Genomic DNA, 228417 nt, shown 5'->3' on the forward strand with positions numbered 1-228417 from the left:
GTGAAACGGTTTTCGGAAAAGATGCGTGTGAAAATAAACTAAAGCGCCGTGCGAATGTCGGCGATCAGTTGGTGGGCATCTTTTTCGTCATAGGTCTCGCGGGTTCCGAAGCCCCAGACCGGGCCGGGCCAGCCTGCATCGCCCTCGTTGCGGGCGATGACATGCAGATGCAGCTGCCGAACGATATTGCCGAGCGCACCCGTATTGATCTTCTCACAGCCCGTCACGGCCTTGAGCGCCTGCGCAACGATACCGGTCTCGAAGGTCAGCATGGTCTGGTCGAGCGGGGTCATATCGTGGATTTCAGCAAGGCCGGGACGGCGCGGCACCAGGATCAGCCATGGCCAGCGCCGGTCGTTCATCAGCCGAAGCTCGCATAGGCCGAGCTTGGCGACAGAAAAAGTGTCGGCTTGAAGCCGTTTATCGAGTTCGAACTGTTCCATAGGCCGACATTTACCAGTTTTTTTCGTCCAGCGCTTGCTTTTTGCGTGGCGCCCACCTTGCTTTTTGCTTCACAATTGACGATATGCAGCGTGGGAGGTTGGTGGTGGACGAGCCACTCGCCAACCGGGTCAGGTCCGGAAGGAAGCAGCCCTAACGAGCCACGGCACGGGTCATCGTGCCAGCCTCCCACCCTTTCTCACGACGCCGACGACTGTTGATGGGTTGCCTCTTTGGTTGACGCCGCTCATGCGTCCGGTCCAAACTGGCGACTGAGAAAAAAGCGGAACAGGAAGAACGGAAGGGTAGCTCATGGACACAAAATCCGCCGATGGCGCCTATCGCGTTCTCGCCCGCAAATATCGCCCCCAGAATTTCAACGACCTGATCGGCCAGGAGCCGATGGTTCGCACGCTCAAGAACGCGTTCGAGACGGGCCGCATTGCGCAGGCCTGGATGCTCACCGGCGTTCGCGGGGTCGGCAAGACGACCACGGCGCGCATTCTGGCGCGCGCGCTCAATTACAAGACAGATACGATCGACCAGCCGACTATCGATCTTTCCGTGCAGGGTGAAAACTGCCAGGCGATCATGGAAGGCCGTCATGTCGACGTGATCGAGATGGACGCCGCCTCGCATACCGGCATCGATGACATCCGCGAGATCATCGAGCAGGTGCGCTACCGCCCGGTTTCTGCGCGTTATAAAGTCTATATCATCGACGAAGTGCACATGCTCTCCAATCAGGCTTTCAACGGCCTGTTGAAGACGCTGGAAGAGCCGCCGCCGCACGTCAAATTCATCTTTGCCACCACCGAAATCCGAAAAGTTCCGATCACGGTCCTGTCGCGTTGCCAGCGCTTCGACCTGCGTCGCATCGAATCGGGCACGCTGGCGCAGCATCTGCGCCGCATCGCGGAAGCGGAACAGATCGCGGTGGATGACACGTCGCTCGCCATGATCGCACGCGCAGGCGAAGGCTCGGCACGCGATTCGCTGTCGATCTTCGATCAGGCCATTGCGCATGGCGCAGGCACCGTCACGGCGGAAGCCGTGCGCTCCATGCTGGGCCTTGCCGACCGTGCCCGTATCATCGACCTCTTCGAGATGCTGATGCGTGGCGATGTGGCTGGCGCTCTGACGGAATTTCGCGCGCAATATGATGTCGGTGCCGACCCGTCGGTCGTGCTGACCGATCTTGCCGATTTCAACCATCTGGTGACACGCCTGCGTTTCACGCCGGATGTGGCAGAAGACGTGTCCCTGTCGGAAGACGAGCGCGTGCGCGGTCGGGAATTCGCGCAGAAACTTTCCGTCCGTGTGCTGTCGCGCACCTGGCAGATGTTGCTCAAGGGCATTGCGGAAGTCGATACGGCGACGAGACCGGTTCAGGCCGCAGAAATGCTTTTGATCCGGCTTGCCCACGCCGCAGATATGCCGACGCTGGACGAGGCGATTCGCAGTCTCGACAATGGCTCCGTTTCGGCGCCGCGTCCGCAGCCGGGCAATCCGCGGCCGAATGGCGGCGGCGGTCAGCCTGAAGCGCGCTTTGTCACCGATACGGTTGGATCGTCCTCGATGGCTCCCGTCTCCGGTGGACCGGCAACGGCCATGCGTATCGTGGAAACACCACCGCAGCCGGTTCAGCCGTCTGTCGCGCCGCAGCCATTCGTCGAGAATACGCCGCAGCCTTCGGTGCCGGTCAACAGCCTGCATGATGTCGTCGCACTCGCCGACAAGCACCGCGACATGCAGTTCAAGATCCTGGTCAAGAGCTGTGTGCGGCTTGCATCCATTGCACCCGGACGGCTCGAAATCGGCCTGACCGACGATGCGCCGAAATCTTTGCCGAGCGACATTTCGCAACGCCTCCTGAACTGGACCGGCATTCGCTGGGTGGTGACCGTCGCGCGTGATGTGGCGGGGCAGACCATTTCGGAGGCAGAAACCGAGCGACGCGACAATCTGGTGACCGACGCCCGTGCCGATCCCGATGTCGCCGCTATTCTCGCGGCCTTTCCAGGCGCAAAAATCACCGATGTGCGCATTGCCGTACCGGAACAGAATGACGACGAGGACATTGACCTCGATGCCGTGGCGGAAATCCCTGGCGGACCGTCTGAAGACGACTGAATTACGGAATGATGGAGTGAACCCATGCGTGACATGATGGGCATGATGAAGCAGGCGAAGGAATTGCAGGCCAAGATGAAGGCCATGCAGGACGAGATCGCCAATCTTGAAGCCTCGGCCTCTTCGGGCGGCGGGCTGGTGACGATCACGCTTTCCGGCAAGGGCACCCTGTCGGCGCTGAAGATCGACCCGTCGCTGATGAAGGAAGAAGAGGTTGAAATCCTCGAAGATCTGATCATCGCGGCGCATAACGACGCCAAGGCCAAGCTCGAAGCGGCCATGGCCGAAAAGACGCAGTCGCTCACCGCCGGTCTGCCGATCCCTCCGGGGTTTAAGTTGCCGTTTTAAGTGAGTAGGGCAGTAAGGCATTAGGGCAGTATGTTTTTCTGCCCGAAATGTTGCTGCCTCTGCTTTCCCTATTGCCTTACTGCCCTATTGCCGTATTGCCTTAAAAGATGTCCAAACGAATAGCCGGCCCTGAAATCGAACGTCTCATCCAGCTTCTGGCCCGTGTGCCAGGGCTTGGACCGCGTTCGGCCCGTCGTGCGGCTCTGCACCTTATCAAGAAGAAGGAAGCGCTTCTGGTGCCGCTTGGCGGCGCCATGCAGGAGGCTGCCGAAAAGGTGCGCATCTGTTCGTGCTGCGGCAATGTCGATACGTCCGATCCATGCACGATCTGCACCGATGAGCGGCGCGATCCCGCCACCCTCATCGTGGTGGAGGATGTTTCCGATCTTTGGGCACTGGAACGGGCTGGCACGATGAATGTGCGCTATCACGTTCTCGGCGGTCGCCTGTCGCCGCTCGATGGCATCGGCCCGGACGATCTCAACATCAAGGGTCTGGTGGAACGGGTTTCCACCGGGGAGATCAAGGAAGTGATTCTCGCGGTCAACGCCACCGTCGAAGGCCAGACCACGGCGCATTACATCACCGACCAGCTATCGAGCTTCGATGTGCGCGTCACGCGGCTCGCCCACGGCGTTCCGGTTGGCGGTGAACTCGATTATCTGGATGAAGGCACGCTTGCTGCTGCGTTACGGGCAAGAACAACCCTTTAGGTTTGGAGACATGCATGGCAGCGGGAAATTGGAAGCATAGCCTGAAGATTGGTCTCGCACTGCTTGCCAGTCTTGCCATTTCTCCCGCCGTTGCCGCACCGTCCAAGGCGCAGGTTGAAAGCCAGTATCGCAACTGGCTCGAAAAGGACCTCTGGCCGGAAGCGAAGGCAGCCGGCGTGTCCCGCGCCGTGTTCGATCAGGCTTTTGCCGGTGTCTCGATCAACTGGAAGCTGCCCGATCTCGTCATTCCCGGCGAAAAGCCTTCGACGCCGAAAGAGCAGAAACAGGCGGAATTCGGTGCGCCCGGTAAGTATTTCAATGCAAAGACGATGAGCACCGTCACAAGCGGCGGCAAGGCGCGCTATGGCCAATATGCCAGTCTCTTGAAACGCATCGAACAGAAATATGGCGTTCCGGGGCCGGTCCTGCTTGCCGTATGGGGCCGCGAATCCGGTTTCGGCACGGTGAAGATTCCATATAATGCCTATGAAGTTCTCGGCACCAAGGCCTTTATGGCCACCCGCAAGGACATGTTCCGCAAGGAACTGATTGCTGCGCTCGAAATCGCTTCCAAGGGCTATATCGACGAAGCCGCGATGAAAAGCTCATGGGCGGGCGCGCTCGGCCAGCCGCAATTCATGCCGACTTCCTATCTGAAACACGCCGTCGATTTCGACGGTGACGGTAAGCGCGATATCTGGAATTCGGTGCCCGATACACTGGCCTCTATCGCCAACTATCTGAAGCTTCACGGCTGGCAGAAGGGGCGTGACTGGGGCTTTGAAGTGAGCGTTCCGCAGAACATATCCTGCTCGCTGGAAGGTCCGGATCAGGGCAAGACGATTGCCGAATGGGCAAAGCTCGGCATTACGCGGGTGAATGGCAAACCGTTTCCGGCCAATGAAATGAAGGCGACAAGCTTTCTGCTCATGCCTGCCGGTCGCTACGGTCCGGCCTTTGTCGTGAGCCCGAATTTCTACGTGCTCAAAGACTATAATATGAGCGATCTCTATGCGCTCTTCATCGGTCATGTCGGTGATCGTATAGCCTATGGAGCGGGCGATTTCAGCCGTGGATGGGGCGACTTCGGCTCCATGTATCGCTCTGATATCGGCGCAATGCAGAAACGCATGCAGGCGCTGGGCTATGATGTCGGCAAGCCGGATGGTTTGCCGGGCTTCAAGACCCGCCGCTCCATCGGCCTGTGGCAGGCGAAGAATGGCATGGCGTCAACCTGCTTCCCGCAGCCGGAGCTATTACGTCGGATCCGCTGATCCCCGCCGCTCAGCAAGTTGGCGAAAGACTGTAGCGCTTTTGTCCTGTAGCGGTCATTGTGCTGCAGCATGAGAAACTGGCGTTGCGGGAGTGCAAAGTCGGCCTTCATGAGCGTTCCGGCGGCAAGATGCGGGGCGGCGACAAGCTCCGATATGGCCGTCACATAGTCACCCGAGCGCACCGCTGAGCAGATAGCCTCGTTCGAGGGCAGTTCCAGCGCTACATGCAGCCGCGCCGGATTGTAGCCGGAGGCGCGCATGGCATCCTCGAAAACGCTGCGCGTTCCCGATCCCTGCTCGCGCAGAATCCATTTTCCCTCGAAAAGCCGATCCCAGGTGAGCTTGCTGCCCGTACCCCAATCATGATCGGGACGTGCCACCAGAATAAGCTGGTCGCTTGCAACCTTGCTGATCGATAGGGATGGTGCCTGCACGGCGCCTTCCACCAGACCGATATCGGCAACACCTTCCTGTGTCGCCTCGGTAACGCTTTCGGTGTTTCCAAGCGTCAGCCGCATATCGATCAGCGGATAAGCGGCGTGAAACCGTGCCAGAAAGGATGGCAGCCAATAGCTGGCGATGGTCTGGCTGGCATGAATGGCGAGGATGCCGCGCTTGCCGCCACCAAGTTCCGATAGCATCCGTTCGGCGGAACGGGCGCGTGCAAGTGTTGCGCGCGCCTCGTCCAGAAACATGCGCCCATCACCGGTCAGCTCGATCCGCCGCCCGATACGATTGAAGAGCGTGGCCCCGTAGCGATTTTCCATCGTGCGGATAGCCGAACTGACCGCCGAAGGCGTCAGATGCAGGGCTTCCGAGGCTCGCGTAAGGTGCTCACGCTCGGCCACTTCAATGAAAATTCGTAGCTGTTCCAGTGTCATAGCATCTATCGTTCGATTTTATCGAATGAAATATGCCATATAATGAAATGGAATGAACAGGGAAAATCAGGCATTGGATGAGAAAATAATTCTCATACGAGCATTTCCAGCAAAAGTGTGAAGCGGTTTTGCGTTGGACAATGCGAAAGAAACAGCATTTCCAGCAAAAGTGCGAAGCGGTTTTGCGCGGGACAATGCGAAAAAGCAAACAGACAGATTTGAAATGCCGACAATGACCTACTCCAAAATCCAGAACATCCTCCCAGGACTTGGCTTGAGCGTTGCCGTCGCAATAGCGGCGATTGGACTTGAAAGAGTCGAGGAACATTATGCAGGGCGCGCCTGGCTCGAAGCGCTGGTGATTGCCATTCTCCTCGGCACGGTCGTGCGGACGTTTCTGCGTCCCGGCAAGCAGTTCAACAAGGGTATCGGCTTTTCCGCCAAGCTTCTTCTGGAAATTGCAGTGGTGCTGCTCGGCGCATCGATCAGCGCCAGCGCGGTCGTGGCCGCAGGTTCCGGGCTCATCTTTGGCATTGCAGGCGTCGTCGTGGTCGCTATCACGCTCAGCTATGGGATCGGACGCCTGTTGAAACTGCCGCATCGCATGGCGGTGCTGGTGGCCTGCGGTAACTCCATTTGTGGCAATTCCGCCATCGCTGCCACCGCCCCGGTTATCGGCGCGGGAAGCGAGGACGTGGCGGCTTCCATTGCCTTCACTGCTATTCTCGGCGTGGTCGTCGTGCTGCTTCTGCCGTTGCTGGTGCCGCTTCTGGGGCTGTCGCACACGCAATATGGCGTACTGGCGGGCCTGACCGTCTATGCGGTGCCACAGGTTCTGGCAGCCACTGCTCCGGTCGCGACGATCAGTGTCCAGCTTGGCACGCTGGTGAAGCTCGTACGCGTGCTGATGCTCGGACCGGTCATTCTCGCGCTGGCGCTTCTTGCCGGAAACAAGGACGCAAACGCCAAGCCTGGCTTCTTCCAGCTCGTGCCATGGTTCATTCTCGGCTTCCTTGGCATGATGGCGCTGCATTCGCTGCACCTGATACCGGAATCGATCTTGCCCGGCATTCAGTATGCCTCGACCATCCTCACGATCATTTCGATGGCGGCTCTTGGCCTCGGCGTCGATATCCGCTCCGTAGCATCGGCAGGCGGTCGGGTGACGCTGACCGCGGTGCTTTCGCTCGTGGCTCTCGGCACCATCAGCCTTGGCCTGATTCATATGCTCAGCGTTGCATAGAGCATAATCCGACCGGAGTGAAACGAGGATCGATAAGATTAGGCTTAAAATAGGAACAGCTTAGAGCGCCGATCTGATTTAATCAGATCGAAACGCGCTTTAAAGAAGCCGGGATGGTTCACATCCCGGCCTTTATTCTCACAAGCGATGGTCAGCTCTTCTTGGCCGCATCAGTCGGCTTTGCGTCGGCTGGTGCATTGGCTGTCTTGCTGGCGTCCTTCTTGTCATCAACGGACATGTTGGAGCGAATCGTCACCATATGTTCCGCCTTGATGAGGGTCAGGTTGGCATCGTAATATTTGCCGTTGCCGAGCTGTTCCAGTGCCAGATCGACATCCTTGTCGATGGCAGGCAGATTGGCTGTCGTTTCGGTTATCACCAGATCGACATCCGCGAGTTTCAGCTCATCCTGGGCCTCTTTCTTGCGGCCATGCTGGATATTTTCATTGGCCTTTTTCAGGTGGGCAGCCTTTTCAGGCGTCAGCTTGTAGTCATCGACTACACCGACTTCCATATCGACCGGTAATGTGCCCGACTGAACTTCGGCGACTTCGTCGGCTGGAGCGCCAGCCGCTTTCATCTTGTCGAGCAGGGATGGAGTGTCTTTCTGCGCCTTGTCCAGATCATCCTTGACCGTCGACAGGATGACCTTGGCCTGGTCGGGTGTTCCCTGAAAAATGGCCAGTCGCGCCAGTGTAACGCCCCGCACCGCTGCGAGGCCATCGCCGGAAATGGCATCCAGCTTCTTGATGGCGTCCTGTTGAGCAGCTTTCGTGCTCTCTGTCGCCGGGGCATTCGGCTTTGCTGCACTTTCGGCGAAGCTTGGCACGGCAAAGGAAGCGCTGAGCAGCGCAGTTGAAAGCAACATTGCGGTCAGGGTGGTCGTTCTGGAAATCATCTTATGCAATCCGTTCAAAAGTAATTTTGTATAGATATTTTGCTATGAATAGGCGGCCTGGAAGCTTTTATCCTCCACGATTAATGCAGAGAAAGCTTTATTAGTTGCTCATCTGCCGAATTGGAAAAGAAGATAATGAATCAATATTGGTCGAGCACGTAAAATTGTGCCGGTTCGTGACCATTTCGTGGCAGAGGAATCACCATAAATTTATTTGATAAAGAAAAAGCCCGCCGAGAGGCGGGCTTTTCCATGTTCAGTCGAAGAGGGAAAGATTAGTTCTTTTCCTGCTTCTTCAGAGCGGCACCGAGGATGTCGCCGAGCGAAGCGCCGGAGTCGGACGAACCGTACTGAGCAACAGCTTCCTTTTCTTCGGCGATTTCGAGCGCCTTGATCGAGACCTGCAGCTTACGGGTCTTCTTGTCGAAAGCGATGACGCGAGCGTCAACCTTCTGACCGACCGTGAAGCGTTCCGGACGCTGTTCGTCGCGGTCACGCGACAGATCCGAGCGCTTGATGAAGCTGTCGAGGTCGTGATCGACCAGACGAACTTCAAGGCCGCCATCGGTTACTGCGGTGACTTCTACCGTTACAACGGCGTTCTTGCGCAGGTCGCCGGAAGCTGCTGCTTCACCGACCTTGTCGCCGGAAAGCTGCTTGATGCCGAGCGAGATGCGTTCCTTCTCGATGTCAACGTCGAGAACGACAGCCTTAACGACTTCACCCTTGTTGTACTCTTCGATGACCTGTTCGCCCGGACGGTTCCAGTCGAGGTCGGAGAGGTGAACCATGCCGTCAACGTCGCCGTCGAGGCCAATGAACAGGCCGAATTCGGTCTTGTTCTTGACTTCGCCTTCAACAACGGTACCGACAGGGTACTTCTGGGCGAAGGTCGTCCACGGATTGTCGAGGGTCTGCTTGAGGCCGAGCGAGATGCGGCGCTTGACCGGATCAACTTCGAGCACAACGACTTCGACTTCCTGCGTGGTGGACAGAATCTTGCCCGGATGGACATTCTTCTTGGTCCACGACATTTCGGAAACGTGGATGAGGCCTTCGATGCCCGGCTCGATTTCGACGAACGCACCGTAGTCGGTGATGTTCGTGACGGTGCCGGTGATCTTTTTGCCGATCGGGTACTTCGCGCCGATGCCATCCCAAGGATCGCTCTCGAGCTGCTTCATGCCGAGCGAGATACGATGGGTTTCCTGGTTGATGCGGATGATCTGCACCTTGACCGTCTGGCCGATGGTGAGGATTTCCGACGGATGGTTGACGCGGCGCCATGCCATGTCGGTCACGTGCAGGAGACCGTCGATGCCGCCGAGGTCAACGAACGCACCGTAATCGGTGATGTTCTTGACGACGCCTTCAACGACCTGACCTTCTTCAAGGTTCTGGACGATTTCCGAACGCTGTTCCGCACGGCTTTCTTCAAGAACGGTACGACGCGAGACAACGATGTTGCCGCGACGCTTGTCCATCTTGAGGATTTCGAACGGTTGCGGGACGTGCATGAGCGGGGTGACGTCGCGGATCGGACGGATGTCGACCTGCGAACGCGGCAGGAAGGCAACAGCGCCGTCGAGGTCGACGGTGAAACCACCCTTGACCTGATTGAAGATGACGCCATCGACGCGCTCGCCATTGGCGAACTTCTGCTCGAGCTTGACCCAGCTTTCTTCACGGCGTGCTTTTTCGCGCGACAGGACAGCTTCGCCCAGAGCGTTTTCGATACGCTCGACGTAAACTTCCACTTCGTCGCCCGGCTTCAGCGTGCCGTCTTTGCCCTTTGCGCCGAATTCCTTCAGCGGCACGCGGCCTTCGACCTTCAGACCGGCGTCGATGATCGCCATGTCCTTTTCAATGGCTACGATGCGGCCCTTGACGACATAACCTTCAGCAAGGTCGTTCGTTGCAAAGGATTCCGCCAGCAGCGACTCGAAGTCTGCGAGGGTTGGATTGAATTCTGACATGAATACTCCTGGTGCATCCGGAAAGTTCATCGGATGCGGCGCCGGGGGTTAGTGTTGCGTTATGCCAGACTTCGGCCCCGTCTTTGCAGACAACCGGCGCGTGGAACGCGAAGTCAGGCTTTTCAGTATGAGTGCAGCCTATATAGGTCCGAACTCACGATAATCCAGCTTTTCGAGGCGTAATGAGATCCGAAAAGCATAAAACTTGCCGGATTCATCCCCGATGCTGCGCCAAAGCGTGATCGATCAGCTTTTTTGCGGCCAGAAATGCCGCTTCTATACTCATTTCGCTCGTATCTAGCAAGTGCGCGTCTTCAGCAGGCTTCAGTGGAGAATCGATGCGGTTCGTGTCGCGTTCGTCGCGCTTCCTGAGGTCAGCGAGGATTTCCGCGAAATCTGCCTTTTCGCCGCGCGCCACGATCTCTTCAAAGCGACGCTCGGCGCGTACTTCCGGCGAAGCCGTGACGAAAAGCTTTATGGCCGCAGCGGGACAGACGACGGTGCCAATATCGCGCCCGTCAAGCACGCTCGAGGGCAGGGCATTGGCGAAATTGCGTTGCGCTTCGACGAGCGCCCGCCGGACCTTCGGCATGACCGCAACCTTCGACGCAGCCTCGCCGATTGCATGAGCGGAAAGCACCGCCTTGTCCATCTCGCGCAGATCGAGGTTCAGCGCGACGTCAGCCGCCACGGCCTCATCGTCGAGCGGCAGTCCCTTGTCGATCAGCGCCTTGGCGACGGCGCGATAGGTCAGCCCCGTATCCAGATGCGGCATGCCGTAGTGAATGGCGATGCGCCGGGCAAGAGTTCCCTTGCCCGAGGCGGCCGGTCCGTCGATAGCGACAATAAACGGCGTCATTGCGCGTCGCTCAGCTCGATCTTTGCGCCCAGTCTCGGCATCATATCCATGAATTCGGGGAAGGACGTGGCGATCATGGTGCTGTCGTCAACCGTCACCGGCTTTTCCGATGCAAGGCCCATGACGAGGAAGCTCATCGCGATGCGGTGATCGAGATGGGTTGCGACCGTACCGCCCCCCAGTCCCTTGCCGTCGGGGCGGCCGCGGACCGTCAGCGACATCTCGCCTTCGGTGCAATCGACGCCATTGGCTTCAAGGCCCCGTGCAACGGCTGCCAGACGATCCGATTCCTTGACGCGCAGCTCGTCCAGGCCGTCCATCACGGTTTCGCCTTCCGCGAAGGAGGCGGCAATCGCCAGAACCGGATATTCGTCGATCATCGATGGCGCGCGTTCCGGCGGAACGACAACGCCCTTGAGCTTCGATGCTTTCACGTGAAGATCGGCGACATCCTCGCCGCCAGCAAGACGGGCATTGAGCACTTCGATATCGGCGCCCATTTCCTGTAGCGTCAGGATCAGGCCGGTACGGGTCGGATTCATCAGCACGTTGTGGATGGTAACGTCCGAACCTTCGACCAGAAGGGCGGCGACCAACGGGAAGGCCGTCGAGGACGGATCCCCCGGCACGTCGATGGTCTGGCCGGTAAGCTTGCCCTGGCCGGTGATGCGGATATGGCGCACGCCATCCTTGTCGGTTTCAACCGAAAGATCTGCGCCAAAGCCCTGCAGCATCTTTTCCGTATGGTCGCGGGTCATGACCGGCTCGATGACGGTGGTGACGCCCGGCGTGTTGAGACCGGCGAGCAGCACGGCGGACTTCACCTGCGCGGACGCCATCGGCACGCGATAGGTGATTGGATTGGCCGTCCTGGGGCCGATCAGCGTCAGCGGCATGCGGTCGCCTTCGGCTGCTTCCACCTGAACGCCCATTTCGCGCAGCGGATTGAGTACGCGGCCCATGGGGCGCGAGGTCAGCGAGGCGTCGCCGATAAAGGAGGTTTTCATGTCATAGGTGCCGACAAGGCCCATGGTGAGGCGCGCACCTGTTCCGGCATTGCCGAAATCGAGCGCTGCTTCGGGCTGCAACAGGCAGCCATTGCCGACGCCATTGATGATCCAGACATCGCCATCCTTGCGGATTTTCGCGCCCATGGCCTGCATGGCGCGACCGGTATTGATGACGTCTTCACCTTCCAAAAGGCCGGTGATGCGGGTTTCACCCGATGCAAGACCGCCGAACATGAAGGAGCGATGCGAGATGGACTTGTCGCCCGGAATGCGGATTTCGCCCGTGAGTGCCTCCGAGCGGCGGGCGGTTGCTGGTTTCGGGGATGCAGAATGGGACATGGATTTTTCACAGTCACATTTTTGGCGCGGACACGCGCCGGGATTGAGAGATAAGCGGGGCTTCCCTAGCATAGTAATATTGTGCGGTCATCCGCGAATACGCGGCGCGGGCGACACCCATAACCAGGAGGGAGAGCCAAGAGTCTGCTTATCCCTTTGCGTTTGGCTTTGACAAACGCGCCAAATTGCGTTTATGCACCGGACAACAATATAAACGCGCTTAAGACTTGCCCCTTGCCATATGGCTCAGTGAACAGCATGGTGATGGGCTATATGCTTCAAAGCAGGCATTCTGGCGCGATTTTATGAATTTGTGTCCCCGTGTAAATTAACGAGGCTAGACGTGGCAAAAGCTGAACTTGGTACCAAGCGTATCGACCCGGAAACGGGCAAGAAATTTTACGATCTCAATCGCGATCCGATCGTTTCGCCTTACACCGGCATTTCCTATCCGCGCTCTTATTTCGATTCCACGCTTGAAAGCCGTGTTGTCGAAGAGGAAACCGAAGAGGAAGAACTGGATACGGCACTCGAAAAGCCGGAATTCGTCTCGCTCGAGGATGCCGACGACGAAACCAAGGGCGGTGGCGACGATCTGCCGGATATGGACGACGACGATGTCGATCTCGGCGACGACGATGAAGACACCTTCCTCGAAGAAGAGGAAGACGAGGACGACGACATGTCGGGCATTCTCGGCGGCGGCGTCGGCGGTGAAGACGAAGAAGGCTGATCTGTTACGCAGATCAAGACCTGATGCTTTTTGCGAGGCGACCTTCGGGTCGCCTCGTTGCGTTTGGAGCGCACCCCAGATGGGACTTCGGTACGATCTGTGAATTATTTTTGGCAGATGTGAAAAGAGTTGCGATTTAGCTCTTGATCTTCTGACGAACGCCATTTAATAAGCCGCCACACCGGGCAGCAAGTCTTGCCTGATGTGCCTCGAAAGAGGTCTGATGGGGCCATAGCTCAGCTGGGAGAGCGCCTGCATGGCATGCAGGAGGTCAGCGGTTCGATCCCGCTTGGCTCCACCAAATTTTCCTTCCCAATAAAGCCTGAACATTCAGCACGTCGGTTGGCGCGATAACCGTCGTTGGACAAAGTCTGCATGCGCGCTATGTCGTTTCCCATGACAGAAATGATATTGGCGACATTCGACTGGGTTCCCAAAATGCCGCGCGGCTTCGTCCGCGATCTTCGCGTGCGCTGGGCGCTGGAAGAAGCCGGGCTACCGTATCGCGTCGAAGGTGTGCCGTTCAAGACCCGCGGGCCCGAGCATTTCACCCATCAGCCGTTCGGGCAGGTGCCATGGCTGATCGACGGCGATATGTCGATTTTCGAAAGCGGTGCCATCCTGCTGCATATCGCCGAAAAGAGCGACGTGCTGTTGCCGCCTGATCCGAGGGTGCGAAACGAGGTCATACAATGGCTCTTTGCCGCACTGAATTCGGTAGAAATGGCCGCCTTGCCGCTCGCCCTTTATAAATTCACCGGCGATGAGGAGCAGACACCGGGGCGCCAGCTCATGGACAGTTTTCTGGCCGGTCGGCTGGGGCATATGGAACAGGCGCTATCAGGCCGCGAATGGCTGACGGAGCAATTTTCGGTTGCCGATATTCTGATGGCCGACGTGTTGCGTCTCGTTGATCATTTTGACGGCCTGACCCAGCATCCGGTCTGCCGGGCCTATGTCGAACGCGCCATGGCGCGGCCTGCATTCCAGAAAGCCTATAACGACCAGATGGAACATTTCGCTGCCGCAGACTGATGCAAACATCGAAATTCTCGCGTTCGGCGGACTTCACGCCAAAGTTGCGCTCGACAACTCCCCCAAAATTGATAAATAGAATTTAATCGAAGTAATTTATCAGCGCTATTTTGAATGAACAGGCTGTCTGATTTCGACGGATTACGGTTTTTATTATGTGTAGGAATCGCCGTCTTTCATTTTTCTTTCCGTATTCCGGTGAACAATGAGATACTGAATGATTTTATATTAAGTTTTGCTTATTTTACCGATGTCTTTTTTATTGTCTCAGGATTGTTTCTGGCACGACGACGAAATTATCTCTGGAATTGGCCCCGTTACGCGGCTTTCGTCGGAAAGCGGTTGGCACGGATTTACCCGCTGCACCTGGTGGCGTTCTCTTGTTTTGCGCTCCTGTCGGCCCTGACGGTAGCTGGAGTCCTGCATCCTCTGGTCCCTCCCAGCACAAGTTGGCGCGATGGGCTGACACAATTGCTGCTGGTCCATAACTGGGGGTTGGGCAGCACGGCCTCCTACAATTATGTCAGTTGGTCTCTGAGTGCCCTTTTCGCCATGTATCTGGCTTTTCCGCTGTTCGACATCCTGTGCCGTCGTTTCGGGAGTTGGGTTCTTGTCGGCGTAATCGTCGCTACCATCGGCGGCGAATATTTGGCACATAAGCTTGGTGTATTGTCGCTTACCCGCATTCAAATATCCAATGTCGGTGTTTTCAGGGTGCTGCCATCCTTTCTCTTCGGCATGTGGCTTGCAAGGCGAACACACCCTGCGATGCCGGCCGCTGCAATCAGGATATTGCTTGCCGTCTGCCTGATCGTCTTTGTGTCCTATCATCCGGGAAACGGGCCGGATGAACCCAATACGCTCGAGGGTCCCTGGCGGCTGGCATTCGTTTATGCTGGCATCTATGTGTTCTATCTCGCGTCCAGCCAGGGCATCTATACGCCGCTGCAGTGGCGCGCGCTGGCAAAACTTTCCCGTTACAGCTTCGGTATCTTCATTCTTCATCCGCTGGTCGGGATGATGTTTTTCAGAATTGTCCCGGAGCGATGGGGCGAGACGACGACGGGCGCGGTCCTGATCATAGGCGGAGCTGCCCTTGCCAGCGTGGTGACGGCGGTTGCCGCCTATCACCTGTTCGAGAATCCCGTGCACCGCTGGCTGGTGTTGCGGATCGATCTCTGGGCCGGCAGGTTCGAAAGCCCAGGTGAATTTTCTGAGGCTGCGAGAGACAGCCTGCACGTCTCCCGATAGGCAGGTATCTTCACCGGCTTGATCAGGCGGTGCGCGTCGTGCCGCTATCCTGACGCATCAGATAGAGCGATGCACCAACGATCAGGACAACTCCCGGCCAGAAATTGATGCTTGGCGTGGCAGCAAACACGATCCAGCCGAAAATCACGTTGATCGGCAGCCTCAGATCGTCGAACGGCTGCAGGTAGACAGCGTCCGCCACCGCATAGGCTGCCGTCTGGAAATATTGTGCCAGAGCCGTGAAAGCGCCGATGATGACCAATATGGACCAGATTTCGATGGTCGGTGCGGTGATTGCGGACATGCCCAAGCCGGACGCCAGCCAAAGGGCAGCGTTGATGGGCGTGAGAAGCACCAGCATATAGGCCGAAATGCTGGCAGGCTTTTCGAAACGGGTCAGATATTTGGTCATCACCGAATATCCCGCCCAAAGTGCCGCGGCGAGGACGGGCAGCAGTGAATAGACCGTATAGGAATCCGACCAGGGTGCGATGATGATCAAGGCTCCGACAAATCCGGTGAATGTGGTCATCAGGCGTGTTGGCGTGACCTTTTCCCGCAGAAACAGTCGTGCACACAGGATGACGAAGAAGGGTGAGGTCATGGACAGGGCGACCACCTGCCAGATCGGCACATGGGTCAGAGCGTAAATCCAGACCTGTACGCCAGCGGCAGCCAGCGCGACGCGAATGACGTGAAGACCGAAATGGCTGGTGCGTAAGGTTCTCGCGCCATCGCGAACGAGCAGGGGCAAGGTCAGCACCAGCGCGATCACATATTGCCAGAAGGCGATGATGACGGATGGAATGCCGGTGCGTGTTCCGGCCCATTGGGTGGCGACATTGACGGCGGCATAGGCCGAACAGGCCGCAACCATCAGTGCTGCTCCGCGCACGGTGGGTTTCAAAGTTGGGGTAGAGGCAAGTTGGCTCAACGGTTTCGTCCCTTTTTTAAGCCTGTTACCTCAGGGTACGGGAAGAAAAACTGCAAGACGAAGACGGCAAGCCGCTCAGCCGAGCATGATTCCAACCTCGTTCTCTCTCATCCGGACTATGACCGTCGGCTTCGGATTTGCACCGAATCTGCTGACCCTGTCACGTTTGCCGTGTCAGGCGCTCGCGGGCTTCGGGTGTTTCACCCGTTACCGCCGGTGGGGAGTTTCGCCCCGCCCTGAGAACTGGATATTTCTTTGCGTCGAAAGGCATCAGGATGCTTCCGGCGCGGGCTGTAGTTAGGTTACGCTTTCCCATAAAGCAAGATGCACAGTAGGTTCAGCCTGTTTGTCCGGCAATCACAATTGGGTGCGGGCAATACGGTTCCTTTGATGGGCCATCCATGGGAAAAGCATGGACGTATCGGAAACTCTCTTTTAGAAACTCGTGACGGAGTTGATCGGGAGAGGGTCTGGCTCCGCATGGTTCTGGGAGGAATGATGAGCACCAACGCAGTCCCCACGCAGTTTTCGCATGACCATCCGCTGTGGCAACCGGATGCGGGACGCATTGCCGCCAGCAATCTGGAACAATTCCGCATTCGTGCAGAACAGCGCACGGGCTTGAGCTCGCCGGATTATGCCGCGCTGCATCGCTGGTCTGTCGAGGATCGCGCCGGGTTCTGGCAGCTGGTATGGGATTTCTGCGAGGTTATCGGTGAGCGTGGCAACGTGGCCCTCATCGATAAAGGCCATATGCGCGAGGCGAAATTCTTCCCCGAGGCGCGGCTCAACTTTGCCGAAAACCTGTTGCGTCATCACGGCGGAGAGGAAGCCATCGTCTTTCGCGGTGAGGACAAGGTCGAGCGCCGCCTGACATGGGACGATCTTCATGCGCTGGTCTCGAAGCTGCAGCAATTCATGCTGGCGGAGGGTGTTCAGCCGGGCGACCGTGTGGCGGGCATGATGCCCAATATGCCCGAGGCGGTGGCCCTGATGCTGGCCGCTTCGTCCATCGGCGCGGTATGGTCTTCCTGTTCGCCGGACTTTGGTGCGCAGGGTGTACTGGATCGTTTCGGCCAGATCGAACCGAAGCTCTTTTTCGCCTGCGATGGCTACTGGTATAATGGCAAGCGCATCGACGTTGCCGACAAGGTTGCTGAAGTGACGGCAAAACTGCCGGGGCTGAAGCGTGCGGTTATCGTTACCTATCTTGGTGAAGCGGAAGCCGTCGCCGACAAGGCGGAAAAGGGCATTGCGCTTTACGCGGCTCTGGAACCGTTCAACGCCAGGGACGTGGAATTCACGCGGCTCCCCTTCGATCATCCGCTTTATATCCTGTTTTCTTCCGGCACGACGGGCATACCGAAATGCATCGTGCACCGGGCTGGCGGCGTGCTGCTGCAGCACCTGAAGGAACACCGTTTGCACGCCGATATTCGCGACGGCGACCGTTTCTTCTATTTCACCACATGCGGCTGGATGATGTGGAACTGGCTTGCGTCGGGCATCGCCTCCGGTGCCACATTGCTGCTTTATGACGGCTCGCCCTTCTATCCTGATGGCAATGTGCTGTTCGATTATGCCGCCGCCGAAGGCATGACCTATTTCGGTACGTCGGCGAAATTCATCGACGCCGTTTTGAAAGCCGGATTGAAACCCGGCGAAACGCATGATCTGTCGGCACTGCGTACCGTCTCCTCGACCGGCTCGCCGCTATCGCCGGAAGGCTTTGCCTTCGTCTATGAGGCGATCAAACCCAATGTGCATCTTGCGTCCATTTCCGGCGGTACGGATATTGTGTCCTGCTTTGTGCTGGGCGTTCCGACCGAACCGGTCTGGCTGGGTGAAATTCAGGGCGCTGGCCTTGGCATGGCCGTCGATGTCTGGAACGACGATGGCAAGCCGGTGCGCGGTGAAAAAGGCGAACTGGTCTGCACCAGGGCATTCCCCTGCATGCCGCTGCAATTCTGGAACGATCCCGAGGGTGCTAAATATCAGGCCGCCTATTTCGAGCGTTTCGACAATATCTGGTGCCACGGCGATTTTGCCGAATGGACCAAGCATGATGGCATCGTCATCCATGGTCGTTCGGATGCGACGCTCAATCCCGGCGGCGTGCGTATCGGTACGGCGGAGATTTATAATCAGGTCGAGCAGATGCCGGAGATCGCCGAGGCGCTCTGCATCGGGCAGGATTGGGACAAGGATGTGCGGGTGGTGCTGTTCGTGCGGCTCGCGGAAGGTGTGGCGCTGGACGACGACCTCAAGGCGCGGATCAAGATCAAAATCCGCACCGGGGCGACACCGCGTCACGTTCCGGCGAAGATCGTTGCGGTTGCGGATATTCCGCGCACCAAATCGGGAAAGATCGTTGAACTTGCTGTGCGCGATATCGTGCACGGGCGCGACGTGAAGAACCGCGAGGCACTGGCCAACCCGGAAGCGCTGGAGCTTTATCGGGATATTGTAGAGCTTCAAGGAGATTGATTTGGTTGCCGGATAACGAGCGCAACAAAATTTCGTTATCCGGTAATAAATAGCCACAGAACGCCACGCAAAGCCATTGCCTATTTGAAATTCACGGGACACTCTGGCCTGAACATAGCCCATCGCGAAAGCGGTGGTTGCCGGGCAGAACTTGTGGAGGACGAGTATGTTTGCATCGGGCATCAATTTCGGTCTTGGCGAGGAGATCGAAGCCCTTCGCGATACGGTGCGCCGTTTTGCGGAAAGCCGCATTGCGCCGCTGGCCGCTGAAACCGATCGCAACAATGCATTTCCCATGCATCTTTGGCGTGAACTGGGTGAGCTTGGCGTACTCGGCATTACGGCGCCCGAAGACTATGGCGGCGCCGGCATGGGTTATCTCGCCCATTGCGTGGCGATGGAAGAAATCAGCCGCGCTTCCGCTTCCATCGGCCTCAGCTATGGCGCCCATTCCAATCTCTGCGTCAATCAGATCAAGCGAAACGGTTCTCCCGAGCAGCGCGCGAAATATCTGCCCAAGCTCATTTCCGGCGAGCATGTCGGCGCGCTCGCCATGTCCGAGCCGGGCGCTGGTTCCGACGTTGTTTCGATGAAGCTTACCGCCGAAAAGCGCGGTGATCGCTATATTCTCAACGGCAACAAGATGTGGATCACCAACGGCCCGGATGCCGATGTGCTGGTGGTCTATGCCAAGACTGATCCGGCTGCGGGTCCGCGTGGCATCAGCGCCTTCATCATTGAAAAAGGTTTCAAGGGATTTTCGACGGCGCAGAAACTCGACAAGCTCGGCATGCGCGGCTCCAACACCTGCGAACTGGTGTTCGAGGATTGTGAAGTGCCTGCCGAAAACCTGCTCGGGACAGAAGGCAAGGGCGTCAATGTGCTGATGTCCGGTCTCGACTATGAACGCGTGGTGCTGGCGGGTGGTCCGCTCGGCATCATGGCGGCCTGTCTCGATGTCGTCGTGCCCTATGTGCATGAGCGCAAGCAGTTCGACCAGCCGATTGGCGAGTTCCAGTTGATGCAGGGCAAGCTTGCCGACATGTATGTAATCTTCAACGCCTCGCGCGCTTATGTCTATGCCGTAGCCGCAGCCTGCGATCGGGGCGAGACGTCGCGCAAGGATGCGGCGGGCTGCATTCTCTATACGGCTGAAAATGCCACGCAGATGGCCTTGCAGGCGATACAGGCGCTGGGCGGCAACGGCTATATCAACGATTATCCGACAGGACGTCTTTTGCGTGATGCCAAGCTTTATGAGATCGGTGCGGGGACGTCGGAAATCCGGCGCATGCTGATCGGACGGGAACTCTTTCAGGAGACCCGTTGATGCCGGTCCTGAAATCGGAAATCTCGACGCGCAGCGCCAGCTTCGAGGCCAACCGCAAGGCGATGCTGGCGGCAATCGATACCGTGGCCGAGGCATCTCGCCTTGCCATTGACGGCGGCGGGGAAAAGGCGCGCGAGCGCCATGTTGCACGCGGAAAACTGCTCCCGCGTGAGCGTGTCGCGCAATTGCTCGATCCGGGTTCCCCTTTTCTCGAAGTGGGGCTGACGGCAGCGCATGGCATGTATGGCGGCGCGGCCCCTTCCGGCGGGATCATCACCGGCATCGGGCGCGTATCGGGCCGCGAATGCATGATCGTGTGTAACGATGCGACAGTGAAGGGCGGCACCTATTACCCGGTAACGGTAAAGAAGCATCTGCGCGCACAGGATATTGCGGGCGAAAACCGTCTGCCCTGCATTTATCTGGTCGATTCCGGCGGCGCGAACCTGCCCAATCAGGACGAGGTTTTCCCGGATCGCGACCATTTCGGACGCATCTTCTATAATCAGGCGCAGATGTCGGCAGCGGGCATTCCGCAGGTGGCGGTCGTCATGGGTTCGTGTACGGCAGGCGGTGCTTACGTGCCTGCCATGAGCGACGAAACGGTGATCGTGCGGGGCCAGGGCACGATCTTTCTGGCTGGCCCGCCGCTGGTGAAGGCCGCGACCGGCGAAGTGGTGACGGCGGAAGATCTCGGCGGCGGCGATGTGCATACAAGGCTGTCCGGCGTGGTCGATCATCTGGCCAATGACGATGCCCATGCCTTGCAGATCGCCCGCGCCATTGCCGCTAATCTCAACAGCGAAAAGCGCAGTTTCATCCCGCGCGGCTATGGCGCTGCCCCGCTTTACGATCCGGAGGAAATTTTGGGGCTAGTTTCCGCCGATACGCGCATTCCTTATGACGTGCGCGAAGTGATCGCACGGCTGGTCGACGGTTCGGATTTCGATGAGTTCAAGGCGCGCTACGGCACCACGCTTGTCTGCGGTTTTGCCAGCGTCTACGGGATGCCGGTTGGCGTCATCGCCAATAATGGCGTGCTGTTCTCCGAAGCGGCTCTGAAGGGCGCACATTTCATCGAGCTTTGCTGCCAGCGCAATGTTCCGCTGGTATTTTTGCAAAATATCACCGGTTTCATGGTCGGGCGCAAATATGAGGCCGAAGGCATCGCCAAGCACGGCGCCAAGCTGGTGACGGCGGTGGCGACGGCCAATGTGCCGAAGATCACCATGCTGATCGGCGCATCCTATGGCGCGGGCAATTACGGCATGGCGGGGCGGGCCTATTCGCCGCGCTTCCTGTGGACCTGGCCGAACAGCCGCATTGCGGTGATGGGCGGCGAACAGGCGGCTGGCGTGCTGGCAACCGTCAAGCGCGACGGGATCGAGCGCACCGGCGGCACATGGTCGGCGGAAGAGGAAGCGGAGTTCAAGCGCCCGACGCTGGAGATGTTCGAGCGCCAGAGCCACCCGCTCTATGCCTCGGCGCGGCTTTGGGATGACGGCATCGTCGATCCGCGCAAGAGCCGCGAAGTGCTGGGACTATCGCTTTCCGCCACGCTGAATGCGCCGGTCGAGCCGACGCGTTTTGGCATCTTCAGAATGTAGGAAGACAATCAGATGTTCAAAAAGATACTGATTGCCAATCGCGGAGAAATTGCCTGCCGGGTCATTCGCACGGCGCGCAAGCTTGGCATTGCCACCGTCGCGATCTATTCCGATGCCGACGCCCAAGCGCTGCATGTGGAGATGGCCGACGAGGCGGTGCGTGTCGGCCCTGCCATTTCTGCGCAAAGCTATCTGAACGTCGAGGCTATCATCAAGGCTGCGAAGGAAACCGGCGCGGAGGCAATCCATCCGGGCTATGGGTTTCTCTCCGAAAATGCCGGTTTCGTGGATGCGGTCGTAGCCGCAGGGCTTGTCTTCATAGGCCCATCGGCCAAGGCCATTCGCGCCATGGGGCTGAAGGATGCCGCCAAGGCGCTGATGGAAAAGGCGAGCGTGCCTGTCGTTCCGGGCTATCACGGCGATAATCAGGATGGAGCATTCCTTAAAAGCGAGGCCGACCGAATCACCTATCCCGTGCTCATCAAGGCGCGGGCGGGTGGCGGCGGCAAGGGCATGCGCCGCGTCGATCAGGCAGCGGATTTCTCAGCGGCACTGGACAGCGCGCGCCGCGAGGCGGAAGCCTCTTTCGGCGATAGCGCCGTGCTGGTGGAAAAATACATGGCGAAACCGCGCCATATCGAGGTGCAGGTCTTTGGCGACAGTCACGGCAATGCGGTGCATCTTTTCGAGCGTGATTGCTCGCTGCAGCGCCGCCACCAGAAGGTCATCGAGGAAGCGCCTGCGCCCGGCATGACCCCGGATATGCGTGCGGCCATGGGCGAAGCGGCGGTGAAGGCGGCATTGGCGATTGGCTATTCCGGAGCTGGCACGGTGGAGTTCATCGCCGATGTTTCGGAAGGGCTGCGGCCTGACCGCTTCTTCTTCATGGAAATGAATACGCGGCTACAGGTCGAACATCCGGTGACGGAAGCGATCACCGGGCTTGATCTGGTCGAATGGCAATTGCGCGTGGCTGCCGGCCAGACGCTGCCGAAGCGTCAGGACGAGCTTTCCATCAACGGCTGGGCTTTCGAGGCTCGGCTTTATGCGGAAGACCCCGCGCGGGATTTCCTGCCTGCAACCGGCAAGCTTGCCCTGTTCGCGCCGCCTGAAAATGCGCGTGTCGATTCCGGTGTTCGAACCGGCGACACGATCGTGCCGTTCTACGATCCGATGATCGCCAAGATCATCGCCCATGGCGCAACGCGCGATGAAGCGCTGAACCGGCTTGATGCGGCATTAAACAAGACCCGGATTGCGGGCCTCGTTACCAATCGCCAGTTCCTGTCGGCCCTTTGCAAGCTTGAAGCTTTCCGCACCGGCGATGTCGATACCGGCCTGATTGCACGCGAGACGTCGGCGCTTTTCACGGATGAGCAGCCTTCCGATATCGCCATTGCGCTGGCCGCACTCGGCGCGCTCGACCTGCTGGATGCGCCACAAGAAGGCGACCCATGGTCGAGCCTGCGCGGGTTCAAGCTTTGGGGCGAGGCATCGCGTTCGGTTCTGATCGATCATCATGGCGAGCGTCACACGGTCAGCTTCACGACCAGGGGCGACAGGCATTTCGGCTTTGCTTTCGGCACCATCGAAATTCGTGAGCATAAGAACGGGCAGGTTCGCTTTGCTGTCGATGGTCGTGTGTCGGAAGCGTCCGTCCTGCGCATCGGGCACGATGTGACGGTGCAACTCGAAGGTCGCGACACCATATTTCATCATGTGCAGTCTGTTGGCGCGGAAGAGGACGCCTCAAGCGAAAGCCGTATCCTGTCACCGATGCCGGGATTGGTGCGACTGGTTTCGGTCGTGGAAGGCGCCAATGTCGCCAAGGGCGATTCGCTGGTGACGATGGAGGCGATGAAGATGGAACTGTCACTGACCGCGCCGCGCGACGGCAAGGTTGCGTCCGTAAGCGTTATAGCGGGCGATCAGGTCAATGAAGGCGCATTGCTGGTTGAACTGGAGGAAGAACATGGCTGAACACGTAGAAATCGTTGAAATGGCTGCGCGTGATGGCCTGCAGAATGAAAAGCGTTTTGTGCCGACGGCCGACAAGATCGCGCTGATCGACCGCCTGTCGGACTGCGGCTATGCCCGCATAGAGACGACGAGTTTCGTCAGCCCCAAATGGGTGCCGCAGCTGGCCGATGCCGCGCAAGTCATGGCCGGAATCCGCCGCGCCGATGGTGTGCGTTATTCGGTCCTCGTGCCCAATATGAAGGGCTATGAGGCTGCTGCCGCTGCAAATGTCGATGAAATCGCGGTTTTCATTTCCGCCTCGGAAGGCTTTTCGAAAGCCAATATCAATTGCTCAATCGCCGAAAGTATCGAGCGGCTGTCTCCTGTCATCGGTGCCGCCATCAATGATGGCCTTGCCATTCGCGGCTATGTGAGCTGCGTGGTCGAATGCCCCTATGACGGGCCGGTGGCCCCGCAAGCGGTAGCCGATGTGACTGAGCAACTCTTCTCGCTCGGCTGTCATGAGGTAAGCCTTGGCGATACGATCGGGCGCGGCACGCCGGACAAGGTTGCAGCCATGCTCGATGCGGTGCTGGCCATTGCGCCCGCGCACAGCCTTGCCGGCCATTATCACGACACGGGAGGGCGTGCGCTCGACAATATCCGCGTTAGTCTCGAAAAAGGCTTGCGGGTGTTCGATGCTTCGGTCGGCGGGCTCGGCGGCTGTCCATTCGCACCGGGCGCCAAGGGCAATGTCGATACGGTTTCCGTTGTCGAAATGCTGCATGGATTGGGTTTTGAAACCAGCCTTGATCTGGACAAGCTAAAGTCGGCGGCCTTGTTCGCCCAGGCTCTTCGTCAGGATAAGGCCGCATGAACGACTTCAAGACGATCCGAATTTCCATTGATAAGCGCGGCGTCGCGATGCTGACGCTTGACCGGCCCGAACAGCACAATGCGCTGTCCGGCCGGATGATTGACGAGCTTCTGACGGCGACGCTGCATCTTGCGGATAATGACGCCGTGCGCCTCGTGGTCCTGACCGGCAATGGCACAAGTTTTTGTGCGGGCGGTGACCTTGGATGGATGCAGGAACAGGTGAAAGCCACGCGCGCGCAGCGCATCGAGGAAGCGCGCAAGCTTGCCCTCATGCTGAAAGCACTGCGCGATCTTCCAAAACCGCTGATCGGGCGCATCAATGGGCAGGCCTATGGTGGCGGTGTCGGCCTCATCAGCGTGTGCGATGCGGCCATTGCTGCATCCGGCGCACGCTTCGGCCTGACGGAGACGAAGCTCGGCCTGATACCGGCCACCATCAGCCCCTATGTGGTGGCGCGCATCGGGCAGGCAAATGCGCTGCGCACATTCACCTCGGCGCGGCTCTTCGATGCCGAGGAAGCGCGGCGGATCGGGCTGGTGCACGACGTGGTCGAGGCGGAGCGTCTTGATGCAGCGGTGGAGACGGAGATCAAACCCTATTTTGCCACCGCGCCCGCAGCGGTTGCCGCCTCCAAGAGGCTGGTTCATGCGCTGGGCGCGCCGATAGACGAGGCCGTCATCGAAATGACGCTGACCCGTCTTGCCGATACATGGGAAACGCCAGAGGCCGCGGAGGGAATCGCGGCCTTTTTTGCGAAGAAATCACCATCATGGAAGGGAGGGAACTAAGACTTTGGGAGGAGCCGATTTTCGTTGTAGTTGCGGGTACTTGGCGCTTGCAATCGAAAGCCGGAAATGCATTCTTATTACATCATGAAAGCGCGCTCCCGGTCTGGAGCATGATTCCGAAAGGGCGGATGCAATTTCGGATAATATTATGGCTCCAGCCTCTTCAACGAGTGGGACAGCGTGCTTTTGGATTGACCCTTTGAGATCATGCGATGAACAAAAGGGAGGGCCCGGCAATTCGGCAGCGCGGATGCGCTGAGATTTGACCGGCAAGGGTTGTCTCGGGGCCGTCGGAGGACGCTGCCCCACCAAAGGAGAAAAAGAATGAACCTGAAACTTCTGTCCAGCGTGGCTTTCGCAGCTACACTCGGCTTTGCCAGCGCCGCTTATGCAGACATCACCATCGGCGTCGTTGCACCGCTGACAGGTCCTGTCGCCGCTTTCGGTGACCAGGTGAAGAAGGGCGCGGAAACCGCCGTTGAAGTCATCAACAAGGCAGGCGGCATCAAGGGCGAGAAAGTCGTTCTGAAGTTTGCCGACGATGCCGGTGAACCGAAGCAGGGTGTTTCCGCCGCCAACCAGATCGTCGGTGACGGCATCAAGTTCGTCGTCGGCCCGGTCACGACCGGCGTTGCCATCCCTGTTTCCGACGTGTTCTCGGAAAATGGCGTCCTGATGGTCACCCCGACCGCCACCGGCCCGGATCTGACCGCCCGCAATCTGGAAAACGTGTTCCGCACCTGCGGTCGCGACGATCAGCAGGCTGAAGTCATGGCCGACTATGTCCTGAAGAACATGAAGGACAAGAAGGTCGCCGTGATCCACGACAAGGGCGCCTATGGCAAGGGTCTGGCCGACGCTTTCAAGGCGGCGATCAACAAGGGCGGCATCACCGAAGTCCATTATGATTCGGTCACGCCGGGCGACAAGGATTTCAGCGCGCTCGTCACCAAGCTGAAGTCGGCTGGCACTGACGTCGTTTATTTCGGTGGCTACCATGCCGAAGGTGGCCTCCTGTCGCGTCAGCTTCATGATGCTGGCATGCAGGCACTGGTGCTTGGCGGCGAAGGCCTGTCCAACACTGAATATTGGGCAATCGGCGGCACCAATGCACAGGGCACGCTCTTCACCAATGCCAAGGATGCCACCAAGAACCCGGCTTCCAAGGATGCTATCGAAGCGCTCAAGGCCAAGGGCATCCCGGCTGAAGCCTTCACCATGAATGCTTATGCTGCTGTGGAAGTCATCAAGGCTGGTATCGAGAGCGCAGGTTCGGCTGACGATTCCGCGGCGGTTGCCAAGGCGCTGCATGACGGCAAGCCGATCGAAACCGCTATCGGCACGCTGACCTATGGCGCAAACGGCGACCTTAGCTCACCAAGCTTCGACATCTTCAAGTGGGATGACGGCAAGATCGTCGGCCTCGAATAAGATCGCCATGGTTTTAAGATAGAAAAACGCCGGGGATTATCCCCGGCGTTTTGCATTTGTGAAGCTGAAGCCACGTTAGGGCGGTTCCGGTTGACACGGAATCACCGGAACCGCTCTAACTATTTGTTATGTCGGATTATCCCACGCAAAACCGCTTCGCACTTTTGCTGGAAATGCTCTAGGAACCTGTATAGCCGAGTTCCGCCTCAATGGCCTCGAATGTCTTTTCCATCGCGTAGGTGGGGCTGAGGGGAAAGCCGAAATGCCCGTAGGCAATGGACATTTGTCGTTCGGCCTTGCTCTCGCTGCCCTTCGCGACTGCCGCCACGTAGAGCGCCGCAGCCAGGCCGGTGCGGTCAGAGCCGGATTTGCAATGGATGAGCACCGGCTTTTCCGCATTCTGCATCAGCGCGATCAGCTGTCTGGTTTGCGCGTGGGTCAGTTCCCGTCTCGATGACATCTCGAAATCCACGTGCTTGATGCCGAGCGTTTCTGTAGCTGCAATTTCTTCGTCATACCATTTCGAGCCCGGCTCGGGGCCGCGCAGATTGATGATGGTCTTGATACCGTAAAGCTTTTGCAGGGAGGCGATGCGCGCCGGGTCGGGCTGGTTGGAACGATAGGCCTGGCCGTCGATGATGGTGTGAATGTTGCCTTTATATTGCAGCGTATAAAGATATCCCCCCATGACGCTCAAGCCGATGAGCAGCCCAAGCCCGGCCAGGCGAGCGTAGGTGAAGGACCAATCGACATATTTCCGAAAGAACGACATAGGGACCTCATCCAAACGAAAGCAAATAATAAAATAAACCTGATTGAAAATTTCTTCTTGGTTTCCGGAGGAAATATACTAAGATTTGGACTTAATCTTGTTCGAGAAAGCAAGAGTTCCATTTTTTGTGTTTAAGTTATTTTTAAAGCGAGTCCCGCGCATATGTGCGGGAAAGTTGTTGGAGCAAGCGTCTGCGTCAGTTTGTGGTGTCAGTAAATCGGGTTGGTTTTTCGGGGCTTAAGCTTCGGTTAACCATGACTGTTTAATCTACGATCATGTGCTGGGGCAGTTAGCGGAGCAGGTTTATGCAGCGCTATAGATTTGACGATAAACGAATTCTGATCGAGGCGATTGTTGAGCTACTCAACAGGGGCGTAGAGCCCGACGAGCTCGATCTCGTGCTGAGCCGGATCGGTCCGGTTGATCTTGATTTGATGCGGCAATGCCTGATCGAGGTTTGGAACTACAACCATCCTGACGTGGCAGAAACGCCGATGGCGGCCTGACCGACAGTCGAGGCGGCCGAGACGGGAATGCAAGCGGCAATCTGCGTAGGCAGTTTGGCGCAGATGGATTGGGCGTGGATGAGATGCCCAGACAAGAATACGGCAGCTTCAGGCAACGGCTTGCGTGTCGAAACTGTCGGGGCAGGGCCGGGTTGAACCGGTTTTGGAGCAATCTGGCTGCTGCCCGCAATGTCATATTCCTGAAATGCAGACGGGTTATATCCATATGCGTATCGGGAATTCACTTGGGATCGTGACCACGGATGTACTGGCACAAACTCAGGTGAAAGCGGAAGGTCGGGTTCAACCCGGCCTTTTTCGTTTTGGAATCTCCCTGGAAGGCGCGAGACAGCTGCGCCGGGGCCAGGTCCCGTCAGGCAGGTGAATGCACGTCAGAAAGCTGCTCCAGCTTGAACGGCAGACGAGTTCCTGTCGAATAGGCAAGGAACCGAGAAATGGCTTCCGATGCTGATCCTGATGTTGCTCCGTTCCACCGGATGTAGCGGAAGCATTTTCTCTGCCTGATAAATACCCTATGAGAGAAGTTGCATGCCGCCATTTCCAGAGGCGGTGCGATCCTGTTTTCAATCACGGAAGCAATTCATGATACGCCATATCGTTCTCGTCAAATTCAAACCGGAACTTGAAGCCGCGCAGATCGAAGAAAAACTGCAGGCCGTCGTGGGCCTCAAGGACAAGATCGGCGGTATCCTGTCCATTACCGCTGGCGAAAACAACAGTCCGGAAAATCTCGAAAAGGGTTTCCGGCACGGTTTCGTCGTCGATTTCACCGATGGCGCGGCGCGCGACGCCTATCTTCCGCATCCCGAACACGCGAAGGTTGGCCAAAGCCTCGTTGAAGCGGCCGAAGGCGGCATCGCGGGCATACTGGTTTTTGATTACGCGATCTGAGATTGACTGTAGCCGTATAGCGCGCCGGTGCCAGTTAAAGCACCAGCCCACCGACGCCTAAGCGGGAAAGATCGTCGGCGGAAAGGGTAATCCCCGCCATCAGGCGATCCAGCACCCAGTCGAGGCTGTTTTCACGGGCGCTGCGGGCCGAGCCGGGAGCGGCGACAATATATTTGCCGTCGTGCCGGCCCAGAACCAGCAGATTACCGGGATCGACCGGCATGCCGATGCGCAGGATTTCGCCGCCCGACATGCGGATCGACTGCGGAACGATATCCGCCTCGTCGGCAACTGCCGAAGCGCTAAAAATCACGACGATGTCGCAGGCCGGGCTGACTTCCATGATCGCTGCTGCCAGTGCTGACTGATCGTGCGCAACACGTTTTTCGCAAACAAGCGCCCCGCCATTTCTTGTAGCCCGCTTTTCCATCAGTTCGCGGGTCTTCTCAAGGACCGTCTCGCGTATCGACGGGAGGCGCGACTGGATCAGCCCGATCCGCGCGCCATTGAAGGGATAGACGTGCAGCGCAGGCCGCGCATCAAGCCCGATCTCCTGCAACAGGGTCTCCGGCACAGCAAAAGGAATGATCTTGACGGTCGCGATCATCTGCCCGGCTTCCACGCGCGTATGATTACGCAATGTGGCCACCGAAATGCGAGGATCATGTGCATTGATTGCATCGATACATGCGACATTTGCAGAAAATACGCCGTTCTTCCGGGCATGCAGGTTGACCCGCCCGGTTGTGGCATTGCCGATCTCTGCTTCGGCAGAGGCAAGCATGCGCCCAACGGCGAGTGCGGCCTCGTCCTCGCCGATGTCCCCCTTTTCCAGGCGAGCGGCCAGAACTGAGCTGACACCCGCCTCCCGCAACATGGCGAGATTGAGAGCATCGAGAACCGTGCCTTTGCGTAAAGTGAGCGCGCCTGCCGTCGTCGCATAGCCGAGAATTGCACCTTCGGCCTCATCGAGCGGCATTTCGGCAAATATCATTTTCCCCCCCAATTTCCTCGCGCATTTTCAATAAGCATACATAGCGGGGAAGATAAACATTGTCTGTACGCCCGGCTATTTTGGGAGGGAAGCGTCAGGCTTGGTACGCTTTTCGAAAACCGTTTCACACTTTTGGGAATGCGCGTAATCCGCGGTGAATTCAGTAAATTCCCATCACGATCCCGTTTATTCATGGGATAAGCGGCAGTTTTCATCTTGCAAACCCCATGCTTTGGGCCTAATCGCTCCGCCGCATCCGACGGTTAGCGATATTTTCGAAACGATCTGTCAGGCGCCGGCCTTTTCCATTGGAGGTCGATGAATTTACCGCATTTATGCATTGCCCAGGATATGGCTTGGAAGACGGCCGAAGACATCGCCGCATCTGCGATCAGGTCGAACTATTTAGACAAAATGCCCAGTTTTAGGCGCGACATTACGATCCAGCACAATTTTCGTCAGACACGTGACAAACGGGATTATTCGTTATAACGGTATTTTTGGAAATTTCAGAATTTACCGAAAACTAGGAAATGACGCATGCGCCGGAGATGACACTCTGCGCGCAGGATGGAAAGACAAATGAAACACGGCACCCCCCGGACGATCGTTTCGTTCGCCGTCTTGGCCCTCACGGCGTTTCTCGCCGGCTGCGAGAACCAGGTCCTGCTCTCCCCGAAAGGGGAAGTCGGCATGGCAGAACGCGATCTCATCCTTTTTGCGACCGGCATCATGCTGCTCGTCGTGCTTCCCGTCATCTTCATGACGCTTTACTTCGCATGGAAGTACCGCGCCTCGAATGAGAAGGCGGATTACCAGCCCGACTGGCACCACTCGACCAAGATCGAGCTTGCCGTCTGGCTCATCCCGATGGCGATCATTGTCGTTCTCGGCACGGTCACCTGGATCAGCACGCACAAGCTCGATCCGTATCGCCCGCTGGAATCGAACGCGAAGCCGATCAATGTCGAAGTCGTCGCGCTCGACTGGAAATGGCTTTTCATCTATCCGGATCAGGGCATCGCCACCGTCAACGAGATGGCAATGCCGGTCGATGTGCCGGTTAACTTCAAGCTGACCTCCAGCAACATCATGAATTCCTTCTTCATCCCGCAGCTCGGCAGTCAGGTCTACACCATGCCAAGCATGCAGACGAAGCTGCATCTGGTAGCCAATCATGCAGGCGAATTCGACGGTATCTCCGCCAACTATAGCGGTCAGGGCTTTGCCCAGATGCGCTTCAAGGCACATGCCTACAATCAGGCCGACTTCGACAAGTGGGTGGCTGATGTGAAGGCAAAGGCCAATGGCGAAGAGCTGAGCCGCGACCGTTATGCCTCGCTGGTCCAGCCGAGCGAGAAGGTTCCGCCGCAGTTCTTCACCTATAGTGACCAGGCGTTGTTCCACAATATCGTGAACCGCTGCTGGGACGGCAAGTCCGTCTGCCTCGACGATGAGATGCATCGTCAACAGATGATCCGCGAAGCGCGCGCCAACCTGCGCAAGTCTTCGCCTGTCGATTTCAGCCAATGGGCAAGCGACATCATCTGCGCAGTCCAGCCGCAGCGCCTTTCGCAGCTCGAAAACTGATGTGCCGATAGGTCCGTGATCTCGAAAGAGGTCACGGCCATCCGCATTCACCCCTTGTTTCACGCGGTTCCGGAAAGATGGCGCTCTTGCGCCGCCCCGGAATTGCTAAAATCGAAGCGTGATAAAAATGTTCGGAAAACTTACGCTCGAAGCGATACCCTATCACGAACCAATCATCATGGTCACTTTGGCCGCGGTGGCTGGCGGGGCGCTCGCTATTCTGGCAGCCATTACTTACTATCGCAAATGGGCTCCGCTCTGGAACGACTGGCTAACGTCGGTCGACCACAAGCGCATTGGCGTGATGTATATCATTCTGGCACTCGTGATGCTGTTCCGCGGCTTCTCGGATGCCGTCATGATGCGCGCTCAGCAGGCCATGGCCTCAGGTGCCAATGAAGGCTTCCTGCCGCCGCACCACTATGACCAGATCTTCACCGCCCATGGCGTGATCATGATCTTCTTCGTGGCGATGCCCTTCATCGTCGGCCTGATGAACTTCGCCGTGCCGCTTCAGATCGGCGCGCGCGACGTGGCTTTCCCCTACCTCAACTCGCTCAGCTTCTGGCTGACGGTTGCCGGTGCGATCCTCATCAACATCTCGCTCGGTGTCGGCGAATTCGCCAAGACCGGCTGGCTGGCCTATCCGCCGCTTTCCGGCAAGGAATTCAGCCCGGATGTCGGGGTGGATTATTATATATGGGCCTTGCAGATTTCCGGTATGGGAACGCTGCTCTCGGGCGTGAACCTCATCACCACCATCATCAAGATGCGCGCGCCCGGCATGGGCATGATGCAGGTTCCGGTCTTCACCTGGACCGCGCTCTGCTCCAACGTGCTGATCGTCGCAGCCTTCCCGATCCTCACCGTCACGCTGGCCCTGCTTTCGCTGGACCGCTATCTGGATTTCCACTTCTTCACCAATGATGCTGGTGGCAATCCGATGATGTATGTGAACCTCATCTGGATCTGGGGACACCCGGAAGTCTATATTCTGGTTCTGCCTTGCTTCGGCATCTTCTCGGAAATCGTGGCGACCTTCTCCGGCAAGCGCCTGTTCGGCTACAAGTCGATGGTTTATGCCACCGTGGCCATCACTATCCTGTCGTTCCTGGTCTGGGTCCACCACTTCTTCACCATGGGTGGTGGCGCCAACGTCAACGCTTTCTTCGGCGTGGCGACCATGATCATCTCGATTCCGACAGGGGCGAAGGTCTTCAACTGGCTCTTCACCATGTATAAGGGCCGCGTTCGCATGGAAACGCCGGTCATGTGGACCATCGGCTTCATGTGCACCTTCGTCGTTGGCGGCATGACGGGCGTTCTGCTCGCAGTTCCGCCGGCAGACTTCGTGCTGCACAACTCGGTGTTCCTGATTGCCCACTTCCATAATGTGATCATCTCGGGCGTTCTGTTCGGCTGCTTTGCCGGTCTCGTCTACTGGTGGCCGAAGGCTTTCGGCTTCAAGCTGAATGAACGTCTGGGCAAGAATGCATTCTGGTGCTGGCTCGTCGGCTTCATCCTGGCCTTCATGCCGCTCTACGTGCTCGGCCTGATGGGCATGACCCGTCGTCTGAACCATACCGAAAATCCGGCATGGCACATCTATCTCATCATTGCCGCCATCGGCGTTGCGATTATCCTGTGCGGTATCGTGTTCCAGGTTCTGCAGATTGCGGTTTCGATCCGCGACCGCGAAAAGCTGCGCGACAACAACGGCGACAGCTGGGGTACGGGCCGTACTCTGGAATGGTCGCTGGCTTCGCCGCCTGCATTCTACAACTTCGCCGAAGTTCCGCATGTGCGCGATCACGACGGCTGGTGGGATATGAAGCAGAACGGCTATGTGCGCCGCACCGAAAAGTTCGCGCGCATCCATATGCCGAAGAACACCGGCACCGGCTTCATCATCGGCATTCTGAACATTCCGCTCGGCTTTGCCTTGGTGTGGCACATCTGGTGGCTGGCAATTGCCTCTGCCCTGGCTGTGCTGGCCGTTGCCATCGCTCACTCCTTCAATAATGACAGAGACTTTTACGTCTCGGCCGAAGAGGTGCAGGAAGTCGAAGACCTCCGTACCCGGCAACTGACTGCTCAGGAGGCCTGATTCCGATGAGCGCAAGCATTTCAACCGCCGCTCCGTTCACGGGTGGAAACGAGCACCCCGCTCACGAAGACCATCACGATGCAGGATCGACCACACTGGTCGGCTTCTGGATCTACCTGATGAGCGACTGCGTCCTCTTCTCGGGGCTGTTTGCAACCTATGCCGTTCTGGCGCATCAGTTCGCGGGCGGCCCGACCGGCCGTGAACTGTTCGATCTGAACTTTGTTCTGATCGAAACCATGCTCCTGCTGGTGTCGTCACTGACCTATGGTCTGGCCACGCTGTCGATGTTCAAGAAGAACCGCGCAGGCGTTCTGTTCTGGCTGGGCGTCACCTTCCTGCTGGGCGCTGCCTTCCTCGTGATGGAAATCTATGAATTCAATCACCTGATCCATGAAGGCGCAGGTCCGGGCCGCAGTGCGTTCCTCTCAGCCTTCTTTGCGCTGGTGGGAACCCACGGTCTTCATATCACGTCCGGCCTGATCTGGATTCTGGTGCTTTCCGCCCAGCTTCTGCGTGACGGTCTGACGGAAAAGAACCAGACGCGCGTGATGTGCCTCAGCCTTTTCTGGCACTTCCTGGATATTATCTGGATCGGCGTCTTTACCCTTGTCTATCTGTTGGGTGTACTGTGATGAGCTCTGCACACGAAACACATGACCACGGCGCAAGCCACGGCAGCCTGAAGTCCTATCTGATCGGCTTTGTGCTGGCGGTCGTCCTCACCGTCGTTCCGTTCATGATGGCCATGAATGGCTACTTTACGCCGGGAACCACCGCTGCCATCGTGCTCGGTATCGCCGTCGTCCAGATCCTGGTGCATCTGGTTTACTTCCTGCACCTCGATCCGAAGTCGGAAGGCGGCTGGAACATTCTGGCGCTCATCTTCACGGTCATCATTCTGGCTATCGTGCTTGCCGGCTCCATCTGGGTCATGCATCACCTCGATACCAATATGATGCCGATGTACATGTCGCCGGAAGACGTGCGCAATCTGCCGTAACAAGGTTTGTCAAAGCTTTCCCTGCATCACAACACTGCGGGGAATGCATGTGTGAGCCTCGCAAAACAACTGGCCTGACGGCCCGTGATCGCGGCTTTATCCTCCCTCTCTCCCCCCAAAGCCGCGTGGCGTCCCGGTTCCCTCCGGGGCGCCTTTCTTTTTGGGTGAGTTGCAGCGGCACGAGGGTAAAATAAATTCCGTATAATTTTAATCAATTTGATGTAAATTCAAGGTCAATGAGTGTAAACAAAAGGTTATTACTTTTAGTATCAAGATGTAGAAAATAATAATATACGCCATAAATTTACCATTATAATGATGGTTGTTTGCGTTACTTCTAGTATTGTCGTATATGAACTCATGTTGGATATTTAATGCGTCTCTATTTTGTCGCTAATCTGGAGAAGATGCGATGCCTTTATTTAAGAGAGTGCTTACTAATAATCATATACTGGGTGCGGCTATCGTTGCGGCGACACTGATCACGCCCGCTATCGCTTCTGCCGCGACGGCCTATGTCTCTGCTTCTGTCAATGTCCGCTCGGGGCCGGGCTCCAATTACGCACGATTGGCTGCGCTCCCTGCCGGCGCAACCGTCAATGCCGGTTCCTGTCGCAATGGCTGGTGCCAGATCTACAACGGCAACCGCGTCGGCTTCGTATCGGCGCGCTACGTCCGGTTCGGTTCCTATAGCGGCCCCGCCTATGCAGCACCTTCCAGCACCACGGTAATCGTCAATAATGACGGATATGCTGACGGTTTCGGTCTGGGGCTCGGCCTCGGTTGGGCGACTGGCGGCTACTGGGGGCCTGGATGGGGCGGTGGTTGGGGCGGTGGTTGGGGGCCGGGCTGGCGCGGCGGACCGAACTATGTCAACGGCTGCATCGGGCGTAACTGCCAGTCCAATCGCGGTGGCTGGAATAACCATTGGGGCCATGGCCCGCAGTGGAATGGCCGTGGCGGATGGGGCGGACACGGATGGCCCAATGGCGAGATACGTCGCAACTGGGGTCCTGGTCCGGTGATCCGTCAGGGTGGCTTTGGTGGCTTCAACCGTCCGGCATTTGCCAATAACGGCTTCGGCGGTTTCAGAGGCGGAATGGGCGGTGGCGGCATGCATTTCGGCAATATGCGTCCGATGCATGCCGGGCGCTGACAGGTCGTCGCCAGTCGTTCGATATAATGTTCGTCTTGATCAGGTCGTTCCTCCCTCCTCCCAATGACCTGATGAGCGGCTCGTCGGCAGCACCCCCGCCGGCGAGCCGTTATGATTTTCTGTCCACCCTTCCGCAATTAATGCGGAAAGCGATTGCAAGAATTTCAATCAGCGCGGGAAATTGCAAGGTGTGGTAACGTTAATACTCCGTTGACTGAAATGGTCCATATCTAGCGTTGTTGCTTGGACTTCCGTTCTCCCTATGGTAATCCCTGAATCGTCCTGGGCTGGGGGTGATGAACGGGACGCCGCCAGGCGACCGCATAGACAGGAACCGGACAGTAGCGCGTATGACTTGGAGTAACAGGACGATACAGGGAAGGGGCATCGCCGTGCTTTTGCTGGCGGCGCATTTTTCCTCCTTCGCGGTATCGCCTGCATTGGCGTTCGAGATCTTTGGTGTTCGTCTGTGGGGCGAGGACAAGAAGGAAGATCCCGATATCATCGATCCCAAGACCTACACTGTCGAGGTCACGACCACCGGCGACCGCAAGAATGCGGACGGCACGGAAGCCGATCTGAAATCCACCATTGAAGGCGCTTCAGGCCTCGTATCCGACGCAGAAAAACCTGCTTCGGGCTCAGCCGGTCTGCTGGCCAAGGCGCGGGGCGATTATCGCCGCATTTTGGCCGCGCTCTATGGCGAGGGCCGCTATGGCGGCACGATTTCTATTCTCGTCGACGGCCGCGAGGCGAACGACATTCCGCCCGACGCGGAAATCCCCAATGATGCCAAGGTTGCGATCACCGTCGATCCCGGCCCGCAATTTCTGTTTTCGCGCACGGCGATTTCCAATATTGCGCCGCCACCGGTCGACAAACGCGATAAGGTGCAATCCCCTGAAGATGCTGGTTTCGCGCCCGGACAGGTGGCGCGATCCGGCACGGTCATCAAGGCCGAACGCCTTGCCGTCGAGGCATGGCGCCAGCAGGGCTATGCGAAAGCGCGGGTGACTGGCGAGGACATCGTCGCCGACCATGCAGATAATCGCGTTTCCGCCGATGTTTCGCTCGACCCCGGCCAGAAGGCGCATTACGGCCCGGTCAGCGTCGTCGGAACGGCGCGCATGGACCCGCAATTCGTGGCCTGGATGACCGGGCTGAAAGAGGGTCAGGAATTCGATCCGGACGATATCGAGAAAGCCAAGAAGCGTCTCGGTCGCATGGAAGTATTCCGCGCCATGAGTTTCGAGGAAGCCGAAAAGATCGAGCCGGATGGCAGCCTGCCGATGACGCTCAACGTGCAGGAGCGCAAGCCGCGCCGTTTCGGCTTCGGTGCCGAATATTCGACCATCGACGGTTTCGGTCTGACCGGCTACTGGATGCATCGTAACCTTTTCGGGCGCGGCGAGCGCCTGCGTTTCGACGCCAAGATCAGCGGCATTGGCGGCACGCAGGACAATTCCTTCGACCCGAAGAACTTTACCTATCTTGTCGGCACAAGCTTCACGAAGCCGGGCGTCTATACGCCGGATACGGATTTTGTCGCCGCACTCGACGCCAAGCGCGAAGTGCTGGATGCCTATACCGAAACCTCGGTCAATGCGAAGACTGGCTTCACGCAGATATTCAGCGACGAATTGTCAGGTGCGCTCTATGCCAAGGCGAGCCAGGGCCACTTTGACGACGACGTCTTCGGTTCGCGCAGCTTCACGACGGCGGGACTGGAGGGCAATCTTCTCTATGACAGCCGCAACAACAAGCCGGACCCGAGTTCGGGCTTCTATCTGGAAGGCAATATCCAGCCCTTCTACGAATTTCAGTACGGCAATTTCGCGACCCGTTTCACTGCCGAAGGCCGCACATATTACGGCTTTGGTGAAAAGGATCGCGTGATCCTCGCAGGCCGTCTCAAGGTCGGTTCTATTGTCGGCGCCTCCATCGAGGACCTGCCGCCGAGCCAGCTCTTCCTGGCAGGCGGCGGCGGCTCGGTTCGCGGTTACGGCTATCGCAATATCGGCGTCAGCGCGGGCAATGGCGAAATCATCGGCGGGCGCTCGCTTGTCGAGGCCAATGGCGAAGTGCGCACCCGCATCACCGATTCCATCGGCGCGGTGGCATTTGTCGATGCCGGTTATGTCGGCGAAAAATCGTTTCCTGATTTCTCGGAACAGATGCGTGTCGGCGCCGGTGGCGGTCTGCGCTATCTGACCGGTCTCGGACCGATTCGCCTCGATGTCGCCGTTCCGCTCAACCGCCGCTCAGGCGATCCGAGCTATGGCTTGTACGTAGGTATAGGACAGGCGTTTTGACCAGATTTCTCGCAATCATCGCCTTCGTCGCTTTCGCCGTCACGGCAATCATCTTCGGCTGGCCGGAGCGGGAAGCTCCGGTCACGGCCCGCGCTCAGGAGAATGCTCAGGTAAATACTGGGACACAAGAGCCGGGCAGTTCGGAAGCCCAGCCCGAAGAAGAGAAATCCTATTTCCTGTCCTTCGTGGAAAGCCAGCTTTCCGCGCCGAACCGCCGTATTTCGATTTCCGGCATCAGCGGTGTCCTGTCTTCGGAAGCAACAGTCGGCTCGATCACCATTGCAGACCGTGAAGGCGTCTGGCTGCGCATCGAGAATGCCAAGCTGAACTGGAGCCGCACCGCGCTTCTCGTCGGTCGCCTCAGCATCCAGTCGCTGGCCGCCGAGCGCATCGACATCATCCGCAAACCGTTGCCTGACAACAGCGTGCCGTCGCCGGAATCGTCGACGTTCAGCCTGCCGGACCTGCCGATTTCGATCAATCTCGACCAGCTTGCCATTGCGCGCCTGCATTTCGGACCGGACATTTTCGGCCTTGAATCGGAAGTGTCGGCCAATGGCAGCCTGTCGCTTGCCGATGGTTCGCTGGATTCCAATTTCGACATCAAGCGTCTCGACGGTCCGGGCGGAAATTTTGCTCTTCGTGCGGCCTATGCCAATGCCGACCAGAAGGTCGATCTCGACCTGAAAGTCTCGGAACCGGCCAACGGCATCGTCGCCAACCTGTTGAACATCGATGGCCGTCCGCCGGTCGATCTCACCTTGAAAGGCGCCGGTCCGCTTGACGAGTTGAAGGTTGATCTTGCACTCGACACCAATGGCAGCCGCACGCTGACAGGCGAATTCGCACTCAACCGGCAAGGTCAGGCACCCGATGGCGGGCGTGTTTTCTCTGCCCGTTTCAATGGTCCGATTGCGGTTCTGGTGCCGGCAGCGTTTCGCGATTTCTTCGGTGCCGAAACCGTACTGTCCGCCGACGGCTTCCTCAAGGATGCAGGCGGTTTCCGACTTGACGATCTGGCGCTGAACAGCGCTGCCTTGAAGCTGAAAGCTTCTGCCGAAACCGGCAATGACCGCTTCCTGAACAAGCTGCGTATCGATGCTTCCATTGCCGATGAAAGCAAGGGGCGCGTGCTCCTGCCGGTCAAGGGTGCTGAAACCTATATCGACAACGCAAAATTCCAGGTCGCTTATGGTGATCGCCCGACCAATGACTGGACGGGAACGCTTGCCATCGCCGGTCTCAAGAACGCAACGATTTCTGCCCAGAGCATCGCACTCGATATGGGCGGCGTTGCTGAAAACCTGGAAGATGCCGCCAATCGCCATATCACCTTCAAGGTCAATGGCGGGATGGATGGCATTTCGGCAGAACGTGCGGAAATCGCCGAAGCGCTTGGAAGCAAGATTGCGCTTGCCATTGATGGTGCGTGGCGCGCCGGTTCGCCGGTTGAACTGGCGCAAGCCAATATTGCCGGCAACGGTCTAAGCCTCGACCTCAAGGGCAATATTGACGATTTTGCCTTCAATGGCGATATCGCTGCCAAGATTGCAAGCCTTGCGCCTTTCGGCGCTCTGGCAGAACGGGACCTGGCCGGCAGTATCGATGTCAACGCCAAGGGCATTGTTCGCCCGGTCAGCGGTGCATTCCAGCTCGACCTCAACGGTACGGCGCAGAACATGCGCACCGGCACGGAAGCGGTTGACCGTATTCTCGATGGCGCTGTCAACTTGAGCGGTGCGCTTGGCCGCAGCGCGGAAGGATTTTCGGCGCGTGATTTCCGCATCGGCAATGAGCTGAGCGAGATCACCGCCAATGGTTCCTTTGCATCCGACAAGGCAAGTTTCGATTTTGGCGTGATGCTGTCCGATCTCAAGCTTCTCTCCGATCAGGCATCGGGCCGGATGACCGTCAAGGGCAGCGCGCGCGGCGACGACAAGCTGATCGCGCTGGCATTGCGCGCCGATGCGCCGGAGGGCACTCTGGCCGGTCGCAAGCTTTCCGAAGGTGGCCTTGATTTCAATGCCATGCTTGATGGCAATGCAAAGACAGGTGCTGCCCTTTCCGGCAAGCTTGCTGGCAGTGCATTCCTCAATGGCCAGCGCGTCGATCTTGGAACGCTGATCGACATCGTCAATGACGAAAAGCGCCTGACCGACCTTGTCTTCAATGCAGGCGGTGCGCATCTTTCGGGCAATGTCACCCAGACCGCGAAAGGTCTCCTGACGGGCGCGCTGAAGCTTGATGCGCCGGATATTTCCACGGCTGCAGCCCTGGCGCTGGCAGAGGCAACCGGCGCGGCCAATGCGGACATCACGCTTGACGCCAATGACGGCCGCCAGAATGCATCGATCACAGCCAATGCCAAGGACATCAAGGTCAATGGCAATCGTATCACCTCGGCTGATATTGCCCTGACGGCAAAGGACCTGTTCGGGGTGCCGGTGGTCGATGGCAATGCTGCGGCGCGCGACATCATGGTCGGCACGTTCGGCATCGACAGCTTCGATGCCAAGGCCAACGCAACCGGGTCGAAGACCGATTTTACTGCCAACACCCAGCTGAAGATCGGCACGGTCGCCAGTGCCGCCGGTTCGCTGGAACCGAAGGATGGCGGTTTCGAACTGGGGCTCGCTTCGGCCCATGTGAAGCAGGGCACGCTCAGCGCCAATCTGGCCGCGCCCGCCACCATTTCCATGAAGGGCGAGGAAATCTCCTTCGGGGATATCATTATCAATACAGGCGCGGATGCCAGTGCCGGTCAGGTCAAGGTCAATGGCGTGGTCGATGGTCGTCTCGATCTGTCGGTTGCCCTTTCCAACCTGCCGCTGGCTCTCGCTAATACGTTCAAGCCGGAACTGGGGCTGGGCGGCACGATCAACGGCACGGCCCGCATCACCGGCACGAAAGAAGCGCCCGATGTCGCCTTCGACATGGCGGCGCGTGGTGTTACGGCGGCCGAACTGAAGAAGCAGGGCATTGCAGCTCTCAATGCAGATGCCAAGGGCACCTCTGCCAATAATCGGCTCAATGTCGATGCGCATGTAACCGGAGGCGCCCAAAATGGCAATGGCATCGATGTGCGCGCCAATGGCGGCGTGCCGCTTGGCAAAGGTGATCTTGCCATCGACGTCAATCTCGCCAATCTTCCGCTGACGGCGCTGAACGGTGCGGTCAAGGGACAGGATCTGGCTGGCAATGTGACAGGAACGGCACGTGTTACCGGACCGCTCACCAATCCTGCGGCGACGTTCAGTCTGCGCGGCACCGGTCTTGCGGCCAAACCGCTGCGCGATAACGGGCTTGCGCCTCTGACCCTGCAGGCAGCAGGCAGCTACGCCGCCATGGCCATCGACTTCTCGTCGCTGACCGTCGATGGTCCACGCGGCCTCAATGTCACTGCCAATGGCAAGGTGCCTTTCTCGGGGCAGGGGCTTGGCGTCAATGTCAATGGCAGCATTCCGCTGGCGCTTGCCAACCGCTTCCTGGCGGATCGCGGTGCGCAGGCAAACGGTACGCTGACGCTGACGGCCAGCGTTTCGGGCGGCTTCAACCGTCCGCAATTGCGCGGCATGTTCTCCACCAATGGCGCAACCTTTGTCGATCCGGACACCAATGTCCGCCTGAACAATATCAATGTCATGGGCAGCCTGGATGGCGAAACCGTCACGCTGCGCCAGGTTAATGCCGCGCTTGGCAGTGGTGGATCGGTTTCCGCCAGCGGTACGATTTCGACCAATGCCGAAGCGAACTTCCCGGCCAATATCGAGATCAAGCTCAATCGCGCCCGCTATGCCGATGGCAAGCTGGTCGTGGCGACCGTCGACGGCGGGATCACGATCAATGGACCGCTGATGCGCGATCCGCTGATTTCAGGCCGCATCGATGTCGACAGGGCTGAAATCTCGGTGCCGGAAAATCTCGGCGGCGGCGCAGCCTATGTCCCGGTTCGCCACAAGAACACGCCGAAGAATGTTCAGGTGACGCTTGATCGCGCCAAGGTAGAAACGCGCCGCAGCCGGGTGCCGACCCCAACAGCGCGCCCGACTGTGCCGCGCCTCGACGTTCTCATCAACGCGCCCAACCAGATTTTCGTGCGCGGTCGCGGTCTTGATACGGAGCTGGGCGGACGTCTTCGCCTCACCGGACCTGTGACCGACATCAAGCCGGTTGGCTCCTTCGACATGATCCGCGGTCGCATCGGTATCCTTGGTCAGCGCATTACCTTCGATGAAGGTCATGTCACGCTGGTGGGCGATCTCAATCCGCAGCTCAACTTCGTTGCGCGTTCGGAAGGCAATGAAATCACTGCAATCGTGACGGTGACGGGTACGGTCGATAATCTCGATATCAAGTTCTCGTCGACACCGGAATTGCCGCAGGATGAAGTGCTGGCCCAGTTGATCTTCAAGCGCTCCATCGGCGAATTGTCGGCGTTCCAGATTGCGCAGCTTGCTGCTGCTGCGGCAGAACTGGCGGGCGGTTCCAACAACTCGCTCATGAACAAACTGCGCGCCGGGACAGGTCTCGACGACCTTGATGTCGTGACGGATGACAAGGGCCAGACGGCAGTTCGCGCCGGTCGCTATATCCGCGACAATATCTATCTGGGCGTGGAAGCGGGTTCCGGCGGCTCGACCAAGGGTACCGTCAATCTCGACATCACCCGCAACCTGAAAGCCAAGGGGGCACTCGGTGCTGAAGGCGATTCCAGCGGCGGTATCTTCTACGAAAAAGATTATTGATTGCCGCAAATTATTGAAGGCAATCCAGGCCGGGTTTGATGACCCGGCCTTTTGCTATTCTGTTTGCAATCCAGAATAGTGGTTCCACGTAAAGGCCGCATTTAAGCCATCAAATAGCCACACGATACATATGTTCGCCGTATTTACCTGGATGCTTAAATCGATTTAATTTTCACTTTCGCTGCAATTTATGCTTTCAAACAGAATTTTCAGACACGTTTGCGCGAGTTGTTTAACCGTTCTTCAACCATAAGAACGCAAATTGCTGTTGAGTATGGCGGTCGCTTGACGGCTGTGTTTCAACCCTTGTGTCCGGGTAATTTGCATGACCAAGTTCATTGACGATCTGAGCCGCCGCCGCTTCCTTTTCGGCACCGGAGCCATCCTCCTCACCGGTGCTGCCGGTTGTAACCAAACGATGGATATGTCGGCATTCCAGATGAATGTCGATCCGATGTCCACGGGCGGGATTACGCCGATGCGTCCGCAGATCAGCGTCGACCGCGATATCACCACGCCGGATGTCATGTATGCCGCCGTGCAGGAAGGGCCGTATGCATTACCGGCTATTCCCTACGAGAAAGTGCCGAAGCAATTCCGCCGTCAGATTGTGCCGGACCCGACAGGGCAGGCGCCGGGAACGATTGTTGTCAGCCTCAAGGACCATCTTCTCTACTACGTTCTGCCGGGCGGAGAAGCGCTGCGTTACGGTATCGGCATCGGCAAGGCGGGTTTTGAATGGTCGGGCACGGCCAATGTCCAGTACAAGAAGCAATGGCCGGTCTGGACGCCGCCGCCGGAAATGATCCAGCGCAAGCCGGAACTGGCGAAATATCGCAACGGCCAGGAACCCGGCCCGCAAAACCCGCTGGGCGCGCGTGCGCTCTACATTTTCCAGAACGGGCGGGACACCGGCTATCGCATCCACGGCTCGCCGGAATGGTGGTCGATCGGCCAGTCCATGTCCTCCGGCTGTATCCGCCTGATGAACCAGGACATCATCGATCTCTATAACCGCGTACAGGGGAAGGCCCCGATCATCGTCGGATAAGCAATTGATTTCTCGCAAAAAAAGGCCGCGCCAGATCTGGCGCGGCGTTTTTTATTTCAGTCTCGATGTGTTTATTCGTAGCGCACCGATTTCGGCATGGCTTCGCCGAGATTGATGAAATGGCGGAGCTCGGCGCGCAGATTTTCTGCCGAAGCCATATGGATCTGGCTCTGCGGCGCAACATCGTTCTGCACGATCTGGGTGGATACGCCCGGCATGACAAACGCTCCTGCGGTCAGGACGAGGGCGGCGGCAATGCCGAGGCGTCGTTCGGTTCTGGCCTGCATTTCTATCTCCTTGCGCCGGGTACCGGCGACTTAAAATCTGGAACCACGTTCATTCGCAAAACGCTGGGACTTTTTCCGATCAAGGATCGATCTGGGCCCGATCTTGGACCAATCAGTGAAAAGTCGCGCGCGGCGTAAAATTCAAGGCGCTGTCGATGGCATGGATCGGTATTGGCAACAAAGTCTGGCCGAAATCAGCCAGCGTGTCGGCAAAATTGCGTGCAGCCCCTGCCACATCGTCGCAGCGGCGATGACAGGCAATCGCTTCAAGGCAGGTATTGAGCAGCAGTGCGTCCTGATTCTGGATGCCGGAAATCAGCCCCAGCGTCAGGCATTCCTCGCGGCAGACATGGTGCGAGTCGAAAGGGAAAGCGCGCAACTGGCAACTGGCACAATGGCGCAGCACGCGAATGAAATGCGACAGCTTGCCCACCGCGCGTTTTGCTTCCGAAGGCCCAAGCACTTCCGAATAGAGGCCCCAGGTCATTTCCCACGGGATGATCGAGCCCGTCTCGAAGCCCGCGGTCCAGCGGCGATAACCTTCCAGCACCAGCTTTTCCGGCATGCGATCGAAATAGCCCGCAGTGTTGGCGCCGTTCAGTTGGGATATGCGCATATTCATGTCCGCCTCCCGAAGAAGCTGCGGAGTGAAGACATGCATGCGGGGTGTGAACCCTGCATTCTTGCCGAGGGACGTTCGGTTTCCCCCCGCACATTGCAATATCCGGTCGGCAAGAGACTGAGCTGCCAGGGCAGGCCGTCGACATTTGCGGACCGGCATTCGCCGAGACCAATCATAGGGTCCTCCAATCGAAAGGGTTCAAGGCCCAGACATCAAAGGTTGTAAGTTGCACCATGCATAAAAGCCCGAAAATCCATCTGGAGTCAATTACTCAAGTTTAAAATCTTATTGGATTTCAACTGTTTGGAATTATTCTAGACTTTAATACTCATGTTTACAGCATATGATGAAGAACGCAACCGCTGTGGGGGAGCAGCGGTTGCGGCAAACGGGCGCATAATGCGCGAAGGAGAGAGGACGCGGATCATTCGCCCCTTTGCTAAGGGATCGGTCTTCGCGATTGAACTTTCAGGCATTTCCCGAAACCGCACAGATAGCGCGCGGTTTACCGGAAACGGCTGGTTCGCTTAGTGACCCGAATGGTCTCCGTCTTTCTGACCGCTTTGCGCAGTGACGGGGAAATCGATGGTGACCTTGCCAGCCTTTTCGAATTCCAGCGTGACAGGAACGGTCTCGCCTTCCTTGTATGGCTTTTCCGGCTGGATGAACATGAGGTGATACCCGCCGGATTTCAGCTCGACCTTCTCGCCTGCCGGAATATCCAGACCGCCCTCAAGCTGGCGCATCTTCATCACGTCGTTCTGCATCGACATTTCGTGGATTTCGACGCGCTTGACGCCACCGGTGGTGACGGAAACCAGCTTGTCGGCGTCCTTGCCGCCGTTGGCGATGGTCAGAAAGCCGCCTGCAACCTTGGCGCCGGGAACCATGGCACGCACCGATGGGCCTGTGATTTCGAGGTCACCAAGCTTCGTCGGCATTGCTGCCTGCATGGAGGCATGGTCCATCTTGTCCATCTGGCCCATCTTGTCATGTCCACCGTGCCCGCCGTGATCATCGTCGGCACCAGCAGCCTTCACCAGCAGTTGCGGCGCAGGATGTGCAAGATCGTGCGGGTTCTGGCCATCCTTGGGCACTTCCGTCCAGGCAACCGAAGCGTCGCTTCCGCAGACCTGCGTCACGGGGAAGGAGAGAGTCGTATCCTTGTCGAACTTGGCGAGCTGGCCGACGACGGTGAACTCGTCATAGAAATCACCGGGCAGGTTGCCATCGGTGAAGCGGACTTCGCGGACGCCGGAGGTCACATCCTTGCCGTGCACCTTGTAGCTCTGGGCATAGTCGCCCTTGACGGTCTCGATCTTCCAGCCCGCCTTGACCTGCGGCTGAGCCGAGATAAAGCCTTCGGGAAGCTCGACCTTTACTTCGGTCGTGGCTTTTCCATCGCAACCATGCGGTACACGGAAGGTTGCCTTGTAGAAGCTGCCTGCCTTGGCTTCGCTCTGGTCGAGGGAAGAATGGGCATTGGCCATGCCGGCAGAGGCGCACAGTGCGGCAATCGAGATGGCGGAGGCGAAAAGACGATAGTTCTTCATTGTTTCAAACCTGAATATCATTGGAAGGCACACCGGTACAAAGTTCGAGGGAACAGGGTTCGGGCGCGTTTCATTCCTGAATGCGATCCGAAAAACGCATTCGCTCAAACAATATTATTCAGGCGAGAGGCGGCGCTTGCGGCGGTGCCGATGGCGGATAGGTGCTGTGGCGCAGGATCGGTTGCGGCGGCACGATGCCGTCGGCCATGGCGATATGCGGGGCGGGGCCAGTGGAACCGGCAGGGGCCGGGCACAGGAAGGCTGATGAAATCCGACAGGCTTCGCAACTGGTGTTGCTCAGGTGCTTGTTGTGATCTTTCTGGTTCGGATCAGAGCCGTGATCGCCGATGCAGAGTACCGGATAGGTGCCGTCCGGCAATTGATATTGGGCAAGCAGATAGCTGTCGGGCGCATTGAGATCGACGGGCTTGTGCGCAAAGGCGACGAACATCAGGGCGAATACACTCAAGATGCGTATTGCCAGAGACACCCGATATTGGCCGATGCTTGTCTTCAACTCAAAGCTTCTCCGTTCAAGCCGAGTTTACCTAGCCTATGAGGCCCGTCTTTGCCAAGCATCAAACAGAACCGGCGCGAATTGGTCGCGCCGGTTCTGTTTTTGGGCAGTCGGGGGAGAATAGGCCCGGCGGTCAGATCGTCCGCTTCTTCATCTGTTCCGCGATATAGTCTGCTTGTCGGATGGCGAGAGCCACGATGGTCAGGGTTGGATTTTCAGCCCCGCCTGTTGTGAACTGGCTGCCATCGGAAACGAACAGATTTTTGATGTCATGCGTTTGTCCGTGCTTGTTCACGACGCCATCCTGCGGCTTTTCGCTCATCCGGTTGGTGCCCAGATTATGCGTTGACGGATAGGGTGGCGTCGGGAAGGTGCGGACGGCACCGACAGCCTCATAGAGCGCCTTGCCCTGCGCATAGGCATGGTTGCGCATGGCGATATCGTTCGGATGATCGTCATAATAGACATCGGGAACGGGCAAGCCGTGCTCGTCCTTTACGTCCTTGCTCAGCGTGATGCGGTTTTTCTCCTGCGGCATGTCTTCGCCGACGATCCACAGGCCTGCCATGTTGACATAGTCATCCAGAGCCGAGGTGAAGCTGCGCCCCCAACCGCCGGGATTGAGGAAGGCGGCCATGAAGGGCAGGCCGAGCGAAATTGTTTCCATCTCATAGCCGCCGACAAAACCCCGCTTCGGATTATGCGCAGCCTCGTCGCGGATGATGCCCGCCATGGTGGTGCCGCGATACATATGAACCGGCTTTTCGAATGAGGCATAGACCGAGCCGGTCGTATGGCGCAGATAATTGCGCCCGACCTGTCCCGACGAATTGGCAAGCCCGTCTGGAAATTTCGATGAGGCCGAATTGAGCAGCAGGCGCGGACTTTCGATCGAATTGCCTGCTACGCAGACGACGCGCGCTTTCTGCACATGCTGCTTGCCGTCCTTGTCGGCATAGAGCACGCCCGTCACTTTGCCTGCCGCATTATGCTCGATCTTGAGCGCCGTGCATTCGGGGCGAACTTCCAGCTTGCCGGTTTCCTCACCTTTTGGAATTTCGGTGTAAAGTGTCGACCATTTCGCACCCCATTTGCAGCCCTGAAAGCAGAAACCGGTCTGCTGGCAGCCCATGCGGTCGTCACGCGGCGCGGAATTGATCGCCATGCGACCCGTATGGCATTCCTTGTAGCCAAGCTTGTCGGCACCGGCTTTCATCACCTTGAAATTGTTGTTGCCCGGCAGGCCTTCAATGCCGTTGGTGCGCGTCACGCCCATCTTGTCTTCGGCCCTGGTATAATAAGGCTCCAGGTCGGCAAGCGTGATCGGCCAGTCGAGCAGATTTGCCCCTTCGACCTTGCCGTAATGGGTCAGGGTCTGGAACTCGTAATCCTGAAAACGCAGCGATGCGCCAGCCCAGTGCGTGGTGGTGCCGCCGACGGCTTTCACGATCCATGCGGGCAGATTTGGGAAGTCCTTCGCGACCCGCCAGTCGCCGGACGTGGTGCGCTTGTCGAGCCAGGCAAGCTGCGCAAAGCTGTCCCATTCGTCATTGATGAAATCTTCGAATTCGTGGCGCTTTCCGGCTTCCAGAATAACGACGTCGATGCCTTTCTGCGCCAGCTCGTTGCCGAGCGTGCCGCCGCCTGCACCGGAGCCGATGATGACGACGACCGTGTCGTCCTTGAGATCATATGGAGCAGCCATGGTTTCCTCCCAATGCTTCGCCGTTTCCGCAAAACGCAAGGCGCTTGCAGGACGGTGGTGCCGCTTTGAATTGGTTGAGCTTGATCAGCCCCTTAAAGCCATTCGATATCGTCGAAGCCGCGCTTGATGTAACCGCCCTGGGAATAGGATTCGCCTTCGTAACCGAAGAGCGGCCAGATATCCTTCTGGTTATAAAGGCCGGTCACAAGTCCGCTACGCACCTTCTGGAAGAAAGGGCTTTTTTCGATATCGCGCAGGATCGCGACGCGCTCTTCCTCCCAGCCGAGCCCCAGATAGCCCCCGGTTCCGGCACGCTTGTTCAAATCGGCAACGCCGTCCTCGATCAGCGTCTTGAGCGTTTCGTCCTTGGCGGAATCCGTGTCGTAGGGCTTGACGGCAATGGCGTAAAAGCGGTCGGGCAGCTTGTCGTGCGGATAGATATCGCGTGCGAGCTGGATGAGTGTCGCCATGGTTTCGGGCTTGAGCGTGGTGGTTTCGAGCGCCCATGCGAATTGCGGGCAGATAACGGCATTGCCGCTGATGACCAGCATGGCCCCAAGGCTCAGGCCTGCACCGCGCTTCAAGAGGTCGCGGCGGGAGAGCTTCTTTTTTTCATGGGTGGAAAGACCGTCAAAAACGGTTGTCATTCGGTTCTCCTCCTTTGCTTGCCCATCCGGAATGGATGGACTGGCTGCGCGCACCCGAAGGTCTTTACCACCGGGAACGCTGGCGTCTGTCGTGGCCGCTCCTCTCGGCCATGGCAGGCGATACAAGTGCCGGGCGGTTTATACCAAATCTCAATGAGATCGACTCATCGAGGTTTGGCTAAGCCCGTGCGGCGATTGAGCATTTTCAGGGCGTGATGCATCAGCATCTTAGCGTCCTGGTATTACTGGTAACGGCCGCCGCGCTGCAGAACTTCGATCTTGTAGCCGTCCGGGTCTTCGGCAAAGAAGAAACGGGCAAGCTGCACGCCGTTATTCTTGAAATCGACAAGCTTGCCGACCTTGAAGCCGAGTTCGGTAAAGCGGGCATGTTCCGCATCGACATCGTCTACGGCCACGGCGAGGTGACCGTAACCGTCACCCAGATTGTAAGGCTCCGTGCGCCCCTTGTTGACCGTCAGCTCGACTTCGAAGTCGGCTTCGGCATTGCGCAGATAGATCAGAGTGAAGGTTTCGAAATCGATGCGCTCGGCGATATCGAGGCCAAAGGCCTGATTGTAGAAGGAAACGGATTTTTCCTCATCGAGAACACGGATCATCGAATGGATGGCTTTAGCCACAAGCTACTCCTGTTTCTTATGCCGCTTCGTCAAAAGCGGCTTGCGATTGTCTTGCTGGTTGTCGATTATGAAAGAAAAAACGACGGCGTGGTGGCAATCGGCTACCACAGCCAAGTTCGTGCTCTAAAGGATGGAGGAACCCATGTGCAAGGTTTTCGCCGAGCAGGACCCGGAAGGCTACCGGCAGATCAATCGCTCCGTGCGCATTGGCGGTCATTCCACCAGCATTCAACTGGAAGCGACGTTCTGGCGACTGCTGGATGAGATCGCGGCCAGCCAGAACCTGACCACACCACGCTTCATCTCGACGCTCTACGATGAAGCGCTGGAGGCCAATGGCGCGATCCAGAATTTTGCATCCATGCTACGCACCACCTGTGCGCTTTACCTCATGGGGCATCGCCCCGAGACGGCTGTCTGTGAGGAAGCGGCCTGAATGAGCCCCGAATGAGGCATTGGCCTCTTGGTGAAAAGGGAATAAGGCAGTAACAGTAAGGGAATATGGGAATAGGGGAGCAAGGGAATAGGTGGTCACGCGGTGTGTTCGTTTCGAGGAACATACTCCCGTACTCCCCTATTCCCTTACTCCCCTGACAAGGGAATCGAAATGGCAAGCGTAACACGCGAACAGGTTCTGGAGCGGCTGAAGGCCGTGACGGGACCGGACTTCGAAAGCGATGTTGTGTCGCTCGGTCTGGTTTCGGATATATTCATTGCCGACGGCAAGGTCTTTTTCTCCATCACGGTTCCGGCCGAGCGCGCTGATGCGCTGGAGCCGATGCGGTTGGCCGCTGAAAAGGCCGTGAAGGAAATTCCGGGTGTCACCGGCGCACTGGTCACCCTTACCGCCGAAAAGAAGGGCGGACGTACCAGTGACGATGCGCCGCCACCGCCAAAGCCGCAGCAGCGTCCGGCTGCCGCCGCACCTGCACAGCATCGCCATCCCGCGCCACCGCAGCGCGCGGCGACGAAGCCCGGCATTCCGGGCGTTGGCGCGATCATTGCCGTCGCATCGGGCAAGGGCGGCGTCGGCAAGTCCACCACGGCGGTCAATCTGGCGCTCGGCCTTGCCGCCAACGGGCTGAAGATCGGCATTCTCGATGCCGATATTTACGGGCCGTCCATGCCGCGCCTGCTCGGCCTTTCCGGTCGTCCGGAAACCGTCGAGGGCCGGATCCTGAAGCCGATGGAAAATTTTGGGCTCAAGGTCATGTCGATGGGCTTCATGGTCGATGAGGAAACGCCGATGATCTGGCGCGGGCCGATGGTCATGTCGGCGCTGACGCAGATGTTGCGCGAAGTGGCGTGGGGCGAGCTTGATGTTCTGGTGGTCGATATGCCTCCGGGTACCGGCGACGCACAGCTCACCATGGCGCAGCAGGTGCCGCTGGCGGGCGCGGTCGTCGTTTCGACGCCGCAGGATCTGGCGCTGATCGACGCGCGCAAGGGGCTCAACATGTTCCGCAAGGTGGATGTGCCGCTTCTGGGTATCGTCGAGAATATGAGCTACTTCATCGCGCCCGACACCGGTGCGCGCTACGATATTTTCGGCAATGGCGGCGCGCGCAGGGAAGCGGAACGTCTCGACGTGCCGTTCCTGGGCGAAGTGCCGCTGCATATGGATGTGCGCGCCTATTCGGATGCGGGCACGCCGATCACCGTCCATGAACCGGATAGCGAGCACGCGAAAATCTATCGCGAGATAGCCCGGAAGGTCTGGGAGAACATGAAGGGCGGCAAGGGGGCTGGAAAGCCCGCGCCGGCGATTGTCTTCGAGTAAGGGAGTAGAGGTAAGGGGTTAAGGCAGTAGGGCAGTAAGGCATTATGTTAAGGGAATAGGGGAGTAGGGGAATATGTTTTGATTGCGGATGACCGCAACCACCATATTCTTCACTGCCCTACTGCCCTACTGCCCTACTGCCCTACTGCCCTACTGCCCTACTGCCCTACTGCCCTACTGCCCTACTGCCCTAATCAGGTAACCACCGACGGCTCCGCCCGCCCGCTACGCTTCTTCACCTCGGCGATCTGTTCTGCCGCTTCGATGAACGCGGCCAGCGTTTCCTGCGTATCGAGATTGTGCTTGGTGGCATCTGCTTCGTAGCGCTCGATATAGATGCGGATGGTTGCGCCCGACGTGCCGGTGCCGGACAGGCGCAGCACCACACGGCCGCCATCCGGGAAATAAATGCGGATGCCCTGATGCTGGCTGATCGAGCCATCGACCGGATCGTGATAGGCGAAGTCGTCGGCTTTCTCAATCTTGAGGCCGTTGACGGTCGTGCCGGGCAGGCTTGAAAGCTTGCCGCGCAGATCGGCCACCAGCTTGTTGGCGATGTCGGAATCGACCGCTTCATAGTCGTGGCGGGTGTAATAGTTGCGTCCGAAACGCGCCCAATGTTCCTCGACGATATCCTTCACGCTCTGCTTGCGCACCGCCAGAATATTGAGCCAGAGCAGCACGGCCCACAAGCCGTCCTTCTCGCGCACATGGTCTGACCCGGTGCCGGAGCTTTCCTCGCCGCAGATCGTGACCTTGCCATTGTCGAGCAGATTGCCGAAGAATTTCCAGCCGGTCGGCGTTTCAAACATGCCGATGCCGAGCTTGTCAGCCACGCGGTCGGCGGCAGCACTGGTCGGCATGGACCGGGCAATGCCCTTGATGCCGTCCTTGTAGCCCGGCGCCAGATGCGCATTGGCGGCCAGCATGGCGAGCGAATCGGAAGGGGTTACGAAAATGCCGCGCCCGATGATGAGATTGCGGTCGCCGTCGCCATCGGAAGCCGCACCGAAATCCGGTGCATGATCGGACATCAGCAGGTCATAGAGATCTTTTGCGTAGACGAGATTCGGATCGGGGTGATGACCGCCGAAATCCGGCAACGGAATGAAATTGACGACACTGCCTTCCGGCGCACCGAGACGGTGCTCGAAGATTTCCTTAGCGTAAGGACCGGTCACGGCATGCATGGCATCGAATTTGAGACCGAAACCGCCCTTGATCATGGCGCGGATGGCATCGAAGTCGAACAGGCTTTCCATCAGTTCGGCATAATCGGTAACGGGATCGAAGATGACGACTTCGGTATCGCCGATCCGGGTGTTGCCGATCGTGTCGATATCGACATCGGCCACCTCGGCAATCCTGTACTGGTCGATCACCTTGGAGCGGGCGAAGATCGCCTCGGTGATCTTTTCCGGTGCCGGTCCGCCATTGCCGATATTGTACTTGATGCCGAAATCTTCCGTAGGCCCACCGGGATTGTGGCTTGCCGAAAGTATCATGCCGCCGAAAGCCTTGTATTTGCGGATCATGTTGGAGGCGGCAGGTGTCGAAAGAATGCCGCCTTGACCCACCATGATGCGCCCGAAGCCATTGGCGGCGGCGATCTTGATGAGCTTCTGGATCACTTCGCGGTTATAATAGCGTCCGTCGCCGCCGACCACGAGCGTCTTGCCGGCAAAACCCTCCAGCACATCGAAAACCGACTGGATGAAGTTTTCAGCATAATTGGGCTGCTGGAAAACCGGAACCTTCTTTCGCAGGCCCGAAGTGCCCGGCTGCTGGTCCTGGTATGGCGTGGTCGCGATTGTCGTTACGGTCATGTTTTTCCCGGTTGATTCAATCAGTTGGTACGATACACCTTGTCGGCATTTGCGGTCATTGCAAGACAACATAGATCAAACTTATTGATTGAAAATAACAAACTGTGTGGTTGTCGCTTGCCATGCTACAAATTCTGCCATGATCGACAATGCTTGCCCCATCAATGGCCCGCGCGATGTGATGCGGCTGAAACGCGACGATACCACCGGCCTGGAAGCCGTGGCGGCGCGCTTTCACAGCCACGCCTATGACATGCATTTTCATGATGAATGGCTCGTCGGCGTGACCCATGCGGGCGTGCAGGATTTTTTCTGCCGGGGCAGGCGGCGGCAGAGCACGCCGGGGCGGGTGATTCTCATCGAACCGGGCGAACGCCATGACGGGCAGGCGGTCGCGGCGGACGGTTTTGCCTATAACATGCTCTATATGCCGCAATCACTGGTCAGAAGCGCAATGGGCGGCAATGATGCGCATATCGGCTTTCGCGAGACGCTGGCCGATGACCAACAGTTGTTCCATGCGGTCGCCCGCGCCTGCGAGGCCATTTTCCGCGAAGCGCCGCAACTGATGATCGAAGACTGCCGCGATCAGGTGACGAACCACCTTGCCCGACATCTTGGGCAGGATACGCCAGAAAAAGGGGCGGCTCCGCATCCGGTCGCAGCCCGCGCGATGGACTATCTGCGGGCGCGCTTCGACGAGGAGTTCGGCCTTGATGAACTGGCAGAAGCGGTGGGGGCTGCCGACCGTTTCCAGCTTTCACGCGGGTTCCGGCGTGAATACGGCACCTCGCCTCATGCCTGTCTGGTGCAGTTGCGCCTTGCCGAAGCGCGGCGCCTGTTGCGCGAAAAAGTAGCGCCAGCGGAAGCAGCCGCGCTCAGCGGATTTGCCGACCAGAGCCATATGGGGCGCTGGTTCCGCCGCGCCTATGGCATGACGCCCGCCGCCTATCGCCGGGGACGCACAAACGTTCCAGAAATTGCGGTGAAAAGCCGTTAGGTCTTCTCTCGAAAAGAGGAAGAACCAATGATTTTCGATACAAAAATAGCCATTCTTGTCCTGCACGATCTGCCTGTCTGGCAGAAGCTCAACGTCACCGCCTTCATCGCAACCGGTATATCCGGCGCTGTGCCGCACGCGATGGGCGAGCCTTATGAGGATGCGGCAGGCCGCAAGCATACGCGTCTGCTCGGCCAGCCGATGCTGATCTTCTCGGCAACACTGGATGTCCTGCAACGGGCATGGCAGCAATCGATCCAGCGCGATCTCATCCGTGCGCCCTATGTGCGCGCCATGTTCGAGACCGGGCATGACGTTGCCAACCGCGCTGTGTTCAAGGCCGAAAATGCCGACGCACCCGATCTGGTCGGCCTTGCGCTTTACGGCCCCAAGAAGGATATCGACAAAGCGATCAAGGGAACTAACCTGCATCCTTGAACAGGACGCTCTGGTCGAACAGATAGCGGTTGGAGAGCGGCAGGCTCGCCGCGCCCATCGCCTTGGCATGAACGCCGACCTTGCCCTCGATGATCTTCGGCGCCCGCAGTCCCTGCAGGTCGAGACATGAAAGCTCCACACGCGTCGCTTCCACGATGCGGTGGCGCACATTGCCTGGAAGCCAACCATCAATGACGGCGGCGGGAAAGTCGATGACGGAGGCGGCCGCCACCGTCGCATGCGCCAGCCCGCGTGCGGCAAGCGCCACCCATTCGTCAAGCGGAGTGCCGAAGTTGCGCCAGTTTTCCGGTGAAAGCCACAGATCGTCGGAGGGCAGATGCCGCTCCTGCAACATGCGTTCGAGGACGAACAGTGAAGCCGTATCGATAAGCTGCAAGGTTTCGCCGCGCTCCCACGTGCCGCGCATCCGCATCGGCATGGAGCCGAGCGCGCCCGCATTACCGGTGCGGCCCGGATAGAGTGTGTTGTTCAGCACCACACCGCCGCCGATGAACGAGCCAATGAAAAAATAGACGAAGTCGGTGAATTCAGGCCCGCGACCGAAGGTCAGTTCCGCGCCGCAAGCCGCCGTTCCGTCATTTTGCACGAAGACCGGAAACGAAAACGCCTTGGCGAAATCGCTGACCAGATCGGCGCCGAGCCATGCATCGAGATCTTCGGCAGGTGCACCGACTTCCTCGACCCAGTTCCACAATTCGAAGGGCAATGCGATGCCGAGCCCCGCAATGCGGTCGCGCTTGGCCGGTTCGAGGGCTGCAGTGAAAGCGTTGACGCTATCGAGGGTGAAGCTGCGGATTTCACCCGGCACAGGCCAGCGATAGGTGATGTGCCGCCGTTCGCGGATCGCACCCAGAAAATCCATCAGGATGATTTCCGCGCTGCGCCGCCCGATCTTGAGACCGAAGGAGAAAACACCGTCGGCGGCAAGGCGCATCGGCATGGAAGGCTGGCCGACACGACCGCGCACCCGTTCGCCCTGCGTAATGAGGCCGTCTTTTTCCAGCGCACGAATGATGACAGAAACCGTCTGCGCCGAAAGCCCGGTCAGGCGGGCAATGTCGGCGCGGGCAAGCTGGCCATGCCGGCGCACAAGCGCCAGAACCAGCCGCTCATTATAGGCACGCACGCCGATCTGGTTTGAACCGCGATTGACGCTCGCGCCCGGCCCGGCAAATTGCAGCATGGCAGGCCCCGGAGTGCCCGAAAGAGTGCCTGACAGCGTGTCGGAAAGCATATCGGCAGACCCGCTGTCTGGTTCGCCTTCAACTTTATGCCTGACCATAGCCTCTCCCAGATTCCGTGCCATGGAATGCAATTTCGAAATGCAGCCATGGAATGCCGGAATTCCTAAACCAACCATCGAAGGAGAAAAAGCCCTCTTTGCAAGGGATATGAAATAAAAACAATCGCTTAAGAGCCTGCTCCAAAAGTCACCATGCCGGTCTGCAAATGGCGCCTTTCTACGTTCCGGTGCTCACGTACCTTTCTCAGGTGCATAGCCTTATCCGAAAAGTCTGCAACTTTCCGGGGCTATGCTTGGAAGTACGCTCCGCTCCGGTACTCGAAAATCACCATTTTCGCCTCGGCCTGCCGCTTTTTGATTCAGTCTCTAAGACCGATCATGCGGCGCGGCAGCGGGCTCGGTGCCTGCCTCTTTCGATCCTCTCTCCTCCGTCTTTCAGAGTGACACAGCATATTAATAAATCAAGTGGATTTATTAATTGACTCTGTTTTGAAGCCGTGTTTTGCTTCTCTTCTGCCGGGGGAAGAGGACCGGTTTCAATCTGGGAGGAGTCCATGAAGAAGACAGTTCTGTCGGCAGCCTTTGCTGCCTTCGCGCTTGGCGCTGCCGCCATTCCATTGAGTTCGGCCAATGCCGCCGATGTCGGCGCGTGCCTCATCACCAAGACCGATACCAACCCGTTCTTCGTCAAGATGAAGGAAGGCGCCATCGCCAAGGCCAAGGAGCTTGGGGTCAATCTCAAGACCTATGCGGGCAAGATCGACGGCGATTCCGAAAGCCAGGTCGCCGCCATCGAAACCTGCATCGCTGATGGCGCGAAGGGCATTCTCATCACCGCCTCCGACACCAAGGGCATCGTGCCGTCGCTCCAGAAAGCGCGCGACGCAGGCGCGCTCATCATTGCGCTCGATACGCCGCTTGAGCCTGCCGATGCGGCTGACGCAACCTTTGCCACCGACAATTTCCTTGCCGGTGAGCTGGTCGGCAAATGGGCGGCGGCAACGCTTGGCGACAAGGCCAAGGATGCGCATGTGGCCTTCCTCAACCTCACCGCATCGCAGCCGAGCGTCGACGTTCTGCGCGATCAGGGTTTTGCCACCGGCTTCGGCATCGATCCGAAGGACAAGACCAAGCTCGGTGACGAGGATGATCCGCGCATTGCTGGTCGCGACCTGACCGACGGCAATGAAGAAGGCGGACGTCGCGCGATGGAAAACCTTCTCCAGAAGGACCCGAATATCAATGTGGTTCACACCATCAATGAACCTGCCGCCGCCGGTGCCTATGAGGCACTGAAGGCCGTCGGGCGCGAGAAGGACGTGCTGATCGTTTCCATCGATGGCGGCTGCCCCGGCGTGAAGAATGTCGAGGCTGGTGTGATCGGCGCGACCTCGCAGCAATATCCGCTGCAGATGGCGGCACTCGGTATCGAGGCGATCAAGAAGTTTGCCGATACGGGTGAAAAGCCGAAGCCGACCGAAGGCAAGGACTTTGTCGATACGGGCGTGTCGCTTGTCACCGACAAGCCGGTTGAAGGCGTTCCGTCCATCGATACGAAGACCGCACTCGACAAGTGCTGGGGCTGATCGGCTTTTAAGGTTCTGGCCCGGCAGATCGAAAGATTTGCCGGACCTTTCTGCAGGTGAAGGCAGGAGACAGACATGAGTGAGCCACAGGCGGCTTCCGCTGCACAAAAAGCGTCTATGCAGGACTATGAAAAGACGTTGTCGCAAAGCGCGGCCGATGTCGCCTCCTTCGATGCGGGCGACCAGTCGGTGCTTTATCGGATGCGGAATTTTTTGCATCACAATCCCGCCGCTGTGCCGCTGATCGTACTCGTCCTGTCGCTGCTGGTGTTTGGCATCACGCTTGGCGGCAAATTCTTCTCCGCATTCGCTCTCACGCTCATTTTGCAGCAGGTCGCCATCACCGGCATCATTGCCGTGGCACAGACGCTCGTGATCCTGACGGCAGGTATCGATCTTTCGGTTGGCGCCATCATGGTCCTGTCATCGGTGGTGATGGGCCAGTTCACCTTCCGCTATGGGCTTCCCGCCGAACTTTCCGTTCTGTGCGGCTTTGCCACCGGCGCGCTGTGCGGCTTCATCAACGGCTTTCTGGTGGCCTATGTCCGCCTGCCGCCTTTCATCGTGACGCTCGGCATGTGGCAGGTTATCCTCGCCACCAACTTCCTCTATTCGGCCAATGAGACCATCCGCGCCCAGGAAATCACGGCTGAGGCACCGATCCTGCAATTCTTTGGCGAGAGCATTCGCATTGGCGGCGCGGTCTTCACCTATGGCGTCATTGCCATGGTGCTTCTGGTCTTGCTGTTCTGGTATGTGCTGAACCACACCGCCTGGGGGCGGCACGTCTATGCCATTGGCGACGATCCCGAAGCGGCACAGCTTTCCGGTGTCTCGGTCAAGCCGATCCTCATGTCGGTCTATGTGCTGGCCGGTATCATCTGCGCGCTTGCAGGCTGGGCGATGATTGGCCGTCTCGGTTCCGTTTCACCCACAGCGGGCCAGTTCGCCAATATCGAATCCATCACCGCCGTGGTGATCGGCGGCATTTCGCTCTTCGGCGGACGCGGCTCCATTCTCGGCACCATGTTCGGCGCGCTGATCGTGGGCGTGTTTTCGCTGGGGCTGCGCCTGTGGGGCACCGATCCGCAATGGACCTATCTCCTGATCGGCGTTCTCATCATTGCCGCCGTCGCCATCGACCAGTGGATCAGAAAGGCTGCCGCATGAAAACGAACACCACGCCTGTTCTTTCTGCCAAGGGGCTGGTCAAGCGCTATGGTCGCGTCACGGCTCTCGACCATGCCGATTTCGACCTCTATCCGGGCGAAATCCTCGCGGTCATCGGCGACAATGGCGCAGGCAAGTCCTCGCTCATCAAGGCGCTGTCCGGCGCGATCAAGCCGGATGAGGGGGAAATCCTGCTCGACGGCAAGCCGGTCAGCTTTCATTCGCCGATGGAAGCACGGCAGGCGGGCATCGAGACGGTCTATCAGAACCTTGCTTTGTCGCCTGCGCTTTCCATCGCCGACAATCTGTTTCTGGGGCGTGAAATCCGCCGCAAGGGACCGCTTGGCTCGCTGTTCCGCATGCTGGATCGTGGCGCGATGGAAAAGATCGCGCGCGAAAAACTGTCCGAACTGGGCTTGATGACGATCCAGAATATCGGCCAGGCGGTGGAAACCCTTTCGGGCGGCCAGCGTCAGGGCGTTGCGGTGGCGCGCGCTGCTGCCTTCGGCTCCAAGGTGGTCATCATGGATGAGCCGACGGCGGCGCTTGGCGTCAAGGAATCGCGCCGCGTGCTGGAACTCATTTTGGACGTGAAGCGGCGCGGCATGCCCATCGTGCTCATCTCGCACAACATGCCGCATGTGTTCGAGGTTGCGGACCGCATCCATATTCACCGGCTCGGACGCCGCCTGACAGTCATCGACCCGAAGGAATATTCCATGTCGGATGCCGTGGCGCTGATGACCGGCGCGATGAGGCCGAAGGAAGCGGCTTAAGCTTCTGATAAGGTGACAGGACGAATCACGGAAACCGGACATGACGCCTATTGAGCGCGAAGCCTTGCCATCGGAAATTCTTGCGCGGCTGGCGGAAACCGACGGGCGCCTGATCGTGGCCATTGCTGGCCCGCCGGGAGCCGGGAAATCCACCATTTCCGATTATCTGCTCCATGCCATCAACAAGGGCGACGAGGTGCCGTCCATCATCGTGCCCATGGACGGGTTTCATCTCGATGACGGGATTCTCGATCAGCGCGGATTGCTGAGCCGCAAGGGTTCGCCGCCCACCTTCGACTGCGCCGGTTTTGCGGTGTTGCTTCAGCGTTTGAAACAGGCCGAGGACGAAGTCTTCATCCCGGTCTTCGATCGCTCGCTGGAGCTTTCGCGCGCCGCCGCATCCGTGGTCGGGCCGGAACATCGCGTGCTTCTCGTCGAAGGTAATTATCTGCTGCTCGATCAGCAGCCATGGGCGCAGCTTGCTCCATTTTTCGACATGACGATCTATCTGGATGTGCCCTTTGCAGAGCTGGAGCGTCGCCTGATCGAACGCTGGCTCGGCTTCGGCTTTAATGCCGAAACCGCCCGAAACCGCGCCTTTTCCAACGACATTCCCAATGCGGAACTCGTGGTAGCGCAGTCGCGCAAGGCAGATTTTGTCGTCAAAGCCGATGCACGATAACAGGGAATTGCGCCTTTCGAGGGTTGCGGCGATGGACTTGCGTCTGCATGATGGCAAAAATCGCTTCATCAGTTTCCGACCGGAATAGTTCCCCATGACGACTTATGTTTTTGCGCCGCCCCCGCAGCCTTTTTTGCCTGTGAAGGGAACGGACGCGCGCTTTCCCGTGCATCGCATCTATTGCGTCGGCCAGAACTACGCCGATCACGCCATCGAAATGGGCGGTGATCCGACCCGCAATCCGCCTTTCTTCTTCCAGAAGAACCCGGACAGTCTCGTGATCGAAGGCGGTGATTTCCCTTATCCGCCGAAGACCGAAGACGTACATCACGAGATCGAACTGGTGGTGGCGCTGAAGGCCGGCGGCACCGACATTGCTGTCGAAAAGGCGCTGGACCATGTTTATGGCTACGCCGTCGGCATCGACATGACGCGCCGCGACCTGCAGGCCGTGGCCAAGAAGGCCGGTCGTCCGTGGGAAGTCGCAAAGGCTTTCGAGCACTCCGCGCCCTGTTCGGCCATCGTGCCGGTGTCGGAAATCGGCCACCCGGAAAAGGCTGCGATTTCGCTTTCCATCAATGGCGAAACCCGCCAGTCGGGCGACCTCAACCAGATGATCTGGAAGGTGGCGGAAACCATTTCCTACCTGTCTTCGCTCTTTGAGCTGCAGCCCGGCGATCTTATCTTTACAGGTACGCCTGCGGGCGTTGGGCCGGTGAAGCGCGGCGACCGTCTGGAAGGCAAGGTCGACGGCGTGGCAACCCTCACCGTTACCGTGGTCTGATTCTCTTCACGTGGAGGAGCCTGAATGAGCATCTATCTTCCCGATGACGTGCACGACGCTCTGGAGCGCTTCATCGCCGAAAAGCATCCCGGTCTCAACCAGACCGAAGCGATGACGCTGATCCTGCGCAAATGGCTGGTGCGCGAGGGCTATCTGTCGGCAGAGCCCGAACACGGCACACCGCCGGATGAACTGAACGCGACCAATGACGATTGAACAAGGCAGCAATTGACTATGGCCAAACAGCCGCCGGAAGGAGCGGGTCGCAAGACCGCGCTCGGGCGACGCCTTTTGATTCTGACGATTCTGGCAATTTTGCTCGTGATCGCGCTCGTCTGGATGAGCATTTATCTCTTCGATCCCAATGGCGGTCTGGACTTCGATGATCTTGATATTTTTGCGTTTAATTTCAATGTGGTAGATATGATGCTGCCACGCATTCTATGAGTGCGTTAATCTTTTTGTTACCATTTGAAATATTCATTTTGGCCAAGCCCCGACGTTTAGCGCTTCCGTTCGCCGTCTTTTGCATGGTACACGATTGTCATCGACCGAAAGAATATTGACTGAAACGGGCGCTTTTCGATGCCTGTAAAGCCAAGAGGATCTGGATGGCATTCGAGGACATCAAGGCAGAAATTGCGCTGCTTTTCGAGCAAATGGTGAATCAGCCGCAGGACGCTCATGAAATCCGTGAAACGGTTCGCGAGAAGCTCAATGCGCTGCGGGCCAGTGGTTTGCCTCTGCCTGAAGATCTGGTCGAGCTTGAAAAACGCATCGAAAAAGATTTCGATTCCTGAGAACGGGTCCGGTCATGCGTTACGCGCTTTCCTCTTCCTCATCCGCCGGTCTGGTCCGCAAGGGCCTCATGCTTCTTGGTTGTGCCGTGGCGCTCAGCGCCTGCAACACCACCAATGACGGCAAGCCTGTGAAAACCGCGCTGATCACGCAGACCGATGCATCCAGCCAGACTGCTTCCGCAGCAGGCAGTGCCACCAGTGCCACGGCCAATGCTGCAGGCACGGCGACTGCCGATGCAGGCGCTGCTGCCGGAACGCAAACCGTCGCAGCCGTGACCGATCCTTCCGATCCGGTTCTGCCTGCCGTTGTTCCCATTCCCGGCATTCGTGGCCAGTCCGAACCGATGATGGCCTATGCCGGTGCGCAGGCTGCCGCTTCGCCGGCATCCGTTGCCGCCAACATGGCGTTTGAGACACCGGATCATGCGCCGGAAGAACTCGATGCGCTGATTACCAAATATTCCGTCGCCTATGACGTCCCTGAACGCCTTGTGCGCCGCGTCGTGCATCGCGAAAGCCGGTTCAATCCGGGCGCCCGCAACGGACCCTATTGGGGCCTGATGCAGATCAGCCATCCGACCGCGCGCGGCATGGGCTATACGGGCGCGGCCAAGGGCCTGCTCGATGCGGAAACCAATCTGAAATATGCAGTTCGTTATCTGTCCGGCGCCTATAAGGTCGCAGGCGGTGATGAAAGCCAGGCAGTCCGCTATTATGCGCGCGGCTACTATTACGATGCCAAGCGCAAGGGACTGTTGCAGGAAACCGGCCTCGACGGACGCTGGAAGCGCAGCGGACCGACCCGTGACGCAGCCGCTTCCATCCAACCGGCATCCTTGCCGGAAGGCGGGGCAGCACCGCTCCCCGGCGTAGCTCCCATTCAGGCTTCCTACGTACCGGCAACGCAATAAACTAACTGTCATCTTGACGCTGCAAAGCGATGGCAGTTTCCTGTTGAGAGCGCATCCCGAAAAGTGTGAAACGGTTTTCGGAAAAGATGCGCGTTAAAACAAAGGACTAGAGCGCCGATCTGACCCAATCAGATCGAAACGCGCTCTGGAACCGACGACAGGGAAATTTCATGAATGTAAGACTGCCTCATCCAGTCAAATGGAAATATGACCGGGCCGAATTGTGGGCCGATGGCGTCATCCATGTTCTGGGTGTCGGGCTGGCGCTTGCAGGCGCTATTGCCATGCTGATCTATTTTCTGCCGAACATGCCTGCAGCGACCTCGATTTCGTCGGGGGTCTATCTCGCGAGCCTTCTGGCAGCGCTCGGCATTTCGGCTGTCTACAATATCTGGCCGGTTTCGCCGACCAAATGGTTCCTGCGCCGTTTTGATCACTCGGCGATTTATCTTCTGATCGCTGGAACCTACACGCCTTTTGCCATGCATATGGGCGACCGCGCACTGCCGCTGCTTCTCTTCGTCTGGAGCTTGGCTTTCGTTGGCATCATGCTGAAACTGTTCATGCCGGGGCGTTTCGACCGGCTGTCGATCCTGCTTTATCTGGCGCTTGGCTGGAGTGGTGTGATGGTCTACGACACCATGGTGCAGTCACTGCCGCCAGCCGTTTTCTGGCTGATCGCGGCCGGTGGCATGGTCTATTCGCTGGGTGTGATCTTCCATGTCTGGGAGCGCCTGCGGTTTCAGAACGCCATCTGGCACGGTTTTGTCGTGGTGGGCGCGGCACTGCATTACTGTGCGGTGTTTTTTGTCGGCGCATGGAATTAGAGCATGTCTCCCGAAAGTGGGAACCGGTTTCGGGATAAAGACATGCGTAAAAACAAACAGATAGAGCAGTTTCACGATTCCGTTTTAACTGGAACTGCTCTAGTGGAAATCGCGTGAATTCGGCATAATCCTCACATTCCGCGGATGATGCGCCATCTGGGATGGAGCGACGAGGCGCTGCGCTTCGCGTCCGCTCATTTCGATCAATGCTGCCGAACGATCCTGCAACTTTGACGCCACCAGATGCACGACCCCTTCGGGACTGCGCTGGATGCGGCCTTCGATATGGATCAGCCGCGCACCCATCACTTCGCGGCGAAACGCCTTCATGATCTTCGACCAGACGACAATATTGGCGATACCGGTTTCATCCTCGATGGTGAGGAACACCACGCCCTTGGCGCTGCCGGGGCGCTGGCGGACGGTGACGACGCCCGCCACTTTCATGCGGCGTCCGTCGGCGCCTTCCTGCACCGCACGACAGGTGGAAACGCCTTCCGCTGCCAGCCCCTCGCGCAGATATTGCAGAGGATGCCCTTTCAGCGAAAGCCGCGTCGTCTCGTAATCGGCAATCACATGCTCCGATGCGGCCATTTCAGGAAGCTTTGTGCGCGGTTCCTCCGCCAGTTCGCTGGTTGCGGCGGCGCGGAACAGCGGCAGGGTTTCGTCGTTGGGCAGACGGCGCACGGCCCAAAGTGCTGCGCGGCGGTCGATATCGAGCGAGCCGAAGACATCGGCATCCGCCAGAAGCGTGAAGGCGCGCCGGTCGAGCCGGAGCCGCCGATGCATGTCTTCAATGGTGCGGTAAGGCTCCTGCCGGTCGGCAATCAGGAGTTCGGTGTCCCGTTTGGAAAAACCATCGATCTGGCGAAAGCCGAGCCGGAGCGCCAGGTGAACGTCGGGTGTTTCCTCCAGAATATTGTCCCATTGGCTGAAATTCACATCGACGGGCAGCACCGTCACGCCATGCTCGCGGGCATCGCGCACGATCTGGGCGGGGGCGTAAAAACCCATGGGCTGGGAATTGAGAAGCGCGGCGGCGAACACTTCCGGATGGTGGCATTTGATCCACGCGGAAATATAGACCAGATGGGCAAAGCTTGCCGCATGACTTTCGGGGAAGCCATATTCGCCGAAACCCTTGATCTGGTTGAAGCAGTTTTCGGCAAAGGTCCGGTCGTAGCCCCGATTGACCATGCCTTCGATCATCTTTGTCTCCATCGTATGGATGGTGCCCATCTTGCGGAAAGTGGCCATGGCGCGGCGCAACTGGTTGGCCTCATCCGGCGTGAATTTTGCAGCCTCCATGGCGATGCGCATCGCCTGTTCCTGAAACAGCGGCACCCCTTTGGTCTTGCCGAGAATTTGTAGCAACTCGTCGGGCGGCCCGTATTCCGGCGCTGGCGATGGCAAGGTGCAGGGTTCCTGTCCGTTTCGCCGCCGCAGATAAGGATGCACCATGTCGCCCTGAATGGGGCCGGGACGCACAATGGCGACCTCGATGACGAGATCATAGAACTCACGCGGGCGCAGGCGCGGCAACATGTTCATCTGGGCGCGGCTTTCCACCTGAAACACGCCGAGCGAATCCCCCTTGCACAGCATGTCGTAGACCGCTTTGTCTTCGCGCGGCAGATTGGCCAGCGTCAGCTTCTCGCCCCCATAAAGCTGCGGCTTGTGCTGGTGAATGAGATCAAAGGCCTTGCGGATGCAGGTGAGCATACCGAGTGAAAGCACATCGACCTTCATCAGCCCCACCTCGTCGATATCGTCCTTGTCCCATTCGATGAAGGAGCGGTCTTCCATCGCTGCCGGGCCGATAGGCACGGTCTCGTCCAGTCGATCACGGGTCAGAACGAAACCGCCGACATGCTGGGACAGGTGGCGCGGAAAGCCGATCAGCGTGATGGCGAGTTCCACTGCGCGTCGGATGATGGGATTGTCGGGGTCGAGACCAGCCTGCCTGATATGCTGCTTGTCGATGCCGCCGCCCGATATGCCCCAGACCGTATTGGCAAGCGCTGCAGTCACGTCTTCGGTCAGGCCCAGCGCCTTACCGACATCGCGGATCGCGCTGCGGGACCGATAGCTGATGACGGTTGCGACAATGGCTGCGCGCTCTCTCGAATAACGGTCATAGACATATTGCATCACCTCTTCGCGCCGCTCATGCTCGAAATCGACGTCGATATCCGGCGGTTCCTGACGCTCGGCGGAGATGAAGCGCTCGAACAGGAGATCCACTTCCGTCGGGTTTACGCCGGTAATGCCGAGGCAGAAGCAGACCACGGAATTGGCCGCCGAACCGCGCCCCTGACACAGAATGCCTTTCGAGCGGGCATAGCTCACAATGTCATAGACGGTGAGGAAATAGGCCGCATATTGCAGCTTTTCGATCAGCGCCAGTTCCTTGTGGATCAGCGCCTGCACCTTCGGCGGGATGCTGTTAGCGCCGTAATGACGGGCGGCACCTTCCCAGGTGAGAGCATGCAGATGCTGTTGCGGCGTCTTGCCGGGCGGCACTGGCTCGTCGGGATAATCATATTTCAGCTCATCAAGCTGGAAGGTAATGGGCGCGACGAAATCGGCGATCGCTTCGACGGCCTCAGTGTAGTCGCGAAACAGCCGCAGCATTTCTTCAGGCGGTTTCAGGTGGCGTTCGGCATTCTTTTCGAGAAGCCGTCCGGCTGCGAAGACGGTTGTGTGATGGCGCGTGGCCGTCAGCACATCCTGAAGCGCGCGGCGGTCGGGATGATGATAAAGCACGTCATTGGTGGCGATGAGCGGCACATTGGCCTCGGCTGCAAAACGGGCGATACGTTCGGCCCGGCGTCCGTCATGGCCCTGATGCGGCATGGCGAGCGCCAGCCAGACCGAGCCGGGGGCAGCTTGCGCAATCTCCGTCAGGCGTGCGGCAAAATCCGGTCTGTCTTCGTCAGGCGGAAAGACCGCGATCTGGAACTGCCGGGCGCGAAACAGCAGGTCGCTCCATTCGAGATGGCATTCGCCCTTGATGGCGGCGCGCTGTTTGCCCTCCGTCAGCAGGCGGCACAATTGCCCATAGGCGGCGCGATCACGCGGATAGACGACCATATCCGGCGTGTCGTCGGTGAAGGACAGGCGGCAGCCGATGAAAAGGCGGAAATCGCTCTTGTCGCGAAAATCCTTCCATGCCGCATGGGCCCGTACCACACCGGCCAGCGTGTTGCGGTCGGCGATGCCGATGCCGGACAGGCCAAGCTCATGCGCACGCTCTACCAGTTCCTGCGGATGCGACGCGCCGCAAAGGAAGGAAAAATTGCTGGCAGCAGCCATTTCAAAGTAACGGGTCATCACGCGAATAGTCCGTGTAAAAACCAGCGCGGGTGATTGGCGCCGTCATAAAGTCCCTCGCGAAAAATCCAGAAGCGTTGGCCGGTCTCGTCCTCCACCCGGTAATAATCGCGCAGTTCCGGCACATCCTGACCGATTGCGAGCCACCATTCCGGCTCGATCCGTTCCGGCCCTTCGGCAAGACGTACATGATGACGCACCCGTCGCCACAGGAAGAACGAAGGCGGACTGTCGGGCACTTCCGCCACGCTTTCGATCAACTGCGGCGGGCGAAACAGTTTTATGGGGCGTGCTGGCGGGTCGCCCGGCAGTTCCGCCTGGCTGCGATAATCGGCTTCGGTTTTTCGCGACCCATGCAAGGCAGGGACGAGGCCGAAAGCGCGCTCCGGCATATGCGTGTTGCGCGAAAAGGAAACGAGAACGCGGTTCTGTCCAAGCCGCGCCGAAAGCCGGTCGACAAGCTGGCCAAACCCCGCTTCATCCTCTTCATGCTGGTCGAGCCCCGTCTGGCGCTGGGCGATTGGCGCGCTGCGCAGCGCTGCCAGCCGGATCATGTCGAAGCCGAACCCGGCATCGAGCGGGTCTGTCAGGGCGTTGAGCCTTTCACGCGCAAGGCGCAGGAAAACCTTGTCGCTGCGCAAGGGCTGGCCGGTTTCGATGTGGATATGACGCACTTCGCCATCGACACGGAAGAAGGAGGCCTCAATCAGAAGTACGCCTTTGCCCTCCGGTTCAAGCTGCGCAAAAAGCGCCTGCGCCAGTTCCTGCAAGATACGTTCGACCAGTTCCATCACTGTTACCGGCTCTGACAGGCGGCGCTCGACGGTACTGAGCGGCATGATGCGCAAGGGGGAAATCGGCGCGCGCTCCTGCCGCGCCAGCCGGTCGAGCCTGGTGGCAAGATCGGTGCCGAAACGGGCGGTGAGGGCGGCGCGCGGAAGCCCCATCACATCGCCGATGCGTTTCAATCCGGCGCGCTTGAGGCCGGTTTCGGCAGCTTGCGTCAGTTCAAGCGCAGAGAGCGGCAGGCGGGGGAGCAACCGGTCGGCCTCTGTCCTGCTGAAGACACCGCCCTTCGTTCCCCGTGCCAGAAGCCGCGCGGCAAAACTGTTATCGGCAATCGCCGCCTGTACGCCAAGTCTGGCCCGTTCCAGACGCCGGATTGCATCGGCACGCATGGCGTCGAGCCCGCCAAAAAGATGCGCGCAGCCGGTTATGTCGAGCATCAGCCCATGCGGCTCATCGAAGGCGACAAGCGGCGTGTAGCGCTCGCACCAATGGGCAAGACGCTTGAGCAATGCCGCATCATGTTCCGGTGCTGCGGCTGCCACTTCAAGCCTTTCCACGCGGGCGCGCGCATCCGTCAGCGCCATGCCGGGAAAAAGGCCAAGCTTTGCCGCTGTCGCATCCACCGCCGTCAGCCGCAGTGCATTGGCCGTGCGCTCGGTCACCACCAAAGGCAGGCGCTCCTTGCCGTCAGGCGGAGCGCTGATGCGAAGCCGGTCGGTCGGTAGAAACGGAAACCAGAGGGCGAGAAACAGACGTTCTGTCATCCCGTTCTCTTGCATCAAATTCAAGGGTTTCATTGTTCCATTCCATGATCCATTGCCCGCATGTGCCGTGGCGATTGCGCTCCAGAACCGCAGAAAAAACAGGCTTGCCGGGTGCGTTTGCTCCGCTTGAACGGGATGGCGCGGGCGCCACTCGCCAGCGGCTGACGGCAGCGCTTTGCACGCCTGTCCGGTGGCTCCTGAGCAGGATGACGGGCAGTTGCGCGGTTTCGGTTGCCAGAAGCAGACGCCGCGAGGCGGTCAGGTCGAGGCATTTCGGCTGGCCTGTCACCGAGGCGACGACACCGGAAACAAGATGCGAGGCCTTGCCGCCGCTTCCGGCTTCCAGCGCATCGTTTGCTGCCTTCAGGACATCCTGTGCAGTCGGGCAGCGCACGATCAGAAGTCGCGACGGGTCGATCCCGAAGGCATGAAGCCCCGGCGGATAAAGCCCGCCATATTCACTTGCGGCGCTTTCTTCCTCGATCCAGATGATCGGGCGGCGAGGTTCTGTAACACCTTCTGCTGCACGGGCGGCAAAAGCGAGCGCAAAGCCGGTCGCGGCCATATGCGCGCCGGGGTTTTCGGCAAAAACCTCATGCAGCGCATCGCCTGCAAGGCCATGCGGAAAGGCGGCATCGGCCCCGGCAAGGCCGAGCGTGAAACTGCGCGCCCGCCCGAAGCCCGTTTGTCCCTGATTTGCAAAACTGCCTTGCGGATCGTTGCCTTCAATGGTCGTAACCATGCGCCGCAGCGCCGCGATGTCGATGCCGCTCACGTCTAGATTCCATCTTTTGTTCTCTATATGTTCTAGTATTGAATCGAGCGAGGCAAGAGTCAAGCGGGATCAGAAATCAGTCCAGCGGACTGATTTCCTTGCGTAGGCGTTTCACACTTTCCGGGATACGCTCTATCATCGCGATAGCGGTTTTGGATCAGGCGGCTTCCCTGAAAGGCACGCCTGCCAGTTGCGCCAGATGGCCGGGAAGGTCGGTGCCAGCACCTGCCGCATTGATCGTGTCGAAATAATCATGCCAGCCGGTGGCGGTGATTCCGGCAATCAGCATGTCGAGAGCTGCTTCGTCCGGGAAACGCCAGATGGCGAAGAAACTCTGGTCGGGTGCAAAAGGCTTTGTCGCGTCGACGGGACCCAATGCCAAAGCCTCGATACCGAGCGCCGCAAGACCGCCCATACCCGCGCCGACTTTCTCAAAAAAGGCCTGCCTGCCTTCTGCATCGAGCGCGTGCCAGCTTGATTTCGGGGAATAAAGCTCGGCGAGGTAATAGGTCATGTCATATCCCTTAGGGTTTCATTGATCTTGAAGGAGCGACCGGCATCGGTGCGACTCCAGATGCGACGCAGCAAGGTGCTGAGAAGTTGCTGTTCGCCTGTCGAGAGGTCGCTCATCAGGCTTGCAATCCATGCGGTATGTTGTTCGAAAAGCTGTTGCGCCAGCAACGAACCTTCGGATGTCAGCCGGACAATCAGCTTGCGGCGGTCCTCGCTATCCGCGCGGCGCTTGAGGAAACCATCGCGCTCCAGCCCGTCCAGCAGGCCGGTGATGGTGGCGCGCGTTACGCCTGCGCGTTGTGAAAGCTCGTGCGGCGAGAGGCCGCCGGGCGCATTGTGCAGCAGAAACAGCAGGACGAACTTGCCCTCCGAAAGCTTGTGCGGTGCAAGCCGGTTGGCGCAATCCCGGTCAATGGCTGCAGCAAGTGACAAAACTTCAAAGCAGGCTTTCAGCGCGTCGGTGGACGAACTGTGCCGGCGTTCCATTTCACCCAGAAGGGCACGATGCTTTTGTTCGATTATTTCCATACGGCGGCATATAATATGGCACCATACTAAATGCAAGCGGGTTTGAATGTTCAAGTGAAAATCGGGAGAGCTTGATCGATAGGTGTATGCGGTTTATATATGATCCATATATGAATCGTATGGTCTGGACAAAGCTATGGGTATCGTGAAAATCGGTGACGAATTGCATGAGGAACTGCGCAAGGCGAGTGACGTCATGTGCCGTTCGATCAATGCGCAGGCTGAATACTGGATGAAAATCGGTATGCTGGCGCAGGCCTATCCCGACCTGTCGTTCAACGAGATCGTGCAGATGCAGTTGCGCGCCGCACAGGTCGAATTGCCGGTTCTGGCGGTGCAATCGTCATGACCAAGACACTTGCCGAAGTGGAGAAAATGGCGGCATCCGGCGCGCTGCTCGCCTCCGTTTTCACCCTTCTCGACCGCACGCCGCTGGCGGGCATGACCACGATGCAGGTCAACGATCTGGTCGAGGATTACATTACCCGCGAGTTGCAGGCGCGGCCTGCCAGCAAGGGGCAATATGACTATCCCTATGTGCTGAATGCTTCAAAGAACGAAGTCGTCTGCCACGGCATGCCGTCGAATGACGAGATCATTGAAAACGGCGAGATCATCAACTTCGATATCACGCTGGAAAAGGACGGCTATATCGCCGATTCCAGCAAGACCTATATGGTCGGTGACGTTGCTCCCTTTGCCTCGCGGCTGGTCCGTGTGACCTATGAGGCCTTGTGGAAGGGGATTGCTGCCGTGCGTCCCGGCGCGACTTTGGGTGATATTGGTCATGCCATCGAGCGCCACGCCAAGCGGCATGATTACAGCATCGTGCGGGAATATTGCGGCCACGGTATCGGTCGCGAGATGCACGAGGAACCGCAGGTCTTGCATTTCGGCAAGCCCGGCACGGGCGTCCGTCTGCGCGAAGGCATGGTGTTCACCATCGAACCGATGCTCAATCAGGGAACGGCCAAGGTGAAGACCGAAAAGGACGGCTGGACGGTGGTGACGCGTGATGGAAAACTGTCAGCGCAGTTCGAGCATACGGTTGCAGTCACATCAAATGGCGTGCGCGTGCTGACCTTGCGTCCCGGTGAGGAAAAGATGCTGGCGAGTATAGGGTCTGTGGGGAATTAGGTTTTGGGCGTGGCGTGAGACGGATTTTGTTTCTGAACAGGAGAACAGGACGCCGTGGAGTGTATCTCCACAAGGACTGTTCGACGCATTCAGAGAGAAAATCCGCCACGTCCTAAAGGGATATGGTGAAAATGGCCCAGCTTCGCGTCGCAAAACCTCGATGGAGAACCACTCCACCTTCGGCTTTGCTCCTAAACCTGTGCTATTTTCATCCATACCACGCTTCAAAACTAATTCCCCACAGACCCTAAAAAACGCTGCTTGATCTCATGCGATTCTGCCGGTCATCCAGAGCACAAAGACAATCGTTCCGCCCAGGCTCATTCCAGCGGCAAGAATGGTCCCTGCGATGACAGGCGCGAGTTTCAGGACCGAAATATGGGGCGTTATTTCCAGCCGGAAATTCGCCCTGATCTTTTCAGGGGTTAGGCAGGTGATTTCGTAATCGCCGGGTGTCGTGCAGTCGAAATAACCCAAGGCGTGAGAAGCATTGCCGCGCATATCCGTCCGCCGGACGCTCAACAGAAAACGGCTTATGGAATGATAGGCAATCGGGATGCCGGTCGCGCGCGCCTTGATGGCAAATTGCGTTGAGAAATAGGCTGTTCCGGTGAAAACGGTAAGCGGCGGAAACACGATGCTGATCGCGTAGCGCCCGACTTTCGGCAAAGGAATGCTATGGGGCCGGTCGTTACCCGCAAACTGGTGCCGGACATCAGGCGCAATCATTTTCCACAGAATGGAAATGCAGCGCACCAGCAGATAAATGCCAAGCAGAATGCAGGCAGGCAGGGCCAGATAGAAAGACAAAATTCACGTCCCGCTATAAAAAAAGCCCGCCGGAAGGCGGGCTTTTGTTTGGATTAGCGATGCTTATTTGCGATCGCGCGCAGCAAGCGTGCGCAGACGCAGTGCATTGAGCTTGATGAAGCCTGCAGCGTCCTTCTGGTCGTAAGCACCCTGATCGTCTTCGAAGGTGACGAGCTTGTCGGAATAGAGCGACTTGTCCGATTCGCGGCCGATCACCATCACATTGCCCTTGTAGAGCTTGAGCGTGACTTCGCCTTCGACATGGCGCTGGCTGTGATCGATAGCGGCCTGCAGCATTTCGCGTTCCGGCGAGAACCAGAAGCCGTAATAGATGAGTTCCGCATAGCGCGGCATCAGCTCGTCTTTCAGGTGAGCAGCGCCACGGTCAAGCGTGATCGATTCGATGGCGCGGTGTGCTGCCAGCAGGATCGTGCCGCCCGGCGTTTCGTAGACGCCGCGCGACTTCATGCCGACGAAGCGGTTTTCCACGAGGTCGAGACGACCGATGCCGTTGTCACGGCCATAGTCGTTGAGCTTGGCAAGAAGCGTGGCAGGCGACAGGCGCTCGCCATTGATCGAAACGGCATCGCCCTTTTCAAAACCGATCTTGATGATCGTTGCCTTGTCGGGCGCGGTTTCCGGCGAAATGGTGCGCATATGCACATATTCAGGCGCCTCGACAGCCGGATCTTCCAGAACCTTGCCCTCGGACGAGGAGTGCAGCAGGTTGGCGTCGACGGAGAACGGCGCTTCGCCCTTCTTGTCCTTGGCAACCGGAATCTGGTGCTGTTCGGCGAATTCGAGCAGATGCGTGCGGCTCTTGAACGACCAGTCGCGCCATGGGGCGATGATCTTGATGTCCGGGTTCAGCGCATAGGCCGAAAGCTCGAAGCGAACCTGGTCGTTGCCCTTGCCGGTCGCGCCATGCGCGATGGCGTCGGCGCCGGTCTTCTTCGCTATTTCGATCAGGTGCTTGGAGATCAGCGGGCGGGCAATCGAGGTGCCGAGCAGATAGACGCCTTCATAGACGGCATTGGCGCGGAACATCGGGAAAACGAAATCGCGCACGAATTCTTCACGCACGTCCTCGATGAAGATTTCCTTGATGCCCAGCATTTCCGCTTTCTTGCGGGCTGGCTCAAGTTCTTCGCCCTGACCGAGATCGGCAGTGAAGGTCACAACTTCCGCGCCGAGTTCCGTCTGAAGCCACTTCAGGATGATCGAGGTGTCGAGGCCGCCCGAATAGGCGAGAACGACTTTCTTAACGTCTTTCCACTTGCTCATAATAAACTTCCGTCTCATCAGGCGCTCCAGAGCGGCGCCCAAAATTTGTCCGTAGTTCTTTTATCAGTTGCCAAGCAGCGTGCAAGCCGAAGGGCTGCGACTTATCGCGAAAACTCATGCGTATTATACCAGGGCGCCGAGATGCTAACGCATCACGCCCTGAAAATGCTCAGTCGCCGCACGGGCTTAACCAAAACTCGATGAGTCAAACTCATCGAGTTTTGGTATTACGTGATCTGTGGTTCGCCAACTTCATAAACAACGAGATTGCGGTCGCCGATACCAAGTTCAGGCCAGGCCGCACGCCATTCGGCAATATGGGCGGAGGCGAAATGCCGGTCGAGTGAGGCACGGTCGCGCCACATCTCCTTCACATGGATGAGGCTCGGCTCGAGAATGTCTGCGGCATAGAAATAGTCCACGCAGCCATCCTCCTCCCGGCTGGCCGAGATCATGCGCTGCATGGCCTCGTGCGCTTTGGCGAGGTTTTCCGGCGGCAGGCGGACGGTACCTACGATCAGCAGCATTTCTGTCTCCATTCGACTGTTTCATTTGCCGGGAAATTATTCTAGCGTGCGCCATCTCTTGGAGCACATTTCGATGTCTTTTCTGACAAACCTGACCTTCATTCCCGAATGGACGATTTTTGTCCAGTTCGCGATAGCAACCGCAATCCTTTCCATCACCCCCGGTCCCGACATGACGCTTTTCGTCGGGCGCGCCCTGTCCGAAGGCAAGGCCGCAGGTTTTGCCTGCATGGCTGGCGCCAGCACCGGCATAGTCATTCACACCACCATGGTGGCGCTCGGCCTTTCGGCGCTCATTCTGGCGTCTCCCGCAGCCTTTACGGCACTGAAAGTGGTGGGGGCTGGCTATCTGGTCTGGCTGGCCGTGCAGGCGATCCGCAAGGGATCGGCCTTCTCGCCGGAAAAGAATGGCGGCAAGAAGCATACGCTGTTCCAGAACTGGCTGACGGGTCTTGGCATCAATCTTCTGAACCCGAAGATCATCCTGTTCAACATGACCTTCCTGCCGCAGTTCGTCTCCGCACATGACCCGCATGCCATGGGCAAATTGTTCTTCCTCGGCCTGTCGTTCATTCCGATGGCGCTGCCCTTCACCATTCCGATGGTGGTGGCGGCAGATCGTTTCGCCGGGCTCCTGAAAAAGAACCCGACCGTAACGCGCATCGTGGACTGGATGTTTGCGGGCGTGTTTTCGGCTTTCGCGCTGAAGATCATCACCGCACAGGCAAAATAGAGCATTTCCAGCAAAAGTGCGAAGCGGTTTTGCGTAGGACAATGCGAAAAAGAAGATGGATTTTATTCAGTCGGGCGGGATAAAAGCCGCCCGGCATTGCGCCCTGCCAGCAGCCAGTAGACGAAGCTGCCGACGACACCGGCACCTGCAATGGCTGCGATCCAGAGCGAGCTTTCCGGAACGCTTCGGCCATCGCTGAACGGAAGCGATGCGCCTGCGGCGGCAAGCCCGATCAGGGCACCCGCAACGCAATAGAACAGCGACGACTTGTAACCGCGCGCTTCAGCCAGAATGATGAGAATGAGGGCAGGCACAAAGCTGAACCCGCCAGCCATGGCTGCAATGGCAAAACCGCCAACGAAGACCGCGCTCCAGAAGCTGGTGGCTGCAAAGAACGAACCGGCATCCGCATCGCTCGCCATCATGACGAAATCGTTCATGAAGGAATCGACCCCAAGGGTGCGGAAAAGGATGGCGGCCAGAAACCAGCCAGCCGCCAATACGCCGCAGCAATAGCCGAATACCACGATGACGAAGCGCGTTATGTAGTCGAAAGTATCGTTCAAGCGCGCGCACCCATCAGTTTACTCGCCCCGTTATTCGCCATGCCCGGCAATCATCATGGCTTCGAGCGCAAGGCGTTCGCTCTTGCGCATGCGCTCCGATTCCGACTTCAGCTGGCCGCAGGCAGCAAGGATATCGCGACCGCGCGGGGTGCGGATCGGCGATGCGTAGCCAGCCGCGTTCACATAATCGGCAAATTTCTCGATCTGCTCCCATTCCGAGCACTGGTAATTGGTGCCAGGCCAGGGGTTGAACGGGATCAGATTGATCTTGGCCGGAATGCCCTGCAAAAGCTTCACCAGAAGCTTGGCATCCTCAAGGCTGTCATTGATGTCCTTCAGCATCACATATTCAAAGGTGATGCGCTTGGCATTGGACAAGCCCGGATATTCGCGGCAAGCCTTGATGAGCTGTTCCAGCGGATACTTCTTGTTGATTGGCACCAGAATGTCGCGCAACTCGTCGCGCACGGCGTGCAGCGAAATGGCAAGCATGACGCCGATCTCGTCACCGGTGCGATAGATTTCCGGCACGACGCCGGAGGTTGAAAGCGTGATGCGGCGCTTGGAAAGGGATAGGCCGTCGCCATCGGAAGCGATCAGCAGGGCCTTCTTCACTTCCTCGAAATTATAGAGCGGCTCGCCCATGCCCATCATCACGATATTGGTGATCTTGCGACCTTCGGCGGGAACCATGGCGCCATCGGGCGTGTCCTTGTCCGGAAAATCGCCGAGCCGGTCACGAGCAGTCAAAAGCTGCGCCAGAATTTCTTCCGACGTGAGGTTGCGCACCAGCTTCTGCGTGCCGGTATGGCAAAACGAGCAGGTCAGCGTGCAGCCGACCTGTGAGGAAACGCAGAGTGTGCCGCGCCCTTCTTCAGGAATATAGACGCTTTCGATTTCGACCGGACGGCCGGCACCCCGCGGCGGAAAACGGAACAGCCACTTGCGGGTGCCGTCCTGCGAAATCTGTTCTTCGACCACTTCCGGGCGCGCAATGGTGAAATGCTGCGCCAGAAGGCTACGCAGATCCTTGGAAATATTGCGCATGTCGGCGAAATCGGAAACGCCGCGCACATAGAGCCAATGCCAGAGCTGGCTGATGCGCATTTTCGTCTGCCGCTCGGGCACGCCGACCTTTATCAGTGCTTCGGCCATTTCCTCGCGCGACATGCCGATAAGCGACGGCTTTGCCTCCAGGCTGGCGCGCGCATGGCGGGCAAGCTGGTCGCGCGTATCATCAATGGTAAGGTCGAACGAAATAGACATCTGTTTTCAACTGTTGGAAACGACGGCTGAAGCGCGTCGATAAGCTTCGCCAGATAATCTGGCCCGAATGCATGGATAAATAGGGTCCGGCACTTGGCTTTGCGACCCCTGTTGCGCGCGCTCTTAGCACACAATATCGCGTTCGTCATCCCACATGAAATCCGGTCTGCTATGCGTATGTGCAGCACAAAAGAAAAAAGCCGGGTTGTGTACCCGGCTTTAAACGACTTCCAATCGCGTGGATTATTTGCACTTCTGGATGGCTTTCAGCGCATCCGAAATACCCTTCAGCGAATAGGTGTAGTTGGTCTTGGTGCCGCGCTTCGACTGTGCCTGCACCTTCATTTCCGAACCGCCGCGCATGGCTGCGATGAGCTGCGGCTCTTCCGCCGCATTTTCCATCCAGCCTGACTTGCCGTTGACGAACATGTTGAAGTTGCGGTTGCCGATGGAGACGACGACCTTGGCATTGGTGTTGAGGTCGTAACCGGCCATGAATTGCGGTTCGAACGAAATGTTCTGGCCGGGCTTCTGGCTCACGAGGAAGAAGTTGTCACCGTGATCGACATTGGCCGGAGCCTTCTGGGTCGGTACGGAGAGGACATAGCAGACCTTGCCGTTGCCCGACTGATAGCTGTAGGCGCCCCAGGCATTGAACTGGCTGATCTGGCTCGGGGTCTGGGCGAGTGCCGAGCCCGCCATCCCAATCATGAACACAGAAGCCGCGACGATCGATTTTCCAAGCATTGGTTTTTACCGGTTCTCTTTCGTTTGCTTCAAACTTGAATATCGGGATGCCGCCGTTCATCACGCCGTCCCGCTCAGTTACCGATTAAATTGCCTTAATCTGGGTTACCAAACGGTGAAGTTTCGAAAGAAAACTTGAATGAGCAGCTAAGTCGCCCCGCCATCCCTTGGTTCCAGTTGAATTAAAAGAAAGCGGCGAGAGTTTGTTCGTGAGGATAAGGCAATAGGGCAGTAGGGGAATAAGGCAGTATGTTAAAAAGGGAATAGGGGAGTACGGGAATAGGAAAATAAGGGTGAAAACGGGCGTAAGTGATGCAGGGTTGTCGGAATCAAATAGCTGTGAACAGCCTCCCTTACTCCCTTACTCCCTTACTCCCTTACTCCCTTACTCCCTTACTCCCTTACTCCCTTACTCCCTCATCCTCGAGTGCCTGCCGGGCGGCGAGCCGGTGCGCAGGCGTGATGTGGGCACGAACGGCTGTCAGCGCTGCCATCAGCACGGCAACGTCATCGGTGAAGCCGATACCGGCCAGAATGTCTGGAATGGCGTCGAATGGCAGGACGAAATAGGCAAGTGCGGCCATCAGCGTCATGCGCACGCGGGTTGGCGTCTTCTGGTCGAGGGCACAGTAATAGGCTGCCACCACCTCATCCATGAAGGGCACCATGCGACCGGCGCGGCGCGCGGCCTTCCAGAATCCGTTCTTCACCCGTTCACTGCGCTTCTTGAATTCGCTCTCGCTGCCGGGTTCGAGGATTTCACCGATTCTGACGTCATCCATTCTCGTTCAACTCCTGTCGTCCCGCTTCCAATGGTTGAATACGGGTTGTGACCGATAGAAAATGGGGAGTTTGTGCTGTCCTTGCAAGACCATGATGATTCCATCACCCAGGTCACCTGCAAGAAGCATCAGCTACAACCCCCGCGTCAAATCCCCAAAATACAGATTCGACCAGATCGCTTCCCCAGTTCGCTTCCAAAGCGTTTCGGGCGGGCGATGGTCCATTGCTGAGTGGAGGTTCTGATGCATTTGACCGGCTATGGGGAAAACTTCATCCGCAGCGACCGTTCAACACGGCTGTTTCGTGGCAACCAGCTATTGGCGGCCGGAAGCGAAGACAATTACATCACCGTCGATCTGTCGGAGGCGGGATGCTACGATGCCGCCGTCTATCTGCGGTTTCTCTTCGGTGCCGGAATTTCGCTCAACACGCTACGCGGCACGTCCAGCCAGAACTGGATACCCATCCTGAATTTCAGGGCGGGCGAACAATGGAACGGTTATTCAGCGCTGCCTTTCGGTCAGGCAATCGGCTTTTATGACGTTCAGGCCGGGCACATTTTCCATGCCGCCATTTCGCTTGGCGATGTCCATATCCGTGGCATCCATGGCGGTAAGCTTGGGCAGAACTGGCAGGATCGCACCAATCTGACCCGCGTTCTTCCCTATTCCAGCCGCAACCCCGACGGCAGCTTCAATTATGACCGCCGGAAGATTTACGTATACATCTCAAAGCTTTAAACTCAGACCAAGGCGTTCATCTTGCGCGCGAGCTTGATGTCGAGTTCCGTAATGCCGTTCTCGCTATGGGTGGCGAGCGTGACATCGACGCGATTGTAGACATTGAACCATTCGGGGTGATGGTCGAGTTTTTCCGCGTGGAGTGCTGCGCGCGCCATGAAGCCGAAGGCGGCGTTGAAATCCTTGAACTTGAAGCTTTTGGAAATCGCCTCGCGTCCCTCGACCTTCTGCCAGCCATCCAGTTCGGCGAGCGCTTCGTTCAGTTCATTTTCCGTCAGCCGGTTGCGTGCCATCGTCTTTCGCCTATGTTGCGGTTCCTGAACTAACTTATCATGAGCGCGAGAGTTCCGTGATCGTATCCGTAGCCGCACAAGTCCCAGCCAGCATTCTTTTCATCTGTGCAGGCAATATCTGTCGTTCTCCGCTTGCCGAAGGCGTGATGGACCATGTGCTGGAAAAACGCGGCATCCGCGACGTGCGGGTCGATTCTGCCGGAACCAACGGTTACCATACCGGCGAGGAACCGGATGAGCGGTCGATCAGTGTTGCAGCGCGCCACGGTCTCGATATTTCCGCACAGCGCTGCCGACAGTTGATCGCAGCTGATTTCAGCCGTTTCGATCTGATCCTCGGGATGGACCGCTACAATATGCGGATGATCGCTGAGCGGCAGCCTGCAAATGCAAGTGCGCAAATCGGGCTTTTCACCGAGATTGCCGAAGGACGGGCGGTTGAAATCCCCGATCCCTATTATGGCGGGACCGGGGATTTCGAAAAGGTTTACCGGATGGTTCTGGCAGCTTCCATCGCGCTTGCCGACCAGTTCTGGCCAGAACGGGCAACCAAAGGCCAGGCTTCCTCCACGATGTAGGGTCCGCCGCCCACGGAATCACGTGACGACATCAGCACGAACCGTCCCACCTTGAAGGGCAGCGTCGCGAAGTTGCCGCGTGAAGAGAGATAGCGCACCACATCCTCGATGCGGGGATTTCTCAACCGCGCCAGTGTCACATGGGGCGTGAACTTGCGCGGATCGGCGGGAATGTGAAGCCGCTGGCAGATACGTTCGATTTCCGCCTGCAAAGCGTTGAGGTCAGGCGATGGGGATACACCCGCATAGATGCTGTGCGGCTTTTTGGAGCCGAAAGCATTGACACCCGACAGGTTGAGCATGAATTCAGGCCGCCGCACGCGATCAAGCGCATTGGCAACCTCGTCGGCCACGTGGCCTTCCACATCTCCGATAAAACGCAGCGTTATGTGGTAGTTTTCGACATCAATCCAGCGTGCGCCGGGGAGACCGCCTCGCAACAACGAGAGCGAAAGCGCGGCGTCGCGCGGGATTTCGAGGGCAGTGAAAAGACGCGGCATAAGGCATCCTCCTCGAAGCGTTCCATGCCAGAGCGCCGGGCATCCAAAGGATGCATAAAGGACACTCTAGCCTAGAGAGTCAGTGCATCGTACCTGCCGAATTGATTCGGTTAAGTTGATGCAACTGCAGCGAATCAAAGTTTGAGTCCGGGAGCAAGCTGTTTATGCTCCCGACCGGCGTCAGCCTCCCGATGTCCCCTTGTTTTGCATGTTTGTCAGGCTCTTTTCGATAGTGGGCATAAAGTTAGCCACCATCGTTTCGACGCCCTTTTCATTGGGGTGCATTCCGTCCTCGAGCAAAAAATCCTTCTTGGTTGCTACGCCGTCGAGGAAAAACGGGTAGAGCGGCACGCCATATTTCTGTGCCAGCTTCGGATAGATCGGGTTGAACTTGGCGGCATAGTCCTTGCCCATGTTGGGCGGGGCCATCATGCCCGCAAGAATGACCGAAATGCCGCGCTGCTGCAGGCGCGCCAGCATCTCGTCGAGATTCTTTTCAGTAATGTCGGGTTCGATGCCGCGCAGCGCGTCATTCGCACCCAGCTCAAGGATCACGAGATCGGTGCCATCGGGAACGGACCAGTCGATGCGCGAAAGCCCGCCCGTGGTCGTGTCGCCCGATACGCCCGCATTCTCGATCGAAACCTCAACACCCTTGTCGTTGAGTGCCTTTTCAAGCTGCTGCGGAAAGGCGGCATTGGATGGCAGCATATAGCCCGCCATCAGGCTGTCACCGAAGCCGACGATCTTGACCTGTGAAAGCTGCTCGGTCGGCAGTGCATCTTCGAGACCGGTCGGTTCTTCCTGCGCATGCGCCGCAATAATGGGACTTGCCGCCATAAAAGACGCAATCGCAGCAAAAATCGGGAGCCATGCCGGAATTGAGAGTTTGAAACGCATCGTCGAAAACCCATATTTGAGGGGCTGTGGGCAAATGGCCCGCCGGACTTCTCTTCAATGATTGGCGCAACATAAGTTCAAATTTGTGGCGCGCTGTTTGGTTCTGAATATTCATATAGGATAAAAACCGCGTGACGGAACAGGTTGTTGGCCCGATTATCGAACTTGAGAACGTTCATCTAACCCTTGGTCACGCCGCCTCATCGGTGCATGTGCTGAAGGGCGTTTCCCTTCATATATCGCAAGGACAGTCGGCTGGCATCGTTGGTCCGTCCGGTTCCGGCAAGTCCACGCTGCTGATGGTTCTGGCCGGTCTCGAGCATGTCGATAACGGAACTGTGAAGATTGCAGGTGAGACGATCAGCCAGATGAGCGAAGATCAGGCCGCCGCTTTCCGCGGTGCCAATATCGGCATCGTGTTCCAGTCCTTCCACCTCATTCCCAATATGACTGCGCTTGAAAATGTCGCCGTGCCGCTGGAACTTGCCGGGCGCAGAGATGCGTTCGAGGTGGCGGAGCGCGAATTGCGCGCTGTCGGGCTTGGCGAGCGCCTCACCCATTATCCATCCGAGCTTTCCGGCGGCGAACAGCAGCGCGTTGCGATTGCCCGTGCTCTTGCGCCAAGCCCGAAAATCCTGATCGCCGACGAGCCGACCGGCAATCTCGACACCACGACGGGGCGCCAGATTGCCGATCTTCTGTTCGCCAAGCAGCGCGAGAACGGTCTGACCATGGTGCTTGTCACGCATGACCCGGCGCTTGCGGCGCGCTGCGACATCGAAATCCCGGTGCGCTCGGGCCGGATCGAGGAGCCTGCACAGGGCGGCTCCATTCTCGAATCGCTGGCGGCTGGCGCATGAGTGCAGCAAAGTCGTTCTCGCTTGCTCTCCGCTTTGCGCTGCGTGAAATGCGCGGTGGCCTGTCCGGTTTCTACATTTTCCTCGCCTGTATCGCGCTTGGCGTTGCCGCCATCGGCGGCGTCAATTCGGTGGCGCGGTCGGTCAGCACCGGCATCGCCTCGGAAGGCCAGAGTATTCTGGGCGGCGATGTCAGCTTCGCGCTCAATCAGCGGGAAGCCACAGTGGAAGAGCGCGCCTTCATCGAAAAGCAGGGCAGAATGGCGGAGAGCGCTACGATGCGCTCCATGGCGCGCATGCCCGATGGCTCCGACCAGTCGCTGGTCGAGGTGAAGGCGGTCGATGCCGCCTATCCGCTCTATGGCCAGTTGAAGGTCGCACCGGAGCAGTCGCTGGCCGATATGACGGCCATCAAAGGCGATGTTTACGGCGCTGCCGTAAGTCAGGATTTCCTCAATCGCATGGGGCTGACGCTCGGCGCAAAGGTGCTGCTCGGTTCGCAAACATTCGAATTGCGCGGCCTGATCGAGAGCGAGCCGGACCTGCTTTCGTCGGGCTTCAATTTTGCGCCGCGCTTTCTGGTTTCGCTGGATGGCCTGCGCGCTTCCGGCCTCATCCAGCCGGGTAGCCTTGTCGATCATATCTACAAGGTTGCGCTTCCCGATGGCGCGCCGGATGCAGCAATTGCCGAAGTCAGGCGACAGGCTGCCGCAGATTTCCCCGATGCAGGCTGGAACATTCGCTCCCGCTCCAATGCCGCGCCAGCGCTGAGCGCCAATATCGAGCGCTTCTCGCAATTCCTGACACTGGTGGGCCTGACGGCGCTGATCGTCGGTGGTGTAGGCGTTGCCAATGCGGTGCGCGCCTATCTCGATGGCAAGCGCGGCGTGATCGCGACCTTCAAGTCGCTTGGCGCGCCCGCGCGCTTCGCCGTGCTGGTCTATCTCGTGCAGATCATGGTGATTGGCCTGATCGGTATTGTTCTCGGGCTGATACTGGCGGCGATTATCCCCTATGCCGCTGCCATGGCGCTCGCCAATTATCTGCCGGTCGCCGGTGGCGGCGGTTTCTTCCCCGGTGCGCTGGCACTTGCCGCCGTCTTCGGGCTCATTACCACGCTTGCTTTTGCGATCATTCCGCTTGGCAGGGCGCGGGACATTCCGGCAACGGCGCTTTTCCGCGAGCAGGGTTTCGAGCAGCGTGGCCTGCCACCACTGCTATATCTCGGCCTCGCGGTTCTGCTGATTGCTGCACTCGCCGGGCTGGCGCTTTACGTCGCCTATGACCGGCGCATTGCGGCAATCTTCATCGTTTCGGCCATTGCGGCTTTCGGCGTGCTGCGGCTTGTCGCCGATGGCATACGCTGGCTTGCCCGCCGGGTTCCGCGCGTGCGTTCGACAGCGCTTCGGCTGGCAGTGGGTAACATTCATCGTCCCGGCGCGCTCACGCCCTCCGTGGTGCTTTCGCTGGGCCTTGGCCTGACGCTGATGGTGGCAATCGCGCTGATCGATGGCAATCTGCGCCGTCAGGTGACGGAAAACATTCCGGCGCAGGCGCCTGACTTTTTCTTCGTCGATATTCAGAACCGCGACATCGCCGATTTCACCAAGCTGGTCAGCGGTATCGTGCCCGATGGCAAACTCACTTCCGGTCCGATGCTGCGCGGGCGTATCGTTGCCTTCAACGGCACCAATGTGCGCGACATGACCATCCCGCCGGAAGCAGCCTGGGTGCTGCGCGGCGACCGCGGCATAACCTTTTCCAATACGGTCCCTGAAAACTCGACGCTGACGGAAGGCGAATGGTGGCCAGCCGATTATAGCGGCGAACCGCTGGTGTCCTTCGCGGAGCGTGAAGGCAAGGAACTGGGCCTGAAGCTGGGCGATACGGTGACGGTCAACGTGCTGGGCCGCAACATCAATGCGAAGATCGCAAGTTTCCGGCAGGTTCAGTGGGAAACGCTTGCGATGAACTTCGTGATGGTGTTTTCGCCCAATACCTTTGCCGGTGCGCCAGCGACGTGGCTGGCGACACTCACCATTCCCGACAGCCAGAAGAACCTTGCGCCTGATGTGCTGCGGCAGGTCACCAAGACATGGCCCGCCGTCACAACCGTCAGTGTGACCGATGCGCTCAATGTCGCGAATGACCTCATCAGCCAGCTTGCAACCGCCATCCGTGCTGCGGCCTCCATCGCGCTGGCTGCCTCTGTTCTGGTGCTGGGCGGAGCGCTCGCAGCCGGTAACCGTGCCCGCGTCCACGACGCCGTGGTGCTGAAGACGCTGGGCGCGACGCGCGGCACGCTGATTACGGCCTATGTGCTTGAATATATGCTGCTCGGGCTTGCAACGGCGCTCTTCGCACTCGTCGCGGGCAGTGTGGCGGGCTGGTATGTCGTCGTGGAAATCATGAAGCTGAAAGCAAGCTTCCTGCCCGATGTCGCGCTGATGACCGTTGCCATAGCACTGGTACTGACTGTCGGCTTCGGCCTGGCCGGTACATGGCGCGTTCTCGGCCAGAAGCCCGCCCAGGTGCTCAGAACCATATGAACGATTTGTAATAGGGAAGGGTGAGAAAACGTAAGCCGTTGGATATTATGGATAATGCGTTTGCGCTTCCGCACCGCTGCATCACGTTTTTTTACAGGTGGTACTTGTACGCGAAGGCCGAAATCCCCATAATGTCAGGCAGGCATGCTGGGGTCCCGCCAGCGGCGCCTGGAGGCGGCTCGGCCTTTTGAGCGCCCCGACACCGGACGGGACATGGCAAGAGGATTTAAGTCATGGCTGACTTTCGCAATATTCAGGCGCAGCAGAGGCCGGTAGGCGGCGCTCGTGCTGATGCAGGCATCGATCAGGGCCTGCGCAGCTATATGCTCGGCGTCTATAACATGATGGCTATCGGCTTGGCCGTTACCGGCCTTGCCGCATTTGCCGTTGCAGCACTCGCAACGACCACGGACCCGTCCGCAGCCGTCGCACAGCTCGCCAACGGCAAGATGCTCACCGGTCTCGGTGTGGCGCTCTACACGTCCCCGCTCCGCTGGGTTGTGATGCTTGCGCCGCTCGCGGCAGTGTTCTTCCTGAGCTTCCGCATCGAACGTCTTTCGGTCTCGACCGCTAATGCCGTCTTCTGGGGCTATGCAGCTCTCGTCGGCCTGTCGCTGTCGTCGATCTTCCTGGTCTTTACCGGCCAGAGCATCGTTCGCACCTTCTTCGTGACGGCTGCTTCCTTCGGCGCGCTGTCGCTCTATGGTTACACGACCAAGCGCGACCTGTCCGCCATGGGCTCGTTCCTGATCATGGGCCTGTTCGGCCTGATCCTGGCATCGGTCGTCAACATCTTCCTCGGTTCCACCGCGCTTCAGTTCGCGATCTCGGTGATCGGCGTTCTGATCTTCGCAGGCCTCACCGCCTACGACACGCAGTCGATCAAGGAAATGTACTACGAAGGCGATTCTTCGGATGCGCATGGCCGCAAGGTCGTGATGGGCGCGCTGCGTCTCTACCTCGACTTCATCAACATGTTCACCTTCCTGCTGCAGTTCATGGGCAACCGCGAATAGTCAGCTGAAGAGTGTTTGAAAAAAAAGGGCAGCGGAAACGCTGCCCTTTTTGCTTTTGTCCATATGATTACTGATGCATGGTGGAAGCCTTATCAAAACACTTTACTCCGGTTCCTCCCATGCCCGTCATTCGTGATTTCCAGCCTGCCGATATCGAAACGATCACCGCAATCTATACGGAGGCCGTTCTGACCGGCGCCGGCTCCTATGAGATCGAGCCGCCGACAATGGACGAAATGGTGAAGCGTTTTGAAGCATACGTGGAACAGGGCTTTCCGATCCTCGTCGCGGAGGAGGACGGCAGGGTTCTGGGCTATGCCTATGCGAGTTATTTCCGCGTCAGGCCTGCCTATCGCTGGCTTGCGGAGGATTCGATCTATATCGCCCCTGATGCGAAGGGAAAGGGCATAGGCAAGCTCCTTCTGCGCGAACTCATCGAACGTATTGCTGCGTTGGGGTTCCGGCAATTGCTGGCGGTGATCGGCGATGGCGAACACAATATCGGTTCGGTGAAGCTGCATGAGAGCCTTGGCTTCATCCATTGCGGACGTATCGAGGGTTCCGGCTTCAAGCACGGGCGCTGGCTCGATACGGTGCTGATGCAGCTACCGCTCAATGGCGGGCGTTCAATCGAGCCGGGTACGCCGCCGCTTTCATAAGTCATCTTCCTGCTGATTTGCCCGTATGCCTGATTCCTCGACCCTAGATCCTTCGAGACGCCGTTTTCAACGGCTCCTCAGGATGAGGGGGGGTGTAATCTGCAACGTTTAATTCCGCCGTAACGCCCTCACCCTGAGCTTGTCGAAGGGGCGGTTTGAAAAATTGGGTTGCCAAATATCCCTATATGGGGGATCAGCTTTCAACGAGCTTGAGGCTCTTGTCGAACACGCGCAGGACGCGCTCCAGCTCATGGCCACGCTTCATGATAAGCCCGCTTGCGGCGATGACCGAATAGGCCCCCTGTTTATGCGCCAGCTTCGGATTCTTCTCGATGCGGAAAAGCGGTATCTCGCTTGCACGGCGGAAGATGGAGAACACGGCGCGGTCGCTGAGATGGTCGATCGCATAATCGCGCCACGTGCCGGAGGCAACCATGCGGCCATAGATATTCAGGATTTTGCCGAGTTCATGCCGGTTGAAACTGACTGGAGCAGATCGCGTACGGTCGAGAGGAACGACCTTTGGCGAAGCAGACGAGGGGGAAGGGGATGACAAATCCTCATTCGCTGCGCTTGACGTATCCATTTCCTTCCTTTCAGCCTTTTGCAGAGCGCAGACCAAAAACCGGGCAGGCTCAAAAACAAACTGCGCGCGACCGGTTTGGATATTCGGCAATGGCGAAGAAGCGAACCGAACCGGCGCATGACAACAGGGTGATGCTTTTGTGAAGCAATTTCAAGGGGAGGGTTTTGCAGACCGATTCTGGTTGCCGATTATTCACCGGGAAAAGCCCCTATAAATAGGGATTAGAGGCTACATATTAGTTATTCACGAAAAGAGAATGCCTGTTTGCAATGGTGATTGTCGGCCACATTTTCGCCTTGTCAGCTTCGCATTCCAGCCTGATTATGGCTTCAGCATCTACACGTTGCCTGAGACGGTTCGGTTCGGGTATGTCCGACCCCAAGCCCCCCGCCCAAAGGACTGCCCGAGCCGAACCAACCTTTTCCAGCCTCCGCTGAACCAAGTTGCAACACTCGCCCAGAAGCCCAGCACGACATCAGCCCAAATAAAAATCTGTTCGATCTGATCGAAACGCATTTCTCGCTGTAAATTGCAGAAGAGCGACGATGATCGCAGAAAGCTCAGAGGCCGATCGGCTTCTTCTGCTTGAACATGGCCGCGCCATGGATGGGGCCGAGCGAGTTGTCGTCGCGGGTTTCCTGCAGCACCACGGCACAGCCCGAAACGTCCTTGCGCTTCAGTTCCGAAGCCGGGATTTCAATCTTCAGCGGCTTGCCATCCCACATGCCAATCGTATTCGTATCGCGAACCGTATTGCGATAGGTGACAGCCTGACCGGCATTTTCACCTTCGGTGATCGGAATGGTCACGGAATCGCGGAAATAGAACAGCACCACATGCACAGGCGCTTCCGGTTTTTTGCCTGCGCCGATTTCAATGGACAGGCGCCCGTCATCGAGCTGTTTGATCGAAACCGGCACATCCAGCTTGTTGGTGGCAATCTGCGCCTGGACGGCTTCACCGTCGCGACCGTTGACTTCCGCCGTGCCATTGATGATGGCCTGCGGCGTATAGATCATACGCGCATTGAAGGAGTTGCGATAAGCGTTCTGCCGGTCGGTGTTTTCCTGGGTGGCAAGCGTGTCCCGCCATCCCATATAATCCCAGTAATTAACGTGGAACGACAGCGCCAGAACATTGGGATCGTCGGCATATTTCGCGAAATTCTGGTCAGCCTGGGGGCAGGACTTGCAGCCTTGGCTGGTGTAGAGCTCCAGAACGGCGGTCTTCTTGTTGCTGTCCTGTGCCTTGGCCTGTCCTTGCATGGAGATGCAGCCGGTGAATGCCAGCCCCAGAACGGCACAGATGCTACGCCAGCCGGGCAGATGCTCGCCGGTAAGCCATGGACCTGTCCCATAGAAGGGGGCGTGGAGTATCACTTCGTTTCATCCTGCAATAATTGTCGCTGACATCTATTATGTAAGAAGTCCTGCAATCAATAGGAATTCACGTTGCGGTGAGATTCGCAGAGGTTGCGAATCTCCTATCAAAATCAGCCACAACAGATTGTGCGGAAACGAGACTGGTTGAACATGAGATCGAGCTTGAGAGAAAAAGCCATCGCAATTTGCGATGAGAAGATAGCGAAAAAGGGCGAGCAGGTCGGTATTTCGTTCTATGCCTTCTTTGCCAACAAGAACACGGAGCCGGAACTGCTCATGGAGGCTGCCGAGTGGTGGATCAAGACCCACACCCTCGATCACTTTGAAAAAGCGGTGAAAGTCAGGGAAATGATCCGTTCAGGCCGATAATGTCCATGTCTGCTCCAAAATAAAAAAGCCGCCGGATTTCTCCGGCGGCTTCTGATTTTTAAACCTGTGCCGATTACGCGGCGAGGTCGCGCAGAACGGTCTGCAGGATGCCGCCGTTCTTCATGTAGTCGAGCTCGTCCAGCGTATCGATGCGGCAGATGAGCGGAACCTTCTTCACCGTGCCATCGGCATAGGTGATGGAAGCTTCGACCTTCTGGCGCGGACGCACATCGGCAAGGCCTTCGATGGTGACGATTTCGTCGCCCTTGAGGCCAAGCGTCTGCCAGCTGGTGCCTTCCTCGAAGACGAAAGGCACAATGCCCATGCCAACGAGGTTGGAGCGGTGGATACGCTCGAAGGACTGTGCGATCACGGCCTTGACGCCGAGCAGGTTGGTGCCCTTGGCAGCCCAGTCACGCGAAGAGCCGTTGCCGTATTCGACACCTGCGAAGACGACGAGCGGCACGCCCTCGGCCTTGTACTGCATGGCAGCGTCGTAGATCGAGGTTTCTTCCTTCGACGGATAGTGGATGGTGTAGCCGCCTTCGCGTCCGTTTTCGCCCAGCATGTGGTTGCGGATACGGATGTTAGCGAAAGTGCCGCGCATCATCACTTCATGGTTGCCGCGACGCGTACCGTACTGGTTGAAGTCGGCAATGCCGACGCCATGGTCGATGAGGTACTTGCCGGCAGGCGACTGTGCCTTGATGGAACCGGCAGGTGAAATGTGGTCGGTCGTGATCTTGTCGCCGAAGAGACCCAGAATGCGGGCACCCTTGACGTCGCCGATCGTGCCAGCCGACTTGCCCATGCCGACGAAGTAAGGCGGGTTCTGCACATAGGTCGAGTTATCGTCCCATGCATAGGTCTGGCCCGCAGGAACCTGAACGGCCTGCCAGTTTTCGTCGCCCTTGAACACGTCCGCATATTTTTCGGAGAAAATCTTGCGGGTGACGTTCTTGGCGATGAATTCCTGGATCTCCTGAGAGGAAGGCCAGATGTCGCGGAGGAACACCGGATTTCCGTTCTGGTCTTCGCCGAGCGGCTCCTTGGTCAGGTCCTTGGTGACCGTACCGGCAAGAGCGTGAGCGACGACGAGCGGCGGCGAAGCCAGATAGTTTGCCTGAACGTCCGGCGAAACGCGACCCTCGAAGTTACGGTTACCAGAGAGAACCGCAGCGCCAATCAGACCTTTCTCATTGATGGTCTTGGAGATTGGTGCGGGCAGCGGACCGGAATTGCCGATGCAGGTCGTGCAGCCGAAGCCGACGAGGTTGAAGCCGAGTGCGTCGAGATCCTTCTGGAGGCCAGCGGATTCAAGATAGGCGGCAACGACCTGGGAGCCGGGAGCAAGCGAGGTCTTGACCCAAGGCTTGGTCTTGAGGCCCTTGGCTACTGCATTGCGGGCCAGAAGGCCGGCAGCAATCAGCACGCTCGGGTTCGAGGTGTTGGTGCACGACGTGATGGCGGCAATCACGACGTCGCCGTGGCCGAGATCGTAGTCTTCACCTTCAACTGCATAACGCGTGGTCTGGCCCGTGGTCTTCTTGTACTCGGTTTCGAGCGAGGTTGCGAAACCGGAACCGATACCTTCCAGCGGAATGCGGCCTTCCGGACGCTTCGGACCGGCCATCGACGGAACGACGTCGCCCATGTCGAGTTCGAGAATGTCGGTGAAGACCGGATCGGCTGCACCCTTGTCACGCCACATGCCCTGCGCACGGCAATAAGCTTCGACCAGTTCGATGCGATGCTCGTCGCGGCCGGTGGTGTTCATGTAGTTCAGCGTTTCGCGGTCAACCGGGAAGAAGCCGCAGGTCGCTCCATATTCCGGACCCATATTGGCGATGGTTGCGCGATCGGCGAGCGTCATGTTTTCGAGGCCTTCGCCGAAGAACTCGACGAACTTGCCGACAACGCCCTTCTTGCGCAGCATCTGCGTGACAGTGAGAACGAGGTCGGTCGCGGTCACGCCTTCCTTGATCTTGCCGGTCAGGCGGAAGCCGACGACTTCCGGCAGAAGCATGGAAACCGGCTGGCCGAGCATGGCCGCTTCAGCTTCGATGCCGCCAACACCCCAGCCCAGAACGCCAAGGCCGTTGACCATGGTGGTGTGGCTGTCGGTGCCGACGCAGGTGTCGGGATAGGCAACGGTTTCGCCGTCTTCTTCCTTGGTCCAGACAGCCTGGGCCAGATATTCGAGGTTCACCTGATGGCAGATGCCGGTGCCCGGAGGAACGACGCGGAAGTTCTTGAATGCCTGCTGACCCCACTTGAGGAAGCGGTAGCGTTCGCCATTGCGCTGATATTCGAGGTCCACATTGGCCTTGAACGCGCTTGGATTGCCGAATTCGTCGACGATGACCGAGTGGTCGATGACGAGATCGACGGGAACGAGCGGATTGATCTTTTCCGGATCGCCGCCGAGCGCCTTGAGGCCGTCACGCATGGCTGCAAGATCAACGACGGCAGGAACGCCGGTGAAGTCCTGCATCAGCACGCGGGTCGGACGGTAGGCGATTTCCGCGCCTGCGGAACCACGGTCGTTCAGCCATTTGGCAACAGCTTCGATGTCCGACTTCTTGACGGAGCGGTCGTCCTCGAAGCGGAGCAGGTTCTCGAGCAGAACCTTCATGGAGAAGGGGAGCTTGGAAACGCCTTCGAGGCCGTTCTTTTCGGCTTCGGTCAGGCTGTAATAAACATAATCCTTACCGCCCACGGTAAGGGTTTTGCGGCATTTAAAACTGTCGATGTGCGACACTGCGTTCGTCCTTCATGCTACTGGCCGGAAAACCAGGACGAACGCCTCTGCTGCGTTTCAAGGACGCGCCAAGGTGCGGGTGCAGTCATTTCCGCTGTCCGTCCCGATGCCTGCGTCCTTAAGGGCAACAGGTTGAGATCGGCCAAAAATGGTTTCCACGCCGACCGCTGGCGTGGTAGCCCTCATATAGAGAGTTTTCTAAAACGATTCCAGACAGAATATCGTGAATTCGGCCCCTTGCGGCGAAATGTTGCGATGCCTTTCCATAGATCTTCCGGGGTTCCGGTTCTATTGGTCTGGCAATTATCCATCGGGGCTTAGAGGGTATAAAATGCGGCTGGAAGCCGAAAATCTGGCTGGTGAAAGAGGCGGCGAAACGATTTTCGCTGGCCTGTCTTTTGCTCTCAGTGAAGGCGAGGCGCTGGTGGTGACGGGCCCGAACGGCTCCGGCAAGTCCACGCTGCTGCGAATCATCTGCGGCCTGCTTCAGACCGAAGCAGGCAAGGTTGAGCTTCGCGAGGATGGCACAGTTTTGCCGGTGCGCGCCGCTTGCCATTACCTCGGGCATCAGAATGCGATGAAACCGGCGCTCAGCGTGCGTGAGAACCTGTCCTTCTGGCAGAAGTTCAACGGTGCCGCGCAAGCGGAGATCGACGAGGCGCTGGAAGCCGTCGATCTGCCCGGCGTGGAGCATCTGCCGTTCGGTTATCTGTCGACGGGGCAGAAGCGCCGTGTTTCCATCGCCAAGCTTCTGGTCAGCCATCGTCCGCTCTGGATTGTCGACGAGCCGACCGCCGGTCTCGACAAGGCGTCCGAAGCCCGCTTTGCAGAAATCATGCGCGGGCATATGCGGGAAGGCGGCATGATCGTCGCCGCAACGCATATTCCTCTTGGCCTTGAAGGCGTCAGCGCGTTCGACATGGCCGCCTGTTCAGTTGAGGCTGCCTGATGCTGGCGCTGTTCCTGAGAGACATGCGCCTCAGTTTCCGCGCCGGTGGCGGCGCGCTGATCGGCATATTGTTCTTCCTCGCGGTCATTGCCGTCATGCCCTTCGGCGTGGGGCCTGATCTCAATCTTCTGGCGCGCATAGGCCCCGCCATGCTGTGGATCGGTGCGTTGCTGGCAACGCTTCTGGGGCTCGACCGGCTGTTTCAGGCTGACCGGGAGGACGGTTCGCTCGACCTGCTGCTGATCGGCGCGGACAGTCACATGCTGGCCTTCACGGTTTTTGTGAAGTGCGTGGCCCATTGGGTGGCGAGCGTGCTGCCGCTGGTGATCGCATCGCCGATGCTGGGCCTGTTCATGAACATGGACGCATCGGCAATCGGCGCAACATCGCTGACGCTTCTGGTGGGAACGCCCGCCATCGCCTTCATTGGCGCTGTGGGTGCAGCCCTTGCCGTGGCGCTGCCGCGTGGCGGGTTGCTGGTGTCGGTGATCGTTCTGCCACTCACCATTCCGGTGCTCATTTTCGGTGTATCAGCTTCGCATGGAGCGACAGTAGACAATGCGCCCTTTCTGGCGCCATTCCTTATTCTTGCAGCACTCACCCTGTTCTTTGCCGTCCTCGGGCCTCTGGCCGCGAGCGCAGCGCTGAAAAGTTCGGCGGATTGACGCAGTTGATTACGGTCAATTGAACGGTACGGGGGCGGAAGGTAAGTATAGGCCATGGAAAAAGACATGACCAAAGACGCCGTTAAAACCACGAGCTGGCTCGATCTGGCCAATCCCACGCGGTTCCTTGCCTTTGCAGGCAAGGTCTTGCCATGGCTGGCCGTGCTTTCAGTGCTGTTTCTGGCAGCAGGCCTCTATATGGTTTTCGTCCAGTCGCCGGAGGACTATCAGCAGGGCATGACGGTCCGCATCATGTATATCCATGTGCCTTTCGCATGGCTTTCCATGATGTGCTACTCGATCATGGCCGTTTCGGCGCTGGGCACGCTGGTCTGGCGGCATCCGCTGGCCGATGTGTCGATCCGCGCCGCCGCGCCGCTCGGTGCCGTCTTCACCGCGCTTGCGCTGGCCACAGGTTCGCTCTGGGGCAAGCCGATGTGGGGCACATGGTGGGTGTGGGATGCGCGGCTGACTTCGGTTTTCGTGCTGTTCCTGATGTATCTTGGCATTATCGCGCTGTCGCGCGCCATGGACGATCCGGCAAAAAGCGCCAGGCCGGTGGCTGTGCTCACGCTAGTCGGCTTCATCAATATCCCGATCATCAAATTCTCGGTCGACTGGTGGAACACGCTGCACCAGCCAGCTTCGGTGTTCCGCATGGACGGCCCCACCATCGATGCATCCATGCTGCGCCCGCTTTTCGTGATGGCTATCGGCTTCTCGCTTCTGTTTTTCACTCTGCACATGATGGCCATGCGCAATGAAATCTGGCGTCGTCGCGTCGCGTCGATGAAAAAGCTTGCCGCACGGAATGCCGACCGCAATCGCAAGGCACAGGAGAGCGCGCTATGAACCATCTCGGCTTTGTTCTCGCCTCCTATGGCATCACGGTCGCGGCACTCGTCGTCACCATTGGCTGGATATTGATCGATCAGCGTATCCAGAAAAACGAATTGAAGCGGCTTGAGGCGCAGGGCGTGCGCCGCCGTTCTGCAAAAGCCCCCGGTAAAGCACAATGACGGAAACGACCGAGAAGCCAGCCGCGCCGAAAAAGCGCTCCACATGGGTTGCCCTGCTACCACTGGCGATTTTCGTCGGACTGGCGGCGGTGTTTGCGGTCCAGCTTCTGTCGGGCAAGGACAATACGACGATACCTTCCGCGCTGATCGGCAAGCAGGCCCCGCAGACGAACCTTCCGCCCGTCGAAGGTCTGGTGCGCGATGGGGTGCCTGTCCCCGGCCTCAACAGCGATGATTTTAAGGGCAAGCTGACACTGGTGAATGTCTGGGGATCGTGGTGCGTTCCCTGTCGTCAGGAGCACCCGCTTTTGATGGAAATCGCCAAGGACGAACGTATCCGCGTGGTTGGCCTCAATTACAAGGACCAGCCGGAAAATGCGCGCCGTTTCCTCGGGGATCTCGGTAATCCCTTTGCCGCTGTCGGTGCCGACCGCGCCGGGCGCTCAGCCATCGAATGGGGCGTCTACGGCGTGCCGGAAACCTTCCTCGTCGATGAGACAGGTAAAATCGTCTACAAGCATGTCGGGCCGTTTACGCCGGAGTCGGTGAAGAACGATCTGATGCCTGCGGTGGAGAAGGTGCTTCGGAAATAGCGGTTTATTTTAAGTCGTTTCGCAGTTGCTCAAGCATTGCGGGTGTCAGTCCTAAGGATTCATAATCGCAATATTCATCCAGTAAGTTTTTTGAATTTTGTTTGAAATTCGGAATATCAATTCTGTTATTTTTATCGATGCCTTGCGTTTTCGAAAATAGATCGAATCCCGCATATACTGATATGCGACCAATTCTAAACGATATTTCTTCCTCTCGATTTTGTGACGTGATTGATATTGGGTCTAATATAAATCCTGTCGGTAGTGTTCCTATATCGAAATCCAGCGGAGAGATTTTATTGCTATCTAAAGCGTCGTAATACTGTTTGCTAAAATCATAACCTCGTTGAGTGGCCTTTGAAGCTAGAAAGAAACCGACGGATGAGGGGCGTCGCGCCTGTCCAGTATTTTGAATTAGTATAGAGCATTGGAAATACCGAACTGCTTTTGAGGGCAGTTCCATATAATCCTTTTTGGTGAGTTCTTCACCATAGGTCGCTCTCATTGAAAATATACATATTGCTCCAATTGCTAATAATTTTTTTCTGAAATTCATCGATTTCGCACCTATCTACTTCGAAAGAAAAAGGGCTCCGAAGAGCCCTTAGTAAAATACTTTCTTACGAAATCAATCCGGCAGTTTCCGAACCGCGCCCTTGGCGGCACTTGTCGCCATGGAAGCATAAGCCTTCAAAGCGGTGGAAATCTTGCGCTTGCGTTCCTCCGCAGGCTTCCAGCCTGTTGCATCCTGCTCGGCGCGGCGTTCTGCCAGCGTTGCATCGTCCACGGCGAGGTGGATCTTGCGGTTTGGAATGTCGATATCGATGATATCGCCTTCGCGCACCAGACCGATCGTGCCGCCTTCGGCTGCTTCCGGCGAAACGTGACCAATCGAAAGACCCGAAGAGCCGCCCGAGAAGCGTCCGTCGGTGATGAGCGCGCAAGCCTTGCCGAGGCCCTTCGATTTCAGGTAGCTCGTCGGGTAGAGCATTTCCTGCATGCCGGGGCCGCCGCGCGGGCCTTCATAGCGGATCAGCACGATGTCGCCCGGCTTGATCTTGCCGTTCAAAATGCCGAGCACGGCCGAATCCTGGCTTTCGAAGATGCGGGCAGGGCCGGAGAATTTCAGGATGGAATCGTCCACGCCTGCCGTCTTCACGATGCAGCCGTCTTCGGCCAGATTGCCGTAAAGTACCGCCAGACCGCCATCCTGACTGAAGGCGTGTTCCTTGGAACGGATGACGCCCTTTTCACGGTCAGAATCCACGCTGTCAAAACGGCGCTCCTGAGAGAAGGCAACCTGTGTTGGCACGCCGCCAGGGGCCGCCGAATAGAACTTGTGCACCATTTCGCTGTTGGTGCGGGTCACGTCCCAATGATCGAGCGCCTTACCCATTGTTTCACTATGGACGGTCGGCAAATCGGTGTTGATGAGGCCCGCCTTTTCGAGCTGGCCCAGAATACCCATGATGCCGCCGGCGCGATGAACGTCTTCCATATGAACGGAGGCGACGGCAGGCGCGACCTTGCAGAGCACCGGCACGCGGCGCGACAGGCGATCGATGTCGGCCATGGTGAAGTCGATCTCGGCCTCCTGTGCGGCAGCGAGAAGATGCAGAACCGTATTGGTCGAACCGCCCATGGCGATATCGAGCGTCATGGCGTTTTCAAAAGCCGGGAAGCTCGCAATTGAGCGCGGCAGCACGCTCTCGTCGTTCTGCTCGTAATAACGGCGGGCGAGATCGACAACCAGATGACCGGCTTCCACGAAGAGGCGCTTGCGGTCGGCATGGGTTGCGAGCGTCGAGCCATTGCCCGGCAGCGACAGGCCGAGCGCTTCGGTGAGGCAGTTCATCGAGTTTGCGGTAAACATGCCCGAGCACGAACCGCAGGTCGGGCAGGCGGAGCGCTCGATGGCCTTGACCTGATCATCGGTGTAATGATCGTCGGCAGCGGCAACCATCGCATCCACGAGGTCGAGCTTCTTGACCTGATCGTCCCAGACGACCTTGCCTGCTTCCATCGGGCCGCCAGAGACGAACACGACCGGGATATTGAGGCGCAGAGCGGCCATCAGCATGCCGGGGGTGATCTTGTCGCAATTGGAAATGCAGACCATCGCATCGGCGCAATGCGCATTGACCATATATTCGACTGAGTCGGCGATGAGTTCCCGCGACGGCAGCGAATAGAGCATGCCGTCATGGCCCATGGCGATACCGTCATCGACCGCAATGGTGTTGAATTCCTTGGCGACACCGCCAGCGCTTTCGATTTCGCGCGCGACGAGCTGGCCGAGGTCCTTCAGGTGCACGTGGCCGGGCACGAATTGGGTGAACGAGTTCACCACGGCAATAATCGGCTTGCCGAAATCCTCATCCTTCATGCCGGTGGCGCGCCATAGGCCGCGCGCGCCGGCCATGTTGCGACCGTGGGTGGTTGTACGCGAACGATAAGGAGGCATTTTCAAACCTTTTAGGAACTATTCTAATTTGTAACGTCGATATGACAGAACCGCCCCCGCAGAGCAAAGCGCAAATTGCCCCATATCACCCAATTTGCCCGGAGTGCGGGGAGAGCAGCGAGACCGTTTGCAGACTTACGGACAACGGAAAGGGTTCCGGCGTGCGACAGCTTTCGCAGGCACAGACAGGGCAATCTAGCACGTTATTGTTATAAGGCAAAAGAATTTGCGCTGAAAACGTAAGGAAGTTGCTTGGTGTTAAGATGGTGCGCTGGCCATGGCGTTATCGAGCAGGGCATTTGCCGTTTTCATCCGCTGTTCTGCAGCGGGACGAAACTCTTCCGGCAGACGGTCGGGATGATTGCTGGCGGCAAAGCTGCGTCGGCGCCGTTGCAGTTCGGCACGCTTCAAACCCGGCTGTAAATCCAGCTCCTGGCGGATCGCATCCGGGGACTGCTTCTGCATGCGCGCTTCTATTGCCAGCCTTTCCCGGTCAGGTGCGGGCGCAGTCTCCGGCGGGCTTTCAATGTCGAACAGGCGCTGCAGGCCATCGGGCTGGCGTCCGGTTGTGGGCGTATCGCTGAACTCTGCAGAAAAAACGGTCGAAGCAAACCCGAATTGCGGTCCGCGAATATCGTCCGCCTGGCCTGTGTCGGCCTCGACTTCCTTCAGCACGGTTGCGAAATCGGGAAAGGTCGACCGCATCCGGCCTCTCAAGCCACGTGCGAAGCAAGAGCGGAGGCCAGAGCGCGCGTCAGCACGGATGGCGGGATCGGCTTCTGGAAGACGGGCACTTCCGGATAGCGCGCTGCAAGGCGGGCAGGCAGTCCGCCGCCGCTATGGATGACGACGAAGATATGGCGGCTCATCAACCAGTCCAGCACAGCTTCCACATCGCCATCGGCAAGGTTCACATCGAGAATGGCGGCGTCGACCTGATTGCGGTTGATGATATCTATTGCTTGCCGGACGGTTCCGACCGGACCGAGAACGGTTCCGTTCGCGTCCTCGACAGTCGCGGCGACGTCGAGGGCGACGAAAATCTCGTCTTCCACCACTAATACCCGCCGCTGTCCAAGATCATTCATCACTTGTCTCGCTGCCTCCCTTTTTGAGGTAAGCCCTTCACGCAAGAAATGCGCGAGCGCAAGCAGAGGTTCCCTTCGCCGACATGATAATTCGTTAATGGTGAATCAAACCTTTACCGGCTTTCTATCGGCTTGGGGCCGATGTCAGAAGGCGGTAAAGGTCAGCGTCGTCAGCGAGCGGACAATATTGGGAATGTCAAAGACATTCTCGTTCATGAACTTGCCGATATCCTGATCTTCGGCGATGTAGATTTTTGCCAGAAGGTCGAATTCGCCGCTGGTGGAATAAAGCTCGGAGACGATTTCACGCTGAAAGAGCGTATCGGCGACCTCATAGGTTTTACCGGGCGTGCACTGCAGTTGCAGGAAAACGGGCTTCATGTCTCTTCCTTTCGCGACGGGACTGCGTGGCGCATATGATAGCGCATATCACGGCAATGTTTGCAGGTTACAAACACGGACGGCCTGATGAAATCAAGAGCGAAAGCACGGTAAGTTACGGCCTCGCGTCTTGCAGGCCTGCCCGGTACGCATGGCGGGTTCACAGAACGTTTTCAATTTACTCAATTGTAATTTTCTTGAGAGGACGCAATAAGACTTCTCCCAGAAATTGTAATTTGCGCGCCCGATTATATGAAGTTCGTACTCCCCGCCGTTCTGCTGCTGTTTTCGCTTGCCTTTTTTACGGCGTGGTTTTCCGATCGCGGCCGCAAGTTTCTGCTGTCCTGCGGCGCGTGTTTCCTGCTGATCGGTATCGCCATGCTGGTCCAACTCGGCAATTTTCCTGCGAACGACAATCTGAACACAGTGCTCTCGTCGGCATTTTATGTCGGGGGCACGCTGGTCGGCGGATATGGCATTCTGCAGCGGAGTGGTCTGCGGCTTACATCTGCCTTCTACATATTGAGTTTCGCGCTCATCGTCGGCGGTGTCTGGTATTATTGCTATATCGAGCCAAATCTTCTGTCGCGGGTCTACGTGCTCAATCTGGGCATGGCGACGCTGATCCTTTCTTTTGCCTGGCAGGCACGGTGTCTGTTCAAGGGATCGCTGGTCGACAAGCTTTTGCTGGTCATGCTCGTTCTGGTGGCATTGCAATTCGTGCCGCGCACGCTTCTGACTGCCCGCTCCCTGCTTGGCGATGTCGATGGCGACGATTTCGCGATGACGGTCTTCTGGCAATGGACAGTCTTTTCCACTGCCATCGCCGCCGTTCTCACTGGCTTCGCCTTGCTGGCCGCTGCCGGTTACGACCGTATCGGCGAGCTATCGCGCGAACGCGACAGCGATCCCTTGACGGGACTTCTCAACCGCCGCGGGCTGGAAATGCGCTATAACGCACTTTTGCAAGCGAAAAAGGGCGTTCCGGGCTGGGTCGCCGTTTGCGATATCGATTACTTCAAGGCGCTGAACGACGCTTATGGTCACGCGGCAGGCGATGCGGTTCTGAAGGAGTTCGCTGGAATCCTGCGCAAGCTTATCGGCGAAAGACCGTTGATTGCACGTACAGGCGGCGAGGAATTCGTGATCTGTGTTGATGATATGCATGCCGATAACCTTTTCCAGCTTATGGAAGGCGTACGGCAGAATATCGAGAGACACCGGTTCCAGCGACTCGCAAAGGAAACCAGCGTCACATGCAGCATCGGCTGTGTTCGTCTGCCGGAACAGGGTGATTTCTGGCAGGCCGTCGATAAGGCCGACAAAATCCTCTACGCCGCCAAGAAAGAAGGGCGCAACCGCACCTATGTGGAAGGGCTGAGCGCGAACAGCGACGATTAGTTCATACGTAGGGACGAATTTTGGGGATGGCGGTTTTTATGGTTGGCCTTCGATAACTTTCCGGTGATGATCCGTACATTGCCGCAAATCATGCTTATTATCGCCGCTGATAATTTGAGCACCTCGAGGAGTTCCCGAAAGTCCGATGAAATTCATGCCCGTTGTGTTGCCTGCGTCCGCTATTGTCAGTCTCATCTTCCTTGGTCTGGCGGTTTCCCCGTCTTTCGCGATGAACGCCTCTGAAAAGGCCCAGCTTGAGAAGCTCGATCCGGCAACCCGCCTGGAACAGCGTTGCGATGTGGAAGCCATGGAACGCATCACGCGGGAACAGAAGTTTTCGGTCGACAAGGTTCTGGCCTATGCCTTCTCCGATCCGGTGACCAAAAAGAACTCCATCAAGGCCGATGGCGCAGCCTTCCGCAGCCGGGAGCACTGGTACAAGCTGTCCTTCGTCTGCAAGACGGATGAGGAACATATCAATATTGTTTCCTTCCGCTATGACATCGGCGATGAAGTGCCCCAGAACCAGTGGGACAAGCATTACCTCGTACCGTAATGAGATCTTCTATTCTTCCGAATCGTCTGAACGACAGGCTGAAAGCAGCATCACTTCCTTGGCGGTGTGATCGGCTTCGAGGTGACTCAACACGGCCTGACCGTCCTTGTCGTTCCAGCGGTAGCTGTCCTGTTCATCGATGGCGACATATTTCTTGAGATTGTCGTGCCATTGTAGCGCAATCATCTTGCCTTCAGCATCCAGGACGGCAAATCCGGGCGCGCTGCCATTGCGGATATAGGTGACAGGCACGACGACCCCGCGTTCGCAGATATAATCGACCCGCTCTATGGGGTTCACATCTTGAGCTTGCGCTGAAACGGACGGTGCAAACAGCATCGCCGGACCTGCCGCAATCAAGAAAAGGGTACCGAGGTAACGCTTGCCATATGCCATGTGAAAAATCCTCTGGTCAGCCAATCAATACAGGAAAAATACCCCTTCAGTGATATCGTTCAAGAGCGATTATGGAGCATGATATGGTTGCAATAGGGCTGCGAAAAATAATCATCAGGCTGCCGAGATTTCCTGCAACCGAAACAGGTTTCGCCCGTTGTTAGCCTGCCGGTCGTGAGACTGGCCGAGGCCCGGATGAATACTTGCCCCCCGCAACCCCAGTCCGGGCCTCACCTCCATGGGTAGTTGATCCTGTCGGGCAACAATAGTGCACGTTCTAAACTTTGCGTCCAAGGGCGGCTTATGAAGCCAGGCGGAAAAAATATTTCGCAATGGCTGATAGGGGAGAGTAGATTTTTCGAAGTCGTTTCAAATAACGACCGGCTTGTGGCATCCTGTCTTCAAAGAGCTCTGATACTGTCTTGGCCAATGAACCATGGAGGCGGTCATGAAGATATCGAGATTTTCACTCACTTTGGCAGCATTGGTGGCTGCGGCTTCGCTGACTGGAACGGTTCAGGCAAGCTTCGCCGATCAGACGCTTCTGAACGTGTCCTACGATCCGACGCGTGAACTTTACAAGGATTACAACGCCGCTTTTGCTTCCCACTGGAAGGCTGAAACCGGCGAAACCGTCACCATTCGCGTATCCCATGGCGGGTCGGGCAAGCAGGCGCGCTCCGTGATCGACGGCATCAAGGCCGATGTGGTTACACTGGCGCTTGAAAGCGATATCGATGCCATTGCCGAGCTTTCGGGCAAGATCGACAAGGACTGGCGCAAGCGCCTGCCCAACAATTCGGCTCCCTATACGTCAACCATCGTCTTCCTTGTGCGCAAGGGCAATCCCAAGGGCATCAAGGACTGGGGCGATCTGGTGAAGGACGGTGTCGAGGTCATCACGCCGAACCCGAAGACGTCCGGCGGCGCACGCTGGAACTATCTCGCCGCCTGGGCCTGGGCCTACAAGCAATACGGTGGCGACGAGCAAAAGATCAAGGATTACATCGGCGAACTGTTCCGCCATGTGCCTGTGCTCGACACCGGCGCGCGTGGCTCGACGACCACTTTCGTGCAGCGCCAGCTCGGCGATGTACTGCTTGCCTGGGAAAACGAAGCCTATCTCTCGGTCGCGGAATTTGGCGAGGATGCATTCGACATCGTCGTGCCGCCGCAGTCCATTCTGGCTGAACCTCCAGTCGCGGTGGTGGACAAGAATGCCGAGGAAAACGGCACCACCAAGCTGGCACAGGCTTATCTCGAATATCTGTACTCGCCGGAAGGACAGGCGCTTGCCGCCAAGCATTTCTACCGTCCGTCGAAGCCTGACATCATCCCCGCCGACAAGCAGCGCAAGTTTCCGGACTTGACGCTGGTGACGATCGATGATCCGATTTTCGGCGGATGGGCCAAGGCACAGCCCTATCATTTTGGCGATGGAGGAACGTTCGACCAGCTCTACAAACCGGGAAAATAATCCGGAATTCGAGAGCGATCAGTAAGATCAAATACTGAAGAGGGAACAAACCAACGCATGTCTTCGCTCCCTGCACGGGCCAGAGCAGGGTCGCACTTCAGAAAGCCGAGCGTCATTCCCGGTTTCGGGCTGACGTTCGGCTTCAGTGTTGCCTATCTGACCCTTCTCATTCTCATTCCGCTTGCGGCATTGGTGCTGCGTTCCACCGAAGTCGGGCTTACCGGTTTCTGGCGCCTCGTCACCGACGAGCGCACATTGAGAGCGCTTGAAACGAGCTTCGGCACCGCCTTCATCGCGGCGCTGGTCAATGTCGTCTTCGGCGTCATCCTTGCCTGGGTTCTGGTGCGTTATCGGTTTCCGGGACGGCGGTTCGTCGATGCCATCGTAGATATTCCGTTTGCTCTGCCAACGGCAGTTGCGGGTATTGCGCTCGCCGCAATTTATGCACCGAATGGCTGGATCGGCAGCCTGCTGGCACCGTTCGGCATTCGCATCGCCTTTTCGCGGGCGGGCATCGTTATTGCGCTGATCTTCGTCGGTCTGCCCTTCGTCGTGCGCACCGTCCAGCCGATCATGGAGGAAATCAGCCGCGAGGTCGAAGAGGCGGCGGCAACCCTTGGCGCATCCCGATTCCAGACGATCTGGCGGGTGCTGCTGCCGAGCCTTCAACCCGCCATCCTCACCGGCTTCGCGCTCGCCTTCGCACGCGGCGTCGGCGAATATGGCTCGGTCATCTTCATTGCGGGCAATACGCCTTATGTCTCGGAAATTGCGCCGCTTCTGATCGTCATCAAGCTGGAGGAATATGATTATGCCGGGGCGACCGCGCTCGCCACGGTGATGCTCGCGCTTTCCTTCGCGATGCTGCTTTTCATCAATCTCATCCAGTCGTGGACACGGAGGAAATACGGTCATGGCGAATGAACCTGTCTCTGCCGCTCCTCGCAACAGCCGAAGCGCTGTCACCGAAAGTCTGCCGATGCGTATCACGCTGATCGCTCTGGCGCTGGCTTTTCTGGCTCTCTTCCTCATCCTGCCGGTCATTGCGGTCTTCGTTGAAGCCTTCCGCAAGGGAGCAGGCGAATATCTGGCAGCACTGGTCGAGCCGGATGCCTGGGCTGCGATAAGGCTCACACTCATAGTGGCGGCCATTGCCGTGCCGCTCAATCTGGTCTTCGGCATTGCAGCCGCCTGGGCAATCGCGAAGTTCGAGTTCAAGGGCAAGGCGCTGCTGACGACGCTGATTGATCTGCCCTTTTCCGTGTCGCCGGTTATTTCCGGTCTTGTTTTCGTGCTGCTTTTCTCAAGTCACAGCCTGCTCGGACCGTGGCTGTCACGGCATGGGATTGAGATATTGTTTGCCGTTCCGGGCATCGTTCTGGCAACGGTGTTCGTCACCTTTCCGTTCGTCGCACGCGAACTGATACCGTTGATGCAGGAGCAGGGAACCGGCGATGAGGAAGCGGCGATTTCGCTCGGCGCCAATGGCTGGCAGACCTTTCGCTATGTGACGCTGCCCAATATCAAATGGGGGCTGCTTTACGGCGTGCTGCTCTGTAATGCCCGTGCAATGGGTGAGTTCGGCGCTGTTTCCGTAGTCTCTGGACATATTCGCGGTCTCACCAATACGATGCCGCTGCATGTGGAAATTCTCTACAACGAATATAACTTCGTCGGTGCATTCGCGGTGGCGTCGCTGCTGGCCTTTCTGGCGCTCCTGACACTCGCCATCAAGACGGCGCTGGAACTGCGTTATGGCGATGAACTGGCCGGCAGTGGAAACGGGCACTGACATCTAAACGAGCAATTGGCCGCGCGGCGGCAGACATAAAGCATAGTCCTGCTATGGCAGACGGAAGGATTGGGAATGGAAGTTCGTGTTGCCGGTGTGCGTAAGGAGTTCGCTCGCTTCCCGGCGTTGCATAATGTCTCGCTGGATATTCGTTCCGGCGAGCTGATCGCTTTGCTGGGGCCTTCCGGTTCGGGCAAGACCACGCTTTTGCGCCTGATTGCCGGGCTGGAAACGCCGACCGAAGGCACCATCTTCTTTGGCGACGAAGACGCGTCGCAGAAGAGCGTTCAGGAGCGCAATGTCGGCTTCGTCTTCCAGCATTATGCGCTGTTCCGCCACATGACAGTGGCAGACAATATCGGTTTCGGTCTGAAGGTGCGTCCAAGCGCGACACGCCCGTCGAGTGACGATATTCGCAACCGGGCGCTGGAATTGCTGGATCTCGTCCAGCTGCAGGGACTGGAGAAGCGTTATCCGGCACAGCTATCCGGTGGTCAGCGCCAGCGCGTGGCGCTTGCCCGCGCCATGGCGATTGAACCGAAAGTCCTGCTTCTCGATGAGCCGTTTGGCGCGCTTGATGCGCTGGTGCGCAAGGAACTGCGTCGCTGGCTGCGCGAAATCCACGACAAGACCGGTCACACAACTGTTTTCGTGACCCACGATCAGGATGAGGCGCTGGAGCTCGCCGACCGTGTGGTGGTGATGAGCCAGGGCCGTATCGAGCAGGTTGGCACACCGGACGAAGTCTATGACAATCCGAATTCCCCCGGCGTCTATGGCTTCATCGGTGAGTCCAGCACGCTTCCGGTGCGGGTCGAAAAGGGCGAGATCTGGCTTGTCGACCGCAATATCGGCCTAACGGTCCAGGATGTGGCGGATGGTGATGCGCAGCTCTTCTTCCGCCCGCACGATGTCGAATTGCTGGACGGTTGCGGCGGCTGCATCGCAGGCACGGTGGTGGCCAGCCGTCGTTCGGGCGGCAAGCGGCGCGTCGAACTGGAAGTAGGCGGCGCACGCGAGCGGGTCGAGATCGAAATTCCAGCCGAACATCCGGCGGCGGAAAAGAGCCGCATCGCATTCCGACCGCGTTACTGGAAGCTTTTTCCGGCCAGCGAAACCGGTTCCTGATCGTCACTTTCCGGTGAACCGAAACGCAAGGCCCGGCAGACATGCGGTGATTCCCGCAAGCCTGCCGGGCCTTTCCGTATTTCAGGGCATGAGCCTGTCGCGATGAAATTTTCCAGCGCGTTACCGCGGTAGTATTATTTTTATTTTCAATATGTTAGGGTTGCAGGAAACGGGGTGTTCCATAACGCAACATTAATGGGCGGAAAGAATTGTGCGTTGCGATTCAAACGGTTTGAAGATCAGCACATTGCGCCGTCGCATTTTGGCCAAATGCGGTCGACATTCAGGGAACCGAACACGGATACTGCCGTTTCCCTGAAATGAAAATTCGGAATAATGTCAGTATCCACCCGCCGCAGATAACTCATTTCCTTCGGAAAGGCTGTTAAGGCAGATGCCGGAATTGTCTTCTTCGCTCTCCAAATCAACCTCTACCGAGAATAAATCGCCGATGCCGCAATCTTCGATGGAACCCAAATCCAGCGAGCCCGATGCGTCGGGCCGGATTCCGCCTGAACAACCATCCCCCATCCGGGCCTTGTACAAAACCGAGGAAGAGCTTGGCGCGCTTGCCGCTGCCGTGGCGCGGGGCGAAGACATTCCGCTGCCGGGTTATATTGCCTTCCCGTTCGATCAGCGCCTGTCCGAAAACGGCAAGCTGATCCTGCATGCCTATCGCGCCTCCGATGCGGCTTCGCGTGCGGGCGAAACCATCACGCCAGCCGCGCAATGGCTCCTCGACAATCACTATCAGATCGACAAGAACGTGCAGCAGGCCCGGCGCGACCTGCCGCGGCGCTTCATCCGCCAGCTGCCGCTCTACAAGGCGCCCGTTGAAAAATATGAAGGCATGCCGCGCATTTTCGCGCTGGCCTGGCTTTATGTCGCCCATACGGACAGCAATTTCTCGCTGAAGACGCTGACGGCCATCGTCAAGGGTTTCCAGACTGTGGAGCCGCTGAAGATCGGCGAATTGTGGGCGCTGCCATCTGCAGTGCGCTATTTCCTGATCGAGAATGCACGCCGTCTGGCGCTGCGCGTCGACCGCGCGCGCATCATGCGCAATCTCGCCAATACGGCTGCCGACCGCATCGTGGTCGCTGCCGACGGAGCCGAACTGGATTCGGTTTTGGCGCAATATGCCGATGCCGCCCGCGACAGCACGTTCGCGACCCATCTTCTCTATCGCCTGCGTTCCTCATCGACCGACACCACGGCTGCAGCAAGCTGGCTGGAACGGATTCTGGAGCAGGAAGGCAGCAATCCGGAAGATGCCATCGTCGAGGAACATGCCCGCCAGTCAACTGGCGGCGTCACGATGGGCAACGTCATCCGCAGCCTGAAATCCATTGACGACGTTGACTGGGAAACCTGGTTCGAAACCGTCAACGAGGTTGATGCGATCCTGCGCGACCACAGCGATTTCGAGCTTCTGGATTTCCGGTCCCGCAACGCCTATCGCGTGACCATCGAAAAGCTCGCCCGCTATTCGAATATGAGCGAGATCGACATCACATGGGCAGCGCTCAAGCTGGCCGAAGATGGACATCGTGCGGAAAAAGCGGGTCATCCCGAAGCCGAAGGCAAGGGCGCAATCGCCTATTACCTGTCCGGTGAAGGCCGCAAGGAGCTTGAAAAAGTCTGCGGCTATCACGCGCCTTTTGGCGTCAAGGCGCTGCGGTTCTATCGCGGCCTTGGCCTCTGGGGCCTGTTTATCCCGACGGCGATCTTCACAATCCTCATTCTGTTGCTCGTCAATTACTGCATGATCCGCGCCGGTCTTTCGACCGATCTGCGCACGCTGTTCACGCTTCTGGCGATCTTCCCGGCAATGGATGCGTCCTATTCGTTGTTCAATGCGCTGGTGCCGTGGTTTGTTCAGCCGACACGGCTCATCGGTTTCGAATATAAGGAAGGCTTGCCGGAGGAGGCGCGCACGCTGGTCGCAGTGCCGACCTTCATCACCTCGCGAGATTCCATCGATGAGCAGATCCGCAATCTCGAAGTCCATTATCTCACCAATCCGCGTGGCGAAATCTACTTCGCGCTGGTCAGCGACTGGACCGATGCGAAGCAGGAAATCACCCCTGCGGATATGGAAATCTATGAATATGCCCGCGAGGAAATCGCCAAGCTCAATGAGCACTATACCGGCGACGATCAGCCACGCTTTTTCCTTCTGCACCGCCGCCGCCTGTTCAATGAGAAGCAGAATTGCTGGATGGGCTGGGAGCGCAAGCGCGGCAAGCTGCATGAGCTGAACCTGCTTCTGCGCGGTGATCAGGATACAAGCTTCTTCCCCGCCGACGAGCGCCTGCCGAAGGAAATCAAATATGTGATGACGCTGGACGCCGATACGCGTCTGACGCCGGAATCCGTCACACATCTGGCCGGCAAGCTCAGCCATCCGCTGAACCGACCGATCATCGACGAGAAGACCGGCAAGGTCGTGCGTGGGTACGGCATTTTGCAGCCGCGCGTCACGCCTTCGCTCACCACCGGTGATGAAGCGTCTTTCCTGCAGCGTGTCTTCTCTGTCAATCGCGGGATCGATCCTTACGTCTTCGCCGTGTCCGACACTTATCAGGACCTGCTTGGCGAAGGCACCTTCACCGGCAAGGGGCTTTACGACATCGATGCTTTCGAGGCGGCGCTGAAAGGCCGCGTGCCGGAAAACACGTTGCTCAGCCATGACCTTCTCGAAGGCGGCTATGCCCGCGCGGCTCTCGTCAGCGACGTCGAAGTGGTCGAGGATTATCCGACCGGCTACAATGTCGACGTATCGCGTCACCATCGCTGGGCGCGTGGCGATTGGCAACTTCTGCCTTGGCTGTTTTCGACGAGCCGTGGCGTCAGCCACATCACGCGCTGGAAGATGGTCGACAATCTGCGCCGCTCGCTCAATCCGATCCTGTGGCTGGTCGCAGCCGTCGTCGGTTGGAGCGTGCTTCCAATCGGGCCTGCTGCCGTCTGGCAAGGCTTCCTCATTCTCTCCATGTTCGTCGCGCCGACATTCGGTATTGTTACCAATCTTATTCCATCGAACATGGACTATTCGCTGAAAGGCCATGCGCAGTCGGTGCTGACCGATATCGCGCTCGGCACGGCTGATGTGGCGCTGCGCACCACTTTCATCGCGCATTCGGCGTTCCTGATGGCGGATGCCATTGCGCGCACCGTCTATCGCCTGTTCGTTTCGCATCGCAATCTTCTGGAATGGCGCACGGCAGCGCAGGCGAGAACCTCGCCCGATACGCTGCTTTACTATTTCCAGCTCATGTGGCCCGCCATAGCGATTGCGGGTCTGGCGATCTTCTTCCCGCTTGCTGCCCAAAGTCATGCGGCAATGATCGCAGCGCCGTTTGCCGTCATTTGGTTTGCCTCGCCGCTGATTGCTTGGCTGGTCAGCCGTTCGGCCAAGCCGCAGGACACGCTGGAAGTGCTTTCTTCCGACAAGTCGGACCTGCGCCGCTATGCACGCCGGACCTGGCGTTACTTCGCCGAGTTCGCAAACGACGAAAACCATCATCTGCCGCCGGACAACTTCCAGGAAGACCCGGCGCCGATTGTCGCGCAGCGCACGTCGCCGACCAATATCGGTGTCTATCTTCTGTCCGTTGTCGCCGCGCGCGATTTCGGCTGGATCGGCTTCGGTGAAACGCTGGATCGCGTTCAAGCCACTGTCGATACGCTTGAGAAGATGGAGAAGTATCAGGGCCATCTCTACAACTGGTACGAGACCAATACGCTGACGCCGATGCGCCCGCTTTATGTCTCTGCAGTCGATAGCGGCAATCTTGCCGGCCATCTGGTTACTTTGTCGTCTGCGCTGGAAGAATGGGCGGAAGCACCGTCTGTCTATATGCAAGGCGACCTCGACGGCATTCTTGATGTCAATGACATCCTTGAAGAGTCCATCGCCAAAATCCCGGATGATCGCCGGATTCTGCGTCCGCTGCGCCGCCGTCTGGAAGAGCGGATTGCCAATTTCCGCCGGGCGGTACTGTCCATCAAGGATGAGCCGGAAACGGCGTCCTTCCGCACCATCAACCTGTCACTGTTCGCAACCGATATCGTTCGCCTGATGGACGAACTCGATGGCGAAATCGAAACACCGGCAAGCGCTGAAGCCGTGGAATGGGCGCGCATTCTCGTCGATACCTGCAAGGCGCATACCGAGGATTCCATCGGCGAGCATGACACGGATGCGCTGCGCGAACGCCTGCGCGATCTCGCCACCCGCTCGCGCCAGCTCGCATTCGACATGCAGTTCGGCTTCCTTGAACGGAAAGAACGTCGCCTTCTCTCCATCGGTTTCCGCGTGCAGGAAAACGAGCTGGACGAAAGCTGCTACGATCTTCTGGCGTCAGAAGCGCGTCTGGCAAGCCTGTTTGCCATCGCCAAGGGCGACGTACCTGTTGAACATTGGTTCAAGCTTGGTCGTCTTCTGGTGCCGGTAGGCTGGAAGGGCGCTCTGCTCTCCTGGTCCGGCTCGATGTTCGAATATCTGATGCCGCCGCTGGTCATGTCCGAGCCGCTCGGTTCGCTTCTCGACCAGACCAACAAGCTCGTGGTGCAGCGCCAGATCGACTATGCAACCTCGCGCGGCCTGCCATGGGGTATTTCGGAAGCGGCGTTCAATGCGCGCGACGCGCATATGAACTACCAGTATTCCAACTTCGGCGTGCCGAACCTCGGCCTGCAGCGTGGCCTGTCGCGCAATGCGGTTATTGCACCCTATGCGAGCCTGCTTGCCGCGCAGTATCAGCCTGCTGCCGCTGTCGCGAACTTGAAGCGCCTTGCCAAGCTCGGTGCGCTCGGACGCTATGGCTTCCACGATTCGGTGGACTTCACGCCGTCGCGTGTTCGCGAAGGCGAACTCTGTGCTGTGGTGAAGAACTACTACGCCCACCACCACGGCATGGCGATCATCGCGGTCAACAACGTGATCTTTGAAGGCCGGATGCGGGAGCGCTTCCATTCCGATCCGGTGATCGAGGCTGCCGAACTGCTCCTGCAGGAAAAGGCGCCACGCGAAATCCCGATGATCTACGCCAAGACGGAAAATCCGATGCGCGTGGATTCCGGCGGCTTCGACGATGCGCCGATGCGGATTGTCGACAAGCCGTTCAGGGCGCCGCGCACCACGCATATGATGTCGAATGGGCAATATGCGCTGATGGTGACGGCCAACGGTTCGGGCTACAGCCGCTGGCACAATTGGGACATCACCCGCTTCCACGCCGATGCGTCGGAAGACCTTCAGGGTACGTTCCTGTTCCTGCGCGACATGGAAAGCGGATACTGGTGGTCGGCGACCGGCGAGCCGGTCCGCAACCCCGAAGAGGAAACCAAGACGGTCTTCACCGAAGACAAGGCGGAATTCTACAAGACCGCCGGTGACATCAAAACCGTCATGGAAGTGATCGTATCGTCGGAATCCGATGGCGAAGGCCGCAGGCTCGACATCATCAACACGTCCGCCCGCGACCGCATGATCGAGGTCACGTCCTATGCGGAACTGGTGCTGAACGATAGCGACAGCGATGCCGCCCATCCGGCCTTTGCCAAGATGTTCGTGGAAACCGAAATCTCCGATAACGGTTCGACCATCTATGCCAAGCGCCGCAAGCGGGCGCCGTCCGATCCGGATATCCACGTTGCGCATTTCGTGACCGATCTTTCCGGCTCGATCCGCGAAACGGAAGTCGAAACCGACCGCCGTGCCTTTGTCGGGCGTGGTCGCAGCTTGCGCGATGCGGCTGCCTTCGATCAGGGTGCCAAGTTCACCGGCAGCCAGGGTTGCGTGCTCGACCCGATTGCTTCGGTGCGCACACGGGTGCGCGTTCCGGCGCATAAAAAGGTAAGTCTCGTGTTCTGGACCTTCGCAGGCGGCAGCCGCGATGCGGTGGAACATGCCGTGGCGCTGCATCGCCATCCGGAAACCTTCGCCCGCGAATATTCCCTGTCGTGGACCAGTTCGCAGGTGCAACTCTACCATATCGGCATCAAGCCTGCCGAAGCTGCCGATTATCAGAAGGTGGCTGCCTATCTGCTCTATCCGGAGCGGACATTGCGCCAGCCGCCGGAAACTATCGCCAGCGGCCTCGGCAAGCAGTCCGACCTGTGGCCGATGTCGATTTCCGGCGACTATCCGATCTTTGCGCTGCGCATCGACAACGAAGCTGATCTCGACGTGTTGCGCGGTGTGCTGCGCGCGCAGGAGTACTGGCGCAGTAAAGGCCTCACAGTCGATGTCGTGGCGGTTAACGAGCGTGCGTTCTCCTATGCGCAGGATACACAGCGCGCCATCGACTGGATCGTTGAAGGCTTCCGCGCCCGTGGTGGCGGCCAGCCGCACATCTTTGCGGTTCGCCGCGACCAGATGAGTGACGAAAGCTACAATACGCTGCTCGCCTCGGCGCGCATCGTCATGCATGCGCAGAATGGCTCGCTGGCCGAGCAGCTGCGTCGCAGTGAGGAAATTACCGTCGATCTGGCGGCGCGCGATGCCAAGACCGCAATTGTCGGTCAGACATCCGCCCAGGGTATCGGGGCTGCAGGATTGGCACCCGTCGCCATCGAACGCGGAACGGAAGAACGCCGACCTGTGGTCAAGCCTGCGGTAGACCGTCCTGCTCCATCAGGTGACGATCTTCGCTTCTGGAACGGCTATGGTGGCTTTGCCGAGGATGGCGCTTATGTGGTGCGTATCAACAATCGCACCAACACGCCGCATCCGTGGATCAATGTGATCGCCAATCCGAATTTCGGGTTCCATGTCTCGGCGGAAGGTTCGGCCTTCACCTGGGCAGGCAATAGCCGCGATTATCAGCTCACCCCATGGGCGAACGACCCGGTTACGAACCGTCCGGGCGAGGCGATCTATATCCTCGACCGCGAAACGGGCCGCACCTTTGCGCCGACGGCAAGTGTGCTGCGCGACGAGGCGGTGACCTATGAAGCGCGTCACGGCCACGGCTATTCGAGCTTCGCAGCACAGCATGGCGAACTGGCACTTGATCTCACCCACATCGTGGATGCGGACAAGCCAGTGCGTCTGTCGCGCCTGACCGTCACCAATAACGGGCGTTCCAAGCGCAAGCTGCGCGTCTATGGCTATGTGGAATGGGTGCTGGGCAATGCCCGCTCCAAGAACGTGCCTTTCATCGTACCTTCGCAGGACGAGGAACTGGGCGCGCTCTTTGCAGGCAATCCGTATCATCCGGACAAGTCCGGGCAGATCGCCTTCTTTGCTGCAACCGAAAAGCCGCAATCCGTCACCGCTGACCGCAGCGAGTTCATCGGTACCACCGGCTCGGTGGACAAACCGGAGGTCGTTCTGGCTGGCAAGGCGCTTTCGGGTACGGTTGAAGCAGGTCGTGATCCATGCGCCGCGCTCGCCCTCGATATCGAAGTGGGGCCGGGTGAAGCGCGTGAGATCGTCTTCCTGCTCGGCAATGCTGTCGATCAGAAACAGGCAAAGGCGCTGATCTCCGAGACCCGCAAGGTCTCGTTCGGCGACAAGCTCGCTGCCGCCAAGCAGCAATGGGATGGCCTGTTCGACCGCGTTCAGGTAAAAACGCCAGACCCGGCTTTCGACCTTCTGGTCAATGGATGGCTGCCCTATCAGGCGATTGCCTGCCGTATCTGGGCGCGCGCTGCCTTCTATCAGGCAAGTGGTGCGTTCGGCTTCCGCGATCAGTTGCAGGACACGCTGTCGCTGCTTCTGATCGATCCGACGCTGGCCCGTGCGCAGATCCTCAATGCCGCATCGCGCCAGTTCCCGGAAGGCGATGTTCAACATTGGTGGTTGCCCGCAACAGGTGCTGGCGTCCGCACACTGATCTCGGACGATGTCGTCTGGCTTGGCTATGGCGCTTCGCTTTATGTCGAGACGACGGGCGACCGTGCGATCCTTGATGAAAAGCTGCCGTTCCTCGAAGGGCGCAAGCTGGAAGAGGGGGAACACGATGCCTTCTATCAGCCGGAAATCTCCAAGGACACAGTAAGCCTTTACGAGCATTGCGCCTTGGCGCTCGATCTTGCTGTCGAGCGAACCGGCAAGCACGGCTTGCCGCTGATCTTGGGCGGTGACTGGAACGACGGCATGAATCTCGTCGGCGTGAAGGGCGAGGGCGAGAGCGTGTGGCTCGGCTGGTTCCTCGCCTATACGCTCGGCAAGTTCATCCCGATTGCCGAGGCGCGGAAGGACAAGAAGCGCGTCGATATCTGGAAAGCGCATCTGGAAAGCCTGACGGCTGCCCTCGACCGCGACGGTTGGGATGGTCAATGGTATCGCCGTGGTTTCTACGACAATGGCGCGCCGCTTGGCTCGAAGGACAGCGATGAATGCCAGATCGATGCCATCGCGCAGTCGTGGAGCGTGCTTTCCGGCGTTGCCGATCCGAAGCGTGCCGAACAGGCGATGGCTTCGCTCGAAAAGTACCTGCTGGATGACAAAGGCGAATTGCTGCGTCTCTTCACGCCGCCTTTCGACAGGACCATCCAGGAGCCGGGCTACATCAAGGGCTATCCGCCCGGCGTTCGCGAGAATGGCGGCCAGTACACCCACGGTGCGACCTGGGCCATTCTGGCGCTTGCCCGCATGGGTAAGACGGCTGAAGCATGGCGTCTGTTCTCGCTCATCAGCCCGGTCAGCCATGGCCGCAACCCGGATATCTACTGCGTCGAGCCTTATGTGATCGCAGCCGATATCTATTCCGTCGAACCGCGTCGCGGACAGGGTGGCTGGACCTGGTACACCGGCTCCGCCGGCTGGTTCTACCGCGTTGCGACGGAGGGTATCCTTGGCGTCACAAAACGCGGCGACCGCCTGCATCTCGACCCGGCCTTGCCGCCGGAATGGGATGGCTATGAAGCCGAGCTCCGCTTCGGCGAAGCGCTCTATCGCGTCAAGGTCGTGGCCGCTGCCCCCGGTGCTAAAGACAAGGTGGTCAAGCTCAACGGGCGCAAGGTCGGCAAGCCGGAAGAGGGTGTACCGATCAAGCCGGACGGAGAACACGAAATCGTCGTAGAGCTTCCCAAACAGAAGTGAACCGATTAAAAAGGCGGGTGAAAACCCGCCTTTTGCACGACTCGGCGAAGTAAAGCCGGATGTTTGTGCTATCGGAAACATGCTTTTTCTGGAGGCCGTCATGGCCAAGACTGATATTGCGCGCCGCGTCTACAATCACGCTTGGAAGCTCGATCCCATCGTCCGCAGCCTTCTGGATACGGACTTCTACAAGCTTCTGATGCTGCAGATGATCTGGGGTCTTTACCCCAAGGTAGATGCAACCTTCTCGCTCATCAACCGCACGACCTCCGTGCGCCTTGCCGATGAAATCGACGAGGGCGAATTGCGTGCGCAGCTCGACCATGCCCGCACGCTGCGCTTTTCCAAGAAGGAAATGATCTGGCTGGCGGGTAACAGTTTCTATGGCCGCAAGCAGATTTTCCAGCCCGAGTTCCTGAACTGGCTGCATGATTTCCAGCTTCCGGAATATGATCTGCGCCGCAAGGATGGGCAGTATGAGCTGCATTTCCATGGACCGTGGTCGCACACGACCATGTGGGAAATTCCAGCACTCGCCATCATCAACGAACTGCGTTCGCGTGCGGCAATGAAAAACCTCGGCCCGTTTTCGCTCGACGTGCTTTATGCCCGCGCCAAAGCGAAGATGTGGAGCAAGGTCGAGCGCCTGCGCCAGCTGCCGGGGCTGAAGATTTCCGACTTCGGCACGCGCCGACGCCATTCCTTCCTGTGGCAGCGCTGGTGCGTCGAAGCGCTGAAGGAAGGCATCGGCGATGCCTTTACCGGCACCAGCAATGTGCTTCTGGCCATGGATACGGACCTAGAGGCGCTCGGCACCAATGCGCACGAACTGCCGATGGTGCTGGCAGCTCTTGCCAAGAATGACGAGGAACTGCGCTCAGCCCCCTATCGCGTGCTGCAGGACTGGAACCGCTACTATGGCGGCAATCTTCTGATCGTTCTGCCCGATGCTTTCGGCACGGCTGCCTTCCTGCGCAATGCGCCGGACTGGGTTGCCGACTGGACCGGCTTCCGCCCCGACAGCGCTCCGCCCATCGAAGGCGGCGAGCGCATCATCGAATGGTGGAAGTCACGCGGCAAGGACCCGCGCGAAAAGCTGCTGATCTTTTCCGACGCGCTTGATGTGGACACGATTGAGGAGACTTACCGTCACTTCGAAGGGCGTGTGCGCATGAGCTTCGGCTGGGGCACCAATCTCACCAATGATTTTGCAGGTTGCGCCCCGAAGGAAATCGAAGGGCTGAATGCGATTTCGCTGGTCTGTAAGGTGACGGATGCCAACGGCCATGCGGCGGTCAAGCTTTCCGACAATCCGCAAAAGGCGACCGGCGACCCCAAGGAAGTGGCGCGTTATCTCAAGTTCTTCGGAAATGAAGAGCGGGTGGAGCAGCTCGTCCGTGTGTGACGAGCTGCAACGAATAACTATTCCATCAGCCGTGCGGTGCCGGAAACGCGGATAGAGCCGCCGCGCTCATTGCCGATCTGGGCGCGCAAGTGTGATGGGCTGCCCATATCCTCACCCTGAAAGACTTCGATCTCGCCGCCATGCGGCCAGCCGCTATCACGCAGATAGGCGGCAAAGGCTGCTGTGGCCGCACCAGTCGCCGGGTCCTCATAAACCCCGCCGGATGCAAACGGGTTACGGCTGTGGAAGCGCTTCGGCGTTTCCGAATAGATGAGCAGGATCGTCGTCCAGCCCTGACGCTTCATCAGGATGCGTCCGCGCGCCATGTCGTAATGCATCGAAGCCAGCTTTTCGCGTGAACGAAGCGGAAGCACGATATGGTCCGCCCCGGCATGGATCAGGGCCGGTGCCAGACCGGGTGCCAGATCGTCCTTTTCGAAACTGAACAGTGCCAGAGCCTGTTCCACTTCGGCATCGTTGGCTGCGCGCTGGCGCGTCGGCGGCGATTGCAGGCTGGCTGCAAACAGCTCGCCTTCCTTGCGGCCTTCGACGCTGATATCGTTATTATTGAGCTTGAGTGCGAAACGCCCATCGCCCATCCGCATGGCCAACGCAGCGCCAAGAGCAATAGTGGCATGGCCGCAGAACGGGACTTCCATTTCCGGCGCAAAATAACGAACGCGCCAGCTATCGTCCTCCGGCGCAGCAAAGGCTGTTTCGGAAAAGCCAACTTCCTTTGCGATTTTCTGCATATCTTGCGGGGAGGGCAGTCGGTCGGCGATCAACACTCCAGCGGGATTGCCACCCTGATTGCCTTGCGAAAAGGCTGCAATACGCAACACGTCCAATGGTTTCTCCTCGCCAGTCTGATTCGTGTCCCGCCCACCTCTATAAAAAGCGTGAAATGTGACCGGTCAAGCAGTCTGTCGGCTAGTGTGGCGAATTCGAAATTCGCATCGCTTAGGAGCAGCGCCGTGAACGAATTTCGGGTTCAAAGCCACACTAGTAACATATTGAATCTAGTGTGGTTTACGGATTTGAAGTTCCTCAACGCGGATGCCTCGCAAATGACAGGAACTTCAAATCCACCACACTAGCGGAGACTATCAACAGCATAGGTCGCTCCATTTCCTCCGACAGTGCCGGCCATGCTGCGATCTGATCTGGCGACGGGCGCCATTCCTCCAGCTGATTGATGGCAAACCCCGCTTCGATCAGCGCGTTGACTGTCGTGCTGAGGCGGCGGTGATACTTGATGACGCCCTCTGCCAGCCAGTCAGTTTGCCGCTCACCTTCCGCGGCATAATGATCGACCGGCCAGCGTTTCTGGCCGTTGCCTTCCTCGATCCAGCCCGGCGTAAGCGGCGCCATGAAGATCGGATGCTCGATTGTGAAAACAAACCGGCCTTCCGACCGCAAAGCCGCATGGATCGTTTTCAAAAGACGCGGGAAATCGCGGATATAGTGAAAGGCGAGGGAACTGTAGACGAGATCGAAGCTTGCTTCCGGCAGTTCCAGCTCTTCCATATCCGCCTGAATATAGTGAACGGCATCGTCCTGTGTGTCGCGGCGCGCACGTTCGAGCATGTTTTCCGAAAGATCGTAGCCGGTGACGGAGGCAGCACCCTGTTCGCGGGCGAAGCGGCAAAACCAGCCAAAGCCGCAACCGAGATCGGCAACATCACGGTCGGTCAGGTTGGGCAGGAGCGAGCGGACAAAGGGCCATTCAGGCGCGCCTTCCAGCCCGTGTACCGAACGCGGCAACTGGCTGTAAGCGGTGAAGAAATCGTCGCGATCATAAATATTCTGGGCCATGGTCTATCGTTCGGTCAGCGCAAGTTTTGCCCCGAGCGCGACGAAGGCGGCAGCAAAGCTGCGGCGCATCCATGCAAGCACGGCGGGGCGCGAGATGATCTGGTTACGGACGGCAGCGGCGAAAATACCGTAGAACGCAAACACCACGAATGTCATGGCCATGAAAACGAGAGACAGTTCCACCATGCGGGCAACCGTCCCGCCCTGCTGCGTATTTACGAATTGCGGCAGGAAGGCAAAGAAGAATATCGACAGTTTGGGATTCAGCAGATTGACGAGGATCGCCGACCAGATGACCTCACGGTCCGAGCGCGGCGCGTTGTCGGTCTCAATCTTCAGTGTGCCATGCTCCCTGAGCGTCATCCACGCCATATAGAGCAGATAGGCGACGCCTGCATACTTGATGATCTCGAAAGCTAGTGCGCTGGCATGGAGCAGCGCTGCCAGTCCTGTCACGGCAGCCAGCATATGCGGCACGATGCCGAGCGTGCAACCCAGCGCGGCAATGACCGAGGCCCGTGCGCCACGAGACAGTCCTGCCGCAAGCGTCACCAGCACGCCAGTGCCGGGGGAGGCGACAATGATGAAGGATGTCAGCAGAAATTCGATGCTCATGATGTTCTGGACTCCTGTTCGGACCTTGTCGGAAAAGGCCGACGAAGGCCGGACGCATCATGTCACGGCTTCGCCGTGCGTCAATCCTTCATCTCATGCGCCCATGGTGGGTTTGCACCTGCGCGCGAGACGGTCACAGCAGCAGCCCGGACCCCGAGCGCAACAGCGGAATGGATCTGGTCTTCGGTCAGTTCGGCAAGTGCGTCCTTGTCAAGAAGGCCCTGATTGTGAAGGCTGGCAAGAATGCCGGCATTGACTGTGTCGCCCGCGCCAACGGTGTCGACCACATCAACCTTCACACCCGGCACGCGCACGGTTGCCTTCGCCGTATAGGCGTCGGCGCCATGTGCCCCCTTGGTGATGACCACCAGTTTCGGCCCAAGTTTCAGCCATTCGGCGGCGATTTCGTCGTGGCTGCCCTTTTCGCCAAACCAGGCAAGGTCTTCGTCTGAAAGTTTCACGATATCGGCGAGCGCGATCATGCGCTTCATGCGCGCCAGATGTTTTTCGCGGTCGGTGATGAAGCTTGCACGGATATTCGGGTCGAGGAACATGACCCGCCTTGGTGCCTCGCGGGTCATCAGTGCTTCATAGACGCTGCCGCACGGTTCAGAAATCAGGCTGATACAGCCGAACAGCATGGCATCGATGGCGTCATCGACATAGGGCATGTCACTCTCGGTCAACATGCGGCCCGCGGTGTTTTCATCGTAGAAGGCGTAACGTGCTTGTCCGTCGACCAGACGCACGAAAGCCAGGGTCGTTGGCCGATCCGAGATTGCGGCAAAGGAATAATCGACATTGGATCGCGCCAGATTATCGCGCAGCACTTCCCCAAAAAAATCAGATGAAATACCGGAAAAGAAACCGGTCGGAACATCGAGACGTCCAAGCGCGATGGCCGTGTTGAAGACGGAACCGCCCGCGAAAGGCTGGAACGCAGTTTCGCCCGCTGCGGTTTCGCGTGGCAGCATGTCGATCAGGGATTCACCGCAGCAAAGGATCATGAAGGCACAACTCAGTTGTTAAATCGATTGAAGCAGACATAAGCACAAAAGCGCGGAGAATTTCAATCTCCGCGCTTTGTATGAATGTTAGACGTGCTGGCCGCCATTGATGTGAATTTCCGACCCCGTCACGTAGGATGAAGCTTCGGAGCAGAGGAAGTAAATGGTTTCCGCCACTTCCGATGTCTTTCCGAGGCGACGCATCGGAAGCTGCTCCACCAGCTTGTCGGTTCCCGGCGAGAGAATTGCCGTATCGATTTCGCCCGGCGCGATGGCATTGACGCGGATGCCATAAGGCCCGAAGTCAGACGCCATCTCACGGGTCAGCGCGGCAAGTGCGGCCTTCGAGGTTGCATAGGCAGTTCCGGCGAAAGGATGCACACGGCTACCGGCGATGGAAGTCACGTTGACGACCGAGCCCTGGGCGGCTTCCAGTTCCTTGAACAGGCCACGAGCCAGCATGATCGGCGCCATGAAGTTGACCTGGAACACGTCCCGCCAGACCGCCATCGGGGTTTCGATGGAGTTCATGCGTCGTCCGCCCTCCGCCTTCGGCGAAATGCCTGCATTGTTGACCAATGCATGTAGTTTGCTGCCGTTGGCTTCGAGACGGCGGCGGATTTCGGCGATTGCCTTGCCGACATCTTCCTGATCGGCCAGATCGACCTTGATGTGATCTTCCGGACCGGCTGGCCACGGGCAATTGTCGGAAAAATCCTGTCGTGAGCAGGTGATGACACGCCACCCGGCACGCGAAAAACGTTTCACTGTCGCGTGGCCGATGCCACGGCTGGCCCCGGTCAGGACCAGAGTTTTACGCTCGGTATCCGTCTTGGGAGTATCGGAATCGGAAACGTTTGTTTGGGTGACTTGGGACATGGAAACCTCGCTCTCCAATCTTGAATAGACCAAGCCGCTCAAGATTTCGAGGGGAATTAGTACGTTCGCATTGAAGCTGCTTCACTTGATCGCGCGTAAAGGCCGCCTGTGGTGACGGCCTCCGCTGCTGCTACTGCGAATTACCCATGATGATGTCGAGCAATGTCGTGGATTTTCCCGACTGCTGCCCACCGCCCACATCGCCGGGAGGGACCGGGCGATAGCTATCATTGGCATTGGCCGGGTATGTCGCCGCGCCGGGCTGTTCGGCGAGCGGGCGTCCCGTTTCACTCGACTGCTGGATGCCGTTGCGGGCCGTGGAATCCGGCGCAGGTGGCCAATAGCCGTCATCACCATTGCCTACCATTGGCTGATTGCCATAAGGGTCCTGTGGCATCATGCCGGGATCGTAAGGCGCATTCGGGTCGATGCCGTCGCTGCCGCCGGGGACAACGTTCTGAATGTCGTAGTGGCCGGGAAGCTCGGCGATGGGCACGCCCTTGTGTGCTTCTTTCATGAAGCTTTTCCAGGCAGCAACCGGCAAGGTCGAGCCGAATACGCGCTTCATGCCCTTGCCGTCATCATTGCCGAACCAAACGCCGGTTGTAAGATTGGCCGTATAGCCGACAAACCATGCATCACGGAAATTCTGGCTGGTGCCGGTCTTGCCTGCGGCGGGCCAACCGAAGGCAGCGCGCTTTGCCGTCCCGTCTTCCACGGTACGCCGCAGCATTGCATTCATCATGCCGACATTGCGCTCGTCGATGACACGCGGGCCGACGCCATCTTCCTTCTGATAAAGAACCTTGCCATCCGAATCCGTCACATTGGTGATGAAATAGACCGGCGCGCGATAGCCGCCATTGGCAAACGGCACATAGGCGTCGGCCAGTTCCAGCAATGTCACTTCCGAGGTGCCAAGCGCCAGCGAGGCATTCGCTTCGAGCTTCGACTGAACACCGAGCCGATGCGCGGTGTCTATGACGGTCTGCGGGCCGACTTCCATCACGAGCTGTGCGGCAACGGAGTTCAGCGAGTGAGAAAGGGCAGTGGCGAGCGTCACCTGTCCCATATATTTTCCGTTATCATTGCTCGGCGTCCATTTGCCGATGCGGATGGGAGCGTCATTGCGCACCGAGTCCGGTGTCCTGCCCTGTTCAAGCGCCGTCAGATAGACAAAAGGCTTGAAGGAGGATGCAGGCTGACGGCGCGCATCGGTGACACGGTCAAACTGGCTTGTGGCATAATCAACGCCACCGACCATGGCGCGAACCGCGCCCGTGCTGTCGATGGAAACGAGCGCGCCCTGGCTGGCGTTCATCTTTTTGCCGTTCTGGGAAATCTGGTCCTTGATCGCCTCTTCGCCCGCGCGCTGCAGGTTGAGGTCGATGGTGGTCTGGACCGTGATGTCTTCCTTCGCCTCACCGATCAGTTCGGGCAGTTCCGCCACAACCTTGTCGGCGACATAGTTTTCCGAACCCTGCCAATAGGATGGCGCGCGTGTCATCGGTTCGCTTTCGGCGATGGCCATCTGGCTGTCGTCGATCATGCCTTCCTGACGCATGGCGCCCAGAACCAGCTTGGCACGTGCTGCTGCGGCTTCCGGATCGCGGGCAGGCGACAGGCGCGACGGCGCCTTCAGAAGACCGGCGAGGGTTGCCGCTTCCATCAGGTTCACGTCCTTGGCCGACTTGTTGAAATAGCGCCGCGAGGCTGCATCGACGCCGAAAGCGCCGGATCCGAGATAGACCCGGTTCAAATACATCTCCAGAATCTGGTCTTTGGTATATTTGTGCTCGAGCCACAGCGCGAGCATGACTTCCTGTACCTTGCGCTCCAGTGTGCGGTCGGGAGAAAGAAACAGGTTCTTGGCAAGCTGCTGGGTGAGCGTGGAACCGCCCTGAACGGCGCGGCCCGAAACGACATTGGTTACAACCGCACGGGCAAGGCCTATGGGATCGATGCCGAAATGCGAATAGAAGCGGCGGTCTTCAATGGCGATGACGGCCTTCGGGATAAAGGGCGACATTTCATGCAGGCCGACAGCCTCGCCGCCGGTCGTGCCGCGATTGGCGATCAGGTTACCGTTAACATCAACGATGCGAACATTTGGCGGACGATCCGGGATAGTCCAGTCGGTCGTGGGAGGCATCTTGGCGGCAAAATAGACCAGCATGCCCGCAAAGGCGATGCCGCCCCATAATCCCAGCACGAGGCACCAATAGATTGAGCGGCGCAGAAAGCCGAAAAAGCCGCGCGGCTTATTCTTGCCGCGTCGCGAGGAGCGCGGTTCCGGTTCGTCGGATTGTCTGCGCCGGCGCTGCTGCGTGCGAGCCATGCGGTCCTCCTCGTCGACGCGAAAAACCTCGTCATCTTTTTTCTCTTCGCCACCGAAGGAAGGTTCGATGCGTCGGTTTTTGTCGTCACGCGATGCCATGTCAGCCTGGATCCGCCCACCCGTTTGCCAGTCTGATCGTGATGCAGACCGGTCATTTTGAATAATATTTGCGTGCTTTACGGGATTTTGCGCCGCAAAAGCAAATAAGGGCCTAATCCGGTGCAGGGTAAATGCGGCAGTTTAAAGGGACGTAAATCATCCATGCACAAAAAAGGCTCCACCGAAGTAGAGCCTTTTCTCAAATTTGGGCTGTGCAGCGTTTAAAGTGTGTCGCATTTTATCGTACTTGTACGACACGCTTTAAGCTTTTGTTTTCATGCATGTCTTTATCCCATCGTAGCGGAAGCAGAAATCAGTCCCGTGAACTGATTTCTCCGCGAAGACGGTTCCCACTTTCGGGAGACATGCATTAGAACTTGTATGCGACGCCGAGGCGGATATCGTTGGTTTTGAACGATCCGCGCGTGTTGATGTCGCCAAGATCAAAATCCTTTTTGCCGAAATCGGTATAACGATATTCGAGGCGAAGCAGGATATTGTCGGTTGCGGCATAGTCGATACCCGCGCCGGCAGTCCAGCCAGTCAGGACCTTGTCATTGCTGAAGCTGCTGCCGCCGATGTTAAGCGAATTCTTGACGCCGCCGAAAGCCACGCCGCCTGCGATGTAAGGCATGAAACGGTCTACAGCATAGCCGGCACGTGCGCGAACGGCCCCAGACCACTGCAGTTTCGTTTCAGCTGAGCTCTGAACGGCGTTATTGCTCGTGATGAAGTCACGCGATTTCTTCAGGTCATTATAGTCGAAGTTGCCTTCGACGCCGAGAATGACATTGCTGCCTGTATCGAAATTGTAACCGGCATAGACGCCGCCAATGAAGCCGTTGGACTTCAGTTCGGTCGAACCACCATTCGTCTTGTTTTCGAGCTTGGAACGGCCCCAGCCCCAGCCAGCCTCGCCACCGATATATGCGCCACCCCAAGAGAAGGCGGGGGCTATCGCGATCGGAGCAGGTTCCTGGGAAACAATAGCGTCGGCTGCGTAGGCGGTGCTGCTTGTCGCAATCGCAATCAGGGAAGCACCAAGTATAATTCTTATCTTCATAGAAAACTCCTATAAAATAATTCGATTATGGGGGATGTTATAATGTTGTTTGATGTTTTTGTATGTATCAAATTTGCAACAAATGAATAGAATATATTCTATTCTAGCGGTTTCTAATATTAATTCTATTATTTAATAATGTTAATTAAGTAACTAAATATTGGATATAGATTTTATTTGTATGAAGCAGAGAATGAACGGCAAGATTTTAGATGTCGCTTGCATGAAAAAAAAGGCCCCGCGATGCGGGGCCTTTTTTGATGTGAGTTCAATAAAAATTAGAACTTGTATGCGACGCCGAGGCGGACTTCGTTGGTCTTGAAGTCCTGATTGACATTCAGGCCACCGAAGTCGATGTCCTTGTCGCCGTAATCGGTGTAGCGATATTCAAGACGAACGATCAGGTTGTCGGTTGCTGCGTAGTCGACACCGGCACCTGCGGTCCAGCCCGTAAGCGTCTTGCTTTCGGAGAAGCTGCCGACACCATCAATGCTGCCGCTGTTCTTGATGTTGCCGAAGGCCACACCACCAGCAAGATAAGGCATGAAGCGATCGACCGCATAGCCGACGCGGGCACGAACGGCACCGGACCAGCGAAGCTTGGTTTCGAAGTCGCCGACTGCGAGGTCACCATTATAAATGTCGATATCCTTGGAGACATCGTTATAAGTCACGTCACCATCGATACCGAGCACGATGCTGTTACCGAGATCGAAGTTATAACCGGCATAGATACCGCCGAGAAAACCATCCGGCTTGACGTTGCCAAAGCTATAGATATCGCCATCGAAGTTCGACTTGCCCCAGCCGTAGCCGATTTGGCCGCCGATATAGGCACCGTTCCAGGTAAAGGACGGAGCAACCACAACCGGAGCTGGCTCCTGTTCAATAACGGCGTCAGCAGCCTTCGCGCCTGTAGCGGCCACGAGGGCGACAGTCGATGCAAGAAGAAGGGCCTTGAGCTTCATGATAAACCTCCTGAAGGAAAGTCTCAGAACCAATATTTGTCCCTAATATAAGCGATTGCTGTCAAAAGTCTGTAGCAAACCGGACACAGCAAGGGGAATGTCGCCTGGATAGTACACGTTCCCGTGAATGCTCTGCGAGGAGTCTTGGCGTCGATCGCGCGCAATATGGCGCAGGCTTGTTCAAGCTCTTCGGGATGTAATTCCGATGCTGATCGCGTTATAGAAATCGCTCGAACTTCCGGGGGAGCCGAAATGCATGACAAGAAGGGCGTAAATGGGCGGGTCGACTGGGTCGATATTGCCAAGGGTATCTGCATCATCTTCGTTGTTATGATGCATTCGACGCTCGGCGTGGAAAAAGCAGCCGGTGCGCAAGGCTGGATGCACTATGTGGTCGCCTTCGCGAAACCTTTTCGCATGCCGGATTTCTTCATAATATCAGGCCTCTTTCTCAGTCTCGTTATTGATCGGCCATGGCGACGCTATCTTGATCGCAAGGTCGTGCACTTTCTCTATTTCTATATTTTGTGGCTGACAATCCAGTTCGCCTTCAAGGCACCGGGCATTGCCAGCGAGGGCGGAGTTTCAGGTGTGGTAAACGCCTATTTGATGGCCTTCATCGAGCCGTTCGGAACGCTCTGGTTCATTTATATATTGCCCGTTTTCTTCATCGTGACGCGGCTTTTGAAGCGTGTGCCGATGGGCGTAGCCTTTACGGTGCTGGCATTTCTGGAAATCCTGCCGGTGCATACAGGCTGGGTCATGGTGGACGAGTTCTGCTCGCGTTTCGTCTATTTCTATGCGGGCTATGCCTTTGTTCCCGCCATTTTCCGGTCCGCAGACTGGCTGCGTCAGCGCCCGCTTGTCGGTATTGTCGGACTGCTCATCTGGGGCCTCGTCGAATATAAGCTCGTCTTTATGCCGGTGCCTGAAAGCCTGGCTGCGTTGATACCGCCCGCAAACGACCTTCTGAACGGGCGCGGGGCCGTCAGCGATCTGCCGGTTGTTTCACTTCTGCTTGGATTGGTGGGCGCGTTGGCGATTATTTCCGTCTCGTCGCTCCTCAGCCTGCTCCCGGTCGGAAACTGGCTGCATCGCGGTTTGAGCTGGCTCGGCGCGCATTCGATTGTCGTTTATCTGGCGTTCTTCCTGCCGATGGCCATTGCCCGCACGGTGCTCTTGAAACTCGGCATCGGCGATATCGGCACCGTCTCGCTCCTGACGACTGCAAGTGGCGTGATTGGCCCTGTCATTCTTTATGGCCTTATCCAGTGGAGCGGTTACGGACAGTTTCTGTTCCGTCGTCCTGGCTGGGCTTATATCGATCAGGTGCCACAAAAGAAAACGGCGGCTACTGCCGCCGTCTAATCTCAGGTCATTATATCATCGTTCAACTATGCGCGAAGATATCGTCTTCCGGCCAACCCATGAGGTCGAGTTCCGAGCGCGTCGGCAGGAATTTGAAGCAGGCTTCAGCCTGTTTCGTGCGGCCATCGCGCTCAAGACGCTGTTCCAGAACAGCCTTCAGGCGATGCAGATAAAGAACGTCCGAGGCGGCGTATTCGAGCTGTGCCTGCGACAGCACTTCGGCCGCCCAGTCCGAAGACTGCTGCTGTTTGGAGATCGAAACCTCCAGAAGCTCACTGCACAATTCCTTCAGACCGTGACGGTCCGTATAGGTGCGGGTGAGCTTCGATGCGATCTTGGTGCAGAACACAGGCTGCGGCATGGTGCCGAAAGCATGCGCCAGCACCGCCAGATCGAACCTGCCGAAATGGAAGATCTTGGTGATCGAGCGATCCTTCAGAAGCTTGACCAGATTGGGCGCCTTCTTCTGACCTGCTTCAATCTGGATCACGTCCGCCGTGCCGTCACCGGGCGAAATCTGCACCACGCAAAGCCGGTCACGATGCGGATTCAGGCCCAGCGTTTCTGTGTCGATGGCGACTGCGTCCACCTGATAATGGTCGAGGTTTGGCAGATCGTTTTTATGAAAACGGATGGTCATTCAGTTGTCCTTGTTTCGCGGCAGTTGCCGCCATAATGCGAGCCCTACTTGGCGGCGATAGCCGCCATAATACGTGCCCATGAGCGTTGTCCCTTATGGAAGGAGTTCAGCTCGTATTTCTCATTGGGCGAATGGATGCGGTCATCTTCGAGGCCAAAGCCCACGAGCAGTGATTCCATGCCGAGGAACTTGTCGAAGTCGCCGACAATCGGAATAGAGCCGCCCATGGCGATCAGCACGGCTGGCTTCGGCCATTCATCGGAAAGCGCATCCTTGGCCTTGGAAACAAGCGGGGAATCATAGGGCAGCTGGATGGCTGGCGACCCACCATGCGGATGAAATTCGACTGAGCAATCGGCGGGAACACGCTCTTTCACAAAGGCGCGGAAGGCTTCGCGAATCTTGGCCGGGTCCTGCTTGTGCACGAGGCGGAACGAAACCTTGGCGGAAGCTTCCGCTGCAATAACGGTCTTGAAGCCTTCGCCGGTATAGCCGCCGATAATGCCGTTTACTTCTGCGGTCGGGCGTGCCCAGGTCAGTTCCAGCACGCTGCGGCCCTTCTCGCCGGACGGGATGGAAAGGCCAATGGGGCCAAGGAAGTTTTCCGCTGTACGACCCAGACTCTCCCAGGACTTCAGAATCTGGGTCGGAGTTTCCTCCACGCCGTCATAGAAGTCTGGTACGGTGATGCGTCCGGTTTCGTCGTGCAGGTCGGCCAGAATTTTGGTCAGGATATGGATAGGGTTCGCCGCAGCGCCGCCGAAGAATCCGGAATGCAGATCGCGGTCGGCTGCCTTGATGACAATCTCCTCGCCGACGAGACCGCGCAGGCCGACGCTGATGGCCGGCGTTTCCGTGTCCCACATGGATGTGTCGCAGACGAGCGCCACATCAGCCTTCAGCTCTTGCTTGTTGGCGTCGAGGAAAGGCTTCAACGATGGCGAACCGGATTCTTCCTCACCTTCGAACAGGAGCGTTACCTTGACCGGCAGATTGCCGTTGATCGCCTTATAGGCGCGGCAAGCTTCCACAAAGGTCATGAGCTGGCCCTTGTCGTCGGAGGTGCCGCGACCGGTCAGAATCCTGCGGCCATTGCCAAGGTCCTTGATGGCCGGATCGAAGGGATCGTTTTCCCAAAGGTTCAGCGGGTCGACGGGCTGCACGTCGTAATGACCGTAGAACAGCACATGCGGCGCATCAGCTGTTGCACCTTCGTGATGGGCAACCACCATCGGGTGGCCGGGTGTGTCGCGCACGCTGGCATCGAAACCGATCGACTTCAGATCTTCTACCAGCCATTCAGCGGCTTTGCGGCAATCGGCCTTGTAGGCCGGATCGGTGGAAATCGACTTGATCCGCAGGAGATCGAACAGGCGGTCGAGGCTCTTGTCGAGATTGGCGTCGAGATGGTCGAGAACTTTGTCGAGCGATGGCGTGGACATGGATGCTTCCTGACGAGTCGTAAAACTGGCGGCACAGTACAACCAGCTTTCCGAAGTTAAAACCCTCATTGAGCCCAAGTTAAAGCGGATTTCGGGGAGTAAGGTCTTCCCGCCTGCCGAGTGCCAGAAGAAAGACGAGAAGTGCGAAGATTGCAGGTTCACGCCAGACGAGCGGCGCAAAGGCCGACCAGAACGTTTCCGCAAAAGCGAGGAGCGCAGCGCCAGCCGCCGAGGCAAGTGGCGAGAAATAGCCGCCGACCGCGCCGATCATCAGGATTTTAAGGCCAAGCAGCAACCCGTCGCCGGAATTCATCGTGCCGTAATAGGCGGTCATCAAGATTCCAGCGAGCGCAGCAAGCAGCACGCCGCCGAGATAGGCGATGAGAAGAACCCTCTGTGTGTCGACACCGCAAAGCGCGGCCGCAAAAGCATCGTCTCGCACAGCGCGCCAGTTGCGTCCATGCCGGGTGTGCTGGAGAATGAAACCGCCTGCAAGAACCATGGCTGTCATGAGGGCTGTATTGAGAAGCTGCATGGTCGTGAGGCTGACGGTAGCGTTGCCATTCTGCCAGAAAACGACGGTCTGTTGCAGAAGTGGCGGCAGCCAAAGGCTGCGCGAGGCAGCGGCAAGGCGAACGCTTTCCATGAGCACTATAGCAATGCCGAGTGCTGCCACCATGGCCATGTTAGGCGCTATATGCCGTAGAGGGCGCAGCACGAAATGATGTACGGCGATGCCAGCTGAAAGCGTGTAGAACAAGGCTCCTGCAATGCCGACAGCAAGGGCTGCCGGGAAAACGAGCCAGAGCCGGTCCCAACCAAAGCCGGTAAAAAGGATGAGAAGCTGGCCGGAAAAGGCGACGAACGCGCCATAGCTGATGTCGGCTCGCCGGATTACAGCGAAGCTCACCGCATAGCCGAAGGCAAGCAGGCCATAGAGCGCGGCCAGCGGAACGGCATTGGCGATTTGCTGGAGAATATAAGCCATCGGGCGTTCTCCGACCTTTGCCGATAATTATAACTGCCAAAAAGCATTTTACCAGTTATAATAAACCATGAGCTTTTCATGGACATTGCATCGGTTTTCCGGCGGTGCGCTGGCGCTTGATGTCGCTAACAGCGTGATCCTGCGTGACGAACCGGAACGCAGCGTAGATCGCTTTGCCATACCGGAACAGCTTGCGGCCTTTGCCGAGGCTGCGGGAAGATTTTGTGCGGAGAAGGATTTGGGCTGGCCGCTCTTGCCGGTTCAGCCCGAAAGCCGCGCACGTTTTCTGGCGTTGCGCGAAGCAACTGATCGTTATTTTCGTACCTTTGTTCTGGGGGAAGGCGATAACGATCTTCTCGCGGATTTTCTGGAACGTGCGGCGGATGTGTTTCGCCATACCTACTCATCGCAGGCTCTGGAAACCGCGACAGCGCGATCCGCACTTCGGCTTATGGGCGAGTGTCAGGCGGGAACGGATGGTGGCCGCCTCAAAATATGCGGCAATTGCGGCTGGCTTTTCATGGACCGCAGCCGCAATCGCAGCCGTGTTTGGTGCGATATGCGCGTCTGCGGCAATCGTGCCAAGGCAAGCCGTCATTATTACCGCCATAGGGAGGTGGAAGCATGAGGCCTCTTACCGCATTTGTGCTGGTTTTGGCCCTTGGCTTTTCCGCCACTGGTTGCCAGCGCGAAAAGACGGACGGACCTTTCGAGGTTTCGGGGAGACTGGTGGTTTTTAATTATCGCATCGCACGCGCTAGCTTTCTGGTCACGCTGCGCAAGATCGCGCCGGTTGAGACGGGTGCGACGGTGACGGCCTTCTTCGACAACCCGCAAGGCGGCAAGCCTGTAGAAGTGGTGCGCAAGATGTTTCCGAAGCTCGATACTGTCGCGCTGGAAACGGATGCCCTGCACTGTATCGTCAAGGACAGGCCCTATAATGTGGCGATCCGTATTGTGTCGCTCGATGGAAAGCTGCTGCAAAGCCTGACGACGAGTGTTCGTTCCAGCGAAGACCAATCTGTCCTTCCTGCCGAACCGCTGGTGGTGGGGCCGTTCTATGATCCTAACCCCAAGGTTTTTCATCCTGACGGTAGCACGAATTTCTCACCGGAAAAGGGCTGCCCAACGGCGTCCGGGGGATGAAACCGGGAGTGTAAAAAAGATTTGGCCGTTACGGTGAGGGGGTTACCGTAACGGCCATATCACTACACTCAAAGCGGCAGCCCGGAGAGGGGAATGAGGCTGCCGCTAACATCCGGCATCCAACGGGGGACGGGTCAGAAAACCGGCGACCGACGAACTGTCGATAATCAGGATTTGGCCTTTCAACTGTGGCTATTCAAGGGCACGGAAGATTACAAATCTGTAACAAACGTGTTATCGCGGCGTGATGGGTTCTCTTTCACGTGGACGGTTGTTTCTCCTGACACGGGAGCGGTTTCCTTTATGGTTGCTTTCCTCTAATTCTACCTTATGAAAAAAGGCGATCATCTCTTTCTCGTTGACGGCTCGGGCTATATTTTCCGCGCCTATCATGCCCTGCCACCGCTGACCCGCAAGACGGATGGTCTGCCGGTTGGTGCCGTCTCGGGCTTCTGCAACATGCTGTGGAAGCTCCTGAAGGATGCTCGCAATACGGATGTCGGCGTGGTGCCGACCCATTTCGCGGTTATTTTCGACTATTCGTCGAAGACGTTCCGCAACGAAATCTATCCCGAATACAAGGCCAATCGCACCGCGCCGCCGGAAGATCTCATTCCGCAGTTCGGCCTCATCCGTCAGGCAACGCGCGCGTTCAATCTGCCTTGCATCGAGAAGGAGGGTTTCGAGGCCGACGATCTGATCGCGACCTATGCCCGTGTCGCCGAACAGGCAGGTGGTGACGTCACCATCGTTTCGTCCGACAAGGATCTCATGCAGCTCGTGACGCCAAGCGTGTCGATGTATGACAGCATGAAAGACAAGCAGATTTCGATCCCGGAAGTGATCGAGAAATGGGGCGTTCCGCCGGAAAAAATGATCGACCTGCAATCGCTGACCGGCGACAGCACCGACAATGTTCCCGGCATCCCCGGCATCGGTCCCAAGACGGCGGCGCAATTGCTGGAAGAGTTCGGTGATCTCGACACGCTTCTGGCCCGCGCTTCCGAAATCAAGCAGAACAAGCGTCGCGAAAACATTCTGGCCTTTGCCGACCAGACGAAGATTTCGCGCGAGCTGGTTACGCTCAAGACCGATGTTCCGCTGGATGTCGATCTCGACGGTCTGGTGCTTGAACCGCAGAACGGCCCGAAGCTGATTGGCTTCCTGAAGGCAATGGAGTTCACTTCACTCACTCGCCGGGTGGCCGAGGCAACTGACACTGACGCTTCTGCCGTCGAACCATGCCATGTGGAGACCGACTGGGGCGCGGATGCGCACGGTCCAGATGTCGATGTTCCCGCCAAAACTGATGATGCGGCGACGCAATCCGCCTCGACATCGACCGTCACGGCCTCGGATCAAGGCTATACGCCGAAGGCGCTCGCGGAAAAGCGGGCGGCGGAAGCAACCGCGCAGACCATCGATACGAGTGCGTATACCTGCATTCGCGACATAGCCACACTGAAACTGTGGCTCGCAGAGGCGGTTGAAATCGGGGTTCTGGCCTTCGATACGGAAACGACGTCGCTCGATCCGATGCAGGCGGAACTGGTCGGCTTTTCGCTGGCACTGGCGCCGGGCAAGGCGGCTTACATCCCGCTTCAGCACAAATCCGGTGCTGGTGATCTTCTCGGCGGCGGCATGGTCGAGGGACAAATTCCGCTGGGTGAAGCGCTGGCGGCTTTGAAGGTCGTGCTTGAGGACGCTTCCGTTCTCAAGATCGCGCAGAACATGAAATATGACTGGCTGGTCATGCGCCGCCATGGGATCAATGCGGTGTCGTTCGATGATACGATGCTGATTTCCTATGTGCTGGACGCGGGGACGGGCAGCCATGGCATGGACCCGTTGTCCGAGCGCTGGCTCGGCCATACGCCAATTCCCTACAAGGATGTGGCGGGAAGCGGCAAAAGCGCCGTCAGCTTCGACATGGTCGATCTGGATCGTGCTACGGCTTATGCAGCGGAAGATGCCGACGTGACGTTGCGCCTTTGGCAAGTGCTGAAGCCGCGCCTTGCCGCCGAAGAGCTGATGTCTGTCTATGAACGTCTGGAACGTCCGCTGGTCGATGTTCTGGCGCGCATGGAAGAACGCGGCATTGCCGTTGACCGACAGGTATTGTCGCGCCTTTCCGGCGATCTGGCGCAGGCTGCTGCAGCCTACGAAGACGAGATTTACGAACTGGCAGGTGAGAAGTTCACCATCGGTTCGCCCAAGCAGCTTGGCGACATTCTTTTCGGCAAGATGGGCCTTCCGGGCGCGTCGAAAACCAAGACCGGCCAATGGTCGACCTCTGCACAAGTGCTGGAAGACCTCGCTGCTGAAGGCCATCCGCTGCCGCGCAAGATCGTCGATTGGCGCCAGCTTACCAAGCTCAAATCCACCTATACGGATGCTCTGCCGGGGTTCATTAACCCAGAGACCAAGCGCGTTCATACGTCCTATGCCATGGCGTCCACCTCGACCGGACGTCTCTCGTCATCCGATCCGAACCTGCAAAATATTCCGGTTCGCACAGCCGAAGGCCGCAAGATCAGGACAGCCTTCATCGCCGAACCCGGCAACAAGCTGGTTTCTGCCGATTACAGCCAGATCGAACTGCGTGTCCTGGCGCATGTGGCCGATATCGCGCAATTGAAACAGGCATTTGCCGACGGCATAGACATTCACGCCATGACGGCATCCGAAATGTTCGGCGTGCCGGTCGAAGGCATGCCGTCGGAAGTGCGCCGACGCGCCAAGGCGATCAATTTCGGTATCATCTACGGCATTTCCGCATTCGGTCTGGCGAACCAGTTGTCGATTCCGCGCGAAGAGGCAGGTCAATATATTCGGACCTATTTCGAGCGCTTTCCCGGCATCAAGGACTACATGGAGGCGACCAAGGCTTTCGCGCGCGAGCATGGTTATGTCGAAACGATTTTCGGCCGCCGTGCGCATTATCCAGATATCAGGGCATCCAACCCGCAGGTCCGCGCTTTCAACGAGCGCGCTGCCATCAATGCGCCTATACAGGGTTCTGCGGCCGACATTATCCGCCGCGCCATGATCCGTATGGAAGATGCACTGGCTGCGCAAAACCTTGCCGCGCGCATGTTGTTGCAAGTGCACGACGAACTGATCTTCGAAGTGCCTGATAATGAAGTCGAAAAGACCATTCCGGTCGTTCGTCACATTATGGAAAATGCGGCAATGCCTGCCGTCTCGCTTGCTGTGCCGCTGCATGTCGATGCGCGCGCAGCGCATAACTGGGATGAGGCACACTAGAGCGCATTCCGAAAAGTGTGAAACGGTTTTCGGGCCAAATGCGCGTCAAAAAGGACCAGAGGGGCGGTACGATTCAATCGGATCGAATTACGCTCTGAGGTTTGGCCGGTTGACCTGAGCGGCCCAACCCTATAGGGAAGCATCAATTCTGTTGCTTCGGTGGTCGTCAGGGGAGTCGTGGACAAGTGGGTTCACGACCAATGGGTATACGGCTTGAGAAGCTTTTTTCGTGAAAGTGGTTCATGTCTTTGCCCGAAACCATCGCTCCGGCTCTGTCCGGAGCATTAGCCGCTCGCGGTTATAATACACTCACCGCCGTTCAAAATGCCGTTCTGGCACCCGAAACGCTCAATGCCGATCTTCTCGTTTCCGCACAAACCGGATCGGGCAAGACAGTTGCTTTCGGCCTTGCCATGGCCAACACCCTCCTCGAAGACGAACTACGTTTCGGCGATGCCGGTGCGCCGCTTGCAATGATTATCGCGCCGACGCGCGAACTGGCGCTTCAGGTTCGTCGTGAACTGGAATGGCTCTATGCCGATACAGGTGCGCGCATCGCATCCTGCGTTGGCGGTATGGATATCCGCACCGAGCGTCGTGCGCTGGAACGTGGCGCCCACATCGTTGTCGGTACGCCGGGACGTCTGCGCGACCATATCACCCGCGATGCTCTCGACATGTCGGAACTGCGTGCCGTCGTTCTCGATGAAGCTGACGAAATGCTCGACATGGGCTTTCGCGAGGACCTCGAATTCATCCTCGGCGAAGCGCCGGATGACCGCCGCACGCTGATGTTCTCGGCAACCGTGCCGAAGCCGATTGCCCAGCTTGCCAAGCGCTTCCAGAACGACGCGCTTCGTCTCACCGTCCAGAGCGAAACCAGCCAGCACGCCGACATCGACTATGTTGCCATGCCGGTGCCGCCGCATGAGCGCGACCACGCGATCATCAATACGCTGCTCTATTACGACAGCCAGAACTCGATCATTTTCTGCTCGACCCGCGAAGCGGTGAAGCATATGGCGAGCCGACTTTCCAATCGCGGTTTCGCTGTGGTTGCACTGTCCGGCGAATTGAGCCAGGCGGAACGCAACAACGCGCTTCAGGCAATGCGTGATGGACGCGCCCGCGTCTGCGTGGCAACCGACGTTGCCGCACGCGGTATCGATCTGCCCAATCTCGATCTCGTTATTCACGCCGATCTTCCGAACAATCCAGAAACGATGCTGCACCGTTCGGGTCGTACAGGTCGCGCAGGTCGCAAGGGCACCTGCGTGCTGGTCGTGCCGTTCTCACGTCGCCGCACTGCAGAGCGCCTTCTGCACATGGCAAAGCTCGATGCACAGACGGTTCCGGCACCAAGCATTGCTGCTGTTCAAGCAAAAACCAATGAGCGCATTTTGAATGCGGAAGTCTTCAATCAGCCGGTTGAAGAAGAGTATCAGGATCTCCTGAAGGCGCTGACCGAGCGTTATACGCCGGAACAGATTGCAAGCGCCTTCCTCAACCGCGAAGTTGCGTCCTACCCCGCAGCGGAAGAAGTCTCCGATGCTCCTGTGCATCCGGTTGGTGGCAAGAAGCCCCGGGATCGTTTTGAAAAAGGCGAGCGCTCTGATCGCGGCGACCGCGGCGACCGCTTCGAGCGCGGAGAGCGTCGTGAGCGTGGCGAACCGGGCGAACGTTTTGACCGTAATGCACATTTTGACGGCGTCTGGTTCTCGGTTTCTGCTGGTCGCAAGCATCGCGCCGATCCGAAGTGGCTGCTGCCGCTCATCTGCAAGGCGGGCGATGTTTCCAAGCGCGACGTTGGTTCGATCAAGATTTTCGATAATGAAACCCGCTTTGAAATCACGGCCTCGAAGGCTGATGAGTTCCGCCGTTCGGTCGAAGAACGCGGCACTGGTGAAAAGGGTCTTGTGATCCGCACTGCCGTTGCAGGTGCAGGCGGTGACGCTGCCCCGCGTGAAGGCAAGGGTGGCTTCAAACCACGTGGCGACAAGTTCAAGGAAGGTGGCTTCCGCGACGGCTACAAGAGCGATGGCTATAAAGGCGACCGCTCGAAGGGCGACAAGTGGGACAAGCCGCGTGATTTTTCCCGCGGAGACGACTTCAAGAAAGACGGCTTCAAGAAGGGCGGCAAAAAGCCCGAAGGCGGCGGTTACAGCAAGAAGCGTCGCGGCGAGTAATAATCAGAAACGAAAAAGCAACGGTGTTAGGCGTCAAGCACCGTTGCGTTGGCGTCTCGCATTCTAGCATTTAGGATGATGATCATTTTACGCATGACGGCGACAAGTGCGACCTTTCCGGGCTTTCCTTGCTGCTTGAGACGCGTGAAGAATGCCTTCATGTCGGGATCGAAACGAATGGCAGGCAGCGCTGCGACGTAAAGCGCGTCGCGCAGATGTCTTCTACCACCTGCAATCATGCGCTTGCCGCGCATCAGACCACTATCGCGATTAAGCGGCGCAACGCCAACCAGCTTGGCAATTTGTCCTTTGTCAGTATGCCCCAGTTCCGGCAGGTCGGCCAGGATGAAGCATGCCGTTCGTAGGCCGATCCCCTTGAGCGACATCAAAACCTCGGCCTTCCGGCCCAACTCTGCATCCGCTTTCAGGCAAGCCGTCATTTCATCCACGATAGCCTGACGCTGATCGAGCAGGAAACGCAGGCTTTCCTCGATCCAGACTTTCGTTCGCCCGGTCAACTTCTCCCGGCGATTTTTCTCCTGCACGATCATGTGCGACAATTGTCTGTAACGACTGACAAAATCCGCCAGAGCCCGCTCCTGAGAAGAGCGTTGTGGCAGAATTCTTGTTTCCATGCGCCTTGCATAATCGGCAAGAATGAAGGCGTCGATCCTGTCGGTCTTGGAGAGTTGGCCACAGGCACGTGCAAACTGCCTGATCTGCTTCGCATTGACCTTGGCGACAGGCAATCGCGCGGCCTGCAAGGCGGCAACGACAAGGCGCTCGTAACCGCCGGTCGGTTCGAGAACCAGACGTTCAATATCGTCCACAGTTGCGAGAAAGGCGAGAAAACTGGCAATGCCTGCTGCCGTATTTTGATAGGTCACTGTCTGGCCATCCGGCAGAACGCAGGCATCCAAAGACGATTTTGATATGTCGATGCCGACAAAACGGCTAGTATAAGACATGAGGCTGGTCTCCCTTATACACGAGCGCGAAGCTCCCTCAACGGTGCGACAAGACCTCAAAAGCTGCAAAGGGTTCTGCTTTTTTACGAACGAAAGTTCACGCCCCGATGGGCTCAACCGCTTTGCAGCAGCCATTGCGGTGTTGCATTCACCACAATGACATAGAGGCCGGAACGAAGTTTAACGTTCCGGCCTCAAATGTATAAGCCCCGCCACAAGGGCGGGGCTTTTTTCAATCCTGAACGGTTATTCCGTTCCCTGAATGGCTGCGAGAAGCCATTCGCCGCCATCTGTGCGGGTGAACGTCCAGAGTTCAACGCTTTCCACCGGCTCATCCGGATTGCCTTCAACGACAGCGCCGGTATTGCGATCCAGCATCACGTCGATCGCCGAATAGCGGATCGCAACGGTTGCGTATTCGACATTGCCTTCGCGCCAGGCTTCGGAAACGTCGCCCTGCAGAAGCTTGACGTCCTTCACTTCGTTACGCATGCCGCTGGAAGCGATCTCGCCCAGTTCTTCGGCCAGATAGGACATGGCTTCCGGGGTAGCGAGCTTGCGCAGCGCTGCATAATCCTCACGGCCATAGGCGGTCTGGACTTCGGAGAGCATCTGTTCGAAACGATCCAGATCCTCCTGACCGACATCCATCGGTTCATCTTCAGCGGCGGGAGCAGCCGGAGCGGCTGCCTGCTTGGTCTCGAACGGATTCACCGAAGGCGTACGGCCACCAAAACCGGCCTGTGAACCAGCTTGCGGGGCTGCGGTCTTTACCGCGCCGAAAGGCTGTGCACCTGCGTTACCGACGCCTGCCGCTGCCGGCTGGCGACGATTTGCGAACATGCGCATGACGAACATCGCAATGAGCGCGATCACCGCAACCTGCAATAACAGGCCGAACATGCCAGCAAGACCGCCAAGGCCGTTGCCGAGCAGCATTCCGATCAGGCCACCGACGAGAAGACCGCCCAGCATGGAACGACCGAAGTTACCGAACATACCGCCGGAACGCTGTGCCTGCGCAGCATTCTGCGTGCCTGTTGCGCCCGGACGGTTGGTCTGCGTCGCGCCGGTATTCGGCGTCATCGAACGTTCCATCGGCGCAGCATTGTTAGGTGCAGTACGCGTCGGCGCTGGCGCCTGATAGGTGCGCGCGCCACGGCTGCCGAAACCGCCACCGCCCGCACGGCGAGCCTCGGCGAAATCGACCGCAGCAAAAGAGGCAATCAGCCCCAATACCATTGCAGCTGTCAGTTTGGTCAGGCGGCTTCCGGAACCCGGCATCGTTTACTCCCATTTAGAGACATGTCTGAATGTTTAAATCAGAGCTCATATGGGAATTCGCCCCCACACCTCACAAGAGCGTGAAGGCAAAAAAATCCAGAAATTTCAAATGGACCCAGAATTTTAAACGGGCAAAGCAGCATCCAGAATCTGTATTTGCGGCGTGACCGAACCATTCCAATGATTTAGCGACAGATTGCCTGCCACATGGACGCTCTGGCCGATATTGTTGAACAGGAAGCGTCCAAGATTGCCCTCAGCCGCCCGGAAGGCTATGGCATTGACGCGCTTTCCATCCGCACCACGCAACGCGACACGCACGTGATCGCGCCCGACGCCACGCACATCGGCCAGTATATGATGCGGCAGCGCCAATATGGGTTGCGGATGCGCAGAACCGTATGGCCCAGCCTTCTGCAAGGCTTCATAGAGCGATACCGTTGCGCCCGATGCGGCCAGTGCACCGTCGATGGACAGGCTCTGGTTTTCGCGCAGGCGCGAAACGATATGCGCCGATTCTTCTTCAAGATAAGCCCGCAACGCGCCAAGACTTGCGCGCTCGATGGTAATGCCCGCCGCCATGGCATGGCCGCCACCCTTGACGAGCAGCCCGCGCTCCATCGCACCACGCACCAGTTTGCCGAGATCAAGCCCCGTGATCGAACGACCGGACCCCGAACCGACACCATTGGCGTTGAAGGCAATGGCAAAGGCCGGTCGCCGCGCCTTTTCCTTGAGCCGCGAGGCCAGAAGCCCGACAATACCGGGATGCCAACGGTCGCTTGCCGTCACGATCACCGATGCGCCCGCGCCGCCGGAGATTTCCAGCGAAGCCTCCGCTTCAGCCTCCATCAGCATCTCGGCTTCCATGGCCTGACGCTCCTGATTGAGCCGGTCGAGTTCCACGGCGATACGATCCGCCGTTGATGGATCGTCCAATGTCAGCAGCCGTGCGCCAAGTCCCGCATCGCCGACGCGCCCGCCGGCATTGATGCGCGGCCCGATCAGATAGCCAAGATGGAAGACATTGAGCGGTTCGCCAATGCGGGCAACGCGCGCCAAGGCCGCAAGGCCGACATTGCTCTGCGAACGCGCAACGACCAGTCCCTTGACGACGAAAGCGCGATTGACACCGGTTAACGGCACCACGTCGCAGACCGTGGCGAGCGCCACGAGATCGAGCAGGGAAAGAAGATCGGGGCCCGGCCCCTTGCCGCGCTCCCGCAATATCTTGGCTACCTGCACCAGCGTCAGAAAGACGACGCCTGCCGCGCAAAGGTGCCCCTGCTGCGAAATATCATCTTCGCGGTTGGGATTGACGATAGCCACCGCATCCTGAGGCAAATCGCCGCCGACCTGATGGTGGTCAAGCACGACGACATCCGCTCCGGCCTGCCTGGCAGCCGTGATGGACGGCGCGCTGTTGGTGCCGCAGTCGACTGTAACGATAAGGGTCGCACCCTTGGCAACCAGATCGCGCATGGCATCGGGATTGGGGCCGTAACCTTCAAAAATCCGGTCGGGAATATAGATGGAGTGCTGAATGCCGTAATGCTTGAGAAACCGCGCCATCAAGGCGGAAGAACACGCCCCATCGACGTCGTAATCGCCGAAAATGGCCACGGTCTCGCGGCGCAGAATAGCATCGGCAATCCGCCCTGCGGCATTCTCCATATCGGTAAGCGTCGCGGGATCGGGCATGAGATTGCGCAGCGTCGGATCGACAAATTCCGGCGCGCCTTCCACCGACACACCCCGCCCGGCAAGCACGCGTGCAACCAGATCGGAAATGCCGTGATGCTGCGCAATGGCAAGTGCCGTATTGGCCTCACGCAGGCCAAGCCGGTCTACCCATTTCTGTCCGGTTGCGGATTGTTTTATTCCGAGAAAAAAGCGCTCTGTCGTCATAAGTTTCTAAAGACACAAAAGACGGCATTTTTGCAATGCCGCCTTTTATAAAAGCCTGTTTGGAAGGCGCTTGGACCTGTTGAGATTTTGGTTATGGCGTGTCGAAAATGGTGGGGTTCGAGAACCGGAGCGGAGCGTACTTTGCGTACGTGAGCACCGGAAGCGCAGAACCACGCCATTTGCAGACCGCCAGAGCCGAAATACCGACAGGTCCTAGAACTTGGACAGGTCCTGATGGCGAGCCTTTATCTCGCGCACCGTCTGCGAGCTTGAACGCATGACGATGGTGTGAGTCTGGATATAGTCACGGGCGAATTTCACGCCGGAAAGCATATTGCCATCCGTCACGCCGGTAGCGGCAAAAAGCACGTCGCCCTTGGCCATTTCTTCCAACGAATAGACCTTCTTCGGGTCCGCAATGCCCATCTTCGCGGCACGAGCGATCTTTTCATCGGTATTGAGCTGCAAACGGCCCTGCATCTGGCCACCAATGCAGCGCAGAGCTGCTGCAGCCAGAACGCCTTCAGGCGCGCCGCCAATACCGATATAGATGTCGATGCCGGTTTCGTCCGGATTGGTCGTGTGCATCACACCCGCAACATCGCCATCCCCGATGAGGCGGATCGCGGCGCCGGTCGCCCGCACTTCCTCAATCAGACGCGCATGGCGCGGACGGTCCATGATGCAGGCGGTGATTTCGTTCGGCTTCACACCCTTCGCCTTGGCGACGGACATGATGTTATCCGTCGGGCTGGCGTCAAGATCGACAACGCCCTTCGAGTAGCCCGGACCAACGGCGATCTTTTCCATATAGACGTCAGGCGCGTAAAGCAGGTTGCCCTTCTCGGCAATCGCGATGACAGCGAGCGAGTTCGGCAGGTTCTTGGCGCAGATCGTCGTGCCTTCCAGCGGATCAAGCGCGATATCGACATCCGGTCCCTGCTTGGTACCAACTTCTTCGCCGATATAAAGCATCGGCGCTTCGTCACGTTCACCTTCACCGATAACAACTGTTCCGGCGATCGGAAGACGGTTCAATTCCTGACGCATGGCATCGACGGCAGCCTGATCGGCAGCCATTTCGTCGCCACGGCCACGCAGCCTCGCCGCGGCCACCGCTGCACGCTCGGCCACGCGGACCAGTTCCAGTGTGAGAATGCGATCCAGTCCCTGGACTAATCCATGCGGGTGCTGCTCTGCGGTCTTGGCCATTTGAACAAAGTCCTGAATTCGAATTGCGTGGACGCGGCGCATGAACCCCGCGATTGCCGCCTCTTATAGCGACACTGTGCAAACCTTTTGTCAAAGTCCCCCGCCCCCTGCAAGGGTGAGAAGGCTAAAAACATTGCGCACTCAAACTCTTAATCGATTTAAGCTATACACGCTTCGTTTCATATCCGGGCCGGATGTGAACGCCCACACCCGGCCAGAAGTTGCAGAAATTGTTAAACAACCAAAAGATGTTACAGGCAATCAGCTTCCGATTCCGTCAAAGAAAAACTCCGGACTTTCTACTTCGACCAGCCTTTTTCTTTCGATCATCCAGAAACGGTTGCCGACATTGCGAACAAAACTGCGGTCGTGCGAGACGATAAGGCTCGCCGCCTCATTGCGAAGCAGTTCCACTTCCAGCGCTTCCTGACCTTCGATATCGAGATGATTGGTCGGTTCATCGAGAATATAGAAGTTCGGATTGGTCAGACGGAGAACCAGCATGGCAAGTCGCGCCTTCTGCCCGCCGGACAAGCGTTCCAGCGGCTTGGCCTGCATTTCAAGCGTCATGCCCGCACCGGCCAGCAAGGATCGTGTCCGCTGATCGCCAATGTCGAAGCTTCTCGCAATCGTCTCGAATGGTGTCCAGTCCGGACGAAGCTCCGACAAGGCCTGATCGCTATATCCAAGCACCAGAGACGGTGTCGCCTTGATCCCGGCCTGCGCTTGATCTGGTGCAAGAATGGCCTCACGCACCAGCGTCAGCAACCGGGTCTTGCCCATGCCGTTGGCACCCAGCAGAACAATTCGGTCACCCGGATTGATCCATAGCTGTCCTGTCTTGAAGAGAAGTCTCCCATCGGGCGTGGCAATTTCGGCCTGGTCGAGAACAACCAGAGCTTTGGCGTGACTGCCACGGCTGTTCAAGATGATCTTGCCGGCAGAACGCTCGACATGCGCCGCCTTGGCGCTTTCCTCGATCTTGTCGGCCCGCGCTTTCAACTGCTTGGTTTTGACCACGAGCAGATCACTGCCCGAATTGATGCCGATATTGTTGAGCTTCGCTGCCTGCTTGCGCAATTGCTGGACTGTCTTCATGTCCTTTTCGAACTGTCGGGCATCGGCCGCATCGATTTCATCAAGCGCGACGCGGGCTTGACTGTATGGCAGAGCGAATATCGGTGATTTTTCTGCCCGCAGAAACAGTGTCCGCTTCGTAACCGCATCAAGGAAGGCGCGGTCGTGACTGCTGACGACCACTGCAACCGAACGCGGCAGTGCATTCAGCCAGTTTTCCAGCAACCGCACTTTTTCGAGATCCAGATGGTTGGTCGGTTCGTCGAGCAGGAGAACATCGGGTTCCGACACCCACGCGCGCGCCAGAAGTGCAAGCCGCTGCCAGCCGCCGCTCAACTGCCCTATGGGGCGCTGCCGCAGTTCTTCACTGACATTGAGATCATCCAGCACGATATCGGCGCGCCAGCTTTCATAATCGCGCGCTTCATCGTCGAGCCCATCCAGCACGACCTCGTAAAAACTGCGACTGAACAGGCTTTCTGGCACATATTGGCTGACATAGCCGATCTTCAGCCCGCGCGACCGCGTGATGGTGCCAAGCGTTGGTTCCCCCTCACCGACAAGAAGGCCGAGAAGACTGGTCTTGCCGCGTCCGTTGGCGGCTACGATGCCAAGCCGCTCGCCCTCGCCTATAACGAGATCGAGATTGGCGAAGAGAGGTTCGTGAAGGGTCAGTGAAAGGTTCTGTATAGAAACAAGAGACATGGCAATCAGCCCAATTCTGCCACGCACGAATGCCCGGTTTCCAAACCGTGACACGGATAGATGTGCTGGCGAATGTCCGGCAGCGGTTCAACGAACGCGCCTTCAGGAAAAGGCAGAATAAGACAGTGGTTCTAGTCTTTTTCCGCCCTGCACAAGTTACTTATGCAGGGCAAAATCGGGGCCGTGCTGACGGTGATGATCATGACGCGTCACATACATCGTACAGCCCTCCTTTTCCTGTTTTCTCTCTTGAAACGAATAAAGCCGGGCCAAATCCCGACCCGGCTTTCATAACAAAGGTAAATCGAACCCGCAAGAGAGGTCGCTTTTAGGCTCACCCGGCTCGTTCGATGCGGATCATCTGCGGTTTGTCGACCAGATGGTCATCTTTCAGGATTGCTTCCAGCGCCTTCTTGACGGCAGATTCGGTCGTCTCATGCGTGACGAGAATGACCGTCTTGATGTCTTCCTTGGCCGCACCATTCATTGGCGGACGCTGGACAATCGATTCCAGCGAAATGTCGTTTTCTGCCATGCGCTTGGCAATGGCCGCAAAGGCACCGATGCGGTCAAGAACCGTCAGGCGGATGAAGTAACCACCTGCATGCTTGCGCATCTTGGCGCGTTTGTAAGGCTGCAATGCCTTGGCGGGCGTACCGAACACCGGACCGTGCTGGAAGCCGGGACGGCTCTTGGCAATATCCGCGACATCGCCAATTACGGCAGATGCCGTCGCATTGCCACCCGCACCGGGACCGGAAAGCAGAAGTTCACCCAGAAGGTCGGTTTCGATTGCCACGGCATTGGTCACGCCATGAACCTGCGCGATGACCGACGAGGTCGGAACCATGGTCGGATGCACGCGCTGTTCAATGCCCGTATCGGTCTTCTGCGCGACGCCCAGAAGCTTGATGCGGTAGCCGAGTTCATCGGCAGCGCGAATATCGGCCAGCGAAATATTGCTTATGCCTTCGAGATAGATGTCATCGGCTGCAATCTGCGTGCCGAAGGCAAGGCTGGTCAGGAGCGCCAGCTTGTGCGCCGTATCGTTTCCTTCGATATCGAAAGTCGGATCAGCTTCGGCATAGCCCAGACGCTGGGCATCCTTGAGACAGTCCTCGAACGAAATGCCTTCTTCCCACATCCGGGTCAGGATGTAGTTGCAGGTGCCGTTCATGATGCCGTAGACGCGAGAAACGGTATTGCCGGTCAGCGATTCACGCATTGCCTTGATAACCGGAATACCGCCCGCAACAGCCGCTTCGAAATTGAGCAGAACGCCTTTGTCCTCAGCGATCTTCGCAAGGGCAACGCCATGGCGCGCAAGCAGGGCCTTGTTGGCCGTGACGACATGGCGACCGGCGCGCAGAGCCGCTTCAACGGAAGCCTTGGCCGGACCGTCCTCGCCGCCGATCAACTCAACGAAAACGTCGATATCGGCAGATTTGGCCAGTTCGACCGGATCGTCGAACCAGGTAATACCGGAAAGATCAATACCACGGTCCCGTGTGCGGTCGCGGGCGCTGACCGCCGTAACCGTTACAGGCTTGCCACACTGGCGCGTGAGCATTTCGGACTTGTCACGCAGGATACGCAACACCGAAGCACCAACGGTGCCGAGGCCGGCAACGCCGATCCGTAATGCATCACTCATTATATCGACCTTCTGTATGGAGTGCTTAATCGGGTGGGAAGCCACGGGCTGCATGATACCGCCCGTGGCCATCTTGAAAATATTATCCGCGACGACCTTCGAGCGGAATCACATTCTGCAGGTTCTCGCCCTTGGCAGAGAGGAACCGCTTGATGTTGCGCGCAGCCTGACGAATGCGATGTTCGTTCTCGACCAGCGCGATACGCACATAATCATCGCCGTGTTCGCCAAAACCGATGCCCGGTGCAACAGCCACATCGGCCTGCTCCACCAGCAACTTGGAGAATTCGAGCGACCCCAACGGACGGAAGCGCTCCGGGATCGGAACCCAGGCAAACATGGTTGCGGCTGGCGGCGGAACATCCCAACCCGCGCGGCCAAAGCTTTCAACCAGCACGTCGCGGCGCTGCTTATAGACATTGCGGACATAGGAAATGTCGCTTCCATCGCCATTCAGTGCTGCCGTCGCGGCAACTTGAATCGGCGTGAACGCGCCATAATCCAGATAGGATTTCACGCGTGTCAGGGCTGCGATCAGGCGTTCATTGCCGACCGCAAAGCCCATACGCCAGCCCGGCATGGAAAACGTCTTCGACATCGAGGTGAACTCCACCGCCACATCCATGGCGCCCGGTACTTCCAGCACCGATGGCGGCGGATTGCCGTCGAAGTAGATTTCCGAATAGGCGAGATCCGAAAGGATGACGATGTCATGCTTGCGGGCAAATGCGACGACATCCTTGTAGAAATCAAGCGTTGCCACATAGGCTGTCGGGTTGGACGGAAAGTTCAGGATCAGCGCGATCGGCTTCGGGATCGAATGCTTCACGCCGCGTTCCAGAGCCGGAATGAAACTGTCATCCGGCTTGGCCTGAATCGAACGGATCACACCGCCCGACATGATGAAGCCAAAGGAGTGAATCGGATAGGTTGGGTCCGGGCACAGAACCACATCGCCCGGTGCGGTGATGGCCTGCGCCATATTGGCGAAGCCTTCCTTGGAACCAAGCGTGGCGACGACCTGCGTATCGGGATTGAGCTTCACCCCGAAGCGGCGTGCATAATATTGCGCCTGCGCACGACGAAGTCCCGGTATTCCCTTGGATGAGGAATAACGATGGGCGCGCGGGTCCTGCACGGCCTCGCAGAGCTTGTCCACGATATTCTGCGGGGTCGGGAGATCGGGATTGCCCATACCAAGATCGATGATGTCGGCCCCCGCCGCTCGCGCCGATGCCTTCAGACGGTTGACCTGTTCAAAGACATAAGGGGGCAGACGACGGACTTTATGGAATTCTTCCGACATGATCCTGTTCCAGTGGAGGGTTGAACGTAATGGCGCGTATGCGCCGCAATGGAGCTATACACCTGTTCTCGAATCGGGTCGAGACGTGTTGCCGCGTCAAAGAACGCGGATTTCGTCTTTAGAGCACATCCCGAAAAGTATGAAACGGTTTTCGGATAAGATGCGCGCCAAAAACCAGGGAAGAGAGGATTTACTCTTCCCCGCTTTCGATCTGTTTCAGAGTAGCGTCCGTTTCCTGTTGAGCCTGCTGACGAAGGCTCGCAGCTTCGGCGGGCGTGAAGCCTGCGCCGGCGCCTCTTGATGCCGCCAGACGCGTGCGGTCGGCATCAAGTTTGGTCGTAAGCTGCTGCTTTTCTTCTGCAGTGATCTGCGTGGTCGCAGCCTTCGGCATATGGCCGAATGTGGGGAAAACACCGGTCCGGGAAGCACCTTCCTGCGGGGTACCCTGAAACTCTTTTCCGCCCGCGCATGCCGTGAGCATCGCCGCCGCTGTTGCTGCCAGCAAAAGATTGGCGATCTGCCGCGTACGCTTGGTCATGTTTCTGTTCCCGGTTAATGCCGCATAAGGTGCTGTTGGCCACAGCACCAGACAAGGATAAAGCAATTGCCAAGGGATAGCACCAAGTCGAGGCGTCCTGTCAACAAGTGAGTGATGTAAATCGGAAATTCACCCTGTGGTGAAGGCCAATCGCCCCTCTCAGACTATCCCGCCTGACAAACACGAACAGCCAGTGTAACCAACAGTTACATAAAGTAATATTTCGTTATTAGCGAATATCCCGCACTGAACGCGAAGTCTTTTAACGCTAAATGCGCATCAATAGTTGCGCTCGGCGATTAAAAAACTTAAAAATTGGTAACCAATTGCCAATCAGGTGATTTGCCCAATACAGCGAAATGACAGTCATAACTCTGAAGTGACTATCATAAGACGCTGATATTTCTGAATTTCTTTCCCGGCACAAACAGTCGGGAGCTGTGGGGACGATAGCCATCAGGGATGATGTCAGCCTCGCACGGGAGAGCCGATCTCCCGAAACCAGGTAGGCTCGAATGAATTCGGGTCGCCAAACTGGTCAGGGAAATCGAGCTGGAGCAGACTGTTGAACTTTGAGCATTCTACACACCGGACCACCGGCAGGTTTCTTTCAGGTAGCGTGGCTTTGCTTGCGCTTCTTGTCACCTCCTGCACGTCGACCGGTACAGGTCTAGACGGTAAGCCGCTCCAGATGACTTCCGCCTCCGACGGTTCCGTGATTGCTGATACATTGCAAAGTGCTGCTGATCAGACAGCCGCCGCAGAGGCAACAACGGCCCCTTCGACGGAAGAGAAGAAGACGGAAGCCAAGCCGGGCGAAACAAAGCCCGCGACTGTAGCCGACGCGACAAAAGCCAATAATAAAGAGCAGGCAAAACCGACCGAAACTGCGGCAGCCGCTGAACAGCAACCAACACAGGTCGCAGCCCTTGCCCCGCAGCAGCCGAAGAGTTCATCGCTTTTCGGCATGTTTGGTGGCAGCAAGAGTGCTGAACCAGCACCTGCGCAAGCAGCAGAACAACCAGCGGCAACCGCTCCGGCCGAAACCGCCAAAAAACAGCCGGAACCGGCAAAGGAAGAAAAGCCCGCCGAAGCGGCAGAACCAGAGCAGACCGCAGCGGCAAAACCTGCCGAAGCTGAAAAGCCTGTTCAGGTTGCTTCATTGTTCGGGTCAACGAAGAGCGCTTACGCCTCGCCGCAACGCCCAACGGCCTCGCAAGGCAGCATAGCCCGGCTTTTCTCCGACGAATCGACCGGCACGCGCTCTGACCGAACCGAGAACAAGAAGCTTGCCGTCGCAAAGCCCGTTTCTCCATCCGCGAAGCACGACTATAATTATTCACTGCCCGGCGTGCGCCCCAATGGCGGTGTGGAAATCAAACATCGCAACAGCCTTTATGACGATAGTGATATTGACGCGAACGAAGACGATGAATTCGCAAACGTAACGCTTGCTTCGGCTCCGGGCCTCGCCCGACTCGCGCCCAATGGCTTGAAGGTCCAGAGACAGACTGTGGATGTTGCCTGCCTCAAGCCGCAGCTCGTTTCCATGCTGAAAACCATGGAACGGCATTTCCGCCGTCCTGTAATGGTAACTTCCGGCTATCGCAGCCCGTCCTACAATCGCAAGGTCAACGGCGCCCGCAAATCACTCCATATGATCTGTGCAGCCGCAGATATTCAGATCGACGGCGTTTCCAAGTGGGAAGTCGCCCGTTTTGCCCGCTCCATGTCCGGGCGTGGCGGCGTCGGCACCTATTGCCATACGACATCGGTTCACGTCGATGTGGGACCGGAACGCGATTGGAACTGGCGCTGCAAGGGCTAAAAAAAGAGGCGTATCATGGATACACAAAAGCCGGATCGCATGATCCGGCTTTTTCTTTTGCCTTTATATTCAAGGAAATAAGGAACCCGCCTGCCGAAGTTTTCCCCATTATTGCAGTACATTCGATTTTTTTCAGAAAAGTGTTTTTTGGGGCTTGCGAGTCAGAACCTTCCTGAATATAAGCCCACTCACACCAGCAGGCGCCCATCGTCTAGCGGTTAGGACAGCGCCCTTTCACGGCGCAGACAGGGGTTCGATTCCCCTTGGGCGTACCATTGCTGGTTTTTTCTTTTCCCTTACAATTCAATCTGTTAGCACCTTAAGAGCACTAATTTATGCTGTCTGAACTTATTCACAGACAGGTGAAAAAAGGGGCTTGCATGTCAGAAATTTCCTGACTATAAGCGCCCCACACCAGCAGGCGCCCATCGTCTAGCGGTTAGGACAGCGCCCTTTCACGGCGCAGACAGGGGTTCGATTCCCCTTGGGCGTACCATTGCTGGTTTTCTTTTCCATCAGATTTGATGCAAATATTACTGGCCGAATTGCCAGGATACTGTTAGGCGCCGGGCTGCAACCTTTTCGGAAGGACAGCATAATGTCGAAAGCAACAGCAATCGTTCCCACCGCCCATGCCAGCCGCTACCTTCAGCAGCTCTGCAAACATTGGGCGCACAAATTCGCGGTAGAATTCACACCGGAGCACGGCACAATCGATCTCGGCGAAGGCCGTCTCGTGATTCTTGATGCCGACGCGGAAAAACTGACCATCACTGTTGAAACCTCGGAAGAAAATCTCGATCGCCTCGAAGAGGTCGTGGCAAGCCATGTCGTCCGCTTCGCTTTTCGCGAGGAACTCGTCTTCAACTGGGTAAAACAGTAACAAAAGCGGGTGCGTTTACCCTATCTGTAAAAAGCCCGCAAATTGCCCGGAATAGCCATTATCGCATCACAATCCGGGCAAATTCTCCCGCGAAATTCTTCCCAGCTTTGAACGACTGATTTGATGGGGAAGAATAATGACAAGCGAAACTAGAACCACCCTCACCTTTCTCGGCGCCGGTCTCGTTGCGGCGGCAATGGTCCTTGGTGCGGATATGAGCTGGGCCGACGTCATCAAAGCGCTATTCTAGGCCAACCACTCTCGTTTACCGACTATTTTCGCGAGGCTAACAGAAAAGCCTTTCGCACAATCGCCGAACCGCTCTAAATCGGCGCATGATTTTTCAAACACCTTTGGTTACCGGCAGGCTGGAACGCCGCTATAAAAGATTTCTTGCCGACGTCACGCTTGACGATGGGCGCTTCATCACTGCATCCGTGCCCAACACCGGCTCTATGCTCGGATTGACCGCTCCGGGTTCCCGCGTCTGGCTGAGTGTTTCGGATGCCCCTCACCGCAAATACGCCCATACACTACAGATCGTCGAAGCGGATAACACGCTGGTCGGCGTAAACACCGGCTTGCCGAACCGGATCGCCGAAGAAGTAATTCTCAAGAGCCTCATTCCGGACCTCGCAGGATATGTCAGCCTCAAGCGTGAGCAGAAATATGGCAGGAATTCGCGCATCGACCTGTTGCTGGATGACGGTCCGCGCCCGCGAGCCTATGTCGAGGTCAAGAATGTCCACTTTATCCGAACGCTCGGACTGGCGGAATTCCCCGATACGGTGACGGCGCGAGGCGCAAAACATCTTGATGAACTGGTCGACGTGGTTGCCGCTGGTCATCGGGGCGTGATGCTGTTTATTATCCAGCGAAACGATTGCAGCAGATTCAGCATTTCCGGCGATCTTGATCCCACTTACGCACGCGCTTTTGAACGTGCGCGCGCAAACGGGGTTGAGGCTTGGGCCGTTCGGTGCCAAATAACGGATAAAAGCATTGACGCCACTGAAGTGGTGCCAATTGAGTAGACCAAGACGGATCGAGTGATGGTAACCTATATCGAAGCGACAAGTGCACCCATGAAATATACGGGCCAGATCAGGCTCTATGGCTCCGAGGCTTTCGAGGGTATGCGCACGGTTTGCAATCTGACGGCACGCTGTCTCGACGCACTCAACGATATCGTCAAGCCGGGTGTGACCACCAACGAAATCGACCGTTTCGTTTTCGAGTTCGGCATGGATCACGGCGCGTTTCCGGCAACGCTGAACTATCGCGGCTATACGAAATCGACCTGCACGTCGATCAATCACGTCGTCTGCCATGGCATTCCGAACGATAAGCCGCTGCGCGAGGGCGATATCGTCAATATCGACGTGACTTATCTCCTCGATGGCTGGCATGGCGATTCAAGCCGCATGTATGCGGTAGGCGAAATCAAGCGCGCTTCCGAGCGGCTGCTTGAAGTCACCTATGAAAGCCTTCTGCGCGGGATTGCGGCCGTCAAACCCGGTGTAAAGACCGGGGCTATCGGCGCTGCGATCCAGACTTATGCCGAAGGCGAGCGCTGCTCCGTCGTACGCGATTTCTGCGGCCACGGTGTGGGACAATTGTTCCATGACGCGCCGAATATCCTCCATTACGGCACGCCGAATGAAGGCGTCGAGATCAAGGAAGGCATGATCTTCACGATCGAGCCGATGATCAATCTCGGCAAGCCGCATGTAAAGGTTCTTGCAGACGGCTGGACTGCGGTTACCAGAGACCGCTCGCTGACGGCACAATATGAGCATACGGTAGGTGTTACGAAGGACGGCTGCGAGATATTCACGCTGTCCCCGGCCAATGTCTTCGGCCCGCCTTCTATGAGATAACGGCGAAGGGATATCGCCTCGTTAATTGTCTGGTCTGTTTTTGCGGGGGTTTAAACAGGATGGCAAAGCACAGGAATGAGTCGGGTAGCAACGAGTTGCCCGGCTTCAGCGACACGCTGCAATTAACACCAAAGATCGACACGCCGCATTATGCCGGGCATCGTGATCGTCTCAAACAGCGTTTCAGGGATGCACCTGATGCGCTGGCAGATTATGAACTGCTTGAAATGCTGTTGTTTCGCGCCATTCGCCGCGCCGACACCAAGCCGCTCGCCAAGGCTCTGCTGATGCGGTTCGGCTCGATTGCCGAAGTGTTGGCCGCCCCCGAAAAACTGATCGCTGAAGTTCCCGGCGCGGGTCCCACCGTCGCGCATGAACTTAAGCTCGTGGAAGCCGTCGCCAAGCGAAGCGCGCGCAGTACGGTCATGGAACGCGAAGTGCTTGGTTCATGGAACAAGGTGATCGAATACTGCACCACTGCCATGGCCTACGAGACCCGCGAGCAGTTCCGCATTCTCTTCCTCGACAAGAAGAACAAGTTGATTGCCGATGAAGTTCAGCAGACAGGTACGGTGGACCACACACCAGTCTATCCGCGAGAGGTCGTCAAACGGGCCCTGGAGCTCTCCGCCACCGCCATTATTCTGGTCCACAACCATCCTTCCGGCGACCCGACACCATCACGCGCCGATATTGACATGACCAAACAGCTCGTCAATGCCGCCAAGGCGCTCAACATTACCGTGCATGACCATGTCATTGTCGGAAAGCACGGCCATGCCAGTTTCCGCGGGTTGGGATTGATCTAGCTACTCTTTGAAAATTCTATTGTTACGGTTTGTTAAGCATAGCGCGAAGAATGGTTGCGCAATGCATGGAAATCGCTCGAATTTTCTTAAATTTGGACACAATCAGAGGTGAGACGAAAGCCAGTTCGAAGGCACGGCCTTTCGATGGCAATAATGAATTCAGGCATGTTTCCCGCCAGCGTTTCCGGACGGGAAAATCGGAGTAAAAAATGTTGAAGCGTTCTATCACCGCAGTGGCGCTTGGCGCCGCAATCGTTGCTTTTGCAGGCTCGGCTTTCGCTGCCGATATGATGGGAGCAACGGACTATTCCTATAACGATCCGGTTGCCAGCGGCCCGCATGACTGGTCCGGCAATTATATCGGCGCACAAATCGGCGCTTCGTCGTCCAAGGTCCCTGGCCCCTTCACCAACCGTACTGGCGCTCTGGGCGGCGTCGTCGTCGGCAAGAACATGCAGAGCGGTAATGTCGTGTTTGGCGCAGAACTTGAGGGCAACTTCGCCGAAGCGGAACATCGCATCGGCAACGGTGGCAGCCTTCAGCAGTCATGGAACGGCAATGCCAAGGGCAAGGTAGGCTACGCTTTTGACAAGACGCTCGTTTACGGCACCGCCGGTTACGGTGTGACCCGCTTCAAAGCCAAGGATAACACCACCTCGGCTCCGGGCTGGGAAGGCGGCGCAATGATCGGTGCCGGTGTCGAACAGGCACTGACCGGCCCGCTTTCCGTCAAGGCCGAGTATGATTTCCAGCGCTTCAATGACGTAAAGTCCCGCGTCAACGGCGTTGAACAGCGTAACAATCTGAAGAACCATTCGATCAAGGCCGGTCTGAACTACAAGTTCTAGACCTCGCGATCCGATGCGAGACTTCATTCTGTTTTCGCATCAAGCAATTCTGCATTTGCACAAAGGGCTGCGTTTCATAGCGCAGCCCTTTCGTTTTGCATAAATTTATCTTCATTTCGCAGTCTGACTACGTCATTCGATGGCTTGACTCCGACAGGCACTAACCGATTATAAATTGGTAGTGGAAGTGCGGGGAACAATAAGAGCGAAAAGCTCAACCACCATATCGGGAGGTTATCTTACCTTGCCGTGTTGTCTCCTCGCGCCTGAACACTTGGATATGTGGCTCTGCTGTCGCAGGCCATGCAGTCAGGAATGAAAGAATGCAGCGCGTTTTTGACGGACATAACGATGTCCTTCTGCGGCTTTGGGAAAATGCCCGTAAGGGCCAGGACCCGATCAAGGAATTTATCGACGGGACGGATATCGGCCATATTGACCTGCCCCGTTCGCGCAAAGGCGGCCTCGCCGGTGGCATATGCGCCATCTACATACCTTCGGGCGAGCATATCGAACTGGGCAAGCCCGATGCTAACGGCCACTACGAAACGTCGCCTTCATCGCCGCTGGAACGCAGTCCCTCCCTCGACATCGCTCTCGAAATCGCAGCCATTGCGCTGAGGCTGGAAGCTGCAGGCGGCTGGAAGCTCTGCCGCAACGGTCGTGAACTCGACGAAACGCTGAACAGCGACACATTCGCCGCCGTGCTCCATATGGAAGGCTGCGAAGCCATCGATGAAGAGCTGGCAGCGCTTGAAGTTTTTTATGCTGCCGGTTTACGTTCACTTGGCCCGGTCTGGAGCCGAAACAATGTTTTCGCCCACGGCGTTCCGTTTGCCTATCCGATGAGCCCCGATACTGGCCCCGGCCTGACCGATGCGGGCAAGCGCCTGGTCAAAGCGTGCAACACCAAGGGCATTCTGATCGACCTGGCGCATATCACCGAAAAAGGTTTCTGGGATGTGGCCAAACTGAGCGATCAGCCGCTGGTCGCCAGCCATTCCAACGCACACGCCCTCACCCCTGTCGCCCGCAACCTGACCGACCGTCAGCTTGATGCGATCCGCGAGAGCAAGGGTCTTGCCGGACTGAACTACGCCACGACGATGCTGCGCGCCGATGGCAAGGAAGACGCCAACACGCCGCTTTCCGATGTGGTTCGCCATGTGGATTACATGGTTGAACGCATGGGCATCGACTGCGTGGCCCTTGGCTCGGACTACGACGGCGCAACAATTCCAGCTGAAATCGGCGATGCCGCCGGAACCCAGAACCTTGTGATGGCCTTGCAAAAGGCCGGATACAACGATGAGGAACTGGCGAAGCTTTGCCGGGACAACTGGATCAGGGTCCTGAAACAGGCATGGCACGAAGCCTGACATACAGATACAATCCAATAAAATCCCAACAAAAATACAGAAAGGGAACTCAAACATGATGCATTTCGGACGTTTTCGTATTCTGGCTGCCGGTGCAGCGCTTGCTGCCGTACTGGCTGCAAACCCAGCCTGGTCGGCCACGCCTGCCGACACTCTGGTTCAGGCATGGGCCATCGATGACACCATCACGCTGGACCCGGCAGAATCCTTCGAACTGAGCCCGGCCGAATTCATCGGTAATGCCTATGACATGCTCGTTCGTCTCGACATCAACGACACGTCTAAAGTCGTGCCGGGTGTTGCCGAAAGCTGGACCGTGTCCGACGACGGCCTCACCTATACGTTCAAGCTGAAGAAGGACATCAAGTTCGCTTCTGGCAACCCGATCACTTCTGCCGATGTGGCTTATTCCTTTGAACGTGCTGTGCGCCTCGACAAGAGCCCGGCCTTCATCCTGACCCAGTTCGGTCTGACCAAGGATAACGTCAACGAAAAGGCGAAAGCCGTAGACGACAATACCTTCGTCTTCACCGTCGACAAGCCATATGCGCCAAGCTTCGTGCTGAACTGCCTGACCGCGACCGTCGCAGCAGTGGTCGACAAGAAGCTTCTCGAAGAGCATGCCGAGAAGGTTACGCCGACCGACGACTACAAATACGACACCGACTATGCCAATGCATGGCTGAAGACAAAGTCGGCAGGCTCGGGACCGTTCACGATCCGCGAATGGCGCGCCAATGAAGTCGTCATTCTGGAGCGCAACGACAATTTCTATGGCGAAAAGGCCAAGCTCAAGCGCGTCTTCTATCGTCACGTCAAGGAAAGCGCGACGCAGCGCCTGATGCTTGAATCCGGCGACGTCGATGTGGCTCGCAATCTGGAGCCGGGCGACTATGAGGCCGTTCTGAAGAACGACAAGCTGACCACGGCCAGCGCTGCCAAGGGCACGGTCTATTACATCAGCCTCAACCAGAAGAACGAGAACCTGGCCAAGCCGGAAGTTCGCGAAGCGTTCAAATATCTGGTCGATTATGATGCAATCGGCTCGACCCTCATCAAGGGTATTGGTGAAATCCGCCAGACCTATCAGGCAAAGGGCGTTCTTGGTTCTCTCGATGCTGCTCCGTACAAGCTTGATGTTGCGAAGGCGAAGGAACTTCTCGCCAAGGCGGGTCTGAAGGACGGTCTCTCGGTCACGTTCGACGTCCGTAACGGCCAGCCGGTCACCGGCATTGCCGAATCCTTCCAGCAGACCGCTGCTCAGGCTGGCGTGAAGATCGAAATCATCCCCGGCGACGGCAAGCAGACGCTGACAAAGTATCGTGCCCGTAACCACGATATGTATATCGGCCAGTGGGGCATGGACTATTGGGATCCGAATTCCAACGCCGAAGCTTTCACCAGCAACCCGGATAACAGTGACGATGCATCGACCAAGACGCTTGCATGGCGCAACGCCTGGGACATTCCAGAGCTGACCAAGCAGACGCAGGCAGCTCTTCTGGAACGCGACAACGACAAGCGTGCCGAACAGTACAAGAAGCTTCAGCAGGAAGCTCTCGACCAGAGCCCGTTCGTCATGCTGTTCCAGCAGGTTGAAGTTGCCGGCATTGGCGGCAACGTGAAGGGCTACAAGCTCGGCCCGACATTCGACTCCAACTTCCTGGCGAACGTCAGCAAGGAATAGTCACTCCGATTCAGCGCATGAAAGCTTTTCATGCGCTGAATCGGCCTAAAAACAAGAAGATGGAGCGGTTTTCTGAATCAAAAAGGAAAGCCGCTCCAGAGCATTTCCAGCGAACCTGTCTCGCGTCCAGAAATGCCTCACAACAGGAAATGGAACGGCCCATCAAAACCGTTCTAGAGCTTTTCAAGCAAAGATGACTGAGGCTTCAGACCGGCACATGTTCTGAAATGTTCTCATTGTCGGAAGCGGTCAAAACATTGAGTAACACTGTAACCACCAAGAAGGTAAGGCGAGCGCCGCGGCGTTCAACGGTCCTTGCCGCGTCGTTAGCCAGTTTTCTGGTTATCGTCGTCACGACCTATCTGGGCCTTCTGGCCGTCACATTCTTTATCGGCCGTGTAGTGCCGATCGACCCCGTGCTTGCCATCGTCGGCGACCGCGCTCCCGCGCATGTCGTGGCGCGCGTGCGGGAAGAAATGGGCTTCAACCTGCCCTATTACCAGCAGTTCTATCTTTACGTGAAAGGCGTTCTGCAAGGCGATTTCGGCACTTCTGTGCTCACGACCAATCCGGTCATGACCGACATCCGACGCGTCTTCCCCGCTACAATGGAGCTCGCCACTGTCGGCACGATCATTGGCGCATTGTTCGGTATTCCGCTCGGCGTTCTCGCCGCTGTGAAGCGCGGCAGCCTTGTCGACCAGATTGTGCGTGTGATCGGCCTCGTCGGCTATTCGGTGCCGATCTTCTGGCTCGGCATGCTCGCGCTCCTGATCTTCTATGCGCGGCTCGGCTGGACTTCCGGCCCCGGACGTATCGACATCACATTTGAGTATACATTCACACCGATCACCGGTTTCTACCTGATCGATGCGATTCTCCAGCGCGACTGGCCAGCCCTCAAGGATATTATCTCCCACCTTATCCTGCCATCGGCTTTGCTCGGCTACTTCTCCTTGGCCTACATCAGCCGCATGACCCGTTCCTTCATGCTCAATGAGCTGGAACAGGAATATATCGTCGCTGCGCGCGCCAAGGGCATTTCGGAAACCCGCATCATCTGGGGCCATGCGCTGCGCAATGCCGCTGTCCCGCTCGTGACCGTGATTGCGCTTTCCTATGCCGGGCTTCTGGAAGGGTCGGTTCTGACCGAAACCATCTTCTCCTGGCCCGGTCTCGGACTCTACATCACCAATTCACTGCAAAACGCTGATATGAATGCCGTTCTCGGTGGCACTATCGTCATCGGGTCGGTCTTTATCGCGCTCAACCTCGTGTCCGATCTTCTCTATCGGGTTCTCGATCCAAGGACGCGCGTACGATGAGCCAAATGACAGATACTTCCAACCTCTCATGGCGCGAATGGCTGCTTACCGAGCGGCCACAATCGCGCACGCAAGCCCGTCTCGGCCGCGCCTATATGGTCTGGCGGCGTTTCACTGCCAACAAGCTCGCCGTCCTTGGCCTGCTAATCATCATTGGACTGCTCGTCGTTGCAGCGCTGGCCGATGTGCTTGCGCCGCATTCGCCGGTTGTTGGTGATCTCGCCAATGCACGTCTTCTGCCGCCGGGAACACCCGGCTACCTGCTCGGCACCGATGATCAGGGTCGCGATATTCTTTCGCGTCTGATCTATGGCTCCCGCCTCACCCTCTATGTGGTGCTTCTGGTTGCCATCATCGCCGCACCGATCGGCCTTCTGGTTGGCACTGTGGCCGGTTATGCCGGTGGCTGGGTCGATGCCGTGCTGATGCGCATCACCGATATCTTCCTTGCCTTCCCGAAGCTCATTCTCGCGCTGGCCTTCGTTGCCGCTCTTGGACCCGGCATCGAAAATGCCATCATCGCCATCGCGATCACCTCATGGCCACCCTATGCGCGTATTGCGCGTGCAGAAACGCTAACTGTGCGCAACTCGGATTATATCTCCGCCGTTCGCCTGATGGGCGCTTCGCCGATCCGCATCGTCGTGCGTCATATCATGCCGCTCTGCACATCTTCGCTGATCGTGCGTGTGACGCTCGACATGGCAGGTATCATCCTGACGGCAGCGGGCCTTGGCTTCCTCGGCCTCGGCGCACAGCCGCCACTGCCTGAATGGGGTGCGATGATCGCTTCCGGTCGCCGCTTCATTCTCGACCAGTGGTGGGTTGCCGCTATGCCAGGTATCGCGATCCTGATCGTCAGCCTCGGCTTCAATCTGCTGGGCGATGGCCTGCGCGATGCGCTCGATCCGCGGGGTAACAACCAATGAAGCCTCTTCTGACTGTTGAAGACCTGCGCGTCACCTTCCCGACGCGCACGGGCGCAATCGAGGCCGTGCGCGGTGTTAGCTTTGAGCTTGGCCGCGAGCGTCTCGGTATTGTTGGCGAATCCGGTTCTGGTAAATCGCAAACCGGGCGCGCCATCATGGGTCTCACGCCGCTCCATGCGCAGATCACCGCCAGGAAACTCGAGTTTGACGGCATCGATCTTCTGAACGCCTCGGCGCGTGAACGCCGCGCCTTGCGCGGCGGCCGCATCGCCATGGTGTTGCAGGACCCGAAATATTCGCTCAACCCTGTCATGACCATCGGCAAGCAGATCGCCGAAACGCTGAAAGCCCACGGCAAGTTCAGCGGCGATGAGATCCGCAAGCGTTCCGTCGCCATGCTCGAAGCCGTGCAGATTCGCGATGCAGAACGCGTGATGAAGCTCTATCCGCACGAAGTTTCGGGCGGTATGGGCCAGCGCGTCATGATCGCTATGATGCTGGTGGCCGAGCCGGAAATGCTGATCGCCGACGAGCCGACTTCGGCCCTCGACGTGACGGTTCAGCTCGAAGTGCTCGGCATTCTGGACAAGCTGGTTGCCGAGCGCGGCATGGGGCTGATCTTTGTCAGCCACGACTTGCGCCTCGTTTCTTCCTTTTGCGACCGCGTCATCGTGATGTATGCGGGCAAGATCGTGGAGGAAATTGCGGCGAAGGACCTCGCCAATGCGAAACATCCCTATACGCAAGGATTGCTGAACTGCATGCCGAAGATCGGAGCCGATCGCCATCCCCTGCCAACCTTGCAGCGTCAGGAGGCATGGAAGCTATGAGCACGGCATCTGCACTGAGCGTCGACAATATCGACGTCTATTTCGATCATTTCCATGCACTGAAATCGGTCAGCATCGATGTGGCCCGCGGCGAATCCTACGGCCTTGTGGGGGAATCCGGTTCCGGCAAGTCGACCCTGCTGCGCGCCGTAGCCGGACTGGCGCCTGTTGAAGACGGCGAAATCCGCATCGACGGGCAATTGCTGAAGACACCGCGCGACAAAGCATTCTATCGCAATGTCCAGATGGTGTTTCAGGACCCTTACGGCTCGCTGCATCCCCGGCAGACGGTGGATCGGCTGTTACTGGAACCGCTTGCCATCCACGGCGTCGGCGACACGGAACAGCGCATCGTAAGAGCGTTGGACGAAGTCGGTCTCGGTTCCGGCTTCCGCTTTCGCTATCCGCACCAGCTTTCAGGCGGCCAGCGCCAGCGTATTGCCATTGCTCGCGCTTTGATCGTTGAGCCCAGCATATTGCTGCTTGACGAACCGACCTCAGCGCTCGACGCATCGGTTCAGGCGGAAGTGTTGAACCTGCTCGAACAGGTTCGGCGCGACCGCAACCTGACCTTCGTCATGGTCAGCCACGATCTTGGCGTTGTGACCCATATGTGCGACCGGCTTGCCGTCATGCGCAATGGGGAGGTCGTCGAGCAGTTGCAGGCGGACGATCTTGTCAGCGGCAATATCCATGCCGACTATACGAAGAACCTGATGCGGGCCAGCGAAGGCTTCCGCAGGTAATGCAAAAGCTTGTCTCCCAGAAGTGGTAACCAGTTTTGGGATAAAGACATGCGAAAAAACAGAGGGGACCTTCCGGTCCCCTTTTTCATTGCATCAATCGTCGGATGCCTTGCGCGGTGTGTCGCCATCCTGCCCGCGCCGCCAATAGGCGACTATAAGCTGGCGATCCTTCGCAACATTACGTTCCTTGCGCATATAGGTGCGGATCGACCGGAATGCGTTGAACTCGCAACCGGCCCAGACGTAAATGTCTTCCTCGTCTTCCGGTAGTTCGACCGCACGCACCGCATCCTGCAGCAATGTCGTCGTTCCGGCTTCCGCACCATCGCGGTTCAGCCACTGCAGATCGACATCAGCTCGCGAGATAAGTTCCTGCTTTTCTGAAGCACTGCCGATCTCGACGCGCACAACCGCCTTGGTGCCTTCCGGCAATCGCTCCAAAATGCGCCCGATGGCGGGCAGCGCGGTTTCATCGCCCGCCAGCAGATACCACTTCGCATCGCCTGCATCACCGCCACCCGGACCGGTCATCCCGACAATATCACCCGGCTTGGCGCTGACAGCCCAGCCCGAACCCGGCGCATCGCAATCGTCGCCATGAACGACCATATCAATATCCACCCATCCGGCTACGGGATCGATGTTGCGGATCGTGTAGACACGCGTGGCAAGCTTGGCTTCGCCATCCGGCCAGACCGGACGGCCATCTTCGCCAGTTGTCGGCCATTGCGGCTTGGCAAGACCTTCCGGTGGAAACAGCAGGCGGATATGAAGACCCAACTGCGAGAAGCGGAACAGGTTTTCGCCCTTCAGACGAATACGACGCATATGCGGCGTCACATTCGACACTGCGACGACCTGCATTTCGCGGAAATAGGGCAACGGCAGCCCAGCGGCCCCATCACCTTCCCAGATAATCTTCGGCTTGGCGCTGCCCTTGTCGAGAAATTCCAGCACATGTTCGGCGATGGAATACTTCATATAGGCAAGACCGGTTTCGTCTTCGCTCGTGACGTCGACGCTAACCGTTTCATCATCCCAATGCACATCGGCCTTACCGAAGCTCAATACCAGCTTGGCCGTACTGCCCTGACGATGCACATCGGCATGTTCGACAAAATGATCGAGAAGCTGATTGACCACATGACCGGCGTTCGTGAGTGCAAAGCGGGTATTGGCATTGAGTTCGGACATGCCCCGTCCTCCTTTGGGAAATAATTTTCCCAGCCTTACCCGAATATAACATGACTGTTCAAGTCATCTTTTAGCTTTCAACCCGCAATAAATTGTGACGGGCAGCGCCTGCCGCCAGACATCGAAAGAACCGAGCGCGCCAGCTTGCGCGACGCCAAGGCGCGTCAATTCTCCGCCGAACGTCTCACGCCAGTTGAAAAGCAGCATCTCGCTTTGCAGGGTAACGGCATTTGCGACAAGCCTGCCGCCCGGTTTCAGGGCGTTCCAGCAGGCTTGCAGCACGCCTTCATCCGTTACGCCGCCGCCGATGAAAATCGCATCCGGCGCCTCCAGCCCTTCCTGCGCGAACGGTGCTTCCCCCCTAACCAGCTGCAATCCGGGGACACCCAATGCCGCACGATTTCGCTCGATCATCCCCTGCCGCTGTTCGTCCGCTTCGATGGCAATCGCGCGACATGAAGGATGAACGCGCATCCATTCAATGCTGATCGATCCACAACCGGCACCGACATCCCAGAGCAGTTGCCGCGGCAATGGCTGCAATCGCGACAGAGTAACAGCACGCACATCGCGCTTGGTCAGTTGGCCATCATTCTCAAAAGCTTCATCGGGCAGACCGGCGACGGGAGAAAACACGTTCGCTTCCGGCGCAGCGACACATTCGATTGCCAGCACATTAAGATCAGCACAGTTTTCGTACGGCCAGTCGTCAGCACTGCCGCTGATAAGCTTTTCCTTTGACCCGCCAAGATGCTCAAGCACCGTCAGACCACTGTGGCCAAAGCCTTTGGCCTTAAGAAGTGCTGCAGCTTTTGCGGGCGTTGTGCCATCATTGCTAAGCACGAGAATTCTCTCTCCCGGCAGAAGATGCGGTACCAGCAATTCAAACGGACGCCCATGGACGCTCACTGTGCGGACGTCCTGTAAAGGCCAAATCATCCGACTTGCAGCTAGAGAAAACGATGATGGAAAGGGAATAATCTGAAGTTCTTCGGGAGAAAAATGCCGGGACAAGGATGCGCCCATACCGAAGAACATCGGATCGCTGCTCGCGAGCACAACGACCCGTTGGCCTTGATATGCCTCAATCATCGCGAAAGCTTTGTCGAATGGAGACGGCCAAGTCACACGCTCGGCTGTGATCTCGTCACTCACAAAATCCAGATGCCGCTTGCCGCCGAAAATGACGGCAGCATTGATGAGCGCGTCGCGGGCGTTTTTTCCAAGGCCCGTCAGTCCATCCTCGCCAATACCGATAACTGTCAGCCAGCAGCTCATTAGCGTTGCTCCTTTTCTTTGTTCGTATGGCGGGGCAGTAGCAAGTGCAAGCGGCAAGGCGTATAAGGCTCAAATGTCGAGCCAACAAATCACTCAGTCGCGGCAAGCCCAACCCGACAGGCGCAACGCCTGCCCCGGTCTTTCGCGTATGGTTATGGCCAGGGATGGGGCTATTGCCCGTATCAAACTGAGGCTCGGTCGCCTTTCTGCCGATCAGACGCGTTCAATTGCAGCAATAGCAGAACGTTTCGATGCGGGCGCGATAGAGCTGTCGATTCGCTCCAATATCCAGTTGCGCGGTATTGCGCCCAGACATTGGAACGATGCCGTCGCGGCACTTCAGGCGGCTGGCCTTGGCGCCGACAATCCCGGCGCGGATGATATTCGCAATGTGATGGTCAGCCCCACGGCTGGCATTGACCGGGGCCAGATATGCGACGTCACCGGACTGGCATCGTCTGTGCTGGACATGCTGCAGGTCAATGAGGCTTTCTATGCCCTGTCGCCGAAGTTCTCGTTGCAGATCGACGGTGGCGAAGACTGCGCGATGATTTCTCATCCCGGCGACATCTGGCTTTCGGCAATAGACGGCAAGACTTTTGCTTTTGGCCTTGCTTCGTCTCCAGACAGGGAAGCGCTGGGGGCTTTAGATGCGCAACACGCCCTGCCCTTCATCGAAGCGTTGCTCCACCATTTTTTACGCCAAGGCAGTTTTGGACGGATGAAGCATCTATTCGAGGCCACCCCTCCATCAAAGTTTCTGGCGGAACTGGACCGGGAGTTGTCATTTCCCATCCATTCGGCAACTAGCTGGAAGCGCAAGGCACCGGTGCCATTCTCGCATCTCGGCAACAGCCTGCAATCTGACGGTTCATTTTATGTTGGCGCCATGCCGCTCGTAGGACGGCTGACACCGCAGCAACTCGCAGGTCTGGCAGACCTCACCGAAAGCGGAAAGCGTGAACTGCGCCTTACGCCGTGGCAGGGTGTTATCCTGCCTTATGTAGACGAAACCCAGATTCGTGAAGTATCCGAGAAATTTCGTTTGCTTGACCTCGAAACAACAGCCGAAGCCCCACATGCGCGGCTTCGTGCCTGTTCGGGATCAAATGGCTGCGTCTCCGCACTCGCCGACACACAGACGGACGGTAAAAGGCTGGCAACGCATTTGACTGCGGGAAAATCATCCGTTCACATCACGGGATGCGCCAAATCATGCGCCGCTCTTGCACCTTTACCGCACACGCTTCTGGCGTGCGCGGCGGGTCGCTACGATCTTTATGCGCAAGAGCGGTTTCCGCAAGACGGGGCTGGACCATCACGCTTTGGACGGCTATTGGCGACTGATATTACCATTGACGAAGCGGCGCGCCTTCTGAACGCCCGACACTGATTAGAGTGGTCATCATGACAGACTATATTCGCGACGGACAGGCCATTTACGACCGGTCCTTCGCCATCATTCGCGCCGAGGCCGATCTAAGCCGGATACCAGCCGATCTGGAAAAGCTCGCAGTCCGTGTCATTCACGCTTGCGGCATGGTGGATGTGGTCAATGACCTCGCTTTCTCGGAAGGCGCTGGCAAGGCCGGGCGCGACGCCCTGCTTGCAGGCGCTCCCATTCTTTGTGATGCACGCATGGTGGCAGAGGGTATTACACGCTCTCGTCTGCCTGCCAATAATGAAGTCATCTGCACGCTGAACGACCCATCGGTTCCCGAGCTTGCAACGAAGATCGGCAATACCCGCTCAGCTGCAGCGCTCGACCTCTGGCTCCCGCATCTCGGCAACAGCATTGTTGCAATCGGCAATGCACCGACCGCCCTCTTCCGCCTGTTCGAATTGCTGGATGCTGGCGCGCCAAAACCTGCGCTCATCATCGGCATGCCGGTCGGCTTTGTCGGCGCGGCGGAATCCAAGGACGAACTCGCCGCCAACAGCCGCGGTATACCTTATGTGATTGTACGCGGAAGACGCGGTGGCAGTGCCATGACGGCGGCGGCGGTCAATGCGCTCGCTTCGGAGCGCGAATAATGACGGTAAAAGGCAGACTGTTTGGCCTGGGCGTCGGCCCCGGCGATCCCGAACTGATAACGCTTAAAGCCCTGCGCCTCCTCAAAAACGCACCAGTTGTGGCTTATCACGCCGCCAAGGGGAAGAAGGGCAATGCCCTTACAATCGTCGAGGAATATCTTTCACCGGAACAGGTTCTGGTGCCACTAATCTATCCGGTGACAACGGAAAAGCTCCCCGCACATATGGATTACGAACAGATCGTCAGTGATTTCTATGGCGAGATAACGAGCACGATAGCGAGCCACCTTGATTGCGGTCAGGATGTGGCCGTGATCGCGGAGGGTGATCCATTTTTCTATGGCTCGTTCATGTATATTCACGACCGGCTTGCGGACCAGTATGAAACGGAAGTCGTTCCCGGCGTCTGCTCCGTTCTTGGCGCTTCGGCGGTGCTGGGCGCGCCACTGGTCTATCGTAATCAGACATTGTCCGTTCTCTCCGGCGTCATGAGCGCGGAAGAACTGACGCGTCGGCTCGCGGATACGGGAGCGGCGGCAATCATGAAGCTTGGCAAAAACCTCGACAAGGTTCGCGCTGTGCTGGGCGATCTCGGTCTCATGGACCGCGCGCTCTATGTCGAGCGCGCCACCATGGCCAGTCAGCGCATTGTGCCGCTGGCGGAAGTCGATGGCAGCGACTGCCCCTATTTCTCGATCATTCTCGTTCCGGGGCAAAAATGGAACGGCGCATGATCCCTGCAATTCTGGTTCTCGGAGAAGCCGCAGTGCCTGCCGCGCAACGCATCGCGACAGCTCTGCAACATGCCGAGATCTGTGGGCTCCAGAACCGTGTTGCGTCGCTGGACAACACTTTCGTGCATTTCGGCGATGCGGTCAGGTCGCTCTATGAGGAAGGCCGCCCCATCATTGCACTTTGCGCAGCCGGTATTGTGATCCGGGCGCTGGCACCACTTCTGCAGAACAAGCGTGTCGAACCGCCCGTTCTTGCCGTGGCCGAAGACGGAAGCGCGGTTGTGCCGCTTCTGGGTGGCCTTTCCGGTGTCAATGACATGGCCCGGCAGATCGCAGCAGCACTTGAGGTTGCGCCCGCCATAACCACGTCAGGCGAATTGCGCTTCGGGATCAACCTGCTGCACCCGCCTGCCGAACTGACCCTCGCCAATCCCGACGACGCGAAAAGTTTCACGTCGAACCTGCTTGCGGGACAGAAGGTGCGGCTTGACGGAACATCACGCTGGCTTGCAAATTCCAAACTGCCTTTCGCCGACGATGGCACTCTGACGATCAGCATAACGCCCCACATTCGCACGCCCCGGCCGGATGAGCTGATTTATCATCCTCGCAGTGTGGCGATTGCCGTCGATACCATCAGCAACAGCATTCAGAACGATATTGAAGATGCGCTCGCCAATACGCGCATTGCCCCTGCATCTCTGGCATTGCTTCTTGCCCACGAAAAGAACTGCACCTCGCCACAGCTTCATAAAATGGCACAGAACCTCGGTACCCCTCTGCGCTATGTTGCTGATGCAGCAGATGCTCGTGAACTCGTTCTTCGCTCGGTGGAACGGCCGGTCGAGCTGACAGAGCGCAAAGGGCTTGCCATTGCGGTGGCTGCAGCCCCGGCAGATGTTCTGTTTGTCGGTCGAAAACGCGGCAAGCTGGTCGTTATCGGCCTTGGGCCGGGATCACGAGAGCTGATCACGCCTGCCGTTCAGCACGAATTGGAACAGGCCGAAGACATTCTGGGCTATGAGACCTATGTGCGGATGGCCGAGGAAAACCTTCGCCCCTTCCGCGCCGACCAGATCGTCCACATGACCGACAATCGGGAAGAAATGCAGCGCGCACGCCATGCATTCGAACTCGCGGCTTCCGGACGGCATGTCGCCATGGTTTCCTCAGGCGATCCCGGTGTTTTCGCCATGGCTGCGGCGGTTGTCGAAGCGCTCCACGAAACGGATAGTGCCGCATGGCACGGTGTTGAGCTTGTCATCCAGCCCGGTATTTCCGCGGCGATGGCTGCTGCATCACGTATCGGGGCGCCTCTTGGGCACGATTTCTGCATCATTTCGCTATCGGATAATCTGAAGCCCTGGGAAATTATCGAGAAGCGCCTTGCGCTTGCCGCCGAAGCCGATCTCGCCATGGCGTTTTACAATCCGATCTCCAAGGCGCGTCCGCATCAACTTGGTCGCGCACTGAACATTCTACGCCAATATCGGTCCCCTGACACGCCGATTGTCCTGGGACGGGACATAGGCAGACCAGCAGAGACGACACGGACAACTACGCTCGGCGCGCTGAAACCTGATGATGTCGACATGCGAACCGTTGTGATTGTAGGCTCTTCCCATACGCAAATTTTTGCAAAGCCCGATGGCGGGGAATGGGTTTATACGCCGCGCTGGTATGGCGAAAAACCAGAGAAATAAAAAACAAAAAGGCAGGGATTTCCCTGCCTTTTTAATATGCTAGCTCCGATTCTTGAATCAGTTCTTCTTTGCCTTGGCCTTTTTCGGCTGGGTAGCGGCAGCTACATCAGCCTTGGCAGCTGCAGCTTCGGCTGCAACCTGATCAGCGCTTTTCGGCGACGTATCGATAACGGCGCGCACACCGCCCTTGGCGGTCACCTGACAAACAGCCGTACGCAAATCAACCTTGAGGTCGACGTCGGTTCCACCTGCTGCACCCGGACGGGAATTGACGGCAGAGATAACACGTTCCGGCAGGAAGTATTTGTTGGCCGCTGCAGCGACGCAAGGCTGTGCGAGCGCTGGGTCAACATAAACAGTTGGCGTGAAACGCGGCAGTGAAATCGTAGGTGCGCTAACCGGCGCATCGGTTTTGCCCGGCGTCGCTGTCGAGGTCGGTACAGTCGTCGTGCAGGCAGCGGCAAGCGGGGCCAACATGGCAATGGCTAGAAAACGGGCTCCGGTGCGGGCGCGTCCGTACATGATCTACCTCATAGGATCTGCTGAATAGGTAAAATTTTAAGTTCGATAACTATTCGGTTTTGTCGGATTGTCGAGTGGCAGGAAGGTCACATTGCCAGAATTTCGATTCGCATCCACAGTCTGTCATCACTGTTTTGCGAGAATCCAGTTCAGCATCTCTCGCCAGTCGGACATACGGATCGGCGTGCCATGATTGCCGCTCTCGAAACGCCGGAACTGAACCGGATAGCCTGGCACACGCTTGCGTATTTCGCTGTAAAAGGCTTCCTGTTTGTCGATTGCGAAAACCGGATCACGGCTGCCGTGACCGAAGAAGATCGGCACGCGCTTCCTGAACGCCGGCGACTTGAAGAATCCGTCATCCCAAAGCGAGCCCAGCAGAATGAGACCAGCAAGCTGGTTTCCCACCTTTTCATTGGAGGCTATGCGCCAACATAGCGTTCCACCTTGCGAGCCGCAGGACAGGATCAAAGGAGCATTTGGCGACGATGCCTTGGCTGCTTCGATCAGCCCGGCAATTTGCGCCTCGCCTGTATCGGCAAAATCCTTGAAATCCGGCGTGATATAGAGGCCGCCATTCAATGCAGCGAGATTCTTCACACGGTTGAAATTGCCGCCAAAAGTAAAATCATTCATGCCCTGCAAACGATTGCCGCCCCGACCGTGCAGATAGATGACGATGAAGGATGCGCCTTCGCGCTTGCCCGCTGTCATGGCCTTCACTGGCCCGGCAGCGGTCTGAAAGGTGACATCCTTCTGGTAGGCACGTGCCTTCAGCGAAACATAGGCGTCTTTTACACGCTTTTCGGGCACCGCATCGCGCCCGTTAATATCGCGCATCTCGTTGTAGTCGATGACCTTGTAGTCACCATTGTCAGCGCTGCTGATAATGGTGGGATAGGCGAAATAATCATCCTTGTACGGTGGCAACGATGCCGCCCCCCATGCCATCGCAGTCGAAAACAGAAACAATGCCCCAAACAGGCCGCCTATTCCATGCTTCGACATTCTATAGTTCATCGGATTACAGCTCCAGCCTATGGTAGCGCCTGTTGAGATAGACCAGCGCCTCGTCCTCGGATTTGGACCGTAGGCCCACGACTTCCCCGAAGAGCACGTGATGCGTGGAATGATCCTGTACGCTGACAACCCGGCAGTCGAAAGCGGCAAGCGCACCCTGCAATATGGGCGCTCCGGTTACCTGCACATCCCAGCGCGCCAGTTCGAAGCGCTCATCCTGCGTCAATCCGATACGACCGGAAAATGCATCCGCAAGCTGCTGATGCGACCCTGCGAGCGTGTTCACAGCAAAAACACCGTTCTCGATAAACAGCCGGTTTTCTTCATGAATCTTCTGCAGGCAAATCAGGATCGTCGGCGGATTGTCCGACACCGAACAGGCGGCAGTCAGCGTAAGACCGCGCCTTCCTGCACCACCGTCCGTCGTGACGATCTGTACTGCGCCGGCGTAATGACTCATCGCATCCCGATAAGACTTGGATTCCACCGAAGCTGCACTTGAAATGATGTTCTTAATCGTTTGCACGTCAAACAGAATCCGTCTCGCCCTTTGGCATGTCACCTGAAGCCAGCTACTTTATTAACTAGCCCACAATAACGGCCCAAATAACAGGCCCCCATAACGGGCATTGCACAAAGGCGAGGAAACAGCTACCCACTTTTCGTTGAAAATGCCACGAATTGTTTAATGAAGACGGATCACGTGATCGAGCTTGGGAAACGTCCGACTGCAGCGCTGACAAGTATCATCCTCATATTGCTGGCCAGTTCGGTACTGGCACAGGCAGAGGATATGCGCGTCGGGCTCGCAGCACCGCTTTCCGGAACTTTCGCTCCATTGGGCAATCAGCTGGCGGAAGGCGCCCGCGTCGCCGCGACAGCGAAAAGTACAGAACTCGTTATTTTCGATGACCGTTGCGATGCCGAAGGCGGCAAGGAGGCCGCAGAGCAGTTCGTGAAGGAAAACGTCCGGATAGCGACCGGTTTCCTGTGCCCCGAAGCGCTTGAGGCAGCACTTCCCGTCCTCGCAGCCAGCAATATACCCGTTGTGACATCAGGCGTCAGCGAACTAACACTGACTGAAAGGCGAGCGCCCGCACCTATGGCGGTGTTCCGTCTTGCGACCGGTCTTGAGAAGGAAACGCAGGCGACCGGGAGCTTCCTTGGCAGCCTTTGGCGCGCCCAACCCTTTGCAATCATCGATGACGGCACCATCGAAGGGCGCGAACGCGCCGCCCGTGTTCTGACAAGCCTTAAAGAGCAGCAATTGCAGCCGGTTTTCACAGACACCTATCGTCCGGGTCTCGACAATCAGAATGCGCTGGTCGCCCGGCTGCGACGTGCAGGCGCTACCCATGTTTATGTTGGCGGCGAGCGCGAGGATATAGCGGCTATAGGCGCAAGTGCTGCCGCGCTCAACTATCCGCTGACGATTGCAGGCGGTAGTCTTCTTGATGCCGCCCCCGGCGCACGGCCCTTAAGTCAGGGCACGTTGATGATCGCGCCGCTCCGTCCACAGGATCTTTCGACGGCAAAGCCTGCAATCGATGCATTGCGTCAGGCCGGTAAACTTGCAGATGCCCATGCAATCCTTGGCTATGCCAGCGCGGAAATCCCTGCGGATGTAATCAAGCGAGCCGACGAGCAGAAGCAGCCGATTATCGACACACTTCGCAATAATTCCTTTGAAACCGTTCTTGGCACCATCAAGTTCGATGGCAACGGTATCCGAACCGACAACCCAAACCGCCTGCAGCGTTTCGATGGCAAGCGGTTCGTGTTAGCCGACAAGTAGTCCAATCAGGCTTGCAGCAATCACCAGTCCGGTCATCAGGCTCATCATCGACCAGAAAAGATGAAGCGCAGCATCGATATCATCGGCGTTGGCGTCGCGTTTGCCGGATGCGTTCAGCATCGGCCCTTCGACTTTTTCGGCACCATATTGGCGCGGACCGGCAAGCGCCAATCCCAGCCCGCCTGCAAAGGCCGATTCCGGCCAGCCGGCATTGGGCGAGCGATGCAGACGCGCATCACGGCGCATGACCGAGAACGCCTCTTTTCCCGAAACCCTGTCTTTCGTGATCGCGGTGGCAAGGGAAGCAAACAGCCCGGTCAGTCTGGCCGGGATATAGTTGGCGACATCGTCCAGCTTTGCGGCAAAACGACCGAAGTGACGATAGCGGTCATTCAGATGACCGATCATAGAGTCGGCAGTGTTGATGAGCTTGTAGGCGAAAAGGCCTGGCAAGCCGCCAACCAGAAACCAGAACGCAGGCGCAACAATGCCATCTGAGGCGTTCTCGGCAAGACTTTCTATCGCTGCACGGCTGACGCCGCCTTCATCTAGATGTTCGGGATTGCGCCCGACGATCATCGACACGGCCCGGCGACCGCCCTCGATACCCTCCTCCCGCAATGCCAGCGCGACCGCCTGAACATGATCCGCAAGGCTTTTCTGTGCAAGCAATACCGTCACGATCAGGATTTCAGCAATTGCACCGGCAGTTCCGGCGAAAGGTAAAGAGAGTTCAAGCACAAGCCCGAGAACTACGCAGGCCATCACCAGCCCAACCGTCAGCCACATGCCATTTCGACGAAGCACCGAGGCAGGAAGATTGCGATTGTTCCAACGCTTTTCGCCCCACGAAATTGCTTTCCCGAACAGGACGACCGGGTGCGGCACCCTGTGCCATAACTGTGGCGGGTCGCCGACAAAGCGATCCAGAAGAAGCGCCAGCGAAAGGATAATCAGCTTTATTTCCATGAGCTTGACCAGAAAAACTGAATCAAAATTTCAACGCCTTTTCAAACCGCGCAAGCGCCACATCATCCAAAGGCAAACCAATGCGCAACCAGCGCGGGGCGTAATCGAACTTCCGGACCAGAATATGTCTCTCGCACAATCTGGTATAAATCCCCAGTGCATCCGCATGTTCAACGAGAGAAAACAGCGCCGTTCCGCCAATTTCCTTCAGACCGCTTTTTCCCAGAACAGCCGACAATTCCAGCCGCCGCAGATCAATACGAGCGCGATAATCCGCAAGCGTTCCAGCATTGCTGAAAGCGTGAGTGGCGATTGCCAGCGCCGGGCCGGAAGCCGCCCATGGTCCTAGCCGCCGCTCCAATGTCTCAACGAAACGGGCGCTTGCAATTGCAAAGCCCAACCGAATGCCAGCAAGACCGAAGAACTTGCCGAAGGATTTCAGCACGACCATCGGTGCATCTTTCGCATTTACCGCGACGCTAACGGCTTCATGCGCATCGGCGAAAGCCTCGTCAACAACAAGAAATCCGCCGCGAGCACCGAGCTTTTGCGAAAGACGCAGGAGAGCCTCTTTCGAAATCACACGGCCGTCGGGATTGTTCGGATTAACGATGACTGCCGCAGTCGCCTCGTCTGGAATTTCGTCAATCGTCGCGCATTGCACAACCTTCCAGCCGGAAGCGGAAAATGAGGCCGCGTGCTCCTGATAAGTAGGCCCGAGGACTGCAACCGTCGACGGGGCAGCCAGTGTCGGAACAAGCTGGATCAAAGCCTGCGTGCCGGGCGCTGCAACAATTGATGCTTTCTCGTTCAGCCGATAATAGATGCGAGCCAGTCGCAGCGTTTCCTGCAGCAACCCTTCATCCGGCAGGCGGTTCCAGATTGCCGGTGTCAGTTCGGGAAGTGGAAAATGCTCGGGATTGATGCCCGTCGAAAGGTCGAGCCAATCTTGCGGCCTGCCGCCAAAACACGCGACGGCCTTGTCGAGCGCACCTCCATGCTCGATTTCTGCGCTCAAGCTTTCTCTCCGCAAAAATCGATGACATGCATGAACGAGCCTGAAACGGAACCGGCCCGCAGCCCCACCTCACCAACATCGTCGCCGACAGCATCACGTGCACGGAAAAGACGATCCGCCTTTCCTTCGCGTACGATGCTGGCATAGTGAAACTCATGCGCCCTTAATGGCTCAGCCCAAGACGAACCTGCAAGCGGTTCCAGTACGCGATAGCCAAGATGCAGCTTTCTTTTCGCAAAGCTCGTTTCGAGCGGCAGAAGCCCCAGCATAGGGTGGGCAACACCCTCTGCATCCTGCAAGCTCTCGCCGAGAACCATGTAGCCGCCGCATTCGCCGTAAACCCTTACCCCACGCGCTGCAGCTTCGCGTATACCCGCCTGAAAACGTCCGGCCTGCGCCAAACGCCCTGCATGCAATTCAGGATAACCGCCCGGCAGATAGATTGCATCGGCATCCTGTCTCGGAGAGACATCGCTGAGAGGTGAGAAGAACGAAATCTCCACCCCTCGCCTGCGCCAGCCTTCAAACAAATGCGCATAGGCAAAGGCGAATGCATCGTCGCGGGCAACGGCGATATGATTGCCAAGCGGCTTCAGGCGCGGAACGTTGGCCATCGCATCGAAACGCTTCGGCCGCGACCAGATCCTCTGCAGCGCGTCCAGATCGATATGCGTTTCCATCACATCGGCAGCGTGTTCGAGGAAATTTTCAAGATCGGAGTGCTCTCCCGCCTGCACCAGCCCCAGGTGTCTTTCCGGCAGCGAAAGAGCGGCATCACGAGGCAAGGCACCAAGAACCGGAATGCCGAGCGGCTCCAGCGCGCCGCGCAACATTGCCTCATGGCGAGGGCTACCGACGCGGTTGAGGATAATTCCGGCGATCAGCACGTCCTTGCGAAACTGGCTGAAACCCCACACCAGCGCCGCGATGGAATGCGATTGCTTCGCGCAATCCACCACCAGCACTATCGGCAGATCGAGAAGCTGCGCCAGATCGGCAGAAGAACCCTTGCCGTCTATCGCTCCGTCGAAGAGCCCCATCATGCCCTCGGCAACCAATAGTTTGGAACCGCTTTCTGTCATGCGGGAGGAAAGCGCACTGATAAGTTCAGGGCGCATCGCCCATGGGTCCAGATTAAAGCAGTCCGCACCGCTCGCAGCCTTGTGATAGGCGGGGTCAATATAGTCGGGACCAACCTTCACCGGCGCAAGCGCTTCTCCCCGCCGTTTCAAGGCGCGCAGCAAACCCAGTGTTACCGTTGTCTTGCCAGACCCGGAAGCTGGCGCTGCTATCATGAACCCCTTCATGCGCTTTGCGCTCCCTCATTTTGGTTTCGTCTGGACAGCGGGTCGCTGGACAGGACTTTACCGCTTAACGCGCCCATCCAGTCCAGCCCGGCACGCAGACGAACCACTTCGCCCACAACAACGATTGCAGGCGGGTTCAGCCCCGCCGCTTCAACATCTTTTGCAGCCCGCGCCAATGTCGTTTCAAGTACGGTCTGGTTAGGGAGGCTTGCATTGCACACGAAGGCCACAGGCTCATCCTGCGAACGTCCAGCCTCAATTAGCCGCTTGGCAATAAGGTCTATATGTTTCATCGCCATATACATGACGATGACAGGCGATGATCTGGCAATGCCCGCCCAATCGACGCCATCCGGCATAGCACCGGTTGCGTCATGGCCGGTCAGGAACGTTACCGCCTGATTGATATCTCGATGGGTCACGGCAATGCCTGCATAGGCAAGCCCACCGATTCCGGCGGTGACGCCCGGCACGATGCGGAACGGAACACCATGTTCCACCAAGGTCAGTGCTTCTTCTGCTCCCCGTCCGAACACGAACGGATCGCCGCCCTTGAGCCGCAGCACTTTCTTGCCCTGTTTCGCAAGTTCGACAAGCCGCAAGGATATATCGCGCTGTTTCGGCGACGGCTTACCGCCGCGTTTGCCTGCATATTCCAGAACAGCATCCGCATTCTTGAGAGAAAGACAGGCATCATCCACCAGCGCGTCATAAACGATGACATCCGCCTGCTGCAGAGCATTGACAGCATGAAGCGTCAAAAGGCCGGGGTCGCCCGGCCCGGCTCCAACGAGCCAGACGTGGCCGGGTTCCATCACAGGCAGGGTCACTTTGCTCCTCGCAATGACACATGCAGCCGTTTCTTCAGCCTTGTTCATTTTCATCAACCACTATTCTATCTGGCGGCACAGCTATCAGATACATTATAAGGCGTCCATGAATGACGAAACCGCTCCAACGAATAAAAGTCAGGAAAAAGCCGAGCTTCGCCGCGGCTGGACCACTGGCGCCTGCGCAACCGCTGCCACCAAGGCCGCATTGACAGCGCTCATTACCGGAGAATTTCCCGACCCTGTCGGCATAATTCTGCCCAAAGGGGAAGTACCCTATTTCCAGCTTGCCTATGAGGGACTGGGCGAAGGCTATGCGATTGCAGGCATCGTCAAGGATGCGGGCGACGATCCCGACGTGACCCATGGCGCCACGATCATCTCGACAGTATTCCCGGCCCCTCCCGGCACTGGCGTCGTCTTTCGCGCCGGTGAAGGGGTTGGAACAGTTACACGGCCCGGCTTGCAAATTCCTCCAGGCGAAGCTGCCATCAATCCGGTTCCGCGCCGCATGATGACGGAAATATGCGAGCAGATTTGCGCGGAATATGGCCTGCCCGCCGACCTCGTCATTACGATATCGGTGCCCGGCGGCGAAGAGATTGCCAAGAAAACATGGAACCCGCGCCTCGGTATCGCCGGCGGCATTTCCATTCTCGGCACCACCGGTGTGGTCCACCCGTTTTCCTGTTCGGCCTGGATTCATTCGATCCATCGCGGCATCGACGTTGCACGCGCAGCCGGGCAGAAACACGTACTCGGCGCAACCGGCTCGACTTCCGAGGATGCCGCGCAAGCGCTCTATGATCTGCCGGATTTTGCAATTCTCGATATGGGCGATTTCGCAGGCGGTGTGCTCAAATATCTGCGTGACTACCCCATCGACAAACTTACAATCGCAGGCGGTTTCGCCAAGCTTACAAAGCTTGCGCAAGGTGCGCTCGATCTTCATTCTTCGCGGTCGCAAGTGGACAAGAACTTCCTTTGGCGCATTGCCGAAAAGGCTGGCGCACCGGAAAACATGAAGGATCAGATTCTCTTTGCGAACACAGCTCTGGAAGTGCTTGAACTGACTCGATCAATTGGCGTCGACATGGCCACGCCAATTGCGCTCAAGGCGAAAGAAATAGCACTCGAAACCCTTCGCGAGGCGCCCGTCGAAGTCGAGATTATCGTGACTGACCGCAGTGGAAATATCCTTGCCCGCGTCTGAACCAAAGATACTCATTCTGGGCGGAACGGCCGAGGCTGCGGCGCTTGCAACGGCCTTTGCGAAACTGCCCGTCAATGCCATCACATCGCTTGCCGGACGCACCAGTAATCCGGCGAAACTGACCGGAACAGTTCGAAGCGGTGGCTTCGGAGGCATTGACGGCCTTGCCGCCTATCTCGACAGCGAAGGGATCGATCTCATCATCGATGCGACCCATCCCTATGCTGCACGCATCTCGCAAAATGCGATTCAGGCGGCAGGCAAGCGCGGCATACGATTGGTGAGGCTGGAGCGCCCCGCCTGGGAGAAAAAGCCGAAAGATCATTGGGTTGATATTTCCGATGAAGCCGAAGCAGCGAATGCTATCCCGTCCGGTGAGCGTGTGTTTCTGGCGCTCGGTCGCCAGCATATCGCCCCCTTTGCGGAGCGTGCCGATGTTCATTTCATCATTCGCATGATCGATCCGCCGGATGTGACACTGCCACAGGATTGCGAGATCGTTCTGGCAAGACCCGGCGACTACACTGCGGAAAGGCATTTTCTGGAAAACCGCCGGATCGGGCTGATCGTCAGCCGCAATTCAGGCGGCACCATTTCCTATGCAAAAATCGAGGCAGCCCGTGCGCTTGGACTTCCCGTCATGATGATTGCCCGCCCACCGGTTGCGGCCAAAAACATTGTCGCCTCGCCGGAAGATGCAATCGCATTCGCCCGCGCAGCGCTAGGCTTTTGAACGCGCCACGTGGCTATGCGCTTCATGATAAAGCGCTGAATCGCGAAAGCTTTTAGGGTCCAGTCCGCGCCCGACAAAAATCATTGCCGTGCGTTTCAACCCGGATGCGGCCACCTTCTCCGCTATATCCGACAACGTACCGCGTAGAATCTGTTCGTCAGGCCATCCAATGCGATAGGCGATAACCACCGGACAATCAGCACCGTAAAGAGGTATCAGATCGGTCTCGATTTTGCTGAGGTTTCGGATGGAAAGATGAATCACCAGCGTCGCTCCCGACCGCCCGAGCGTGGCAAGGTCTTCGCCTTCAGGCATCGCAGACGATTTCATCGAGGTGCGGGTCAGGATGATGGTCTGGTTGACCTCCGGAATGGTCAGTTCCTGTTTCATGGCGGCGGCAGCCGCCGCAAAAGCAGGTACACCTGGCGTCACGTCATAAGGGATACCGAGGCTGTCCAGCCGACGCATCTGTTCGGCCATCGCGCCATAGATCGACGGATCGCCGGAATGCACTCGTGCAACGTCGAAACCTTGCGCATGTGCGGCTTCCATTTCAGCGATAATCTCATCAAGGGTTAGCGATGAGCTGTCGATCAAACGCGCATCTTTCGGCGCACCCGCAACGACTTCTTTCGGCACCAGCGATCCCGCATAGATGCAGACAGGACATTGCTCGATCAGGCGCAGACCGCGCACGGTGATAAGGTCCGCCGCGCCGGGGCCGGCGCCAATAAAATGAACTGTCACGATCTTCCCTTCCTGCCCCTCGGACATGACTGTTCACAGTGTCGAAAGTCAATCCGTTTCCGGCAGCAACTCTTCGATATCGTTGAAGATCGATTGCCATTCTTCGTCCGTCAATTCGAAGAAATTGAAGCTGCGTAACAAGAAGGCACCTTCATTGGCTATGAAAGCGAGGCGAGTCCTGCGTCCCTCCGGTGTGGAGACATCAAGCCCATCCCATTGCTTGCGATACCAGAGGCGGGTTTCGTCCAGATATTCGGTATTCGGAATGAGACTGGTCATCATGGCGGCAAAGCGCGAATCGTCCTCGGCATCGCTTTCGCGAGTCACGCGAATATGAGCGGCAATATGAGAAAGCGCGTCCGTGCGGCCATGCTTTTTCTTGGTCACCTGCGCATCGAAACGGTCGCCCCACCGCCCGATCATCGCTTTTAAAAGCCCGTCCTTATTGCCGAAGCAATACTGAACGCCCCCTTTGGTCACACCGGAAGCCTGTGCGACAGCGTCCATGGTCAGGGCCGCCAGGCCGCCTTCAGCGACGAGCTTTTCCGCCATATCGAGCACATGGTCGCGGTCGATTGAACGCGGTCTGCCCATTTTGTGCAAATTATTACTTTCCATACAGACGGATTTATATTATGTGAGCCCTCCTTGCAAGTTTGAATACAAGCGTATTGAAAAGGTACTACCCGATGTTGCCGAAAAATCGCTGGCTGATTCTAACTATTGTTTCCAGTGCATTGTTCCTGATCGTCGTCGACATGACGGTGCTTTACACGGCGCTGCCCCGCCTCACCCACGATCTGGCAGCCAGTGCTTCGGAAAAGCTCTGGATCATGAATATTTATCCGCTCGTCGTTGCGGGCCTTCTGCCTGGCCTCGGTACGCTCGGCGACAAGGTCGGCCACAAACGCATGTTCATGTCGGGATTGGCGATCTTCGGGCTTGCCTCTTTCTGCGCAGCTTATTCACCAAACCCGGAGTTTCTTATCGCCGCCCGCGCATTTCTGGCTTGCGGTGCCGCTATGATGATGCCAGCGACACTCTCTATCATTCGGCTGACATTCACCGATGATAAAGAGCGTTCGCTTGCGATCGGCATTTGGGCGGCCATTGCATCAGGCGGTGCAGCTATCGGCCCCGTGGCAGGCGGCGTTCTACTTGAATATTTCTGGTGGGGATCGGTGTTCCTTATCAATGTGCCCGTTGTGCTGGTTGCGCTGGCATTCTCCGTCTTCACACTTGAAAACCGTCAGCTCGGATCGAAGCGCAAATGGGATTTGATCGGTTCTGTCCAGATCATGGTTGGACTAATTGCACTCACCTATGCCGTGAAAGAGCTCGCAAAACGCGATGCGTCGATGATCGTGTTCGGAGCTGTGCTGACAGTCGGGCTGGTCGCCTCGTTCATCTTCGTGCGTAGGCAACTCGCAAGCGACGAACCGCTAATCGACTTCTCCCTGTTTAACAACAGGCTGTTTTCGATGGGCGTTTTCGCGGCCCTTGTAGCCTCCGGATCTATGACGGGCATGGAACTCGTCTTCAGCCAACGTATGCAACTGATTGAAGGAATGACACCCTTGCATGCCGGATTGTCGATCTTGCCGATCCCTCTGGCTGCCTTCGTTGCCGGTCCACTCGCCGGTATTATGCTGCCGCGCCTCGGCGCTGGCAGACTCCTGTGGTCGTCACTGGGGATCACGGCGCTCGGCGTTATTGTCTATATTCTGACCTACAAGACTTCGGCGTCGTTTTATCTGGCCGGGCTTGCAATTCTCGGCTTCGGGGTCGGTGCGACCATGACGGGTGCATCATCGGCAATCATGACGAACGCACCGGTCGAAAAGGCAGGCATGGCGGCTTCCGTTGAAGAAGTCTCCTTTGAACTCGGCAATGCGCTCGGTGTCACTGTTTTCGGAAGCATTCTGTCCGTATTCTACACGGCAAGCCTTGTGATTCCTGAAGGCGCAGGCATCCCCGCAATTGTGCGCGACAGTCTGGACGAAGCGCTTCTGGTGGCTCAATCTCTACCGCCAGCAGATGCACAAACTCTGACAGTACTGGCATCGGTGGCTTTTGAGAATGCTTATGTTGCCGTCATCATGGCGACCGCAGCTCTGCTTTCGGTTGCTACGCTGGCAGCCTACATTATTCAGTGGCGTAAAACGGTTATCGCATAATGCAGGCTCAGGACCGGGCAACCGCCAAGGCGGCAGTTGCCCGGCCGAGTGCAATCTTCTCTACCACAAGAAAACCATCGGGACCGATAGCAGCAAGCGCAGCGGATTCAGCAACGCCATGACATCCGACAGAGCGAAAAACAGCTTCCGATGGTTTTTTGAGACGTGGTGTTTCCTGTTCCAACCGCTCAGCATCGAAGGAACAAAGCGCACATTCATAATGCGCCGCAAGCTCAGTCCATATCGGATCGCCGCGCTTGGTGCTCAAGATCGCTATGGCATCAGGCCGCGAACCGGGACTTCGTGACAGCACCTGATCGGCCAAGGTCAAAAGCTCGTCGAATGTCACACCCGACGAGCCACCCATGCCAAGGACTGTGTTGTAGTTCCTAGAACCCACAGGGTGACGACTGGCGCGCTTTGTGCAGCTCCTCCGGCTTCACGCCGAGCGTATCGGCAATGCGCTGGATCATCGTTGCCTCGGAACGATCAAGCCGGTTATCAGAACAAGCAATCTTCACGAGGTCACTCAGCAATGCCAAACGGCGCTCCGGCGCCATCTCTGCCAGCATGTTGGCTGCCTGCTTGGTTGTCGTCTCGTAGGCGAAATCCTTGAGATACTCAGCCACTTCCGGAAGCTCTTCCGGCGGAATGCCGAAATTCTTTTCGGCAATTTCCTTGAATGCGGCTATTTCAGCGGGATGCTGGTCGCCATCGGCAAACACCACATGCAACAGCAAAAGCAATTCAGAAGCGAGCGCCGGATCGTCGGCTACACGCTGCACGGCGCTCTTCTTGCTGAGAAAAGCGGTAATCCGCTCAAAAATGCTCTCGCTCATGGAACCCCTCAAAACTGTCAGTCAGCGTATAATGAATAACGCCGGATGCATTGGAAAACAATCTCGCTCAACGCACTGGCTTTCTTCAGAGATTATTATTGTTCGACTGGCGTTCACCGAGCCACTGCTCTATGTTGCGCCAACCTCTCCTTTAGGCTCCCCCCGATGCTTGAATTCTTCGACACGCTTACCCTGCTCCTGACGGCTGCGGCATTCATTGCCGGGATCATCGACTCCATCGCCGGCGGGGGCGGAATGATTACAATCCCCGCCTTGTTGCTGGCCGGAATCCCCCCTGTTGAAGCGCTGGGCACGAACAAGCTACAGGGTCTGTTTGGTTCGTCATCGGCAACCATCGCCTATGCCCGCAAAGGGCACGTGGACATCAAGCAACACTGGCCCGAAGCGCTTGCCTCCCTCGTCGGCTCAGTGTTCGGCGCTTTGCTGGCAACAGTTCTGCCGGTCGACATCATGCGCGCAGCCCTGCCGATCCTGCTCATCGCGATTGCGATCTATTTTGCCGTCAAGCCGAGCCTCGGCGATGTCGACCGTGCGCGGCGCATCGGTCCGTTTCTGTTTGGTGTGACGCTGGTGCCGCTGATTGGTTTTTACGACGGTCTCTTCGGCCCCGGAACCGGATCGTTCTTCATGCTCGCTTTTGTGGCACTGGCCGGTTTTGGTGTGCTGAAAGCTACTGCGCACACGAAGCTCCTCAACTGCGCATCCAATGTCGGCGGCTTCGCAACCTTTGCCGCGGTCGGTGTCATCAACTGGAAGATCGGCATCTGCATGGGCGTCGCCCAGTTCATCGGCGCGCAGATCGGCGCAAGCCTTGCCATGAAGATCGGCTCGCGCATCATCAAGCCGCTTCTGATCGTGGTCAGCCTGGCGCTGGCAATTCGCCTTCTGATGGATGGAACCAATCCACTGCGCCAGTGGGTCGGGTTTTAGAGCGCGTTTCGATCTGATTGTATCAGATCAGCGCTCTAAATATTTTTTTGAACCGCGCATCTTGTCCGAAAACCGTTTCACACTTTTCGGGATGCGCTCTAAACCCGAAGCGCGACCAGCACTACGCCGCAGCCGATAAGCAGAATACCGAACCAATTGATGGTGGACATGCGCTCGCCAAGGAATGCCGCACCGAACAGTGCCACCAGCACGACCGACAATTTATCTATCGGCGCGACGCGCGATGCATCCCCGATCTGCAAGGCCCGAAAATAGGCAAGCCACGACGCGCCGGTCGCCAGACCTGAAAGCACCAGAAACAGCCACGATCTTCCGGAAATCTCGCCGGGTTTCTGCCATTGGCCGGTAACAGTCAAGAACAGGCACAGCGCACCAATAATGACCAGCGTGCGCACAAGCGTGGCGAAATCCGAATTGATGCCTTGAATACCTATCTTGGCGAAGATTGCCGTCAGTGCAGCAAACACTGCCGACATCAGTGCCCAGAATTGCCAACTAGCTATCATTGAAGCATTTCCAGCAAAAGTGTGAAACGGTTTTGCGCAGGATAATGCGCAAAAGAAAAACTAGAACTCAATGCCCTTCTGTGCCTTCACACCGGAGCGGAATGGATGCTTTATCATCTCCATCTCGGTCACAAGGTCTGCCGCTTCCATCAACTCGTCCTTAGCATTGCGGCCAGTGATGATGACATGCTTCATCTCCGGCTTGGCTTTGAGAACTTCAATCACTTCCTCGACCGGCAAATAATCGTAGCGAAGCACGATATTCAACTCGTCACAGAGCACCATATCGTAGCTTTCATCCAATATCATGGCCTTGGCTTGTTCCCATGCTCCACGCGCCATGGCGATATCTCGCGTGCGATCCTGTGTCTCCCAGGTAAAGCCTTCGCCCAGCGCTGAAATCGTCACCTGTTCGGGGAATTTTTCGAGCACCCAGCGCTCCCCCGTATCCCAAGACCCTTTGACGAACTGCACGACACCGATCTTCATTCCATGGCCCAGCGCACGGAAAACCATCCCGAAACCAGCAGTCGACTTGCCCTTGCCCTTACCGGTATGGACGATTACCAGCCCTTTTTCTTCAGTCTTTGTCGCCTGAATCTTGTCGCGGGCGGCTTTCTTCTTGCGCATCTTGTCCGCATGGCGTGCATTCAGCTCCTCTTCCGTCATCGAAAGAAGTTTTTCCGATTTCTCAGCCATTTACCGCCCTTTCCGGATTCAATTTTTGAAGATTTGAGCTCAATGTTTCCAGCTCGAACCGCGCCGAGTTGGAGCGAGGCGTCCAGAAACCCCGCGCGATGGCATCATTGAGTTTGGCTGCCGTCTCGGCGAGTGCTGCCGGGTTTTTCTCGGCCATGAAATCATGCACCGACTTATCGGCGATATAAGCCTGATAGACCGCCTCGAAATGATGGTTCCCGACCTTGCCGGTGGTCGCCGCGAAGGCGAACAGATAGTCGACGGTAGCCGCAATCTCGGCCGCACCTTTATAGCCATGGCGCATGACGCCTGCTATCCACTTCGGATTGGCTGCGCGCCCACGTACGACGCGCGAAAGCTCTTCTTCCAGTGCCCGGATCACCGGCTTTTCCGGTCGGGAATGATCGTTGTGATAAACCGCAGGCATTGCGCCGCTCAAGCTTTCAACGGTCGCAGCCATCCCACCTTCGAACTGGTAGTAATCATCGCTATCGAGAAGGTCGTGTTCGCGATTGTCCTGGTTTTGCAAAACAGCCTGAACCGAGCGCAACCGCTCCTCAAGAAGACCACGCTCTGCCTGTCCTTCCTCGCCTGCACCATAGGCGTAACCGCCCCAGACAAGCCAGGCTTCCGCCAGATCGTTGCGACCGGCCCAGCCGTTCTCGTCTATCAAGGCCTGCAAGCCTGCCCCATAAGCGCCGGGTTTGGACCCGAAAACACGATAGCCCGCACGGCGCTCCGCTGTCTTTTCGTCTGCCCCGTCTGCAACGAGGCGTGCCTGTTCAATCCGCATGCGCGTTGCGATTGGATTGTCCCCGACATCCTCATCGAGAGCGCCGACTGCACGCACGGCCTTGTCGAACAGTGCAATCTGTTCTGGAAATGCGTCGCGGAAAAAACCGGAAATGCGCAACGTCACATCGACCCGTGGACGGCCAAGCTTTGCAATCGGAACAATCTCGTATCCGGTTACCCGGCGTGAGGCCATATCCCAGACCGGCTTGACACCGATCAGCGCCAGGGCCTGCGCAATGTCGTCGCCGCCGGTACGCATATTCGACGTACCCCATGCGGTCAGGCCGAACGAGGTCGGCCATTCACCATGATCCTGTGTGTAACGGGTAATCAGGAGTTCCGCCGATTTGCGTCCAAGTTCCCATGCTGCGGGAGTGGGAACGGCGCGACTATCGGTGGAGAAGAAATTCCGGCCGGTTGGCAGTACATCGGGACGGCCACGCGTTGGCGCACCGGATGGACCCGGCGGCACAAACCGTCCGCCAAGTGCCGCAAGAAAACCATCTATCTCCGAAGGCCCGCAGGAAACCACCATGGGGCGCAGATGTTCTTCTATGGATTGGAGAACCGCCCGCGTCTGTGGCCAGTCTGCGGGACACTCTGTATCACTTGAGACGAAGCTGGCTGCCAGCAATTCGATACGCTCCACCGTATCGCCTGTGATACGCCACGTTGCAGGGCTCGCCGCAAGCAAGAGTTCCGGTTGGGCACCCGTCCATGCCTCTGCCATATTGCAATCGAGGGGATCGAATGTTTCGCCAAGCCCGCAATCCGCAGCGATTGCACGCTGGAGACTTTGATCGCCCGGTGCACCGCCAAGCGAAACTGGTACGCCACGCGGCACACGTGCCAGCGCAACCAGAAGATCGGTCAGCAGCCTGCCTTCAGGCGCCAGCCCGAAAATATGCAGACCGTCGCGGATTTGCATTTCCTTGAGATCGCACAGATAGGCGTCAAGCTTTTGCAGCGCCATGTCTTCATCGTCATGGTCGTGAATACCCGCATCGCGATCAAGCCCGATGTCGCGCACGAGATCAAGTATCTGCCCTTTCAGCCTCAGCAGGCGACGCGGATCGACACCGGAGGCCTCGTAATATTCGTCTACCAGTGCTTCGAGGTCTTTCAGCGGCCCGTAGCTTTCGGCGCGTGTCAGCGGCGGCGTCAGATGATCGATTATGACAGCGCTTGCACGACGCTTGGCTTGCGTGCCTTCGCCCGGATCGTTCACAATGAATGGGTAGATGTGCGGCACGGGACCGAACACGGCTTCGGGATAGCAGTTCTCAGAGAGCGCGAGCGCTTTCCCCGGGAGCCATTCCAGATTGCCATGCTTGCCCATATGCACAATGGCATCGATACCTGCGACCTCACGCAGAAAAGCATAGAAAGCAATATAGCCGTGCGGCGGCACCAGATCAGGCGAGTGATAAGTCTCTTTCGGATCGATGTTGTAACCGCGCGCGGGCTGAATGCCCACGAAGGTTTCACCCAGCCTCATCAGGGGCAGCGCAAAGGCATTCAGCTCCCGCGCAAAATAAGGGTCATTTTCCGGCGCACCCCAGCGACCTTCGATTTCCTTCTGAATCGCAATGGGAAGTCTTTCAAAGAAAGCCTTGTATTGATTCAACGATATGGTTTCGCGTATCTCTCGCCCGTCACGCGCAGCGTTGGTCGGACCTGCCGTCAATGCACGCATCAATGCATCACCGTCGACGGGCAGGTCAGCGACGGGATAGCCGCCCTTCGCCATGGCGTGCAGTACTTCGACCGTTCCGGCTGGCGTATCGAGCCCTACCCCGTTTCCAAGCCGCCCGTCGCGGTTCGGATAATTCGCGAGGATAAGCGCGACACGTCTTTCATCGGGCGGTTTCCGCTTCAAACGCACCCAGTTTGCAGCAAGTTGCGCCACAAAACCTACGCGGTTTTCATGCGGCTCGTGGGTTACGATATTCGTTTCCACTGCCGCATCGAACTGTTTTGCCGACTTGAAGGAAACAGCGCGCGAAAGCACGCGCCCGTCCACTTCAGGCAAAGCGACATTCATCGCCAGATCACGTGCCAGCAAGCCCTGCTGCGAGGTCTCCCAAACAGCTTTCGGCGTGCCGGAGAAAATCACCTGCAACACCATATTGCCGCGCTTATCGAGGACAGTCGGCTTGCGCTCCGCACCCGGCGAAGAAATTGCAAACCCCGTGGCGTTCAAAACGATATCCGGCGGACAATCCTCAAACAGTCCGTCGACGACCGCCGCAGACAATCGATCCTTGAGGCTCGAAACGAATATCGGAAGCGGATTGAGGCCTTTTGCCTGCAAAGCCGCAATCAGCGCATCGACGGGCTGCGTCTGTTCGCTCTGCACCAGTGCCCGATAGAAAATAATGCCCGCGACAGGTGCAGAAATATCGCTCCAGTGTGTGCGAATACTATCCAGCGAGGAGACATACTCTCCCGGCCACCACAGACCAGCCTTGAGCAGAGGTGCAGCACTTTCCGGCTTCTCGGAACCCGCAATCAGCGCAGCGCAGTAGTGAAGGAATGCGCCGGTATTCGCAGCCCCGCCCTCGATCAGATACTGCCAGAGTTCATTTCGCTCGTGGACAGAGATGGTGGAAAACCGGTCCAGCCCATGATCCGGCTTGTCGTCTCCCGGCAATACGGCAATCTTGATACCGTGATTGAGTGCGCAAGCATGCAGCGCTTCCAGCCCGTAAGGCCAGTACGTTTCACCCCCAATTATGCGCACAATGATAAGCTTGGCATATCTGGCGGTGCGCTCCACATAGGCGTCAACCGACATGGGATGGGTAAGACACAAGAAATTGGCCAGTCGCAAGCTTGGCAAATCCGGCGCAAGTCTGTGTGCCGACGCCAAACTGGCCAGTTCGGTATCAGCGGCGGAAAGGAACAATATCTCTCCCGGCGTCTGGCCGAGATCGACGGCTTCATTGCCGTCGCTGATTGTTCCTTTCTGGGCAAGAAGAAGATGCATTGGTCAGACGGCGTCTTTCACTGCATTGGCGATGGCTGCTTCATCGATGTCATGCAGCCCGATCACAACCAGTCGCGTGGAGCGCGCTTCATCCTTGCCCCATGGGCGGTCAAAATAATGCTCGATACGCGGACCGACCGCCTGCACGACCAGACGCATCGGCTTGGCCGGTACATCGACAAAGCCCTTCAAACGAAGGATATCGTGCTCTGCAATGACTGCTTTCAGCTTTTCCGTAAATAGCTTGGGATCAGCAACCGAGCCTGCCTCGACCACGAAGCTCTCGAACTCGTCATGATCATGCTCATGCCCATCGGCATGATGGATTTCATGGTGGGATTTGCGGTTGGCGATGTCGTCTTCCGTACCGACACCGAGCCCAAGCAAAACATCGGCTCCAAGCTTGCCAAAGCTTGCAGGAACCATGTTCACCCGGCGCGGCGAACGCTCGGCCACATCGGCCTTAACACCGTCGAGCATTGAAGCGTCAATCAGATCGGCCTTGTTGAGGACAATCAGATCGGCTGCATGAATCTGATCCTCAAAAAGTTCCTCTAAAGGGCTTTCATGATCAAGAGATTCGTCCGCTGCGCGCTGTGCAGCAACCTTGTCATGATCATCGGCAAAACGCCCCTCTGCGACCGCTGCCGCATCAATCACGGTTACCACACCGTCGACTGTTACCTGCGTCTTGATTTCCGGCCAGTTGAATGCGGCGACGAGTGGCTGCGGCAACGCCAGACCGGAGGTCTCGATCACGATATGATCGGGGCGATCAGCGCGATCCAGAAGCTTGGTCATAGTCGGGATGAAATCATCGGCAACGGTGCAGCAGATGCAGCCATTGTTGAGCTCGATCACATCTTCCTCGCGACAGGTCTCGATACCGCATCCCTTCAGAATACCGCCATCGACACCCAGATCACCGAACTCATTGATGATCAATGCAATGCGTTTTCCATTGGCATTTTCCAGCAGGTTGCGGATCATCGTCGTTTTGCCCGATCCAAGAAAACCCGTAATGACTGTCGCGGGAATTTTCTGTCCCTGCATCGATTTATCCCTTCATCTTGAGCGGCAGCCCTGCCGCCATGAAATAAACTTCATCCGCAACCGCGGCCACTGCCTGATGCAGAAAGCCTGCATGATCGCGAAATTCCCGTGCCATGCGATTTTCCGGCACGATCCCAAGTCCAACTTCGTTCGAAACAAAAACAACAGGCCCGGCAAGGTTCGGCAGCATAGCAACAAGACCTGCCGTCTCTGTTGTTATATCGCGCTCGGCCATCATCAGATTGGTCAGCCACAGGGTCAAACAATCGATCAGCACGAACCGATCCGCAGCAACATGCAATGTTAGTGCGTCAATGAGATCGAGCGGTTCCTCTACCGTCTGCCATTCTGAACCACGTCGGTCGCGGTGAATGGCAATGCGGTTTTCCATCTCCTTGTCGAAGGCACGTCCTGTCGCCAGATAGAGCGGCTGAAGCCCCGAGGACTCGACCATCTTTTCGGCATAGGACGACTTGCCCGAACGGGCTCCACCAAGAACCAAAACCGATTTTCCCGGCGAAGCCATTTTCATCAACCTTCAATCTCGGACGATGCATAGTGCTGGATGAACCAGCCGAGTGCGAGGCCGATCACCGCCCACATGAACAGGTTAGTCGCCAGCGATGCGACTGCATATTGCGAAGCAAGCAATGACGGAATCGGCGATGAAATATCTTCCGGATGCGGTGCGCCATAGAGGTGTGGAGCCACGATCAGCACCAGCCCAAGGATTTTTGCCCAGATTTCCTGGCGCAACACGATGAGATAGAGCCCCAGACCGCTCAGCACCACGGTTGCAATCCACCAGAGCTGACGTTCGGCCAGATCAGCCGCAGGCATTGCCGGCAATTCCGGTGACAAGCCCAACGCGGGCAGAAAAGCGACCGCAAAAAAGCCCGCAACACCCCAATAAATGCCATTCTGTACCGTAATGCGGCGCCCTAGAAGCAAGGCCACGCCACCAAGCAGCAAGGCAAACCCCGCTCCTGCTACGAGATTGGCAAGGATCGTATTGCCCAATCGCCCAAATGGCAGTTCAGCCCCTTCCTCTTCCGCATCTGCGGCAGCGGCACCATGATCATGCGGTGCAGCTTCCGCCTCGCCGTGGCTGTGACCACCACCAGCATCTTCATAGGTCTCAGCCTGCAGGATCAAAGGCACTGTCTTCAAATACATGGCGGGAGTAACCAGCAGCCCGGCCAGAAGACCGGCAGCAAGTGTCGCCAACAAATAACGGATCAACATTTCTGTCCCTCAATAGAAATTCCGCGCCGATGGCCGTCCACCATCGAGCTCTGCTCAGCTTCAATTCTCAAAAGGTTAGGCTGCTCAGTGGCAGGGAAAACCATAAGAATGGCGCGTATCATGTGCTGAATCGTGCAGCGTATCGGAATGGGCAAGCCCTACGCCGTAAATCAGAAACGCGCCGAGAAGCAGGGAAACGACAGCCGTGCCCAGACGAGCAGCAAGGGGCATTTCGAGTGTGCTGGAAACAGAATCTTGAGTACGTGCAGCCATGACAACCTCCGTGCAGGCAGTAGGGAAAAACCTCCCATGGGGTTCAGGCTCAATGCCCTCACGCAACAGGCAGGTCTCCTGGCTCACGGGTCGTAAGGATTGAAGCTACCTTCCCAGAAGTTTCAAACTCCCAGTGGCCACCGGTTGCCCGGCTTGCCTCATCCCTCTCCGCTCTACAGTCGCGGGGTCGGCTGCGATAAAGACGCCCGGATTGGGTCCGTCCGTCGCATTCCCTTTTTGGTATCGCCGGGATTCGTCCCGGCAACAACCTGTTGCATATTCTGGACACTAGGCTTTCAGCCCATCGGCGTCAATCAGCGAACATATAGCCATGTTCGAAGGCTTTCGCCTCTGAGCCTCACCCAGCTGTCAATTGCATCGGCATTACGTGAAATCCGAGGCCAAAGCCAAATCATAAGGCCGATGATAAGTGTCCAGGCAATGACCACATCAGATAAAAAATGTGCCCCCATAAAGACCCGGTTCAGCGATACAAGCGCCAGAATTGGGATGAAGACTAATGCCGCTTTAATTCGAAGATGCGCCGGCACAAAGATCAACAATGGAAGCATCGCAACGGCGGCAGACGACTCTCCTGAAGGAAATGAACAACTATGTCGGCACATATCAGCCAATTGCCATGCAGGCGTGAAGTCGACCGATCCGCCAAACTCTGCGAGGTTCCTTGGCCGCGCCCGTCCGATGATAAGTTTGAGGCTGTGCACCAGTACACCTGGACCGAATAGATAGATAAGCGTAATATAGACAATCTTATGCGGCGCGACTGCTGAAAGACGCTGCGGCCACAGAGCATACAACGCTATCGTCAACATAACGAATACCAACAGATACCACTGGCTGAGCCGATGGAAATCTCTCACCGCTATCCAATATGGATTGTGAGAAATAAAGAAAACTCCTGACTGATAAAAATATCTTGAAACAGCTAGATCAATTTGCGGGAAAACAACAAAGAAACCATTGATAGTAATAAAAGAATACAAAAACGCCTTCTGCATCCTAAAGCCGTAAAAGCTGGATGCGGCGCCCGACGCTATATTAACAAGCACAGAAAACCTCTAAATATATAAAATAATAAAAGAATATCTAAATATGTATAAAAATAGATGTTACAATTTAAATTACATTCAAACAAGTAATTATAAAATGCCAGCAATAATTATGGATGCAGATTAAATATATAGAAAAATCCGGAGCTTGAAATTCAGGCGATTGCGAACAGCGCATCAATATCAAGGCACGCTTCCAGCCCTTCAGCCAGCTCATTCAATGCAGCTTCAACGCCAGCGCGGTAGTTCATTGAACTGCTCCGCACACCAAGGTTCTCCAGAAATTTCCGGCGAAATTCGTCAGCATTGAAAATACCGTGGAGATAGGTCCCCATGATGCGTCCATCCAACGATATGGCTCCATCGTCATGCCCGCCAATATGGGCAAAAGGCCGCGTCATATCCGGTCCGGTCGTGCGACCGATATGAATTTCATAACCTTGCAGCGGTACATCATGGAGAAGTGAGGTCGCCTGCACATTGCGGACCACCTTTTCAGGCTCCATTACCGTTTTGATATCGAGAAGCTCGAGCCCATCAATATCGCGCACATGCCCCTCTATACCATCGGGATCGCTGATACGACGACCAAGCATCTGGAAACCGCCGCAGATACCCAGCACATGCCCTCCCCGTTTCACGTGGGCAGATAATTCTCGATCCCAGCCATTGTCACGAAGAGCCAGTAAGTCAGCGATCGTCGACTTGGTTCCAGGCAAAACGATAAGGCCAGCATCGTCCGGGATACTGGACCCCGGCGGCACCATGACTACTTCTACATCCGGTTCGGCCTTCAACGGATCCAGATCATCGAAATTGGCGATGCGCGGCAACATCGGTACCGCGACAACGAGCGACTTCTTTTCTCCGCGCGCGGCACGCTCAAGAACGACCGAATCCTCGGCAGGCAACCGCGAGACCGCCTTCAGCCACGGAACCACCCCGAAAGAGCGCCAGCCGGTAAACTGGGTAATGGCAGCCAGCCCGTCATCAAAGAGCGAAATATCACCCCGGAACTTGTTGATCAGAAAGCCACGAACCATCGCGCGGTCCTGTCCGGACAGAATAGTGTGCGTGCCGACGAGAGAAGCGATAACGCCGCCTCTGTCTATGTCACCTACGAGAACAACCGGCACACCGGCCTGCGTGGCAAACCCCATATTGGCGATATCGCCAGCCCGCAGATTAATTTCAGCTGGCGATCCTGCCCCTTCCACCAGCACAAGGTCCGCGCCTTCGCTGACCTTGGCGAAGGATTCCATGACAGCCGCCATGAGTTGTGGTTTCAATTCCTGATAGTAGCGCCCACGCGCTTCGCCCCGTACCCTCCCCTGCACAACGACCTGGCTACCCATGTCGCTCTGCGGCTTGAGGAGTACCGGGTTCATGTGGACAGACGACGGTACACCGCAAGCCACTGCCTGCAACCACTGAGCCCGGCCGATTTCACCACCATCGTCGCTGACCGCTGCATTATTGGACATGTTTTGCGGCTTGAAAGGGCGAACATTGAGGCCGCGATTGCGTGCAACGCGGCATAATCCGGCAACAAGAACACTTTTGCCGACGTCCGAACCCGTTCCCTGAAACATGATTGCGCGTGCCATAAACTGCTGCGTAGCGTAAACTGAACTCGCTGGCAACGGGACCTTGATCGGCGAGCATCTATGCAAAAATGCGCATCAGTTTATTACAAATGTGAGCAACATTATTCCAATGGAGCGTTGGCAGCCTTCCACGGTTATGATCTAGTCCGGGGAAGAGGTGCGGTGCTACAGGGAGGAAACCATGGATGCTGCCGACCAGAACCAGTTCGAACTGAACGAAGATCAGCTTGCCATTCAGGACATGGCGCGAGCCTTCGCCGGCGACCGCGTTGCCCCGCATGCATTGCAATGGGATCGCGACAAACATTTCCCGGTCGATGTATTGCAAGAGACCGGGCCCCTAGGCATGGGCGGCATTTATGTGCGTGAAGACGTGGGCGGCTCGGCACTCAAACGGCTCGACGCGGTGCTTATTTTTGAAGCGCTGGCAACCGCATGCCCTTCATTTTCGGCCTTTGTCTCCATCCACAACATGGCTGCATGGATGATCGACACCTACGGTAACGACGAGCAACGCCAGCGCTTTCTGCCAAAGCTTACGTCGATGGAATCTCTTGCCAGCTATTGTTTGACCGAGCCCGGATCGGGTTCGGATGCGGCTGCGCTTAGAACACGGGCCACACGCGATGGCGACCAATATATTCTCAACGGTTCCAAACAGTTCATTTCCGGTGCAGGCGCCACAGATGTCTATGTGACAATGGTGCGTACCGGTGAGGACGGTCCCAAGGGGATTTCCACCATCGTTGTGCCAAAAGATGCACCCGGCCTTTCGTTTGGCGCGAATGAATTCAAGATGGGCTGGAATGCGCAACCGACGAGAACCGTCATTTTCGACAATTGTCGCATCCCGGCTCAAAACCTTCTCGGCGAAGAAGGTACCGGTTTTCGCATAGCGATGGCAGGACTTGACGGCGGTCGGCTTAATATTGCCGCCTGCTCGCTCGGCGGCGCGCAATCGGCACTCGACAAATCGCTCGAATATTGCAGCCAGCGCAAGGCTTTTGGTCAGACAATCGATCGCTTTCAAGCGCTGCAATTCCGCTTGGCGGACATGGAAACCGAACTCTCGGCGTCGCGCCTGCTTCTTTACACCGCTGCCAGCAAGCTCGATCGCAAAACACATGATGCAGGCAAATGGTCAGCCATGGCGAAGCGCTTCGTTACCGATACGGGTTTCAATGTGGCAAATGAAGCACTGCAGCTTTTCGGTGGCTACGGATATCTGCATGAGTACGGGATCGAAAAGCTTGTCCGTGATCTCCGCGTACACCAGATCCTCGAAGGTACAAACGAGATCATGCGTGTGATCATTGCGCGCCAGATGATCGGACGTTGATTTTAAAGTGCATCCCGAAAAATGTGAAACGGCTTTCGGATAAGGTGCGCGCACTTTCATTTAACAACCGCCAAGGGAGGAATTCATTATGGCCACAATAGCATTTATCGGCCTTGGCAATATGGGTGGCCCGATGGCCGCCAACCTCGTGAAAGCCGGTCACACCGTCCGCGGCTTCGACCTCTTGCCGCAACATCTTGATGAGGCGAAGGCCAATGGCCTCTCGATAGCTTCGAGTGCGCAGGATGCGGCGGCTGACGTCGACGTGGTCATCACCATGCTGCCAGCCGGAAAGCACGTTCTTTCCGTTTATGAAGATATTGCACCAAAAACTCGAAAAGACTCACTCTTCATCGACTGCTCCACAATCGACGTGAATTCGGCGCGCAGAGCACATGAGCTGGCCGCGAGCCATGGACATCTTTCCATTGATGCCCCTGTTTCCGGCGGCACCGGTGGCGCCGCGGCAGGTACGCTGACTTTCATGGCCGGCGGCAGCGACGATGCGTTCAAACGTGGAGAACCAATCCTCCAGCCCATGGCCGGAAAGATTGTTCATTGCGGCGGCGACGGCGCAGGACAGGCTGCAAAGATATGCAACAATATGATCCTCGGCATATCGATGATCGGTGTCAGCGAAGCCTTTGTCCTGGCTGAAAAACTGGGCCTGTCCCATCAGGCACTCTTCGATGTGGCGTCAACATCATCGGGGCAATGCTGGTCACTGACAACCTACTGCCCGGTTCCGGGCCCCGTTCCGACATCACCGGCAAACCGCGACTATAAACCCGGTTTTGCGGCAGCTCTGATGCTGAAAGACCTCAAACTTTCACAGGAAGCCGCCCAAAGTGCTGGCGCGCAAACGCCGCTTGGCGCATATGCACAGGAACTTTACAGCCTTTTTGACGGTGAAGGTCATGGCGGCGAAGACTTTTCGGGCATCATCAACTACCTGCGCGCCAAATCCGGGGCAAAGTAAACAATCGCCAATGCAAAAAACTTGCATTGTTTAGATTTGCTTAAGTCTCTGATAACCGTACGGTAACGATGTTGGGCTAGAAAGGAGCACGAGACGGGTTCACCTCGGCTCGACGCTCCGGATCTGGTACTGCGTACCGGAGCTCAGTATATCCCGCCAGTGTATTGTTCGGCGGAGATGCCATGCGTAATTGGCAAAACCGTGCACCTTCTGGCAGCGCGGTTTTTGCCATTTAGGCCTACAAATAGTTGCCTGAATCTGGCCCATTGCTCTTGATCCCGCAAAATTGCACAATTACACGCCTTTGTTACAAAGCTTTTTGAGCTGTTCGATTGAAATCCGGACATAATCCTGTGAAATGCAGAACGCTTCCGGTGAAGCCTGCACAGGTTATTTTTTATTCAGGGCAATGAGTTTGACTGCACAACGATCAGCCACCGCTGTTTCCACTGCCGACAGGAGGTTTTTCGGCCTGCCTTTGGCTGTAGTTTTCGTGCTGTGCTATTTCGCGTTCCAGACCATTCTTGTCACCGTCGTTTCCAACGGCGCCGGTCTCGATGACGCCGAACAACTCGCCAATATAGGGTATCTGGACTGGGGATATGGCGGATCGCAACCCCCTCTTTATACATGGATTACCAATCTAGTAGCGTCAGTGCTAGGCACATCGATGCTCACGCTCCAGATCGTCAAGTTCAGTATTCTCGCTAGCCTTTTCCTGAGCGTTTACGGCGCTATGAGATTGCTCGGCTTCTCGCGTATTGTTGCCTCAGCCAGCATGCTCGGACTGTTTCTCATTCCGCAAATCGGATGGGAATCGCAGCGCGCCCTGACGCATTCGGTTGCAGGAACAGCGGGCTGTGGCTGGGCGTTTCTGGCCTTTGCCTGGCATATGCGCGCGCGTCATGCAGGATCCGCTGCCGCGCTTGGCGCCGCCATGGCTGCCGCGCTTCTCGGCAAGTTCAATGCATCATTCTTCCTGCTCATGTTGATCGTGACGGGACTTCTTATTCCAGAATATCGCCGCATACTGCTTTCCAAGTTAAGCTTCGTTACAATTCTGGCATTTGCAATTTGCTTTGGTCCAACTGCACTCTGGATGCTGGCCCACAAATCAAGCGTCCTGGCGCGCGCCAACAAATTCGAGATCGGCGCTTCAGGCAATGTTTTGTTCGATCGACTGATGGGTGTCGAGAGCCTCGTCGAAGCGGCGTTTCTGTTCTCGATCCTTGCACTGGCAATCGCGGGCATTATCGCGCTCATTCACTGGAAGAAGAGAACTGCACCTTCTGCCCCGCTCACTGTCGGCGAAAAGTTCATACGCCTCCTGATTCTTGTCGGGCTAGTTATCGTTCTGGTTGGCGTTGTCGCTACTGGCGCAAATAACGTAAAAGATCGTTGGCTGCAGCCGGTACTGTTCCTCACTCCGGCACTGATGGCCAGCCTTTTTGCGCGATATTGGATCGGAAACAGGGCGTTGATCGACTATGCCGTCGTCAGCGCGGTCGTTGCGCTAATCGTTCCGCCGGTCCTGAGCTATTATCTGACTTACGGTTCAAGTTCGCCGCCCTATGGCCAACTTGACTATCGGCATCTTTACGAAGAAGTGCAGGCGAAAGGTCCGTTCAAGACGATCCTGACGGACAATGCGCAGATACCGGGCAATTTCAGATTGTTTGATTCGTCCTTGCGTGTGGTGCATCCCGAAACGCCGGACGCCAGAGCGCATTTGACACCACCCGTGCTCGTCATGTGGTTTGGTGGTGCTGTACCGAATGACCGCATTGCAGCACTATTGCAGAATGCGAACATTCCTGTGCCTCAATACAACATCGCCACCACCGATATTCAATACAAAACCCGACCGGACAAGCACATAACAGTCAGCTATTTTCTGGTTCCATAAAGAAAAGGCCCGGTATACCCGGGCCTTTCTGTTCTCTTTACTCTACTGTTTCCTGAACCGCATGGGCGGTGCCCTTTACGTCGCGACCAACGCCGCGAACAGTATTTGCACATGACGCAAGCGTAAATGCGCAGAGAACGATAGCAACAGGGACAAGTCGGGTCAGCTTCATGACAGTCTCTCCAATGGGATGCACGTTTCTGCTCTTTCGAAGGAGCAGATGCATAGAGTTCCAAGTCTATTCAAACCAGTTATGCCTCCCGCCACATACGAAGCCCCTGCCCGGCATCTGGCGGTGAAGCCGATTCACTCGGCTGTCACAAAAGAAATCTAGCGCAGCGTTTTTCACTGGCAAGAGAATGCATTAGTTCCCATCCCAATAAACTGTGATCTGCTGTCAGCTAGAGCGAAACGTCTCAAAGCGCCCGGAACGGCGGTAGCCTTCGAAAACACTTCGCAGATGGTCGGCAACAACCTGAATGTGTGGGCCAGCTTCTGGCTTCACAACCATGCCTAGCTGATAGCGACCCAGAGCAGGCAGACCATGCTCCGGCCCCAAGGCAACAATTCCATCACTCAACAGGGTCTTACCGAATGGTGCAATCGCGAGATCGGCCATGATCGCAGCTCGCTGTCCTGTCGAATGCGAACTCATATAGGCAATACGATAAGGACGACCGCTGTTTTCAAGCGCTTCCAGAGCGCTGTCGCGCCAGGCGCAACCCTCTTCCCAAATGGAAAGCGGCAGAGGTTCACGACGATAAGCCGTACCGCATTTGGCGCCAGCCCAAACCAACTCCTCGTCCAGCAGAACTTCCACATCGCCTTTGTTCAATATCGTATGAGATACATTGATCAGCGTCACATCCAGTCGGCGTTCATCGAGCCGCTTGCGCAGGTTGCTGCTCTGGTCGATCACCACATCGACCGTTACACCGGGATGGCTTTCAGCAAAACGCTTCAACACCAGCGGCAGCACGCATTCGCCGATATCGTCCGGCGAGCCCAATCGGACAACGCCGGTCACCGTGGGTGCAACAAACTTCGATACAGCCTCTCGATTGAGAGCCAGAAGACGACGCGCATATCCAAGCAGAATCTCGCCATCGCTCGTCAACGTGACCGAACGTGCATCCCGATCGAAAACTGCAACACCAATCTGTTCTTCCAGCTTCTTGATCTGCATTGAAACAGCAGATGGCGTACGGAACACAGCGTTTGCCGCAGAGGAAAAACTTCCCGTATCGGCAATCGCCACGAATGTGCGCAGCACATCAATATCAAGCATTGGAAGGGGATGTTGAACGGGCGCTGTCATCACGGACTCCGTTTTCAGTACATTGTTCAAATTTTCTGATCTTAAACCTTTCTATATTTCGTTTGATTGAACGTCAAGTCGAATGCACATTCAAGACACGAACAAGCAGAGCTGCAGCGAGCGTCTCAACCGAACCTTCTGAATGAGGAGAGAGAAAATGACCATTCAGTGCCAATCCGCTCCCAACGGCCGGGCAACTGTCATGCGCTTTACGGCAACATCATCGACCGCGAACGCACCATCGTGGCTTCTCGAATTTTACGCCAAAGTACAGAAGCAGCTGGAAATCTGGTCTTACGAGCGTCGAGTGAGGCGTAGCCGCCGTGTGCTGGAAGCGCTACCTGAGCACATATTGCACGATATCGGCTGGCCGAATGTGGATGATCGTCTGCCGGGCATCACCAAAACCACGGCAGAATTCAAGCATGAGCAGTAAAGCCAATTGAGGGCGATCATACGATCCGCCCTCAATTTCCCGACATTAAAATACCTTTTCGCGGCAGGCATTTAGCCGCACTTTGCAACCTACCCGTTCTGTGTCTCAATAGAACACTATCTCGTTTGCGCCATCGCCCTCCCCCTGTGAAACAGGGCTAACGCAGCAAGGTTGCCGGTCTGAAAGCGACCGGAGAAAACCGGGCCCAAAACCACCCGGAGTCGTGACGGAGACACAAGGCTTCAGCTGCGTCGGGAACCGCAGACAGAGCCTTCGAGAATGGGAACGATCGGGCATGATCCAGGCTTCATCGGTTAAGCGGTCTATTGTCTTTTTTCTTGTTCCAAACTTTTCGATGATAGCGTTCGCAACGGCCATCGAGCCGCTGCGCATCGCAAATCGGATGCTGGGCTATGATGCCTATCGATGGCGATTGACATCGGTTGACGGAAAACCGGTGACCGCATCCAATGGTGTGGAATGCGCAGTCAACGCATCGCTGGAAGACGAGAGACGCTTCCTGCAACGCGAGCAGCGCCCCTCAATGGTATTCGTCTGTTCCGGCGTTTATGTGGAAGAATTCAGGAACAAGTCGGTCTTTGCGTGGTTGCGCGAGGAATATAATCGCGGCGTGGCAGTCGGTGGGCTTTGTACCGGCGCCCATATACTGGCCGCTGCCGGGCTTCTATCTGGCAAGCGCTGTGCAATTCACTGGGAAAACCTTCCGGGCTTCTCGGAAGCCTTCCCCAAGGCCGAGGTCTATGCCGATCTATTTGAAGTCGATGGCAACCTTTACACCTGCGCGGGCGGGACCGCCTCTCTCGATATGATGCTGAAGCTGATCGGAGATGATTTCGACGCCAATCTGGTCAACAAGATCTGTGAACAGGCGCTGACTGATCGTGTCCGCAGCCCGCAGGATCGCCAGCGCCTGCCGCTGCGTGCCCGGCTCGGCATTCAGAACTCCAAGGTGTTGACCATCATCGAGATGATGGAAGCCAATCTTTCAGAACCGCAGGCACTGATCAATGTAGCCCACACGATTGGTCTTTCGCGGCGTCAGGTGGAGCGTCTTTTCCGACAGGAGATGGGCCGGTCTCCTGCACGTTATTATCTGGAAATTCGCCTCGATCGCGCTCGGCATTTGTTGTTGCAATCGTCTATGCCTGTGGTCGAGGTCGCAGTCGCCTGTGGCTTTGTTTCGGCGTCGCATTTTTCCAAATGCTATCGGGAATTATACGGACGCTCGCCACAACAGGAGCGCGCCGAGCGCAAAATGCTCATCGCCGCTTGAGCACGACGCCAAAGAAAGATGGAGCTGCATCTTGAATGGAGCAGCTCCACTCCTGTCATCTTTCAAAATAAAATCAAAACCATACAGGCTTTTCCGGAATCAGTTCTACAGATCGAACCATCTGTAGATGCAGGATTGATGGATATGTCGCGAACAGGACAGCCGATGCTCGACCTACCGGGATTTCCAGAAGCTGCGATGCAGTCGTCTGACGCTGCGAATATGTCGTATAAAGGCAAATGTCGCGCCCAGCCAACGACTATGGTTTTGTCAAATACCAACTAGAGCAGTTCCAGTTATTACGGAGTCGTCGGAACCGCTCTATCCATCTTTTTCACGCATTATCCGACGCAAAACCGCTTCGCACTTTTGCTGGAAATGCTCTAGGGACGCATAAAATGGCAGAGTTTCCTAAAAAGGCGAAAGTTGTAATTGTCGGGCTTGGCGGTATCGTTGGCGCCTCGGTGGCACACCATCTGATCGAGCGCGGATGGGACGATATCGTCGGCATCGACAAGTCCGGCATTCCGACTGATATCGGCTCGACCGCCCATGCGTCGGATTTCTGCTATGCGACGAGCCATGACTTCCTCTCCTGCTGGACGACGCTCTATTCCATCGATTTTTATGAAAAGATGGGGCATTACGCTCGCGTTGGCGGCATCGAGGTGGCGCGCGTTGGCGACGATGCCCGCATGGATGAAATCAAGCGTAAGGTCGCATCGGGTAAAGCTTTCGGCACCCGCGCCCGACTGATGGAACCAGCGGAGATCAAGGAAAAATTCCCGCTTATCGAGGAAAGCCTGGTTCAAGGCGGCCTGTGGGATCCGGATGCAGGTCTGGTTATCCCACGTTCGCAGACTGTCGCCGGCAAGCTGATTGATCAGGCAGAAGCTGCTGGCAAGTTGCAGAGCTTTGCCAACACACCGGCTCAGTCCCTGATCGTGGAAAACGGTCGCATCAAGGGCGTCGTCACGCATCGCGGCACCATCGAAGCTGATTATGTCATTATCTGCGCTGGCCTTTGGGGGCGCCTCATCGCCGAAATGGTGGGGGAAGACCTGCCCGTCATGCCAATCGACCATCCGCTGACATTCTTCGGCCCCTATAGCGAGTTTGAAGGCACCGGCAAGGAAATCGGCTGGCCGCTCATGCGCGATCAGGGCAACTCTGCCTATATGCGCGACACTGGCGACCCGAAGACTGCTGAAGGCGGCCAGATCGAATGGGGCTATTACGAAGAAAAGAACCCGCGCTTGTGCCATCCGCGTGACCTTCTGGAAAAGCATGAAGCACGTCTCTCGCCATCGCAGCGCGATCTTGAGATGGACCAGATTCTGGAACCGCTAGAGCGCGCAATCGAACTGACACCTATTCTGGGCGAGCTCGGCTACAACGAAAGCCACTCCTTCAACGGCTTCCTGCAAGTCACGACCGATGGCGGCCCATCCATGGGCGAAAGCCAGAAGGTGCGCGGTCTGTGGTATGCAGTCGCCATCTGGGTCAAGGACGGCCCCGGCATGGGCAAGCTCATTGCCGACTGGATGACCGACGGCCGCACATCCATCGACCATCACGCCATCGACTATTCGCGTTTCTATCCGCACCAGATGACCGAGCAGTTCATCTGGGATCGCTGTACGGAAACGGCAATGAAGGTCTATAATCCAGCCGTTCATCCCCGTGAGCCGTTCTCCAAGGGGCGCAATATCAGGCGTTCACCATTCTATGAGCGCGAAGTGGAGCTTGGCGGCCATTTCATGGAACTTGGCGGCTGGGAACGTGCGCATGGCTATGCCGCCAACGAGCACCTGCTGGAAAAATACGGCAATCGCGTTCCGGTGCGCGAAAACGAATGGGACAACCGCCATTTCTGGCGCGTCTCCAATGCCGAACATCTGGAACTGACTGAAAATTGCGGCATCATCAATCTCTCGCACTTTGCGATGTACGATATCGAAGGTCCAGACCATGTAGAGCTGATGGAATGGCTGTGCGCTGCCAAGATTGGCGGCGATGCCAATATCGGCAAGGGCATCTATACCCACTTCCTTGATGACGAAGGCATGGTGCGCGCCGACTTCACGGCAATCCGCATGGCAGACCGCATCCGCATGATCAATGGCGCCGATGCCGGGCCTCGCGACTTCCACTATATGCGCCGTGTGGCCGAAGATAAGGGCTTTGACGTCACGATCACCGATGTGACGGAGAAATACGTCACCATCGGCATATGGGGTCCGAATGCGCGTGAGAATCTGAAGAAGGTCGTTGAGAACCCGGAAGGTCTTGATGCGGAAAACTTCCCCTTCGCTGCCATCAAGCCAATCCGGATTGCAGGCAAGGATGTTACCGCATTCCGCATTTCCTATGTCGGTGAGCAAGGCTGGGAACTGCATATGCGCTACGAAGACGGCCTTGCCGTCTGGGATGCGCTGCGTTCGACCGGCGTGATTGCGGTTGGCGTCGAAACCTATGCCAACACGCGTCGCATGGAAAAGAGCCTGCGCCTCCAGAACGCCGATCTGCTGACAGAGTACAACCTTCTCGAAGCCGATCTTGCTCGCCCGAAGGTCAAGGAAGCGGATTTCCGCGGCAAGGCAAAGCATGTGGAGTACCGCTCCCGCGAACACCAACCTGCGATGCTCTGCACACTCGTCATGACCGAAAATGTGGATTCCAGCGGCGTCGCGCGTTATCCTGTCGGCATCATGCCGGTACAGGATCCGGAAACAGGAGAGACGCTCGTCGACGAATTTGGACGTCGATCCTTCACAAGCTCGGTCGCATATGGTCCAACCATTGGCAAGAACATCGCTCTCGCTTACCTGCCATGGGCCTATTGTCAGGAGGGCCGCAAACTGAGCGTGGAGTATTTCGGAGAGACTTATCCGGTTGAAGTCGCCTCGATTGGCTACAAGCCTCTCTACGACCCGGAAAACCTCAAGCCTCGCAGCTAACCGAAACATCTTCTACATAAAAAGCCGAGGCAGTGTGCCTCGGCTTTTTTACATCTTGAAATGGAAAGACTATTTCAACGTAGCCTTACCGCCGCTGAGCGTAATCGTTTCGTCGCCAGTCAGAGCTTCGCGATCTCCGTTCGGAAAGGTCACGAAACAGCCCGAGGCGCAAAATTCAACAGTTTCACCAGGCGAGACGATCATTTCGCGCTTGGAAGCACCTTCGGTGACCACAATCGTCTGCGGCCCGCTATCGTTGTTGGAAATCTGGGCGGCATATGCGTTGCCTGCCAAGACTACAAAGCCGACTGCTGCGCCAAGAACAAGCTTACGCAAGCTGTTGACCTGATTTCTGTTCATACCGTCCCGACCTTTCCATCGCTCCCGCCGCGATATGTCCGATGTCGCATGAGGCCTATTGCCCTCTGTCATCCTCTTTATAAGCGGACAAAACTGAACTGCAACTGAACGAAATATTCATCAAGCCCGGTCGTCGGCATCTTCCTTGGCTTCGGGCTTCTCTGCGTTCGCCTTCTTCTTCCCGGCTGCGGGGGAAAGCTCCTTTTCCTTCTGCATCAACTCTGAAAGTTTCTCAATCTCCGGCACGCTGAGAATAAGATCAGTCGAGGACGAGGACAGATGCAAGCCCTCCTCATGGAAGCGTTCGACAATCTGGAACCTCAGTTCGTTCTTGATGCCGCCCGTCGAAGTGATGTCGGCCACATGGGCGTAAACGTCAAAGACCATCAGTGAATCGTTCATGCTTTGAAACGAAACAAAAGGTTCCGGGTTCTTCAGAATCGAAGGGTGGCCTCGAACGATTTCGAGAAGCAACGCATGAATCCGACGAGGCTCTGCCGTATAGGATGCCTGCACATTGATATCGATGCGTCCAAGCTTGTTGCGATGCGTCCAGTTGCCGACATTGCCGTTGATAAGCGTCGAATTCGGCACAATGATTGATTGTTTCTGGAAGGTTTCCACTTCCGTCGCGCGCACACTGATTTTCTTCACGATGCCGCTGACCGTACCGGCCTCCACCCAGTCGCCAACCTTGAACGGACGTTCTGCGAGAAGAATGAGACCGGATACGAAATTCTGGACGATATTCTGGAGGCCGAAACCGATACCGAGGGAGAGGCCACCGGCAATAAGTGCGAGGTTCGACATATTGAACCCAGCCGCTGATACGCCCATCAAGGCTGCAAGACAAAGCCCCACATAACCTATGACCGTGCGGATGGAATTGCGAACACCGGAATCGACACGCCCGCGCGCCATGACGCTGTTGTCGAGCCAGTTCTGGAACCAGCGTGTCAGCAGATAGCCGATCGCAAACAGCAGAACGCCGGTCAAAAGCCCCATGAGTGAGATGGAAATATTGCCGATCTGGAACCCGGTCATCAACTGATAGAAGGTGCTCTTCAATTCAGCCCACTGGAAGCCGAGCTGCATCAGAACCAGCGGAATGCCGATCAAGGCAACGACGAGATTGATCAGAATGCCTGCCAGAAGACCAAGCTGATCAAGGGTTGCGTCGTCGAAATGAAAACGCTCCCGCATTGCCTTGCCGATCTGACTGGATGCAAATGCCTGTTCCTCCGAAATCGCACGTCCCGTCAGGAAGCCCATATACATGGTGACAAGGAATGCTCCTGTGACCACGATCTGCTGCGATATGAAACGCGCCATACCGATAAAGCCGAAAACCGCAGCCAAAATGGGTAAAAGACCCAATATGATCAGAAACGTTTTGAATCCGCGCGGCCACGACCGGATGGCGCCATCCTTTTCGCGCTCAACGGGCTTCAAAAACGCAATCGCCAGAATAAGGACACCGACCATCACGGTGGCCAGCAAACTTTTCGCCATAGTCAATGACAGCGGCGACGACAAAATCTGGTTGACCTTTCCGAAGAAGGAATCAAGCCCGCTGGTCAATGCGGTTCCCGTTATCAGCCAGCCCAAAACGCGTCCCGGACGCGGCGCAACCGGAACCAATCGCCACTGCGGCATATCCGAACTGATGCACGCGGACGCGAGTCTGTGAATGAAGAAGACAAGCCCCAGCACGAGAAACAACGACTGGAATAAGGTCGCAATATCTGTTCTCAGGACATTGAAATAATTCATAAAAAAGTAAGTTGCCGCCAAAAAGACGCCGACCGCCGCCGACGGTATCACCGTAGACCAGAACGCTACCGAAAGACGGCTCAGATAGGATGGCGACTCCACGGTCGCATCGCGCTGATAGAGCGTTCCGAGAACACGCTTTGCGCCAATCTGGATGACCAGCGCGGCAACAAAGGCGAAGAAGGCGGCCGCAAGAAACGATTTGAGCTTAAACGTGCTGACAAAACGCCACCACGACTGAACAATGCGCCAGAGCGAAACCATCTGGTTGCTGGCGGCCGAGGCGACCTCCGTACCGAGCGTGGTGTCGATGTTCACACGCTGGGAAAGTGTTCTTGCAAAAAGATCGCGGCGCATGTCGCCGATCTTTGCGGACATCTGATTGACGGAAAGCGAGGTATCTTCGGTCTCGCCCACGACGGCATTTATTTCGGCCTTTTCAGCGGTCAGCCGGGCGCGCTCTTCACTGACGATTGCCGGTTCGGGCGGCTGGTCACCGGAAGGCGCAGGGCCCAATTGCTCCAGCCGTGTGTTGATTTCGCTGAGGCGCGGGCGAAATGCAACGCCAGCCTCCAGAAGTTTCTTTGAAAGGGAGTCCAGCTGAAGCTTGAGATTGGCCAGCGATTCATCGTTCGAAGCGGCCTTTGGGAGCTGGTCGCTGATCCGTTTCGTCTGCTGCTTCAGATCATTGATGACCGGCTTTTGCTGCTGAACGACGCCGGAAACGGGCACGGGGGCCTGCTGTTGATCGGTGGCAGCGGGCGCTTGTTGGACGGAGCTGTTTTGGAGAGCCGCTGCTGGCGCGGTTTGCGTCGTCTGTGGCGTCGGTTGTTTATTGTCCTGCGCGATAGCAGACGCAATGCCACCCAGCGACAGTGCGCTGATCAGAAGAGAAAATGCAAGAACACGAAACGTCGATGAATATGCCAATTCAATTCTGCCGTTAAACAAGACATGGTTTCAACATAAAGCGCCCTAAAACGGATGCAAGGCGTGGCTCCTTACAAGATCTCACAGTGCGCCGAAAGCGGACCCATAGCGTATAAGGCGAGCCTTAATGCCAGTATTTCCTTGTTCGTGCGAACACAAATGATTAATGAGGATTCGCAATGAGTGTGAAAAGCTGGCTCAACTCCACGGATAGACTCTAAAGAAAGTCTTGGCGATTTGATGAAGGGCATGAAAAACACGGAACAGCACAAGCGGCATGGTTTCATGCTGTTCGTTACGTGCGTTCTGTCGTTTACCGCTTTTCTATTCGCCGTGGATTTTTCTACGCTCGACGACGATGCGGCTCGCGGTCATTCTGGCGGCATCGTGGCAAGGCAGGTCGAAGGCAGTCCAGCAACACCTGTTCGTCAGCAGTCTACCCCTTCACCACAGCCCATGCGGGCAATCCTGATCGAAGCTATCGCAGCCAAGATCAAAACCGCCTATCTCGATCACACCGGAGCAGCACTCCCTGTTGCGACGGCAGCGATTGTTCTTCCAAAGACGAGATCAGCCGAAGCGGCGCAGAATTTCCGGCGTCTCGCAGTTTTGCAGGGACATTTTGGCTCTGCCCGTGCGCCTCCGAAAAGCGCATAATGCGCCAATCTTGATGATTGGGCCTTACCAATCCTAACGCCATTACAAACAATGCCCGTACCGCCACTTGATATTAAGTGGCAATTGGGGCGTACCAACCGGAACCTTAATCCATGCGTACTTCGAAATGGGTGGTTGTGCTGTATAGCCTGATCGTTGCGATCGGTGTCATCATTGCCTTGCCCAACTTCTTCACCCAAAAGCACCTTGACGCCATGCCGTCCTGGTTCCCGAAGCGTCAAGTCACGCTTGGCCTCGATCTGCGGGGCGGCTCTTATCTTGTGCTTGAAGTCGATGCAGCCGGCCTTAAAAAGGATCGCCTGAGGACGCTGCTGGACGACGCCCGCAGCAAGCTGCGCGCCGAGCGTATCCAGCCGCAGTCTATCCGCGCTGTCGGCGACGCCGTTGTCGTGACCATCCCTGATGCCGATCAGCGATCTAAGGCCGAAACTGCGCTTCGCACCTTGATCTCGCAAGTCAACACCAGCGGTTTCGGTACGGCAATCAACGACATAGACGTTGCATCAAACGACAACCAGGTTCGCCTAACCCTGACAGAGGCAGGCTTCAACTACCGTCTCGATGCTGCTCTCCAGCAGAGTCTTGAAATCATCCGTCAGCGCGTCGACCAAGTCGGCGTCGCCGAGCCTTCCATCCAGCGTGTAGGCTCAGATCGTATCGTCGTTCAGCTCCCCGGCCTCCAGGATCCGGCGCAGCTTCGCCAGCTTCTCGGAAGTACCGCGAAGATGAGCTTCCACATGGTTGCCGATGCCAATCCGAACGATACGCCGCCTCCGGGCGTGACCATCATGCCGGATTCCAAGGACCCGAACATCAAGTACCCAATCGAGGATCAGGTTGCACTTTCCGGCGAGCGTCTCACCGATGCGCGCGCAGGCTTTGACCAGCGCACCAATGAGCCGATCGTGTCCTTCCGTTTCGATAGTCTCGGCGCACGCCAGTTCGCCGATATCACGACAAAGAACGTCAATCGTCCGTTTGCAATTGTGCTCGATGGCAAGGTGCTGAGCGCACCCGTCATCCGTGAACCGATCACCGGCGGCTCGGGCCAGATTTCCGGCAGCTTTACAGTTCAGGATACCGTCGTCCTCTCGGCCCTCCTGCGCGCTGGCGCCCTGCCCGCTCCACTGACCGTCATTGAAGAACGTACGGTTGGTCCGGACCTTGGCGGCGATGCCATCAAGATGGGTCTCATTACCGGTATCGTCGGCTTCGTACTTGTCGCGGTCTTCATCCAGCTCCTTTATGGCGTTTGGGGTACCATCGCCAATGTGGCGCTGCTGCTCCACACCTTGCTCACTTTCTCAGCCCTCAGCCTCATCGGTGCAACGCTGACATTGCCCGGTATCGCCGGTATCATCCTCGGTATTGGTATCGCAGTTGACGCTAATATTCTCATTAACGAACGTATTCGCGAAGAAACGCGGCGTGGCCTTGGGGCCATGGCCGCGCTGGATAAGGGCTTTCACAGCGCCTTCTCCACAATTGTGGATGCGAACGTTACGTCGCTGATCTCGACCTTGCTGCTGTTCACCTTCGGTACCGGCCCGGTCCGTGGCTTTGCTATCACCATGATGCTCGGTATTGCGATCTCGATGTTCACGGATGTGACGCTGGTTCGCATGGCGATGGCCTGGTACGTCCGCAAGCGTAAGCTGAAGGTGCTCGTCATCGAGCCGTTCCTGAAGTTTGTTCCAGAAAAGACCAATATCAGCTTCATGAACGCCCGCTTCGTCGGCATCGGCGTCTCGATCGTGCTGTCGATCCTGTCTCTTGGCCTATTCTTCAAGCCGGGGCTGAATTACGGCATCGATTTCAAGGGCGGCATTCAGGCGGAAATCGTTACGTCACAACCAGCCGATCTGGCACAACTGCGCGAAAAACTTGGCTCGCTCGGGCTTGGTGAAGTAGCACTTCAGTCTGCCGGTAGCCCGAACGATGTTCTGATCCGCGTTCAGCGTCAGGACGGCGGTGAGGAAGCGCAGACGATTGCCGTCAACAAAATGCGCGAAGCCGTAACCGAGCTTGATCCGGGCGTGAAAATCGAGCGCACAGAAGTCGTCGGCCCCAAGGTTTCCGGCGAACTGGCCCGTTCAGGCTTCATCGCAGTCGTCCTGTCGGCACTCGGCATGCTCATCTACCTCTGGTGGCGTTTCGAATGGTTCTTTGCGATGGGCGCAATCATCACGCTCGTCCTCGACACCACAAAGATGGTCGGTTTCTTTGCGCTGTTCCAGCTCGATTTCAACCTGACAGCCATCGCAGCGCTTCTGACCGCTATCGGTTACTCGGTAAACGATAAGGTCGTGGTTTATGACCGCATGCGTGAAAACATGCGTCTTTATAAATCGAAGCCGCTGCGCGAGATCGTCGATATGAGTATCAATCAGGTGCTCGTCCGCTGTATTTATACATCCATGACGACGTTCCTGTGTATGCTCCCAATGGCAGTATGGGGTGGCAGCGCGGTTCATAATTTTGCCGTGCCTATGCTGTTCGGTATCGTTATCGCAACATCGTCGTCGATCTTCATCGCCGCGCCGATTCTGCTTTTGCTGGGCAACTGGTGGCAACATCGCAAGGAAGCCCATCAGGCTATTGAAGACAGCGCCGCAGCGCAGAAATAACCCGTTCGCCGGGCACGGTTCAGGCCGTGCCCGGCTCCCACATACAGAATTGAGAAGCCAGAAGGGGGAAGGCACCTGATGCCCCATGACACGCCGTTGATTGCGACAATCGTCATCGGGTTATGCCTGGCCTTCATCTTCGGTGCGATAGCCACCCGTCTGAAAATCTCCCCTCTCGTTGGCTATCTTCTGGCCGGTGTTATTGCCGGTCCCCACACACCCGGTTTCGTTGCAGATCAGGACCTCATTCTTCAGCTTGCCGAGATTGGCGTCATCCTGCTGATGTTCGGCGTTGGTCTGCATTTTTCCCTCAAGGATCTTCTTTCCGTCAAAGCCATAGCGGTTCCCGGCGCACTCGCACAGATCACAGCCGCAGCAGCACTTGGCACCGGCCTTGGTCTCGCCCTTGGTTGGGATGTGCAGGCCGGTCTGGTTTTCGGTCTAGCTCTTTCTACCGCGAGTACGGTCGTCCTGCTGCGCGCGATGCAGGAGCGCCGCCTGATTGATACCGAGCGCGGGCGCATCGCCGTCGGCTGGCTGATTGTCGAAGACCTCGCAATGGTCATGGCGCTGGTTCTGCTTCCGGCAGTCGCCAGCGTAACCGGTCGCGCGGAAGGCTCGGCAGCAAGCGATCCCATCGCTTCATGGCTTGGCCTCGGCATTGGTGGCATTATCCTTCTCACCATTGCCAAGGTTGTTCTGTTCGTCGCCCTGATGCTCATCGTGGGACGCAAGGTCATCCCCTGGCTTCTGAATGTCGTGGCTCAGACCGGCTCCCGCGAGTTATTTCGTCTCGGTGTGCTCGCCATTGCACTGGGCGTGGCTTTCGGCGCGGCCCATCTGTTCGGCGTTTCCTTCGCGTTGGGGGCGTTCTTTGCCGGCATGGTGATGAGCGAATCCGAACTCAGCCATCGCGCAGCAGAAGAGTCCCTACCCTTGCGCGATGCCTTTGCAGTGCTGTTCTTTATCTCGGTCGGAATGTTGTTCGACCCGATGAGCCTTCTCCGCGATCCACTGCCCCTGCTCGGAACGCTTGCCATCATCCTCATCGGCAAATCAGTCGCGGCATTCTTCATCGTGCGCGCTTTCCGTCGCCCTGTCAGCACGGCGCTCACCATTTCAGCAAGTCTTGCTCAGATCGGTGAATTCTCCTTCATTTTGGCGGGGTTGGGCGTCAGTCTCAATCTTCTCCCACCGGCTGGACGCGACCTTATTCTCGCTGGTGCCATCCTGTCGATCTTCCTCAATCCGATTATGTTCATCGTAGCGGAACGAATGCGGCCATGGATCGAAAAGCGAAGCAAACACGAGACACCAGCCGGTGAAGCCCCCGGTGTCGAACTCAGCATTTCCGAACCTGAGCCGTTACCCCAAACTTTGCTAACCGGACATACGATTGTCGTCGGCTATGGCCAGATCGGCGAAAGGATTGCGGCAGGATTACGGGCAGAGACGACGCCTTTTCTCGTCATCGAGGATTCGTCGAAAATCAGCGCCTCGCTCAAGGACAAAGGCGTAGAAGCCATTGCTGGCAACGCCTCGGATTCAGAGATACTGAAGGCGGCCAATCCGGCAATGGCGCGAAATCTGGTTATTGCAATCCCCAATGCCTTCGAGGCTGGACGGGTCACAGCATTAGCCCGAGCCGCAAATCCGGAAATCAGCATCGTCGTACGCGCCTGCTCGAAGGCGGAAGCACAATATCTAAAGGATCTTGGCGCAGATTTTGTCATTCTGGGAGAGGAGGAAATCGCAGCCGCCATGGCAAAAGCAATCGGAACTGAGATCATAAAGAAAAGCACTGAAACCGTTTCCAAAGAAACCGAATCTCAGACCGACACATTGGGGCTACTATCGGAAGATGAATCGACCGATATCATGGGCAAAAAAGGGGATGATATGAAGCATGAAAGCATGGTGACCGGCTGATGAAAGCAAAGGATTACATCTGGCCGGTCGTGGGTATTTGCGCAGTCGGTATTTCGGCTTGGCTTCTCTATCGCGAACTGCGCAGCATTTCACTCGATGATGTTCTGGACAGTCTTTATGCAATCCGTGCCCATCATTGGGTTCTGGCTGCAGCTTCAGCACTTTTGGCCTACAGTTCGCTTGCAGGCTACGATCGCATCGCGCTCTTGCACCTCAAGCGCAAGATTTCCTGGCTGTTTATCGCGCTTTGTTCCTTCACCACCTATGCTTTGTCACATAATATTGGTGCCTCGGTCGTCTCTGGCGCGGTTGTGCGCTACAGGGCCTATTCGTCACAAGGCATGCCTGGCAGCGAAATCGCTGTTCTTATCGCCTTCTGTTCTTTCACATTTATTCTCGGTGTCATCATAACATCAAGCATTGTTCTCCTATTGGAGCCGCATATTCTCATGCGCTTCAACGAGGACCTGACACCGACCGTCTCCATTGTGATCGCACTTTTGATGCTCGCATTCGTGCTGCTCTATGTCTTTGGTAGCTGGCTGCGTCTGCGCCCGCTCCAGATCGGCAGTTTTCGTCTGGAATATCCGCGCATGTCGGTTGTGGTGCAGCAGCTCATCGTCGCACCGTTGGAATTGATCGGCGCCGCCGGCATCATCTACTTTGCCTTGCCAGAGGCTGGCAATCCCGGATTCCTCATTATCTTGGGCATTTTCCTGGTCTCCTTCTCTGCCGCCCTGATCTCGCACGCTCCGGGTGGCCTCGGCGTTTTGGAGCTCGTTTTCCTGACTGGCTTGCCGGATATGAATCAGGCTGATGTTTTGGCAGCGCTGATCGTCTTCCGCCTGCTCTACCTCCTTATCCCGTTCGCGATGTCACTCGTGGTCGTTCTGGTTTTCGAAAAGTCACAGTTTCTGCTGCGATGGAACGATAAACAGCGAAAATAGAGGCAGGCCAGGAACGGAGTATAATTTTCACAAAACCGTCCTAATTTGAATTTGTTTTCCTTAAAATGGCAACTTTGACCGCCTATCTTGGAACCAGTTTCGCAATGGCTTTAAATTGCGAAACTGAACGCCCTCCCAAGGCCTTATCCAAGAGGAAAAACGCATGCCTGCGACATTAATCATCCCCGGTTTCAAGGGATCGGAAGCAGGCCACTGGCAGCGCCAATGGTTGCATGACGATCCGTCAGCATTGCTCGTCGAACAGGACGACTGGCACTATCCGGTGTTATCCGACTGGATGCACGCACTCGAAGCCAAACTCGCCGAAAATCCGGGCGCAGTTCTGGTCGCCCATAGTCTCGGCTGCGCACTGGTCGCACATCTGGCCAGCCGCCCGTCGGCGGCTCATGTGGCGGGCGCCCTTCTGGTTGCACCGGCTGACGCCGAAACAATGGCTCGTAAGGACGATCGGTTCCAGAGCTTTGCTCCGCTCCCGCGCCAGGAGCTGGGTTTTCCGTCCATCGTCGTCGCAAGCCGCAACGATGAATATATGAGCTTTGCCAAGGCAGAAGCTCTGTCCCATGTGTGGGGATCGGGATTTGTCGATCTCGGCCATGCCGGACACATAAATGTAGCAAGTGGATTCAGCCGCTGGCCGGAAGGGATTATCCTCGCATCTTCTCTTCACAGAGAACCGATAAACAACACGCTTTCCCAAGCAGCGTGACCGTGAGAGCGGTTCCAGTCGAATGGAACCGCTCAAGCTTTTTTGTATTTACGCATCTTGCCTGCGTTCAAGCAGAACCTTCAAGACAAGTGTCAGAAGAGCGATCAGTGCAAGTGTCGAAGCCGCAGCGAATGCACCGGCGACATTATAGTCATTGAACAGTAGTTCCACCTGAAGCGGCAGCGTATTGGTCTTGCCTCGGATGGCACCCGAAACGACCGACGTTGCTCCAAACTCTCCCATCACACGCGCATTGCAAAGTACAGCACCGTAGAGCAATGCCCATTTGATATTAGGCAAGGTCACGTAGAAGAAGGTTTGCCAGGCATTGGCTCCAAGCGTCAGAGCTGCTTCTTCTTCTTCACTCCCCTGCACTTCCATCAGCGGGATCAATTCACGCGCCACGAAAGGCGAAGTGACAAAGAGGCTGACAAGAAAGATCGCCGGAACCGTGAACATGATCTTGATGTCGTAGGTTTCCAGCAATGGCCCCAGCAAACCTTGCGATCCGTAGAGGAAGAGATAGGTCACACCGGCCACGATGGGAGAGACTGAGAACGGTATTTCCACGAAAGTAATCAGCAGCCGTCGTCCGGGGAAACGGAACTTGGTTACGAGCCATGCAACGCAAACACCAAACGCCATATTGATAGGCACCACGACAATAGCCGTCAGAATGGTCAGCCAGACCGCATGCAATGTATCCGGCTTCAATATTTCACCGAAGAAGACATCAACGCCCTTGCTGAACGCATAGGAGAAGATGACTGCAAGCGGTGCTCCGATGCAGATCACCGACAAGCCCGCCGCCAGCCAGATCAACAGATTGCGTGCAGGTCCGGAGTTTCGCGCCTGTAAACTTGCGCTAGCGTTCTGCATAACGAAGCTGCCTTGCCTGAATGAGATTGGTCACAAGAAGCATCAGGAACGCCGTAACGAGCATCACGAATGCAAGTGCTGCGGCGGCTGGATAATCATATTCATCAAGCCGGATGAAAACGAGCAGCGATGTCACTTCAGTCTCGAAGGGAAGATTGCCCGAAATAAAGACAATCGAACCAAACTCACCGAGGCTGCGCGCAAAGGAAAGCGACGAGCCTGCAAGGAAAGATGGAAAGATGGTCGGCCAGATAATGTGTGAGAATGTCTGCCAAGAGCTGGCCCCGAGGCTACGGGCAGCTTCTTCCACATCAGCGCTCATATCCTCCAGTACCGGCTGCACCGTGCGAATAACAAATGGAATGCTGGTGAAAAACATCGCGATCATGATGCCGAGCGGTGCATAGGCAACCTTTATTCCAATCGGCTCAAGGAACCGTCCGAACCAGCCATTCTGGGCAAAGAGCGTTACCAATGCCAGACCTGCTATGGCAGTCGGCAGCGCGAAAGGAAGATCGACTGCAGCATCAATCAGGCGTTTGCCGGGGAATTCGTATCGGGTCAGCACCCAGGCCAGCAAAAGACCGAATAGGCCATTGAATACTGTTGCTACCGCAGCTGCACTCAAGGTGATCTTATAGGTCGCCAGTGCCCGATCTGAGGTCACGATACTCCAGAAGTCGCTCCAGCCGAGACTTGCCGTTTTCAGAATCATGGCCAACAGTGGCAAGGCCACGATCACAGCCAGATAAAGCAAAGTGCAGCCGAGGGTCAGTCCGAACCCCGGCAGCACAGAATTACGTTTCATGCTTAGAAGCGCCACTGGATTTTTCCAAAAAGCAAGGCGATCCCTCAGGGATCGCCAATTGGCTCTGTTTATTTGCCGGTGAAGAGCTGATCGAGCACTCCGCCTTCGGCGAAATGTTCCTTCTGAACTTTCTCCCAGCCACCGAAAGCATCTTCAACAGTCACGAGCCGCACATCGGGATAGATATCCTTATGTTTTGCGATGACATCCTTGTCATGCACGCGGTTGAAGTTTTGAGCTAGAATCTCCTGGCCTTCCGGCGAATAGAGATAATCGAGATAGGCTTCGGCAATCTTGCGCGATCCGCGCTTGTCTACCACCTTGTCGACGACCGTAACAGGAAACTCTGCCAGCAGACTGACTTCCGGTACGACAACGTCATATTTGTCGGGGCCAAGAACCTTCTCGGTTCCGCGTGTTTCAGCCTCGAAGGTCACCAACACGTCGCCAATGCCACGTTCGGCAAAAGTCGTCGTTGCGCCACGACCGCCCGTATCGAACACGGGAACATTCTTGAAAATCTTCCCGATAAATTCGTGAACTTTTGTCTGATCGCCCTTGAATGCTTCGTTCGCGTACGCCGTCGCAGCAAGATAAGTATAGCGCGCATTGCCCGAAGTTTTCGGATTCGGGAAGATCACCTTCACGTCGTCACGCGCCAGATCATCCCAATTCTTGATGTTCTTCGGATTGCCCTCACGAACGAGGAAAGCAGGGAATGAATAGTAGGGTGACGAGTTGTTCGGGAGTCGCTTCTGCCAATCGGCCGGAATGAGATTGCCCTTGTCATGCAGGACCTGCACGTCGGTCACCTGATTGAAGGTAACCACATCCGCTTCAAGCCCTTCCAGGATCGAACGCGCCTGCTTCGAGGAGCCCGCATGAGACTGATTGACGGTCAGATCTTCACCGGTCTTGGTCTTCCAGTCCGCGATGAAGGCCTTGTTGACCTGTTCGTAGAGTTCTCGCGCGATGTCATAGGAAACGTTGAGGATTTCCTTCGGCTCCTGCGCATGAACCGGAGCGGCGCCGAGACCGAGAGCTACCGCCGCATATAGAATAATTTTTCTCATTAGACCCATCCCCACCGCGCTGTTTGCGAGAAGCGCTCTAAACTGGATTGTTTTCGGAAAACAAATCTAACGAGAGAAGAGATAAAATCAATCTAAATCATTGATTTAAATATATAAACTACTTTCAAAGCCATTCATGGAACCTGTACCCAAACCACATGCTGGCATGAGAAAATAATTCTCATCAGGATCGAAACCATAAAATGAAATGCAAAAGGCAGGAGACTTCCACCCCCTGCCTTCAAACCTTTTCTTGGACTTCTGATCTCACCAGAAACCGCGATGCTGCCAGCACCAGAGAAAATTATGCTCGCCACGCTCCAGCCGGCTACGGCGGCGCGCTGCAATCTCTTCCGCATTCAACTTCATTTCGCGCCAAGGCTGCTCTAAAAAGGCCGGAACACGCAAAAACGTATTCTTCATTTTCGTAGCGAGCAGTTGAACGGTTCGCTTCATGCCTAGCCTCCTCATTGCCTTCCGCTCAAATATTGTCGCGCTTTCGCCGCAACAATGAACGATAGGTTAATTTTGAAGGCTTCTCGGCTTTTGTCAATAACCTACTTATTTTATCGGAGTTAACTGTGTGAAATAATTTGCGAGCCAGATCAACCAGCCCGCAAATTCATTCCTGTTAAACCTCGTAGTCGATTGAGGGCGTAATGCGTACCTTGGCGATATGACGACCGTTCATCGACTCGATCTTGAACTCCAGGCCATCGGCAACGAAGCTTTCCCCACCCAGCGGCAAGTGTCCGAGATGCCAGAGAACATAACCGGCCAGCGTCGTATAGCGATCACCATCATCAAGAAGGTCGCGTTCAAGAAGACCACTCAGCCGACGAATATCGGTAAAGCCATCCACAAGATAACCACCATGGCCGTCCGACTGCGCTACAGCCGCCTCTTCATCTTCATCAGGAAACTCACCGGCAATGGCTTCCAGAACGTCGGTGGGTGTCACGACGCCTTCGAAAGAACCATGCTCGTCTACCACCACCGCGATCTGAACAGGTGAGTTGCGCAACTGTTCCATAACGCGCAACACATTTGCATTTTCATGCACGACAAGCGGTTGTTTTACGATTTTGTCCCAGTCGATAGGCTTCCTGTCGCCGATATCGAGCAGAAGATCCCTCACAAGCGCCACGCCGATGAACTCATCCACCTGACGACGTGCAACGATGACGCGTGAATGTGACAGCTTGCGAATGGCCGCATCCAGTTCCGCTTCGTCTTCATCGAGGTCCAGCCACTCGATCTCATTGCGTGGCGACATGATGGAACGCACAGGTCGATCAGCCAGATCGAGAACGCCGCGGATCATCTCCTTTTCTTCCGGCAGGAAGACGTCACTGGCGGCTGTCTGCTGGGCAATCACATCAATCGTATCAGAGAGCGGATTTTCACCGCGACCACCACCGAGCAGGCGCAGGACTGCGCCTGCCGTGCGTTCTCGCAGATCATTGGTGGTAACCAGCTTTTCACGATTGTGTCGCGACATCTGATTGGCCGCTTCGATCAATACCGAGAAGCCGATCGCGGCATAGAGATAACCCTTTGGAATATGGAATCCGAAACCTTCCACGACCAGACTGAAGCCAATCATCATCAAAAAGCCAAGACAGAGGATGACGACGGTGGGGTGTTTGTTGACAAAGTCCATCAACGGCTTGGAAGCGAGCATCATCACGCCGATGGCGATAACCACAGCAATCATCATGACCGGCAGGTGCTGAACCATGCCAACAGCCGTGATGACGCTATCCAGCGAGAACACCGCATCCAGAACGACAATCTGAACGATCACTTGCCAGAACACAGCATGCACGACCTTGGAACTTTTTGGCCCATGATCGCCCTCCAGCCGCTCGTGGAGCTCCATTGTGCCCTTGGCGAGGAGGAAGAGGCCACCTATCAGCATGATGATGTCGCGTCCCGAGAAGGACATGCCCATCAGCGACACCAAGGGCTCTCGCAGAGTGACGATCCAGGAAATCGACGCCAGCAGTACCAAACGCATCAGAAGAGCGAGACTAAGGCCGACCAGCCGCGCACGATTGCGTTGGTGTGGAGGCAGTTTGTCGGCCAGAATGGCGATGAAGACGAGATTGTCGATACCGAGAACGATCTCGAGTACCACCAATGTCACCAAACCTATCCAGGCATTGGGGTCGGCAATCCAGTCCATGGACCAGTCCATGATATGTCGGCTCCTTTAAAGATCAGCAGAAATGAAAATTGGAAACTACGCCGCAAGCAGTTTGTGGCCGGGCCGCTTTTGTGCGGTCCAGCCCCAGGCGAACAAAGACTATCGGGAATTGTTCAACGCGTGGGAAGCCCGAACACCCCTTCGGGGAACTCGGACTTCGAGAAGACGAATCGTCAGAACTGTCGTCGGGCATAAAGCGCGATGAACCTTATATGAGGTGCTTGCGAGGCTCCAAGCCTCAGCAACACCGGTTGCCATATGGAACATATGGTTTTGTTATTAAGCAGACTGAAGCCTGCTGCACAAGAGACCGATTATTATTCGGCCGGTGAGACATGAACCCGGCGCTTACGCTCCCGACGTGGACGGGCTTTGAAAAAACGAACGCCAATGACCGTCACGATGATAGTCGCGATCGTGATCCCGATCACGAACCAGAACATGTGATCGCCGTCCATTCTGGCAAAAACGCCAGCGCCACGGCCAGCCAACCAACCCGGAAGGAACATCAGTGGAGCCCATACCAAGGCAGACAGGACATTCGCGGTCTGAAAGCGCGTCTGATCCATCGACATCATGCCGGCAACCATCGGTACGGTGCAGCGTACAGGGCCGAAGAAGCGGCCCAGGAACACCGCCGAAAAACCATAGCGGCGGAATAGGAGGCGCGCACGCGCCACACCGCTGCGGTGCTTGTTGAGCGGCCACTTGTGGATGATGTTGCGGCCAAGCCACCACCCTAGGAAATAGGAGATAATATCGCCGATAACAGCACCAATGATCGCGCCGATGATGACGGGAATAGGTTCAATGATTCCGGCCCCCACGAGGCCGCCAATGGCGATCATGATCGGAGTGGCTGGAATGAACATTCCTATAATGGCGAGAGACTCGCCAAAGGCGATGATGCCCACGATAGGCCCAGCCCATGACCGATGATCGGAAATAAACTGTCCGAGATCGCCTATTATGCTTTCCATTCCGTCCTCAAATGTCGCGAACCGGATTTTGAAACGATGTGAGCCGTTTCTGTTTTCTTCGGCAAGGGCAACCCGGTGCATGATGCGCCTTGCTCTGACAAATTCCAGGGGCGGTGCCGGTGTCCGTGACTTCAGAACCATTACCAACCAATCAAGTCTTTTATATGCCGTAGCTTCTCAGACAAGCATCAATAATTGATGACATGGCTGCGACATTTGCGGCGTGGCTCTACTCCCTGAACGAAACCTCCCCACCGGACGTATTAGTCCAGCTTGGCGAATATGGAGCCGCAGGGTTCGGCTTACAACGCCGGAGACCTGAAAAAATGAATCAAATCAAGAATCTCTCATTTCCGATTCTCAAAAGAGCGCTCAGGAAATACAACCAGAATATACACACACGGAAAAAGACACCGGTAACGCGCAGAAATGGATTTTCGAAAGACCCGCATTTCCGGGCTTTTTGGACAAGCTGTCATTTTTTTCAGAAATTTTGCAGTTGAAGGCTGGACAGGTGGAAAAGAGGCCGTTATAGAACCGCTCACTTCACCGGGGCCGCTGCCTCGGCAAAGCGAGTGGGTGATTAGCTCAGTTGGTAGAGCAGCTGACTCTTAATCAGCGGGTCGTAGGTTCGATCCCTACATCACCCACCAAAATCGCTTTAAATTCCAATAACTTCCGCTGATTAACCCGATGGTCATCCGACCTTCATACGATCTATCCGACATCATAAGATCGGACGAATATCGGACGATCGGATGACGATCATTTACCGGTCTTCCTGATTGATTCTATCCAACAGTGGTTGAAACGCCGAAGCGTGGAGCTTCACGAAACCAACTGGCGTCTCTGGATAGTACTGAAGCGTCCAAATCGTGTTCGTGCTGACGCACCGCTTCAGTTCCTCATGGGAGATAAAGTCGCCTTCATCATACCAAGGATCTCGTTCAATGGCTTCAGCAGCCGTTTGATAGCTCAGCTTGTGATCATTACATGCGACTGAAAACGAACTGAACTCACCTTTCAGCAGTTTCCCCTTCAGGTCTTCAATTTCATTTGTCATCTATTGCTCCAGCGCTGCGCGGGCTTTTTGCCCGCCATCTCGGTCCAGCTTTGCACGTGATGGTGCGCCTACACTTCCAATCTTTCTACAATTTGAAACATGTTCTTCATACCATTCCAACGCCTTCCTCGCCGCCGCGAGCTTGGCTTCGAGGGCTTCGACATTGGCGTTTGCGTCTATCTCACGCTTGGTAGCAATGCGTTCGGCAAATTTGGCATCGTCCAGAGCTTCATCCCGTTCGGTCTCAAGTTCCTTAATTCGCGCATCCTTCGCCGCGTTGTCGGCTCGCAGCGTCACAAGCTCCTGACAGGCCAAGTCCATCAGGGCGTAGGCTTCCGGCTGATACCCGGTAATGCCCGCACCGATGATCTTCATCCACTTATCAAGGTCGCCTTCAAACCGAAGGCGCTCTTTTTCTGCTGCTCTCGCCCGTTCCGCCGCCGATAGATCCCCAGCCTGCGAGCGGCATTGCTCGATAAGCCACGTGGGACCGTCCAGAGATTTGTTGTTGTCAAACCAAGCGATTGCATCGGGACCACCTTTGAAATAGCCCCAAATGGTTCGCGCCAAGTTCTCGGCCACCGTCACCAGTCCCGTATCTGTAGCGGCAGGCGCGGGGCGGGTGTTTATCTCGCGGACGTTAACGTTGATCTTCGCTAAGCTCTCCGCATATTCCTTCGTGCAATCTTTCCAGTAGCGGCCCTCGGTCCAATACTGCCATTGCGTAGGCTCCAGTTCACTCGTCATACCGAACTCTCCCGACCTACGATGTTGTTTGCTTCGAAGAACGACAGGAAAGGCACGCTGTCCGCATGACCATGTTCTGCAAAGAATTTCTGTGTCTCGCCCCGTTCGTGGAGTTCAACGACGCCGTGTTGATGCACGGTGACCTCAACATTGTCCGGCATATCTCGTAGAACGCGTTCCAGCCGCCTGAACCATTTCAGTTCACTCGCCATGACGGTCGCCTCCTGATGGGTGGGACGGCCATCGGACAAGTCGCGTCATAGCTGAGTTAGCAAAGGCTATCTCGTTGCTGTCCACCGCCATAATTAACATTCTGGTTGGATAGGTCTGATCTCGCCAGTCGCGGGCATTGAGGTCAAAATCCTCGTGGCAAACCATACGGATTTCGAACATATCGCCGGGTCTGGCGTAAATTACTTTTGGCTTGCTCATTCCGCGCCCTCCGAAGCTGGTGCAGAGGGGAGAGAAAGCGGATGCGGCATGTATTCGACAGGATCGGCAGGGCTTTCGCCTTCTAAATCCCACCAGTATCCGCCCTTATGATCGGACCATGTTGCCTCATAGACCCGACCGTCTGCGTCCCGCACCCAGTAGTGATCCGAGTTGCGGATAGTCATTTTCTCGCCGTCGCCAAGGTCGAAAGTGTGCTCGAATGTGATCGACTTGTCGGCCTCGGAAATCGGACGCCACAAACGTTCAAGATCAGCTCGCGCATCCTCCTCTACCTTGCCGGCGTCGGCATGGTCCGGGGAGGATAGGGCGCGGATGGCGGCGGCGGCATGTACCAGCCCACTTTCCTGACCAGCTTCAAACGCCGCCCAATCAGCAAGCCCCGCACATTCGCTTAGATTATACTCAAGCATGGCGTTTTCTGCCGCCCGCGCCGCTTCCTCCAACGCCAGCTCACGCACTGCAGTAGCGTGCTCGGGCGCAGATCGAAACGGAAGGCTTCTGATTGAGGACGCAATTTCCGCACACGCGTTCTTGGCCTGAAGCTCAGCATAAAGAGGCTTTCTGGCCTCCGCCACTTGTGCGGCCTCCTCAAGTGCGATTTCACGCTCTGATATCAATCCCTTCATGACTGCACCTCCATCTGTCTCCGCCAGTCAAAAAATCCGAGTGCGCCCCTGCAGGGAATGAACTCGACAGGCTGTGCATTCCGGATGACGAAACCGAACTCACCCACAAACCAATCGCTATTGCTGTGCTCAACACAGCCCACGATCTCCGCGACACCGACAATTCCACCGATGCCCTTGCCTGCTACCACGAATGTATCGATCTCCATGTCGGCTCCGGTCACAGGATGAAGACACATCTGAAGATCGATGGCTGCGTCATGATCGACTTTCTTACCTGCATGAATGGCAATCAAACCACGGCGCGACGTGCGCCATGATCTATTTTCAATATCCTTGTGGCCGTTAACGATCAGCCAAGCCCAAGGCTGCTGTATCGAAAGCGCGAGATCCGGCAGAAGTGGATAGATTTTCTCAGTGGATTTCATTTTTCGGCCTCTGCTTTCAAACCGGAAAATCGTCGTCTATGACATCGCTCTCAAAGCGATCTGACAGCGAAAGTCGACTAACCGGCCTGTACGGTCGATTGATCTGCAAAACGGTCTGCTCGACGCACGGTGTGTAGGAAAAGATCGATGGACCACCGTAAAAATGTGTCACCCAACCTGTGATAGCGGGCTCAATGGCGTCAGGTTGATCTTCTGGCCAAGCTAAAGAAGGGATGTCGATACGAAGCATCTTTGCACCAAACCGTTCTTCCTCTCGCGCTTTCCCTGCATGACGGCGATGCCCGAAAACTTCAACAATAGCCCATTCAAATCCGTCATCAGGCGCGGACAAATTTGCTTCTTCAGACATTGGCTCCCCCTTCCGCTGCAATGCGCTTCCGTGCTGCCGTCACCCAATTTCGAAGTGCGCCGATTGTGCCGCTCGTCGACCTCGCGCGGATCCCGAGCAGGTGAACCATGCTGTCGTGCGACGGACTGCGCTTGAACTTGGCGTCGTAGTTCTCAGTGAGAAACTGCACGACTTCGCTTTCAGCCTCGCGCTGACGATTTCGCCATGCGGAATAGTCCTGACCATCGAACGGACCAACCTCACGGTCCGCGTCCGCGAGCGCGTTCTCGACTGCCCAGATCGCCTTTATGAGAATGTTCGCAACGTCCGTCATGCTCCGCCCTCCGCTTGCGCCACGACATCGGCAACGAACAGCGATGCGGAAACATCCATCGCAGCACAGACACGCACCAGGCGCGAAACCGAAATCCGGTTTTCTCCGCGCTCGTACTTCTGGATCTGCTGAAAGGTGATGCCGCTTCCGGCTGCAACCTCGGTCTGCGTTTTGCGCTTAGCGCACCGGACCTCGCGGAGCCTGCGACCAATAGCGATATCGAGATCTGTTACTCTCTTCAGTTTTTGCATGCTGGCCTCCTAATCAACCGCCATTTCGGTGCTTGCCCCGGCGTCGAACCATTCGACCATGTTGCCGATAGCGGTATCGGCCATGTCTGGATGCAGGGCGAGATAGTGCTTCAGTATCTGGTGAGCGCCATTAAGCGAGTGTCCGGATACGGCGCAGATCTGCGGCAAGGTATTGCCTGCCAGCGCCATCCACGTGATCGCAGTGGCGCGCATGTCCTTTTCCAGCACCGTCGCAACGCTCGGCATTTCCTTGGCCGCTTTCGCGCGGATCTCGGCGAACTCATTGCGATAGGTGAACTCGTTCCATTTCTCCCAGGTGTGCTCATTCAGATGGAGATACGGACTGTCGATCGGACCTTCTTTGCGCACTTTCGAAGCGGCCTCGCGGCGCGAAGTAGCCGCGTCAATGCGCTCCTGGTATGCCGAAGCAATCGGCGGGCTGATAACTGCACCTGTCTTCGATTGCTGGATGATGAAGCGACCGTTTCGAATAAAACTGCTCTTGAGGATAAGCCGATCGGTCTGGCGCTGGCCGGTCCATACGCCGCAATAGAGCATGTCCGCGATATCGATCCTGCCTTCAGTCTCGGCAGTTTTGACCAGGGCGTTAAATTCGTCCCTAGTGAGAAACCGCGCCCGAGGCTTAGGCGATTTCATGCCAAGGCCAGCTGCAGGGTTCGCAACGAGCCCTTTTATTTTGCCCTTCTTCAGGCCCCACTTGATCGCCATGCCCAAAATGGTGAGCGTGCCGCGAGCGGTGGCGATGCCGCGGGTTTCCCAAAGGTCCTCATAAAGGCCGTAGCAAATCGCCTGATCGAGCGAGGCGACTTCCGCCGCCCAAAGATCCGGATCGTGATACTCGATGACGCGGGCTTTCTTCCGGTAGTCGTCAATTGTTGCCTTCGCCAGCCCTTTGACTGCCGGGCTATTGCGAAAATCTTCCAGCAGTTGGCTGATCGGATAGGTCCCTATCGGCTTCTCGACGACAATGGCGCGTGCGGGCGCCATCTCCTGTCGCCTTTCCTGCGCTTCTGTTGTGCGCTCTTGCTGGAAGTTCTGCGACCAGTCCAGCGCCTCGCCAGCGGTAAACCACCGGCCATCATCGTGCCGGAGATCCTTGCCCTTGAAGCCTTGTTTCCGCAGCGTCGGGCCCGGCTCAAAGCGCGGGCGTCCGTCACGCCAATTGACGTTCTTGATTTTCATACTCGTTACTCTGTCTGGTTGGAGAAAATGCTCCGGCGGCTACTCATTACACAGGCCGCCGGAGCCAGATTGCCGACTATGGGGCGTAGTCGGGCTTGCCAGTCACACGCTAGAGAGCGGTTGGGGGTACGTGCGCCTGGCTATTTCGTAGGAGGGCTAAAAAGGGCGGCAATGATCAATCCCGCGATCATTGTGAAAACGCCGCATGCCATCCCGAAGGCAAAAGTTTCATGCATCGCCGCTGCGCTCCGGTGCTCGTGGCGTAATGATCGCGCTGCGCCCGATCATGTCGCGGAAGATCTGCTTGCGCTCGCGCACGTTCTCGATCAGCGCCAGCAATAGCCGATCGCCACGATCGAAGATCTCGTCGATGTTTTCGGCAGCTTTATCGTGATCCATGGCGCGGCCCCGAAATCTTGTCGTGGACGAGCTTGCCGCCGAGCGTCAGATCCAGCCCGACGCGTTCGCGCTTCACCAGATCAGAGCGGAGCAAACCGTCGATCGTGGCAGCTTCGAACCGCTTGTTACCGATCAACCATCTGCCGCTGATCATCTGGCGCTGGCTTCGAAATCGAGCGATCGCCAGCAACGCCTGACGCTCCGAACGTGACAGAGCGTGCTTCGGATCGAGAATGGCCGGGTTTTCAGAGAGAGGTTTCATGCTCGACCTCCTACTATCGGCTTAAATTCCATCGACGAACCAACGGTTCCATCGGGAAGATCGCCAGTGGCAGAAGTGTTGCTCGCCCGGGAAAGTGCCTCAAACATCGCGATAATTGCGGATCTGTCGTCACAATTTCCGATAAAAAGCCGATCCCGTTACCGAGTGCATGACCGAGCGCCTGCCCGATTTCCTTTTCAGTTAGCTCATTATTCCAAGATTGCAGAACCTTACGGACAATAAGCATCGCAATCTGCATGAAATCATGCTGCGCTGTGAGAGAGCGTTTCTGGCGATCATTCCCCGACGCGGCTATTGCCTTCGCCAGCAAGCCGTCATTATCGGCCTCAATCGTTGCCATGATGGTGTCAATGTCGAAGAAATGAACCTGCTTCATTGTGCTGCACTCCGTGAATAACGTTCACGCAGGGCACTTTTTTCAATCGAAATCACATTTGCCATTGCCGGATCCGCAGGCGCTACATGCGATGCAGAAGCTTCCGTAGCAAACATTCCCTGCTCTTCAATCCAGCGCTCCATAGCGCCGCGCGGCCAGATCCAGCCGGTCGCGATCTTGCGCGGCATGCCTTCCAGCATGTGAAGTTCCAGCCATTTCCGCTTAATCCAAGCTTCAGAGCGCCCGAGCGCTGCTGAGAGCTCGCCAATTCCGACGACCTTGTCTGCCAAAGACATCTGATTGCCTCCTGTGCAAATCACATGCAGCAAGGATGTCAAAAATCATGTGAAAATCAATTGAAAATATGAAAATTTGAAATCTGGAATGATAAATAGCCGTAATAGTTGAAAAGTTTCATACGAAATATCTGTGCATAAACCCGAAAAAGCCTTTCGAGTGTATGCAATCCGATCTGAAAAATTGCTGGAGAAGCGGATATATGCGCAGCAAAAAGCGCCAAAAGTGGGGCGCTACGGTCAAAAATCACATGGCATGATTAGTGGCGGAGGCGAAACGATCCGACGATGACGCCCTTTACGATGATGTTTTCGTTATCCACGATCTCGGGCAGGCCGGGTTGTCCGTTCGCCAACGCGGTCAAAAGATATGGTGTGCGATAGATACGAAACACCGTTTCGGCAATACCTCGCCGATGGTCGTATTTCAGCGCACAAACCGCGTCTCCAGATCGTGGGGCTTCGTTGCGATCAACAATCACAACGTCGCCAGCGCCGTACCCTACAGCCGAAAGAGCGGGGGTTTTCAGGGTCCAGAGCTCTACGCCTTGCGCTTTTTGCGCAACCGCCTCGAGGGCGTGCGAAAGAAAGCCTCCGCTGCCAGCGCTAGCATCGTAGACGATGCCCTCTTCCTCACTGAAAAACGCCATGCTTGGCCGCAGTCGCTGCTCGTAAGCAGGAACACCGGTCGCATCCTCGATCTTCTTAACAGTGCGAGCCGTCAGAGCGTGACCGCTCTGATTGTTTGAATAGAAGCGGCTAAGGGTCGAGGGGTTCAACCCTGCCCTTCTCGCCACATCCGTCAGTGTAAGCCCGCTGGATGACGTGATGTTTTCCAGCCAGGCAATCTGCTGCTCGCGTAAATCACTCATACGCGGAATTGAAGCAGCCATCGCAAGCATGTTCAAAACGCAATACTCCGCTTGACAGTGTGAAGCAAATCACATCTCCATATGAAAATTCAAGCGATATGTGAAAAATTGGACTGTTTTCCGATGGAAAAAACACTCGCAGAAATCGATAGCCTTAGAAATCGGCTCGGCATTAGCCAAGCTGATATGTGTCGTGAAGCCGAAGTATCGGAAAGCACGTTGCCTCGTGCCCGCTCTGATAGTCGTGAGCTTTCGCCCCGGATCCGGCGAAAGCTAGTGACAGCTTTGGAACGGATCGCCTCGAGCCGCGGGGTTATGGTCATAGATCCTGATGAGAAAGGTAGCGAACCATGAGCGCCGCCATTCTCATAAGCCTTGCTGATAGACGCCCTGAAGATCTGGCGCTGAACACAGCCTTTCATCAATCCATCCTCGACGACTTGAACCGCGAAGCGACGTTTCGCGGATGGAGTGGCTCAATCATCGACGACTACGCCTCTGGCGATGGAATTGTTGCCGTCACGATAGCCGAAGGCGAACAGCCAGCGACGATCGAGGATCTGCGCAAGTTCCGCGAGGATCGAAAACTCCGCGAAGAAGAATTTCGCATGACAGGTCGCCTGATCTGATCAGTCGCCGACGATGCGCGAGATCCTGTCGAGTGGTTCGGCAGGGAACATGGAGAAAAGTATGCCTGACATCGTGAACAGCGCCAGTGATGAACGCACAGTCAACAACACCATGCGACACGCCTATCGCGTCCTCTCGGACGAGGAGAAGGCGAACATGAGCAAGCTCAAGGATATGGGCCTCGAGTTCCACAGCATGGTCGATGGCCTTGGATCGAGCCGTGAGCTCTCGATCGCCAAAACCAAAATCGAAGAAGCCGTCATGTGGGCTGTGAAGCACATCACAGCCTAGCTTTTGAGCGCGCCGGATTTGTCCGTTGTACCGGCGCAACCTCGCTAATGTTTTCGGAAGACTGCCATGGAAAATCAACGGAAGCCTTACCGTCCTGATCAGCGATTTGCGCTTCAGCGCATAGAGCAGACCCGGATCCGGCTGCACATCACGCGCCGGGATCTGTGCGACGCCGCTGGCATCTCAAACAGTAGTTATTTCCGCATGTGCAAGAGCGGACGCTGTTTCCCGCGTCACATCAAGTCACTGCGCTTCGCTCTCCGCACGATCGAGCAGAAGCGCAAGGCGTCGGAGCACATGTTCAGCCTGGTTGGAGATATCTGACATGAACTATCAGCGCCGCGCGGCAAGCATAGCTCTCAAGGGTGTTCGTCTCGCCCTTTCCGCCAGCAAGGTCCGCCAGACTGATCGGCGATCTGTCGAGATCTATCTGCTCGTGACCACCTGCGGCGTGTCTCAACCGCTGACCGCCGATATCTGCGGCTGCACCAAGCAAAACGTTTCGAAGCTTCTGCGCCGGGTCGAATACCGCCGCGATGAACGCGCGTTCGACGAAGCGATTGCGGAGCTCGAGCAAGTTTTCGTGGAGGATTATTGATGTCTGAGCACCATGATTTTTCTGTCGGATGTCGCGTGGTCTGCGTCGACAACTCCCAATGGGACCGCACGGTTATGTCGGCATGTCCAGAAGTTGGCAAGGTTTATACGGTCAGGAACCTCGCGCCATATCTTGGTGGCGGTCATACGGGTCTGATGTTCGTCGAGGTTCGATCATTTGTGACCGGCAGATTGCTGGTGTTCGGCAAAGACGCCGAATGGTGGTTCCAGTCTATCTATTTCAAGCCGCTCGATGATCGTCGCCTCGATGTTTTCCGCCAAATTCTTGTCAATGCCAGCATTTGGGGCGGGGCGCAGAAATGAGCCGCTTTTCCGTCGCCAAGGATCGGGTGCTTGAAGATCTCGATAACATTATCGAGGAGCTGCTTCAGGCCAATCGAAAACATAAGCGTAGAAACCTCTGGAATGTCCGCAATCGCTTCCGGGCGAAGTCTCAACCGGATCAGATGGTCGTTTGGCTTCAGGGCAACCGGCGCGGTGCCTGGAAGGATTTTGTTTCCGGCGAAAAGGGCGATGCGATCGACCTGGTCGCATTCGGGCTGAAAGGCGTTGTCGATGATCAGAGCCGCATGGACGCGCTGGAATGGATCGAGGACCGTTACGGCCTCAAGAGCATGTCAGACGAACGGCGCGAGCAGCTGAACGCTGAGGCATCGGCCAGACGGAAGGCAGCTGAAGCCAATGAATTGAAGCGTCGTGAAGCCTCAATCGAGCGAGCACGCAAGTTCTTCTTCAGCTGTAGCGAACAGATCCTCGAAACGCCGGTCGAAGCCTATTTCAAGTCCCGCAACATCGACATTTCCAAGGTTCCGAACCTCGGGCGCTCGCTGCGCTTTCGACCAGATTGTGAATACTGGATGGAAGAGAGCCGCCCGAAAATCCCGACGCTCGTTTCTGCCATGGTCGATGTCGGTGGCCGTATCGGTGCCTGCCACTACACGTTTCTGCGCCCTGACGGATCCGGGAAGGCTGATGTCGAAAAAGCCAAGCTTATGTTTCCTGAAACGTCCGGACTTGTCATCCGACTGACCAATGGCCCGAGCGGGCTGTCAGCGGAAGATGCTGCGAAGGAAGGCGTCAAGGGTATTTGCGGTCTCGTCGAAGGCGTCGAGGATGGCGCATCTGTCGGCATTTCGGAGCCGGAATTGCGCATGTGGTCAGCTGGCAGTCTCTCAGGCCTGCTTACCGTGCCGGATCATCCTGCTGTCTCCAGCTGGATCATTTTCAAGGACAACGATTGGGGGAAACCTCAAGCGCAGGCGCTATTCGATCGAGCAGTCGCCCGCATCAAGAGCTTCAGGAAGCCGGTCGAGGTTATCTCAATGCCGGCTGAATGGGGGAAGGACGTCAACGATGCAATAAGGAGTGGCTGGTGATGGCCGATATACTGAAAATCAATGCCGTAGAATATGGCGGTGCCGTCGCGCACGTCGCTGCGTTTCGCGCATTCGAGATCCTGTCAGACGACACAAGCGAGCTACATGCGAGCAGCTTCGATTGGTACGGCGGCAGTCGGAATCCTGAAGCCGAAGAAACGGAAGTCCTGACGCTTGCTGAATATACGGCGCGCACCGCGTCGATCGGCGAACAGCTTTGGCGTTATGGTGTGATCAGTGGCGTCATCGTCCAGAATGATGTGAAGGCTCCTCTTTTCACGGATCTGCCCCTCGCCCGTCAGGTGGCGTTTAACACCTTCGCTGCAACGTGTCTCGGCGTCGAGCTCGAAATGCGCAAGGCACAGCTTGCGGCAGAAAAGGCCGCGATCGAAGCGCAGCGTTCCGCTCCGGCTCCCCTCGCCCTCGAGGACAGCATTTTCGAGCCGGAACCCTCGCTCGGCGATCAGCATGAATACCAGAAAGTGTTCATGAAAGAGCTTCCTGCCTACGAACAGCAAATTGCTGATGCCAGGGCAAAAGCCGAACTGGAAGCTGCCGCAGAGCAAGAAATCGCGTCGATCGGCGAGAAAATCACTGATGCACCTGCCCCCCTTTCTTTAGGCGAAATTGAAAAGGACGAAACCAATGCGGAAGAAACTTCAGCAGCTGGATCGGAAGCGGGCGGCACGGCGGAAGCGGATCCTGACGCACAGGGTCAAATTCATGATCTGGATGATGACGGAAGCACGGCGGACGGACAAACCGTTTCATCGACCTCTGAAGGAACGTCTGAAGATCCTTCAGAACTGGCATCACCGTTGGAGCCTGAAGCAGGCGAAGCGGCTGGCGACGGAAATGAGGCGGTCGGATCTGGAACAGAGCCAGATGGCGCATCTCCACAGCAAACTGAACTATCAGAAGACGCCGCCGCTGCAACAGCAACCGACGCTAACAGTGATGCGCCCGGAGGCCATGACGGCGTGAAGCCGTCAAAATCGTCGAAGACGAAAAAGCAAAACTGAAATTGACCGGTCAAAAGTCAACCGGAAAGGGGTTTTTCAATCTCTTTCCGGTCCTGGGGAAAAATTTTTTCGATGCAACAG

At 57.1% G+C, this 228417-nt stretch carries 214 protein-coding genes, 4 tRNA genes, 1 other RNA gene, 1 pseudogene and 2 riboswitches (1 of these 222 only partly in view); of the genes and pseudogenes, 112 read left to right on the forward strand and 108 right to left on the reverse strand.

The window, feature by feature from the left end; genetic code table 11:
- Positions 1 to 38: 38 nt before the first annotated feature.
- Entirely contained in the window at positions 39 to 443 is a 405-nt protein-coding gene (locus MKS82_RS14055) for an HIT domain-containing protein (protein WP_109987127.1), read from the reverse strand.
- A gap of 93 nt (positions 444 to 536) precedes the next feature.
- Between MKS82_RS14055 and ffs the strand changes: the two genes are divergently transcribed.
- The 5 genes from ffs (at position 537) to MKS82_RS14080 (ending at position 4909) form a co-directional block, all read left to right on the forward strand.
- Positions 537 to 634, forward strand: an RNA gene (ffs, locus tag MKS82_RS14060) — signal recognition particle sRNA small type.
- Between the two features lie 119 nt (positions 635 to 753).
- Positions 754 to 2574, forward strand: a complete 1821-nt coding sequence (locus MKS82_RS14065; RefSeq protein WP_109987128.1) for a DNA polymerase III subunit gamma/tau — start codon at positions 754 to 756, stop codon at positions 2572 to 2574.
- A gap of 24 nt (positions 2575 to 2598) precedes the next feature.
- Positions 2599 to 2922 (forward strand): YbaB/EbfC family nucleoid-associated protein, encoded by a 324-nt coding sequence (locus MKS82_RS14070; protein ID WP_109987129.1) that lies wholly within the window; start codon positions 2599 to 2601, stop codon positions 2920 to 2922.
- Between the two features lie 107 nt (positions 2923 to 3029).
- Complete coding sequence (gene recR, locus MKS82_RS14075; RefSeq protein ID WP_109987130.1) at positions 3030 to 3635, forward strand: recombination mediator RecR; 606 nt, start codon at positions 3030 to 3032, stop codon at positions 3633 to 3635.
- A gap of 14 nt (positions 3636 to 3649) precedes the next feature.
- Positions 3650 to 4909, forward strand: a complete 1260-nt coding sequence (locus MKS82_RS14080; protein ID WP_109987131.1) for a lytic murein transglycosylase — start codon at positions 3650 to 3652, stop codon at positions 4907 to 4909.
- A gap of 11 nt (positions 4910 to 4920) precedes the next feature.
- Here the strand turns inward: MKS82_RS14080 and MKS82_RS14085 are convergent.
- Positions 4921 to 5790, reverse strand: a pseudogene (locus MKS82_RS14085) (LysR substrate-binding domain-containing protein); the annotation flags it as partial.
- Positions 5791 to 6013: 223 nt separating this feature from the next.
- On the opposite strand from MKS82_RS14085, the gene MKS82_RS14090 reads away from it, so the two are divergent.
- Positions 6014 to 7033, forward strand: a complete 1020-nt coding sequence (locus tag MKS82_RS14090; RefSeq protein ID WP_181394259.1) for a YeiH family protein — start codon at positions 6014 to 6016, stop codon at positions 7031 to 7033.
- A gap of 151 nt (positions 7034 to 7184) precedes the next feature.
- Here the strand turns inward: MKS82_RS14090 and MKS82_RS14095 are convergent, their stop codons facing one another.
- The 4 genes from MKS82_RS14095 to aroA all read right to left on the reverse strand — a co-directional run bounded on the left by MKS82_RS14095 (position 7185) and on the right by aroA (position 12115).
- On the reverse strand, positions 7185 to 7931 hold the full coding sequence (locus MKS82_RS14095) for a YfdX family protein (protein WP_109987134.1): 747 nt from the start codon (positions 7929 to 7931) through the stop codon (positions 7185 to 7187).
- A gap of 275 nt (positions 7932 to 8206) precedes the next feature.
- Positions 8207 to 9907 carry a 30S ribosomal protein S1 gene (rpsA, locus tag MKS82_RS14100; RefSeq protein ID WP_109987135.1) on the reverse strand — a complete coding sequence of 567 codons (1701 nt, stop codon included), beginning with the start codon at positions 9905 to 9907 and terminating at the stop codon, positions 8207 to 8209.
- Between the two features lie 214 nt (positions 9908 to 10121).
- Positions 10122 to 10766, reverse strand: coding sequence for a (d)CMP kinase (cmk, locus tag MKS82_RS14105; RefSeq protein WP_109987136.1), 645 nt, complete (start codon positions 10764 to 10766; stop codon positions 10122 to 10124).
- The gene (aroA, locus tag MKS82_RS14110) at positions 10763 to 12115 is read right to left on the reverse strand and encodes a 3-phosphoshikimate 1-carboxyvinyltransferase (RefSeq protein ID WP_109987137.1); all 1353 of its coding nucleotides are present in this window, start codon (positions 12113 to 12115) and stop codon (positions 10763 to 10765) included. Before aroA ends, cmk begins: the two co-directional genes overlap by 4 nt.
- A gap of 343 nt (positions 12116 to 12458) precedes the next feature.
- Between aroA and MKS82_RS14115 the strand changes: the two genes are divergently transcribed.
- From MKS82_RS14115 to MKS82_RS14130, 4 genes are all read left to right on the forward strand, one after another.
- Positions 12459 to 12848, forward strand: coding sequence for a TIGR02300 family protein (locus tag MKS82_RS14115; protein WP_109987138.1), 390 nt, complete (start codon positions 12459 to 12461; stop codon positions 12846 to 12848).
- 225 nt (positions 12849 to 13073) lie between these two features.
- Positions 13074 to 13149 (forward strand) — tRNA-Ala (locus MKS82_RS14120).
- A gap of 95 nt (positions 13150 to 13244) precedes the next feature.
- On the forward strand, positions 13245 to 13883 hold the full coding sequence (locus MKS82_RS14125) for a glutathione S-transferase family protein (RefSeq protein WP_109987177.1): 639 nt from the start codon (positions 13245 to 13247) through the stop codon (positions 13881 to 13883).
- Positions 13884 to 13997: 114 nt separating this feature from the next.
- The gene (locus MKS82_RS14130) at positions 13998 to 15134 is read left to right on the forward strand and encodes an acyltransferase family protein (RefSeq protein ID WP_109987139.1); all 1137 of its coding nucleotides are present in this window, start codon (positions 13998 to 14000) and stop codon (positions 15132 to 15134) included.
- Between the two features lie 22 nt (positions 15135 to 15156).
- Here MKS82_RS14130 and MKS82_RS14135 read toward each other — a convergent pair whose 3' ends face one another.
- A complete protein-coding gene (locus MKS82_RS14135) occupies positions 15157 to 16029 on the reverse strand; it encodes a DMT family transporter (protein WP_445558077.1) in 873 nt (290 codons plus the stop codon).
- A 134-nt stretch (positions 16030 to 16163) separates the two neighbouring features.
- A riboswitch (FMN riboswitch) is annotated at positions 16164 to 16316 on the reverse strand.
- 250 nt (positions 16317 to 16566) lie between these two features.
- Between MKS82_RS14135 and MKS82_RS14140 the strand changes: the two genes are divergently transcribed.
- From MKS82_RS14140 to MKS82_RS14170, 7 genes are all read left to right on the forward strand, one after another.
- The gene (locus tag MKS82_RS14140) at positions 16567 to 18555 is read left to right on the forward strand and encodes an acetoacetate--CoA ligase (RefSeq protein ID WP_109987141.1); all 1989 of its coding nucleotides are present in this window, start codon (positions 16567 to 16569) and stop codon (positions 18553 to 18555) included.
- A gap of 166 nt (positions 18556 to 18721) precedes the next feature.
- Complete coding sequence (locus tag MKS82_RS14145; RefSeq protein ID WP_109987142.1) at positions 18722 to 19885, forward strand: isovaleryl-CoA dehydrogenase; 1164 nt, start codon at positions 18722 to 18724, stop codon at positions 19883 to 19885.
- Positions 19885 to 21492 (forward strand): carboxyl transferase domain-containing protein, encoded by a 1608-nt coding sequence (locus MKS82_RS14150; RefSeq protein WP_109987143.1) that lies wholly within the window; start codon positions 19885 to 19887, stop codon positions 21490 to 21492. The genes MKS82_RS14145 and MKS82_RS14150 overlap by 1 nt, the downstream gene beginning before the upstream one ends.
- A gap of 12 nt (positions 21493 to 21504) precedes the next feature.
- Positions 21505 to 23472, forward strand: a complete 1968-nt coding sequence (locus MKS82_RS14155) for an acetyl/propionyl/methylcrotonyl-CoA carboxylase subunit alpha (protein WP_109987144.1) — start codon at positions 21505 to 21507, stop codon at positions 23470 to 23472.
- Positions 23465 to 24328 (forward strand): hydroxymethylglutaryl-CoA lyase, encoded by an 864-nt coding sequence (locus MKS82_RS14160; protein WP_109987145.1) that lies wholly within the window; start codon positions 23465 to 23467, stop codon positions 24326 to 24328. Before MKS82_RS14155 ends, MKS82_RS14160 begins: the two co-directional genes overlap by 8 nt.
- Positions 24325 to 25119, forward strand: coding sequence for a crotonase/enoyl-CoA hydratase family protein (locus tag MKS82_RS14165; protein ID WP_109987146.1), 795 nt, complete (start codon positions 24325 to 24327; stop codon positions 25117 to 25119). Before MKS82_RS14160 ends, MKS82_RS14165 begins: the two co-directional genes overlap by 4 nt.
- 324 nt (positions 25120 to 25443) lie before the next feature.
- Entirely contained in the window at positions 25444 to 26550 is a 1107-nt protein-coding gene (locus MKS82_RS14170) for a branched-chain amino acid ABC transporter substrate-binding protein (RefSeq protein ID WP_109987147.1), read from the forward strand.
- A 178-nt stretch (positions 26551 to 26728) separates the two neighbouring features.
- Here MKS82_RS14170 and MKS82_RS14175 read toward each other — a convergent pair whose 3' ends face one another.
- Positions 26729 to 27322 carry a tyrosine-protein phosphatase gene (locus tag MKS82_RS14175; protein ID WP_109987148.1) on the reverse strand — a complete coding sequence of 198 codons (594 nt, stop codon included), beginning with the start codon at positions 27320 to 27322 and terminating at the stop codon, positions 26729 to 26731.
- A gap of 305 nt (positions 27323 to 27627) precedes the next feature.
- On the opposite strand from MKS82_RS14175, the gene MKS82_RS14180 reads away from it, so the two are divergent.
- Together MKS82_RS14180 and MKS82_RS14185 are read left to right on the forward strand one after the other, a co-directional pair.
- Positions 27628 to 27828, forward strand: a complete 201-nt coding sequence (locus tag MKS82_RS14180; protein WP_010657850.1) for a hypothetical protein — start codon at positions 27628 to 27630, stop codon at positions 27826 to 27828.
- Positions 27829 to 28431: 603 nt separating this feature from the next.
- The gene (locus MKS82_RS14185) at positions 28432 to 28740 is read left to right on the forward strand and encodes a Dabb family protein (RefSeq protein WP_109987149.1); all 309 of its coding nucleotides are present in this window, start codon (positions 28432 to 28434) and stop codon (positions 28738 to 28740) included.
- 34 nt (positions 28741 to 28774) lie between these two features.
- Here the strand turns inward: MKS82_RS14185 and MKS82_RS14190 are convergent, their stop codons facing one another.
- Complete coding sequence (locus tag MKS82_RS14190; protein WP_109987150.1) at positions 28775 to 29734, reverse strand: molybdopterin-binding protein; 960 nt, start codon at positions 29732 to 29734, stop codon at positions 28775 to 28777.
- Between the two features lie 582 nt (positions 29735 to 30316).
- Between MKS82_RS14190 and cyoA the strand changes: the two genes are divergently transcribed.
- The 8 genes from cyoA to MKS82_RS14230 all read left to right on the forward strand — a co-directional run bounded on the left by cyoA (position 30317) and on the right by MKS82_RS14230 (position 43698).
- Positions 30317 to 31324, forward strand: coding sequence for a ubiquinol oxidase subunit II (gene cyoA, locus MKS82_RS14195; protein ID WP_109987151.1), 1008 nt, complete (start codon positions 30317 to 30319; stop codon positions 31322 to 31324).
- 127 nt (positions 31325 to 31451) lie between these two features.
- A complete protein-coding gene (gene cyoB / locus MKS82_RS14200) occupies positions 31452 to 33431 on the forward strand; it encodes a cytochrome o ubiquinol oxidase subunit I (protein WP_109987152.1) in 1980 nt (659 codons plus the stop codon).
- Positions 33432 to 33436: 5 nt separating this feature from the next.
- Positions 33437 to 34066, forward strand: a complete 630-nt coding sequence (gene cyoC, locus MKS82_RS14205) for a cytochrome o ubiquinol oxidase subunit III (protein WP_109987153.1) — start codon at positions 33437 to 33439, stop codon at positions 34064 to 34066.
- Complete coding sequence (locus MKS82_RS14210; protein ID WP_109987154.1) at positions 34066 to 34434, forward strand: cytochrome o ubiquinol oxidase subunit IV; 369 nt, start codon at positions 34066 to 34068, stop codon at positions 34432 to 34434. The genes cyoC and MKS82_RS14210 overlap by 1 nt, the downstream gene beginning before the upstream one ends.
- 412 nt (positions 34435 to 34846) lie before the next feature.
- Positions 34847 to 35590, forward strand: coding sequence for an SH3 domain-containing protein (locus MKS82_RS14215; RefSeq protein ID WP_109987155.1), 744 nt, complete (start codon positions 34847 to 34849; stop codon positions 35588 to 35590).
- 350 nt (positions 35591 to 35940) lie between these two features.
- Positions 35941 to 37902: an autotransporter assembly complex protein TamA gene (locus MKS82_RS14220; RefSeq protein WP_276313330.1), complete on the forward strand. Its 1962-nt coding sequence runs from the start codon at positions 35941 to 35943 to the stop codon at positions 37900 to 37902.
- A 176-nt stretch (positions 37903 to 38078) separates the two neighbouring features.
- On the forward strand, positions 38079 to 42647 hold the full coding sequence (locus MKS82_RS14225) for a translocation/assembly module TamB domain-containing protein (RefSeq protein WP_445558083.1): 4569 nt from the start codon (positions 38079 to 38081) through the stop codon (positions 42645 to 42647).
- 325 nt (positions 42648 to 42972) lie between these two features.
- Complete coding sequence (locus tag MKS82_RS14230) at positions 42973 to 43698, forward strand: L,D-transpeptidase (RefSeq protein WP_109987158.1); 726 nt, start codon at positions 42973 to 42975, stop codon at positions 43696 to 43698.
- A 71-nt stretch (positions 43699 to 43769) separates the two neighbouring features.
- Here MKS82_RS14230 and MKS82_RS14235 read toward each other — a convergent pair whose 3' ends face one another.
- The 7 genes from MKS82_RS14235 to MKS82_RS14265 form a co-directional block, all read right to left on the reverse strand.
- Complete coding sequence (locus tag MKS82_RS14235) at positions 43770 to 43985, reverse strand: hypothetical protein (RefSeq protein WP_109987159.1); 216 nt, start codon at positions 43983 to 43985, stop codon at positions 43770 to 43772.
- 112 nt (positions 43986 to 44097) lie between these two features.
- Complete coding sequence (locus MKS82_RS14240) at positions 44098 to 44607, reverse strand: hypothetical protein (protein ID WP_240578926.1); 510 nt, start codon at positions 44605 to 44607, stop codon at positions 44098 to 44100.
- Between the two features lie 527 nt (positions 44608 to 45134).
- On the reverse strand, positions 45135 to 46160 hold the full coding sequence (locus tag MKS82_RS14245) for a DUF1775 domain-containing protein (protein ID WP_109987161.1): 1026 nt from the start codon (positions 46158 to 46160) through the stop codon (positions 45135 to 45137).
- A gap of 118 nt (positions 46161 to 46278) precedes the next feature.
- Positions 46279 to 46677 carry a hypothetical protein gene (locus tag MKS82_RS14250; protein ID WP_109987162.1) on the reverse strand — a complete coding sequence of 133 codons (399 nt, stop codon included), beginning with the start codon at positions 46675 to 46677 and terminating at the stop codon, positions 46279 to 46281.
- Positions 46678 to 46810: 133 nt separating this feature from the next.
- Positions 46811 to 48382: a GMC family oxidoreductase gene (locus tag MKS82_RS14255; protein ID WP_109987163.1), complete on the reverse strand. Its 1572-nt coding sequence runs from the start codon at positions 48380 to 48382 to the stop codon at positions 46811 to 46813.
- A 92-nt stretch (positions 48383 to 48474) separates the two neighbouring features.
- Positions 48475 to 49029: a Twin-arginine translocation pathway signal gene (locus MKS82_RS14260; protein WP_109987164.1), complete on the reverse strand. Its 555-nt coding sequence runs from the start codon at positions 49027 to 49029 to the stop codon at positions 48475 to 48477.
- 242 nt (positions 49030 to 49271) lie between these two features.
- On the reverse strand, positions 49272 to 49667 hold the full coding sequence (locus MKS82_RS14265; protein ID WP_011982294.1) for a VOC family protein: 396 nt from the start codon (positions 49665 to 49667) through the stop codon (positions 49272 to 49274).
- Positions 49668 to 49809: 142 nt separating this feature from the next.
- Between MKS82_RS14265 and MKS82_RS14270 the strand changes: the two genes are divergently transcribed.
- Both MKS82_RS14270 and apbC read left to right on the forward strand, forming a co-directional pair.
- On the forward strand, positions 49810 to 50103 hold the full coding sequence (locus tag MKS82_RS14270; protein ID WP_109987165.1) for a ribbon-helix-helix domain-containing protein: 294 nt from the start codon (positions 49810 to 49812) through the stop codon (positions 50101 to 50103).
- A 171-nt stretch (positions 50104 to 50274) separates the two neighbouring features.
- On the forward strand, positions 50275 to 51447 hold the full coding sequence (gene apbC / locus MKS82_RS14275) for an iron-sulfur cluster carrier protein ApbC (protein ID WP_109987166.1): 1173 nt from the start codon (positions 50275 to 50277) through the stop codon (positions 51445 to 51447).
- Between the two features lie 194 nt (positions 51448 to 51641).
- Here apbC and MKS82_RS14280 read toward each other — a convergent pair whose 3' ends face one another.
- The gene (locus tag MKS82_RS14280; protein ID WP_109989191.1) at positions 51642 to 53273 is read right to left on the reverse strand and encodes an alpha-D-glucose phosphate-specific phosphoglucomutase; all 1632 of its coding nucleotides are present in this window, start codon (positions 53271 to 53273) and stop codon (positions 51642 to 51644) included.
- Positions 53274 to 53412: 139 nt separating this feature from the next.
- Here MKS82_RS14280 and MKS82_RS14285 point away from each other — a divergent pair, with 139 nt between their 5' ends.
- The gene (locus MKS82_RS14285) at positions 53413 to 54273 is read left to right on the forward strand and encodes an AraC family transcriptional regulator (RefSeq protein WP_240578927.1); all 861 of its coding nucleotides are present in this window, start codon (positions 53413 to 53415) and stop codon (positions 54271 to 54273) included.
- Between the two features lie 27 nt (positions 54274 to 54300).
- Complete coding sequence (locus MKS82_RS14290; protein WP_109989192.1) at positions 54301 to 54711, forward strand: DUF2000 domain-containing protein; 411 nt, start codon at positions 54301 to 54303, stop codon at positions 54709 to 54711.
- Here MKS82_RS14290 and MKS82_RS14295 read toward each other — a convergent pair.
- Positions 54695 to 55966 carry an ROK family transcriptional regulator gene (locus tag MKS82_RS14295; RefSeq protein WP_445558084.1) on the reverse strand — a complete coding sequence of 424 codons (1272 nt, stop codon included), beginning with the start codon at positions 55964 to 55966 and terminating at the stop codon, positions 54695 to 54697. The genes MKS82_RS14290 and MKS82_RS14295 overlap by 17 nt on opposite strands.
- A 563-nt stretch (positions 55967 to 56529) precedes the next feature.
- On the opposite strand from MKS82_RS14295, the gene MKS82_RS14300 reads away from it, so the two are divergent.
- From MKS82_RS14300 to trhA, 10 genes are all read left to right on the forward strand, one after another.
- Positions 56530 to 57561: a sugar ABC transporter substrate-binding protein gene (locus MKS82_RS14300; protein WP_061344752.1), complete on the forward strand. Its 1032-nt coding sequence runs from the start codon at positions 56530 to 56532 to the stop codon at positions 57559 to 57561.
- A gap of 75 nt (positions 57562 to 57636) precedes the next feature.
- Positions 57637 to 58731, forward strand: coding sequence for an ABC transporter permease (locus MKS82_RS14305; protein WP_109989195.1), 1095 nt, complete (start codon positions 57637 to 57639; stop codon positions 58729 to 58731).
- The gene (locus MKS82_RS14310; RefSeq protein WP_109989196.1) at positions 58728 to 59507 is read left to right on the forward strand and encodes an ATP-binding cassette domain-containing protein; all 780 of its coding nucleotides are present in this window, start codon (positions 58728 to 58730) and stop codon (positions 59505 to 59507) included. Before MKS82_RS14305 ends, MKS82_RS14310 begins: the two co-directional genes overlap by 4 nt.
- A 40-nt stretch (positions 59508 to 59547) precedes the next feature.
- Positions 59548 to 60189, forward strand: coding sequence for a nucleoside/nucleotide kinase family protein (locus MKS82_RS14315; protein WP_109989197.1), 642 nt, complete (start codon positions 59548 to 59550; stop codon positions 60187 to 60189).
- Positions 60190 to 60283: 94 nt separating this feature from the next.
- Positions 60284 to 60973: a fumarylacetoacetate hydrolase family protein gene (locus MKS82_RS14320; protein ID WP_109989198.1), complete on the forward strand. Its 690-nt coding sequence runs from the start codon at positions 60284 to 60286 to the stop codon at positions 60971 to 60973.
- Between the two features lie 24 nt (positions 60974 to 60997).
- Entirely contained in the window at positions 60998 to 61189 is a 192-nt protein-coding gene (locus MKS82_RS14325) for a hypothetical protein (RefSeq protein ID WP_010657878.1), read from the forward strand.
- A gap of 18 nt (positions 61190 to 61207) precedes the next feature.
- A complete protein-coding gene (locus MKS82_RS14330) occupies positions 61208 to 61420 on the forward strand; it encodes a hypothetical protein (RefSeq protein WP_109989199.1) in 213 nt (70 codons plus the stop codon).
- Positions 61421 to 61584: 164 nt separating this feature from the next.
- On the forward strand, positions 61585 to 61773 hold the full coding sequence (locus MKS82_RS14335; protein ID WP_061344759.1) for a hypothetical protein: 189 nt from the start codon (positions 61585 to 61587) through the stop codon (positions 61771 to 61773).
- A 14-nt stretch (positions 61774 to 61787) separates the two neighbouring features.
- Complete coding sequence (locus MKS82_RS14340; RefSeq protein ID WP_109989200.1) at positions 61788 to 62684, forward strand: lytic transglycosylase domain-containing protein; 897 nt, start codon at positions 61788 to 61790, stop codon at positions 62682 to 62684.
- Positions 62685 to 62854: 170 nt separating this feature from the next.
- On the forward strand, positions 62855 to 63511 hold the full coding sequence (gene trhA / locus MKS82_RS14345; protein WP_109989201.1) for a PAQR family membrane homeostasis protein TrhA: 657 nt from the start codon (positions 62855 to 62857) through the stop codon (positions 63509 to 63511).
- A gap of 99 nt (positions 63512 to 63610) precedes the next feature.
- Here trhA and MKS82_RS14350 read toward each other — a convergent pair whose 3' ends face one another.
- From MKS82_RS14350 to MKS82_RS14370, 5 genes are all read right to left on the reverse strand, one after another.
- On the reverse strand, positions 63611 to 66844 hold the full coding sequence (locus MKS82_RS14350; RefSeq protein WP_109989202.1) for an error-prone DNA polymerase: 3234 nt from the start codon (positions 66842 to 66844) through the stop codon (positions 63611 to 63613).
- A complete protein-coding gene (locus tag MKS82_RS14355) occupies positions 66844 to 68295 on the reverse strand; it encodes a Y-family DNA polymerase (RefSeq protein WP_109989254.1) in 1452 nt (483 codons plus the stop codon). The genes MKS82_RS14350 and MKS82_RS14355 overlap by 1 nt, the downstream gene beginning before the upstream one ends.
- A gap of 25 nt (positions 68296 to 68320) precedes the next feature.
- Positions 68321 to 69172 carry an ImuA family protein gene (locus MKS82_RS14360; RefSeq protein ID WP_109989203.1) on the reverse strand — a complete coding sequence of 284 codons (852 nt, stop codon included), beginning with the start codon at positions 69170 to 69172 and terminating at the stop codon, positions 68321 to 68323.
- Positions 69173 to 69329: 157 nt separating this feature from the next.
- Positions 69330 to 69686, reverse strand: coding sequence for a DUF6616 family protein (locus tag MKS82_RS14365; protein ID WP_109989204.1), 357 nt, complete (start codon positions 69684 to 69686; stop codon positions 69330 to 69332).
- Positions 69683 to 70213 (reverse strand): MarR family winged helix-turn-helix transcriptional regulator, encoded by a 531-nt coding sequence (locus tag MKS82_RS14370; RefSeq protein ID WP_240578929.1) that lies wholly within the window; start codon positions 70211 to 70213, stop codon positions 69683 to 69685. Before MKS82_RS14370 ends, MKS82_RS14365 begins: the two co-directional genes overlap by 4 nt.
- Before the next feature lie 136 nt (positions 70214 to 70349).
- Between MKS82_RS14370 and MKS82_RS14375 the strand changes: the two genes are divergently transcribed.
- Together MKS82_RS14375 and map (MKS82_RS14380) are read left to right on the forward strand one after the other, a co-directional pair.
- A complete protein-coding gene (locus MKS82_RS14375) occupies positions 70350 to 70562 on the forward strand; it encodes a ParD-like family protein (protein WP_109989206.1) in 213 nt (70 codons plus the stop codon).
- Positions 70559 to 71350 carry a type I methionyl aminopeptidase gene (gene map, locus MKS82_RS14380; RefSeq protein WP_109989207.1) on the forward strand — a complete coding sequence of 264 codons (792 nt, stop codon included), beginning with the start codon at positions 70559 to 70561 and terminating at the stop codon, positions 71348 to 71350. The genes MKS82_RS14375 and map (MKS82_RS14380) overlap by 4 nt, the downstream gene beginning before the upstream one ends.
- Positions 71351 to 71617: 267 nt before the next feature.
- On the opposite strand, the gene MKS82_RS14385 is transcribed toward map (MKS82_RS14380), so the two are convergent.
- From MKS82_RS14385 to MKS82_RS14395, 3 genes are all read right to left on the reverse strand, one after another.
- Positions 71618 to 72160, reverse strand: a complete 543-nt coding sequence (locus MKS82_RS14385) for a hypothetical protein (protein ID WP_240578930.1) — start codon at positions 72158 to 72160, stop codon at positions 71618 to 71620.
- Positions 72161 to 72223: 63 nt separating this feature from the next.
- Complete coding sequence (locus tag MKS82_RS14390; protein WP_109989208.1) at positions 72224 to 73444, reverse strand: argininosuccinate synthase; 1221 nt, start codon at positions 73442 to 73444, stop codon at positions 72224 to 72226.
- 227 nt (positions 73445 to 73671) lie between these two features.
- A complete protein-coding gene (locus MKS82_RS14395; protein WP_240578931.1) occupies positions 73672 to 73971 on the reverse strand; it encodes a putative quinol monooxygenase in 300 nt (99 codons plus the stop codon).
- 73 nt (positions 73972 to 74044) lie between these two features.
- On the opposite strand from MKS82_RS14395, the gene MKS82_RS14400 reads away from it, so the two are divergent.
- Complete coding sequence (locus tag MKS82_RS14400; RefSeq protein WP_010657892.1) at positions 74045 to 74704, forward strand: LysE family translocator; 660 nt, start codon at positions 74045 to 74047, stop codon at positions 74702 to 74704.
- A gap of 62 nt (positions 74705 to 74766) precedes the next feature.
- Here MKS82_RS14400 and MKS82_RS14405 read toward each other — a convergent pair whose 3' ends face one another.
- The 4 genes from MKS82_RS14405 to MKS82_RS14420 all read right to left on the reverse strand — a co-directional run bounded on the left by MKS82_RS14405 (position 74767) and on the right by MKS82_RS14420 (position 78065).
- A complete protein-coding gene (locus MKS82_RS14405; protein ID WP_109989209.1) occupies positions 74767 to 75270 on the reverse strand; it encodes a hypothetical protein in 504 nt (167 codons plus the stop codon).
- 30 nt (positions 75271 to 75300) lie between these two features.
- A complete protein-coding gene (gene rlmN / locus MKS82_RS14410; RefSeq protein WP_109989210.1) occupies positions 75301 to 76536 on the reverse strand; it encodes a 23S rRNA (adenine(2503)-C(2))-methyltransferase RlmN in 1236 nt (411 codons plus the stop codon).
- A 243-nt stretch (positions 76537 to 76779) separates the two neighbouring features.
- The gene (locus MKS82_RS14415) at positions 76780 to 77283 is read right to left on the reverse strand and encodes an invasion associated locus B family protein (protein ID WP_010657895.1); all 504 of its coding nucleotides are present in this window, start codon (positions 77281 to 77283) and stop codon (positions 76780 to 76782) included.
- A 401-nt stretch (positions 77284 to 77684) separates the two neighbouring features.
- Positions 77685 to 78065 (reverse strand): YkvA family protein, encoded by a 381-nt coding sequence (locus MKS82_RS14420; protein ID WP_109989211.1) that lies wholly within the window; start codon positions 78063 to 78065, stop codon positions 77685 to 77687.
- Between the two features lie 243 nt (positions 78066 to 78308).
- Between MKS82_RS14420 and MKS82_RS14425 the strand changes: the two genes are divergently transcribed.
- A complete protein-coding gene (locus MKS82_RS14425) occupies positions 78309 to 78806 on the forward strand; it encodes a hypothetical protein (protein WP_235969056.1) in 498 nt (165 codons plus the stop codon).
- 2 nt (positions 78807 to 78808) lie between these two features.
- On the opposite strand, the gene MKS82_RS14430 is transcribed toward MKS82_RS14425, so the two are convergent.
- Positions 78809 to 79099: a 4a-hydroxytetrahydrobiopterin dehydratase gene (locus MKS82_RS14430; RefSeq protein ID WP_109989213.1), complete on the reverse strand. Its 291-nt coding sequence runs from the start codon at positions 79097 to 79099 to the stop codon at positions 78809 to 78811.
- A gap of 56 nt (positions 79100 to 79155) precedes the next feature.
- On the opposite strand from MKS82_RS14430, the gene MKS82_RS14435 reads away from it, so the two are divergent.
- A complete protein-coding gene (locus MKS82_RS14435) occupies positions 79156 to 79677 on the forward strand; it encodes a low molecular weight protein-tyrosine-phosphatase (protein WP_109989214.1) in 522 nt (173 codons plus the stop codon).
- Here MKS82_RS14435 and thpR read toward each other — a convergent pair.
- Complete coding sequence (thpR, locus tag MKS82_RS14440; RefSeq protein WP_109989215.1) at positions 79587 to 80177, reverse strand: RNA 2',3'-cyclic phosphodiesterase; 591 nt, start codon at positions 80175 to 80177, stop codon at positions 79587 to 79589. The two genes, MKS82_RS14435 and thpR, sit on opposite strands and share 91 nt — an antisense overlap.
- A gap of 180 nt (positions 80178 to 80357) precedes the next feature.
- Positions 80358 to 81077: an arylesterase gene (locus MKS82_RS14445; RefSeq protein ID WP_109989216.1), complete on the reverse strand. Its 720-nt coding sequence runs from the start codon at positions 81075 to 81077 to the stop codon at positions 80358 to 80360.
- 131 nt (positions 81078 to 81208) lie between these two features.
- On the opposite strand from MKS82_RS14445, the gene MKS82_RS14450 reads away from it, so the two are divergent.
- The 4 genes from MKS82_RS14450 (at position 81209) to MKS82_RS14465 (ending at position 86158) form a co-directional block, all read left to right on the forward strand.
- The gene (locus MKS82_RS14450; protein WP_109989217.1) at positions 81209 to 81937 is read left to right on the forward strand and encodes an ABC transporter ATP-binding protein; all 729 of its coding nucleotides are present in this window, start codon (positions 81209 to 81211) and stop codon (positions 81935 to 81937) included.
- Positions 81934 to 84483 (forward strand): ABC transporter permease, encoded by a 2550-nt coding sequence (locus MKS82_RS14455; protein WP_109989218.1) that lies wholly within the window; start codon positions 81934 to 81936, stop codon positions 84481 to 84483. Before MKS82_RS14450 ends, MKS82_RS14455 begins: the two co-directional genes overlap by 4 nt.
- A 233-nt stretch (positions 84484 to 84716) precedes the next feature.
- Positions 84717 to 85499: a Bax inhibitor-1/YccA family protein gene (locus MKS82_RS14460; protein WP_011982324.1), complete on the forward strand. Its 783-nt coding sequence runs from the start codon at positions 84717 to 84719 to the stop codon at positions 85497 to 85499.
- 119 nt (positions 85500 to 85618) lie between these two features.
- Complete coding sequence (locus MKS82_RS14465) at positions 85619 to 86158, forward strand: GNAT family N-acetyltransferase (RefSeq protein ID WP_109989219.1); 540 nt, start codon at positions 85619 to 85621, stop codon at positions 86156 to 86158.
- A gap of 193 nt (positions 86159 to 86351) precedes the next feature.
- Here MKS82_RS14465 and MKS82_RS14470 read toward each other — a convergent pair whose 3' ends face one another.
- Positions 86352 to 86744 carry a DUF2794 domain-containing protein gene (locus tag MKS82_RS14470; protein ID WP_109989220.1) on the reverse strand — a complete coding sequence of 131 codons (393 nt, stop codon included), beginning with the start codon at positions 86742 to 86744 and terminating at the stop codon, positions 86352 to 86354.
- A gap of 560 nt (positions 86745 to 87304) precedes the next feature.
- The gene (locus tag MKS82_RS14475; RefSeq protein ID WP_109989256.1) at positions 87305 to 88039 is read right to left on the reverse strand and encodes a DUF1223 domain-containing protein; all 735 of its coding nucleotides are present in this window, start codon (positions 88037 to 88039) and stop codon (positions 87305 to 87307) included.
- A gap of 237 nt (positions 88040 to 88276) precedes the next feature.
- Between MKS82_RS14475 and MKS82_RS14480 the strand changes: the two genes are divergently transcribed.
- On the forward strand, positions 88277 to 88495 hold the full coding sequence (locus MKS82_RS14480; protein ID WP_061344782.1) for a DUF6500 family protein: 219 nt from the start codon (positions 88277 to 88279) through the stop codon (positions 88493 to 88495).
- Positions 88496 to 88568: 73 nt separating this feature from the next.
- On the opposite strand, the gene acnA is transcribed toward MKS82_RS14480, so the two are convergent.
- Positions 88569 to 91256: an aconitate hydratase AcnA gene (acnA, locus tag MKS82_RS14485; RefSeq protein WP_240578932.1), complete on the reverse strand. Its 2688-nt coding sequence runs from the start codon at positions 91254 to 91256 to the stop codon at positions 88569 to 88571.
- A gap of 331 nt (positions 91257 to 91587) precedes the next feature.
- On the opposite strand from acnA, the gene ccmA reads away from it, so the two are divergent.
- From ccmA to MKS82_RS14510, 5 genes are all read left to right on the forward strand, one after another.
- On the forward strand, positions 91588 to 92205 hold the full coding sequence (gene ccmA, locus MKS82_RS14490; RefSeq protein ID WP_109989222.1) for a heme ABC exporter ATP-binding protein CcmA: 618 nt from the start codon (positions 91588 to 91590) through the stop codon (positions 92203 to 92205).
- Entirely contained in the window at positions 92205 to 92870 is a 666-nt protein-coding gene (ccmB, locus tag MKS82_RS14495; RefSeq protein ID WP_061344785.1) for a heme exporter protein CcmB, read from the forward strand. The genes ccmA and ccmB overlap by 1 nt, the downstream gene beginning before the upstream one ends.
- A gap of 66 nt (positions 92871 to 92936) precedes the next feature.
- Positions 92937 to 93722, forward strand: a complete 786-nt coding sequence (locus MKS82_RS14500) for a heme ABC transporter permease (protein WP_181394325.1) — start codon at positions 92937 to 92939, stop codon at positions 93720 to 93722.
- A complete protein-coding gene (ccmD, locus tag MKS82_RS14505; RefSeq protein ID WP_061344787.1) occupies positions 93719 to 93889 on the forward strand; it encodes a heme exporter protein CcmD in 171 nt (56 codons plus the stop codon). The genes MKS82_RS14500 and ccmD overlap by 4 nt, the downstream gene beginning before the upstream one ends.
- Complete coding sequence (locus tag MKS82_RS14510; protein WP_109989224.1) at positions 93886 to 94482, forward strand: DsbE family thiol:disulfide interchange protein; 597 nt, start codon at positions 93886 to 93888, stop codon at positions 94480 to 94482. Before ccmD ends, MKS82_RS14510 begins: the two co-directional genes overlap by 4 nt.
- 4 nt (positions 94483 to 94486) lie before the next feature.
- On the opposite strand, the gene MKS82_RS14515 is transcribed toward MKS82_RS14510, so the two are convergent.
- The 5 genes from MKS82_RS14515 to MKS82_RS14535 all read right to left on the reverse strand — a co-directional run bounded on the left by MKS82_RS14515 (position 94487) and on the right by MKS82_RS14535 (position 98415).
- Positions 94487 to 95038 (reverse strand): hypothetical protein, encoded by a 552-nt coding sequence (locus MKS82_RS14515; RefSeq protein WP_146206497.1) that lies wholly within the window; start codon positions 95036 to 95038, stop codon positions 94487 to 94489.
- A 72-nt stretch (positions 95039 to 95110) separates the two neighbouring features.
- A complete protein-coding gene (gene ilvD, locus MKS82_RS14520; protein ID WP_109989226.1) occupies positions 95111 to 96946 on the reverse strand; it encodes a dihydroxy-acid dehydratase in 1836 nt (611 codons plus the stop codon).
- Positions 96947 to 97204: 258 nt separating this feature from the next.
- Positions 97205 to 97651, reverse strand: coding sequence for a hypothetical protein (locus tag MKS82_RS14525; protein ID WP_109989227.1), 447 nt, complete (start codon positions 97649 to 97651; stop codon positions 97205 to 97207).
- A gap of 8 nt (positions 97652 to 97659) precedes the next feature.
- Positions 97660 to 98034: a response regulator gene (locus tag MKS82_RS14530; RefSeq protein ID WP_109989228.1), complete on the reverse strand. Its 375-nt coding sequence runs from the start codon at positions 98032 to 98034 to the stop codon at positions 97660 to 97662.
- 144 nt (positions 98035 to 98178) lie between these two features.
- Positions 98179 to 98415 carry an Lrp/AsnC ligand binding domain-containing protein gene (locus MKS82_RS14535; RefSeq protein WP_109989229.1) on the reverse strand — a complete coding sequence of 79 codons (237 nt, stop codon included), beginning with the start codon at positions 98413 to 98415 and terminating at the stop codon, positions 98179 to 98181.
- 252 nt (positions 98416 to 98667) lie between these two features.
- Between MKS82_RS14535 and MKS82_RS14540 the strand changes: the two genes are divergently transcribed.
- Both MKS82_RS14540 and MKS82_RS14545 read left to right on the forward strand, forming a co-directional pair.
- The gene (locus tag MKS82_RS14540; protein ID WP_109989230.1) at positions 98668 to 99816 is read left to right on the forward strand and encodes a GGDEF domain-containing protein; all 1149 of its coding nucleotides are present in this window, start codon (positions 98668 to 98670) and stop codon (positions 99814 to 99816) included.
- Between the two features lie 145 nt (positions 99817 to 99961).
- On the forward strand, positions 99962 to 100372 hold the full coding sequence (locus tag MKS82_RS14545) for a DUF930 domain-containing protein (protein ID WP_109989231.1): 411 nt from the start codon (positions 99962 to 99964) through the stop codon (positions 100370 to 100372).
- Positions 100373 to 100381: 9 nt separating this feature from the next.
- Here MKS82_RS14545 and MKS82_RS14550 read toward each other — a convergent pair whose 3' ends face one another.
- Positions 100382 to 100768 (reverse strand): hypothetical protein, encoded by a 387-nt coding sequence (locus MKS82_RS14550; RefSeq protein ID WP_109989232.1) that lies wholly within the window; start codon positions 100766 to 100768, stop codon positions 100382 to 100384.
- A 448-nt stretch (positions 100769 to 101216) separates the two neighbouring features.
- Here MKS82_RS14550 and MKS82_RS14555 point away from each other — a divergent pair, with 448 nt between their 5' ends.
- The 6 genes from MKS82_RS14555 to pncB all read left to right on the forward strand — a co-directional run bounded on the left by MKS82_RS14555 (position 101217) and on the right by pncB (position 115628).
- The gene (locus tag MKS82_RS14555) at positions 101217 to 102245 is read left to right on the forward strand and encodes a sulfate ABC transporter substrate-binding protein (RefSeq protein ID WP_109989233.1); all 1029 of its coding nucleotides are present in this window, start codon (positions 101217 to 101219) and stop codon (positions 102243 to 102245) included.
- 57 nt (positions 102246 to 102302) lie between these two features.
- Positions 102303 to 103169 (forward strand): sulfate ABC transporter permease subunit CysT, encoded by an 867-nt coding sequence (gene cysT / locus MKS82_RS14560; protein ID WP_109989234.1) that lies wholly within the window; start codon positions 102303 to 102305, stop codon positions 103167 to 103169.
- Positions 103159 to 104037, forward strand: a complete 879-nt coding sequence (cysW, locus tag MKS82_RS14565; RefSeq protein WP_109989235.1) for a sulfate ABC transporter permease subunit CysW — start codon at positions 103159 to 103161, stop codon at positions 104035 to 104037. The genes cysT (MKS82_RS14560) and cysW (MKS82_RS14565) overlap by 11 nt, the downstream gene beginning before the upstream one ends.
- Before the next feature lie 75 nt (positions 104038 to 104112).
- Positions 104113 to 105165 (forward strand): sulfate/molybdate ABC transporter ATP-binding protein, encoded by a 1053-nt coding sequence (locus tag MKS82_RS14570; protein ID WP_109989236.1) that lies wholly within the window; start codon positions 104113 to 104115, stop codon positions 105163 to 105165.
- 394 nt (positions 105166 to 105559) lie between these two features.
- Complete coding sequence (locus MKS82_RS14575) at positions 105560 to 114223, forward strand: GH36-type glycosyl hydrolase domain-containing protein (RefSeq protein ID WP_240578933.1); 8664 nt, start codon at positions 105560 to 105562, stop codon at positions 114221 to 114223.
- Between the two features lie 100 nt (positions 114224 to 114323).
- Positions 114324 to 115628, forward strand: coding sequence for a nicotinate phosphoribosyltransferase (gene pncB, locus MKS82_RS14580; protein ID WP_109989257.1), 1305 nt, complete (start codon positions 114324 to 114326; stop codon positions 115626 to 115628).
- 17 nt (positions 115629 to 115645) lie between these two features.
- On the opposite strand, the gene MKS82_RS14585 is transcribed toward pncB, so the two are convergent.
- The 8 genes from MKS82_RS14585 to MKS82_RS14620 all read right to left on the reverse strand — a co-directional run bounded on the left by MKS82_RS14585 (position 115646) and on the right by MKS82_RS14620 (position 124412).
- Entirely contained in the window at positions 115646 to 116476 is an 831-nt protein-coding gene (locus MKS82_RS14585; RefSeq protein WP_109989238.1) for a PhzF family phenazine biosynthesis protein, read from the reverse strand.
- Positions 116477 to 116675: 199 nt separating this feature from the next.
- A complete protein-coding gene (locus MKS82_RS14590; protein ID WP_109989239.1) occupies positions 116676 to 117443 on the reverse strand; it encodes a class I SAM-dependent methyltransferase in 768 nt (255 codons plus the stop codon).
- 3 nt (positions 117444 to 117446) lie between these two features.
- Positions 117447 to 118058 carry a LysE family translocator gene (locus MKS82_RS14595; RefSeq protein ID WP_109989240.1) on the reverse strand — a complete coding sequence of 204 codons (612 nt, stop codon included), beginning with the start codon at positions 118056 to 118058 and terminating at the stop codon, positions 117447 to 117449.
- An 80-nt stretch (positions 118059 to 118138) separates the two neighbouring features.
- On the reverse strand, positions 118139 to 119065 hold the full coding sequence (locus MKS82_RS14600; RefSeq protein ID WP_109989241.1) for a carbohydrate kinase family protein: 927 nt from the start codon (positions 119063 to 119065) through the stop codon (positions 118139 to 118141).
- A gap of 87 nt (positions 119066 to 119152) precedes the next feature.
- On the reverse strand, positions 119153 to 119944 hold the full coding sequence (locus MKS82_RS14605; RefSeq protein WP_109989242.1) for an SDR family NAD(P)-dependent oxidoreductase: 792 nt from the start codon (positions 119942 to 119944) through the stop codon (positions 119153 to 119155).
- Between the two features lie 130 nt (positions 119945 to 120074).
- Complete coding sequence (locus tag MKS82_RS14610; protein ID WP_109989243.1) at positions 120075 to 122381, reverse strand: transglycosylase domain-containing protein; 2307 nt, start codon at positions 122379 to 122381, stop codon at positions 120075 to 120077.
- A gap of 370 nt (positions 122382 to 122751) precedes the next feature.
- Entirely contained in the window at positions 122752 to 123444 is a 693-nt protein-coding gene (locus MKS82_RS14615) for an outer membrane protein (protein ID WP_109989244.1), read from the reverse strand.
- Between the two features lie 278 nt (positions 123445 to 123722).
- Positions 123723 to 124412: an outer membrane protein gene (locus tag MKS82_RS14620; RefSeq protein ID WP_109989245.1), complete on the reverse strand. Its 690-nt coding sequence runs from the start codon at positions 124410 to 124412 to the stop codon at positions 123723 to 123725.
- A gap of 252 nt (positions 124413 to 124664) precedes the next feature.
- Here MKS82_RS14620 and MKS82_RS14625 point away from each other — a divergent pair, with 252 nt between their 5' ends.
- Entirely contained in the window at positions 124665 to 125780 is a 1116-nt protein-coding gene (locus tag MKS82_RS14625; RefSeq protein ID WP_109989246.1) for an acyltransferase family protein, read from the forward strand.
- Between the two features lie 22 nt (positions 125781 to 125802).
- On the opposite strand, the gene MKS82_RS14630 is transcribed toward MKS82_RS14625, so the two are convergent.
- From MKS82_RS14630 to MKS82_RS14640, 3 genes are all read right to left on the reverse strand, one after another.
- Positions 125803 to 126420 carry a ribonuclease D gene (locus MKS82_RS14630; protein WP_109989247.1) on the reverse strand — a complete coding sequence of 206 codons (618 nt, stop codon included), beginning with the start codon at positions 126418 to 126420 and terminating at the stop codon, positions 125803 to 125805.
- Positions 126421 to 126464: 44 nt separating this feature from the next.
- Positions 126465 to 127862 (reverse strand): dipeptidase, encoded by a 1398-nt coding sequence (locus MKS82_RS14635; RefSeq protein ID WP_176036371.1) that lies wholly within the window; start codon positions 127860 to 127862, stop codon positions 126465 to 126467.
- A gap of 79 nt (positions 127863 to 127941) precedes the next feature.
- A complete protein-coding gene (locus MKS82_RS14640; protein WP_109989249.1) occupies positions 127942 to 128850 on the reverse strand; it encodes a branched-chain amino acid ABC transporter permease in 909 nt (302 codons plus the stop codon).
- A gap of 67 nt (positions 128851 to 128917) precedes the next feature.
- Here MKS82_RS14640 and MKS82_RS14645 point away from each other — a divergent pair, with 67 nt between their 5' ends.
- The 4 genes from MKS82_RS14645 to MKS82_RS14660 all read left to right on the forward strand — a co-directional run bounded on the left by MKS82_RS14645 (position 128918) and on the right by MKS82_RS14660 (position 135449).
- Positions 128918 to 129478: a CGNR zinc finger domain-containing protein gene (locus MKS82_RS14645; protein ID WP_109989250.1), complete on the forward strand. Its 561-nt coding sequence runs from the start codon at positions 128918 to 128920 to the stop codon at positions 129476 to 129478.
- Positions 129475 to 129996, forward strand: coding sequence for a hypothetical protein (locus tag MKS82_RS14650; RefSeq protein WP_109989251.1), 522 nt, complete (start codon positions 129475 to 129477; stop codon positions 129994 to 129996). Before MKS82_RS14645 ends, MKS82_RS14650 begins: the two co-directional genes overlap by 4 nt.
- A 330-nt stretch (positions 129997 to 130326) precedes the next feature.
- Positions 130327 to 133263, forward strand: coding sequence for a DNA polymerase I (gene polA, locus MKS82_RS14655; protein WP_109989252.1), 2937 nt, complete (start codon positions 130327 to 130329; stop codon positions 133261 to 133263).
- Positions 133264 to 133505: 242 nt separating this feature from the next.
- Positions 133506 to 135449, forward strand: coding sequence for a DEAD/DEAH box helicase (locus MKS82_RS14660; protein ID WP_240578644.1), 1944 nt, complete (start codon positions 133506 to 133508; stop codon positions 135447 to 135449).
- Positions 135450 to 135475: 26 nt separating this feature from the next.
- Here the strand turns inward: MKS82_RS14660 and MKS82_RS14665 are convergent, their stop codons facing one another.
- The 8 genes from MKS82_RS14665 to MKS82_RS14700 form a co-directional block, all read right to left on the reverse strand.
- Complete coding sequence (locus MKS82_RS14665; protein ID WP_024897869.1) at positions 135476 to 136417, reverse strand: IS110 family transposase; 942 nt, start codon at positions 136415 to 136417, stop codon at positions 135476 to 135478.
- 246 nt (positions 136418 to 136663) lie between these two features.
- Positions 136664 to 137701, reverse strand: coding sequence for a Tim44 domain-containing protein (locus MKS82_RS14670; RefSeq protein WP_109988453.1), 1038 nt, complete (start codon positions 137699 to 137701; stop codon positions 136664 to 136666).
- Between the two features lie 123 nt (positions 137702 to 137824).
- Positions 137825 to 139609: a single-stranded-DNA-specific exonuclease RecJ gene (recJ, locus tag MKS82_RS14675; RefSeq protein ID WP_240578934.1), complete on the reverse strand. Its 1785-nt coding sequence runs from the start codon at positions 139607 to 139609 to the stop codon at positions 137825 to 137827.
- Between the two features lie 213 nt (positions 139610 to 139822).
- Positions 139823 to 140821 (reverse strand): class II fructose-bisphosphatase, encoded by a 999-nt coding sequence (glpX, locus tag MKS82_RS14680; protein ID WP_109988455.1) that lies wholly within the window; start codon positions 140819 to 140821, stop codon positions 139823 to 139825.
- Positions 140822 to 141082: 261 nt separating this feature from the next.
- Entirely contained in the window at positions 141083 to 142603 is a 1521-nt protein-coding gene (locus MKS82_RS14685) for an ABC-F family ATP-binding cassette domain-containing protein (protein WP_109988524.1), read from the reverse strand.
- Between the two features lie 334 nt (positions 142604 to 142937).
- A complete protein-coding gene (locus tag MKS82_RS14690; RefSeq protein ID WP_109988525.1) occupies positions 142938 to 144257 on the reverse strand; it encodes a homoserine dehydrogenase in 1320 nt (439 codons plus the stop codon).
- Positions 144258 to 144339: 82 nt separating this feature from the next.
- A complete protein-coding gene (locus MKS82_RS14695) occupies positions 144340 to 145563 on the reverse strand; it encodes an LL-diaminopimelate aminotransferase (protein WP_109988456.1) in 1224 nt (407 codons plus the stop codon).
- Between the two features lie 190 nt (positions 145564 to 145753).
- Positions 145754 to 146101, reverse strand: a complete 348-nt coding sequence (locus MKS82_RS14700; RefSeq protein WP_109988457.1) for a hypothetical protein — start codon at positions 146099 to 146101, stop codon at positions 145754 to 145756.
- Between the two features lie 565 nt (positions 146102 to 146666).
- On the opposite strand from MKS82_RS14700, the gene MKS82_RS14705 reads away from it, so the two are divergent.
- The 14 genes from MKS82_RS14705 to MKS82_RS14770 all read left to right on the forward strand — a co-directional run bounded on the left by MKS82_RS14705 (position 146667) and on the right by MKS82_RS14770 (position 159245).
- Positions 146667 to 147929: a YcbK family protein gene (locus MKS82_RS14705; RefSeq protein ID WP_109988458.1), complete on the forward strand. Its 1263-nt coding sequence runs from the start codon at positions 146667 to 146669 to the stop codon at positions 147927 to 147929.
- Between the two features lie 200 nt (positions 147930 to 148129).
- A tRNA-Glu gene (locus MKS82_RS14710) sits at positions 148130 to 148204 on the forward strand.
- 146 nt (positions 148205 to 148350) lie between these two features.
- Positions 148351 to 148425, forward strand: a tRNA-Glu gene (locus tag MKS82_RS14715).
- 102 nt (positions 148426 to 148527) lie between these two features.
- Positions 148528 to 148812 carry a DUF2218 domain-containing protein gene (locus tag MKS82_RS14720; RefSeq protein WP_109988459.1) on the forward strand — a complete coding sequence of 95 codons (285 nt, stop codon included), beginning with the start codon at positions 148528 to 148530 and terminating at the stop codon, positions 148810 to 148812.
- Positions 148813 to 149147: 335 nt separating this feature from the next.
- Positions 149148 to 149846, forward strand: coding sequence for a DNA/RNA nuclease SfsA (gene sfsA, locus MKS82_RS14725; RefSeq protein WP_109988460.1), 699 nt, complete (start codon positions 149148 to 149150; stop codon positions 149844 to 149846).
- Positions 149847 to 149864: 18 nt separating this feature from the next.
- Positions 149865 to 150692 carry a type I methionyl aminopeptidase gene (gene map / locus MKS82_RS14730; protein WP_109988461.1) on the forward strand — a complete coding sequence of 276 codons (828 nt, stop codon included), beginning with the start codon at positions 149865 to 149867 and terminating at the stop codon, positions 150690 to 150692.
- A 59-nt stretch (positions 150693 to 150751) separates the two neighbouring features.
- Positions 150752 to 151501 (forward strand): RadC family protein, encoded by a 750-nt coding sequence (gene radC / locus MKS82_RS14735; protein WP_109988462.1) that lies wholly within the window; start codon positions 150752 to 150754, stop codon positions 151499 to 151501.
- A 209-nt stretch (positions 151502 to 151710) separates the two neighbouring features.
- Complete coding sequence (locus MKS82_RS14740) at positions 151711 to 152349, forward strand: outer membrane protein (protein ID WP_109988463.1); 639 nt, start codon at positions 151711 to 151713, stop codon at positions 152347 to 152349.
- Between the two features lie 323 nt (positions 152350 to 152672).
- The gene (locus MKS82_RS14745) at positions 152673 to 153728 is read left to right on the forward strand and encodes a dipeptidase (RefSeq protein WP_109988464.1); all 1056 of its coding nucleotides are present in this window, start codon (positions 152673 to 152675) and stop codon (positions 153726 to 153728) included.
- Between the two features lie 55 nt (positions 153729 to 153783).
- The gene (locus MKS82_RS14750) at positions 153784 to 155415 is read left to right on the forward strand and encodes an ABC transporter substrate-binding protein (protein WP_109988465.1); all 1632 of its coding nucleotides are present in this window, start codon (positions 153784 to 153786) and stop codon (positions 155413 to 155415) included.
- Between the two features lie 227 nt (positions 155416 to 155642).
- A complete protein-coding gene (locus MKS82_RS14755) occupies positions 155643 to 156740 on the forward strand; it encodes an ABC transporter permease (RefSeq protein ID WP_445558078.1) in 1098 nt (365 codons plus the stop codon).
- The gene (locus MKS82_RS14760) at positions 156737 to 157669 is read left to right on the forward strand and encodes an ABC transporter permease (RefSeq protein WP_061346124.1); all 933 of its coding nucleotides are present in this window, start codon (positions 156737 to 156739) and stop codon (positions 157667 to 157669) included. The genes MKS82_RS14755 and MKS82_RS14760 overlap by 4 nt, the downstream gene beginning before the upstream one ends.
- Positions 157666 to 158499 carry an ABC transporter ATP-binding protein gene (locus MKS82_RS14765; protein ID WP_109988467.1) on the forward strand — a complete coding sequence of 278 codons (834 nt, stop codon included), beginning with the start codon at positions 157666 to 157668 and terminating at the stop codon, positions 158497 to 158499. The genes MKS82_RS14760 and MKS82_RS14765 overlap by 4 nt, the downstream gene beginning before the upstream one ends.
- A complete protein-coding gene (locus tag MKS82_RS14770) occupies positions 158496 to 159245 on the forward strand; it encodes an ABC transporter ATP-binding protein (RefSeq protein WP_109988468.1) in 750 nt (249 codons plus the stop codon). The genes MKS82_RS14765 and MKS82_RS14770 overlap by 4 nt, the downstream gene beginning before the upstream one ends.
- A 93-nt stretch (positions 159246 to 159338) precedes the next feature.
- Here the strand turns inward: MKS82_RS14770 and MKS82_RS14775 are convergent, their stop codons facing one another.
- The gene (locus tag MKS82_RS14775; protein ID WP_109988469.1) at positions 159339 to 160439 is read right to left on the reverse strand and encodes a siderophore-interacting protein; all 1101 of its coding nucleotides are present in this window, start codon (positions 160437 to 160439) and stop codon (positions 159339 to 159341) included.
- 63 nt (positions 160440 to 160502) lie between these two features.
- Positions 160503 to 161717 carry a precorrin-6y C5,15-methyltransferase (decarboxylating) subunit CbiE gene (gene cbiE / locus MKS82_RS14780; RefSeq protein ID WP_109988470.1) on the reverse strand — a complete coding sequence of 405 codons (1215 nt, stop codon included), beginning with the start codon at positions 161715 to 161717 and terminating at the stop codon, positions 160503 to 160505.
- Positions 161718 to 161790: 73 nt separating this feature from the next.
- Here cbiE and cobG point away from each other — a divergent pair, with 73 nt between their 5' ends.
- The 4 genes from cobG to cobJ are packed head-to-tail and all read left to right on the forward strand — an operon-like array spanning position 161791 to position 166188.
- Positions 161791 to 163110: a precorrin-3B synthase gene (gene cobG / locus MKS82_RS14785; protein WP_109988471.1), complete on the forward strand. Its 1320-nt coding sequence runs from the start codon at positions 161791 to 161793 to the stop codon at positions 163108 to 163110.
- A 14-nt stretch (positions 163111 to 163124) separates the two neighbouring features.
- Positions 163125 to 163751, forward strand: a complete 627-nt coding sequence (locus MKS82_RS14790) for a precorrin-8X methylmutase (RefSeq protein WP_109988472.1) — start codon at positions 163125 to 163127, stop codon at positions 163749 to 163751.
- Positions 163751 to 164485 (forward strand): precorrin-2 C(20)-methyltransferase, encoded by a 735-nt coding sequence (locus MKS82_RS14795; protein WP_109988473.1) that lies wholly within the window; start codon positions 163751 to 163753, stop codon positions 164483 to 164485. Before MKS82_RS14790 ends, MKS82_RS14795 begins: the two co-directional genes overlap by 1 nt.
- Positions 164482 to 166188, forward strand: a complete 1707-nt coding sequence (cobJ, locus tag MKS82_RS14800) for a precorrin-3B C(17)-methyltransferase (RefSeq protein WP_181394309.1) — start codon at positions 164482 to 164484, stop codon at positions 166186 to 166188. The genes MKS82_RS14795 and cobJ overlap by 4 nt, the downstream gene beginning before the upstream one ends.
- A gap of 57 nt (positions 166189 to 166245) precedes the next feature.
- Here cobJ and MKS82_RS14805 read toward each other — a convergent pair whose 3' ends face one another.
- The 3 genes from MKS82_RS14805 to MKS82_RS14815 form a co-directional block, all read right to left on the reverse strand.
- On the reverse strand, positions 166246 to 166710 hold the full coding sequence (locus MKS82_RS14805; protein WP_109988475.1) for a hypothetical protein: 465 nt from the start codon (positions 166708 to 166710) through the stop codon (positions 166246 to 166248).
- A 126-nt stretch (positions 166711 to 166836) separates the two neighbouring features.
- Complete coding sequence (locus tag MKS82_RS14810) at positions 166837 to 167730, reverse strand: alpha/beta hydrolase (protein ID WP_109988476.1); 894 nt, start codon at positions 167728 to 167730, stop codon at positions 166837 to 166839.
- Positions 167731 to 167734: 4 nt separating this feature from the next.
- On the reverse strand, positions 167735 to 168256 hold the full coding sequence (locus tag MKS82_RS14815) for a flavin reductase (RefSeq protein ID WP_109988477.1): 522 nt from the start codon (positions 168254 to 168256) through the stop codon (positions 167735 to 167737).
- A gap of 177 nt (positions 168257 to 168433) precedes the next feature.
- On the opposite strand from MKS82_RS14815, the gene MKS82_RS14820 reads away from it, so the two are divergent.
- Complete coding sequence (locus tag MKS82_RS14820) at positions 168434 to 169525, forward strand: ABC transporter substrate-binding protein (RefSeq protein WP_240579035.1); 1092 nt, start codon at positions 168434 to 168436, stop codon at positions 169523 to 169525.
- Here the strand turns inward: MKS82_RS14820 and cbiB are convergent.
- Genes cbiB through cobA form a run of 4 tightly spaced genes read right to left on the reverse strand, consistent with a single transcriptional unit; the run spans position 169511 to position 173697 of the window.
- Positions 169511 to 170494, reverse strand: a complete 984-nt coding sequence (gene cbiB, locus MKS82_RS14825; RefSeq protein WP_109988478.1) for an adenosylcobinamide-phosphate synthase CbiB — start codon at positions 170492 to 170494, stop codon at positions 169511 to 169513. The genes MKS82_RS14820 and cbiB overlap by 15 nt on opposite strands.
- A gap of 22 nt (positions 170495 to 170516) precedes the next feature.
- Positions 170517 to 171512, reverse strand: coding sequence for a threonine-phosphate decarboxylase CobD (cobD, locus tag MKS82_RS14830; protein WP_109988479.1), 996 nt, complete (start codon positions 171510 to 171512; stop codon positions 170517 to 170519).
- On the reverse strand, positions 171509 to 172819 hold the full coding sequence (locus MKS82_RS14835; RefSeq protein WP_109988480.1) for a cobyrinate a,c-diamide synthase: 1311 nt from the start codon (positions 172817 to 172819) through the stop codon (positions 171509 to 171511). Before MKS82_RS14835 ends, cobD begins: the two co-directional genes overlap by 4 nt.
- Positions 172816 to 173697, reverse strand: coding sequence for a uroporphyrinogen-III C-methyltransferase (cobA, locus tag MKS82_RS14840; RefSeq protein ID WP_109988529.1), 882 nt, complete (start codon positions 173695 to 173697; stop codon positions 172816 to 172818). The genes MKS82_RS14835 and cobA overlap by 4 nt, the downstream gene beginning before the upstream one ends.
- 58 nt (positions 173698 to 173755) lie before the next feature.
- Here cobA and MKS82_RS14845 point away from each other — a divergent pair, with 58 nt between their 5' ends.
- Positions 173756 to 174862, forward strand: a complete 1107-nt coding sequence (locus tag MKS82_RS14845; RefSeq protein ID WP_240578935.1) for a cobalt-precorrin-5B (C(1))-methyltransferase — start codon at positions 173756 to 173758, stop codon at positions 174860 to 174862.
- On the forward strand, positions 174849 to 175595 hold the full coding sequence (locus tag MKS82_RS14850; protein ID WP_109988482.1) for a cobalt-precorrin-6A reductase: 747 nt from the start codon (positions 174849 to 174851) through the stop codon (positions 175593 to 175595). Before MKS82_RS14845 ends, MKS82_RS14850 begins: the two co-directional genes overlap by 14 nt.
- Here the strand turns inward: MKS82_RS14850 and cobM are convergent.
- A complete protein-coding gene (gene cobM, locus MKS82_RS14855; protein ID WP_109988528.1) occupies positions 175584 to 176342 on the reverse strand; it encodes a precorrin-4 C(11)-methyltransferase in 759 nt (252 codons plus the stop codon). The genes MKS82_RS14850 and cobM overlap by 12 nt on opposite strands.
- A gap of 48 nt (positions 176343 to 176390) precedes the next feature.
- On the reverse strand, positions 176391 to 176936 hold the full coding sequence (locus MKS82_RS14860) for a TetR/AcrR family transcriptional regulator (protein WP_240578936.1): 546 nt from the start codon (positions 176934 to 176936) through the stop codon (positions 176391 to 176393).
- Positions 176937 to 177031: 95 nt separating this feature from the next.
- Here MKS82_RS14860 and MKS82_RS14865 point away from each other — a divergent pair, with 95 nt between their 5' ends.
- Positions 177032 to 178519, forward strand: a complete 1488-nt coding sequence (locus tag MKS82_RS14865; RefSeq protein ID WP_109988484.1) for an MFS transporter — start codon at positions 177032 to 177034, stop codon at positions 178517 to 178519.
- 7 nt (positions 178520 to 178526) lie between these two features.
- On the opposite strand, the gene MKS82_RS14870 is transcribed toward MKS82_RS14865, so the two are convergent.
- Together MKS82_RS14870 and MKS82_RS14875 are read right to left on the reverse strand one after the other, a co-directional pair.
- Positions 178527 to 178886, reverse strand: a complete 360-nt coding sequence (locus MKS82_RS14870) for a cobalamin biosynthesis protein (RefSeq protein ID WP_109988485.1) — start codon at positions 178884 to 178886, stop codon at positions 178527 to 178529.
- Positions 178887 to 178908: 22 nt separating this feature from the next.
- Entirely contained in the window at positions 178909 to 179358 is a 450-nt protein-coding gene (locus tag MKS82_RS14875; RefSeq protein WP_061346103.1) for a tellurite resistance TerB family protein, read from the reverse strand.
- A 165-nt stretch (positions 179359 to 179523) separates the two neighbouring features.
- Here MKS82_RS14875 and MKS82_RS14880 point away from each other — a divergent pair, with 165 nt between their 5' ends.
- Complete coding sequence (locus MKS82_RS14880) at positions 179524 to 180309, forward strand: TSUP family transporter (protein ID WP_109988486.1); 786 nt, start codon at positions 179524 to 179526, stop codon at positions 180307 to 180309.
- Positions 180310 to 180407: 98 nt separating this feature from the next.
- On the opposite strand, the gene MKS82_RS14885 is transcribed toward MKS82_RS14880, so the two are convergent.
- The 9 genes from MKS82_RS14885 to MKS82_RS14925 all read right to left on the reverse strand — a co-directional run bounded on the left by MKS82_RS14885 (position 180408) and on the right by MKS82_RS14925 (position 190567).
- Positions 180408 to 180836 (reverse strand): EamA family transporter, encoded by a 429-nt coding sequence (locus MKS82_RS14885; protein WP_061346101.1) that lies wholly within the window; start codon positions 180834 to 180836, stop codon positions 180408 to 180410.
- 60 nt (positions 180837 to 180896) lie between these two features.
- Positions 180897 to 181535, reverse strand: a complete 639-nt coding sequence (gene cobO, locus MKS82_RS14890; protein ID WP_109988487.1) for a cob(I)yrinic acid a,c-diamide adenosyltransferase — start codon at positions 181533 to 181535, stop codon at positions 180897 to 180899.
- The gene (gene cobN / locus MKS82_RS14895) at positions 181528 to 185319 is read right to left on the reverse strand and encodes a cobaltochelatase subunit CobN (RefSeq protein WP_109988488.1); all 3792 of its coding nucleotides are present in this window, start codon (positions 185317 to 185319) and stop codon (positions 181528 to 181530) included. The genes cobO and cobN overlap by 8 nt, the downstream gene beginning before the upstream one ends.
- A 3-nt stretch (positions 185320 to 185322) precedes the next feature.
- Positions 185323 to 186372 (reverse strand): cobalamin biosynthesis protein CobW, encoded by a 1050-nt coding sequence (cobW, locus tag MKS82_RS14900; protein ID WP_109988489.1) that lies wholly within the window; start codon positions 186370 to 186372, stop codon positions 185323 to 185325.
- Between the two features lie 4 nt (positions 186373 to 186376).
- The gene (gene cobU / locus MKS82_RS14905; RefSeq protein WP_109988530.1) at positions 186377 to 186898 is read right to left on the reverse strand and encodes a bifunctional adenosylcobinamide kinase/adenosylcobinamide-phosphate guanylyltransferase; all 522 of its coding nucleotides are present in this window, start codon (positions 186896 to 186898) and stop codon (positions 186377 to 186379) included.
- 5 nt (positions 186899 to 186903) lie between these two features.
- Positions 186904 to 187617 carry a CbtA family protein gene (locus MKS82_RS14910; RefSeq protein WP_109988490.1) on the reverse strand — a complete coding sequence of 238 codons (714 nt, stop codon included), beginning with the start codon at positions 187615 to 187617 and terminating at the stop codon, positions 186904 to 186906.
- A gap of 84 nt (positions 187618 to 187701) precedes the next feature.
- Positions 187702 to 187890, reverse strand: coding sequence for a CbtB domain-containing protein (locus MKS82_RS14915; protein WP_109988491.1), 189 nt, complete (start codon positions 187888 to 187890; stop codon positions 187702 to 187704).
- 51 nt (positions 187891 to 187941) lie between these two features.
- A riboswitch (cobalamin riboswitch) is annotated at positions 187942 to 188178 on the reverse strand.
- A gap of 26 nt (positions 188179 to 188204) precedes the next feature.
- Positions 188205 to 188909, reverse strand: a complete 705-nt coding sequence (locus MKS82_RS14920) for a phosphatase PAP2 family protein (protein ID WP_146206492.1) — start codon at positions 188907 to 188909, stop codon at positions 188205 to 188207.
- 206 nt (positions 188910 to 189115) lie between these two features.
- The gene (locus MKS82_RS14925) at positions 189116 to 190567 is read right to left on the reverse strand and encodes a cobyric acid synthase (RefSeq protein ID WP_109988493.1); all 1452 of its coding nucleotides are present in this window, start codon (positions 190565 to 190567) and stop codon (positions 189116 to 189118) included.
- Between the two features lie 181 nt (positions 190568 to 190748).
- Here MKS82_RS14925 and MKS82_RS14930 point away from each other — a divergent pair, with 181 nt between their 5' ends.
- The 3 genes from MKS82_RS14930 to MKS82_RS14940 all read left to right on the forward strand — a co-directional run bounded on the left by MKS82_RS14930 (position 190749) and on the right by MKS82_RS14940 (position 194791).
- Entirely contained in the window at positions 190749 to 191906 is a 1158-nt protein-coding gene (locus MKS82_RS14930) for an isobutyryl-CoA dehydrogenase (RefSeq protein WP_109988494.1), read from the forward strand.
- A gap of 88 nt (positions 191907 to 191994) precedes the next feature.
- Positions 191995 to 192885, forward strand: a complete 891-nt coding sequence (gene mmsB, locus MKS82_RS14935; protein WP_109988495.1) for a 3-hydroxyisobutyrate dehydrogenase — start codon at positions 191995 to 191997, stop codon at positions 192883 to 192885.
- Between the two features lie 409 nt (positions 192886 to 193294).
- Entirely contained in the window at positions 193295 to 194791 is a 1497-nt protein-coding gene (locus MKS82_RS14940; RefSeq protein WP_109988531.1) for a glycosyltransferase family 39 protein, read from the forward strand.
- A 37-nt stretch (positions 194792 to 194828) separates the two neighbouring features.
- Here MKS82_RS14940 and MKS82_RS14945 read toward each other — a convergent pair whose 3' ends face one another.
- Together MKS82_RS14945 and MKS82_RS14950 are read right to left on the reverse strand one after the other, a co-directional pair.
- Positions 194829 to 194963, reverse strand: a complete 135-nt coding sequence (locus tag MKS82_RS14945) for an entericidin A/B family lipoprotein (RefSeq protein ID WP_012091850.1) — start codon at positions 194961 to 194963, stop codon at positions 194829 to 194831.
- A gap of 225 nt (positions 194964 to 195188) precedes the next feature.
- Positions 195189 to 196109, reverse strand: a complete 921-nt coding sequence (locus MKS82_RS14950) for a LysR family transcriptional regulator (RefSeq protein ID WP_109988496.1) — start codon at positions 196107 to 196109, stop codon at positions 195189 to 195191.
- A 157-nt stretch (positions 196110 to 196266) separates the two neighbouring features.
- Between MKS82_RS14950 and MKS82_RS14955 the strand changes: the two genes are divergently transcribed.
- The 3 genes from MKS82_RS14955 to MKS82_RS14970 all read left to right on the forward strand — a co-directional run bounded on the left by MKS82_RS14955 (position 196267) and on the right by MKS82_RS14970 (position 200799).
- Positions 196267 to 196545 (forward strand): DUF1127 domain-containing protein, encoded by a 279-nt coding sequence (locus MKS82_RS14955; protein ID WP_109988497.1) that lies wholly within the window; start codon positions 196267 to 196269, stop codon positions 196543 to 196545.
- Positions 196546 to 196840: 295 nt separating this feature from the next.
- The gene (locus MKS82_RS14960) at positions 196841 to 197839 is read left to right on the forward strand and encodes a GlxA family transcriptional regulator (RefSeq protein WP_012091847.1); all 999 of its coding nucleotides are present in this window, start codon (positions 196841 to 196843) and stop codon (positions 197837 to 197839) included.
- Positions 197840 to 198237: 398 nt separating this feature from the next.
- The gene (locus MKS82_RS14970) at positions 198238 to 200799 is read left to right on the forward strand and encodes a GcvT family protein (protein ID WP_109988499.1); all 2562 of its coding nucleotides are present in this window, start codon (positions 198238 to 198240) and stop codon (positions 200797 to 200799) included.
- A 69-nt stretch (positions 200800 to 200868) separates the two neighbouring features.
- Here MKS82_RS14970 and MKS82_RS14975 read toward each other — a convergent pair whose 3' ends face one another.
- Together MKS82_RS14975 and MKS82_RS14980 are read right to left on the reverse strand one after the other, a co-directional pair.
- Positions 200869 to 201159, reverse strand: coding sequence for a hypothetical protein (locus MKS82_RS14975; protein WP_109988500.1), 291 nt, complete (start codon positions 201157 to 201159; stop codon positions 200869 to 200871).
- Positions 201160 to 201279: 120 nt separating this feature from the next.
- Positions 201280 to 203862, reverse strand: a complete 2583-nt coding sequence (locus MKS82_RS14980; RefSeq protein WP_109988501.1) for a mechanosensitive ion channel family protein — start codon at positions 203860 to 203862, stop codon at positions 201280 to 201282.
- Positions 203863 to 204102: 240 nt separating this feature from the next.
- On the opposite strand from MKS82_RS14980, the gene MKS82_RS14985 reads away from it, so the two are divergent.
- From MKS82_RS14985 to MKS82_RS15005, 5 genes are all read left to right on the forward strand, one after another.
- A complete protein-coding gene (locus tag MKS82_RS14985; protein ID WP_109988502.1) occupies positions 204103 to 204519 on the forward strand; it encodes a hypothetical protein in 417 nt (138 codons plus the stop codon).
- A gap of 113 nt (positions 204520 to 204632) precedes the next feature.
- Positions 204633 to 207167 (forward strand): protein translocase subunit SecD, encoded by a 2535-nt coding sequence (gene secD / locus MKS82_RS14990; protein WP_109988503.1) that lies wholly within the window; start codon positions 204633 to 204635, stop codon positions 207165 to 207167.
- Positions 207168 to 207245: 78 nt separating this feature from the next.
- Positions 207246 to 209096, forward strand: a complete 1851-nt coding sequence (gene ybaL / locus MKS82_RS14995; RefSeq protein WP_109988504.1) for a YbaL family putative K(+) efflux transporter — start codon at positions 207246 to 207248, stop codon at positions 209094 to 209096.
- Positions 209096 to 210043, forward strand: a complete 948-nt coding sequence (locus MKS82_RS15000) for a lysylphosphatidylglycerol synthase domain-containing protein (RefSeq protein WP_109988505.1) — start codon at positions 209096 to 209098, stop codon at positions 210041 to 210043. The genes ybaL and MKS82_RS15000 overlap by 1 nt, the downstream gene beginning before the upstream one ends.
- 163 nt (positions 210044 to 210206) lie before the next feature.
- Positions 210207 to 210770, forward strand: coding sequence for an alpha/beta hydrolase (locus MKS82_RS15005; RefSeq protein ID WP_109988506.1), 564 nt, complete (start codon positions 210207 to 210209; stop codon positions 210768 to 210770).
- Positions 210771 to 210818: 48 nt separating this feature from the next.
- On the opposite strand, the gene cysW (MKS82_RS15010) is transcribed toward MKS82_RS15005, so the two are convergent.
- From cysW (MKS82_RS15010) to MKS82_RS15035, 6 genes are all read right to left on the reverse strand, one after another.
- Positions 210819 to 211649, reverse strand: coding sequence for a sulfate ABC transporter permease subunit CysW (gene cysW / locus MKS82_RS15010; protein ID WP_109988507.1), 831 nt, complete (start codon positions 211647 to 211649; stop codon positions 210819 to 210821).
- On the reverse strand, positions 211636 to 212457 hold the full coding sequence (cysT, locus tag MKS82_RS15015; RefSeq protein WP_109988508.1) for a sulfate ABC transporter permease subunit CysT: 822 nt from the start codon (positions 212455 to 212457) through the stop codon (positions 211636 to 211638). The genes cysW (MKS82_RS15010) and cysT (MKS82_RS15015) overlap by 14 nt, the downstream gene beginning before the upstream one ends.
- 68 nt (positions 212458 to 212525) lie before the next feature.
- Positions 212526 to 213530, reverse strand: coding sequence for a sulfate ABC transporter substrate-binding protein (locus tag MKS82_RS15020; protein ID WP_109988509.1), 1005 nt, complete (start codon positions 213528 to 213530; stop codon positions 212526 to 212528).
- A gap of 267 nt (positions 213531 to 213797) precedes the next feature.
- Positions 213798 to 213986, reverse strand: a complete 189-nt coding sequence (locus tag MKS82_RS15025; protein WP_104755894.1) for a hypothetical protein — start codon at positions 213984 to 213986, stop codon at positions 213798 to 213800.
- Between the two features lie 175 nt (positions 213987 to 214161).
- Positions 214162 to 215730 (reverse strand): TerC family protein, encoded by a 1569-nt coding sequence (locus tag MKS82_RS15030; RefSeq protein ID WP_109988510.1) that lies wholly within the window; start codon positions 215728 to 215730, stop codon positions 214162 to 214164.
- Positions 215731 to 216056: 326 nt separating this feature from the next.
- The gene (locus MKS82_RS15035) at positions 216057 to 216719 is read right to left on the reverse strand and encodes a DedA family protein (RefSeq protein ID WP_109988532.1); all 663 of its coding nucleotides are present in this window, start codon (positions 216717 to 216719) and stop codon (positions 216057 to 216059) included.
- Between the two features lie 577 nt (positions 216720 to 217296).
- Between MKS82_RS15035 and MKS82_RS15040 the strand changes: the two genes are divergently transcribed.
- Positions 217297 to 217372 (forward strand) — tRNA-Lys (locus MKS82_RS15040).
- A 116-nt stretch (positions 217373 to 217488) separates the two neighbouring features.
- Here MKS82_RS15040 and MKS82_RS15045 read toward each other — a convergent pair.
- From MKS82_RS15045 to MKS82_RS15115, 15 genes are all read right to left on the reverse strand, one after another.
- Complete coding sequence (locus MKS82_RS15045) at positions 217489 to 217782, reverse strand: hypothetical protein (protein ID WP_240578937.1); 294 nt, start codon at positions 217780 to 217782, stop codon at positions 217489 to 217491.
- Entirely contained in the window at positions 217783 to 218529 is a 747-nt protein-coding gene (locus MKS82_RS15050; RefSeq protein ID WP_240578938.1) for a hypothetical protein, read from the reverse strand.
- A complete protein-coding gene (locus MKS82_RS15055; RefSeq protein WP_240578939.1) occupies positions 218526 to 218741 on the reverse strand; it encodes a hypothetical protein in 216 nt (71 codons plus the stop codon). The genes MKS82_RS15050 and MKS82_RS15055 overlap by 4 nt, the downstream gene beginning before the upstream one ends.
- A complete protein-coding gene (locus tag MKS82_RS15060; RefSeq protein WP_240578940.1) occupies positions 218731 to 218961 on the reverse strand; it encodes a hypothetical protein in 231 nt (76 codons plus the stop codon). The genes MKS82_RS15055 and MKS82_RS15060 overlap by 11 nt, the downstream gene beginning before the upstream one ends.
- On the reverse strand, positions 218958 to 219608 hold the full coding sequence (locus MKS82_RS15065; RefSeq protein ID WP_240578941.1) for a hypothetical protein: 651 nt from the start codon (positions 219606 to 219608) through the stop codon (positions 218958 to 218960). Before MKS82_RS15065 ends, MKS82_RS15060 begins: the two co-directional genes overlap by 4 nt.
- Positions 219605 to 220036 (reverse strand): ASCH domain-containing protein, encoded by a 432-nt coding sequence (locus MKS82_RS15070; protein WP_240578942.1) that lies wholly within the window; start codon positions 220034 to 220036, stop codon positions 219605 to 219607. The genes MKS82_RS15065 and MKS82_RS15070 overlap by 4 nt, the downstream gene beginning before the upstream one ends.
- 16 nt (positions 220037 to 220052) lie before the next feature.
- Positions 220053 to 220406: a hypothetical protein gene (locus tag MKS82_RS15075; protein ID WP_240578943.1), complete on the reverse strand. Its 354-nt coding sequence runs from the start codon at positions 220404 to 220406 to the stop codon at positions 220053 to 220055.
- A complete protein-coding gene (locus MKS82_RS15080) occupies positions 220399 to 220719 on the reverse strand; it encodes a hypothetical protein (RefSeq protein ID WP_240578944.1) in 321 nt (106 codons plus the stop codon). Before MKS82_RS15080 ends, MKS82_RS15075 begins: the two co-directional genes overlap by 8 nt.
- Positions 220716 to 220970, reverse strand: coding sequence for a helix-turn-helix domain-containing protein (locus tag MKS82_RS15085; protein WP_240578945.1), 255 nt, complete (start codon positions 220968 to 220970; stop codon positions 220716 to 220718). The genes MKS82_RS15080 and MKS82_RS15085 overlap by 4 nt, the downstream gene beginning before the upstream one ends.
- Positions 220971 to 220979: 9 nt before the next feature.
- Positions 220980 to 222173: a hypothetical protein gene (locus MKS82_RS15090; RefSeq protein WP_240578946.1), complete on the reverse strand. Its 1194-nt coding sequence runs from the start codon at positions 222171 to 222173 to the stop codon at positions 220980 to 220982.
- 228 nt (positions 222174 to 222401) lie between these two features.
- Positions 222402 to 222572, reverse strand: coding sequence for a hypothetical protein (locus MKS82_RS15095; RefSeq protein WP_240578947.1), 171 nt, complete (start codon positions 222570 to 222572; stop codon positions 222402 to 222404).
- A complete protein-coding gene (locus MKS82_RS15100; protein WP_240578948.1) occupies positions 222559 to 222834 on the reverse strand; it encodes a hypothetical protein in 276 nt (91 codons plus the stop codon). Before MKS82_RS15100 ends, MKS82_RS15095 begins: the two co-directional genes overlap by 14 nt.
- A 13-nt stretch (positions 222835 to 222847) precedes the next feature.
- On the reverse strand, positions 222848 to 223231 hold the full coding sequence (locus MKS82_RS15105; RefSeq protein ID WP_240578949.1) for a hypothetical protein: 384 nt from the start codon (positions 223229 to 223231) through the stop codon (positions 222848 to 222850).
- The gene (locus tag MKS82_RS15110) at positions 223228 to 223527 is read right to left on the reverse strand and encodes a hypothetical protein (protein WP_240578950.1); all 300 of its coding nucleotides are present in this window, start codon (positions 223525 to 223527) and stop codon (positions 223228 to 223230) included. Before MKS82_RS15110 ends, MKS82_RS15105 begins: the two co-directional genes overlap by 4 nt.
- A 260-nt stretch (positions 223528 to 223787) precedes the next feature.
- Positions 223788 to 224420, reverse strand: a complete 633-nt coding sequence (locus tag MKS82_RS15115) for a helix-turn-helix domain-containing protein (RefSeq protein ID WP_240578951.1) — start codon at positions 224418 to 224420, stop codon at positions 223788 to 223790.
- 329 nt (positions 224421 to 224749) lie between these two features.
- On the opposite strand from MKS82_RS15115, the gene MKS82_RS15120 reads away from it, so the two are divergent.
- The 8 genes from MKS82_RS15120 to MKS82_RS15155 all read left to right on the forward strand — a co-directional run.
- Positions 224750 to 225028: a hypothetical protein gene (locus tag MKS82_RS15120; RefSeq protein ID WP_240578952.1), complete on the forward strand. Its 279-nt coding sequence runs from the start codon at positions 224750 to 224752 to the stop codon at positions 225026 to 225028.
- A 61-nt stretch (positions 225029 to 225089) separates the two neighbouring features.
- Positions 225090 to 225320 (forward strand): Acb2/Tad1 domain-containing protein, encoded by a 231-nt coding sequence (locus tag MKS82_RS15125; RefSeq protein ID WP_240578953.1) that lies wholly within the window; start codon positions 225090 to 225092, stop codon positions 225318 to 225320.
- 66 nt (positions 225321 to 225386) lie between these two features.
- Positions 225387 to 225644, forward strand: coding sequence for a hypothetical protein (locus tag MKS82_RS15130; protein WP_240578954.1), 258 nt, complete (start codon positions 225387 to 225389; stop codon positions 225642 to 225644).
- A gap of 1 nt (position 225645) precedes the next feature.
- A complete protein-coding gene (locus MKS82_RS15135) occupies positions 225646 to 225918 on the forward strand; it encodes a hypothetical protein (protein ID WP_240578955.1) in 273 nt (90 codons plus the stop codon).
- Complete coding sequence (locus MKS82_RS15140; protein ID WP_240578956.1) at positions 225918 to 226241, forward strand: hypothetical protein; 324 nt, start codon at positions 225918 to 225920, stop codon at positions 226239 to 226241. The genes MKS82_RS15135 and MKS82_RS15140 overlap by 1 nt, the downstream gene beginning before the upstream one ends.
- Positions 226238 to 227314 carry a DUF7146 domain-containing protein gene (locus MKS82_RS15145; RefSeq protein ID WP_240578957.1) on the forward strand — a complete coding sequence of 359 codons (1077 nt, stop codon included), beginning with the start codon at positions 226238 to 226240 and terminating at the stop codon, positions 227312 to 227314. Before MKS82_RS15140 ends, MKS82_RS15145 begins: the two co-directional genes overlap by 4 nt.
- Positions 227314 to 228336, forward strand: coding sequence for a hypothetical protein (locus MKS82_RS15150; protein WP_240578958.1), 1023 nt, complete (start codon positions 227314 to 227316; stop codon positions 228334 to 228336). Before MKS82_RS15145 ends, MKS82_RS15150 begins: the two co-directional genes overlap by 1 nt.
- Positions 228337 to 228408: 72 nt before the next feature.
- Positions 228409 to 228417, forward strand: partial view of a hypothetical protein gene (locus MKS82_RS15155; RefSeq protein ID WP_240578959.1) — the start only. 1839 nt of this gene lie beyond the right edge of the window; 9 of the gene's 1848 nt are visible here — the first part of the coding sequence; it begins with the start codon at positions 228409 to 228411; its stop codon lies off the right edge, out of view.

Origin of the sequence: Ochrobactrum sp. A-1 (assembly GCF_022488005.1) — a bacterium.
Lineage (GTDB): Bacteria > Pseudomonadota > Alphaproteobacteria > Rhizobiales > Rhizobiaceae > Brucella.

Bases quoted from the DNA above. Each gene is read 5' to 3' on its own strand.
- MKS82_RS14230 (WP_109987158.1), top strand. From the start codon at position 42,973: ATGACCAAGTTCATTGACGATCTGAGCCGCCGCCGCTTCCTTTTCGGC.
- cobA (WP_109988529.1), bottom strand. From the start codon at position 173,697: ATGAACAAGGCTGAAGAAACGGCTGCATGTGTCATTGCGAGGAGCAAA.
- MKS82_RS14510 (WP_109989224.1), top strand. From the start codon at position 93,886: ATGACGGAAACGACCGAGAAGCCAGCCGCGCCGAAAAAGCGCTCCACA.
- MKS82_RS14425 (WP_235969056.1), top strand. From the start codon at position 78,309: ATGCATTTGACCGGCTATGGGGAAAACTTCATCCGCAGCGACCGTTCA.
- MKS82_RS14335 (WP_061344759.1), top strand. From the start codon at position 61,585: ATGGCATTCGAGGACATCAAGGCAGAAATTGCGCTGCTTTTCGAGCAA.
- MKS82_RS14350 (WP_109989202.1), bottom strand. From the start codon at position 66,844: ATGACCCGTTACTTTGAAATGGCTGCTGCCAGCAATTTTTCCTTCCTT.
- MKS82_RS14415 (WP_010657895.1), bottom strand. From the start codon at position 77,283: ATGCTTGGAAAATCGATCGTCGCGGCTTCTGTGTTCATGATTGGGATG.
- ccmA (WP_109989222.1), top strand. From the start codon at position 91,588: ATGCGGCTGGAAGCCGAAAATCTGGCTGGTGAAAGAGGCGGCGAAACG.
- MKS82_RS15150 (WP_240578958.1), top strand. From the start codon at position 227,314: ATGGCCGATATACTGAAAATCAATGCCGTAGAATATGGCGGTGCCGTC.
- MKS82_RS15075 (WP_240578943.1), bottom strand. From the start codon at position 220,406: ATGTCTGAAGAAGCAAATTTGTCCGCGCCTGATGACGGATTTGAATGG.
- cobU (WP_109988530.1), bottom strand. From the start codon at position 186,898: ATGGCTTCGCCGGGAAAATCGGTTTTGGTTCTTGGTGGAGCCCGTTCG.
- mmsB (WP_109988495.1), top strand. From the start codon at position 191,995: ATGGCCACAATAGCATTTATCGGCCTTGGCAATATGGGTGGCCCGATG.
- MKS82_RS14545 (WP_109989231.1), top strand. From the start codon at position 99,962: ATGAAATTCATGCCCGTTGTGTTGCCTGCGTCCGCTATTGTCAGTCTC.
- MKS82_RS14400 (WP_010657892.1), top strand. From the start codon at position 74,045: ATGTCTTTTCTGACAAACCTGACCTTCATTCCCGAATGGACGATTTTT.
- MKS82_RS14220 (WP_276313330.1), top strand. From the start codon at position 35,941: ATGACTTGGAGTAACAGGACGATACAGGGAAGGGGCATCGCCGTGCTT.
- radC (WP_109988462.1), top strand. From the start codon at position 150,752: ATGGCAAAGCACAGGAATGAGTCGGGTAGCAACGAGTTGCCCGGCTTC.
- MKS82_RS15035 (WP_109988532.1), bottom strand. From the start codon at position 216,719: ATGGAAAGCATAATAGGCGATCTCGGACAGTTTATTTCCGATCATCGG.
- MKS82_RS14615 (WP_109989244.1), bottom strand. From the start codon at position 123,444: ATGAAGATAAGAATTATACTTGGTGCTTCCCTGATTGCGATTGCGACA.
- MKS82_RS14395 (WP_240578931.1), bottom strand. From the start codon at position 73,971: ATGCTGCTGATCGTAGGTACCGTCCGCCTGCCGCCGGAAAACCTCGCC.
- MKS82_RS14215 (WP_109987155.1), top strand. From the start codon at position 34,847: ATGCCTTTATTTAAGAGAGTGCTTACTAATAATCATATACTGGGTGCG.
- MKS82_RS14365 (WP_109989204.1), bottom strand. From the start codon at position 69,686: ATGACCTATTACCTCGCCGAGCTTTATTCCCCGAAATCAAGCTGGCAC.
- MKS82_RS14460 (WP_011982324.1), top strand. From the start codon at position 84,717: ATGGCTGACTTTCGCAATATTCAGGCGCAGCAGAGGCCGGTAGGCGGC.
- trhA (WP_109989201.1), top strand. From the start codon at position 62,855: ATGAATGTAAGACTGCCTCATCCAGTCAAATGGAAATATGACCGGGCC.
- MKS82_RS14665 (WP_024897869.1), bottom strand. From the start codon at position 136,417: ATGTCTTATACTAGCCGTTTTGTCGGCATCGACATATCAAAATCGTCT.
- MKS82_RS14740 (WP_109988463.1), top strand. From the start codon at position 151,711: ATGTTGAAGCGTTCTATCACCGCAGTGGCGCTTGGCGCCGCAATCGTT.
- MKS82_RS14970 (WP_109988499.1), top strand. From the start codon at position 198,238: ATGGCAGAGTTTCCTAAAAAGGCGAAAGTTGTAATTGTCGGGCTTGGC.
- MKS82_RS14950 (WP_109988496.1), bottom strand. From the start codon at position 196,109: ATGACAGCGCCCGTTCAACATCCCCTTCCAATGCTTGATATTGATGTG.
- MKS82_RS14375 (WP_109989206.1), top strand. From the start codon at position 70,350: ATGGGTATCGTGAAAATCGGTGACGAATTGCATGAGGAACTGCGCAAG.
- MKS82_RS14455 (WP_109989218.1), top strand. From the start codon at position 81,934: ATGAGTGCAGCAAAGTCGTTCTCGCTTGCTCTCCGCTTTGCGCTGCGT.
- MKS82_RS14065 (WP_109987128.1), top strand. From the start codon at position 754: ATGGACACAAAATCCGCCGATGGCGCCTATCGCGTTCTCGCCCGCAAA.
- cmk (WP_109987136.1), bottom strand. From the start codon at position 10,766: ATGACGCCGTTTATTGTCGCTATCGACGGACCGGCCGCCTCGGGCAAG.
- MKS82_RS14295 (WP_445558084.1), bottom strand. From the start codon at position 55,966: ATGCTTTCCGACACGCTGTCAGGCACTCTTTCGGGCACTCCGGGGCCT.
- MKS82_RS14255 (WP_109987163.1), bottom strand. From the start codon at position 48,382: ATGGCTGCTCCATATGATCTCAAGGACGACACGGTCGTCGTCATCATC.
- MKS82_RS14770 (WP_109988468.1), top strand. From the start codon at position 158,496: ATGAGCACGGCATCTGCACTGAGCGTCGACAATATCGACGTCTATTTC.
- MKS82_RS14235 (WP_109987159.1), bottom strand. From the start codon at position 43,985: ATGCAGGCCAGAACCGAACGACGCCTCGGCATTGCCGCCGCCCTCGTC.
- MKS82_RS15030 (WP_109988510.1), bottom strand. From the start codon at position 215,730: ATGGACTGGTCCATGGACTGGATTGCCGACCCCAATGCCTGGATAGGT.
- MKS82_RS14910 (WP_109988490.1), bottom strand. From the start codon at position 187,617: ATGTTGATCCGTTATTTGTTGGCGACACTTGCTGCCGGTCTTCTGGCC.
- recJ (WP_240578934.1), bottom strand. From the start codon at position 139,609: ATGACGACAGAGCGCTTTTTTCTCGGAATAAAACAATCCGCAACCGGA.
- ccmB (WP_061344785.1), top strand. From the start codon at position 92,205: ATGCTGGCGCTGTTCCTGAGAGACATGCGCCTCAGTTTCCGCGCCGGT.
- MKS82_RS14575 (WP_240578933.1), top strand. From the start codon at position 105,560: ATGCCGGAATTGTCTTCTTCGCTCTCCAAATCAACCTCTACCGAGAAT.
- MKS82_RS15110 (WP_240578950.1), bottom strand. From the start codon at position 223,527: ATGTCTTTGGCAGACAAGGTCGTCGGAATTGGCGAGCTCTCAGCAGCG.
- MKS82_RS15100 (WP_240578948.1), bottom strand. From the start codon at position 222,834: ATGAAACCTCTCTCTGAAAACCCGGCCATTCTCGATCCGAAGCACGCT.
- MKS82_RS15105 (WP_240578949.1), bottom strand. From the start codon at position 223,231: ATGAAGCAGGTTCATTTCTTCGACATTGACACCATCATGGCAACGATT.
- MKS82_RS14930 (WP_109988494.1), top strand. From the start codon at position 190,749: ATGGATGCTGCCGACCAGAACCAGTTCGAACTGAACGAAGATCAGCTT.
- MKS82_RS14600 (WP_109989241.1), bottom strand. From the start codon at position 119,065: ATGATCCTTTGCTGCGGTGAATCCCTGATCGACATGCTGCCACGCGAA.
- cobO (WP_109988487.1), bottom strand. From the start codon at position 181,535: ATGGCTGAGAAATCGGAAAAACTTCTTTCGATGACGGAAGAGGAGCTG.
- MKS82_RS14500 (WP_181394325.1), top strand. From the start codon at position 92,937: ATGACCAAAGACGCCGTTAAAACCACGAGCTGGCTCGATCTGGCCAAT.
- MKS82_RS14290 (WP_109989192.1), top strand. From the start codon at position 54,301: ATGATTTTCGATACAAAAATAGCCATTCTTGTCCTGCACGATCTGCCT.
- MKS82_RS14880 (WP_109988486.1), top strand. From the start codon at position 179,524: ATGCTTGAATTCTTCGACACGCTTACCCTGCTCCTGACGGCTGCGGCA.
- MKS82_RS15090 (WP_240578946.1), bottom strand. From the start codon at position 222,173: ATGAAAATCAAGAACGTCAATTGGCGTGACGGACGCCCGCGCTTTGAG.
- MKS82_RS14720 (WP_109988459.1), top strand. From the start codon at position 148,528: ATGTCGAAAGCAACAGCAATCGTTCCCACCGCCCATGCCAGCCGCTAC.
- MKS82_RS14940 (WP_109988531.1), top strand. From the start codon at position 193,295: ATGAGTTTGACTGCACAACGATCAGCCACCGCTGTTTCCACTGCCGAC.
- MKS82_RS14620 (WP_109989245.1), bottom strand. From the start codon at position 124,412: ATGAAGCTCAAGGCCCTTCTTCTTGCATCGACTGTCGCCCTCGTGGCC.
- ybaL (WP_109988504.1), top strand. From the start codon at position 207,246: ATGCCCCATGACACGCCGTTGATTGCGACAATCGTCATCGGGTTATGC.
- MKS82_RS14535 (WP_109989229.1), bottom strand. From the start codon at position 98,415: ATGAAGCCCGTTTTCCTGCAACTGCAGTGCACGCCCGGTAAAACCTAT.
- MKS82_RS14955 (WP_109988497.1), top strand. From the start codon at position 196,267: ATGACCATTCAGTGCCAATCCGCTCCCAACGGCCGGGCAACTGTCATG.
- MKS82_RS14325 (WP_010657878.1), top strand. From the start codon at position 60,998: ATGAGCATCTATCTTCCCGATGACGTGCACGACGCTCTGGAGCGCTTC.
- MKS82_RS14125 (WP_109987177.1), top strand. From the start codon at position 13,245: ATGACAGAAATGATATTGGCGACATTCGACTGGGTTCCCAAAATGCCG.
- secD (WP_109988503.1), top strand. From the start codon at position 204,633: ATGCGTACTTCGAAATGGGTGGTTGTGCTGTATAGCCTGATCGTTGCG.
- MKS82_RS14835 (WP_109988480.1), bottom strand. From the start codon at position 172,819: ATGAAGGGGTTCATGATAGCAGCGCCAGCTTCCGGGTCTGGCAAGACA.
- cysW (WP_109988507.1), bottom strand. From the start codon at position 211,649: ATGCAGAACGCTAGCGCAAGTTTACAGGCGCGAAACTCCGGACCTGCA.
- MKS82_RS14860 (WP_240578936.1), bottom strand. From the start codon at position 176,936: ATGGGCAGACCGCGTTCAATCGACCGCGACCATGTGCTCGATATGGCG.
- MKS82_RS15115 (WP_240578951.1), bottom strand. From the start codon at position 224,420: ATGGCTGCTTCAATTCCGCGTATGAGTGATTTACGCGAGCAGCAGATT.
- MKS82_RS14925 (WP_109988493.1), bottom strand. From the start codon at position 190,567: ATGGCACGCGCAATCATGTTTCAGGGAACGGGTTCGGACGTCGGCAAA.
- MKS82_RS14985 (WP_109988502.1), top strand. From the start codon at position 204,103: ATGAAGGGCATGAAAAACACGGAACAGCACAAGCGGCATGGTTTCATG.
- MKS82_RS15065 (WP_240578941.1), bottom strand. From the start codon at position 219,608: ATGAAGGGATTGATATCAGAGCGTGAAATCGCACTTGAGGAGGCCGCA.
- MKS82_RS14755 (WP_445558078.1), top strand. From the start codon at position 155,643: ATGTTCTCATTGTCGGAAGCGGTCAAAACATTGAGTAACACTGTAACC.
- MKS82_RS14240 (WP_240578926.1), bottom strand. From the start codon at position 44,607: ATGAATATGCGCATATCCCAACTGAACGGCGCCAACACTGCGGGCTAT.
- MKS82_RS14150 (WP_109987143.1), top strand. From the start codon at position 19,885: ATGCCGGTCCTGAAATCGGAAATCTCGACGCGCAGCGCCAGCTTCGAG.
- MKS82_RS14810 (WP_109988476.1), bottom strand. From the start codon at position 167,730: ATGAACTATAGAATGTCGAAGCATGGAATAGGCGGCCTGTTTGGGGCA.
- MKS82_RS14245 (WP_109987161.1), bottom strand. From the start codon at position 46,160: ATGAAGAACTATCGTCTTTTCGCCTCCGCCATCTCGATTGCCGCACTG.
- MKS82_RS14550 (WP_109989232.1), bottom strand. From the start codon at position 100,768: ATGGCATATGGCAAGCGTTACCTCGGTACCCTTTTCTTGATTGCGGCA.
- MKS82_RS14630 (WP_109989247.1), bottom strand. From the start codon at position 126,420: ATGACCATCCGTTTTCATAAAAACGATCTGCCAAACCTCGACCATTAT.
- MKS82_RS14180 (WP_010657850.1), top strand. From the start codon at position 27,628: ATGCAGCGCTATAGATTTGACGATAAACGAATTCTGATCGAGGCGATT.
- MKS82_RS14530 (WP_109989228.1), bottom strand. From the start codon at position 98,034: ATGAATGATCTTGGACAGCGGCGGGTATTAGTGGTGGAAGACGAGATT.
- MKS82_RS14315 (WP_109989197.1), top strand. From the start codon at position 59,548: ATGACGCCTATTGAGCGCGAAGCCTTGCCATCGGAAATTCTTGCGCGG.
- MKS82_RS14660 (WP_240578644.1), top strand. From the start codon at position 133,506: ATGTCTTTGCCCGAAACCATCGCTCCGGCTCTGTCCGGAGCATTAGCC.
- MKS82_RS15025 (WP_104755894.1), bottom strand. From the start codon at position 213,986: ATGAAGCGAACCGTTCAACTGCTCGCTACGAAAATGAAGAATACGTTT.
- MKS82_RS15060 (WP_240578940.1), bottom strand. From the start codon at position 218,961: ATGAGCAAGCCAAAAGTAATTTACGCCAGACCCGGCGATATGTTCGAA.
- ilvD (WP_109989226.1), bottom strand. From the start codon at position 96,946: ATGCCTCCTTATCGTTCGCGTACAACCACCCACGGTCGCAACATGGCC.
- sfsA (WP_109988460.1), top strand. From the start codon at position 149,148: ATGATTTTTCAAACACCTTTGGTTACCGGCAGGCTGGAACGCCGCTAT.
- MKS82_RS14555 (WP_109989233.1), top strand. From the start codon at position 101,217: ATGAAGATATCGAGATTTTCACTCACTTTGGCAGCATTGGTGGCTGCG.
- MKS82_RS14310 (WP_109989196.1), top strand. From the start codon at position 58,728: ATGAAAACGAACACCACGCCTGTTCTTTCTGCCAAGGGGCTGGTCAAG.
- glpX (WP_109988455.1), bottom strand. From the start codon at position 140,821: ATGGCCAAGACCGCAGAGCAGCACCCGCATGGATTAGTCCAGGGACTG.
- map (WP_109989207.1), top strand. From the start codon at position 70,559: ATGACCAAGACACTTGCCGAAGTGGAGAAAATGGCGGCATCCGGCGCG.
- rpsA (WP_109987135.1), bottom strand. From the start codon at position 9,907: ATGTCAGAATTCAATCCAACCCTCGCAGACTTCGAGTCGCTGCTGGCG.
- map (WP_109988461.1), top strand. From the start codon at position 149,865: ATGGTAACCTATATCGAAGCGACAAGTGCACCCATGAAATATACGGGC.
- MKS82_RS14305 (WP_109989195.1), top strand. From the start codon at position 57,637: ATGAGTGAGCCACAGGCGGCTTCCGCTGCACAAAAAGCGTCTATGCAG.
- MKS82_RS14430 (WP_109989213.1), bottom strand. From the start codon at position 79,099: ATGGCACGCAACCGGCTGACGGAAAATGAACTGAACGAAGCGCTCGCC.
- MKS82_RS14595 (WP_109989240.1), bottom strand. From the start codon at position 118,058: ATGAGCATCGAATTTCTGCTGACATCCTTCATCATTGTCGCCTCCCCC.
- MKS82_RS14640 (WP_109989249.1), bottom strand. From the start codon at position 128,850: ATGGCTTATATTCTCCAGCAAATCGCCAATGCCGTTCCGCTGGCCGCG.
- MKS82_RS14090 (WP_181394259.1), top strand. From the start codon at position 6,014: ATGCCGACAATGACCTACTCCAAAATCCAGAACATCCTCCCAGGACTT.
- MKS82_RS15050 (WP_240578938.1), bottom strand. From the start codon at position 218,529: ATGACGAGTGAACTGGAGCCTACGCAATGGCAGTATTGGACCGAGGGC.
- cysT (WP_109988508.1), bottom strand. From the start codon at position 212,457: ATGAAACGTAATTCTGTGCTGCCGGGGTTCGGACTGACCCTCGGCTGC.
- MKS82_RS15020 (WP_109988509.1), bottom strand. From the start codon at position 213,530: ATGAGAAAAATTATTCTATATGCGGCGGTAGCTCTCGGTCTCGGCGCC.
- cobN (WP_109988488.1), bottom strand. From the start codon at position 185,319: ATGCATCTTCTTCTTGCCCAGAAAGGAACAATCAGCGACGGCAATGAA.
- MKS82_RS14340 (WP_109989200.1), top strand. From the start codon at position 61,788: ATGCGTTACGCGCTTTCCTCTTCCTCATCCGCCGGTCTGGTCCGCAAG.
- MKS82_RS15120 (WP_240578952.1), top strand. From the start codon at position 224,750: ATGAGCGCCGCCATTCTCATAAGCCTTGCTGATAGACGCCCTGAAGAT.
- MKS82_RS14695 (WP_109988456.1), bottom strand. From the start codon at position 145,563: ATGTCGGAAGAATTCCATAAAGTCCGTCGTCTGCCCCCTTATGTCTTT.
- cbiE (WP_109988470.1), bottom strand. From the start codon at position 161,717: ATGAGCTGCTGGCTGACAGTTATCGGTATTGGCGAGGATGGACTGACG.
- MKS82_RS14685 (WP_109988524.1), bottom strand. From the start codon at position 142,603: ATGTCTCTTGTTTCTATACAGAACCTTTCACTGACCCTTCACGAACCT.
- MKS82_RS14605 (WP_109989242.1), bottom strand. From the start codon at position 119,944: ATGTCCCAAGTCACCCAAACAAACGTTTCCGATTCCGATACTCCCAAG.
- cyoC (WP_109987153.1), top strand. From the start codon at position 33,437: ATGAGCGCAAGCATTTCAACCGCCGCTCCGTTCACGGGTGGAAACGAG.
- MKS82_RS14775 (WP_109988469.1), bottom strand. From the start codon at position 160,439: ATGTCCGAACTCAATGCCAATACCCGCTTTGCACTCACGAACGCCGGT.
- MKS82_RS14805 (WP_109988475.1), bottom strand. From the start codon at position 166,710: ATGTACGGACGCGCCCGCACCGGAGCCCGTTTTCTAGCCATTGCCATG.
- MKS82_RS14645 (WP_109989250.1), top strand. From the start codon at position 128,918: ATGAGCTTTTCATGGACATTGCATCGGTTTTCCGGCGGTGCGCTGGCG.
- MKS82_RS14210 (WP_109987154.1), top strand. From the start codon at position 34,066: ATGAGCTCTGCACACGAAACACATGACCACGGCGCAAGCCACGGCAGC.
- MKS82_RS14285 (WP_240578927.1), top strand. From the start codon at position 53,413: ATGATCGACAATGCTTGCCCCATCAATGGCCCGCGCGATGTGATGCGG.
- MKS82_RS15000 (WP_109988505.1), top strand. From the start codon at position 209,096: ATGAAAGCAAAGGATTACATCTGGCCGGTCGTGGGTATTTGCGCAGTC.
- MKS82_RS14470 (WP_109989220.1), bottom strand. From the start codon at position 86,744: ATGGATACGTCAAGCGCAGCGAATGAGGATTTGTCATCCCCTTCCCCC.
- MKS82_RS15005 (WP_109988506.1), top strand. From the start codon at position 210,207: ATGCCTGCGACATTAATCATCCCCGGTTTCAAGGGATCGGAAGCAGGC.
- MKS82_RS15140 (WP_240578956.1), top strand. From the start codon at position 225,918: ATGTCTGAGCACCATGATTTTTCTGTCGGATGTCGCGTGGTCTGCGTC.
- cyoB (WP_109987152.1), top strand. From the start codon at position 31,452: ATGTTCGGAAAACTTACGCTCGAAGCGATACCCTATCACGAACCAATC.
- MKS82_RS14515 (WP_146206497.1), bottom strand. From the start codon at position 95,038: ATGAATTTCAGAAAAAAATTATTAGCAATTGGAGCAATATGTATATTT.
- MKS82_RS14175 (WP_109987148.1), bottom strand. From the start codon at position 27,322: ATGTCGTTCTTTCGGAAATATGTCGATTGGTCCTTCACCTACGCTCGC.
- rlmN (WP_109989210.1), bottom strand. From the start codon at position 76,536: ATGTCTATTTCGTTCGACCTTACCATTGATGATACGCGCGACCAGCTT.
- MKS82_RS15055 (WP_240578939.1), bottom strand. From the start codon at position 218,741: ATGGCGAGTGAACTGAAATGGTTCAGGCGGCTGGAACGCGTTCTACGA.
- MKS82_RS14080 (WP_109987131.1), top strand. From the start codon at position 3,650: ATGGCAGCGGGAAATTGGAAGCATAGCCTGAAGATTGGTCTCGCACTG.
- MKS82_RS14690 (WP_109988525.1), bottom strand. From the start codon at position 144,257: ATGAGTGATGCATTACGGATCGGCGTTGCCGGCCTCGGCACCGTTGGT.
- cobW (WP_109988489.1), bottom strand. From the start codon at position 186,372: ATGCAGGGACAGAAAATTCCCGCGACAGTCATTACGGGTTTTCTTGGA.
- MKS82_RS14670 (WP_109988453.1), bottom strand. From the start codon at position 137,701: ATGCCGGGTTCCGGAAGCCGCCTGACCAAACTGACAGCTGCAATGGTA.
- MKS82_RS14140 (WP_109987141.1), top strand. From the start codon at position 16,567: ATGAGCACCAACGCAGTCCCCACGCAGTTTTCGCATGACCATCCGCTG.
- MKS82_RS14885 (WP_061346101.1), bottom strand. From the start codon at position 180,836: ATGATAGCTAGTTGGCAATTCTGGGCACTGATGTCGGCAGTGTTTGCT.
- MKS82_RS14370 (WP_240578929.1), bottom strand. From the start codon at position 70,213: ATGGAAATAATCGAACAAAAGCATCGTGCCCTTCTGGGTGAAATGGAA.
- MKS82_RS14165 (WP_109987146.1), top strand. From the start codon at position 24,325: ATGAACGACTTCAAGACGATCCGAATTTCCATTGATAAGCGCGGCGTC.
- MKS82_RS15045 (WP_240578937.1), bottom strand. From the start codon at position 217,782: ATGACAAATGAAATTGAAGACCTGAAGGGGAAACTGCTGAAAGGTGAG.
- MKS82_RS15125 (WP_240578953.1), top strand. From the start codon at position 225,090: ATGCCTGACATCGTGAACAGCGCCAGTGATGAACGCACAGTCAACAAC.
- MKS82_RS15085 (WP_240578945.1), bottom strand. From the start codon at position 220,970: ATGCAAAAACTGAAGAGAGTAACAGATCTCGATATCGCTATTGGTCGC.
- thpR (WP_109989215.1), bottom strand. From the start codon at position 80,177: ATGCCGCGTCTTTTCACTGCCCTCGAAATCCCGCGCGACGCCGCGCTT.
- MKS82_RS14790 (WP_109988472.1), top strand. From the start codon at position 163,125: ATGACAGACTATATTCGCGACGGACAGGCCATTTACGACCGGTCCTTC.
- MKS82_RS14445 (WP_109989216.1), bottom strand. From the start codon at position 81,077: ATGCGTTTCAAACTCTCAATTCCGGCATGGCTCCCGATTTTTGCTGCG.
- MKS82_RS14870 (WP_109988485.1), bottom strand. From the start codon at position 178,886: ATGGGTGGCTCGTCGGGTGTGACATTCGACGAGCTTTTGACCTTGGCC.
- MKS82_RS14070 (WP_109987129.1), top strand. From the start codon at position 2,599: ATGCGTGACATGATGGGCATGATGAAGCAGGCGAAGGAATTGCAGGCC.
- MKS82_RS14095 (WP_109987134.1), bottom strand. From the start codon at position 7,931: ATGATTTCCAGAACGACCACCCTGACCGCAATGTTGCTTTCAACTGCG.
- cysW (WP_109989235.1), top strand. From the start codon at position 103,159: ATGGCGAATGAACCTGTCTCTGCCGCTCCTCGCAACAGCCGAAGCGCT.
- MKS82_RS14540 (WP_109989230.1), top strand. From the start codon at position 98,668: ATGAAGTTCGTACTCCCCGCCGTTCTGCTGCTGTTTTCGCTTGCCTTT.
- cobJ (WP_181394309.1), top strand. From the start codon at position 164,482: ATGATCCCTGCAATTCTGGTTCTCGGAGAAGCCGCAGTGCCTGCCGCG.
- cysT (WP_109989234.1), top strand. From the start codon at position 102,303: ATGTCTTCGCTCCCTGCACGGGCCAGAGCAGGGTCGCACTTCAGAAAG.
- MKS82_RS14745 (WP_109988464.1), top strand. From the start codon at position 152,673: ATGCAGCGCGTTTTTGACGGACATAACGATGTCCTTCTGCGGCTTTGG.
- MKS82_RS14570 (WP_109989236.1), top strand. From the start codon at position 104,113: ATGGAAGTTCGTGTTGCCGGTGTGCGTAAGGAGTTCGCTCGCTTCCCG.
- MKS82_RS15145 (WP_240578957.1), top strand. From the start codon at position 226,238: ATGAGCCGCTTTTCCGTCGCCAAGGATCGGGTGCTTGAAGATCTCGAT.
- MKS82_RS14055 (WP_109987127.1), bottom strand. From the start codon at position 443: ATGGAACAGTTCGAACTCGATAAACGGCTTCAAGCCGACACTTTTTCT.
- cbiB (WP_109988478.1), bottom strand. From the start codon at position 170,494: ATGGAAATAAAGCTGATTATCCTTTCGCTGGCGCTTCTTCTGGATCGC.
- MKS82_RS14945 (WP_012091850.1), bottom strand. From the start codon at position 194,963: ATGAAGCTGACCCGACTTGTCCCTGTTGCTATCGTTCTCTGCGCATTT.
- MKS82_RS14760 (WP_061346124.1), top strand. From the start codon at position 156,737: ATGAGCCAAATGACAGATACTTCCAACCTCTCATGGCGCGAATGGCTG.
- MKS82_RS14145 (WP_109987142.1), top strand. From the start codon at position 18,722: ATGTTTGCATCGGGCATCAATTTCGGTCTTGGCGAGGAGATCGAAGCC.
- polA (WP_109989252.1), top strand. From the start codon at position 130,327: ATGAAAAAAGGCGATCATCTCTTTCTCGTTGACGGCTCGGGCTATATT.
- cobG (WP_109988471.1), top strand. From the start codon at position 161,791: ATGTCGAGCCAACAAATCACTCAGTCGCGGCAAGCCCAACCCGACAGG.
- MKS82_RS14270 (WP_109987165.1), top strand. From the start codon at position 49,810: ATGTGCAAGGTTTTCGCCGAGCAGGACCCGGAAGGCTACCGGCAGATC.
- MKS82_RS14185 (WP_109987149.1), top strand. From the start codon at position 28,432: ATGATACGCCATATCGTTCTCGTCAAATTCAAACCGGAACTTGAAGCC.
- MKS82_RS14625 (WP_109989246.1), top strand. From the start codon at position 124,665: ATGCATGACAAGAAGGGCGTAAATGGGCGGGTCGACTGGGTCGATATT.
- MKS82_RS14960 (WP_012091847.1), top strand. From the start codon at position 196,841: ATGATCCAGGCTTCATCGGTTAAGCGGTCTATTGTCTTTTTTCTTGTT.
- MKS82_RS15080 (WP_240578944.1), bottom strand. From the start codon at position 220,719: ATGACGGACGTTGCGAACATTCTCATAAAGGCGATCTGGGCAGTCGAG.
- MKS82_RS14650 (WP_109989251.1), top strand. From the start codon at position 129,475: ATGAGGCCTCTTACCGCATTTGTGCTGGTTTTGGCCCTTGGCTTTTCC.
- MKS82_RS15130 (WP_240578954.1), top strand. From the start codon at position 225,387: ATGGAAAATCAACGGAAGCCTTACCGTCCTGATCAGCGATTTGCGCTT.
- apbC (WP_109987166.1), top strand. From the start codon at position 50,275: ATGGCAAGCGTAACACGCGAACAGGTTCTGGAGCGGCTGAAGGCCGTG.
- MKS82_RS14155 (WP_109987144.1), top strand. From the start codon at position 21,505: ATGTTCAAAAAGATACTGATTGCCAATCGCGGAGAAATTGCCTGCCGG.
- MKS82_RS14390 (WP_109989208.1), bottom strand. From the start codon at position 73,444: ATGAGCAAGTGGAAAGACGTTAAGAAAGTCGTTCTCGCCTATTCGGGC.
- MKS82_RS14765 (WP_109988467.1), top strand. From the start codon at position 157,666: ATGAAGCCTCTTCTGACTGTTGAAGACCTGCGCGTCACCTTCCCGACG.
- aroA (WP_109987137.1), bottom strand. From the start codon at position 12,115: ATGTCCCATTCTGCATCCCCGAAACCAGCAACCGCCCGCCGCTCGGAG.
- MKS82_RS15135 (WP_240578955.1), top strand. From the start codon at position 225,646: ATGAACTATCAGCGCCGCGCGGCAAGCATAGCTCTCAAGGGTGTTCGT.
- ccmD (WP_061344787.1), top strand. From the start codon at position 93,719: ATGAACCATCTCGGCTTTGTTCTCGCCTCCTATGGCATCACGGTCGCG.
- MKS82_RS14330 (WP_109989199.1), top strand. From the start codon at position 61,208: ATGGCCAAACAGCCGCCGGAAGGAGCGGGTCGCAAGACCGCGCTCGGG.
- MKS82_RS14190 (WP_109987150.1), bottom strand. From the start codon at position 29,734: ATGATATTTGCCGAAATGCCGCTCGATGAGGCCGAAGGTGCAATTCTC.
- cyoA (WP_109987151.1), top strand. From the start codon at position 30,317: ATGAAACACGGCACCCCCCGGACGATCGTTTCGTTCGCCGTCTTGGCC.
- MKS82_RS14170 (WP_109987147.1), top strand. From the start codon at position 25,444: ATGAACCTGAAACTTCTGTCCAGCGTGGCTTTCGCAGCTACACTCGGC.
- MKS82_RS15070 (WP_240578942.1), bottom strand. From the start codon at position 220,036: ATGAAATCCACTGAGAAAATCTATCCACTTCTGCCGGATCTCGCGCTT.
- MKS82_RS14975 (WP_109988500.1), bottom strand. From the start codon at position 201,159: ATGAACAGAAATCAGGTCAACAGCTTGCGTAAGCTTGTTCTTGGCGCA.
- MKS82_RS14700 (WP_109988457.1), bottom strand. From the start codon at position 146,101: ATGACCAAGCGTACGCGGCAGATCGCCAATCTTTTGCTGGCAGCAACA.
- MKS82_RS14610 (WP_109989243.1), bottom strand. From the start codon at position 122,381: ATGGCATCGCGTGACGACAAAAACCGACGCATCGAACCTTCCTTCGGT.
- pncB (WP_109989257.1), top strand. From the start codon at position 114,324: ATGGCCAAGACTGATATTGCGCGCCGCGTCTACAATCACGCTTGGAAG.
- MKS82_RS14920 (WP_146206492.1), bottom strand. From the start codon at position 188,909: ATGCAGAAGGCGTTTTTGTATTCTTTTATTACTATCAATGGTTTCTTT.
- MKS82_RS14320 (WP_109989198.1), top strand. From the start codon at position 60,284: ATGACGACTTATGTTTTTGCGCCGCCCCCGCAGCCTTTTTTGCCTGTG.
- MKS82_RS14280 (WP_109989191.1), bottom strand. From the start codon at position 53,273: ATGACCGTAACGACAATCGCGACCACGCCATACCAGGACCAGCAGCCG.
- MKS82_RS14845 (WP_240578935.1), top strand. From the start codon at position 173,756: ATGAATGACGAAACCGCTCCAACGAATAAAAGTCAGGAAAAAGCCGAG.
- MKS82_RS14795 (WP_109988473.1), top strand. From the start codon at position 163,751: ATGACGGTAAAAGGCAGACTGTTTGGCCTGGGCGTCGGCCCCGGCGAT.
- MKS82_RS14420 (WP_109989211.1), bottom strand. From the start codon at position 78,065: ATGGATGACGTCAGAATCGGTGAAATCCTCGAACCCGGCAGCGAGAGC.
- recR (WP_109987130.1), top strand. From the start codon at position 3,030: ATGTCCAAACGAATAGCCGGCCCTGAAATCGAACGTCTCATCCAGCTT.
- MKS82_RS14260 (WP_109987164.1), bottom strand. From the start codon at position 49,029: ATGACAACCGTTTTTGACGGTCTTTCCACCCATGAAAAAAAGAAGCTC.
- MKS82_RS14160 (WP_109987145.1), top strand. From the start codon at position 23,465: ATGGCTGAACACGTAGAAATCGTTGAAATGGCTGCGCGTGATGGCCTG.
- MKS82_RS14750 (WP_109988465.1), top strand. From the start codon at position 153,784: ATGATGCATTTCGGACGTTTTCGTATTCTGGCTGCCGGTGCAGCGCTT.
- MKS82_RS14875 (WP_061346103.1), bottom strand. From the start codon at position 179,358: ATGAGCGAGAGCATTTTTGAGCGGATTACCGCTTTTCTCAGCAAGAAG.
- MKS82_RS14130 (WP_109987139.1), top strand. From the start codon at position 13,998: ATGAACAGGCTGTCTGATTTCGACGGATTACGGTTTTTATTATGTGTA.
- MKS82_RS15095 (WP_240578947.1), bottom strand. From the start codon at position 222,572: ATGGATCACGATAAAGCTGCCGAAAACATCGACGAGATCTTCGATCGT.
- MKS82_RS14915 (WP_109988491.1), bottom strand. From the start codon at position 187,890: ATGGCTGCACGTACTCAAGATTCTGTTTCCAGCACACTCGAAATGCCC.
- MKS82_RS14590 (WP_109989239.1), bottom strand. From the start codon at position 117,443: ATGGCCCAGAATATTTATGATCGCGACGATTTCTTCACCGCTTACAGC.
- MKS82_RS14635 (WP_176036371.1), bottom strand. From the start codon at position 127,862: ATGTCCACGCCATCGCTCGACAAAGTTCTCGACCATCTCGACGCCAAT.
- MKS82_RS14865 (WP_109988484.1), top strand. From the start codon at position 177,032: ATGTTGCCGAAAAATCGCTGGCTGATTCTAACTATTGTTTCCAGTGCA.
- MKS82_RS14300 (WP_061344752.1), top strand. From the start codon at position 56,530: ATGAAGAAGACAGTTCTGTCGGCAGCCTTTGCTGCCTTCGCGCTTGGC.
- MKS82_RS14525 (WP_109989227.1), bottom strand. From the start codon at position 97,651: ATGCGGTCGACCTTTCCCGATTTCGCAACCGTGCTGAAGGAAGTCGAG.
- MKS82_RS14465 (WP_109989219.1), top strand. From the start codon at position 85,619: ATGCCCGTCATTCGTGATTTCCAGCCTGCCGATATCGAAACGATCACC.
- MKS82_RS14480 (WP_061344782.1), top strand. From the start codon at position 88,277: ATGAGATCGAGCTTGAGAGAAAAAGCCATCGCAATTTGCGATGAGAAG.